Origin of the sequence: Agarivorans sp. JK6 (assembly GCF_045277145.1) — a bacterium.
In the GTDB taxonomy this organism is placed as follows: domain Bacteria; phylum Pseudomonadota; class Gammaproteobacteria; order Enterobacterales; family Celerinatantimonadaceae; genus Agarivorans; species Agarivorans albus.
In genome coordinates this window covers 2451567-2682252 of record NZ_CP113525.1, presented here as the reverse complement: position 1 = coordinate 2682252, position 230686 = coordinate 2451567, and the positions used below count along the sequence as shown (strand labels likewise).

The 230686-nt window shown below is 43.5% G+C and carries 211 protein-coding genes, 14 tRNA genes, 2 riboswitches and 1 other annotated feature (2 of these 228 only partly in view); of the genes, 135 read left to right on the top strand and 90 right to left on the bottom strand.

Annotated features, from left to right (window positions below; translation table 11 throughout):
• A protein-coding gene (gene dinG, locus OV592_RS12525) for an ATP-dependent DNA helicase DinG (RefSeq protein WP_406608796.1) crosses the window boundary here: on the bottom strand, positions 1-1526 show its 5' portion. 499 nt of this gene lie to the left of the window's left edge; 1526 of the gene's 2025 nt are visible here — the first part of the coding sequence; it begins with the start codon at positions 1524-1526; the stop codon falls past the left edge of the window.
• A 348-nt stretch (positions 1527-1874) separates the two neighbouring features.
• Here dinG and OV592_RS12520 point away from each other — a divergent pair, with 348 nt between their 5' ends.
• Positions 1875-2891: a porin gene (locus OV592_RS12520; protein ID WP_338621498.1), complete on the top strand. Its 1017-nt coding sequence runs from the start codon at positions 1875-1877 to the stop codon at positions 2889-2891.
• A 397-nt stretch (positions 2892-3288) separates the two neighbouring features.
• The gene (locus OV592_RS12515) at positions 3289-4311 is read left to right on the top strand and encodes a porin (protein WP_406608795.1); all 1023 of its coding nucleotides are present in this window, start codon (positions 3289-3291) and stop codon (positions 4309-4311) included.
• Positions 4312-4383: 72 nt separating this feature from the next.
• Here the strand turns inward: OV592_RS12515 and OV592_RS12510 are convergent, their stop codons facing one another.
• On the bottom strand, positions 4384-4758 hold the full coding sequence (locus OV592_RS12510; protein WP_406608794.1) for a TraR/DksA family transcriptional regulator: 375 nt from the start codon (positions 4756-4758) through the stop codon (positions 4384-4386).
• A 180-nt stretch (positions 4759-4938) separates the two neighbouring features.
• A complete protein-coding gene (locus OV592_RS12505; protein WP_406608793.1) occupies positions 4939-5880 on the bottom strand; it encodes a tRNA-dihydrouridine synthase in 942 nt (313 codons plus the stop codon).
• A 432-nt stretch (positions 5881-6312) separates the two neighbouring features.
• On the opposite strand from OV592_RS12505, the gene apt reads away from it, so the two are divergent.
• The 4 genes from apt (at position 6313) to OV592_RS12485 (ending at position 10108) form a co-directional block, all read left to right on the top strand.
• Complete coding sequence (gene apt / locus OV592_RS12500; protein ID WP_016401140.1) at positions 6313-6858, top strand: adenine phosphoribosyltransferase; 546 nt, start codon at positions 6313-6315, stop codon at positions 6856-6858.
• A gap of 14 nt (positions 6859-6872) precedes the next feature.
• Positions 6873-9194 carry a DNA polymerase III subunit gamma/tau gene (dnaX, locus tag OV592_RS12495; protein ID WP_406608792.1) on the top strand — a complete coding sequence of 774 codons (2322 nt, stop codon included), beginning with the start codon at positions 6873-6875 and terminating at the stop codon, positions 9192-9194.
• A gap of 71 nt (positions 9195-9265) precedes the next feature.
• On the top strand, positions 9266-9592 hold the full coding sequence (locus tag OV592_RS12490; protein WP_016401138.1) for a YbaB/EbfC family nucleoid-associated protein: 327 nt from the start codon (positions 9266-9268) through the stop codon (positions 9590-9592).
• Positions 9593-9685: 93 nt separating this feature from the next.
• Positions 9686-10108 carry a DUF3010 family protein gene (locus OV592_RS12485; RefSeq protein WP_016401137.1) on the top strand — a complete coding sequence of 141 codons (423 nt, stop codon included), beginning with the start codon at positions 9686-9688 and terminating at the stop codon, positions 10106-10108.
• A 98-nt stretch (positions 10109-10206) separates the two neighbouring features.
• Here the strand turns inward: OV592_RS12485 and asnB are convergent, their stop codons facing one another.
• From asnB to OV592_RS12470, 3 genes are all read right to left on the bottom strand, one after another.
• Complete coding sequence (asnB, locus tag OV592_RS12480) at positions 10207-11871, bottom strand: asparagine synthase B (protein WP_016401136.1); 1665 nt, start codon at positions 11869-11871, stop codon at positions 10207-10209.
• 194 nt (positions 11872-12065) lie between these two features.
• Positions 12066-13658, bottom strand: a complete 1593-nt coding sequence (locus OV592_RS12475) for a cation:proton antiporter (RefSeq protein ID WP_406608791.1) — start codon at positions 13656-13658, stop codon at positions 12066-12068.
• A 20-nt stretch (positions 13659-13678) separates the two neighbouring features.
• Positions 13679-14428, bottom strand: coding sequence for an HAD-IIA family hydrolase (locus OV592_RS12470; protein WP_406608790.1), 750 nt, complete (start codon positions 14426-14428; stop codon positions 13679-13681).
• A 133-nt stretch (positions 14429-14561) separates the two neighbouring features.
• Between OV592_RS12470 and OV592_RS12465 the strand changes: the two genes are divergently transcribed.
• From OV592_RS12465 to lpxM, 3 genes are all read left to right on the top strand, one after another.
• Positions 14562-15578, top strand: a complete 1017-nt coding sequence (locus OV592_RS12465) for an adenosine deaminase (protein ID WP_406608789.1) — start codon at positions 14562-14564, stop codon at positions 15576-15578.
• Between the two features lie 67 nt (positions 15579-15645).
• Complete coding sequence (locus OV592_RS12460) at positions 15646-15975, top strand: antibiotic biosynthesis monooxygenase (RefSeq protein ID WP_016401131.1); 330 nt, start codon at positions 15646-15648, stop codon at positions 15973-15975.
• A gap of 90 nt (positions 15976-16065) precedes the next feature.
• Positions 16066-17013 carry a lauroyl-Kdo(2)-lipid IV(A) myristoyltransferase gene (gene lpxM, locus OV592_RS12455; protein WP_406608788.1) on the top strand — a complete coding sequence of 316 codons (948 nt, stop codon included), beginning with the start codon at positions 16066-16068 and terminating at the stop codon, positions 17011-17013.
• 31 nt (positions 17014-17044) lie between these two features.
• On the opposite strand, the gene OV592_RS12450 is transcribed toward lpxM, so the two are convergent.
• The 3 genes from OV592_RS12450 to OV592_RS12440 form a co-directional block, all read right to left on the bottom strand.
• On the bottom strand, positions 17045-17734 hold the full coding sequence (locus OV592_RS12450) for a DUF2982 domain-containing protein (RefSeq protein WP_406608787.1): 690 nt from the start codon (positions 17732-17734) through the stop codon (positions 17045-17047).
• Positions 17735-17841: 107 nt separating this feature from the next.
• Complete coding sequence (locus tag OV592_RS12445) at positions 17842-18135, bottom strand: DUF1244 domain-containing protein (protein WP_152782442.1); 294 nt, start codon at positions 18133-18135, stop codon at positions 17842-17844.
• Between the two features lie 87 nt (positions 18136-18222).
• A complete protein-coding gene (locus OV592_RS12440) occupies positions 18223-19212 on the bottom strand; it encodes a DUF2333 family protein (RefSeq protein WP_338621487.1) in 990 nt (329 codons plus the stop codon).
• 290 nt (positions 19213-19502) lie between these two features.
• Between OV592_RS12440 and OV592_RS12435 the strand changes: the two genes are divergently transcribed.
• A complete protein-coding gene (locus OV592_RS12435; RefSeq protein WP_338621486.1) occupies positions 19503-20048 on the top strand; it encodes an outer membrane beta-barrel protein in 546 nt (181 codons plus the stop codon).
• Positions 20049-20138: 90 nt separating this feature from the next.
• Here OV592_RS12435 and OV592_RS12430 read toward each other — a convergent pair whose 3' ends face one another.
• The gene (locus OV592_RS12430) at positions 20139-21563 is read right to left on the bottom strand and encodes a cellulase family glycosylhydrolase (protein WP_406608786.1); all 1425 of its coding nucleotides are present in this window, start codon (positions 21561-21563) and stop codon (positions 20139-20141) included.
• A gap of 422 nt (positions 21564-21985) precedes the next feature.
• Here OV592_RS12430 and OV592_RS12425 point away from each other — a divergent pair, with 422 nt between their 5' ends.
• Together OV592_RS12425 and OV592_RS12420 are read left to right on the top strand one after the other, a co-directional pair.
• Complete coding sequence (locus OV592_RS12425; protein ID WP_152782450.1) at positions 21986-22639, top strand: hypothetical protein; 654 nt, start codon at positions 21986-21988, stop codon at positions 22637-22639.
• A gap of 209 nt (positions 22640-22848) precedes the next feature.
• Positions 22849-23283, top strand: a complete 435-nt coding sequence (locus tag OV592_RS12420; protein WP_016401123.1) for a universal stress protein — start codon at positions 22849-22851, stop codon at positions 23281-23283.
• 201 nt (positions 23284-23484) lie between these two features.
• Here the strand turns inward: OV592_RS12420 and OV592_RS12415 are convergent, their stop codons facing one another.
• Both OV592_RS12415 and yfcE read right to left on the bottom strand, forming a co-directional pair.
• Positions 23485-24525, bottom strand: a complete 1041-nt coding sequence (locus tag OV592_RS12415) for a polysaccharide lyase family 7 protein (RefSeq protein WP_406608785.1) — start codon at positions 24523-24525, stop codon at positions 23485-23487.
• Between the two features lie 277 nt (positions 24526-24802).
• Positions 24803-25354, bottom strand: a complete 552-nt coding sequence (gene yfcE / locus OV592_RS12410) for a phosphodiesterase (protein WP_406608784.1) — start codon at positions 25352-25354, stop codon at positions 24803-24805.
• 301 nt (positions 25355-25655) lie between these two features.
• On the opposite strand from yfcE, the gene OV592_RS12405 reads away from it, so the two are divergent.
• Together OV592_RS12405 and OV592_RS12400 are read left to right on the top strand one after the other, a co-directional pair.
• Positions 25656-26516, top strand: a complete 861-nt coding sequence (locus OV592_RS12405; protein WP_406608783.1) for a polysaccharide lyase family 7 protein — start codon at positions 25656-25658, stop codon at positions 26514-26516.
• A 111-nt stretch (positions 26517-26627) separates the two neighbouring features.
• Complete coding sequence (locus OV592_RS12400) at positions 26628-27866, top strand: glycoside hydrolase family 88 protein (protein WP_406608782.1); 1239 nt, start codon at positions 26628-26630, stop codon at positions 27864-27866.
• Positions 27867-27901: 35 nt separating this feature from the next.
• Here the strand turns inward: OV592_RS12400 and OV592_RS12395 are convergent, their stop codons facing one another.
• A complete protein-coding gene (locus OV592_RS12395; protein ID WP_406608781.1) occupies positions 27902-28531 on the bottom strand; it encodes a GDSL-type esterase/lipase family protein in 630 nt (209 codons plus the stop codon).
• An 85-nt stretch (positions 28532-28616) separates the two neighbouring features.
• Positions 28617-28958, bottom strand: a complete 342-nt coding sequence (locus OV592_RS12390; RefSeq protein ID WP_016401117.1) for a zinc ribbon domain-containing protein YjdM — start codon at positions 28956-28958, stop codon at positions 28617-28619.
• A 373-nt stretch (positions 28959-29331) separates the two neighbouring features.
• Here OV592_RS12390 and OV592_RS12385 point away from each other — a divergent pair, with 373 nt between their 5' ends.
• Positions 29332-30180, top strand: a complete 849-nt coding sequence (locus OV592_RS12385) for an ATP-binding protein (protein WP_406608780.1) — start codon at positions 29332-29334, stop codon at positions 30178-30180.
• A 60-nt stretch (positions 30181-30240) separates the two neighbouring features.
• On the opposite strand, the gene OV592_RS12380 is transcribed toward OV592_RS12385, so the two are convergent.
• Together OV592_RS12380 and OV592_RS12375 are read right to left on the bottom strand one after the other, a co-directional pair.
• Complete coding sequence (locus OV592_RS12380) at positions 30241-30609, bottom strand: DUF4345 family protein (protein WP_152782463.1); 369 nt, start codon at positions 30607-30609, stop codon at positions 30241-30243.
• A gap of 55 nt (positions 30610-30664) precedes the next feature.
• On the bottom strand, positions 30665-31609 hold the full coding sequence (locus OV592_RS12375; RefSeq protein ID WP_406608779.1) for an SDR family oxidoreductase: 945 nt from the start codon (positions 31607-31609) through the stop codon (positions 30665-30667).
• A 174-nt stretch (positions 31610-31783) separates the two neighbouring features.
• Between OV592_RS12375 and OV592_RS12370 the strand changes: the two genes are divergently transcribed.
• The 3 genes from OV592_RS12370 to OV592_RS12360 all read left to right on the top strand — a co-directional run bounded on the left by OV592_RS12370 (position 31784) and on the right by OV592_RS12360 (position 35024).
• Positions 31784-32671, top strand: a complete 888-nt coding sequence (locus OV592_RS12370; protein ID WP_406608778.1) for an AraC family transcriptional regulator N-terminal domain-containing protein — start codon at positions 31784-31786, stop codon at positions 32669-32671.
• A gap of 13 nt (positions 32672-32684) precedes the next feature.
• Positions 32685-33116: a gamma-glutamylcyclotransferase family protein gene (locus tag OV592_RS12365; protein ID WP_406608777.1), complete on the top strand. Its 432-nt coding sequence runs from the start codon at positions 32685-32687 to the stop codon at positions 33114-33116.
• Between the two features lie 246 nt (positions 33117-33362).
• Complete coding sequence (locus OV592_RS12360; protein WP_406611433.1) at positions 33363-35024, top strand: SulP family inorganic anion transporter; 1662 nt, start codon at positions 33363-33365, stop codon at positions 35022-35024.
• Positions 35025-36140: 1116 nt separating this feature from the next.
• Here OV592_RS12360 and hisIE read toward each other — a convergent pair.
• Genes hisIE through hisG form a run of 8 tightly spaced genes read right to left on the bottom strand, consistent with a single transcriptional unit; the run spans position 36141 to position 43239 of the window.
• Positions 36141-36758 carry a bifunctional phosphoribosyl-AMP cyclohydrolase/phosphoribosyl-ATP diphosphatase HisIE gene (gene hisIE / locus OV592_RS12355; protein WP_406608776.1) on the bottom strand — a complete coding sequence of 206 codons (618 nt, stop codon included), beginning with the start codon at positions 36756-36758 and terminating at the stop codon, positions 36141-36143.
• The gene (gene hisF / locus OV592_RS12350) at positions 36755-37528 is read right to left on the bottom strand and encodes an imidazole glycerol phosphate synthase subunit HisF (RefSeq protein ID WP_016401105.1); all 774 of its coding nucleotides are present in this window, start codon (positions 37526-37528) and stop codon (positions 36755-36757) included. The genes hisIE and hisF overlap by 4 nt, the downstream gene beginning before the upstream one ends.
• Positions 37518-38270 (bottom strand): 1-(5-phosphoribosyl)-5-[(5-phosphoribosylamino)methylideneamino]imidazole-4-carboxamide isomerase, encoded by a 753-nt coding sequence (hisA, locus tag OV592_RS12345; protein ID WP_406608775.1) that lies wholly within the window; start codon positions 38268-38270, stop codon positions 37518-37520. Before hisA ends, hisF begins: the two co-directional genes overlap by 11 nt.
• A gap of 3 nt (positions 38271-38273) precedes the next feature.
• Positions 38274-38882 (bottom strand): imidazole glycerol phosphate synthase subunit HisH, encoded by a 609-nt coding sequence (gene hisH, locus OV592_RS12340; RefSeq protein ID WP_220721182.1) that lies wholly within the window; start codon positions 38880-38882, stop codon positions 38274-38276.
• A gap of 28 nt (positions 38883-38910) precedes the next feature.
• Positions 38911-39939, bottom strand: a complete 1029-nt coding sequence (gene hisB, locus OV592_RS12335; RefSeq protein WP_406611432.1) for a bifunctional histidinol-phosphatase/imidazoleglycerol-phosphate dehydratase HisB — start codon at positions 39937-39939, stop codon at positions 38911-38913.
• Positions 39940-39987: 48 nt separating this feature from the next.
• Positions 39988-41046, bottom strand: a complete 1059-nt coding sequence (gene hisC, locus OV592_RS12330; RefSeq protein ID WP_406608774.1) for a histidinol-phosphate transaminase — start codon at positions 41044-41046, stop codon at positions 39988-39990.
• A 1-nt stretch (position 41047) separates the two neighbouring features.
• The gene (gene hisD / locus OV592_RS12325) at positions 41048-42334 is read right to left on the bottom strand and encodes a histidinol dehydrogenase (RefSeq protein WP_406608773.1); all 1287 of its coding nucleotides are present in this window, start codon (positions 42332-42334) and stop codon (positions 41048-41050) included.
• A 5-nt stretch (positions 42335-42339) separates the two neighbouring features.
• A complete protein-coding gene (gene hisG / locus OV592_RS12320; RefSeq protein ID WP_040307005.1) occupies positions 42340-43239 on the bottom strand; it encodes an ATP phosphoribosyltransferase in 900 nt (299 codons plus the stop codon).
• Positions 43240-43260: 21 nt separating this feature from the next.
• Positions 43261-43388, bottom strand: a sequence feature (His leader region).
• Between the two features lie 191 nt (positions 43389-43579).
• Between hisG and OV592_RS12315 the strand changes: the two genes are divergently transcribed.
• From OV592_RS12315 to rnd, 7 genes are all read left to right on the top strand, one after another.
• The gene (locus OV592_RS12315) at positions 43580-43795 is read left to right on the top strand and encodes a hypothetical protein (RefSeq protein ID WP_406608772.1); all 216 of its coding nucleotides are present in this window, start codon (positions 43580-43582) and stop codon (positions 43793-43795) included.
• Positions 43796-43862: 67 nt separating this feature from the next.
• Positions 43863-45779 (top strand): ATP-dependent DNA helicase, encoded by a 1917-nt coding sequence (locus OV592_RS12310; RefSeq protein WP_406608771.1) that lies wholly within the window; start codon positions 43863-43865, stop codon positions 45777-45779.
• A complete protein-coding gene (gene tsaB, locus OV592_RS12305) occupies positions 45776-46465 on the top strand; it encodes a tRNA (adenosine(37)-N6)-threonylcarbamoyltransferase complex dimerization subunit type 1 TsaB (RefSeq protein ID WP_406608770.1) in 690 nt (229 codons plus the stop codon). Before OV592_RS12310 ends, tsaB begins: the two co-directional genes overlap by 4 nt.
• A gap of 16 nt (positions 46466-46481) precedes the next feature.
• A complete protein-coding gene (locus tag OV592_RS12300; RefSeq protein WP_016401096.1) occupies positions 46482-46745 on the top strand; it encodes a hypothetical protein in 264 nt (87 codons plus the stop codon).
• Complete coding sequence (locus OV592_RS12295; RefSeq protein ID WP_406608769.1) at positions 46714-47598, top strand: alpha/beta fold hydrolase; 885 nt, start codon at positions 46714-46716, stop codon at positions 47596-47598. Before OV592_RS12300 ends, OV592_RS12295 begins: the two co-directional genes overlap by 32 nt.
• Positions 47599-47796: 198 nt before the next feature.
• Positions 47797-49458 carry a long-chain-fatty-acid--CoA ligase FadD gene (gene fadD / locus OV592_RS12290; RefSeq protein WP_221076929.1) on the top strand — a complete coding sequence of 554 codons (1662 nt, stop codon included), beginning with the start codon at positions 47797-47799 and terminating at the stop codon, positions 49456-49458.
• Between the two features lie 49 nt (positions 49459-49507).
• On the top strand, positions 49508-50629 hold the full coding sequence (gene rnd / locus OV592_RS12285) for a ribonuclease D (protein ID WP_406608768.1): 1122 nt from the start codon (positions 49508-49510) through the stop codon (positions 50627-50629).
• On the opposite strand, the gene minE is transcribed toward rnd, so the two are convergent.
• Genes minE through minC form a run of 3 tightly spaced genes read right to left on the bottom strand, consistent with a single transcriptional unit; the run spans position 50604 to position 52417 of the window.
• On the bottom strand, positions 50604-50867 hold the full coding sequence (minE, locus tag OV592_RS12280) for a cell division topological specificity factor MinE (protein WP_016401092.1): 264 nt from the start codon (positions 50865-50867) through the stop codon (positions 50604-50606). The two genes, rnd and minE, sit on opposite strands and share 26 nt — an antisense overlap.
• A 2-nt stretch (positions 50868-50869) precedes the next feature.
• Positions 50870-51682: a septum site-determining protein MinD gene (gene minD / locus OV592_RS12275; protein WP_406608767.1), complete on the bottom strand. Its 813-nt coding sequence runs from the start codon at positions 51680-51682 to the stop codon at positions 50870-50872.
• A gap of 30 nt (positions 51683-51712) precedes the next feature.
• The gene (gene minC, locus OV592_RS12270; protein WP_406608766.1) at positions 51713-52417 is read right to left on the bottom strand and encodes a septum site-determining protein MinC; all 705 of its coding nucleotides are present in this window, start codon (positions 52415-52417) and stop codon (positions 51713-51715) included.
• Between the two features lie 113 nt (positions 52418-52530).
• On the opposite strand from minC, the gene OV592_RS12265 reads away from it, so the two are divergent.
• Genes OV592_RS12265 through OV592_RS12250 form a run of 4 tightly spaced genes read left to right on the top strand, consistent with a single transcriptional unit; the run spans position 52531 to position 54909 of the window.
• Positions 52531-52818, top strand: a complete 288-nt coding sequence (locus OV592_RS12265; RefSeq protein WP_040307002.1) for a YcgL domain-containing protein — start codon at positions 52531-52533, stop codon at positions 52816-52818.
• 10 nt (positions 52819-52828) lie between these two features.
• Positions 52829-53794, top strand: a complete 966-nt coding sequence (locus OV592_RS12260; protein WP_406608765.1) for a lytic transglycosylase domain-containing protein — start codon at positions 52829-52831, stop codon at positions 53792-53794.
• A gap of 1 nt (position 53795) precedes the next feature.
• On the top strand, positions 53796-54461 hold the full coding sequence (locus tag OV592_RS12255) for a fumarylacetoacetate hydrolase family protein (protein WP_406608764.1): 666 nt from the start codon (positions 53796-53798) through the stop codon (positions 54459-54461).
• Entirely contained in the window at positions 54454-54909 is a 456-nt protein-coding gene (locus OV592_RS12250; protein WP_406608763.1) for a YcgN family cysteine cluster protein, read from the top strand. Before OV592_RS12255 ends, OV592_RS12250 begins: the two co-directional genes overlap by 8 nt.
• 55 nt (positions 54910-54964) lie before the next feature.
• Here the strand turns inward: OV592_RS12250 and dsbB are convergent, their stop codons facing one another.
• Entirely contained in the window at positions 54965-55474 is a 510-nt protein-coding gene (gene dsbB, locus OV592_RS12245) for a disulfide bond formation protein DsbB (RefSeq protein ID WP_338621462.1), read from the bottom strand.
• 51 nt (positions 55475-55525) lie between these two features.
• Complete coding sequence (gene nhaB / locus OV592_RS12240) at positions 55526-57097, bottom strand: Na(+)/H(+) antiporter NhaB (RefSeq protein WP_406608762.1); 1572 nt, start codon at positions 57095-57097, stop codon at positions 55526-55528.
• A 246-nt stretch (positions 57098-57343) separates the two neighbouring features.
• On the opposite strand from nhaB, the gene fadR reads away from it, so the two are divergent.
• A complete protein-coding gene (fadR, locus tag OV592_RS12235) occupies positions 57344-58060 on the top strand; it encodes a fatty acid metabolism transcriptional regulator FadR (RefSeq protein WP_016401083.1) in 717 nt (238 codons plus the stop codon).
• A gap of 49 nt (positions 58061-58109) precedes the next feature.
• Here the strand turns inward: fadR and OV592_RS12230 are convergent, their stop codons facing one another.
• From OV592_RS12230 to OV592_RS12220, 3 genes are all read right to left on the bottom strand, one after another.
• The gene (locus OV592_RS12230) at positions 58110-58469 is read right to left on the bottom strand and encodes a glutaredoxin family protein (protein ID WP_406608761.1); all 360 of its coding nucleotides are present in this window, start codon (positions 58467-58469) and stop codon (positions 58110-58112) included.
• Between the two features lie 64 nt (positions 58470-58533).
• Entirely contained in the window at positions 58534-59088 is a 555-nt protein-coding gene (locus tag OV592_RS12225; protein WP_406608760.1) for a TMEM165/GDT1 family protein, read from the bottom strand.
• Between the two features lie 13 nt (positions 59089-59101).
• A riboswitch (yybP-ykoY riboswitch) is annotated at positions 59102-59277 on the bottom strand.
• Between the two features lie 33 nt (positions 59278-59310).
• Positions 59311-59643 (bottom strand): translation initiation factor, encoded by a 333-nt coding sequence (locus tag OV592_RS12220; RefSeq protein ID WP_016401080.1) that lies wholly within the window; start codon positions 59641-59643, stop codon positions 59311-59313.
• 201 nt (positions 59644-59844) lie between these two features.
• Between OV592_RS12220 and OV592_RS12215 the strand changes: the two genes are divergently transcribed.
• From OV592_RS12215 to OV592_RS12205, 3 genes are read left to right on the top strand one after another with little or no spacing between them, the layout of a single operon-like run.
• Positions 59845-60072, top strand: coding sequence for a FeoA family protein (locus OV592_RS12215; RefSeq protein WP_152782511.1), 228 nt, complete (start codon positions 59845-59847; stop codon positions 60070-60072).
• Positions 60069-62327: a Fe(2+) transporter permease subunit FeoB gene (gene feoB / locus OV592_RS12210; protein ID WP_406608759.1), complete on the top strand. Its 2259-nt coding sequence runs from the start codon at positions 60069-60071 to the stop codon at positions 62325-62327. The genes OV592_RS12215 and feoB overlap by 4 nt, the downstream gene beginning before the upstream one ends.
• Positions 62308-62550, top strand: a complete 243-nt coding sequence (locus OV592_RS12205; RefSeq protein WP_016401077.1) for a FeoC-like transcriptional regulator — start codon at positions 62308-62310, stop codon at positions 62548-62550. The genes feoB and OV592_RS12205 overlap by 20 nt, the downstream gene beginning before the upstream one ends.
• A 136-nt stretch (positions 62551-62686) precedes the next feature.
• Here OV592_RS12205 and OV592_RS12200 read toward each other — a convergent pair whose 3' ends face one another.
• The 4 genes from OV592_RS12200 to nagB all read right to left on the bottom strand — a co-directional run bounded on the left by OV592_RS12200 (position 62687) and on the right by nagB (position 67512).
• Positions 62687-64225 carry an EAL domain-containing protein gene (locus OV592_RS12200; protein ID WP_406608758.1) on the bottom strand — a complete coding sequence of 513 codons (1539 nt, stop codon included), beginning with the start codon at positions 64223-64225 and terminating at the stop codon, positions 62687-62689.
• A 117-nt stretch (positions 64226-64342) separates the two neighbouring features.
• Positions 64343-65560, bottom strand: a complete 1218-nt coding sequence (locus OV592_RS12195) for an ROK family protein (protein ID WP_406608757.1) — start codon at positions 65558-65560, stop codon at positions 64343-64345.
• Between the two features lie 8 nt (positions 65561-65568).
• Positions 65569-66705: an N-acetylglucosamine-6-phosphate deacetylase gene (gene nagA, locus OV592_RS12190; RefSeq protein WP_406608756.1), complete on the bottom strand. Its 1137-nt coding sequence runs from the start codon at positions 66703-66705 to the stop codon at positions 65569-65571.
• A gap of 9 nt (positions 66706-66714) precedes the next feature.
• The gene (nagB, locus tag OV592_RS12185) at positions 66715-67512 is read right to left on the bottom strand and encodes a glucosamine-6-phosphate deaminase (protein WP_016401073.1); all 798 of its coding nucleotides are present in this window, start codon (positions 67510-67512) and stop codon (positions 66715-66717) included.
• A gap of 284 nt (positions 67513-67796) precedes the next feature.
• Between nagB and nagE the strand changes: the two genes are divergently transcribed.
• Positions 67797-69239, top strand: coding sequence for an N-acetylglucosamine-specific PTS transporter subunit IIBC (gene nagE, locus OV592_RS12180; protein ID WP_338621455.1), 1443 nt, complete (start codon positions 67797-67799; stop codon positions 69237-69239).
• A 106-nt stretch (positions 69240-69345) separates the two neighbouring features.
• Here the strand turns inward: nagE and OV592_RS12175 are convergent, their stop codons facing one another.
• Positions 69346-69816 (bottom strand): CreA family protein, encoded by a 471-nt coding sequence (locus OV592_RS12175; RefSeq protein WP_406608755.1) that lies wholly within the window; start codon positions 69814-69816, stop codon positions 69346-69348.
• A gap of 167 nt (positions 69817-69983) precedes the next feature.
• Here OV592_RS12175 and OV592_RS12170 point away from each other — a divergent pair, with 167 nt between their 5' ends.
• The 3 genes from OV592_RS12170 to OV592_RS12160 all read left to right on the top strand — a co-directional run bounded on the left by OV592_RS12170 (position 69984) and on the right by OV592_RS12160 (position 71865).
• Complete coding sequence (locus OV592_RS12170) at positions 69984-70379, top strand: cupin domain-containing protein (RefSeq protein WP_406608754.1); 396 nt, start codon at positions 69984-69986, stop codon at positions 70377-70379.
• 36 nt (positions 70380-70415) lie between these two features.
• Positions 70416-71222, top strand: coding sequence for a helix-turn-helix transcriptional regulator (locus OV592_RS12165; protein WP_406608753.1), 807 nt, complete (start codon positions 70416-70418; stop codon positions 71220-71222).
• Between the two features lie 85 nt (positions 71223-71307).
• Complete coding sequence (locus OV592_RS12160; protein WP_406608752.1) at positions 71308-71865, top strand: YbhB/YbcL family Raf kinase inhibitor-like protein; 558 nt, start codon at positions 71308-71310, stop codon at positions 71863-71865.
• A 67-nt stretch (positions 71866-71932) separates the two neighbouring features.
• Here the strand turns inward: OV592_RS12160 and OV592_RS12155 are convergent, their stop codons facing one another.
• Positions 71933-72628, bottom strand: a complete 696-nt coding sequence (locus OV592_RS12155) for a glutathione S-transferase family protein (RefSeq protein WP_406608751.1) — start codon at positions 72626-72628, stop codon at positions 71933-71935.
• A 310-nt stretch (positions 72629-72938) separates the two neighbouring features.
• Here OV592_RS12155 and OV592_RS12150 point away from each other — a divergent pair, with 310 nt between their 5' ends.
• Positions 72939-73529: a hypothetical protein gene (locus OV592_RS12150; RefSeq protein WP_406608750.1), complete on the top strand. Its 591-nt coding sequence runs from the start codon at positions 72939-72941 to the stop codon at positions 73527-73529.
• A 74-nt stretch (positions 73530-73603) separates the two neighbouring features.
• Here the strand turns inward: OV592_RS12150 and rhtB are convergent, their stop codons facing one another.
• The 3 genes from rhtB to OV592_RS12135 form a co-directional block, all read right to left on the bottom strand.
• Entirely contained in the window at positions 73604-74221 is a 618-nt protein-coding gene (gene rhtB, locus OV592_RS12145) for a homoserine/homoserine lactone efflux protein (protein WP_152782535.1), read from the bottom strand.
• A gap of 85 nt (positions 74222-74306) precedes the next feature.
• On the bottom strand, positions 74307-75506 hold the full coding sequence (locus OV592_RS12140) for an NnrS family protein (RefSeq protein WP_406608749.1): 1200 nt from the start codon (positions 75504-75506) through the stop codon (positions 74307-74309).
• The gene (locus OV592_RS12135; protein WP_406608748.1) at positions 75506-75775 is read right to left on the bottom strand and encodes a hypothetical protein; all 270 of its coding nucleotides are present in this window, start codon (positions 75773-75775) and stop codon (positions 75506-75508) included. The genes OV592_RS12140 and OV592_RS12135 overlap by 1 nt, the downstream gene beginning before the upstream one ends.
• Positions 75776-75962: 187 nt before the next feature.
• Between OV592_RS12135 and norR the strand changes: the two genes are divergently transcribed.
• Positions 75963-77537 (top strand): nitric oxide reductase transcriptional regulator NorR, encoded by a 1575-nt coding sequence (gene norR, locus OV592_RS12130; RefSeq protein WP_406608747.1) that lies wholly within the window; start codon positions 75963-75965, stop codon positions 77535-77537.
• A gap of 55 nt (positions 77538-77592) precedes the next feature.
• Entirely contained in the window at positions 77593-78402 is an 810-nt protein-coding gene (locus OV592_RS12125) for a fumarylacetoacetate hydrolase family protein (RefSeq protein ID WP_406608746.1), read from the top strand.
• Positions 78403-78420: 18 nt separating this feature from the next.
• Here OV592_RS12125 and OV592_RS12120 read toward each other — a convergent pair whose 3' ends face one another.
• Positions 78421-78822, bottom strand: a complete 402-nt coding sequence (locus tag OV592_RS12120; protein ID WP_406608745.1) for a hypothetical protein — start codon at positions 78820-78822, stop codon at positions 78421-78423.
• 336 nt (positions 78823-79158) lie between these two features.
• Between OV592_RS12120 and glnS the strand changes: the two genes are divergently transcribed.
• Both glnS and msrA read left to right on the top strand, forming a co-directional pair.
• The gene (gene glnS / locus OV592_RS12115; protein WP_152782541.1) at positions 79159-80823 is read left to right on the top strand and encodes a glutamine--tRNA ligase; all 1665 of its coding nucleotides are present in this window, start codon (positions 79159-79161) and stop codon (positions 80821-80823) included.
• 44 nt (positions 80824-80867) lie between these two features.
• Positions 80868-81506 (top strand): peptide-methionine (S)-S-oxide reductase MsrA, encoded by a 639-nt coding sequence (gene msrA / locus OV592_RS12110; protein ID WP_406608744.1) that lies wholly within the window; start codon positions 80868-80870, stop codon positions 81504-81506.
• A gap of 53 nt (positions 81507-81559) precedes the next feature.
• Here msrA and OV592_RS12105 read toward each other — a convergent pair whose 3' ends face one another.
• The 4 genes from OV592_RS12105 to miaE all read right to left on the bottom strand — a co-directional run bounded on the left by OV592_RS12105 (position 81560) and on the right by miaE (position 84040).
• Positions 81560-81856 (bottom strand): DUF6482 family protein, encoded by a 297-nt coding sequence (locus OV592_RS12105; RefSeq protein ID WP_406611431.1) that lies wholly within the window; start codon positions 81854-81856, stop codon positions 81560-81562.
• 63 nt (positions 81857-81919) lie between these two features.
• A complete protein-coding gene (locus tag OV592_RS12100) occupies positions 81920-82147 on the bottom strand; it encodes a hypothetical protein (protein WP_016401056.1) in 228 nt (75 codons plus the stop codon).
• A gap of 296 nt (positions 82148-82443) precedes the next feature.
• Positions 82444-83016, bottom strand: a complete 573-nt coding sequence (locus OV592_RS12095) for an LON peptidase substrate-binding domain-containing protein (RefSeq protein WP_406608743.1) — start codon at positions 83014-83016, stop codon at positions 82444-82446.
• Positions 83017-83101: 85 nt separating this feature from the next.
• Positions 83102-84040 (bottom strand): tRNA isopentenyl-2-thiomethyl-A-37 hydroxylase MiaE, encoded by a 939-nt coding sequence (miaE, locus tag OV592_RS12090; RefSeq protein ID WP_406611430.1) that lies wholly within the window; start codon positions 84038-84040, stop codon positions 83102-83104.
• Between the two features lie 111 nt (positions 84041-84151).
• On the opposite strand from miaE, the gene OV592_RS12085 reads away from it, so the two are divergent.
• Positions 84152-84328: a hypothetical protein gene (locus OV592_RS12085; RefSeq protein ID WP_016401053.1), complete on the top strand. Its 177-nt coding sequence runs from the start codon at positions 84152-84154 to the stop codon at positions 84326-84328.
• On the opposite strand, the gene OV592_RS12080 is transcribed toward OV592_RS12085, so the two are convergent.
• A complete protein-coding gene (locus OV592_RS12080; protein WP_406608742.1) occupies positions 84321-85175 on the bottom strand; it encodes a J domain-containing protein in 855 nt (284 codons plus the stop codon). The two genes, OV592_RS12085 and OV592_RS12080, sit on opposite strands and share 8 nt — an antisense overlap.
• Positions 85176-85321: 146 nt before the next feature.
• Between OV592_RS12080 and OV592_RS12075 the strand changes: the two genes are divergently transcribed.
• Positions 85322-86470: a JmjC domain-containing protein gene (locus tag OV592_RS12075; RefSeq protein WP_406608741.1), complete on the top strand. Its 1149-nt coding sequence runs from the start codon at positions 85322-85324 to the stop codon at positions 86468-86470.
• Between the two features lie 202 nt (positions 86471-86672).
• The gene (locus tag OV592_RS12070; RefSeq protein ID WP_406608740.1) at positions 86673-87779 is read left to right on the top strand and encodes a phosphoribosylaminoimidazolesuccinocarboxamide synthase; all 1107 of its coding nucleotides are present in this window, start codon (positions 86673-86675) and stop codon (positions 87777-87779) included.
• A gap of 58 nt (positions 87780-87837) precedes the next feature.
• Here the strand turns inward: OV592_RS12070 and OV592_RS12065 are convergent, their stop codons facing one another.
• Both OV592_RS12065 and OV592_RS12060 read right to left on the bottom strand, forming a co-directional pair.
• Complete coding sequence (locus tag OV592_RS12065; RefSeq protein WP_406608739.1) at positions 87838-90708, bottom strand: hypothetical protein; 2871 nt, start codon at positions 90706-90708, stop codon at positions 87838-87840.
• Between the two features lie 58 nt (positions 90709-90766).
• Positions 90767-91996 (bottom strand): phosphatase PAP2 family protein, encoded by a 1230-nt coding sequence (locus tag OV592_RS12060; RefSeq protein WP_406608738.1) that lies wholly within the window; start codon positions 91994-91996, stop codon positions 90767-90769.
• Positions 91997-92200: 204 nt separating this feature from the next.
• Here OV592_RS12060 and recR point away from each other — a divergent pair, with 204 nt between their 5' ends.
• The 6 genes from recR to hemH all read left to right on the top strand — a co-directional run bounded on the left by recR (position 92201) and on the right by hemH (position 100191).
• A complete protein-coding gene (recR, locus tag OV592_RS12055; RefSeq protein ID WP_152782557.1) occupies positions 92201-92803 on the top strand; it encodes a recombination mediator RecR in 603 nt (200 codons plus the stop codon).
• Between the two features lie 153 nt (positions 92804-92956).
• Positions 92957-94867 (top strand): molecular chaperone HtpG, encoded by a 1911-nt coding sequence (gene htpG / locus OV592_RS12050; protein ID WP_406608737.1) that lies wholly within the window; start codon positions 92957-92959, stop codon positions 94865-94867.
• Between the two features lie 216 nt (positions 94868-95083).
• A complete protein-coding gene (locus tag OV592_RS12045) occupies positions 95084-96256 on the top strand; it encodes an extracellular solute-binding protein (protein WP_406608736.1) in 1173 nt (390 codons plus the stop codon).
• Positions 96253-98373, top strand: a complete 2121-nt coding sequence (locus OV592_RS12040; protein WP_406608735.1) for a GGDEF domain-containing protein — start codon at positions 96253-96255, stop codon at positions 98371-98373. Before OV592_RS12045 ends, OV592_RS12040 begins: the two co-directional genes overlap by 4 nt.
• Before the next feature lie 88 nt (positions 98374-98461).
• Positions 98462-99106, top strand: a complete 645-nt coding sequence (gene adk, locus OV592_RS12035; RefSeq protein WP_016401043.1) for an adenylate kinase — start codon at positions 98462-98464, stop codon at positions 99104-99106.
• Positions 99107-99204: 98 nt separating this feature from the next.
• A complete protein-coding gene (gene hemH / locus OV592_RS12030; RefSeq protein WP_221076971.1) occupies positions 99205-100191 on the top strand; it encodes a ferrochelatase in 987 nt (328 codons plus the stop codon).
• Positions 100192-100255: 64 nt separating this feature from the next.
• On the opposite strand, the gene OV592_RS12025 is transcribed toward hemH, so the two are convergent.
• Positions 100256-100618 (bottom strand): DUF2750 domain-containing protein, encoded by a 363-nt coding sequence (locus OV592_RS12025; protein WP_152782567.1) that lies wholly within the window; start codon positions 100616-100618, stop codon positions 100256-100258.
• Between the two features lie 251 nt (positions 100619-100869).
• On the opposite strand from OV592_RS12025, the gene OV592_RS12020 reads away from it, so the two are divergent.
• On the top strand, positions 100870-102459 hold the full coding sequence (locus tag OV592_RS12020; protein WP_406608734.1) for an ABC-F family ATPase: 1590 nt from the start codon (positions 100870-100872) through the stop codon (positions 102457-102459).
• Between the two features lie 609 nt (positions 102460-103068).
• Here OV592_RS12020 and OV592_RS12015 read toward each other — a convergent pair.
• From OV592_RS12015 to OV592_RS11990, 6 genes are all read right to left on the bottom strand, one after another.
• The gene (locus OV592_RS12015) at positions 103069-103824 is read right to left on the bottom strand and encodes an FRG domain-containing protein (protein ID WP_406608733.1); all 756 of its coding nucleotides are present in this window, start codon (positions 103822-103824) and stop codon (positions 103069-103071) included.
• Between the two features lie 23 nt (positions 103825-103847).
• Complete coding sequence (locus OV592_RS12010; RefSeq protein ID WP_406608732.1) at positions 103848-104309, bottom strand: hypothetical protein; 462 nt, start codon at positions 104307-104309, stop codon at positions 103848-103850.
• Between the two features lie 468 nt (positions 104310-104777).
• Positions 104778-106145, bottom strand: a complete 1368-nt coding sequence (purB, locus tag OV592_RS12005) for an adenylosuccinate lyase (protein WP_406608731.1) — start codon at positions 106143-106145, stop codon at positions 104778-104780.
• An 18-nt stretch (positions 106146-106163) separates the two neighbouring features.
• Positions 106164-106790, bottom strand: a complete 627-nt coding sequence (gene hflD / locus OV592_RS12000; RefSeq protein WP_016401037.1) for a high frequency lysogenization protein HflD — start codon at positions 106788-106790, stop codon at positions 106164-106166.
• Positions 106791-106793: 3 nt separating this feature from the next.
• On the bottom strand, positions 106794-107897 hold the full coding sequence (mnmA, locus tag OV592_RS11995; RefSeq protein WP_406608730.1) for a tRNA 2-thiouridine(34) synthase MnmA: 1104 nt from the start codon (positions 107895-107897) through the stop codon (positions 106794-106796).
• Between the two features lie 76 nt (positions 107898-107973).
• Positions 107974-108606, bottom strand: coding sequence for a pseudouridine synthase (locus tag OV592_RS11990; RefSeq protein ID WP_406608729.1), 633 nt, complete (start codon positions 108604-108606; stop codon positions 107974-107976).
• A gap of 214 nt (positions 108607-108820) precedes the next feature.
• Here OV592_RS11990 and OV592_RS11985 point away from each other — a divergent pair, with 214 nt between their 5' ends.
• On the top strand, positions 108821-111043 hold the full coding sequence (locus OV592_RS11985; protein WP_406608728.1) for an NADP-dependent isocitrate dehydrogenase: 2223 nt from the start codon (positions 108821-108823) through the stop codon (positions 111041-111043).
• A 292-nt stretch (positions 111044-111335) separates the two neighbouring features.
• Here OV592_RS11985 and cspD read toward each other — a convergent pair whose 3' ends face one another.
• Complete coding sequence (cspD, locus tag OV592_RS11980) at positions 111336-111551, bottom strand: cold shock domain-containing protein CspD (RefSeq protein ID WP_016401033.1); 216 nt, start codon at positions 111549-111551, stop codon at positions 111336-111338.
• A gap of 193 nt (positions 111552-111744) precedes the next feature.
• Here cspD and clpS point away from each other — a divergent pair, with 193 nt between their 5' ends.
• Entirely contained in the window at positions 111745-112062 is a 318-nt protein-coding gene (gene clpS, locus OV592_RS11975) for an ATP-dependent Clp protease adapter ClpS (RefSeq protein WP_016401032.1), read from the top strand.
• Positions 112063-112097: 35 nt separating this feature from the next.
• Positions 112098-114347: an ATP-dependent Clp protease ATP-binding subunit ClpA gene (clpA, locus tag OV592_RS11970; RefSeq protein WP_016401031.1), complete on the top strand. Its 2250-nt coding sequence runs from the start codon at positions 112098-112100 to the stop codon at positions 114345-114347.
• Positions 114348-114420: 73 nt separating this feature from the next.
• Here clpA and infA read toward each other — a convergent pair whose 3' ends face one another.
• The 4 genes from infA to trxB form a co-directional block, all read right to left on the bottom strand.
• Positions 114421-114639, bottom strand: coding sequence for a translation initiation factor IF-1 (gene infA, locus OV592_RS11965; RefSeq protein WP_016401030.1), 219 nt, complete (start codon positions 114637-114639; stop codon positions 114421-114423).
• Positions 114640-114722: 83 nt separating this feature from the next.
• Complete coding sequence (locus OV592_RS11960; protein ID WP_406608727.1) at positions 114723-115406, bottom strand: arginyltransferase; 684 nt, start codon at positions 115404-115406, stop codon at positions 114723-114725.
• On the bottom strand, positions 115406-116101 hold the full coding sequence (gene aat, locus OV592_RS11955) for a leucyl/phenylalanyl-tRNA--protein transferase (protein WP_406608726.1): 696 nt from the start codon (positions 116099-116101) through the stop codon (positions 115406-115408). The genes OV592_RS11960 and aat overlap by 1 nt, the downstream gene beginning before the upstream one ends.
• 92 nt (positions 116102-116193) lie before the next feature.
• The gene (gene trxB, locus OV592_RS11950) at positions 116194-117150 is read right to left on the bottom strand and encodes a thioredoxin-disulfide reductase (protein ID WP_406608725.1); all 957 of its coding nucleotides are present in this window, start codon (positions 117148-117150) and stop codon (positions 116194-116196) included.
• Between the two features lie 418 nt (positions 117151-117568).
• Here trxB and lrp point away from each other — a divergent pair, with 418 nt between their 5' ends.
• From lrp to serS, 5 genes are all read left to right on the top strand, one after another.
• Positions 117569-118057 carry a leucine-responsive transcriptional regulator Lrp gene (gene lrp, locus OV592_RS11945; RefSeq protein ID WP_040306996.1) on the top strand — a complete coding sequence of 163 codons (489 nt, stop codon included), beginning with the start codon at positions 117569-117571 and terminating at the stop codon, positions 118055-118057.
• A 119-nt stretch (positions 118058-118176) separates the two neighbouring features.
• Positions 118177-120705: a DNA translocase FtsK gene (locus tag OV592_RS11940; protein ID WP_406608724.1), complete on the top strand. Its 2529-nt coding sequence runs from the start codon at positions 118177-118179 to the stop codon at positions 120703-120705.
• Positions 120706-120713: 8 nt separating this feature from the next.
• The gene (gene lolA, locus OV592_RS11935; RefSeq protein ID WP_406608723.1) at positions 120714-121319 is read left to right on the top strand and encodes an outer membrane lipoprotein chaperone LolA; all 606 of its coding nucleotides are present in this window, start codon (positions 120714-120716) and stop codon (positions 121317-121319) included.
• Positions 121319-122635 (top strand): replication-associated recombination protein A, encoded by a 1317-nt coding sequence (locus OV592_RS11930; protein WP_338621420.1) that lies wholly within the window; start codon positions 121319-121321, stop codon positions 122633-122635. Before lolA ends, OV592_RS11930 begins: the two co-directional genes overlap by 1 nt.
• A gap of 195 nt (positions 122636-122830) precedes the next feature.
• Positions 122831-124120: a serine--tRNA ligase gene (serS, locus tag OV592_RS11925; RefSeq protein WP_406608722.1), complete on the top strand. Its 1290-nt coding sequence runs from the start codon at positions 122831-122833 to the stop codon at positions 124118-124120.
• A 57-nt stretch (positions 124121-124177) separates the two neighbouring features.
• Here the strand turns inward: serS and OV592_RS11920 are convergent, their stop codons facing one another.
• From OV592_RS11920 to OV592_RS11910, 3 genes are read right to left on the bottom strand one after another with little or no spacing between them, the layout of a single operon-like run.
• Entirely contained in the window at positions 124178-124507 is a 330-nt protein-coding gene (locus tag OV592_RS11920) for a TusE/DsrC/DsvC family sulfur relay protein (protein ID WP_152782594.1), read from the bottom strand.
• A 35-nt stretch (positions 124508-124542) separates the two neighbouring features.
• Positions 124543-126612 carry an FUSC family membrane protein gene (locus OV592_RS11915; protein ID WP_406608721.1) on the bottom strand — a complete coding sequence of 690 codons (2070 nt, stop codon included), beginning with the start codon at positions 126610-126612 and terminating at the stop codon, positions 124543-124545.
• A 52-nt stretch (positions 126613-126664) separates the two neighbouring features.
• On the bottom strand, positions 126665-127330 hold the full coding sequence (locus tag OV592_RS11910) for a Bax inhibitor-1/YccA family protein (protein WP_016401019.1): 666 nt from the start codon (positions 127328-127330) through the stop codon (positions 126665-126667).
• Between the two features lie 303 nt (positions 127331-127633).
• Between OV592_RS11910 and OV592_RS11905 the strand changes: the two genes are divergently transcribed.
• The 14 genes from OV592_RS11905 (at position 127634) to OV592_RS11840 (ending at position 140291) form a co-directional block, all read left to right on the top strand.
• The gene (locus OV592_RS11905) at positions 127634-128554 is read left to right on the top strand and encodes a manganese-dependent inorganic pyrophosphatase (RefSeq protein ID WP_221077477.1); all 921 of its coding nucleotides are present in this window, start codon (positions 127634-127636) and stop codon (positions 128552-128554) included.
• Between the two features lie 510 nt (positions 128555-129064).
• Positions 129065-133711, top strand: coding sequence for a glutamate synthase large subunit (gene gltB / locus OV592_RS11900; RefSeq protein WP_406608720.1), 4647 nt, complete (start codon positions 129065-129067; stop codon positions 133709-133711).
• A gap of 9 nt (positions 133712-133720) precedes the next feature.
• A complete protein-coding gene (locus tag OV592_RS11895) occupies positions 133721-135211 on the top strand; it encodes a glutamate synthase subunit beta (protein WP_152782604.1) in 1491 nt (496 codons plus the stop codon).
• A gap of 155 nt (positions 135212-135366) precedes the next feature.
• Positions 135367-135457: transfer RNA gene (locus OV592_RS11890), tRNA-Ser, on the top strand.
• A gap of 245 nt (positions 135458-135702) precedes the next feature.
• Complete coding sequence (gene uvrY / locus OV592_RS11885; RefSeq protein ID WP_016401014.1) at positions 135703-136347, top strand: UvrY/SirA/GacA family response regulator transcription factor; 645 nt, start codon at positions 135703-135705, stop codon at positions 136345-136347.
• Positions 136348-136349: 2 nt separating this feature from the next.
• Entirely contained in the window at positions 136350-138182 is a 1833-nt protein-coding gene (uvrC, locus tag OV592_RS11880) for an excinuclease ABC subunit UvrC (RefSeq protein WP_406608719.1), read from the top strand.
• Positions 138183-138225: 43 nt separating this feature from the next.
• Positions 138226-138777 (top strand): CDP-diacylglycerol--glycerol-3-phosphate 3-phosphatidyltransferase, encoded by a 552-nt coding sequence (pgsA, locus tag OV592_RS11875; protein WP_406611429.1) that lies wholly within the window; start codon positions 138226-138228, stop codon positions 138775-138777.
• 232 nt (positions 138778-139009) lie between these two features.
• Positions 139010-139085, top strand: a tRNA-Gly gene (locus OV592_RS11870).
• 18 nt (positions 139086-139103) lie between these two features.
• Positions 139104-139177: transfer RNA gene (locus OV592_RS11865), tRNA-Cys, on the top strand.
• A 17-nt stretch (positions 139178-139194) separates the two neighbouring features.
• Positions 139195-139281 (top strand) — tRNA-Leu (locus tag OV592_RS11860).
• A 305-nt stretch (positions 139282-139586) separates the two neighbouring features.
• A tRNA-Leu gene (locus OV592_RS11855) sits at positions 139587-139673 on the top strand.
• Positions 139674-140019: 346 nt separating this feature from the next.
• A tRNA-Gly gene (locus tag OV592_RS11850) sits at positions 140020-140095 on the top strand.
• Between the two features lie 18 nt (positions 140096-140113).
• Positions 140114-140187: transfer RNA gene (locus OV592_RS11845), tRNA-Cys, on the top strand.
• 17 nt (positions 140188-140204) lie between these two features.
• A tRNA-Leu gene (locus tag OV592_RS11840) sits at positions 140205-140291 on the top strand.
• 146 nt (positions 140292-140437) lie between these two features.
• Here the strand turns inward: OV592_RS11840 and OV592_RS11835 are convergent.
• Positions 140438-142441, bottom strand: coding sequence for a methyl-accepting chemotaxis protein (locus OV592_RS11835; RefSeq protein WP_406608718.1), 2004 nt, complete (start codon positions 142439-142441; stop codon positions 140438-140440).
• 456 nt (positions 142442-142897) lie between these two features.
• Positions 142898-142993, top strand: a riboswitch (guanidine-I (ykkC/yxkD leader).
• Between the two features lie 59 nt (positions 142994-143052).
• Here OV592_RS11835 and OV592_RS11830 point away from each other — a divergent pair.
• From OV592_RS11830 to OV592_RS11740, 19 genes are all read left to right on the top strand, one after another.
• A complete protein-coding gene (locus tag OV592_RS11830) occupies positions 143053-144135 on the top strand; it encodes a putative urea ABC transporter substrate-binding protein (protein ID WP_016403085.1) in 1083 nt (360 codons plus the stop codon).
• A gap of 10 nt (positions 144136-144145) precedes the next feature.
• Positions 144146-144970 carry an ABC transporter permease gene (locus tag OV592_RS11825; RefSeq protein WP_406608717.1) on the top strand — a complete coding sequence of 275 codons (825 nt, stop codon included), beginning with the start codon at positions 144146-144148 and terminating at the stop codon, positions 144968-144970.
• Positions 144970-145755, top strand: coding sequence for an ABC transporter ATP-binding protein (locus OV592_RS11820; protein ID WP_016403083.1), 786 nt, complete (start codon positions 144970-144972; stop codon positions 145753-145755). Before OV592_RS11825 ends, OV592_RS11820 begins: the two co-directional genes overlap by 1 nt.
• 12 nt (positions 145756-145767) lie before the next feature.
• Positions 145768-146523 (top strand): urea amidolyase associated protein UAAP1, encoded by a 756-nt coding sequence (locus OV592_RS11815; RefSeq protein ID WP_220718067.1) that lies wholly within the window; start codon positions 145768-145770, stop codon positions 146521-146523.
• A 29-nt stretch (positions 146524-146552) separates the two neighbouring features.
• The gene (locus tag OV592_RS11810; RefSeq protein WP_152782622.1) at positions 146553-147197 is read left to right on the top strand and encodes an urea amidolyase associated protein UAAP2; all 645 of its coding nucleotides are present in this window, start codon (positions 146553-146555) and stop codon (positions 147195-147197) included.
• A gap of 92 nt (positions 147198-147289) precedes the next feature.
• A complete protein-coding gene (gene uca / locus OV592_RS11805; RefSeq protein WP_406608716.1) occupies positions 147290-150934 on the top strand; it encodes an urea carboxylase in 3645 nt (1214 codons plus the stop codon).
• 1 nt (position 150935) lies between these two features.
• Positions 150936-152756, top strand: a complete 1821-nt coding sequence (atzF, locus tag OV592_RS11800; RefSeq protein WP_406608715.1) for an allophanate hydrolase — start codon at positions 150936-150938, stop codon at positions 152754-152756.
• Between the two features lie 252 nt (positions 152757-153008).
• Positions 153009-153446: a hypothetical protein gene (locus OV592_RS11795; protein ID WP_406608714.1), complete on the top strand. Its 438-nt coding sequence runs from the start codon at positions 153009-153011 to the stop codon at positions 153444-153446.
• A 106-nt stretch (positions 153447-153552) separates the two neighbouring features.
• A complete protein-coding gene (locus OV592_RS11790) occupies positions 153553-154401 on the top strand; it encodes a hypothetical protein (protein WP_406608713.1) in 849 nt (282 codons plus the stop codon).
• A 107-nt stretch (positions 154402-154508) separates the two neighbouring features.
• A complete protein-coding gene (locus tag OV592_RS11785) occupies positions 154509-154871 on the top strand; it encodes a hypothetical protein (protein ID WP_406608712.1) in 363 nt (120 codons plus the stop codon).
• 75 nt (positions 154872-154946) lie between these two features.
• On the top strand, positions 154947-155261 hold the full coding sequence (locus OV592_RS11780) for an Imm58 family immunity protein (RefSeq protein WP_406608711.1): 315 nt from the start codon (positions 154947-154949) through the stop codon (positions 155259-155261).
• A gap of 612 nt (positions 155262-155873) precedes the next feature.
• A complete protein-coding gene (locus OV592_RS11775) occupies positions 155874-156299 on the top strand; it encodes a hypothetical protein (protein WP_406608710.1) in 426 nt (141 codons plus the stop codon).
• 149 nt (positions 156300-156448) lie between these two features.
• On the top strand, positions 156449-157171 hold the full coding sequence (locus OV592_RS11770) for a DUF4261 domain-containing protein (protein WP_406608709.1): 723 nt from the start codon (positions 156449-156451) through the stop codon (positions 157169-157171).
• A gap of 113 nt (positions 157172-157284) precedes the next feature.
• Positions 157285-157644 (top strand): hypothetical protein, encoded by a 360-nt coding sequence (locus tag OV592_RS11765; RefSeq protein ID WP_406608708.1) that lies wholly within the window; start codon positions 157285-157287, stop codon positions 157642-157644.
• A gap of 127 nt (positions 157645-157771) precedes the next feature.
• Positions 157772-158143, top strand: coding sequence for a hypothetical protein (locus tag OV592_RS11760; RefSeq protein ID WP_406608707.1), 372 nt, complete (start codon positions 157772-157774; stop codon positions 158141-158143).
• Between the two features lie 358 nt (positions 158144-158501).
• Positions 158502-159026, top strand: a complete 525-nt coding sequence (locus tag OV592_RS11755; protein ID WP_406608706.1) for a hypothetical protein — start codon at positions 158502-158504, stop codon at positions 159024-159026.
• Positions 159027-159124: 98 nt separating this feature from the next.
• The gene (locus OV592_RS11750; protein ID WP_406608705.1) at positions 159125-159739 is read left to right on the top strand and encodes a methyltransferase domain-containing protein; all 615 of its coding nucleotides are present in this window, start codon (positions 159125-159127) and stop codon (positions 159737-159739) included.
• Positions 159740-160138: 399 nt separating this feature from the next.
• Positions 160139-160735: a 2-hydroxychromene-2-carboxylate isomerase gene (locus OV592_RS11745; protein ID WP_406608704.1), complete on the top strand. Its 597-nt coding sequence runs from the start codon at positions 160139-160141 to the stop codon at positions 160733-160735.
• Between the two features lie 44 nt (positions 160736-160779).
• Entirely contained in the window at positions 160780-161145 is a 366-nt protein-coding gene (locus tag OV592_RS11740) for a DUF2200 domain-containing protein (RefSeq protein WP_406608703.1), read from the top strand.
• Positions 161146-161251: 106 nt separating this feature from the next.
• Here OV592_RS11740 and OV592_RS11735 read toward each other — a convergent pair whose 3' ends face one another.
• Positions 161252-164359, bottom strand: a complete 3108-nt coding sequence (locus OV592_RS11735; RefSeq protein ID WP_406608702.1) for an efflux RND transporter permease subunit — start codon at positions 164357-164359, stop codon at positions 161252-161254.
• The gene (locus OV592_RS11730) at positions 164359-165456 is read right to left on the bottom strand and encodes an efflux RND transporter periplasmic adaptor subunit (protein ID WP_406608701.1); all 1098 of its coding nucleotides are present in this window, start codon (positions 165454-165456) and stop codon (positions 164359-164361) included. The genes OV592_RS11735 and OV592_RS11730 overlap by 1 nt, the downstream gene beginning before the upstream one ends.
• 218 nt (positions 165457-165674) lie before the next feature.
• Between OV592_RS11730 and OV592_RS11725 the strand changes: the two genes are divergently transcribed.
• The 3 genes from OV592_RS11725 (at position 165675) to OV592_RS11715 (ending at position 167170) form a co-directional block, all read left to right on the top strand.
• A complete protein-coding gene (locus OV592_RS11725; RefSeq protein WP_406608700.1) occupies positions 165675-166013 on the top strand; it encodes a thioredoxin family protein in 339 nt (112 codons plus the stop codon).
• A gap of 138 nt (positions 166014-166151) precedes the next feature.
• A complete protein-coding gene (locus OV592_RS11720; RefSeq protein WP_406608699.1) occupies positions 166152-166640 on the top strand; it encodes a YcxB family protein in 489 nt (162 codons plus the stop codon).
• 146 nt (positions 166641-166786) lie between these two features.
• On the top strand, positions 166787-167170 hold the full coding sequence (locus OV592_RS11715) for a VOC family protein (protein WP_406608698.1): 384 nt from the start codon (positions 166787-166789) through the stop codon (positions 167168-167170).
• 64 nt (positions 167171-167234) lie between these two features.
• Here the strand turns inward: OV592_RS11715 and OV592_RS11710 are convergent, their stop codons facing one another.
• Entirely contained in the window at positions 167235-168371 is a 1137-nt protein-coding gene (locus tag OV592_RS11710) for a C45 family autoproteolytic acyltransferase/hydolase (RefSeq protein ID WP_406608697.1), read from the bottom strand.
• A 137-nt stretch (positions 168372-168508) separates the two neighbouring features.
• Positions 168509-169714: an MFS transporter gene (locus OV592_RS11705; RefSeq protein WP_406608696.1), complete on the bottom strand. Its 1206-nt coding sequence runs from the start codon at positions 169712-169714 to the stop codon at positions 168509-168511.
• 187 nt (positions 169715-169901) lie between these two features.
• On the opposite strand from OV592_RS11705, the gene OV592_RS11700 reads away from it, so the two are divergent.
• A complete protein-coding gene (locus tag OV592_RS11700; protein WP_221077012.1) occupies positions 169902-170222 on the top strand; it encodes a DUF1330 domain-containing protein in 321 nt (106 codons plus the stop codon).
• Positions 170223-170276: 54 nt separating this feature from the next.
• On the opposite strand, the gene OV592_RS11695 is transcribed toward OV592_RS11700, so the two are convergent.
• Positions 170277-173384, bottom strand: a complete 3108-nt coding sequence (locus OV592_RS11695) for an RICIN domain-containing protein (RefSeq protein WP_406608695.1) — start codon at positions 173382-173384, stop codon at positions 170277-170279.
• Positions 173385-173536: 152 nt separating this feature from the next.
• Positions 173537-177574: a carbohydrate-binding protein gene (locus OV592_RS11690; protein WP_406608694.1), complete on the bottom strand. Its 4038-nt coding sequence runs from the start codon at positions 177572-177574 to the stop codon at positions 173537-173539.
• A 795-nt stretch (positions 177575-178369) separates the two neighbouring features.
• Between OV592_RS11690 and OV592_RS11685 the strand changes: the two genes are divergently transcribed.
• Positions 178370-178699, top strand: a complete 330-nt coding sequence (locus OV592_RS11685) for a hypothetical protein (RefSeq protein ID WP_406608693.1) — start codon at positions 178370-178372, stop codon at positions 178697-178699.
• Positions 178700-178705: 6 nt separating this feature from the next.
• Here OV592_RS11685 and OV592_RS11680 read toward each other — a convergent pair whose 3' ends face one another.
• Positions 178706-179137 (bottom strand): hypothetical protein, encoded by a 432-nt coding sequence (locus tag OV592_RS11680; protein ID WP_406608692.1) that lies wholly within the window; start codon positions 179135-179137, stop codon positions 178706-178708.
• Between the two features lies 1 nt (position 179138).
• Positions 179139-179306 carry a hypothetical protein gene (locus OV592_RS11675; RefSeq protein WP_406608691.1) on the bottom strand — a complete coding sequence of 56 codons (168 nt, stop codon included), beginning with the start codon at positions 179304-179306 and terminating at the stop codon, positions 179139-179141.
• Between the two features lie 184 nt (positions 179307-179490).
• Between OV592_RS11675 and OV592_RS11670 the strand changes: the two genes are divergently transcribed.
• A complete protein-coding gene (locus tag OV592_RS11670) occupies positions 179491-179949 on the top strand; it encodes a carboxymuconolactone decarboxylase family protein (protein ID WP_406608690.1) in 459 nt (152 codons plus the stop codon).
• A complete protein-coding gene (locus OV592_RS11665; protein ID WP_406611428.1) occupies positions 179936-180733 on the top strand; it encodes a helix-turn-helix domain-containing protein in 798 nt (265 codons plus the stop codon). The genes OV592_RS11670 and OV592_RS11665 overlap by 14 nt, the downstream gene beginning before the upstream one ends.
• 6 nt (positions 180734-180739) lie before the next feature.
• Here the strand turns inward: OV592_RS11665 and OV592_RS11660 are convergent, their stop codons facing one another.
• Positions 180740-181129, bottom strand: a complete 390-nt coding sequence (locus OV592_RS11660) for a carboxymuconolactone decarboxylase family protein (protein WP_152782687.1) — start codon at positions 181127-181129, stop codon at positions 180740-180742.
• Positions 181130-181200: 71 nt separating this feature from the next.
• Positions 181201-182091 (bottom strand): LysR substrate-binding domain-containing protein, encoded by an 891-nt coding sequence (locus OV592_RS11655; protein WP_406608689.1) that lies wholly within the window; start codon positions 182089-182091, stop codon positions 181201-181203.
• 213 nt (positions 182092-182304) lie between these two features.
• Here OV592_RS11655 and OV592_RS11650 point away from each other — a divergent pair, with 213 nt between their 5' ends.
• The 4 genes from OV592_RS11650 (at position 182305) to OV592_RS11635 (ending at position 188574) form a co-directional block, all read left to right on the top strand.
• Entirely contained in the window at positions 182305-183501 is a 1197-nt protein-coding gene (locus tag OV592_RS11650; RefSeq protein WP_406608688.1) for an MFS transporter, read from the top strand.
• A gap of 209 nt (positions 183502-183710) precedes the next feature.
• The gene (locus OV592_RS11645) at positions 183711-184793 is read left to right on the top strand and encodes an efflux RND transporter periplasmic adaptor subunit (protein ID WP_406608687.1); all 1083 of its coding nucleotides are present in this window, start codon (positions 183711-183713) and stop codon (positions 184791-184793) included.
• Between the two features lies 1 nt (position 184794).
• Positions 184795-187950, top strand: coding sequence for an efflux RND transporter permease subunit (locus tag OV592_RS11640; RefSeq protein ID WP_406608686.1), 3156 nt, complete (start codon positions 184795-184797; stop codon positions 187948-187950).
• Between the two features lie 162 nt (positions 187951-188112).
• Positions 188113-188574, top strand: coding sequence for a hypothetical protein (locus OV592_RS11635; RefSeq protein WP_406608685.1), 462 nt, complete (start codon positions 188113-188115; stop codon positions 188572-188574).
• 46 nt (positions 188575-188620) lie between these two features.
• Here the strand turns inward: OV592_RS11635 and OV592_RS11630 are convergent, their stop codons facing one another.
• Entirely contained in the window at positions 188621-189253 is a 633-nt protein-coding gene (locus OV592_RS11630) for an MBL fold metallo-hydrolase (protein ID WP_406608684.1), read from the bottom strand.
• A gap of 132 nt (positions 189254-189385) precedes the next feature.
• Here OV592_RS11630 and OV592_RS11625 point away from each other — a divergent pair, with 132 nt between their 5' ends.
• The gene (locus tag OV592_RS11625) at positions 189386-189802 is read left to right on the top strand and encodes a CBS domain-containing protein (RefSeq protein ID WP_406608683.1); all 417 of its coding nucleotides are present in this window, start codon (positions 189386-189388) and stop codon (positions 189800-189802) included.
• On the top strand, positions 189802-191238 hold the full coding sequence (locus tag OV592_RS11620) for a cobyric acid synthase (RefSeq protein ID WP_406608682.1): 1437 nt from the start codon (positions 189802-189804) through the stop codon (positions 191236-191238). The genes OV592_RS11625 and OV592_RS11620 overlap by 1 nt, the downstream gene beginning before the upstream one ends.
• Here OV592_RS11620 and OV592_RS11615 read toward each other — a convergent pair.
• Positions 191235-192197, bottom strand: a complete 963-nt coding sequence (locus OV592_RS11615) for a TAXI family TRAP transporter solute-binding subunit (protein ID WP_406608681.1) — start codon at positions 192195-192197, stop codon at positions 191235-191237. The genes OV592_RS11620 and OV592_RS11615 overlap by 4 nt on opposite strands.
• Before the next feature lie 291 nt (positions 192198-192488).
• Between OV592_RS11615 and OV592_RS11610 the strand changes: the two genes are divergently transcribed.
• Together OV592_RS11610 and OV592_RS11605 are read left to right on the top strand one after the other, a co-directional pair.
• Entirely contained in the window at positions 192489-193250 is a 762-nt protein-coding gene (locus OV592_RS11610) for a copper homeostasis protein CutC (RefSeq protein ID WP_406608680.1), read from the top strand.
• A 1-nt stretch (position 193251) separates the two neighbouring features.
• Positions 193252-195096, top strand: a complete 1845-nt coding sequence (locus tag OV592_RS11605; RefSeq protein WP_406608679.1) for a glycerophosphodiester phosphodiesterase — start codon at positions 193252-193254, stop codon at positions 195094-195096.
• A 7-nt stretch (positions 195097-195103) separates the two neighbouring features.
• Here the strand turns inward: OV592_RS11605 and OV592_RS11600 are convergent, their stop codons facing one another.
• The 6 genes from OV592_RS11600 to OV592_RS11575 are packed head-to-tail and all read right to left on the bottom strand — an operon-like array spanning position 195104 to position 199466.
• Entirely contained in the window at positions 195104-195391 is a 288-nt protein-coding gene (locus tag OV592_RS11600; RefSeq protein ID WP_016403042.1) for a TfoX/Sxy family DNA transformation protein, read from the bottom strand.
• 24 nt (positions 195392-195415) lie between these two features.
• A complete protein-coding gene (locus tag OV592_RS11595; protein ID WP_406608678.1) occupies positions 195416-196369 on the bottom strand; it encodes a biotin-dependent carboxyltransferase family protein in 954 nt (317 codons plus the stop codon).
• The gene (locus tag OV592_RS11590; RefSeq protein WP_338621380.1) at positions 196362-197024 is read right to left on the bottom strand and encodes an allophanate hydrolase subunit 1; all 663 of its coding nucleotides are present in this window, start codon (positions 197022-197024) and stop codon (positions 196362-196364) included. The genes OV592_RS11595 and OV592_RS11590 overlap by 8 nt, the downstream gene beginning before the upstream one ends.
• Positions 197025-197029: 5 nt before the next feature.
• A complete protein-coding gene (locus OV592_RS11585) occupies positions 197030-197773 on the bottom strand; it encodes a 5-oxoprolinase subunit PxpA (RefSeq protein ID WP_406608677.1) in 744 nt (247 codons plus the stop codon).
• Between the two features lie 9 nt (positions 197774-197782).
• A complete protein-coding gene (locus tag OV592_RS11580) occupies positions 197783-198685 on the bottom strand; it encodes a LysR family transcriptional regulator (protein WP_016403038.1) in 903 nt (300 codons plus the stop codon).
• 19 nt (positions 198686-198704) lie between these two features.
• On the bottom strand, positions 198705-199466 hold the full coding sequence (locus OV592_RS11575) for a YciK family oxidoreductase (protein ID WP_016403037.1): 762 nt from the start codon (positions 199464-199466) through the stop codon (positions 198705-198707).
• A gap of 150 nt (positions 199467-199616) precedes the next feature.
• On the opposite strand from OV592_RS11575, the gene OV592_RS11570 reads away from it, so the two are divergent.
• Positions 199617-202073, top strand: coding sequence for a VolA/Pla-1 family phospholipase (locus tag OV592_RS11570; RefSeq protein WP_406608676.1), 2457 nt, complete (start codon positions 199617-199619; stop codon positions 202071-202073).
• Positions 202074-202182: 109 nt separating this feature from the next.
• The gene (gene sohB, locus OV592_RS11565) at positions 202183-203208 is read left to right on the top strand and encodes a protease SohB (protein WP_406608675.1); all 1026 of its coding nucleotides are present in this window, start codon (positions 202183-202185) and stop codon (positions 203206-203208) included.
• 63 nt (positions 203209-203271) lie between these two features.
• On the opposite strand, the gene astB is transcribed toward sohB, so the two are convergent.
• Entirely contained in the window at positions 203272-204612 is a 1341-nt protein-coding gene (gene astB, locus OV592_RS11560; protein ID WP_406608674.1) for an N-succinylarginine dihydrolase, read from the bottom strand.
• A 302-nt stretch (positions 204613-204914) separates the two neighbouring features.
• Here astB and topA point away from each other — a divergent pair, with 302 nt between their 5' ends.
• Complete coding sequence (topA, locus tag OV592_RS11555; protein ID WP_406608673.1) at positions 204915-207557, top strand: type I DNA topoisomerase; 2643 nt, start codon at positions 204915-204917, stop codon at positions 207555-207557.
• 62 nt (positions 207558-207619) lie between these two features.
• Here topA and OV592_RS11550 read toward each other — a convergent pair whose 3' ends face one another.
• The 3 genes from OV592_RS11550 to OV592_RS11540 all read right to left on the bottom strand — a co-directional run bounded on the left by OV592_RS11550 (position 207620) and on the right by OV592_RS11540 (position 210185).
• On the bottom strand, positions 207620-208579 hold the full coding sequence (locus tag OV592_RS11550) for a methylenetetrahydrofolate reductase (protein WP_152782735.1): 960 nt from the start codon (positions 208577-208579) through the stop codon (positions 207620-207622).
• A gap of 115 nt (positions 208580-208694) precedes the next feature.
• Entirely contained in the window at positions 208695-209459 is a 765-nt protein-coding gene (locus OV592_RS11545; RefSeq protein ID WP_016403029.1) for a hypothetical protein, read from the bottom strand.
• A 33-nt stretch (positions 209460-209492) separates the two neighbouring features.
• Positions 209493-210185, bottom strand: coding sequence for a sensor histidine kinase KdpD (locus OV592_RS11540; protein WP_016403028.1), 693 nt, complete (start codon positions 210183-210185; stop codon positions 209493-209495).
• 163 nt (positions 210186-210348) lie between these two features.
• Between OV592_RS11540 and OV592_RS11535 the strand changes: the two genes are divergently transcribed.
• The 4 genes from OV592_RS11535 (at position 210349) to OV592_RS11520 (ending at position 213648) form a co-directional block, all read left to right on the top strand.
• A complete protein-coding gene (locus tag OV592_RS11535) occupies positions 210349-211365 on the top strand; it encodes a DUF2817 domain-containing protein (RefSeq protein WP_406608672.1) in 1017 nt (338 codons plus the stop codon).
• Positions 211362-212123 carry an alpha/beta fold hydrolase gene (locus tag OV592_RS11530; protein ID WP_406608671.1) on the top strand — a complete coding sequence of 254 codons (762 nt, stop codon included), beginning with the start codon at positions 211362-211364 and terminating at the stop codon, positions 212121-212123. The genes OV592_RS11535 and OV592_RS11530 overlap by 4 nt, the downstream gene beginning before the upstream one ends.
• 48 nt (positions 212124-212171) lie before the next feature.
• Positions 212172-212738, top strand: coding sequence for a hypothetical protein (locus OV592_RS11525; protein WP_406608670.1), 567 nt, complete (start codon positions 212172-212174; stop codon positions 212736-212738).
• Between the two features lie 88 nt (positions 212739-212826).
• Entirely contained in the window at positions 212827-213648 is an 822-nt protein-coding gene (locus tag OV592_RS11520; protein WP_016403024.1) for a lipase family protein, read from the top strand.
• Between the two features lie 25 nt (positions 213649-213673).
• On the opposite strand, the gene OV592_RS11515 is transcribed toward OV592_RS11520, so the two are convergent.
• Positions 213674-214051: a hypothetical protein gene (locus OV592_RS11515; RefSeq protein WP_016403023.1), complete on the bottom strand. Its 378-nt coding sequence runs from the start codon at positions 214049-214051 to the stop codon at positions 213674-213676.
• Between the two features lie 251 nt (positions 214052-214302).
• On the opposite strand from OV592_RS11515, the gene OV592_RS11510 reads away from it, so the two are divergent.
• Positions 214303-214464 (top strand): hypothetical protein, encoded by a 162-nt coding sequence (locus OV592_RS11510; RefSeq protein WP_406608669.1) that lies wholly within the window; start codon positions 214303-214305, stop codon positions 214462-214464.
• A gap of 28 nt (positions 214465-214492) precedes the next feature.
• Here OV592_RS11510 and OV592_RS11505 read toward each other — a convergent pair whose 3' ends face one another.
• Positions 214493-215434: a YeiH family protein gene (locus tag OV592_RS11505; protein ID WP_406608668.1), complete on the bottom strand. Its 942-nt coding sequence runs from the start codon at positions 215432-215434 to the stop codon at positions 214493-214495.
• Positions 215435-215613: 179 nt separating this feature from the next.
• The gene (gene rssA, locus OV592_RS11500; RefSeq protein WP_152782749.1) at positions 215614-216543 is read right to left on the bottom strand and encodes a patatin-like phospholipase RssA; all 930 of its coding nucleotides are present in this window, start codon (positions 216541-216543) and stop codon (positions 215614-215616) included.
• A gap of 280 nt (positions 216544-216823) precedes the next feature.
• Here rssA and OV592_RS11495 point away from each other — a divergent pair, with 280 nt between their 5' ends.
• From OV592_RS11495 to nadA, 19 genes are all read left to right on the top strand, one after another.
• Complete coding sequence (locus OV592_RS11495) at positions 216824-217480, top strand: TetR/AcrR family transcriptional regulator (protein WP_016403019.1); 657 nt, start codon at positions 216824-216826, stop codon at positions 217478-217480.
• A complete protein-coding gene (locus OV592_RS11490) occupies positions 217467-218768 on the top strand; it encodes an efflux RND transporter periplasmic adaptor subunit (RefSeq protein WP_406608667.1) in 1302 nt (433 codons plus the stop codon). Before OV592_RS11495 ends, OV592_RS11490 begins: the two co-directional genes overlap by 14 nt.
• Positions 218761-221871, top strand: a complete 3111-nt coding sequence (locus OV592_RS11485) for an efflux RND transporter permease subunit (protein WP_406608666.1) — start codon at positions 218761-218763, stop codon at positions 221869-221871. Before OV592_RS11490 ends, OV592_RS11485 begins: the two co-directional genes overlap by 8 nt.
• Before the next feature lie 126 nt (positions 221872-221997).
• Positions 221998-222618, top strand: a complete 621-nt coding sequence (ruvA, locus tag OV592_RS11480; RefSeq protein ID WP_249483117.1) for a Holliday junction branch migration protein RuvA — start codon at positions 221998-222000, stop codon at positions 222616-222618.
• A 14-nt stretch (positions 222619-222632) separates the two neighbouring features.
• Entirely contained in the window at positions 222633-223640 is a 1008-nt protein-coding gene (gene ruvB / locus OV592_RS11475) for a Holliday junction branch migration DNA helicase RuvB (protein ID WP_406608665.1), read from the top strand.
• Positions 223641-223813: 173 nt separating this feature from the next.
• A complete protein-coding gene (gene ybgC / locus OV592_RS11470; protein WP_220718022.1) occupies positions 223814-224212 on the top strand; it encodes a tol-pal system-associated acyl-CoA thioesterase in 399 nt (132 codons plus the stop codon).
• Positions 224202-224885, top strand: coding sequence for a protein TolQ (gene tolQ, locus OV592_RS11465; RefSeq protein WP_016403012.1), 684 nt, complete (start codon positions 224202-224204; stop codon positions 224883-224885). The genes ybgC and tolQ overlap by 11 nt, the downstream gene beginning before the upstream one ends.
• A gap of 11 nt (positions 224886-224896) precedes the next feature.
• A complete protein-coding gene (gene tolR / locus OV592_RS11460; protein ID WP_338621365.1) occupies positions 224897-225334 on the top strand; it encodes a protein TolR in 438 nt (145 codons plus the stop codon).
• Between the two features lie 13 nt (positions 225335-225347).
• Entirely contained in the window at positions 225348-226343 is a 996-nt protein-coding gene (gene tolA, locus OV592_RS11455) for a cell envelope integrity protein TolA (RefSeq protein WP_406608664.1), read from the top strand.
• 8 nt (positions 226344-226351) lie between these two features.
• On the top strand, positions 226352-227701 hold the full coding sequence (tolB, locus tag OV592_RS11450) for a Tol-Pal system beta propeller repeat protein TolB (protein ID WP_406611427.1): 1350 nt from the start codon (positions 226352-226354) through the stop codon (positions 227699-227701).
• Positions 227702-227731: 30 nt separating this feature from the next.
• Positions 227732-228295, top strand: a complete 564-nt coding sequence (gene pal / locus OV592_RS11445; protein ID WP_406608663.1) for a peptidoglycan-associated lipoprotein Pal — start codon at positions 227732-227734, stop codon at positions 228293-228295.
• Positions 228296-228320: 25 nt separating this feature from the next.
• Positions 228321-229097, top strand: a complete 777-nt coding sequence (gene ybgF / locus OV592_RS11440) for a tol-pal system protein YbgF (RefSeq protein ID WP_016403007.1) — start codon at positions 228321-228323, stop codon at positions 229095-229097.
• A gap of 196 nt (positions 229098-229293) precedes the next feature.
• Positions 229294-229369: transfer RNA gene (locus OV592_RS11435), tRNA-Lys, on the top strand.
• A gap of 29 nt (positions 229370-229398) precedes the next feature.
• Positions 229399-229474: transfer RNA gene (locus tag OV592_RS11430), tRNA-Lys, on the top strand.
• Positions 229475-229494: 20 nt separating this feature from the next.
• Positions 229495-229570: transfer RNA gene (locus OV592_RS11425), tRNA-Lys, on the top strand.
• Positions 229571-229587: 17 nt separating this feature from the next.
• Positions 229588-229663: transfer RNA gene (locus OV592_RS11420), tRNA-Lys, on the top strand.
• Between the two features lie 33 nt (positions 229664-229696).
• A tRNA-Lys gene (locus OV592_RS11415) sits at positions 229697-229772 on the top strand.
• Positions 229773-229798: 26 nt separating this feature from the next.
• Positions 229799-229874 (top strand) — tRNA-Lys (locus OV592_RS11410).
• A gap of 109 nt (positions 229875-229983) precedes the next feature.
• Positions 229984-230686, top strand: the 5' portion of a protein-coding gene (gene nadA, locus OV592_RS11405; RefSeq protein WP_406608662.1) for a quinolinate synthase NadA. The gene runs 356 nt beyond the window's last position; the window shows 703 of its 1059 coding nt (coding positions 1-703); it begins with the start codon at positions 229984-229986; its stop codon lies beyond the right edge, outside the window.

Here is a 230686-nt window from a genome sequence, read left to right as displayed (position 1 = left end):
TGAGCTTCGATGACCTTTTGAGCAACATTATTGGCAAATTCAGGATGGTCAGGCTCAGCGATATTATTCGGAACCTCTAAAATAACCTGTTGGTAGTTAAAAGGAGAAGGCAGCTTTATGAGCTGTTCACTGGCTAACTTAGGTAAGCCAATTTGGTTTACATAATAGGAGAAGTTACCTAGAGCACTAAGTGTTGCTGATACGGCTATGACCGAAAAAGCATCTTGCCACAGCAGCTGTTGCAGTAAACCACCAATTTCTATTGGTGAACTACAAAGCTGTATTTCTTTATCTTTACGAGTAAACCAAAAGGCATAGTTTTTTTGGTTGTTTTCGTTCGCATAACTAAACAACACCTCCAACCAAGACTCAGCTAAACTTTGCATGATGCTTAATCTACTCAGTAAGGCTTCAGCCTGAGCTGACTTCATTTGATTGTTGGCAACGTTTTCTTGGATAACCCCAGCGTAATGTTGCAAACTATTGCTGAGCTTGTTGGCTTCTTTATGGTAGTTACTGGCTAGGTTAATAATTGCCGAGGGTGTTTTTCCTAGTGCGAAGCGCCAATGCTGACTGTTATCAAATGATTCTTTATTAGTATTTGCAACATCTTTAAGTTTGTTAAAGCAGCTATTTAGTTCTGCGCAAGCTTCCTTTAGTTTTAGGCTGCTACCTGCAATGGCATTTGGGTTTAGTATGTTCGCTAATTCTTTGTCGAACAGCTTTAGGTTCTCTAGCTCTTTCAATGCGTGATTTAGCATTAGTTGCTTAGCGCTAGCTTCTCTTGCTATCTCTGGAAACTGATGAGCTTCGTCCAATATATAGATGCAATCCTCAGATGCTGGCAGAATATGACCACTGCCGGCATGAAGATCGGCAAGCAACAAACTGTGGTTTGCCACAATAACATTGGCTTTTTTTAAACCTTTGCGTGCTTTATGAAACGGACAACTTCTATGCCTAGCCGATTGAACCGAGCAACTTAGCGTATCAACCACAACATGTTGCCAAATTTGCCAAGGTACTTGCCCTGGCCAGCTATCTCTGTCGCCATCCCATTTACCTTGCTGTAAAGCAATCGCCATTCTCTTGGTGAGATCTAATTGTTTAGGGGTGAGACCTAAATCGGTGCTTGTAGCTGCTACAAGTTTATGGGCGCAACAATAACGCTGCCTTCCTTTTGCTAAGGCAAACTCAAACTCGCCGTGCGCTGCTCTATGCACCGTGGGTAAATCGCTTTCTATTAGTTGTTGCTGTAGGGCAACGGTTGCGGTGGAAATGACAACTTTTTTGTTTAGGGCTTTAGCTAATGGAATAGAGGCCAGTAAATAAGCTAGTGATTTACCTGTTCCTGTGCCAGCTTCTGCTAAAAGCACCCGTTGTTTACGATTAATGTCCCCAGCAATTGTTTTGGCTATCTGTGCAATAAGAGAACTTTGTGCAGCCCTCTTAATAAATGTTGGGTTTTGCTCCTGAAGAGTATTATACCAATGGCGAATTCGTTGTTTGTTTTTTTCTGTTAACATGAATTCCTCAATGTTGTTAACAACTTATAAGTAAGCGCTTATTCCATGCCTAGATATTATAGATGACTAGAGCGACATAAAATACTGTAAAAAAATCAAATTATTGGCTTAAATACTGTTAGAGCTAGATCACGTTTTTATCTCTAATACATTCTTTTATTGTGCCTGACTATAGTTTGACCACTCTAAAAGCTCGTAGATACAGGGTTTTACGTGATTTTATAAAAGTTCAATTTTTTATTGCAAAAATTTTTCAGCTTGATAATGTATTGACCAGACAGTGAGAAATCACTGTCGCACAGGGAATTTAAGGAACAAGTGTTTAATTGCTAAGAAGGCACAGGAAAAATGAAAAAGACAATTCTAGCGGTAGCAATACCAGCTCTATTCGCAGCATCTGCACAAGCTGCAACAGTATATGACGCTGACGGCGTAACAGCTGAACTTTACGGTCGTATGCAATTTGATATCAGTGATGCTGGTGGCGATGATTCAGACCTTGATGGTGTTGGTTCTGCTCGCATGGGCTTTAAAGCAAAATCTGAAATTGCATCAGGCGTTTACGGTTTAGCTCGTGGTGAATGGCAAATTCGTGCTGAAAACAGCGGCGAATCAGCTAAACAGCTTTCAGCTCGTCACATCTACGCTGGTTTCGAATTCGATGATGCTGGTTCAGTAGTATTTGGTCAAACTGATACTGCTTTCTACCAAGCTGTAGCTGCAACAGATATCTTCAATACCTACGGTTACGAAGCTTTCACAGCAATCGAAGATGGTCGCCAAGAAGGTCAAATCGTATACTCTGGTGAGTTTGGTGGTTTTTACGTTGGTGCTTCTTACCAGTTCCGTGATGAGAACTTCAAACTAGGTTTTGGCAACCCTGACTCAGGCATCCCTGCTGAACCTACTCAAGCTTCTTTAGATCAAGGTTACGCTGCTACTTTAGGTTACAACTTTGACTTCGGTTTAGGTCTATACGGTGGTTACCACGTAGAAAAATTTGATTCTTTCGAAAACGGTACAGTAAATGGTGCTGATAAGAAGAACATGGCACTTTCTGCTACTTACTCATGGGAAGACCTGTATTTAGGCGCTGTATACGCTACTACTGATTTAGATGGTGCAGAACTTGAAGGCTATGACTTAGTTGCTTCATACGATATTAACGCTGTATCTCTATATACTGGTTACGCTGCGCAAGAAGGTAAAGGTGACGCTAGTGGTTTAGGCGATACTGCTAAAGCATTCAAACTTGGTGCTGCTTACAAGTTCAACAGCAACATGAAAGCATGGGCTGAATACTTGAACAATGGCCTAGAAGGCGCTGACAACGAGTGGACTATCGCAGTACAATACAACTTCTAAGTTTATTGTTGCGATGAGCGCTAGTTAAGCGCTCTACAGCCATTAAAAAGCTCACTTCGGTGGGCTTTTTTGTTTTACCTGATTCCAAATTTTCCTAGTTTTGCTTGTAAGTTTTCTATCTTCACTTTCCCTAAAAAGCTTTTTAAATCTAAAGCTTGTCTAAATATTTGCTATTAAATAGATATTGTTTGGATTTTTATTTTGTTGATATGCCTATTGCACTTTCAATTAACCATAAAAGTTCATAAAAACTTCAAAAAAATGTTGATTTCACTCTCATTATCAGCAAATATGTCGGCCGTGAGAGGGAATTCACTGCTCAAGGAAACCATTCCAAGGACGAATGAATGGGTCAAGGAAGAGATAAATTATTAATCTCAAAATAGGCAGTGGAACTTTGAAAAAGACTATTCTAGCAATCGCAATCCCAGCATTATTTGCAACTGGTGCAACTAACGCTCAAGAAATTTACAACGACGGCGAAAACGCATTTTCTATCGGTGGTCGTCTTAACCTTATGGTTGAGTCTGCTAACAACGAAGGTGAGCGCGATCTTCGTTCAGAAAACAACTCTTCACGTATTAACCTAAACTTCTCTCGCAAAATGAGCGAAAATGTTACTGCTCGCGCTACTATGGAGTACGGTTTAGACAACCCAAATGGTAACAGTGACTCTCCTTTCTTCAACCGTTTAGGTTTCATCGCAGTTGACCACGCAGACTATGGTTCTGTTTCTTACGGTAAGCAATGGTCTACTTACTACACTATCACTGGCGTAACCGATGTATTTTGGGTATACGGCGGTACCGCAATGGGTATTTACGACAACGGTGACAAAGTAGGTACTGCACGTGCTAACGACGCACTGCAATACAACGGCAGCTTTGGTGGCGTTAACTTAAGCGGTCAGTACCAATTTGCCGACGAAGATGAAGGTCGTAAAGATAGCTACTCTGGTGCTGTTTCTTATGACTTCGATTTCGGTCTAAATGTTGGTGCAACTTACCACCAAATGAACCGTACTGATGCTGAAAAATCTCTAGTTAACAATGACGGCGACGCTAAGCTTACTGCGTTAGCGGCTAGCTACAACCAAGGCCCTATCTACGCAGCGGTATCTTACGGTGAGTTCAAAAACCACGTTGCTTTTGCAAATGATGGCAGTGTTTCAGACAAAGCTATCGGCCACGAAGGTGTATTTGCTTACACTCTAGACATGGGTCTACAGCTTTACACTGGTTGGAACGTTCAAGAAGACAAAAACTCTTCAGCTGACCTAAAAACTGCTTTAGTTGGTGCAATGTACGATTGGAACAACGTTCTTTTGTACACCGAGTACCAAGACGAGACTACTAAGTCTGTATCTGGTGCTAAAGAAGACGACAACCGCTTAGCTGTGGGTGTACGTTACAACTTCTAATTCTTCTAAGAAGATGGAAGTAAAAAGGCCACCCAAGGGTGGCCTTTTTGTATTTACTGGTTTCAGTATTATTTAAAGTGCGAAACTTTCGCGCCGCTTAAACATACGGTGTTTGTCACTACAGCGTTGACAGCGTTGAGTGCTTGGGTCGTTATTTAAACGGCTAATTTCAATCTCTTCTTCACAGTCGCTACACAAACCATATAAACCTAAGTCTATTTGGCAAAGTGCTGCGTCAACCCTTTGTAATTGTTTTAACTGAGTCGTTAGCTCTGAGAGCTGCAATTTCAGGGCCTGGTCAATAAGTTCTTCGTTAGTTAAAGACTGCAATTTGTCAGCTGTTAGCTTCAAGCTGGTTTTTTCTGAGGCAGTTAAAATTGAGATTATTTCAGACTTTAACTGCTCTAATTGTTGCGTGAGTCGCAACTGATAATCTCTAAATTCCACGTTTAAGCCCAATTATTAAATGAGCTAGCAGTATAAACACCGGGTCTAACCCCGAGATATGATGTGAATCAAAACGAAACACTAAAAAGCTATATAACTACTTTTATTAGGGTTTTGTTGATCTAATACAGAATATGAGCAAATAGTGCGAAGAAACGTAAAGCCAAGCTTAACGAAAGGTCAATCTTTGCATTGCTGTAGGCGGATTTGCTTAACAATAGAATTTGTATCTTTTAATACTCTGATATTGCGAAATAGATCGTCGGCTTCGGTGTAGTAGCCAGAAAGGTATCTTAACCACTGTTTCACCCGGCTTTGGTAGTACTTGGCTTTTTCACTGGTGATTTGGTGCTGAGAGTAGCGAATTAGCAGCTCAATTACTGCAGACCAAGCTAATGGCTCTTCCTCACCTCGTACTACTTTAGCAAGGTTCGGAATAGTAAGTGCGCCACGGCCAATCATTACATCTTCACAATTGCTGGCTTCTTTGCACTGTAAGTAGTTTTCTCGGTTCCAAACTTCTCCATTAGCAATAATAGGAATAGAGAACTGCTGTTTAACTTGCTTTATATAGTGCCAATGCGCTGGCGCTTTGTAACCGTCGAGCTTGGTTCTCGCATGAATGGTTAGCTCATTGGCGCCTGCTTCTTGCACAGCTTGTACAATATCAAAGCAGTCATCTTTGTTTTCCCAACCTAAGCGAATTTTGGCAGATACAATATGCTGCTTGGGTACGGCTTTTCTTACTTCACTTACAACATCATAAATCGACTGAGGGGCTTTTAACATAGAGGCACCACCGCAGCTTCCAGTAACAGTATTGCTGGGGCAGCCAAAGTTTAGATCTAAACCATGAGAGCCAAGTTCGATAGCTCTTACCGCATTTTCTGCCATCGGGCCAGGATGCTGGCCTAACAGCTGTACTCTAACCGGGGTGTGGCCTGCTATTAAACCTTGCTCATGTAGTTCCGGGCTGTACTTGTAGAATACTTTGTCGGGCAGGGCTACGTCAGTAACACGAATGAACTCTGTTACACACCAGTCGTAGCCACCACAACTAGACAAAAGCTGGCGCATGGAAGCATCTGCAACGCCTTCCATTGGGGCTAAAACTACGCGCATAGTAAACCTTAGTTTGAAAAAGCGGCCATTCTAACTGTTTGTGGTGTCTGCTGCTAGCAAATTAGCTACGCAAATTATTGGCCTGAATAAGCTGGATGCTCAGTTTATTTCCATGTTTTTGCTGGGTGTTTGTAGAGATGATGCTCAAGTATAATTGATCTAGATCAATGTTGATTGAATTTAGTTTAAAGGTGAAGTTTAGATGGACCAGCAGTTTAAAGAAGATTATAACGTATTATATTTCCTAGGTTTTGTAGTGGCGCTGCTGTTACCAACCCTACCTTTGAGCTTGTCTCTACTAAAAATATTTGCCTAATTTTTGGCTATTATCTAGGTTAGCACTTCGTTGCTTTATCGCCATAAACTGAGATAATTAAAGATTGTAAATACGCCCACCTGTTTGGGCGTTTTTTTTGGAAAATGGAAGCCGGTATGAGCAGCGCTAATCTTGAGTATATAAAGAACGCAATTAAAACTATCCCTAACTACCCAAAAGAGGGGATATTGTTTAGGGATGTTACCAGTTTAATTGAAGATCCAAAGGCTTTTGCCTTGGTTATTCATGAATGGCAACAGCGTTTCGAAAACCTTGGTATTACCAAGATCGTTGGCACCGAAGCAAGAGGTTTTATTTTTGGTGCGCCACTAGCGCTGGCATTAGGGGTTGGCTTTATTCCGGTTCGCAAACCTGGCAAGTTACCTCGCGAAGTTATTGGCGAAAGCTATGAGCTTGAATATGGCATGGATACTTTGGAAATTCATACCGATGCTATTCAGCCTGGCGACAAAGTGTTGTTGGTTGATGATTTAATCGCAACTGGCGGCACCGCTGAGGCGTCTGTGAAGTTAATTCGCCAGTTAGGCGGCGAAATCAACTATGCGGCCTTTGTCATTAATTTGGTAGACTTACCTGGCGCACAGAAATTAACGACACTCGGAGTAGAATCAACTTATCTAGTTGAGTTCGAAGGCGAATAGGACAACAGCATTTAATGAATTATCAAGCCCTAGCGAGAAAATGGCGACCCAGAACATTCCAGCAAGTTGTTGCCCAGCAACATGTACTAGCTGGCTTGATAAACTCATTAGACCAACAGCGCTTGCACCATGCATATTTGTTTAGTGGCACCCGTGGTGTGGGTAAAACAACCATTGCGCGCTTGTTTGCTAAAAGCCTCAATTGTGAGCAAGGAGTGTCTTCTAATCCTTGCGGTAAGTGCAGTAATTGCCTAGAAGTTGACCAAGGTAACTTTGTTGATTTATTAGAAATAGATGCTGCCTCGCGCACAAAAGTGGAAGATACTCGAGAGCTTCTAGACAACGTGCAGTATAGCCCCGCCAAAGGCCGCTATAAGGTGTACTTAATAGATGAAGTACATATGTTGTCACGTCATAGCTTTAACGCGCTACTAAAAACTCTAGAAGAGCCACCAGAGCACGTTAAATTTTTGCTTGCTACCACCGATCCGCAGAAACTGCCGGTAACGGTGTTGTCACGCTGTTTACAATTTCAGTTGAAAGCGCTGAGTGAAGAACAAATTTCTCAGCAGTTAGCGCATATTTTAGATGCTGAACAGCGTCAATATCAGCCTGCAGCACTTGCTGCTTTAGCCCATGCAGCCGATGGCAGTATGCGAGACGCTTTGAGCTTAACTGATCAAGCGTTAGCCTTGTCTAACCAAGAGTTAGCTTACCAGCAAGTACTTAATATGTTGGGCGTGTTAGATCCTCATCAGTTGCGTCAGCTTCTTTGTCATGTCGTTGCCGGGCAAACAGAATCGGTATTCAGCAAAATCTCAGAGTTAGCGAGTATGTCGCCTGATTACGAGCACTTGCATCAACAACTCGCTGAGATTATTCATAAAGTAGCGATGGCGCAGGTGCTACCAGCAAGTCAACATGATGAAACGATTCAAATGCTTGCAGAGCAAGTAGACGCGCAACTGGTGCAGTTACTTTATCAAATAGTGATTACTGGTAAGCGAGATTTTGCTTACGCTCCAAGCCCACGTAGCGGTTTCGAAATGACCGTGTTACGAATGTTGGCATTTCAGCCAGCAGAGCAGGGCGAAGTAGCAAGCCCGATTACTAAAGAAAATAGCCCGAGCAATGCAGATTTAGCGGATAAAAGCTTAGTAAAAGAGCAACAAGAAATTCTAGAGCAAGCGACGCAGCAAGGTTACGAAATACCTACCGCTCCTGCAGTTTCAGGTATTAGCGATAAAGCACCGGCTACCGTTGATAAAGATGAGCGAGTTGTGCAGCGAGAGCAGAGCATTGCCAAGCTGAAAAATCAGTTACGTGGCGATAATTCTGAGCAACAGCAACAGCAACAGCAACAGCAACAGCAACAGCAACAGCAACAGCAACAGCAACAGCAACAGCAAGTTGAACAAGCTGCATTACCTGCTGTCAGCCCTGTAGAGCCAGCAGCAGAAGCGGGTATAGGGAATAGGCTACCAGTGGCAAGCCATCCGGCGCCTTCCCAAACACCACCTTCATCAGCTCAAGCTGCTCCTCAGGCCAACACCAAACAAGCCGCTGTTAGTGCAGAGCAAGCAACGGTTGATGATAGTTATTATGCCCAGTTTGCCGATATGAATGCTGAGGCTGAATATGAAGAGCCTAATTATGCTGCCGAATACCAAGCTCAAGACTTGCCTGCTGCAATGCCTGAGGCTACTCCAGTAAATATTCCTCAAGCACCGGCTAAAGAAGAAACTGCATCTTTGCTGCAGTTAAGAAGCCAGCTACGTGGGCGAGGAAAGTCCGGAAAAAAGTCTAAAGAGGCGGGCGCCTCTACCAATCTAAAGCCAAACTTAGCTCCAGCAAATGCTTCGGAGCCATCCTCTAATAATCTTTCACAGGTGCAGCCAGAAACGGTTGAACCAGTTGAGGAAGTAGAAACGGTAAGCTTTGTCGCCACTACAAACGACAATGATGAAGCTTGGTCCGAGATGGTGAAGTTTATGGAATTAGGGCCAATTGCTCGACAAATAGCCATTAACTCTTTGTATCAACTTTCCGAAAGCACCGTAAAGTTGCTATTAAAACCCGAGTTATCTCACTTGCCTAAACCAAGTTCGGTGGAAGAGTTAAATCAGCAATTGAGCGTGTGTTTGCAGCAGGAAATTGAATTAGAAATAACTGTAGGTGAAAACTCAAATGGCAAAACACCTTTAGAGTTGGCGCAGTTACTTCATCAAAAAAATACCAATGCAGCCATTGATAGGTTATTGGGTGATCCTAATATCCAAGTATTGCAGCAACGCTTTGGCGCAGAATTAGATAACGACAGTGTGAAATACCACTGAACAACTTGATTTTCGACATTAATCTAGATGTAATGTCGCAGTTATAACTAATAGAAGAGAAGAGAATAGTTATGTTTAAAGGCGGAATGGGTAACCTAATGAAGCAAGCGCAGCAAATGCAAGATAAAATGCAGCGCGCTCAAGAAGAAATCGCCAAAATGGAAGTTACTGGTGAATCAGGCGCAGGCTTGGTGAAAGTTGTTATGCTTGGTAACCACAACGTTCGTCGTGTTGAGCTAGATGAAAGCTTAATGGACGATGACAAAGACATGATTGAAGACTTACTGGCTGCAGCGGTTAATGACGCAGTGCGTCGTGTAGAAGAAACCAGCAAAGAAAAAATGGCTGATGTAACTGGTGGAATGCAAATGCCTCCAGGTATGAAAATGCCATTCTAAGCTAGCTTAGAGCAGCAAATTGATTAGGCCGCATAGCGGCCTTTTTTGTGCAACACTTAGTTTGCATGAACGTAGATTAAAATAGGTAGCAAGATGAAAGTATGCGGTGTAGAAATAAAAAGTAATGAAGTTATTGTTAGCTTGCTAACGCTGGAAGATGGACTATTTCAAATTCCAGATTGTCGTGTGCGCCGTCTTACTTTAAGCGACATAAACAGCACTCAGCACTTACGTGACTTTCAGTTCGCCTTTGCTAAATTGATGAGTGATTACAAGGTTGAGAAAGTGGCGATAAAGCAGCGCCCAATGAAAGGTAAATTTGCCGGTGGTGCGGTAGGCTTCAAATTAGAAGCTGCTATCGAGTTAATTAGCGAGCTAAATGTAGACTTAGTTTCAGCCACTAAATCTAAGCAAGTACTAAAAGATAACCCAATGCCGGTAGAGTTTTCTGCAACGGGCCTTAAAGCCTTTCAAGAGACATCGTTTACCACTGCTTATGTAGCTTGTATGGCTTGATTCACGTTTAGATTCTAGCCTTAGGGCTGGATCTACGCACAATAAAAAACCGATGCTAAAGCATCGGTTTTTTGTTTAAAGCGGTAAAGTTTAAGTAACTAGTAAGCTTCGTTGTGTACAGATAGTACTGCGCGACCAGAAGGATCGGCGTTGTTTGCAAAGCTCTCATCCCAAGCAATCGCTTCAGGGGTTGAACATGCTACAGACTTACCGTGAGGTACACATTCTGCTGCAGAGTCTTGTGGGAAATGCTCTTCAAACATACTGCGATAGAAGTACGCTTCTTTAGTATCTGGCGTATTAATTGGGAAGCGGAAGGCCGCATTCGACAATTCTTGGTCAGAGACTTCCAATTCAACCAATTCTTTTAAGCTGTCAATCCATGAGTAACCAACACCATCTGAGAATTGCTCTTTTTGACGCCAAGCCACTTCAGCAGGTAAGTAACCTTCAAAAGCTTCACGTACAATGTGCTTCTCAATTTTATCGCCGGCACACATCTTAGCTTCTGGGTTTATGCGCATTGCAACATCCATGAACTCTTTGTCTAAGAATGGTACGCGGCCTTCAATGCCCCAAGCAGCAAGAGATTTGTTAGCACGGTTACAATCGAACATGTGCAGTTTCTCAAGTTTACGTAGGGTTTCCTCGTGGAATTCTTTAGCGTTTGGCGCTTTGTGGAAGTACAAGTAACCACCGAAGATTTCATCAGCACCTTCTCCAGAAAGTACCATTTTAATGCCCATCGCTTTAATTTTACGGGCCATTAGGTACATAGGAGTAGACGCACGAATGGTGGTTACGTCGTAGGTTTCAAGGTGGTAAATAACGTCTTTAATGGCGTCAATACCTTCTTGAACGGTAAAGTGAATTTCGTGGTGCACGGTACCTAAATGGTCAGCAACTTTTTGTGCAGCAATTAGGTCCGGCGAGCCTACTAGGCCAACTGCAAATGAGTGCAGTTGTGGCCACCAAGCTTCAGAGTTGTCATTATCTTCAACACGCTTATCTGCATACATTTTAGTGATTGCAGAAATAACCGAAGAATCCAAACCACCAGAGAGTAATACACCGTAAGGAACGTCACACATTAACTGGCGTTTTACCGCTGCTTCTAAAGCTACTTTTAAATCTTCTACACTAGCGTCGTTGTTTTCTACGTTTTTGTAGTCCATCCAATCGCGCTTGTAGTATTTAACAGGTTCGCCGTTCTTGCTGTATAAGTAGTGACCAGGAGGGAACTCGCTCACTGTTTTACAAATAGGCGTCAATGCTTTCATTTCTGAGGCAACGTAGAAGTTACCGTGCTCATCGTAGCCAGTGTAAAGAGGAATAATACCAATATGGTCACGACCAATTAGGTAGGCGTCTTCTTCAGAGTCGTATAAGCAGAAACCGAAGATACCGTTTAGGTCGTCTAAGAACTCAATGCCTTTTTCTTTGTACAAGGCCAAGATGATTTCACAGTCAGACTCTGTCTGAAATTCAAAATCAACATTAAGCTGAGCTTTAAGATCTTTGTGGTTGTAGATCTCACCATTAACCGCAAGAGCGTGAGTTTTTTCGGGATTATAAAGAGGTTGTGCGCCGGTATTTACGTCTACGATAGATAAACGCTCATGCACTAAGATGGCATTTTTTGAAGTGTAAATACCTGACCAATCCGGGCCACGGTGGCGTAAACGTTTTGACATCTCAAGTGCTTGCTTACGCAATACACTGAGGTCAGATTTAATGTCTAGAACTCCAAATATGGAACACATACTCTTCCCTTAACTACTTTGTGTTTACTCTCGAACAAATGGTACTTCGCCATTTGTTCCAATATTGCCCTCAATTTGCCAAGATCAGAAATTATTGCAAGTCCTGAATGACATTTTTTGCTAAAAAAAGCCAGAAAACTAAGAATTATTAACAAACTGGCTATTTTTGTAAGTCTTTTTGCAAATTTTAAGCTTTATTCTTGTGGTTTATTGCTATCAATGAGTTGCGAGTGCACGTGGTCGGCAAAACCCGCACCGGCCTCATTGTAGAGGTTAAAGACTTCGTCTGCGCCAAGGCGTTTTAGCTTTTCAACATCATCGGCGAACTGCGCAATGGCGGCAATTTTGGCATTAAACTCACCTTTCTTAAGTTGCTTTAATGCGTATTGGTTACCATGGTGATGGGGCATGGCCAGTAATACCAGTTTTAAATCTTTTGAGGGTGCTAACTTTTCCCAAAAATCGGAGTCAGTAGCGTCACCTTGAATTACTGCTCGGCCACTTTCAATTTGGTGCTGAATTTTCTCAAGATCGGTATCAATACCGATAACCAAATCGGGATAGTGCTGCTGCAGCATATCGTAGGCACCTTCACCAATTCGGCCCATGCCTAATATAACGACTTGCATTTGCCCAAGTTCGATAGGTTGGTCTTCTAAGTGCAACTTAGAGCGCTGTAAGCGTTTTAGGCTTGGGCGAATAAACTGGTAAATGATATCGGCGTTTTTGTGGATAGGAGCCGCAACCAAAAAGCTAATACTTACAGCCATTGCTAGGGTTGCCATCCAGTCGGCGTGTAACCAGCCAAGTTGCACTGCAACAGCCGTTACAATCAAGCCAAATTCGCTGTAGTTTGCCAAGCTAACAGCACCTAGAAATGCGGTTCGTGAACGTAATCTAAATTGCAGTAAATACAGCAAATAAAATGCTGTTTTTATCACGAGAATACCCACTAAGAATAGCGCGATATAGATAGATTCGAAGCTTAACTCACTGGATAAACCAATCGATAGGAAGAAGGCAACCAAAAAGAGTTCTTTAAAGCTAAATAAGGCTTTTGCCATGCCACTTGCAGCGGGATGGCCTGCTAGCAACATGCCTATAATTAGCGCACCTAAATCTGATTTAAGGCCAACGCTATCGAATAGTTGTGCGCCTAGAACAAAAGTTAAAAAGAAGCCTAAAACTAGCTGCAATTCGCCGTGGCCTACGCGGTTTAGCAAACGATACAACACTGGACGTAGCGGCAATAACAGCAATAGTAGTGGCGCATACATGGTTGGAACTTTGCCAGTGGTAGCAGCCAGAAATACTACCGCAAAGATGTCCTGCATAATCAATACACCAATAGCCACGCGGCCATACAGTGCATTCATTTCACTCTTGTCTTCTAATACTTTTACTGCAAATACTGTACTGGAAAAACACAATGCAAAAGACAATACAACAATACCTGTGGTAGACAGCTCACCAATGCTGCTTATACCAAACCATTTAACGGCTGATAGCGTGCCTACAAACAGCAGCATGTTGGTACCCATATGCGCGGTAGCGGTTCCCCAAACCTCGCGCTTAAACAAGGTACGTATATCTAGTTTTAACCCAACGGTAAACAGCAGTAATGTTACACCTAAATCTGCTGCCGTAGAGATCAATTCATTTTGTTCATAACCCATTTCGCGTAAGGCAAAACCGGCGGCCAAAAATCCAATTAGAGGGGGTAAGTGCGCTAAATGAGCAAGAAATCCTGCCAAAAACGTCACTGTTATTAGTATAGAAATATCCATTAAGTGCTAAATCTTTATCGTTATATTATGTCGATTGTTGCCACGTTAGGGAAAACATAGTTCGGTCTAAAGGGTACCATTTCAATGTCGGCTTCACTGCTCACACCAGATAGTACCAAAATTGTTTCTAAACCAGCTTGAAAGCCAGCCAGTATATCAGTGCGTAGGTTATCACCAATAATCACGGTGTCGTCTGCATGTGCGCCAATTTTATTGAGAGCCGCACGTACAATCCATGCAGAGGGCTTGCCTACCACAAAGGGTTCGCGCCCGGTAATTCGTTCGATAGGAGCGCATAGAGAACCACAAGCTGGGCTCATGTTTGGTCCGTGAGTGTCTGGGTTGGTGGCAATAAACTGCGCGCCTTGTGCAACAAATTTTGCCGCATGTTGAATCATATTCCAATTGTAGTTTTTGGTTTCGCCTACCACTACAAAGTCGGGGTTAATGTCGGTGATGGTAAATCCAGCGCTATAAAGTTCATGAATTAACGCGCCTTCTCCAATAACATAGGCTTTGTTACCTTCTTGGCGTTTAAGAAAATCTGCGGTAGCCATCGCTGAGGTATAAAAACAGCTTTCTGGAATATCAACTCCAGCAGTTTGAAAGCGGTTCTGTAAATCTTGCGGAGTTTGAGCAGGATAGTTAGTTAAAATTACTAGCTTAGTATCGTTAGCCAGTAAACGCTCAATAAATGCTTTGGCTCCGTCTATCAGTTGGTTGTCGTGTAGTAGTACACCATCAATATCACAAATAACTGCTTTGCTCATTCTTTTTCCTTAGAACCCTATAATCCGTAGTTCAGAGTAACGTAGTGTGACTAAAAAGCGCTAGAGAAAAATAACCTAACGGCAACAAATAGCTTATATTCATTAGTATCCAAGCAGTTGAAGGAAAAGATTGATGTTTAATCAACAAGATTTTATTAAAAAAATAGCAAAGGTTGAGCTGCATTTGCACATTGAAGGTAGCTTAGAACCTGAGTTAATGTTTAAGCTAGCTAAACGAAACAATATTACTTTGCCTTATGCCAGCGTTGATGACTTAAGAAAAGCTTACCAGTTTAATAACCTTCAAGAGTTTCTAGATTTGTACTATCAAGGTGCAGAAGTGTTGCAAACAGAACAAGACTTTTTCGATTTAGCTTGGGCTTACTTTGAAACCTGTCACCGCGACAATGTATTACATACAGAAATATTCTTTGACCCGCAAACTCACACTGAACGCGGTATCGCAATAAGCACAGTGATTAATGGGCTGGTGAGGGCTAAGCAACAAGCTTTTACCCAGTTTGGAATATCTAGCGAATATATTTTGTGTTTTCTACGTCACTTATCGCAGGACTCTGCAATAGAGACTTTAGAAGCGGCTAAACCTTACCTTAAACATATAATTGGTGTGGGTTTAGACTCTAGTGAACAAGGTCATCCTCCCGAGAAGTTCCAACAAGTGTTTGCTATGGCCAAACAACTGGGGCTACAAAGAGTGGCTCATGCAGGAGAAGAAGGCCCAGCAGCCAATGTGGCAAATGCTTGGCAGCTATTGGATGTTAGCCGAATTGATCATGGCGTTCGCTGTTTAGAAGATGAAGTTTTAGTTAAAGAACTTGTCGCCGCTCAAATGCCTTTAACCGTTTGTCCGTTTAGTAACGTAAAACTAAAGGTGGTTGAGCACTTAAGTGAGCACCCATTACCGAAAATGTTGCAGAAAGGCTTGGCGGTTACGATTAACTCAGACGATCCTGCTTATTTTGGCGGTTATTTACTGGATAACTTGCAGGCCTGTAGTGAAACGTTTGCCTGGAGCCCGCAGCAAATTGCCCAGCTTTGCCGCAGCGCTGTTGCTGCAAGTTACGCCAGCGAGCAAAGAAAAAGTGAGTTAAGTCAACTAATTGATAACCGTTTAGCAGAGTTTAGCTAGAGACCTTGTGTTTTAAGGCAGGCTACAGCCATAGTTATGTTAAGCGAGAATAATAAGGAGATTGTCGATGTTTGTTGTGTTGTTTCGTTGGAAGTTAAATGAAGAGCATATTCAGTCCTTTAAAGAAGGCTGGTCAGAGATTATTCATTTTAATATTGATAAGTGTGCCGCATTGGGATCGCGTTTGCATAAAGCCTCCGACGGCACGTGGATTTCTTACTCGCAGTGGCCTAGTAAAGACCATTGGTTACGCTCTAAAGAAACTGAATCTATGGTGTTAGATGCGCGCCAAAAAATGCGTAAAGCGATTATTTGGCAAGACGAACCCTTATTAATGGCGCCACAACTTGATCATTTTGTATCGAGTAACTTGGATGCTACACACTCTATTTTGTAACTCACCGCCTTGAGTAAACTTGCTTTAGCGCCACTGCAGAGTAAACTGGCGCGCAGTTTTATCAATTTCTTAAGGTAGTGTTGTTAGACTATGTCGAAGTTTGAGTCTCAAGCATTTTCTATATCGTTTTCCAAAACATGGTTAGCCCCTAAGCATTGGGGCACCTGGTTGGTGGGCGGACTCATCATTCTGCTGGCTTATGTGCCATTAAAGCTACGAGATAAAATTGCCGTAGCTATTGCCAACCGTATCTTTAACCTAAAAGCCTTGAAGAAACGCCGTGCAATTGCCGACACTAATTTACAGCTGTGTTTCCCCGATATGACCGCGCAACAGCGCGAGCAATTAATGCAAAAAAATATGCAGATTTTTGCTCAGCTTATTTTGGGAGCGGGCGAGATGTCTGTTCGCTCAAAACGTTATCTGCAGAACCGTATTGTGGTTGATGGTGAAGAGCATATTCAAAGTATTCTCGATAATAATGAAAACTTTATAATTCTATTGCCACATACCTACCCAGTGGATTTTCTGGGGACTTATTTTTGTACCCGAGGCCATGATATGTGCACCATGTTTAAAAAAACTGGTGACCCCATTGTTGATTGGGCGATGGCAAAACAACGAACTCGTTTTGGCGGCGTTATTTTTGAACGTAATGCGGGTATTAAAACGCTGATCAAAGCAGTAAGAGCCGGTTTTGGGTGTATCTATTTACCAGATGAGGACTTTGGTCCAGAAGCCAGTTTAATGACGCCATTATTTGCTACTAAAAAAGCCACTTTGCCGGTATTGGGTAAAATGACCAAATTAAGTGGCGCAAAGGTGGTGCCTATCTATGCGGGTTACGACAGCGAATTACATAAAGTGAAGTTGTTCATTCATCCTGCTATGCAAGACTTCCCCAGCAAAGATGTTGCGCAAGATACCTTGCGAATGAATCAAGAGGTAGAGAAGTTAATTTCTCGCTCGCCAGAGCAATACATGTGGACTTTAAAGTTATTGCGTACCGTTGAAGGCAGCGATAAGCCGCGTTATTAATTTGGTAATCGTGCTCTAGAGAGCTAGGTGATTATGCGTTGTGCTCGCGCAGAGTTTGGTTTTTGTAGTTACGCACTAAGCTAATGAAATCTTCTGGTTCTCGGTCAAGAATATCTTGCTCAATTAATAGATCATAGCCAGTGAGCTCTCGAAGCTTTTTCATTCTGTTTGCGAACATGCCGGTGAGTCCGGTGTAAATTTTCCCACTGCTTGATTTAAAATAATCGTCTTCAATTAAATGATCACTCACTTTACTGTCTTGGCAATGTTTACAGCTTCTTCGTAAGGATGCGAGCAAAGCCGCTCTTTGCTCAGTGAGTAAATGTGCAGATAGGCGAGGGGACAGACTGTCGAGCAAATAATCTGGGTCACTCAAAAGTAAGCCAACGTAATTCATATCCTGCCAATTAAGTCCGTCACTTAACCTAGGTACATCGATACGTTGTAGTTTATCCCAGGGCAAGCACCAACCGCCGTAGCGATGGTGGAATTGAATGTGGTCGTAGCACAATACAACTGAATATACCGGTTGCATCCATTTTTCTACGCCAACTCGAATACCTAAGTATGCTAAAAAGAAAATCACCGAGGCAATAAGCGACACCAATACCGCAGGAACGTAGAGGGTACTTATTCCAATAAATACTAGCAGGGAGCCAGCAAGAACTAAGGTTTTGGCGTTGTTGCTGGCTTTGCTTTTTATCCATACTGATTTTGGCATCGTGTTACCCCAATCATTTACCGTCATACTAAGATATACGGACCGGTTCGGCTAAACGTTCATTACAATGGTTAGTGAAAGAAGAAAGCTCACTTCACCTTAGCGTATTATTTTTTAGCGGCTTGCTTAGCGTTGAAAATGGCCATTTGCTCATCGGTAGCTGGCAGTTGGTGGTGCTCTTTCCACTCTGAGTATGGCATGCCATACACTTTTTCTCTTGCTTCATCATAGTTAAGGCTTTCACCTTGCTCTTCTGCTGCTGCCATCATCCACTTGGCTAAACAGTTTCGACAAAAATCAGCTAAGTTCATCAGCTCAATGTTTTGTACTTCTTTGTGTTGGTCTAGGTGTTCCAGCAAACGGCGAAAAGTAGCAGCTTCAATTGCTTGTTGTTTGTCCATGTTACTTATCCTTGGTAAAAGTTAAGCCAGTGTAAATGCACAAAAGCAGCGAATCAACGCTGCTTTTGGTAATGCCTGGTAGCTAATTTAGCCTTTGGTAAGCAAATTATTCAAATTAATAATGGCCGCATTGGCACGTGATACATAGTTAGCCATTACTAGGGAGTGGTTAGCCATAAGGCCAAAACCTGTGCCGTTTAATATCATTGGGCTCCATACGGTTTCTTGGGTCGCTTCTAATTCGCGAACAATTTGGCGAACCGCCACCGTAGCGTTCTTCTTCTCTAATACGCCTTTAAAGTCTACTTCTACTGCTTGGAAAAAGTGCAGCAATGCCCACGCTTCACCGCGAGCTTCGTAGAACACGTCATCAATTTTCCACCAAGAGGTTTTCACCATGCTTTCAGAAGGAGCAAAGGTAGACTGTGCAGCACCTTCATCGCCCACTAAGCTAGTGTTAATGCGCTCTCGGCCTACCGAGGCCGAAAGCTTTTGCGACATGCTTCCCAGGCGTGATTGTACTTCGTTAAGCCAGGTAACTAAGTTGTCGGCACGAGCATAAAACTGCGCATTTGGGTCTTTAGGATCGGCTAATTGGGCGCGATAAATAGCGAGGGCATCTATAGCATCTTGATATTCGCGCTCTGCACTTGGAAGCTGCCATGAAGTATGGTCAATATTGAACTTAGGCTGGGCGACTTTAAGCTGGGCATGTTCTACCGATTGTGCTTGAGAGCGGCTAAAGTCTTTACGCATAATCAGCGATAAATCTCGAACTTGGTTTAATGCACCAAGCTCCCAACTTGGCATGTTGTCCATAAACACGCTAGGGGGCATTTTATCGTTACTTAAGTAACCGCCCGATTTGTTTAGCAGGGTTTCGGCCACAAACATCAATGCTGTGGTGGTGGCATATCCGGTTACCGCTTCTTCACCGTTTGCCACTGCTTGCTCAAGTACATATTCTTTGACTTCGATTCGGTCTGGCTCAATGCTCCAAAACACTGCAATGATGTAGTTAATGATGAAAAACACCAAAAAGAAAACAACAACCTTACGGCCAGTAAGCTGAAACATAAATACATCCTCAACAAGATTTATGTTCTCAGCATAGTCAAGTAAGCAATTTAATCAATAGCTTATGCAAAATCTAATTGCGGTGAGACAAGAGAGCCTCAACTGTCATACCTTGGTTTTCTAGCTAGGTTGCGAGCAGTAAACTCAAAGCACCATCAAGTATTCAGCAAATTATCCTAATAATTTGAGCTAAAGCAGTGCTTACGGTTTTTTTAAGGACTAATAACTGCCATTATCTGCCGCAGATTATTGGTTTACAGGGAGGTAAGGTTTAAAAGGTTGAGAATTTCGTGCACATCTCCAAGTTAGTAAAACCCAGTATTACAGTATTTGCTATCACAATGTCTGCTCAGGCTGTTGCCCAACAGCAACAAGAAAACACCAACGCTTATCCGTGGGCTGCGGTATTTCTCGATTACCAACATCCCGACCAACCTATGTTGGGCTTGACCGTTGCGGTAAATCATTACGACAAAAGCTACCCTAATTGGGGTTACTACCTCGGTTATGGCAGATCAAAAGAAGAAGACTTAGGCTTTGAAGCACCTGCAGAAGGTAAAAGAGACTTAACCATGTTAAGGCTAGGGGTGAGTTACAGCCTCTCCAATAATTTGAGTGTTTATGGCGGTGGAGCAATGTTAGAAGACACCACCGAATACACTGACGGTATTACCCAGTTTTGCACCGACTGTAAGCCAGAATGGTATACCGATACCAAGCGAAACTGGGGCGGCGAAGTTGGGCTTCGTTATGCTTTAACTCGGCATTTAGTGTTTGGCATTGGTTATAATTCGGTGACAGAGGGTGGGGTATTTAGTATTGGTTATCGCGGTTAACAATCACGCTTTGAGTGCTATCTCTAATGCTCTAAGGTTGCCCGCGACGGAGTAGTCGCGGGAAGTATAAAGTAGTGGGTTTTAGTTGCGCTACTTACAGGCTGCATTGATTCGACTGCTGTCATTACTACTGTACTCACAAGAGCCTTGAATAATGCACTGATGAAGGTTGTTGTTGTAGGCATTGGTGCGGTGATCATAGATCATAAACCAACCTCCATCGTCCCACACAGAAGTGGGAATGCCTGCTGCTTTTGCATGTTTAGAGTCCAGTAACTCATACCAAGCTCTAATATTGTTGCAATCCATTTGGCTTTTATATTTTTGCCAATTAGTACCCCATTCACTGATGTAGATTGGCATACCTTGACCCACACCGTTTGCCCATTGTTGCATGGTTCTAATTGGGTCACTAATGTCAGATTCAGTCCACTTAGTCGATAAGTTACCTTCACCGTGGTATGACCAAGGATTGTAATGGTGGAATGCGGCCATCACATAGGGATCACTGCCTCCTCCAACAGCGTCTAAGTTTGGCCAGGTTCGCGCCATCTCATGAGCGCCAAACCATTGGTTTCCGCCAATTACAACAATCCGATTTGGACTCTGTTCTCTGATCTTGTTATATGCCAAACCTGTCATGTGGCGCAGCTTTGATGGAAGCATGGCTTCGCTATTACTTAAGTGCGGTTCGTTTAAAATTTGAAAAATGAGGCGGTTACTGCGGTCTTTAAATAGAGCACTAATATCTGTCCACAGAGTTTCTAACATCACCGCATCACTATTGTCTTTGATTACGGCTTCATGGTGAGCATTGATAACTACGAACATATCATCATAAGCTAGGGCATGGTCGACAGTTTTTATTATCTCTTTAAGGCGAGCATTGTTAAGGTCTATTTTTCCTGTTTCGTCAGCAATGGTTGAACCTGATATCTCTATGGTCCAACTAATCGGAATTCTAACATTACGATAACCTTGCTCGTAATAAGCATCTATTTTTCCTGAAGCTTCGGTTAGGGTAGCCGCATGTTGTTGGTTGTCGAACATTTGCCCTAAGTTAAAGCCGGTGCCCATTGCTGCCGCAGCGTCTATAGCGGTTATAGCAGGCCTCTCACTGGGAGGTGGTGGAGTTTGGTTAGAGCAAACATCGCCAGTAAGTGTTGGTTGTTCCGCACTGTCGCCGCTCATGGTGCCTTGAATACCAAATTCAACCGACTCCCCTGGCTTTATAGTCGCGTTCCACGAAAGGTTACTTGCGCTGTAAGGGTTATTTCCGCTTAAAACCGTATTCCAGCTAGAGCTAAGTTGAGAGCCTTGTTGATATTGCCAATTTACTTGCCAACCCTCGATGTTAGTTGAATCGGTATTTGTAATGGTCACCTGTGCCTGAAAGCCTTGGTCCCATTGATTGGTTACGGAGTACTCGCAGTCGGCCGCAACTGCAAAAGGCGAGATGAAACCAAGCAAAATCAGCTTAGCTGCGAAGCGATGGTTTGTTCGACGTTCGGTCATTTTAGGCTCTCACGCTTGAGGGTGAAGTTAACAACTTACTTAAAGATGATGCTACCCGAATTAGCCGAGTAAAAAAGTTGGAAAGCCGCATAACTGGCTGAAATAGATAGGTAAATTTCTTGTTGTTTCATGGTCAGTATGAGCTTGCTCACAAAGCCGCTGATTAAATAAGAGAAACTAGGCGTGTAGCACTTAACGCTAATTATCTAATTGTCAAAAAACGGGAGGCTAAACCATGAATGCTTATAAGCGAGCGGTAATGCTGTTTGTTTCACTGGGTCGGCTTAAATCAACAAGCGGTCACTTTTTATTAAACTATTGTATTTTATAACAATAGCTTCTGATAGACTGCGCGTTTTATCAATAAAGGGAATTTAACAACAATGTGGATGTTGTTTAATAAGCGCCAAGGAAAGGGTGCAATGAAATTATTGGCGTGTATCTGTCTGTTGCTGCCAAATTTAGCCAGTGCAGAGTTTGCTTACGGCGAATACGCCAAAGAGAATAACTGGGATTTATTACTTAGCTTAGGGGCAACTTACGGTGGAGATACCATCGCCGAAGCTTACTATGTCGATGAAAACAACAATGTTGTTGATGATGCGGTGTTGAAAGGCGGCGGGCTGTTTAAAGCTAGCGTTGGTATTGATTGGCCTCTAGTAAAAGACCTTCGATTGATCACTAATGCGGGCTACCACGTAGATACTCAATTTAGCTTTGCTAGCACATCTAGCGGTAACCAAGGCATGTGGTTTACTCGCTTTGTTGTCGAGGCCTTGCCGTACTACCAAATTAATGATTCTTTTAAATTAGGTGGCGGTTTGACTTACCACATGAGTAACAAAGTGGGTGGCCAGTTTATTGGTAGTGATGAGAAGTACTACGCGCGCTACGAAGACACACTGGGTTATACCGGCTTTGTTGGTTACATGTTAGGTGAATCGCGCTCATGGATTGAACTACGTTATACCTATATTAAGTATGATCTAGAAACTGCTCCTTTCTTAGCATCATTTTGTACCGCTAATTGTGATGGCAGCCATGTTGGCCTTACTCTCCATTGGGCTGTGCTTTAATAAGTTAGCGCTGCAGCTATTACGCCTCCAACAGCTAAAAGCCAGCATGATGCTGGCTTTTTTGTTGCCTCTGATACCTTGTTTTGAAGCTAATAATGACCAAGCTCAAGTTAGCTTCAAATATTCCCTTGGCATGTGCGACAAGTCCGTCTAAGGCGTATTTCCACTGCTAAGCTTAAAGTGATTAAATAAATTACGAGGAGCACATCATGAGCTATCGTCACATTTTAGTCGCCGTCGACCTCTCTGAAAACAGCAGACGAATAATCGATAAAGTCATCCTTCTAGCGAAACCACTCGATGCAAAAGTATCACTGATTTTTGTTGATGAAAGCGCTAACGATTCAGCATTCAGTGGGCTAATTGATCTTGATTTAGCCGCCATAGAACCGATGCATCCTAGCCTTAAAGAGTTTGCTAACAAGCTTAACGCCTTGGTGGTGGATACTAATTACACCATTGAGAACCAGTTTGTTATGCAAGGTGATTTAAGTGCTCGCTTAGATGAAACAGTGGCCGAGGTAGGCGCTGACTTAATCGTATGTGGTCATGATAATGGGTTCTGGCATCGTTTAGCATCTAAACATCATGAGCTGGTAAATAACGTCTCGATAGATCTGCTAGTTATACCTATCGATCAGTGAGCGGCTAGGCATAATACACACCGGGTGTAACCAGAGTTCGATGAGTATTTCTTTGTTTAACGCCTCATCTCTACTGCGCTTTTTGGCCTTCTATTGTTGATGAAGGCTTAAGTGTTTTAGCTTTACTTGTGATTAAAAAGCCCTTGGCATTTTCATGCCAAGGGCTTGGGTTTATAAAGGGAGTTGTTAGCTTACTTAGCCTTATTGAATAAGGTTAAGTTTATAGAAGCTTACTTGTGTGTAATCACCAGCATCTAAGCCATTATTGCTACAGCCCGAGCTCCAAGTATTGGTTTTAGGCTTGATATTGCACTGGTTGTAAGCACCTGCTTTAAAGTACATCCAATCTTGCGCGTAGCTGGTATCTAAGTCAGAAGCAGAGTTAGGTTCAGCTAAGTTAACCCTATACGTGACAACTTGCTCATTGGCTTCACCTGGGTTTTTGGTAAAGGTGAGGTTCATTATGTTGTCAACAATATCAACGTCATAAGAGAACAATTCACCCAGCTTGATGCCGCCAACTGGATCTTTATCGTCTTTGGTCAAGTTGTACTGGCCGAAGATGTTATGAGGAATATCAAAACGGTCTTTCTTGTCTTTAGGATTAATTTCATAGTTCCAGAATAGCGAACCATGCTCATGGTTTGGCAATTTGCGGAAGAAGATCTTTAAAGGTTCATTATTTGAACCATGGATCTGGCCAATAACCACCGAGTGAGCACCCATTTTTGCATCGTTACCACTTAGGCTTACATGGTCAACACTTAAGGCTGCGCTCATGCGTCCGCCAATAGAGCCGTAAGCTGCCGCATTGTCGTGAGAAGCTAATACAAAATTGGTGCTTGGATCTTTGTACCCAGTAGGTAAGTTCACGTTTAACATTGCGCGTAATTCACTACGAGCGTTTTTGCTGTTAGGAGTGGTCACGGCTTCATTAGGTACTTTAAATACCATGGCGCCAGTTTCAGCGTTGGTGTAAAACCATTCTGGATGTGAGAATGGATTTTCTGCATCGTTTAGCTGAGATGCATACACTTCCATGGTTTTGCCTTCGCGCTCAGGCTTGGTATCAGGGTAGGGTAAGTTGATTTTCCACTTACGCATTTCGAAGTTTTGCGCCGGGGCTTTAGAAGCATCTAGCTTCGACATTAACTCAAGCTGGTAATTGGTCGGTGTATTCGCTGCGCCAGCTGTACCTGCAAACAGTGCAGCTACGGCACAAGCGACATAAATCTTTTTCATGATAGTTCCCTGTTAGTTAAATGTAACTCGTAGACGGAGTTTTCGTGAACAGAGAAACGTTATAATACTATTGTATTATTAAATATGATGACCTTGGCAATTATTCATATTGCTCATTGTTTTTGAGAGTTTCATTTACAAATTTTGCTGTACATCACAGTTTGTGGTGGGAACAGCTTGTATCACATGCGCAATGTTCGCCGGTAAGCACGGCGTTTTTAACTAATAAGTCCAAGCAAATTAGTGCTAACAGAGGCTGGCTTTGTTAGCTGTTAGTTTAGTTCTTATCTAAAGGGCAGTTCAGCAGCTCTTGGTGATCAACAAGACTACATACTTGTATTTGCTGTTCAGTGATTAAAGCGTAACTGGCTTGCCAGTCTTGTCGAGGCATTGATACCGAGCCGGGATTAAGCACAAAGTGCCCGTCTTGTTGTTGGGCTTGCGGAATATGGCTGTGGCCGCTCACCAATATGTCTCCAGGGCTTAAAGGCGGCAGTTTGTTTGGTCCATAATTATGGCCATGACACAAAAATATTTTGCGTGTTCCTAAAAGCATTTGGTTGTATTCAGCTAGCAATGGAAAGTGACACAGGGCTTGGTCTACTTCGCTATCGCAATTCCCTCTAACCGCAATAATTTTATCAGCGATGTTGTTTAAGTCTTCCGCTACCTTTAAAGGTGCATAGTGAGCGGGTACGGGGTTACGAGGCCCGTGGTTAAGCACATCCCCCAAGCTGATTAAATGCGAAGCTCCGCTGCGTTTAAAAGCGGCTAAAGTGAGTGTTAGGGCTTGGTAGTCGCCATGAATATCAGAACATACAAACAGCATAAGTTGTCCTTTGAGTGAAGCTGAGAAAAGCAGCTAAAGCTTGTTTAGCGCCTTGGGCGTATATTTTAGCGCTTTAAATAGGAAACTGAACAGGCAAGAACAACTAATAGTGAGAACTCCCTACGCCAAGTCTTAAGAATCCAACAACGCAAAATAATTCCGCTCATCTAACAATTCGTTGAGCTAGTTCTAACTCATTACTTTTGAGCCTTGGTGCACACTATCGTGTTAAGTGGCTTTTATTGTTGTTCGAATATGCTAAATATTTATTAGTATGATGATACTACATTAATAAGGCCTTATGAAAAACCATCTACTCGCTCTATCTGCTTTACTTGCTGTTTCCACATTGGCCTCAGCCAATGTTCAGTTTTCTGATAACAACGGTAGCTTGGGCGAGCCGGTTAACTATCCTCAGTTTCAACATGTTTTAAGCGAATCTGAGCTGCAAATTTCAGATGCTGAAGGTAAGAAAGGCAATAAGGAATACTTTGCGCTAGATGGAGATTTTACTGGCATCGTAAATCCTTACTTTTATGTAGATAAAACAAGCGAAGCGCTGGTCTTCAAAATGAAGAACGATCATTTACGTAATGAAGTTCGAGTGCATAAAAACTTCCGTACCGATTTACCTGATCATTTTTACTCATTACGCGCCGATGTTGAAATGATTGACCCTGAAGCTTCAATGAAAGACTCAGATTCAAAACAAGATGAGATTACTTTTCTACAAGTGCATAACAAAGGCTTAGATGACGAAGGCACACACAATGTACCGCACCCCTTATTGAGGGTGGTATGGAAGCGTGATGCTAATGGCGTGAAAGGTCATTTTTGGGCAATCATCAAAAACAATGCAGTCATTTGCAAAGGGTCCTTTGGTAAAAAAAATAAAGACAAAAATATGTGTAAGCCTGATGTTGCTTATAGCCACATTGATTTGGGTAAGGCGCCGACAGGCAAAACTACCGCTTTTGATATTACCGTAGGCAACAAAACGCTATCGGTTGACGTAGACGGTACCAACCTCGTTAAGCACGACATTGATTATTGGCGTCACCTGTTAAGTTACTTTAAAGCCGGCGTATACAACCAATTTACCCATGGTATGAGTGAAGCACATTTCTACAAGCTTGAGTATTCAGCGGCTGAGCCTAAATAGAAGCCTGCACCTGGTGAGCTCTCGCGTGCCACCACGCGAGAGCCCTTAGCCTGCTAGCAGCTATTTGCTTGAGTATCTTCACTTTACACCGCACCAAACCATGAGGTAACTATGTCCCTTTTTTCCATTAAACTCGCTAATCTTAAAAATGCTGTTGTCGCAGGATTAGCGGTAAGCATGTTGTCTGTAAACGCACAAGCGGTAGCCAGCCAAGCGCCCCCGCAAAGCGTGATGGCGCTTATCGAAAGCAAATCTGAACTGCTTGCCTCCGAGGCATTAAACAGTAACAAACATTGGTTTACAGCCTATACCAATGAAGTGGGAAAATGGCAGCATGAGTACTCGAAAAACTGGTGTAGCGGATTTATTCCGGGCATCTTTTGGTATCTAAATGCACTCAGTGATAATAGCCAATGGCAGCAGTATGCTGAACATTGGACAGAAGGGGTAAGGTCACGCGCTTATGCCACTGACAATGATACTGGCTTTCAAATTTTTAACAGTTTTGGTTTAGGCTACACCATTGGTGAAAAGCCTAGCGATGATTACAAGCAAGTATTGATAGATGGTGCCTCTACCTTAGTGGAACAGCGTTACAACAAAGATATCGGCGCATTTCGGTCTTGGCGGCAGGGGATTAGTAATCCCACTCGGCTGCCTTTTGAAGTCAATATTGATCAGTTAATGAATATGGAGTTGGTGCTTTGGGTAGGCAAACATGCCAACAAGCCCGAGTTCACCAACATGGCGATCTCTCATGCAGATAAAACTTGGGAACATGGTGTAAGAGAAAATGGCAGCACCTACCATGTAGTGAGTTATAGCCCTAGTGGTGAAGTAGTTAAGAAAAGAACTCATCAAGGCTGGAAAACGGAATCAACTTGGTCAAGAGGCCAGGCTTGGTCGGTTTATGCTTATGCTATGTATTATCGTTACACGGGTTTAGAACGGATGCTAGAGCGCTCAATCAAGTCTTATGAATACTTTATTGAAAGCACCAAACAACAAACTCAAGATTGGGTGCCGTATTCAGACTTTGACGCTCCAATAGATGATGATAACCCTCGAGATAGTTCTGCTACAGCGATTGTGGCATCAGCACTCATCGAGCTTTACAAGATTACCCAACAAGAGAAGTACTTAAACGACGCACAACAAATGCTAGCGTCACTTTCTACACCTAAATACTTAGCAATGGACAACAACTACCAAAGTATTTTGTTGAAAGGCTCAGAAAAGTGGGGTGAGCCAGAAGTCGGCACTATTTTTGGCGATTACTTTTTCATAGAGGCTTTATATCGTTGGCAACAATGGGCACCCCATAAGCTACCTAAGCATTTTGGTTTGTAATGATTAAAAGCCTCTTCGTGAGGCTTTAGTTATGCTTACTGGTAGATAAACGCCAGTTTTGCCGCAAGCGCTTCAGCAAGTTGCTTATGTTGCTCAGGGCTTAAATGAACGCCGTCTTGTTGTTCAAGTTTAATAATGCTGTTTACATCAAAAAACGCGCAGCTAAGCCTTTTTGCTTTAGCTGCGAGTAAGCCAGCAAGTTGCTGAGACTTAGCTTGCGAGCCCTTAAAGTGCTGACCGAAAGGGCCTGTTTCATCTATTGCTGGTGGAGCAACTAACAACACCTTGGGGTTTGTTATTCCTTGGTTTACACAGTGCTGGTCTAGCTCAACAACCATTCGCTCAAGGTTGTCACTTATCTGCTCTACTGCAAGTTGAAATTCTGGATAAAAATCATTAGTGCCTAACATCAATACTAAGCAGTCAGGCTGGTGTTTTTGGGTGTCTTGCAATAAGGCATCTATGCCGCTGCTTAAACCAAAGCTTGATGAGCTGGGAAAGGTGGTTCTGCCGGGTTGTCCAGCTTCAATAATTTGGTAAGGCTCGCCAAGCAAGTTCCCCATAACCCCCGGCCAACGAGAGTCGGCTGGCATACGTTGCCCAGTAGTCGGGGAGTAACCCCAAGTATTAGAGTCGCCAAAACACAGTACTTTATTGATTGCCAAAGTGTGTTCCTTATTGTTGTGTGGCTAAAGAGTATAAAAAAACCTGCTAGTGCAGGTTTTTATTTAGCGATAGAACTGAGTTCACCTAGTTTTGTTTTCTAACAAATTTAGATTTAAGCATCATGTGGCCGTGACCATCTACCTTACAGTCGATGTCATGATCAGCATCTACAAAGCGTTTAATTACCGCTTTAGTACCAACTTTTAGCACTAACGACGACCCTTTCACTTTTAGGTCTTTAATCAGGGTAACTTTGTCGTCTTCTGCCAGTAAATTGCCTACAGCGTCTTTAAGTACAATGGCATCAGGGTCAACAACTACTTCGTTAGGGTTCCACTCATGCGCGCATTCAGGGCAAATAAGTAGTGAACCATCTTGGTATACATAGGCTGATTCACATTCTGGGCATGGAGGCAGATCGCTCATGATATTTTCTCTTTAATCTTTAGTTTATGGTGGCAAAGCGAAGGTAACGCTTTAAGCCATAGCAGTACTAGTAAACTAGTACCTAATATTTGTAGGGGCATTATAAGTAAGAATGACTCTGCCAGCTAGCGCTTAGCTAAGATTGCTGCGGGTAATGGCAGTATCTGAGTAAATTTTCACCCTTGGATGGCCTTTCAACACATTCCAAGTATGTAGTTTAAAACTGTCGCACTTAGCACAAAGCTTACATTTACTTGTTTGCTTCATTTCATCTCTCTTTGAGTTTGAACGAAATATCAGCCACATAAGTTATGTTTTCACTGGCTTTGATATTGCAGCCTAGCTTTCAATAAGTAGAAAGTGTGGGGAAGCTATGTTACGCGAGATAATAGAAATAGATGAAGCGCTATGCGACGGATGTGGTCAATGTGTGCCTGCTTGCCATGAAGGTGCCTTGCAAATCATCGACCAAAAAGCTCGCTTAATTAGCGACTTAATGTGTGATGGCCTAGGTGCTTGCTTGGGACATTGTCCCACAGGCGCAATGACTGTGGTAAAGCGTGAAGCTAGCGCTTATGACGAACGCAAAGTCATGGAAAACATCATACAAGGTGGGCCAAATGTAATTAAAGCCCATTTAGAGCATATGCTAGAGCATAAAGAGTTTGATTATTACCAAATCGCTTTACAGGTATTGGCGGAGCAGGGTATTGAGGTGCCCTCGCACAAACAAGTATCCAAACAAACCTCAACTACAGGCTGCCCCGGTAAAAAAGAGCAGGTACTTGTTCGAGAGAAAGGTGAGCCAAACCAAGTATCAAGTGATGGTAGTGCGCCCATTAGCGCCTTAAGCCATTGGCCCATTCAATTACATCTTATTAACAGCGCCAATCCCGTTTTTGTGGGCGCGGACTTATTACTCGCTGCCGATTGTAGCGCGTTTGCCGCAGCCGATTTTCACAGCAGCTATTTAGACGGAAAGAAGCTACTTATTGCTTGCCCAAAACTGGATGAAAACCAAGACGCATATGTGGAAAAACTCAATATGCTTATTCGCTATGGTCAACTTAAAAGCCTAACAATTTTGCGAATGGAAGTGCCTTGCTGCGGTGGACTCTCTAAGTGGGTGAAAAATGCCTTAGCTAAGCTAAAGCAACCCTTAGAGAGTGTTGAAATAACCATTAACAAGGTAGGAGAGGTGGTCGCCACTAAAGCACTTTAATTTAGCGTGAGCTGAATACTTAACAAGCCAGACCCGCGTTAAATCGGCTCTCTGGCTTTGTTATGCGCGAACGCGAAGGTACCACCACACCAATGGCGCTAACAATACTAACTCTAAGCCTACATATAACCATTGTTTTGTTACCGAACCGTCTAGCATTATTCCTATAAGTCTTGCCACAAGTAGGCCAAACATTAGTGATGCGCTAGTAGCAGCAAGGCTTGTCACCCAAGGCTGAAATTGATGATGAAACATCAGTAAACAACCAAAACCAATTAACAGGCCCCACCAAATTCTTCGTTCAATCGCATCAAAGGTATTGTCGGGAATTGCCTTGTTACTGACTAATTCTGGATTAGATACCAGTACAATGCCGGCAATGATCAATACGATGCCAATGCCTCGTAACAATAAGCTAGTTTCTATCATTTTTTGCTCCTTTGGGGCTAAGTATTACTTTAAATTTGGTCGATTTTAGCCAAGCTTATAGCTTCCAGTTAAACGAGGTGTTTTCTTCAGATAACTGCCAAAGTTGCTGAGCCATTTTTTGGTCAAGTGCTACCTCATCTAATAAGCATTCACCCACCGGGCCAACGGTATCGGCGCGTTTGGTTGGGCCATAGAGTTTGTTTATCGCTAAGCCTTGTTTGGTGGCACACATTACTTCTGGCCATGCGCCTTTTTCGGCAGATTGTGCGATTAGTCTAGACAGTACTGCCCAGAGTGTTTTGTTAAACGTGCTAGCTGTGTCTTTTAATAAGTTAGTTCTCGACGCGCCTGGGTGACAAACATGTACTTGTACTTGCTTACCTGAGGCTTTAATTCGTTGCTGCAGCTCATAGCCAAACATCATTTGCGCGAGCTTACTTTGGGCATAAGAGCTCCATGCCGTGTAATTAGCATCGAAGTTAAGATCGTCAAATTGAATTTTCTTTAAGCCCATTTTGTAGGCGTTACTGCCTACTATCACAATACGCCCTTGAGATGCCTCTATTTGTTCAAATAACAAGCCACACAGAAGAAAGTGGCCAAAATGATTAACACCTAATTGGCTTTCAAAGCCGTCTTTTGTGAATTGTTGTTTGGCAACTTGCGCAATCGCGCCGTTACAAATAAGCGCTTCAATGCTGTTGGTGCTCTCTAGTAATTGTTTAGCTGCGCGCCTAACCGAGTCAAGCTCAGCCAAATCCATTTGAATATAGCTAAGATCAATATTGCTACCCAGCTGGGCTTTTAACTCTTCTACGGCCGCGACAGATTTAACAGGGTTTCGATTTAACATTACTACCTTTGCGCCTTTAGCCAGCAAGATGCGAGAGGCTTCAAATCCTGCACCACTGTTGGCGCCAGTAATTACGTAGGTTTTTCCTGTTAGAGAGCCAATCTGCTCTGGTGTCCAAGTTTTAGTGGTAAGTTGCTTAGTTGTCATTTTCTAACCTCTTGATTCAGCCTTCGGGCAGTGCAACGAAAGTTAATTGCACTACCTTATTTGTCGTAGTATCTTTGCTTAGGAATGACTTTAACTCTCACTATGTGTATTTAATAGGCGTATTTGGCGCTAAAAATTGCCTATTTGTATCAAGCGTGGTTCTTGGGGGATGATATGTTTAGGCAAAAAATAAAACAGCTGATAGAAAGTCGCATCAGCGATGAAGGAATGGTTGAGACAGGAGTAAAAGGGGTTCATCTGTTTAAAGTAACCACTGCTATCCCTTGTGCTCCAGCGGTTTATGAGCCGACAGTTGTGGTTATTGTCAGTGGTAAAAAAGAGGCGTTAATCGAGGGGCATCATTATGTCTACGATAATAGCCAATACCTGTGTTGCACCATGTCTATGCCAGTAGAAGCGGGTACACCAGAAGCCTCGCCAGAAGAGCCTTTGCTCGGTGTATACATCTCTCTCGATACAAAAGTAATGACCGAGCTAGCCATTGAAATGGAAAGCGCAGCCGCGGTGATAAAGCATCCTAAAAATAACGCGCAAGGCCTATCGCTAGCTAATTGGGATGACACCTTCTCTGATGCCCTATTAAGGCTGCTGCAATTGGGCGATAATCCAAGGGATAGTGCTATTTTAGGCGCTAGCCGTTTACGCGAGTTTTACTATGCGGTGTTAAAAGGTGAAGCGGGCATCTCGGCGCGGCGAGCCTTTGGAGTTGGTAACGAAATTGCTCGCTCTATTGAGTACCTATCTAAGCGTCTTAGCGAAAATGTCACCATAGACCAGCTTGCTTCTCAAGTTAGCATGAGCAGGGCGGTATTTCACCGTAAGTTTAAACAAGCAACGATGATGTCGCCGATTCAATTTATGAAGTCGATGCGCTTGAATCAAGCCGCTATGAAAATTGCCGCAGGTAATAATGTCAGTGAAGCGGCAATGGCCGTTGGTTATGTTAGCTCATCCCAATTTAGTCGGGAGTTTAAAAGGATGTATGGGCAATCTCCTAAACAGTGGAGCCAGTCTAAAGGCCTCTTAGAGAACATCGCTTAAGGACGATAAAAATATGCACAAAGTGTTTGTGTTTGGCACGCTAAAACAAGGCTTCCCAAACTTTAAATTTAACCAAGGCATTCGCCTTGGCTCAGACTATGTAAGCAAAGAAAGTTACCCTTTGTATTTGGTGGGCAGCCGTTATTCGCCGTGGTTGGTGCTTGATAAGGGCAAAGGCCAGCCGGTGAAGGGGCAAGTTTTCTTAGTCTCGGACCAAGTACTAGCAGAAATGGACAACTTAGAGCGTGTACATGAGCCAGATGGATATCGAAAGTTCAGCATTCAAGTGGAATGTGTGACATCAGGAAAAGAGTTAGCCGCCATTGTATATGGCAAGCCGCCAGAGATGGCGGCAACAGCAGACATTAGGCTTGAATTAGCTGGGGAATACCTACTAGAACATGCCGATTTATATCGAAGCAGAGAAAAAGCAGTAAGCTGTTAGGCGCTTTCTTTATTGGGAAGATGACTCGTTCTAGTTTTTATCATTTGGTGTTAGTAGGTTTTAGCTGTGGTGCAAGCTGCTGTAGTCGCCTGTTCTAATGCTATTTGACCGTTTAGTCTTTGTAAGGCGTAAGAGAAATAATTAATAACCGCACTATATTCAGTGTTTTAATTCCAAAAGAATTCAATACAATTGGGGCGTCCAAGCAAAAGGAGTAGCGGTTTGGTTAAGGGTAAGTTTGAATCAATGAACATTAAGGGCGATTTGTTTGGTGGTGTTACCACTGCTATCGTCTCACTACCAATGGCTTTAGCGTTTGGTGTTGCATCGGGAGCAGGGCCTCAAGCGGGTCTTTGGGGCGCCATTTTAGTAGGTTTGTTTGCCGCGTTATTTGGCGGTTCGCGCACCTTGATCTCGGAGCCAACCGGCCCGATGACCGTCGTAATGGCGGCGGTACTTACCACCATGATAGCCAAACACCCAGAAAACGGGCCCGCCATGGCATTTACGGTGGTGATGATGGCCGGGCTATTCCAAATCGCCCTTGGTGCACTTAAGCTTGGTAAATACATTACCTTGATGCCTTATAGTGTTATTTCTGGCTTTATGTCTGGCGTGGGTGTCATTCTGGTCATCCTCCAATTGGCGCCCTTTTTAGGCCAATCCACCCCCGCTGGTGGAGCCCTTGGAACTCTGCAGGCAATTCCCGACTTAATTCGAAACATGCACTTTGGCGAGTTCCTACTAGGGCTGATGACCTTAGGCGCGCTCTTGTTCATGCCTAATAAATACAAAAAAATAATCCCTCCACAATTGGTCGCGCTGGTGGCGGTGACTTTAGTGTCTATGCTGCTATTTAGTGACGAGGGTATTCGCCGTATTGGAGAGATCCCAAGTGGCCTACCATCGATTATTTGGCCTACTTTTACTTGGGGCCTGCTTAGCGAAATGCTGGTTGATGCCTTAGTGCTAGGCACTCTAGGTTGTATCGATACGCTACTTACCGCAGTAATTGCCGATAGCTTAACCCGCAAAGAACATGACTCTAACCGAGAGTTAATGGGGCAGGGCATTGCAAATACGGTTTCAGGCTTGTTTGGTGGTTTGCCTGGCGCGGGCGCGACTATGGGAACTGTGGTGAATGTTCAGGTGGGCGGAAGTTCACCGCTCTCTGGCATTGTGCGCGCGATTATCTTGCTGTTAGTGGTGCTTTGGCTAGCGCCGCTTACCCAGCCAATTCCATTAGCCGTTCTCGCGGGTATTGCCATGTATGTTGGTCTAAATATTCTCGATTGGAGCTTCATTAAGCGCGCCCATCGAGTATCTTTAGTGCCTACTTGCATCATGTATGGCGTGCTGTTTCTTACCGTTTTTGTCGATTTAATCTACGCAGTAGGTATTGGGGTATTCCTCGCCAACGTAATTACTATCGAAAAGCTGAGCCGAGTTCAGGAGAAAAATGTTAAAGCGATATCTGATGCCGACGACGGTGTGCCACTTGAATATTCAGAACGCCAGTTGTTAGACCAAGCCAAAGGTCAGCTATTGTTTTTCTACCTCTCAGGGCCAATGATTTTTGGTGTATCAAAAGCCATTGCTAGACAACACGCCGCGGTTGAGCAGTACAAAGTAATGGTGCTAGACCTTAGTGCGGTACCGATGATTGACGTTACTGTGGCGCTAGCGCTGGAAAACGCCATGCGTGATGCCCTAGATGCTGGCTGTGAAGTGTTCCTCTACAGCCCTAACGAGCAAACTATGCACCAGTTAGAGAAAATCCAAATCCGCGATTGGATAGATGAAGATCATATCGTAGATAGCCGCACTGAAGCTTTAGAAAAAGGGCTAGCGGTGGTGCAGCGTATAAATGCTGAGTCTGAAGTTGTTCAACAAGGCTCTGCTATTTAACGAAAACCCTACTCGCATATCCAAAAGCCGCGCTGGTGCAAACTCTCTAGCGCGGCTTTTTCTTATGCGTCAAATACCGAGAATTCAATGCAAGTGAGTAAATAGGCTGATTCTTAGATAGGTTAAGAAGGGAGGTATCTCATGATGATTTCACTTTAATTTTCGTTTTATGGTGGCTTGGTAAAATAGCAACCAAAGCCCGAATGAGCCTAAGTTAAATTACACGAAGGGTTTGTGGCGTTATTATAATGAGATTGCGTCAATCAGCCAGCGATTACTATTGATTGATGTTAGAGATAATTGAACTTTGGTATGTCAAAAAGTAGTCTTACTAATTGTAAATAGATTTTGTAGTTTTCAGAAACGTTGAAAATGGATGTGCGATACCCTAAGAGTTGATTATTTTGAAGGTCAACACTGTGGCCATGGTAGCCAAGCTAGAACTCTATAGATAAAAATGTTTATAATGTTTTTATAATTTTAATTTTTCAATGGCTTGTTCACTTCTATGCATTGGTATGAACCACCTGGCTTTATGTCTTGGCGATTTTTTTCCACAAAAAAATCGTCAAGCAAGTTTACGATTTGTATTGTCTTTTTCGTGGCTGCAATCTCTGTTCTAGCTTTACATGTATTAGAGCTTACAGATGGCGAGAGAGAAGGTATAAAAGTGATATTCTTCATTGGCTCTACTTTGGTTGCTGTATATATTTATTATTGGCTAAATCAATATATACACCTTAATCGCGTTCATGTTTGGATTACTGACTCAGGGATTATTCGTTGGCCACTTTATTCGCGAGGTTCTAGAGTTTGTATAGCTTTTTCCGAAATAGAGTCTTTTATTTTTAGCGAAGAGCAAGCAGGGTGGTTTTCATTTTATGTATGCCATATAAAGTTGAAGCCTATGAACTCCTATCATTCAGACAACTTCGCCTTTGGCATTCCCTATGTCTTTTTTAGGGTAAACCGAAGACTGATAGAAAAAAGGTTGAAATCTAAGCCTACGGCAAAACAGTTAATGTCGACGTATTAATGATATTTAAGCTCTAATCTAATGGAATAAAAAACCAGCATTACGCTGGCTTTTTTAATTTGGTCTGAAGGTTTTAAGCTTTACTTATGTCTTGCCTGCAAACAAGCTACTACTTCGTCAAAGCCGACTTCTTGTTTCTCTAGCAGTACCAGTAGGTGATACAACAAGTCTGAGCTTTCATTCACTAACTCTTCGCGGTCGTTCGCCATGGCGGCTAGGGCAACTTCTACGCCTTCTTCACCTACTTTTTGGCAGATGCGTTTGGTGCCACGGGCGAATAGGCTAGCGGTGTAGCTTTCTTCTGGGTCGGCTAACTTACGCTCGGCCAATACTGCTTGTAGTTGGGCGATAAAGGTCAGCTTAGGCTCTTGGTGGCCGTCGAAGCAGCTTTGGTTGCCAAGGTGGCAAGTTGGGCCAATTGGGTCAACCGCTACTAGCAGCGTGTCTTGGTCGCAATCAAGTGTAATGCCTTTAAGCTTAAGCACGTTGCCTGAGGTTTCACCTTTGGTCCATAAACGCTGCTTGGTGCGGCTAAAGAAGGTTACTTGCCCGGTGTCTAAGGTTTTAGCTAGCGCATCACTGTTCATGTAACCTAGCATTAATACTTGGCCGCTGTGGTCGTTTTGAACCACGGCAGGGATTAAGCCTTCGACTTTGTCCCAGTTAATCTTTTGGTTTAGTTCTTCAAACTGGCTCATAGTCGAATTGCCACCTCTTGTTGTTTGAGATATTGCTTCAATTCGCCAATATCAATAATGCTTTTATGGAATACGCTAGCCGCCAATGCGCCGTCTACGTCGGAAATCTTAAAGGCGTCTTTAAAGTGCTGCATTTCGCCTGCGCCGCCAGAGGCAATTAAAGGCACATTACAAATCTCGCGTACTCGGCTTAGTTGTTCTAAATCGTAACCTTGGCGTACACCATCTTGGTTCATTACGTTTAGTACTATTTCACCCGCGCCACGAGCTTGCACTTCTTTCACCCAATCAAAGGTATTCCAAGTAGTTGTTACCGTGCGCTTTTCGTCACCAGTAAATTGCTTAACTTGGTATTGGCTAGTTTCGTCGCAGTAGTAGGAATCGATGCCTACTACAATGCACTGCACGCCAAACTTGTCGGCTAGCTTAGTAATCAAACTTGGATCGGCTAAAGCAGGGGAGTTGATAGAGATTTTATCTGCGCCATTTTGCAAGGTGCGGTTGGCATCCTCAATGGTTTTAATCCCACCGGCTACACAAAACGGAATATCGATAACCTCCGCTACGCGGCTTACCCAGCTTTTATCTACTACGCGCTCGTCTGAGCTGGCGGTAATATCGTAAAAAACTAGTTCGTCTGCGCCTTCTTCAGCGTAGCGTTTGGCTAGCGGAACAATGTCGCCAATAATTTCGTGATTACGAAACTTAACGCCTTTTACTACCATGCCGTCTTTTACGTCTAGGCAGGGGATAATTCGTTTAGCTAGCATTGTTGCCTCCTTGCTGCCAGCAGGCGATGGCTTGCTCTACGTTGAACTTACCTTCTAACAATGCGCGGCCAACAATTACGCCAGCTACGCCGGTATCGGTAAGCGCTGCAATGTCGTTTAAATTGCCAATGCCGCCAGAGCTTTGCCAGTGAATATCTGGGTATTGCGCACATAGCTCACGATACAAACTTACGTTTGAGCCTTCTAGCGTGCCATCTTTAGAAATGTCGGTACACAATACGTGCTTAAGACCAACAGGCGCGTAAATAGCCACTAGCTCTTCAATGGTTACGCCACTGTCTTCTTGCCAGCCTGATACTGCTACTACCTTATTGCCTTGCTCGTTGATGTTAATATCAAGCGCCAATACAATGTGCTCGGCGCCGTATTTTTCCATCCACTTGGCAACCACTTCTGGCTGCTTTACGGCGGTAGAGCCAATTACTACGCGCTCTGCACCTGCGTCGAGCAAGTCTTTTACATCTTGCTCGCTGCGCACGCCGCCACCAATTTGAATTTTAGCTGGGGTGTTTTTCAGTAACTGGGCAATCACGTCTAGTTGGCGAGCGCTGGTATCTTTGGCGCCGTCTAAATCAACTAAATGTAGCCAATCAGCACCTTGGCTGTGGTACTCGGAAAACTGCGCTTGTGGGTCGTCACCGTAAATGGTTTTTTGTGCGTAATCACCTTGGAACAAACGCACAATCTTTCCGTCGATTAAATCTAAAGCAGGAATGATCATGTGTTACATCTCCAAGAAGTTTTTGATTAGTTGTGCACCGGCTTGGCCGCTACGTTCTGGGTGAAATTGCACCCCGTAAAAATTGTCTTTGTTTACTGCGGCAGTAAAGGCGTTGCCATAATCACATTCGGCAATTGTGGCAGCGTTTACTGGCAGGGCGTAGCTGTGTACAAAGTAGAAGTAGCTGCCGGCTTCAATGCCTTTAAACAGTGGATGACCGGCTTTAGGTTGAATTTGATTCCAACCCATGTGTGGCAGGCGTTGCCCTTGTTGCGGCTGCATTAAGCTTACGGTGCCAGGCACTAAACCTAAGCAGGGGACTGGCTCGTCGGCTTGTTTAGCGCCGCCTTCGATAGAGAATTCGGCCAGCATTTGCATGCCTAAACAAATACCTAACAGCGGCTTTTTAACTTGTTTTACTAAGTCGATTAGCTCGCGGTCGGCTAGGTTTTGCATCGCTTCGGTGGCGGTGCCTACGCCGGGTAGAAACAGTTTATCGGCCGCCAAGATTACCTGTGGGTCGCGGCTCACTGTTACTGGAAAGCCTAAACGCTCAACGGCAAATTTTACCGAAGATAAGTTGGCACATCCTGTATCAATAATTACGTTCATGTTTGCTCTTATCCTTTAAAGCAGGCGCTTACAATGTGCCTTTACTGCTAGGCATTGCATCGCCCGATTTTACGATAGCTTGACCTAGTGCACGACCAAATACTTTAAACAGGGCTTCTACCATGTGGTGAGTATTTTTGCCGGTGGTTTCTAGGTGTAAGGTACAGGCCATCGCGTCACTTAGTGAGCGGAAGAAGTGCGGTACCATTTCTGTAGCAAAGTCGCCAATGTTGTCGCGGGTAAAGTCGGCTTTAAACTCTAGGTGAGCACGGCCGCTTAAATCTAGTGCACATTGGGCCAGGCATTCGTCCATCGGCAGTACAAAACCAAAACGGCCAATACCACGTTTGTCGCCAAGCGCTTCTTTAAGGGCTTGGCCAAGGGCAATGGCGGTGTCTTCTACGCTGTGGTGGTCGTCGATATGGTAATCGCCAACAACTTTACAGTTGAGCTGAAAACCGCCGTGGGTAGCGATTTGATCCAACATGTGGTCAAAAAAGCCAAGGCCAGTATCAATTTGGCTGCCGCCTGCGTTGTCTAAATCAACCGCGATACTAATTTGGGTTTCTTTAGTATTGCGCTCAACCTTGGCTTTGCGGCCTTGTTGAGTAAGCTGCTTTTCAATCGCTATCCAGTTAAGGCCGTCGCGTTGATATTGTAAGCCTTCTAGCCCCATGTTTTCAGCTAGCTGCATGTCGGTGTGGCGATCGCCAATCACATAAGAGTTGGCAAAATCAATCACGCCACTTTTTAGGTAGTCTTTAACCAAGCCAAGCTTGGGTTTGCGACAGCTACAGTTATCTTCGTCGAAGTGCGGGCATACCAGTACGTCGTCAAACTTAATGCCTTGTGATTCGAAGATATCCATCATGTAGTTTTGAGCTAGGTGAAAATCAGCTTCGGGGAAGCTGTCGGTGCCTAAACCATCCTGGTTGGTTACCATAACTAAGCGGTAGCCATTGGCTTGTAGCTTAAGCAATACCGGGATCACTTGTGGCTCTAACTTTACCTTTTCTACGCTATCAACCTGTTTGTCGGTGATAGGTTCGTCGATCATGGTGCCATCACGGTCGATAAATAAGATTTTTTGTTTTACTTGGCTCACTTAAGTTCGCTCCAATCCTTGAATTGCTGATACGGTGGCGGCCACTTCTTGCTGGTTGCCAATGCTAATGCGGATGCAGTTTTCTAACCGCGGCTTATTGGCAAAATCACGCAGTACAATGCCTTGCTCGCCCAATGTTTTAAATACTCGGGCTGAATCGTCGAAACGTACCAGTATGTAGTTACCGGTAGCTGGGAAGATCTCTTGCACAATATTAAGTTTGCTTAAATCTTCAACCGCGTGGCTGCGAATAGCGTTTAAGCGTGCAACACGCTCGCGCATAACTTTCAAACCATCGTTGGTAAGCGCTTTTGCTGCGATTTCAGCAACTGGACGGGCGATAGGGTAAGGGGCAATCACTTTGCTCATTACTTCAATCACCTCACGACCTGCAACGGTAAAGCCACAACGTAAGCCAGCTAAAGCGAAGGCTTTAGATAAGGTTCGAGTAACCACCAAGTTGTCGTAGTCGCCGAGCAATTTCACTACGCTAAGTTCTTCGCAAAACTCAATATAGGCTTCGTCTACTACAACTAGCGCTTTATCTTTTTGTGCCTGCAACAACTCACACAACTTGGCTTCATCTAGCATGTTGCCTGTTGGGTTGTTGGGTGCACATAAGAAAATAATTTTGCTATCTATTTTTGCCAGTGCCGCGTAGTCGGGATCAAAGTTCGCATCTAGAGCAACGGTTTTTATCTCAACACCAATGGTTTCGGCGCTTACCGCATACATGCCGTAAGTAGGGGCACAAATGCTAATGCTGTCTTCGTTCGGTTCACAAAATGCGCGAATTAGTACTTCAATCGCCTCATCGGCGCCGCGGCTAGCCAACACTTGATTTGGCTCTACGCCTGCATAAGCAGCGTAACCGTTAATTAAAGCTTCTGGTTGAAACTCTGGGTAGCGGTTTAGCTCCTCGCCTTCGTAACTAAAGTCGCTAACATCGGGGCTTTCGTTGGCGTTTAGCCACACTTCACCACTGCCGCCAATGCGGCGAGCACTTTGGTAGGGCACCAGCGCCTGAATTTTTTTGCGGGCTAATAATGTAACCGACATATTATTGCTCCTCGCCTAGGCGCAGAGTAACCGCTCTGCGGTGAGCGTCTAGTCCTTCTGCGTTAGCTATAGGCACTACTGCACGGCTTAAGTCTTTTAGGCCTTGCTGGCTTAACTCTTGAACAGTGAAACGTTTCATAAAGTCTAGAGTGCCAAGGCTAGAGTAGGTGCGGGTGTAGCCGTAAGTAGGCAAGGTGTGGTTGGTGCCACTGGCATAATCGCCAACTGATTCTGGCGTCCATTCACCTAAAAATACGCTTCCCGCGTTTTCAATCTCTGGCAATAAATCACGTGCTTGCTCGGTTTGAACAATGAGGTGCTCTGGGCCGTAAAGGTTACTTACTTGCACAGCTTGGGCTAAGTCGTTTACTACAATGGCAGTACTGTGTGACAAAGCTTGGTCGGCAATGTTATTACGACTAAGCAGCGCTAACTGTCGAGCCAATTCTTGATTAACCGCTTCGGCTTGTTGCTCTGAAGTTGTCACCAAGATTACTTGTGAATCTGGGCCGTGTTCGGCTTGCGAGAGTAAATCGGCAGCAACAAAAGCTGGATTAGCTTTATTGTCGGCGATAACTAACACCTCAGACGGGCCTGCTGGCATATCAATGGCGGCACCAGCGTGGTCGCCGCTAACCTGCTGTTTGGCTTGCGTTACAAAGGCATTACCCGGACCAAATATTTTGTCTGCCTTGCTAACACTCTCGGTGCCATAAGCCATGGCTGCAATCGCTTGTGCCCCACCTGCTGCATATACTTCGTCTACACCACATAAGTTAGCGGTATAAAGGATTTCTGGCGCAATGGGTGGTGGAGAGCTTAATACCACTTTTTTACAGCCAGCAATGCGGGCAGGAATGGCTAACATTAATACCGTTGAAGGTAGTGGCGCAGTGCCACCCGGCACATATAAACCCACATTACCAATGGCAGCGTAGTGCATTTCGCAACGCACACCTGGTTGGGTTTCTAGGCTAATTGGCTGAGGTTTTTGCGCTTGGTGAAAAACTTCAATGTTAGCTTTGGCTTGCGCTACAGCTTGTTTAAATTCTTCACTTAAACCTTGCTCCGCTGCTTCTATCTCTTGTTGAGATATTCTTACAGCGCTAAGTTCGGTGTTATCAAACTTGGCAGCTAAAGCGATTAGTGCTTTGTCGCCTTGTTCACGAACTTGGCTTACTACATCGGCAACAATTCCGGCAATGTCGGTTGAGCTATTAACCGCAGGGCGGGACAGCACCTGTAGTTGTTGCTCTGAATTAAGTTGCTTCCAAATTACCGTTTGCATGGTGGTTATCTCAACATCTTCTCGATTGGCATGACTAGGATAGAGCTAGCACCTAAGGTTTTTAGCTTCTCCATGGTTTCCCAGAACAGGTTCTCGGTACTTACTACATGCAGGGCTACTTTATCTTCGTCTCCGGCAAGCGCTAATACAGTTGGGTGCTCACTGCCTGGCAGTAAGTCAACGATCTGGTCAAGATGTGTTTTTGGCGCATGTAGCATGATGTATTTGCTTTCTTTTGCTTCCATGGTGCCTTGCATACGCATTAGCAAGCGGTCTAACAGTTCTTGGTGCTCGTCACTAAGCTTGTTTTTAGATTTAATTAAAACAGCTTGTGAGCGATAAATTACTTCTACTTCTTTAAGGCCGTTTGCTTCTAAAGTTGCGCCGGTAGATACCAAGTCACAAATTGCATCAGCTAAGCCAGCGCGAGTGGCTACTTCAACCGAGCCTGCCAACATACAAGTTGAAAACGGTACGCCTTGCTCGTCTAAGTAGCGCTTTAAAATACCTGGGTAGCTAGTGGCAATGCGTTTGTTAGCCAAACATTGTGGGCCGGTGTAATCGAACTCTTCTGCTACTGCTAGAGAGAAGCGGCAATCACCAAAGTCTAAGCGTTTTAGAATGTCACATTCGGTAGGTTCATTTTGCGCGGTGCGCAACATGGTTTCTTCTTCTAGTACGTTTTCGCCAACGATACCGAAATCAACCACGCCGTCCATTACTAGGCCTGGGATATCGTCATCGCGCACACGTAGTAGATCTACTGGCATGTTTTCTGAGTGGGCAATTAGGCGTTGTTGGCGGAGGTTGATTTTCATTCCGCAGCTTTTTAATAGTGCCTGTGAGTCATCGCTTAGACGTCCTGATTTTTGGATGGCGATGCGTAGTCGTTTTTGCTCTGTCATGTTTATGTCCCTAATTATAATACTAAAAAACCCCCGGGAGGATTACCTTCCGGGGGTTTGCAATATTGTTATATTCTACCACCGGAAGCGTCTTACAAGCTTCCAGCAGATAACCGCCTGAAGCTTATTCTGGATGATGGTGGTGATGATGCTTCAGTTGGTTAAAAATCATGTAACGTTCCTGTCAACGTGAGTTTTGCCTTGATGGCAATAATGGGCATAAAGTTACCAAGCTAGCGCTAAATTGCAACCTTTTTTAACGCCTTTTTATGAATAGATTAAAGTTGTTTAAAATTTAACCGATAATATAGTAGAGGAAGCCATAAAAGGAGCTGTAGTTGTGAGCCAAGATGCGATACTACCTATTTTGCCTAGGGCACCTGCAAAGCCTGACGGTAAGGCGCCGCCTATTAAAACGACGAAAGTGGTTAAAAAGGGTAAAACTAGCGCGCACAATGATATACAAGTGCGGCCTAAAACTGGTCAAGACCAACAGCAAGCGCAGAAAAGAAAGCCAGATCCCGACGACCCACATAACATTGACTTGTTTGTTTAGTTTTAAGTTTGGTCTCGGCTAATTCGGCTGGTATAGTTGCGGCGACTTTTGCTTGCCGGAATTTAGATTGAAACAGCAATATTTCGCCAAAGATGGATTACTCTCCAAGGCCTTTGATGGCTTCTCTCCTCGTCCTCAACAAGGTGAAATGGCCAACGCAGTAGCGCAGGCTATAGATGACCGTGGTAGTTTGCTAGTAGAAGCGGGTACCGGCACAGGTAAAACCTTTGCTTACCTTGTTCCAGCTATGGATAGCGGCAAAAAAATAGTAATCAGTACGGGTAGTAAAGCCTTGCAAGACCAGCTGTTTACTAAAGACCTACCACGCATGCAAAAAGCCCTTAAGTACAATCAATCGATTGCCTTACTAAAAGGGCGCGCTAACTATTTATGTATTGAAAGGTTAAACAGCTTTTCTCACTACAGCAGTGGCCAAGACCGAGCTACCTTGGCGGAGCTAGTCAAAATCAAAAGTTGGGCACAAGGTGAAGAAAGTGGCGACATTAGTGACTTAGGCCCGGTGGCTGAGCGGGCAGATGTATTCCCCCTTATAACTAGCACCAATGATAATTGCCTTGGCAGAGATTGTCCCTCATACAAAGAGTGCTATTTGGTTAAAGCGCGTAATCGCGCTATGGAAGCTGATTTAGTGGTGGTGAATCACCATCTATTTTTTGCCGACATGGTGGTTAAAGAAACGGGGTTTGGTGAGCTGATTCCAGAAGCTGATGCCTTTATTTTTGATGAAGCACACCAGTTACCGGATATAGCAGCCAGCTATTTTGGCCAGCACTTCTCTAGCCGACAGATCCTCGATTTATGTAACGATATTGAGTTGAGTTATAAAACCGACCTTCGCGATATGGCGCAATTACAAAAAGCCTCACAAAAGCTAGAGCGTCGTATTCGCCAATGCCGACTCGCTTTTGAAGGTTTGCGAGACCGAGGTGAATGGCGTCCACTTGCTAAACAAAAACGCTTTGGCGAGATGATGCAAGATTTACGTGAAGACATGGACTTTGTTTATCAAGTGCTCAAGCTAGCGCTTTCACGCAGTGAATTAGCTGACGCTTGTTTTGAACGTTTAGCTAAAATGCGCAGTTTGTTCGACAAGGTAATGGACGTAGATAAAACTGGTTTTAGTTATTGGTACGAGACTACGCGTCAGCATTTCACCTTAAACATTACGCCCTTAAATATTGCAGAGCGCTTTAATAGTGAAGTGGAAGATCGTAACGCTGCTTGGGTATTTACTTCAGCTACTTTGGCTGTTGATGGCAACTTTCAGCATTTCCAAACCCAAATGGGTTTAAAAGATGCGAGCAGCATGCTGCTCGACAGCCCTTTCGATTATCAAAAACAAGCCTTACTCTGTGTGCCACGCTATTTGCCAGAAACCAAGCAGCATAATGCTGAGCAGCTGATGCTAGATCAGCTTGCCCCGGTAATAGAAGCCAACGGCGGCCGTTGTTTCTTTTTATGCACCAGTCATCGCATGATTCAAAAAGTTGCCGCTGAGCTAAGGCAACGCACTGAGTTATTGGTATTGGTGCAAGGGGAAGCTGGCAAACAAGAGCTGCTTAGCGAGTTCGTTGAAGATGGCAACGCCGTGTTAGTGGCAACAAGTACTTTCTGGGAAGGTGTAGACGTACCCGGTAAGGCCTTGTCGTGTGTAATCATCGATAAGTTACCGTTTGCTGCGCCCGACGATCCCTTACTAAAAGCAAAAAGCGAAGATTGCCGTTTGCGTGGCGGAGATCCTTTTCGTCAGGTATATTTGCCGCAAGCTGTAATAAGCTTGAAGCAAGGAGTGGGGCGCTTGATTAGAACTCAGGCCGATCACGGCGTGGTGATTATTTGTGATAATCGCCTAGTAAACCGCGAATACGGCTCTTTATTTATTAGTAGCTTACCGGCTATGCCCCGCACAAGAGAGCTATCAAAAGTTCTGGAATTTGTTAAAAAAGACGCTGAGGAAACATGACAGCCAACATATTAGCTTTAGATACTTCAACCGAAAACTGCTCTGTTGCCTTGCAATGGAAGGGTGAAGTGATCAGCAAGCAAGAATACAGCCCGCGCGACCACACTCAAAAGATCTTGCCGTTTGTGGAGCAAGTATTAGCGGAAGCAGGTGTAAGCTTAACTCAACTGGATGCCATTGCTTTTGGCCGCGGGCCAGGCAGTTTTACCGGTGTTCGTATTGGCGTAGCTACCGCGCAAGGTTTGGCATTTGGTGCTGATAAACCGATGGTTGCAGTGTCAACGTTGCAAGCCATGGCGCAGCAAGCTTATGTCAACCATGCCTCTGAGCGTTGCTTGGCTGCCATTGATGCACGCATGGGTGAAGTATACTGGGGTGAATATCACCTAGAAGATGGTTTGATGCGCTTGGTTGGACAAGAGTTAGTAATTAAGCCTGAGCTACTCGAAGCAAGTGCCAATAAGGCCACAGCGGTTGGCACTGGTTGGCAAACCTATAAAGAACTATTAAGTAGTCAATTTTCTGGCGTAAGCGTGTTAGATTCGGTGTTATACCCGGCGGCACGAGATATGCTTAGTTATGCTCAATATGCTTTTGAACGTGGCGATCTTGTTGCTGCCGAAAACGCAGAACCGGTGTATCTTCGAGATAAAGTCACTTGGAAAAAGCTTCCAGGTAGAGAATAGTTAAAGGATAAATAACTTGAAAATTCAGGGCCTTGGCCAGCCCATACCGCAACAGCCTAAAGTTAAGCAGGCAAGTAGTAGTACTGAGTTAAGTACTGCTACTCAAGCGCCAAAAGGCGTAGTGCCATGGGCGGTAATGGATGAAAAAAGTGTAGAAAAGCTCCGCTATGACCAAAATATTGGCAGTGGCGGAGAGGCTGTGTCTCACTATCAAGATGTTGCTAATCAACTTAAGCGCCAACAGGTGAATGAAATGTTCGGCATCGACTTGTTTGCCTAACTCGGCTTTCCCCATATCCATGCTCAGTGAATCCAGCCTTCCGAAAAGCAAACTTGCTTACCTAGAACAAACAACCGACAGCCCATACTGTTTATTAATGTTGCATGGTTGGATGGACAACGCTGCTAGTTTCATCCCTATTATTCACCAGCTACCTAATAGTCACTGTATTGCTTTAGACTTTCCTGGCCATGGCCATTCACCACACCGACAAGATTATTATCATTTTGTTGACTACGTAGACGATGTGTATGTTGCATTAAATGAGTTCAACCATAGTAAACCAGTTATCTTAGTAGGCCATTCTTTGGGAGCGCTAGTAGCCAGTTGCTTTGCTGCGGCATTTCCTGAGCAACTTAGTGGCTTAGTATGTATTGATGGCATTGGACCTTTAAGTTTGGCAAGCCATGAAACGTCTACGCATTTAGCTAAAGCGATTCGTCAAAGACAGCAACTAAAACCCGCCAAAGGTTTTGCAGAGCTAGATTATGCCGTGGCCCTGCGAGCTAAAACTAACGCGATTAGCACTGAAAATAGCCGTTTACTAGTAGAGCGCGCTACTATTCAGCGTGAAGGTTTGTGGTATTGGCGGCATGACGAAAAATTAAAACTTAGCTCACCTTTACGTTTTAGTGAAGAACAAGCCAAACAGATTTGCCAAGCAGTTGTAACACCTTGTTTATTGCTAGCAGCAAATGAGCATCCTTTACTTAAGCCAGATTACATTGCCTTGCGCCAGCAATGGTTTAACAATATTCAAACACAACTACTAAGTGGTGGGCACCACTTACATATGCAAAATCCGCATGCTACTGCTCAGTTACTTCGCGACTTTATTAAAACAATTGTTTGAAGCACTTCACTGTTTTTGAACTTACACTCTACGCTTAATGTTAATATATTGTTATTTTAAACGCCGTATGAAACAATCGTTTGAAACCTTAGAGCTAAAGCTCTAAGGCCAGTAATGTCGCCAAGTGCATAATAAAATTCACAATAAACTTGGTGGGCAATTTATACTTAATGTAATTGAATTGTTTAGGAGAACTGCGTGGATAAGGTTTGGCTTAATCGATACCCTAAGGATGTTCCTGCAGAGATAGACTCAGCACGTTATCAAACATTGCTTGATGTCTTCGAAGAAGGCGCAGCCAAACATGCCGACAGAGTAGCATTTATTAACATGGGACAGGTGATGACCTATCGTCGCCTCGAAGAGCAATCTCGAGCCTTTGCTGCTTATCTTCAAAACGAATTAAAGCTAAAAGCGGGTGACCGCGTTGCTTTAATGATGCCCAATTTGCTGCAGTATCCCATCTGTTTGTTTGGTGCTTTACGTGCCGGCATGGTTGTGGTGAATGTAAACCCGTTGTATACCCCACGCGAGCTTAAGCATCAGCTAAATGATAGTGGTGCAAAGGCCATTGTAATTGTCTCTAACTTTGCTCACATTCTAGAAGAAATTGTGGAAGAAACCGGGGTAGAGCATGTAGTGCTAACTCGCTTAGGCGATCAGCTCTCTGCCACTAAACGTACCTTAGTTAACTTTGTAGTTAAGTACGTGAAGAAAATGGTGCCTAAGTATCATTTGCCACATGCACAATCCTTACGTTATGTATTGTCGAAAGGTCAGCATTTACAATATGTTCGCCCAGAGATCCAAAGTGAAGATTTAGCCTTTTTACAATACACGGGTGGCACAACTGGTGTGGCTAAAGGCGCCATGTTGTCACATAAGAATATGGTGGCTAATTTACTGCAAGCACTAGGCATTGTTGGCCCTTGTTTGCGTGAAGGCAAAGAGGTAGTAGTAACTGCTTTGCCGCTCTACCATATCTTTGCCTTAACGGCTAACTGCATGGTGTTTTTCGCAATGGGTTGTCAGAACCTTCTCATTACCAATCCTCGCGATATTCCTACTTTTACTAAAGAGTTGGCTAAAACCCCATTTACCGCCATTACAGGCGTGAATACTTTGTTTAACGCGCTGCTTAATCATGAAGATTTTGCCAAGCTCGATTTCTCTCGTTTACGTCTTTCTTTAGGTGGTGGCATGTCGGTGCAGCGTGCGGTTGCAGAGCGTTGGCAGGAAGTCACCGGCTCTCGATTGATCGAAGGTTACGGTTTAACCGAATGTGCGCCGTTGGTAACTGTATGCCCTTATGATTTAGAAGCTTATAACGGCAGTATTGGCCTTCCGGCGCCTTCTACTGATATTAAATTAGTTGGCGAAGATGGAGAGGAAGTGGCCGATGGCGAATCAGGTGAGATCTTGGTTAAAGGCCCGCAGGTTATGCAGGGCTATTGGCAGCGCCCTGAAGCTACCGAAGAATCAATGCCTGGAGGCTGGTTTGCCACCGGTGATATTGCCACAGTAGATGAACAAGGTTTCTTCCACATTGTGGACCGTAAAAAAGACATGATTTTGGTATCGGGCTTTAACGTATTCCCTAATGAAGTGGAAGAAGTGGTGGCCAGTAATGCCAAAGTACTGGAAGTTGCAGCGGTAGGTGTTCCAAACGATGTTAGCGGCGAAACGGTAAAAGTTTTTGTGGTTAAGAAGGATGAGTCGCTTACCGAGAAACAAGTTATCGAGCATTGCCGTGAGTTTCTTACTGCTTATAAAGTACCTAAGTTGGTGGAGTTTAGAGATGAACTTCCTAAAACAAATGTGGGTAAGATCTTACGTAGAGCCTTGCGTGAAGAGGCATAAACCGTAAAATGGTGATTATTAAGATGCTTTCCACTAGGACGCCGTAATTTTGGCAGACGTAAACTTCGATATGATAGAAACAGAGGCGCAACTTGCGCCTCTGTTGCGTTTTTTAAATGAGCAAGAGGCAATGGTACTTGCCATTGACACAGAGTTTGTTCGCACTCGTACTTACTACGCTCAGCTTGGTTTACTGCAAATCTTTGATGGCCAACAATGCTATTTGATTGATCCTCTAAAAGTAGAAATGGCGCCCTTGTGGGACGCATTAGCTAAGCACCATTGGGTACTTCACGCCTTTAGTGAAGACCTAGAAATCATTCAGCGTGTGAGTGGCAAGTTTGGTCTTAGTGTATTTGATACGCAAGTTGGGGCTGCTTTTTTAGGTCACGGTATTAGCTTGGGTTATCAGCGTTTTATTGATACAGAGTTGGATATTCAACTAGACAAAGGTGAATCGCGCACCGACTGGTTAGCACGTCCCTTACGTTCTTCTCAATTAGAATATGCGGCCTTAGATGTTATCTACCTCTTACCTGCGTATTTAAAGATTCAACAACAGCTTAAAGATGAAGGGCGGTTTGATGCGGCGCTTGAAGAAAGTGCCCGTTTAGCTGCGCTTAAAAAGCGGGTGTTTAATCAAGATGAAGCTTATAAAGATATTAAGAATGCTTGGAAACTAAACCCACAGCAACTTGCTGTTTTGAAGGTATTAGCGCGTTGGCGCGCCCAACAAGCTGCTAGCCGAGATTTAGCCATTAACAATGTTGTTCATGGCGACAGTTTATGGGCCTTGGCGCGTTATCAGCCAAGTACTATGGAACAACTTCAGCGCCTTGGTTTGCCACCGCAAGAATTGCGGATACATGGGCAGCGCTTATTAAAGTTAGTTAAACAAGGGCTGCAGACTAAAACTGTAGATTTTCCACAGGCCATTAAACGTATTGTTGATTACCCAGATTATAAGAAAAGTATTCAAGAGCTTAAAAAAGTAGTGGCTAAAGTTGCCGAAGAATCGGGGTTACCAGAAGATGTATTGGCGAGTAAGAAAATGCTTAATCAGTATTTGTCTTGGCTTTGGAAAGAAGACCGGCAAGCAGCAGAATTACCTCTTTTACTTACCGGTTGGCGTCAGCCTTTATTTGCTAATCACGTTGCTCAGGAAGCGTAATATTTAGCTCAAGTACGCTTATATCTTCGCTCTTGTTGTCCAAGCTAACATTCACTTGGTCTGAGTTAATATCTACGTACTTTTTAATTACTTCTATAATGTCTTGCTTCATCGCAGGCAAGTAATCAGGCCCACTGCGTTGTCCACGTTCGTGGGCAACAATAATTTGCAGTCGTTCTTTGGCGGTTGCCGCCGTTTTAGACTGTTTTGACGTTCGAAAGTAGTCTAAAAGAGACATTGTTATCCTCCAAATATGCGGCTAAATAGGCCTTTCTTTTGTTCTTCTAAAAAGCGGAAATCTACACTTTCACCAATCAAACGGCTTACCGCATCGTCGTAAGCTAAACCTGCATCGCTGTCGCTGTCTAAAATCACTGGTTCACCCGAGTTTGACGCTTTTAGCACCGCTGGAGATTCAGGAATCACTCCAAGCAAGGGAATAGCCAGAATGTCTTGCACGTCTTCAACACTTAACATATCGCCACGGTTTACCCTTTCTGGGTTGTAGCGAGTTAATAGTAGGTGTTCTTTAACCGGCTCTTTGCCTTGCTCGGCACGTTTTGATTTGCTGGCTAACATGCCCAAAATTCGGTCTGAATCTCGCACCGAAGAAACTTCTGGGTTAGTTGTTACAATCGCTTCATCGGCGAAGTACAAGGCCATGATTGCACCGGTTTCGATACCTGCTGGTGAATCACAAACAATGTAGTCGAAACCTTGTTCGGCTAAATCGTCTAATACTTTTTGCACGCCTTCTTTGGTTAACGCGTCTTTATCGCGAGTTTGCGATGCAGGCAAAATGTATAGGTTGTCGGTGCGCTTATCTTTAATCAATGATTGATTAAGATTAGACTCGCCCTTAATTACGTTAACAAAATCGTAAACGACTCGACGTTCACAACCCATAATTAAATCGAGGTTACGTAAGCCAATATCAAAATCGATGATTACTGTTTTAAAACCTTTGATGGCGAGACCAGTGCCAATAGCAGCACTGGAGGTTGTTTTACCTACGCCACCTTTTCCTGAGGTTACAACGATAATCTTAGCCATTATCTTTCCTTTATAAATTCGTTAACGGGGTTAACTTAAATTACCAAATACGATTTGCTGGTCTTCTATCTGAATGCATTGCGGAGAATCGGCATGCTCGCCGATTTGCTCATGCAGCATATAAACACCAGCAATTGAAATAAGTTCTGCTTGCAAGTTTTGGCAGAAAATCTTGCTGTCTTTTCTACCACTTGCGCCTGCGATGGCTCGGCCTCTTAACGCGCCGTATATATGTATGTTGCCATCGGCGATTACTTCGGCTCCATTTCCTACGGAGCCAATCACTACTAAGTCGGTATTTTGTGCATAAATTTGTTGGCCAGAACGAATTTGACCACGAACTATTTTGCTGGGAACTACCGAAGGAGCAGCGGGAGGTGTGGGGGCTTTTTCTTCTGTTGGTTTGCTTGGTTTAGCAGTAGCTTGTTGTGAGCCACTGGTCATCACTGCCAAGCCGGCAGCACGAGCTGCGGTTTTTTGCTCAGCGGTATTACAGCCAGTTACACCCACTAATACAAAGTCTTGAGCTTCAACTACTTCTTTAAGTTGGTCGAAGTCAAACGCATCATCCACTTCACTAATATTTACTACGATAGGTGCACAATTGAAGAACTGCGGGGCTTGTGCCACCTTCTCCATAAGTTTGTTATTTAATGACGTTAAATCATTTTTTCCTAAGTAAACGACTGAAAGGGTAAAGTTTGTCCCTTTAAACTCTATTTCCTGTCCGGACATGAACAGCGGATTCCTTTTTACATTTGTATACGAGCGATGACGCTACACCATATATTCTGATATAGTCTGCGTTTTAGCATAACCTGATCAGTGCCTAGGATACTAACATTTTCATGTTCTGTGCAGTCTATAAAAGTCTCAAAAAACAGCAAACTTATCTCTATATTGAGAAGAAAGACGATTTTTCGAAAGTTCCGGCCTCGTTAATTGAATTAATGGGCGCTAAGGAGCTAGTTATGTTGGTGCCTAAACGACCAACAAAAGATTTTGCTAGTGTAAAAATCGACGCCATAGAAGCCGCGTTTAAAGAACAAGGCTACTATTTACAACTACCACCACCTCCAGAGAATTATCTTAAACAGCATTTGGCCGCCCAGGCTAAAGCTAAAAATAAACAATAAGGGGACGTTAGTGAAAAAAATTATCAGTGCGGTGCTCTTCTCGGCTGCCTTCTCGTTACACGCTGAACCGGGCTTTGATAACTACGTTGAACAACTTAAATTAGAAGCGGCAGAGCAGGGGATATCTCAGCAAACCATTGATGCAGCTTTTGCTAATACTAAATTTTACCAACGTGCGGTAAAGGCAGATAAGCAGCAACCTGAGTTTAAACTTACCTTAGACACTTACTTACCGCGAGCCGTTCCCGATTGGAAGGTGCAACAAGCGCGGGCTTTATACAAAAAGCATTACCCTTTGCTAAAAGAGATAGAAAAAAAGTATAAGGTGCAGCCTCGCTTTATAATTGCCTTATGGGGCGTAGAATCTAATTTTGGTAAGTTTACTGGCAACTACAATGTAGTGTCTGCGCTTTCAACTATGTCTTTTGAAGGGCGCCGCGAAGCGTTTTTCAAGAAAGAATTGATGAATGCTCTTCGTATTTTAGATGCCGGACATATTGAGCCGAACAAAATGAAAGGCTCTTGGGCCGGGGCAATGGGCCAAGTGCAGTTTATGCCAAGCTCGTTTCTCGCTTACGCGCAAGATTTTGACGGCGATGGGAATAGCGATATTTGGAACAATACCGCCGACGCCTTAGCCTCTGCTGCTAATTATTTGGCGCAAAGTGGCTGGAGTGATGATCTAACTTGGGGGCGCCAAGTTCAGCTTCCTAAAGATTATGATATCAGCAATTCTGGATTAAAAATCACTAAAACTTTAGCCGAATGGCAAGCTCTAGGCGTTCGCCGTTACGATGGCAGCGATTTACCTACACGGGATATTAGCGCTTCCATTGTTCAACCTGATGATGCGCAAGGCCGTGCCTACCTCGCTTACGATAACTATCGGGTGCTAATGAAGTGGAATCGCTCACACTACTTCGTGGCAGCGGTTGGCACCTTGGCTGATCGTATTTCCTACCCACCGGTGTTTTGATATGTATCAGCATGTTGATAGCGAAGGCAAAGCTATACCACTAAGGTCTAGCAAAGCCGTATGTGTTGGGCAAAATTATGTTGCACATATGCAAGAGATGGGTGGCGCTCCAGTAAAACAAGCAGTGTTGTTTAACAAGCCACCTAGTGCCTTTGTAAGTTTTGATAATGGTGTTGCTATTCCCAAAGGTTTGGGAGTTGTGCACTATGAATTAGAGCTAGCATTGTTAATTAGTAAGCCGCTAAAAAATGCCTCTAAAGCTGAGCTAAATGATGCAGTTTGGGGTTATGCTGCCGCCTTAGATTTAACCCTTCGAGATATTCAGCTAGAGCTAAAGCAACGTGGTCACCCTTGGGAGCGAGCCAAAGCTTTTGATCAAAGCTGTGTGCTTAGCGCCTTTAAACCAATTACTAGCTTGAGTGAATTAGATGACGTTAGCTTGCAGCTAAAACAAAATGGTGTAGTAAAACAGCAGGGCAGTAGTCAACAAATGATCCGCACTATTGAGACGTTGTTAATTGAAGCCTCTCAGTGCTTTAGCCTGCAAGCTGGTGATGTGTTACTTACTGGCACTCCTGCAGGTGTTGGGCCCTTAGTAGCTGGAGATAAACTAGCATTAACCGTTGCCGATATAGAGCTAGAAACAGAGGTTGTAATAAGTGAGTGAAGTAAGATTTTGGGAAACCAAAACCTTGGCGCAGATGAATGCCCAAGAATGGGAGTCATTGTGTGACGGCTGCGGAAAATGTTGCTTGTCGAAGTTGATAGACGAAGACACCGATGAGCTCTATTACACTAACATCGCATGTGTATTGCTTAATAGTAAAAGCTGTCGATGCAGTGATTATGAAAACCGTTTTGCTAAAGTACCCGACTGCGTAAAAATAAGCTTAGATGATATTGATGCCTTTCATTGGCTACCGCCAAGTTGCGCTTATAAGCGTTTGATTGAAGGTAAACCTTTGCCAAAATGGCATCCGTTGCTTAATAAAGGCAAAGCTTCTGAAATGCATAAACGAGGAGCATCGGTACGCGGAAAAATTGTTTGCGAAACACAATTAACGGGGCCTTCTCAAGATTATATTGTGCGTTGGCCTTTAGATGAATGTGAGTAGTTCTGGTTATTGGCACAAATAAAAAGCCCGCTTAAAGCGGGCTTTTTAATGTGAGTTATTTTTTGCGCCATTGTAGGCCAAAGAACAACACACCTGCAGCTAAGAACACCGCAAATATCAAGATTAGCCACTGTGGCATAGACCAACCCAAGAACATCCATGAAATTTTGTCACAGAAGCCTGTTGGGTTAAATAACCAAGGTACCCACTTATCTAATGGCGCCCATTCCGGAAAATTTGCGAAGAAGTCACACGTCGCGAATGGGTTAGGATTCATTTGATAATCGGTGTGGGTAATAGCCAGTTGCAAACCCCAGGCTGCGCTTACTATCCACATTCCAAATGCTGTTAAGCGAATGATGAGATTTTGTGGGGCTATCCATCCAATGAGACCCGCGAACATTAAACCAAACATGGCTACACGCTCATAAATACACATAACGCAAGGGTCGAGCTTCATTACGTGTTGGAAGAATAGGGCACACAATTCTAGTGATAAGCTACCAATAAAAAGCAGAAACCAAGGTTTACGTTGGTACGGCATGCTGCTTAAAAAGTTGAGCATAATCAGAAACTCCGATAAAAAAAGGCGATGCAAGCATCGCCGTTTTTATTTTTAATGTCCAGCAGAAACCGCCGATGCCGCTCCTGCAACGTGATGGCTGATCCAGCCCATATCGTAGAAGTATTGAGTAGCAGGAATAAGCGCATATTCCACACACAACAAACCCACACCAGCAAGTACAAAGGTGTAAGGCAGCGCCATCCAAACCATACGGCCGTATGATAAGCGTAATAATGGTGCTAACGACGACGTAAGTAAGAATAAGAAGGCCGCTTGACCGTTTGGTGTTGCGACTGAAGGCAAGTTAGTACCGGTGTTAATCGCTACCGCTAACATGTCGAACTGATCTCGGGTGATTTGTCCTTCCAACCAAGCTGTTTTCACTTCGTTGATGTAAACCGTGCCCACAAATACATTGTCACTGACCATCGATAGCAAGCCGTTTGCTATATAGAAAGCAACTAGTTGGCCTTCGTTTTCAATCGACAATACCCAGTGAATCACTGGCTTAAATAGTTCTAAGTCAATAATTACTGCAACAATAGAGAAGAACACCGCTAACAAGGCAGTAAATGGCAGGGCCTCTTCAAAGGCTTTGCCTAGCTGATGCTCTTCGGTAATGCCAGTAAATGAAGTAGCCAGAATAATTACCGATAAACCAATTAAGCCAACAGCGGCTAAGTGCAGTGCTAGACCAATGATTAACCATACAGCAATAACTGCTTGAACAATTAGCTTAGCGCGGTCACGGTTGGTTCGTTTTTGATCTTCGTGTTTATCGTAGTCAGTAAGAATTTGGCGAACATTTACTGGTAGCTGGCTACCGTAGCCAAACTTGCCAATTTTTTCTAACGCAAAACAAGTAATTAAACCACATACTAAAACAGGTAGAGATACCGGTGCCATTCTCAGGAAGAACTCGAAGAACTGCCAGCTAGACTGGTCTGCAATGATCAGGTTTTGCGGTTCACCTACCATGGTACATACGCCACCTAATGCGGTACCTACACCCGCATGCATCATTAAGCTACGTAAGAATGCGCGAAAGCCTTCTAAGTCATCACTGCTTAAATCATCGCCAGTGTGGTCATGTTTTTGGTGAAAATCTTTGCCAGATGCCACTTTGTGGTAAATGCTGTAGAAGCCAATTGCTACACTAATGACTACAGCAATTACGGTTAAGGCATCTAAGAAGGCTGATAAAAAGGCGCCGGCTGCACAAAAGGCTAAAGACAAAATGGCTTTGTTTTTAATTTTGATAAGCATCTTGGTGAAAACAAACAACAGTAGTTGTTTCATGAAGAAAATACCGGCCACCATGAAGATCAATAGCAACACTACTTCGAAGTTGGCGACTAATTCATGTTTAACGGTTTCAGAGGATGTCATGCCTATTGCTACTGCTTCTATGGCAAGCAAGCCGCCCGGCTGAAGCGGGTAACATTTTAACGCCATCGCAAGAGTAAAAATAAATTCGATAACTAGTAACCAACCTGCAGCAAATGGGTTGATATAGAAAACGATGGGGTTAATTATTAGAAATAAAACAATGGCTTTTTTATACCACAAAGGTGCATTGCCAAGAAAATTCTTAGCAAAAGCACTAGAAAGACTAGTATTCATCCTGAAATCTCATTGTTGTTCAAATGGCAGGTCGAGTTTCCCCTACGAAAACTCGTGCGCGATTGTATGTGATCTCACGCGGCTTTGGTAGTTGAACAACCGAAAATATCAAATTTATTCAAGTGTCGATAAAAATAGTCAATAGATTTTCAAATTTGGAGGTTTGAGCTCAAACCACTTGCTTTAGCTTTAGTTAATGGTTTGTTATTATCGATACAATAAAAACGAAAATAGACTGAGTAAATAATGGTAATTAAAGCAAAAAGTCCAGCGGGATTCGCAGAACAATACATCATTGAATCTATCTGGAATAACCGTTTTGCTCCTGGCACAATTTTACCCGCCGAAAGAGAATTATCTGAGTTAATAGGTGTAACCCGCACCACCTTACGTGAAGTGCTTCAGCGCTTAGCGCGAGATGGATGGTTAACTATTCAGCACGGCAAACCCACTAAGGTGAACAACTTTTGGGAAACCGCAGGGCTTAATATTTTGGAAACTTTAGCCCGTTTAGATACCGATGGTGTGCCAGAGTTGTTTGAGCAACTGCTATCAGCAAGAACCAACATTAGTGTGATTTTTATTCGTGGTGCCCTGAAAAACAACCCAGAGAAAAGTCGCCAACTTATCGAGCAATACAAACAACTTGAACAAACCGGCGAAGCTTACGCTGAGTTTGATTATCAAGTGTTACATGGCTTGTCTTTTGCGTCGGGTAATCCTTTATACGCGCTTATCTTAAATGGCTTTAGAGGCATGTATCAAAGCGTAGGTAAATACTACTTTGACGACCCTCAAGCACGCACCTTAGTTGATAATTTCTATCAAGAGCTCATCACCTTGGCCGATAGCGGCGAACACGATAAAGCGCTGCAGGTAGTGCGTAGTTACGGTATTGCTACTAGTGAAGTGTGGAAACGCCTGCGTGAAACCATGCCAAGTGATATTATGGAAGCAGACTAAGTTTTAGCTGCTAATAGTAAAAAGCTCCGCATTGCGGAGCTTTTGGGTTTTAAGCTACCTTGGCTTCTAAGTAGTTTATGATGTCGTTAGACTCGTATAACCATTCTACTTGGTCGCCATTTTCAATGCGTAGACAAGGCACTTTTCTTGAACCGCCTTGGGCTACCAACTCTTCAAGATATTCTGGCTGCGCCTTAATATCGCGTAAGCCAATACTTAAACCATTACGTTTCATCGAGCGACGTACTTTTACGCAAAATGGGCAAGCCGGCAGCTGATAAAGGTGTAAACCTTGGGTTTTTTGATCAATTACAGCCTGCTCCTCAGCACTTCTTTTTACGCCCTTAGGGGAAAATACTGCGTTAAGTAACAATATAATGCGGCCTAAAATCCAACGAACTAGTTTCATTATTACAACCTTGCTAACAATTTGCGGCTGAGTTTAACACAATCAGTGCTCAGCAAAAGCCTAACTAAAACACCAATGTAGTAATGCCCAGCACCAAAAACAAAATAGCAGTAATACGATGAATTAGAGTCATAGGCAATTTCTCTACGCCAAGCTTACCCAGCAGCACTACTGGCACGTTGGCTAAGCACATTCCTATGGTAGTGCCGGTAATTACCATAAACATCGAGTCATACTTGGCTGCTAAAATCACAGTCGCAACCTGGGTTTTGTCGCCAATCTCGGCAATAAAAAACAAGATGAGCGAGGCCAAAAAGGGGCCGTATTTGAGTAGTTTCTTATCGTCTTCATCTATTTTATCTGGCACTAATACCCAAAGCGCCATGGCAATAAATGATAAGCCAACTAGCCAACGTAAAATCTCAGGGTTTAGCCATTGCTGCACTAACGAGCCAAACCAAGCTGCGGCTGCATGGTTAAGTAGAGTTGCGATAATAATACCGGCAATAATTGGCAGAGGTTTTTTGAATTTGCAGGCGAGCAGAAGAGCAAGCAGTTGAGTTTTATCGCCTATCTCGGCAATGGCTACGGCAGTAATTGAAGTGAATAAAGCTTCCATTGGATTTCTTGTATGAGGCGAGCAGATAAACCAATGCACACAACGCTGCTCACCTCTTTATGGCGTTAATGTGCATTTGGTCTTGCTAGGCCAATAAAGGCTGCATTTACCATAGTGATGAGCACTAAGTATGTTGATAAATGCCCCATACCTTATTGATATGAGCAGCTACTCCCCAAAAGCGCGCTGAATATACCCAAAAGCCCCACTAAAGGCAATGGTTTAGCCACCGATGCGTTTAGTTTTATAATCTTTCTGCTTAAGCCAAACCTCTAGCTTGTCGCGTTGGTCACCTTGGATCTCGATAACGTAATCTTTTACGCTGCCACCTACGCCGCAATGTTTTTTCATGTCTTTACATAAGGTTTTTAATTCTGCTTCGGCTAAACCAAAGCCAGTTAAGCAGGTAACCCCTTTGCCTTTTCTGCCTTTAGTCTCTCTACGCAGCTTAATAGTACCGTCTGTTTCAGGTACTTGTTCGGCTTGCTGCTCTGGCTCAATGCGGCCTTGGTCTGTTGAGTAAACCAGTTGCGAAAGTTGGTCTTTGAATGACATCTTCAATCTACCTTATACGTAAGTTGTGCTGATGGTAGCGTATTTATTCAGACGGTTTCAAAAAATAGCGATAAATATTTCTCACAAAAATACAAAGCTATCTATCAGCGTTTGATTTAGATCAACACGGAACAGTGACGTGTGTCGCACAATGAAATCAAATGAAAATCATTATTATTTAGACTTAGGTATGGAGGTTCCATGTCATTGGATGAAATAGCCACTGGTCAAAAGGCGCAAATATTGAGCTTAAATGGCTTACCGCGAGCAATGCGCAAAAAGCTTATGTCGTTGGGTATTTTACCCAATACGACCTTAACCATTGTAAGGCGCGCTCCACTTGGGGATCCTATCCAAGTATCTGCACCTGGAATCAACCTTGCGCTAAGTAATGGCCAAGCAAAAGCGATTGAGGTGGATAGTCTATGAACAAACATATTATAGCCACCGTAGGTAATCCTAATAGCGGTAAAAGTACCTTGTTTAACGCTTTAACCGGCAGTAAACAAAAAGTAGGTAACTTTAGCGGGATAACTGTAGACAAAAAGTCTGGCTGGATCCGCCAAGCCGACTGGCAAGCAGAAGTCGTAGACTTACCCGGTGTATACAATATTGATCCGCAGCTTGATAAAAGCTCATTAGATGAACGGATTGCTTGTGAGTTTTTGCAGTCTGAGCCTCTCGACCTAGTGATTAATGTGATTGATGCCAGTGCGGTGGAACGTAGCCTATATTTAAGCATTCAGCTTAAAGAGCTTGGCCTGCCAGTGGTGTTGGTGCTAAATAAAATGGACACAGCTAAAGCCAAGCTACTTAATATTAAGGTGAAGCAGTTTAGCGAGCAGTTTAATTTGCCTGTGGTGTGCTTGTCAGCCACCTCTAAAAAGCAAGTGAATGACTTTAAGCGCAACTTGCCTAAATTAATGGAGCAAGCCCAGCAAGCTCCGGCTTTAAGCTTGGAATACCCATCGGAAATTGAAGCCTTTACCACCGAGTGGCAGCAAAAGCTTGGCTTAAACAAAGGGCAAGTTCTGCGCTTAATTGAGCATGATCCATGGTTAACCGAGCAACTAGACCCTGATTTACAGCTAGGTGTGGGCCAAGCGCTGGGTCAATTTACAACAACTGACGTTGATTTAGAGCTGGCTGACAGCCGCTATAGCTTTATCTACCAACTTACCCAAAGCTGTATCAGTAAAAAAGGCCAGCTAAGCCGCGATTATTCTGAGCTACTGGACAAAGTATTGCTTAACCGTTGGGTAGGTATTCCGGCCTTTTTAGGTGTTATGTACCTAATGTTCATGTTTGCCATTAACGGTGGTGCGGTGTTTATCGATTTTTTCGATATTACAGCGGGTACTATTTTTGTTGATGGCGTGAGCGAACTGTTAGCCAGTGTTGGTGCGCCAGAATGGGCGAGCATTGTATTGGCGAGCGGAGTAGGGGCGGGCATACAAACCGTTGCAACCTTTATTCCTGTAATTGCTTGTTTGTATCTGTTTTTAGCCTTGCTAGAAAGCTCAGGTTACTTAGCGCGCGCTGCGTTTGTTGTAGACCGCGCTATGCAAGTTATCGGCTTACCTGGTAAAGCATTTGTGCCAATGCTAATGGGCTTTGGTTGTACCGTGCCGGCCATTATGGCTACTCGAGTACTAGAAAAACACCGTGAACGGGTGCTTACCTCAGCAATGAGCCCGTTTATGTCTTGTGGTGCACGTTTACCCGTATATGCCTTGTTTGTTGCAGCGTTTTTCCCCGAGCAAGGGCAGAACATGGTGTTTGCTTTGTATATTGTGGGCATTATCGCTGCGATTATTACCGGTTTGCTGCTTAAGTACACTCTGCTACCTGGCACAGCTCAAGACTCTGTATTAGAGCTGCCAGACTATCAGTTCCCAACAGTGTTTGGGGTACTATTGCTTACTTGGCAAAAAGTGCGAGGCTTTATTGTTGGCGCCGGTAAAACCATTGTTTTAGTGGTAGCGATATTAAGTGTTCTTAATCACGTTGGTACCGGCGGTGAGTTGGATGCTGAAGGTCAAGAGCACTCGATATTATCCCGCGCTAGTCAGTTTGTTACGCCGGTATTTGGCCCCATGGGCATCGAGCAAGATAACTGGCCAGCCACTGTAGGAATTGTAACCGGCCTGTTTGCTAAAGAAGCGGTAATTGGCACCTTAAACAGTCTATATGCAGATCCCGAAGAAGAGGCTGAAGCATGGACTTACTTAGGCCGTTTCCAAGAAGCCGGTCAAAGCATTGTCGATAACTTTAACGACCTTAATTATGGCGATCCGCTGGGTATCGCTATTGAAGAAGCTGAAGATGTAGCTAGCGCTGCTGAAATCAATGAAGTAGATCTAGGCACTATGTCACAGTTGTCTCAACACTTTAGTCAAGCTTCAGCTGTATCGTTTATGTTGTTTATTTTGTTGTACATGCCTTGTGCAGCGGCAATGGGCGCTTTGGTAAAAGAGCTTGGACTAAAATGGGCAAGATTGATTGGCGTATGGTCGACCTTGTTAGCTTATTGCACCGCAACTATTTATTACCAAGCGGCAACATGGCAACAAACACCCATTTCAGGCAGTGTATTGTTATTGGCAATGGTTATTGTTTTAAGCGTTTGGGTACTGTTCTTAAAGCGTCAAAAGGCTGAGCACTATGATACTACAAGCGCTTAAAAGCTATATTGAAGAGAACCCCGGTGTGTTGTTAAACCAAGTCGCTAAGCATTTTTCGCTTAGCGATGACGCCGCGCTAGCTATGCTACAGCCGTGGGTTAAGCGCCATAAGTTGCGAGTTGTTAAACTCGGCTCATGTAATAAAGGCTGTGGTTGTAGCGCTAGTGAAGAGCAGTGGCAGCTTTACTGGCAAAATGACAATAGCATTGGCGTAACCTGCTAAATCTATACTTAAACTTAGATGAAAAAAGGACAACAGTAAGTTGTCCTTTTTTTGTGGTTTTGTGGCTATTTTAATTGCTCCACCAAAGCCACTAAGTTGAAGTTATCTATCTTAGCCGGCTATATAGGTTAAGTGCTTATTCTGGCTTGTTGGTGCGTTGATAAGCTTCGACAAACTGCTTCACTGGCATTGGTTTGCCAAACATCCAGCCTTGACCATATTCAACACCTAAATCTTCTAACACTTTGCTCTGCATAATATTTTCTATGCCTTCGGCAATTACTTTTAAGTCAGACTTATGAGCAATATCTACCATGTGTGGCACTAGCGAAGAGCGGATAGATCCGGCTTCTAAATCAAATACAAAGCTTTTGTCTATTTTTAAGAATTGGCAGCGAAAGTTTTTTAGTTGAGCAAGGTTAGAGTAGCCGGTACCAAAGTCGTCAATGGCAACTTCAAAACCTTGTTTAATGACTTGGTTTATATTTTGGTTTGCTACCAAGCTGTCTAGTTGCAAGTCTTCGGTTATCTCTAAGGTTATGTTGCCTGCGAAGTCTTTTACCTCTTGTAAGTTTTTTAACTCGTTGATGTTGTTGTTTTCAACGTCGTTAGGGAAAATATTAAAGCTAATTTTGCAATCGCTTTGGATTACACCGCTGGCTTGTAGGTCCTTTAGCGCATTTTTCATCACCAATAAAGTAAACGGCCACGTGAGTTTTAAGGCGCGAATTTCACCAATAAATTGGTCAGGATAAAGCTCGCCGAGCGGGTCCTTAAAGCGCGCCAATACCTCACCGCCAATCACTCGTTTGGTTTTTAAGTCCACCAAAGGTTGAATTTGGTAATAAAAATGCTTTTTACGTAAACCTCGACGAAGTCGAGCGTTGGTGCTGCTGTGACGCTTGAATAGTGTTTCGGAGCAGATGCTTGCTAAAATCCCAAAGGCAAGGCTGAACATTAACGAGAAGAATAAAAACCAAGTTTTGTTTTTAATAAGCGTGTAATTGTAAAGGCTTAGGGCGATACAAAAATCATAGTTTTCACTACAGCTGTGAAAATAGTGATAGTTGTCGGTGACTTCCTCATAAACCAAGGTGTCGGTGTCTTTATATATACCTTGGGTGCCGGTGAGGTGAATGGCATTTTCTCTCCTGTTCGACACTAACTCCCATTGATTATCACCATATTCGAGCGGCGCAAAGGTGCTGTTATCGATCACAACATTAAAGTCGCCCCTGCGAATCACTACTCCAGAGTGCAGATAATCAAATATGATGAGCTGTGTATTAAGCCAAATATCAAAGCCTAAGGAGGTAGAAAAAGACGGAGGATCTAAAGCTACTGGCTCTTCGAGCAAGCCGCCAACACTAGTACAAAGAAGGTGATCGTCTTCTAGTAAACCCACATCGCGAATATAACTACTTAAGTATACTGTTTGGCGCATCTTAGTGAGGGAAGCTTCACTACAATCATTTATATCTAGTTTTTCAAGGTCGTCTAAAGCTTGAAGGGAATCATAAATAACTGTTTGAGTGAGGGAAATGGTATTGTGGGCGTAGCGGCGTTGGCTTTCACTAATATCTGCTGAAAGCAGCATTAAGGCAATGTAAACCATCAGAGCGCAGGTGAAAAATCCGCTGCTGATTACAACGGTTCGAGGTGAGAATATCCGCATTAACCAATCCTTTTGCATAGACCTCACAAGTAAAGCATAAAAACATCAATCATTCCTATGCTTTACAGTGTTTTAAGTTCCATTTTCTAGATTAGTTGTAGGGCTATATTTGAATGCTTATTCCGGCTTTTGATTGATTAAGCGAATTAACAGGCTGCCGTCGAGTAGGGCACGCTTCACTAGTGCTAGGCCACCAATGGTCGGATTGTTTTGAAAGTGCGCCGCTTGCACTGGCAAGGCATCAGCAAAAGAGCTTAAGGCTTGATGCTGAATGCATTGCTTGATGGTGGGTAATAAAATGTCTTCAGCGGCCATTATTTCACCCGCTAAAACAATTTTTTGTGGGTGAAACAGGTTAATGGCAATCGCAATGCTGCTACCCAATACAGTGGCAACTCGTTGCAGTACTTGTCGGCATAACATGTCGCCTTGTTTAGCCGCAAAACATACGTCTTCAATGGTAAAGCCGGCTTCCAGAATACTTGGGCTACCTTGCTCAATTAGCGCTTGCAAACGAGCGACAATGGCGGTGTTCGATACAATGGTTTCCAGGCAACCAACATTACCACACTGGCATTTCTGACCTAATGGATCGACTTGAATATGACCAATTTCGCCAACATCGCGGTGTTGGCTCATAAACACCTGACCATTAACAATGATGCCAGCGCTAGTACCGCTGTGCACGGTAATCAGTATCGAGTCTAAACAGTCTTTGGTTGCGCCAAAGTAATGTTCTGCTAAAGCCATCGCGCGAGTATCGTTACCGATATAAGCGGGTAAACCAAAACGGCTCTCTATCATTTCACCTAATGGGCAATCGCGTAGTTGGTAATGTGGGGTATAAACCACAATGCCTTCACCGGGATTAACTAAGCCTGACAAGGTTACGGCTACCGCAATAAGCTGTTTTTGTTCGCTAACATGCTGTTCAATAAAGCTGGCAATTTTGTCGAGTAACTCGTTGGTTAACGGATCTTGCTCAAGTTCGCTTACTGAAAGTTTGTCGTGGGCATGAGAGACACCGCTTAAATCAAACAGTGAAATATCTAAAGCTCCGCGACCCAATCGTACCGAGATAAAGTAATAACTGCCTTGCTCTGCCATTAAAGAAATAGCGCGACGCCCCCCGGTGGAGGCTTGTTGGGCAACTTCTTTAATTAAGCCTGTTGCTAGCAGTTGGCGGGTAATTTTTGTCACACTGGCCGGAGCTAGTTGGCTCTGCTCCGCAATTTTCACCCGCGAGATTGGTCCTTGTTGGTCAATCATGCCATATACTGCAGCAGTATTTACCTGCTTAACTTTATCTACATTTACGATTAATTTGTCATTCATCTTTTTGGTTAAAACTGAGTCAATTGGCCATCGCTAATTGCAAGGGTGACATTAAAGTCTTGATCAAATGCGGTTAAGTTTGCGGCGTAACCTGCCTTGATTCTGCCTAAGTCGTGATCCCTGTTAATTGCGGTTGCTGGGTACAAAGAAGCCATTCTTAAACTGTCTCGAAGAGATAAACCTACTGATTGTACGCAGTTTTTTACTGCTTCAATCATGGTTAAAGCAGAACCGCCGAGTGTACCATCATCACCAAAGCAAATCCCATCTTGAACTGTGATCTTACGTCCAACAAAATCAAAGCTGCTTATATCTGCGCCAGCTGCAGCGGTTGCGTCACTAACTAAACATAGCTTGTGGCGCAATAATCGTTTTGCGATGCGCACATTGGCGTTTGACACATGGTGGCCATCTACGATGATTCCTGCGTAGAGGTTGTGGTCAAATATAGCGCCAAGTACACCTGGCTCTCGCCCGGTCATTGGGCTCATGGCATTAAACAGGTGAGTAGCAAAGCCAGCCCCGGCATTAATGGCGTCGCTTGCTTGCTGGTAGTTAGCGTTGGTATGGCCTAAAGAGACCAATATGCCTGCTTCTTTTAGCGCGGAGATGCTAGCTAGCTCAACCTGCTCAGGCGCAAGGGTGACCTTTCTAACCGCGTCATGATTGTCGAGCAAAAAGCGTAATCGTTGTTGGTTAAGTTGGCGGATCAGCTTTTCGCTATGAATGCCTTTTTTATCAACACTTAAGTAGGGGCCTTCTAGGTGAAGACCTAAGTTAACTGTGCCGCTATTTTTGCTGTGTTCTCTAGAAACGGTAACCGCTTGCTCCATTTCCTCATCATTGGTGGTGATAAGGGTAGGCATGAAGTTAGTCGCACCACTTTTTAAATTAGTTTGATGCATACGCTCTAAGTTGGTGCTAGAGAAGTCGCCATTAAGCATTACTCCGCCACAACCGTTTAGCTGTAGGTCGATAAAACCTGGGCAGAGTACCGAGCCATTTAAGTCTATGCTGCTAATTTGTGGCGATACTTGTTGGTTAGGCACCACTGAACTGATTTTGTTGTTATCAACAAGCACCGAATAGCCGTTTAGCAATTCACAACCATCAAACACTAGTGCATTGGTTAGGGCGTACATCATTGGCTTATCCTAAATATTCTTGATGTTTTCGGCTTCCAGCTCATGAAAGTAACGTACTGTTTTTACTTTCAATTCCATAGTGGAAGGTTGGTCACATACTATCATCGCTTTAGGATGAAGTTGTAGGGCAGAAATAGTCCAAAGGTGGTTTACGCTGCCTTCTACCGCGGCTTCTAGCGCTTGGGCTTTGTTGTGTCCGGTCACCAATATAAGAATTTCTTCTGAATCAAGTAGGGTTCCCACTCCTACCGTAAGCGCTAGTTTTGGCACTTGCTCTAAGCTGTCGAAGAAGCGTGAATTTACCATACGGGTATCTTCGGTAAGGGTTTTAACCCGCGTTCGTGAGGCCAAAGACGATGCCGGTTCGTTAAAAGCGATATGCCCGTCAACACCTACGCCACCCATAAACAAGTTTATTTTTCCGTATTGTTTAATTTTGGCTTCGTATCTGGCGCATTCTGCTTCTAAGTCTTCGGCGTTACCGTCGAGCAAGTTAATGTTCTCTGCTGGTATGTCTATCTGCGAGAAGAAGTTGTTGTGCATGAAGCTGTAGTAGCTTTCTGGATGGTCACTAGGGATCCCAACATATTCATCCATATTAAACGTTACAACGTGCTCAAAACTTAGTTCACCCTGTTTATGCAGCTCTATTAAGTGTTGATAAGTAGCTAGCGGTGTACCTCCAGTAGGGCAACCTAATACAAATGGGCGCTCAGCCGTAGGCTTATAGGACTTAATTTTCTCCGCGATATAAAGGGCGGACCATCTTCCCACTTGGTTTTTGTCGAGTAATGGTATTAATCTCATGATCGTTCTCCACTAAATTTAGGCTTAGTTTAGCAATATAATTCTCTTTGAAAAATAAGTTTTCGATATTTTGTGATAAACAGCCTGTTTTAGTCTCTGTTGTTCGTGCCTGTGTCACATTTTAGGGGTTCTTTATTTGCGTGTGAATTTTTATTATTTACACTGCGAATTAAGTTCTTGGCGGATCATTAATCAACGAAATAATCAATGATGCACCAAGCTCGAATAGGCAAACGCTACTGGAAAATTGAACTTGGTTATTAATAACCATAACGAGGGATACTATGTTTAGCTATTTACAAAAAATTGGTCGAGCCTTAATGGTGCCCGTTGCTGTGCTACCAGCAGCAGCCATTTTAATGGGAATAGGTTATTGGATTGATCCGAACGGCTGGGGCGGTAATAGCGCGCTGGCTGCATTTTTGATTAAATCTGGCGCTGCTATTATCGACAACATGTCGGTACTGTTTGCTATTGGTATTGCCTATGGTATGTCACGTGACAAAGACGGTGCTGCTGCGCTAGCCGGTTTTGTTGGCTACATGGTAATAACCACTTTGCTTTCTCCGGGAGCCGTAGAGCAAATTGGCTTGGTAACGCTAAATGACGCAAGCACACTGGCGTTTTCTAAAATCGAAAACCAATTTGTAGGTATTATCAGCGGTATTATGGCGGCCGAACTGTATAACCGTTTTTATCAAGTTGAGCTGCATAAAGCGTTGTCCTTCTTCAGTGGTAAGCGTTTAGTTCCTATTCTTACCTCGGTAGCCGGTATTGTGGTGGCCTTTGTATTAATGTACCTGTGGCCGTTAATTTTTGGTGGCCTAGTTACTTTTGGTGAGAGTATTACCGGTATGGGCTCGGTAGGCGCGGGTATCTACGGCTTCTTTAACCGCTTACTCATTCCAATTGGCCTTCACCATGCACTAAATGCTGTGTTCTGGTTCGATATGGCCGGCATTAACGATTTAGGCAAGTTCTTGAGTGTTGCTTCTGATGCTGTGCCTGGAGAAACAGGCCGTTACATGGCGGGCTTCTTCCCGATTATGATGTTTGGATTACCAGGGGCGGCGCTAGCTATCTATCACACCGCTAAAGCTGAGAACAAAACTAAAGTTGCATCAATTATGATTGCCGCTGCTACAGCTTCGTTCTTCACCGGTGTAACAGAGCCGCTCGAGTTTGCCTTTATGTTTGTAGCTCCAGTGCTTTACGTTGTACACGCGTTACTCACTGGTATCTCGGTATTTATTGCTGCGTCTATGCAATGGATGGCGGGCTTTGGCTTTAGTGCGGGTTTGGTTGATATGGTGTTGTCATCACGCAATCCGCTTGCTACCAACTGGTACATGCTGATTCCACAAGGCTTAGTGTTCTTCGCAGTTTACTACTTTGTTTTCAAAACTATGATCATCAAAATGAACCTGAAAACGCCTGGGCGTGAAGATGCCACTGAAGAGGAAGCTAGCTTAAGCGTAGGTGGTTCGCACAGCGATACAGCAGATTTAGTACTAACCATGTTAGGTGGTACCGACAATGTAGTGCTAGTTGATAACTGCGCAACGCGTCTTCGCTTAGAAGTGAAAGACAGTGACCAAGTAAATGTAAATGAACTTAAAAAACATGTACCTGGCGTTATTATTCCAAGTAAAACGGCGGTACAAGTGGTGATCGGTCCACACGTAGAATTTGTTGCCAATGAGCTGAAGTTATTGGCGGCCAAATAAAAGAGCAAGGAAAAAGCAGTCGTCCTTAACTGCTATTGTGGTGATAGTGTTTGGCCCTCATTAGAGGGCCTTTTTTGTTACTGTTTTATATTGATTTTGATATTGGTTACTGAGTTATAGCAGCAGGTTCGGCATAGGCTTTGGTTCCCCATAGAGGTACTGTAGACAAGCTATGTTTGTAACTGCCTGATGTTTCTTTGGTTGAGTAAGACAAATACATTAGGGTTTGTGATTCTTCATCAAAAATTCGGCGTATTTTGAGTGATTTAAACAAAATGCTTTTCGACTTTTTAAACACCACTTCACCAGATTTGCTTTTATCAATGTTAGCTAACATCGCTGGGGTGATTTCGCCAGTTTGGCGACAGGATATGGACATATCGCTAGGGTCTGCAAAGTCTAGATCGGCTTCTATATTAGCGATGTGACAGGTCACTCCGTCGATTAACGGATCCTTCAATACACTGATTTTAATGTCTTTGGTGGTAAGTAAGCCTAAAGATACATCGGCGACTTCATTGCTATCACAAGCAGTGAGTAGGGCGCAGGCCAGAATGGTACTAAGGATCTTTTTCATAAAATCACTTCTTTAATTTATGTCTCGTTACAGTATCTTAGTACGCTACTAAGCTTGGACGCATTTAGCAAATAACGTTAATTGCTATTAACTTACAGTAGCTGCACATTTCATGATGTTATGCACTTTCTAGCGAAGTGAGATTTGGCAGCTTTCAAGGAATAATTATGTCTATAAAGGTGGTCACCTTGTCGGAAGCATTTAAACAACTTCGTTTTGCAAGTGATCGTCGCCCGGAATCTACAGCACAAGACTTAGCTGGCGCATTTTGTGAGTTATCTGCATATCGCAATGGTGGCATCTACATTGGCCATTATGCTGGCAATAGCGAATGGGAGCGACATTCAGAAGGTGATGAAATTGTTCAAATTATCGAAGGCTCTACCTCGCTTATTTTGTTACAGGAAGAGGGAGAACAGCGTATCGCGCTAAGTGCTGGGCAGTTAGCGGTGGTTCCGCAAAATCAATGGCACCGTTTTGAAACACCCGAAGCGGTAAAAGTAATGACGGTAACGCCTCAACCAACCGATCACCAAGTAACTAAGCCAACCTTCAGCCAATAAGCTTGCTTGCGAGTTAATTAAACAAGGATGCCAGCAATGGATAAGCTGCTTTTTAGTATTAGAAAAGCGATGAAACAATCGAGTGATTTGCCTTTTTCGGTTTACTCCTCGGTGTTAGAACAGCAATTGCACAATGTACCTATTAGCAAACCCTTGTTGATTGTGGTGTTAAGCGGAGACAAGCAACTTGGGGGCGACAATAAAATTAACTGTCCGGCCGACCATTTTATTTTTCTGTCGGACAGCCCAGCCATAAACATGCGAAATATTCCGAAGGCTAAGTTGTATTTCGCTTTGTTAATTGAGTTTGATTACCAAGATTTTGAAGAATTGCCCATTGGAGAGCAGCCGGATAAAGACTACTTTGCAGACAAAATACCAGTCCCATTAAGGCAAAGTTTACAACAGTTTGTTGAATGCAGTAGTTGGGCAAATCAGCAGATATTGTCTTTAAGGAAGCGAGAAATATTGACCTTACTTTATCACCTTGGTTATCAACAAGTGGCTATGATGCGAAGCAAAAACAAAGTATCGCATCGGCTGCACGAGTTGTTTACACAAAGTGGTTTTAAAGATCTATCAACCACAGCCATTTGTGAAAAGCTGGCGATGAGCGAATCTACATTGCGCCGTAAGCTCAAGCTTGAAGGTAGCAGTGTACAAGCAATTAAAGATCGTTCTCGTATGAGCTTGGCTCTGCATTTATTACAAACCAGTGTCGAGCCGATAGGTTTGATAGCAGAGCAGTGTGGGTACCACTCGCAATCTCGATTTACCGACAAATTTAAAGCACACTTCGGCCTAACCCCTCGAGAATTAAGAAAAACCCGAATGAACGAATAAGGCGATAACTTGACGGTTTTTGCGCTAATTATGTAATTAGGTAAGTTCTATGATGACTCCTCATTATTTGTTTAAGGGATTTATTATGAGAGCGTTATCTGCCGCAACTGTTTTCTTTTCACTAATCGGGTGCAACATAGCTATGGCTGAGAGTCTAAGCTTGTCGAGTAATGACGTTAGCCATGGAGAGCTAATGAGCAAGCAGCACGAGTTTGTTGGGTTTGGTTGTTCTGGGGGGAATATGTCACCGCAGCTTTCCTGGAAAAATCCACCTAAAGGCACCAAAAGCTTTGCCATTACTGCCTATGATCCAGATGCACCTACCGGAAGTGGCTGGTGGCATTGGCAGGTAGTTAATATCCCCTTAAGTACCCGTTCCTTGGCAAGTAATGCCGGTAGCGTCGAATCAGAGATACTACCGAGTGGTAGCCGTCAGATTGAGAATGACTATGGTGTTGAGGCATTTGGCGGAGCTTGCCCTCCCAAAGGACATGGTATTCATCGCTACCGATTTACCTTGCATGCCTTATCGGTTGAAAAATTAGATTTACCAGCAAGAGCATCGGGGGCTTTGGCCGGGTATATGATTAATGCCAATACCTTAGAGTCGAGCACCATTGAAGCTTTATACCAGCGTGAATAATCGAGTTTGTTTGCTGCACTGTTGCTCTTAGCGATGAACCTAAGAGCAACGATTAATGCGACCCTCACTAACTGGCGGTAAGATCCACAGCTTCCTCCTTAACTTTGCTTTTGCTATAGCCAGCTAGATAAGTATTAGTAAGATAAAAGTTGCTAAATTGCTCTTCAAAATCTTGCGCAACACTAGCCACAGCAATGCCTGTAGCTAACAAGTTGAGTTGCCAAGCTTGGACTTTGGGTAAGCCTTCCAATAAGTCGAAGCCTGTTTTTCGTTTGATAATGTCTGCGCGGTGCAGCAGCGGTAGCCAAGCGATATCAACTTTACTTACATGGTTAGACTTAAAGAACACCGTTGTTCCAGACAGCTTTTCTTCTACTTTGGTAAAGGCTTTAAATAATTTCTCACTGCGCTCTTCAAAGGTGGATTTGTCTTTGCTGCTCATTGTGCCGCACTGGGTTAAATAGTGCTTTGAGCCTAAGTAACTCCATGCTCGATCCATGGCTCGCTGCTCGTTAGTAACATTAGCTTCTACGGAACCAAATTCATCTTCAATGTATTCGATAATGGCGTCTGACTCAAATAATGCAATATTGTTCTCTGTCACTAGAATGGGAACTTGCCCATTAGGTGAAATATCTAAAAACCACTGCGGTTTGTCTTTCAAACTAATGTATTCCATCTCGTAAGCTATGTTTTTAGTTTCTAAAGCAGCAGTGACGCGCTGAACAAATGGGCAGATTTTAACGCTAACAATTTTAATCATGATGTTCTCATCGTATTGGTGAATTACTTATAAGACGAACCAGATGAGAAAAGACGAAATTTATTCGCTATCTATTTAGGTACACCAAAAGACTAGTTTTAAACTGATGCCAGCCATTGCTGATTTTCGCTTCGAATCAACGCTTAAGAACTATAAACGAGCCATCTGCTTAACATAGGGTAAGTTTAAACCTTAATAAAATTAGGGGTTTATCTCCTATGTGAGTTTGAAATAACGACTTGCTCAACAGTCTTTTTAGTTTAGTATATCGGGCTGAAATGGAAGTCGTACCCTGTTAAATGGACCTTATATGCTGAATAGAATGAAATATACGCTACTCGTTTTTGCTGCTGTGCTTGGATTAACGCAGCAAGCCCATGCTGGGTTTATTGTTTATACCGATCGAGCTGCATTTGAAAATGCTGCTGGTGCAGAGTTAGCCTTTGAAGGATTCAATGATCCAGCTTTGCTGAACGAAGACTTAACGATTAGTGCGAACCGTTATAGAAGCACTAGTAGTTTAGTTAGTGAGGGCGCAAAAGCCCTTAGTATTTTTGAATCAAATACTTTCACCATTGATTTTGAACACGATGTGTTTGCACTTGGCTTTGATTTGAACGAACTTAACTCATCTCATTTGGATTATTTGGATAGTGCAGGCCACATAATCGATGAAGCGCTAAAGATTACCGATGTGTGGTATGAAAGTACCTTTTTCGGCTTGATTAGTGATACAGCGTTAAGATCCTTTTCATTGGTTGGATCAGGGAGTAGTTCAGCGGTTTACGGTTTTGACGCGCTTTCTTATACCGCAGCAACACCGGTACCGGCTCCGCCTACCTGGCCATTAATGTTGGTTGGTTTAAGTTTGGTGTTGTTACGTTGTTATAAACGTACTTAATTGATTGCTTCTCTCGCTTAGAATAAAAAAAGACGCTTCATAGCGTCTTTTTTATTGTTTGGCGTACATACTAACTAGCGTTCTACGCGAGCCAGCGCAATGCCCATCATTACAAACAGCGAGCCAAATACACGATTTTGCAAGGCTACAAACTTCGCCTTTCCTAACCAAGGCTTTACCGCTGAAGCCAAGGTGGCATAACTAAACATCACGGCGCAATCAATCATTACCACTGTAAGCCCTAAAAGCAGGTACTGACCGGTCATATCTTGGGTTGGATTAACAAACTGCGGTAAAAATGCAGCAAGAAAAATAATTGATTTTGGGTTCATTAAGTTAACGATAAACCCTTGTTTGATAAGTTGTGAGCTGGATTTAACGGCTACATCTTTTCCAGTTAGTGCTACAGATTTCTCAAAGAATTTACTAATGCCTAAATAAAGAAGGTAGGCTGCGCCTAGATACTTTACTACGGTGAACGCTATCGCTGAAGACGCTAACAGTGCGCCTAAACCAATAGACACAATAAGTAGATGAGTAACCAAAGCGAGTTGTAAGCCAGCTATGTTTTTACATGCCTGTTTAAAACCACCACTTAATGAATGGCTAATAGTGGCTACTGTGCCAGCTCCTGGTGAAATACTAAATACAATACAAGCGGCTACAAAGGTGAGCCATACACTGAGCAACATGGGGAAATCCTTGTGAAGAAGCCCTTAAACATTGCTGCAATATCGCAGAATAGCCTAAGGGCGTCTAGAGCTTGCCGAAAAATGTTTAGCTTTGGCGTTTAGAAGACAATATTGGCAAATATACCGCCAAGAAAATCAAACTCGTGATTAACCAAAGTCCAGCACTTAAATTCCAAGCTAACAAAGCATCAGCAAGGGGTAAAAAAGTGCGTATTAAAGTAGCCGCTACTAAGAGGATAAACGCAATGCTAATAATCGGCTTGATGATCAATGTTCTGCCGGTATGGCCAAGCGATACACGGCTCATCATGGCAAAAATCATTAAGCCAATGGCTCCAATGGTAATGATATGCAGCGCATTGCTAAAGCTTAGTGAAGTAAGGTAATAGCTCGCGCCAAGAGCAATTAACCCCAAGGCCATAAGCAAATACGATATGTGTAGTGACCATAACAGCGGCACTTTTAGGGTGTTAATACTGCGCCAGTAAGCTAAGCGTAATAAGTGAAACAGCCCAAGTAACATTAAACTTAGTGGTACAAGTTGATAGGTATTCACAAAGTAGCTAGTAATAAAAGCCGCAGTGGTTGCAATTGCTAATGGACCTACCAAGCGACTGATCCATGCTGGGCATTCGATGGGTGCAGTTTGCGCGCCGCGAACGGTAAAGAAGGGAATAACTCTGCCGCCCACTAAAGCCATCATAATAGTAAACAATAAAACCATGGCTCGGCTTAAATGCAGCGCCAGGCCGCTGTTTGCTGTTAAATCACTGCCTAATATGACCAAGTTGACTAAACCCATTACCGAAAGCAGTGCAATAAATATGTAGTTACGTCGATTTTGCGCAGCAAATACCAGCTTACTATAGATGATTACAACAGCGAGCCACCATAGACCTTGTAAGATGGTAGCCAGTACCGCACTTTCGGCAGTGTTTATGTAAAAGGCAATTCGAGTTAAACACCAAAGTGCTACTAAAGCAGCCAGCGATTTTCCTTTAATGCTGGGCTGGCCGGTCCAGGTTTGTACTGCAGTAAGAATGAAGCCAACTGCTACGGTAGTGCCAAAGCCAATTAGCATTTCATGAGCATGCCACACATGTGGACTTAACCCACTATGGCCAATTAGCATGTGGCCGTTTAGTAATAATATCCAAAACGCCAAGCTAAGTGCCGAACTAAAGGCTGCTAGCAAGAAGAAAGGGCGAAAGGCTAATTCGAATATCGGATGTTGATGCCAATGTTGTGCAGTATCTTTTGTATCTGGCTCAGCAATTTTAATCACTATATAACCTCTTGACCGAGTTCGTTAAATCCTACGCAGCGTAACACGTAACCCACTTTTAATACGCCAGCAAATACAATGGTAGATATGTGTGCAGCAATTTGCATTGGAATAGAAAAAGCCTGTGCTAAGGGGTAGGAAATGATAATGGATGAAATGATCACAAGCAGTGAGACTAGCATTAACCAGTTTCCACCCACTATGCAACGCATGTATTGGCGAAAAGCACTTGGTTTGTTTGAATCTACGAATAAAGGAAAGTGTTTCATGGAATTCTCCTGATACTAGCTATTTGATATTCATTTCTCGTTTACATAAGTACATGGCAATCTTCATACCAACTATTTAAAGCCGCTAAGACCAGTGAATTCGCCGACTCTTGAAATGGTGGTGTCATAATGACTAGTGGATATTCGTTGTCATTTTGACTACTATGGGTATAAATGAGGAGTTGTAATGTCAGATATATCTTCAAAAGCCTTAATCGAGTTAGCTTTAGACTTAGCGCAAAATCTTAGTAGTAAAGATCGCTTTGACCGGTTACTGGATACCGTGCGAAAGACCATTGCTTGTGATGCAGTGGCTTTGCTTGCAGTAAGAGGTGAGCAACTTACTCCTCTTACGCTGCAAGGGCTTAGCCGAGATACCTTAGGTAGGCGCTTTTATCTGTCGGAACATCCGCGCTTTCAACAAATTTGTGCTTCCAGCATGCCGGTGCGTTTTCCGGCTAATTGTGAGTTACCCGATCCCTATGATGGCTTGTTGATCGACCGAGAAGGGGATTTGCCTGTTCATGCTTGTATGGGTTTACCCTTGTATTTTGATCAAAGCTTAATTGGCGTACTTACCTTAGATAGCTTTACTCCGGAAGTATTTGATGACATTCCCAATAGAACACTTGAGGTAATTTCCGCCATGGCGGCAGCTAGCCTTAATACAGGCTTAACCTTAGACCTACTGGAACAGCAGGCTCATCATTCGCAACAAGTATTGGAAGAACTAAATCAAGCAGCTTGGCATCACAACAGTGATGAAATTGTCGGTGAAAGTCCGGTGATGAAGCGCCTCAAACAGGAAATTGCCTTGGTGGCACCATCAGATTTTACTATCTTGATCCAAGGGGAAACCGGTGTGGGTAAGGAGCTAGTTGCCCGCTCTTTGCACCTTCAATCGTCTCGTTATAAAGCGCCAATAGTGCATGTGAACTGTGCGGCTTTACCTGACAATTTGATTGAAAGTGAGCTATTTGGTCATGTTAAAGGCGCCTTTACTGGCGCTGATAAAAACCGCGCTGGTAAATTTAGCATTGCTGATGGCGGCACTATTTTTCTCGACGAAATAGGTGAGTTGCCTTTGGCTGCCCAAAGTAAGCTATTACGGGTATTGCAAAACCAAGAGGTGCAGGCGCTTGGGCAAGACAAAATTCAAAAAGTAGATGTACGGGTGATTGCTGCCACTAACCGCGATTTAGCTAAGGAAGTTGAGCAAGGGCGGTTTCGCGCCGATTTGTATCATCGCTTATCGGTCTACCCTGTGTTGGTTCCACCTTTAAGAGAGAGAGTGGGGGATGTTCAATTATTAGCAGGCTTTTTTGTGGAGCTGGTTAAACGCAAGTTGGGGATTCCACAAATAAAACTTCAAAGTGATTTGGTGGCTTATCTAAATGCCTACGATTGGCCTGGCAATGTTCGGGAATTAGAGCATCTAATTAGCCGCGTAGCGCTAAAAGCGCGAGCTCACCAAAGTAGTAAAGCTATTGTACGAATTAGCGTTGCTGATTGTGGTGAGCTTAAATCAGCTGATATTGTAGAATCTTCCTCGTATCAATCGACTGCACCCACAAGCATTGCTGCTGGCTTTAACTTACGCCAAGCAACAGACGCGTATCAAAAAAGCTTGGTAGCAGCGAGTTTAGAAAAACACCAAGGAAGCTGGTCTGCGGCAGCTAAAGAGCTAGGGGTTGATAGAGCTAATCTTAGCCGCTTGGCAAAACGTTTGGGTTTAAGTGTGGACAAAGTGGTTAAACGCTAAACTATAGGTTGCTTGTGTACGTAGTTACTGAGACACCTAACATCAAGGACGAACTGTGAATTACATATTATCGACAGGCTTCGCGCTTTTACTACTCTCAAGCCCAGCGACTGCTGAGCAAACCAGCCAGTTTGCGTTAATCGACCATGAAGGGGTAAAAACCTGGGTTAAACGCGATGGTGATAAGTTACTTCATTTAAATGCTTCACCTATAGAAAAAGGCCAAGTTAATGGTCAAACATCGGCTGAGGCATCAGCTAAGTACTTAATGCCGATAAAACCAGCCACAGTATTTGCAGTGGGTTTAAACTATCGCAGCCATGCAGGAGATGCAGGTGCCAGCAAGCCAGAAATTTTCTACAAGTCATATAGTTCTCTCAGTATTGGAGGGCCGTTGCAGCTCCCAAAGGATGCGCGAAATGTGCATTTTGAGGGAGAGCTGGTGGTTGTGATTGGTCAAAGTTGTTCAAAGGTATCTAAGCAAAATGCTAGAGAATGTATATTTGGTTACACAGTAGGGAATGATCTCACCGAGCGCTCTTGGCAAGGTCGAGATTTGCAATGGTGGCGGGCTAAAGGTGCCGATGGTTTTGCTCCGATTTCTCCTTGGATAACTCAAACTACAGCTGAAAACCAGTTCACTGTGACCACTAAGCTAAACGGCGATATCGTTCAACAAGAATCGTCGGCGAACATGATTCACTCTGTAGAGGATATTGTCAGTTACATTAGCCAATATGTAAGCTTACAAGCTTATGATGTGATCTTTACTGGTACACCGGGAAGAACTAAGGCACTAAAGAGTGGAGACCAAGTAGAAGTGAGTATTGAAGGCCTAGGCAAGGTGTCTACTCAAATTGAGTAAACACCCATGTATATGGCTTTATTTTACAGGGGCTAAGCCCTTATTGCGATTGTCTACGGCGCCGTCTAGATCAAAGTCGGCAGACTTCCAAGCGCTGGCTTCTTGGTGAGTGAACTTTTTAGCGGCCCATGCAGTGGCTGAAGAAAGATCAAAGCCTGAATCTATCCAACCTCGGGCGTCGACAGCAGTGAAGGCTTGGGCCCAAGCTGTGATTTGGTTTGGGTCAGTAAAGTTTTGGTCTATAAATTCTTTAACTTGTGGTTGGCTCATGCCTGCTCGTACATAAGTTTGTACTTGTTCAACATTTACCCCGATTTCTTTCCAAGATGCAATTTCAGATTCTGACATACCATCCCAGGTGGGTTGGCTAGAACAAGCAACCAATAACAGGATGCTAAAAGCAACACTAAGTAGACGCATGACATATTCCCTTAATTATCAACAGTAACCATTAATCACTATAAACCATGACTACAAATTCGCCATTTCCTAAACAAAACCATAAGTAAGAAAATTGGGGGAATGACTTTGATTCCAGTCTTATTGGTAGAAGTTGCAGCAAGGCGCTGGTTGAGTTTAGCCAAAAGGAACGCAAAAAAGTTAATCAAGCTAAGCTGTTTAATCGCAAGGCATGGACACAGAACAGATGCATAAGGCGATCTTTTCATCGCTTGTTCGATGGTTGCTTGTACTAAGGCTAAGAATCAGGGATTATACGGCTTTAATTAGCGTTTCATTATTTATAGGTAGGCTGGTATGAGTGAGGCGGAAAATCGCCCTAGCAATTTCATTCGTCACATCATTGATGAAGATCTTAAATCCGGAAAACATGACACAGTGCATACACGTTTCCCACCGGAGCCAAATGGTTATCTGCACATCGGCCATGCTAAGTCGATTTGTTTGAATTTTGGTATTGCTCAAGACTACCAGGGCGCATGTAACTTGCGCTTCGATGATACCAACCCTGAAAAAGAAGATATCGACTACGTTAACTCAATTCAGCAAGACGTAAAGTGGCTTGGTTTCGATTGGGATGGTGAGGTGTGTTACTCATCAAACTATTTTGATCAGTTATACGCTTATGCTGAAGAGTTGATTCAAAAGGGTTTAGCATTCGTTTGTTTCTTAAATGCCGACGAAGCGCGTGAGTACCGTGGCACCTTAAGCCAACCAGGTAAAAACAGCCCTTACCGCGATACTCCTGTTGAAGAAAACTTGGCGTTATTTAGAAAAATGCGCGCGGGTGAATTTAAAGAAGGTGAGTGTTCGTTACGCGCCAAAATCGACATGAGCTCTTCGTTCATGTGTATGCGTGACCCGGTTATTTATCGAGTTCGATTTGCTCACCACCACCAAACCGGTGATAAGTGGTGCATTTACCCAATGTACGATTTTACGCATTGTATTTCGGATGCGATCGAAGGCATTACTCACTCTTTGTGTACGTTAGAATTCCAAGATAACCGTCGTTTATACGATTGGGTACTGGAGAACATTACCATTGAGACAGTACCGCATCAGTATGAGTTCTCACGTTTAAACCTTGAATACACGGTAATGTCTAAGCGTAAGCTAAATACTTTAGTTACCGATGGTCATGTAAACGGTTGGAATGATCCACGCATGTTAACCATTGCTGGTTTACGTCGCCGAGGTTATACCGCTGCATCAATCGTCGAATTTTGTAAGCGCATTGGCGTGACTAAGATGGAAAACATGGTAGAAATGCCAATGTTAGAAGCATGTATACGTGACGACTTAAATGCCAATGCACCTCGTGCAATGGCAGTGTTAGATCCAATTAAAGTGGTAATCGAAAATTACCCTGAAGACAAAGTAGAACAGCTATCTGCACCTAATCACCCTAGCGAAGATATGGGCGAACGAATTGTGCCATTTAGTCGCGAGCTGTACATTGAAGCTGAAGACTTCCGTGAAGAAGCTAACAAGAAGTTTAAGCGCTTAGTGATCGGTAAGGAAGTGCGTTTACGCAATGCTTACATGATTAAAGCTGAACGTTGTGATAAAGACGAAAACGGAAATGTTACTACCGTTTATTGTACTTATGACGACACCACCTTAGGTAAAAACCCTGAAGATGGACGTAAACCCAAAGGCGTTATTCATTGGGTGTCTGCTGAACATGCCAAGCCTGCGGAAATCCGTTTGTACGACCGTTTGTTTACCGTTGCTAACCCAGCTGCAGAAGAAGATTTCACCGCAGTGCTTAACCCTGAATCATTGGTAGTTAAACAAGGGTTTGTTGAACCAAGCTTAGTTAAGGCAGAAGCGGAACATGCTTATCAGTTTGAACGCCAAGGTTATTTTTGTGCCGACAGCGTAGATTCAAGCCCGGAAGCTTTAGTGTTTAACCGTACCGTAGGTTTGCGTGATACGTGGGCTAAAATTGGTGGCTAGGTGCCAGTAATTAAACGTTTGCCAATAGAGATGGAGTTGTATCGATGAGCAAAACGACTTTGGTTAGCCAAGCTGATGCCTTACCAGGGCGCTTGGAGGCGATAGAGTTAGACGGAATTCATGCAGTAAACGGCAGCAATTACCTAGAGCAAGCTAGCGCTTATCAGGAAACTGCTTATTTTGGTTTAGGCTGTTTCTGGGGCGCCGAGCGTCTGTTTTGGCAACAACAAGGCGTAATAACAACGGCAGTAGGTTATGCCGGTGGTTTTACACCTAACCCAAATTACGATGAAGTGTGTACTGGCTTAACTGGGCATACTGAGGTTGTTAAAGTAATTTACGACCCAAGTGTGATTAGCTATCAACAATTGTTGACCTGCTTTTTTGAGCAGCACGACCCTACTCAGGGCATGCGCCAAGGTGGGGATGTTGGAACTCAGTATCGCTCGATGATATTTGCGACCAGCAGTAAACAGCTAGAGTTGGCTAAGCAAGCTCAGCAGGCTTATCAAGAAGCCCTGCAAGGTGAAGGCCTAGCTCATGCTATTAGCACTGAGATAGTTAGTTTTGATACTTTCTATTATGCAGAGCTTTACCATCAGCAATATCTGCATAAGAACCCCAATGGGTACTGCGGTTTAGGTGGCTTAGGGGTATGTTTACCACCTTGGCTTCAAGACTAAGTAAAAAGCAGCCTAATGGCTGCTTTTTTTTTAACTCTATTGATTATTTCTAGCTACCATCTTAATAGCATTTTCATTGGCTGGTTGGTGCTTTGTAAGCCGCACATTTCATCGTAGGCAGAGTGCTGAACTAGCCACACCTTATCGATGGCTTGGTCTTGGTAGTGTTGTTTAATGCTAGAAATACTGGAGAACCTAACAGCGGGGTAACTGTTCTCGCGAAGCGCTTGTTGAGAGTTGTCTTGTTGCTCGTTAACTAGGTAGATGTCACCTTCATGAGAATTAATTATCAGATCCATATAAGCCTCCTTAGTTTGTGTATTAGATACGCAACAAACTAACGAGAAGATGACTAAGACTAAAAATTAATGGAAAGAGTTGGGGGAGGAGACCCGCCCCCACTGTCTTATAAACTAGCGACGCAGTTTTAAGATACTAATAGGGCAGGTAATGCCTAGTTTCTCTGCGGCTTGTTTAAATCCAGCCTCTAAACTTTCGAAGCTCATATTTGAAGTGAACTCCATGCAGAGCATGTCACGCTCTTTTTCGATGTTCCAAAGTACGGCTTCATCGGCGGTGGCAGATTGGACTAGCGGTAGTGCTTGTGTAATTGCTGCGCTTATTTTTGCTTTATATCTCATGAATCACCTTTAAGACAGAAAGGGTCGCAGATCTCTTACTGTCTAACTACTAGATATTTATCGTTCCAAGGTTATTAGGGCAATAGCATATTGGATTCTATGTCCAATGCGAAGCCATTACTTCTTCTCATCATCCATGACTCAATCATCTTAAAGCACTTTTGATTACAAGACTGTGTAAAAGTTCGCATATTACGATAAATATGACATTTTTTAGTTAAATATAAGTTTTAAATGCTAAATATTAGATATCAATTAAGATAAATAGCCTAATTGATAATCACTTTTAATTTCAGCTACCTATGGCCTATTGTTATTTCTGACACTAATTGATGGACCAGGTTATCTAAGGTTGAGAAGTCATCTTCAAAAAGAATTTGGTTTTTTGCTTTGCTGGAGAAAGGCAATAGCTCTAACCAACGCAGCACTACCCAATATTCGTCGTCGTAAGCAAAAAAATCAGGATGTTGCTCGTAAAGCTCATGCTGAGTTAATACCTGTTGTAGTTTTTCACTTAGGTCATCTTCAATTGCGGGAGGTTCTTCAAGTTGCCAATTGGGTTTAGCTTGTGCAAAAGCGCTATAAAGCTTATCGTCGGCCTGGCTGGTATCACTTAAGTCGACGCGTTTAATCCCGCGAATAGTAATGCCGAGCATGCCGTCTTCGAGTTGCTCAAAATCCTCTATTTGGCAATGAACGCCTATGTTGAACTCTGTATGTCCTTCTGCCAATGGCTGGCATAAGACAAAGCCCTTAGCTTCTTCGCTAGCTATAGAGACCAAGCGCAAATAACGCGGTTCGAATATGCGTAGTTTGCTCAGCCCTCCGGGCAAAACAAAAAGCTCTAATGGAAACAAGGGTAAGCGCATAGTCCACCATATCCAATCTAATTAACTTCACAAATTATTACGTGGTTTACTGCTCGGGTGATCAATTCTCTCTATATTAATTATATTAGCTCAAGGGTATTCCACTGTGAAAACGAAACACCTTGTCTTGCTGAGAAATTAACTTTGCTTCTTGTTGGCCAATTTTGTTCACTCTTTGTTGGAGTTCTTGTTTATCGATGATCATATTGGCTAAGCTCAAATAGTCTTGATAGTGGCGGGCTTCAGAGCGCAATAATGATATATAGAACTGGCCAATGGCCTCGGGTAAAAGTGGCGAAAGCATAGCGAAACGCTCACAGGAGCGCGCTTCGATATAAGCCCCAACAATCAGTTTGTCGGCTAGGGCTTGAGGCTCAAAATGACGAACTTGCGACATTAGGCCCTTGGCATAACTACCTGCAGGGAGATTTTGGTAGTGAATGTTAAACTGATGCATGATAGAAAAAACCTGTTCAAAGTGGTGCAGCTCCTCTTTAATTAGCAGCCGCATTTTTTCAATCAATGCTGTTTGAAAATCAGATAGTTGCCCCTCTGATCTAGTTTCTGCTTTAGCACTTAATGTTGATGTTCTGTTTGCAGAGTTATCGCTATGACTGCCTACCAGATCATGCAGCTGAGACAATAGCGGTTGGTCAAACTTGCATCGCTGCATTAAAGCCAAGGTTGTAAGAGCTGCGTTTAGTTGCTCGTTATTGGCTTTGTCTAAGCCTATCGGAAAGAACCATTCAATAAATACCTGAACAGACCAGCGACCCGCCCGAAAAATAATGAATTCATAGGGAGCTAGCAATGCTTTTATTTCTTGTTGAATCAATGGCTGATTAGCGCCAGCATACTTGAGCATCAGTTTGCTTGCAGTGGCGGCCGCTTTCCACTCTGCATTTGCGTGATCGATTAACAAAACCTTTAAGTTTTCGGGCTCTTTAGCCATAACCAGCCATTGTTTAGGTGTTGAGCAGTATAAAAAATTGTTAATGGGTTCGAGCAGCGCGGAGTAAGGCATTGGCAAATTTAGTGTATTCACTTCAAGTTAATGAAGTTTCACCCATTTGGAGTCTTGTTTTCAAGTACTTGATCAGTACACTTAATGGCGGTTTTAACTGGGACAGTGAAAATGGAACAAATTAACCAGCATTTCGATAAACTATTAGACCCTTTAGCACGCTTAGATGAGCTTTGTGCCAAGCTACCTTGTGGTGATAAGAAGACTCGCCTGCTAGACCAAATTGCCGCTATTAAAGAACAAAACGAACAGGCAAAGCGTGAGTTAAAGGCTTTCTTATCTAATTAGTTGTTGCGTTAGCAGCGCTAACATCGAGACTTTCTAAAAGCACTGCTCTCGGTTCCCCGTTTAAATCTACCTCTTCTATTTGTTGCTCTTCCGTTTGTTGAGCTTTGGTCGAGTTTTCTTCGATAGAGTTTTTAACAGCTGCACTTTCATTAATGACCGCTTCGTTATCGATTACGGGTGGTATTTCTATATGCTGTTGTAACAAAAACTGCTGCTGTGCTTGGTTGAGTGCGTTGGCGGAATGCTGATTGAGCAAGGCACGAATTAGCGTCAAACTCATATCAAAATCAGACTCAAGGTATTGTTGGCGAGCACTGCTTAAACGTAGCTTTTGTTTTAACTCCCATGTTTTGGCTAAGTTTTCTTGGCTTAGCGCGGGCATTGTGGGTTTTGCAGGCTTATTGCTGATACTAATGGTTGTAGTCAGCTGTTTGCTTACTTTGTCTAATTGCTGGTTAGACTGATACCAGCCATTGGCTAGAACTACCGCCACTACAGCAAGTATCCCAATAAGCGCTGGCATTAATATCTTTTTTAATCGTTTGGTTTCTTTAATTTGTGCCTGTTTGGCAATCGCTACGCTAAGTTTTTGAATATAGAACTGTTGTTGATGAATGGTTTTTTTTAAGGCAAGGACTTGCTTGTTCGAATCATCCAAAGATTGCTCTATGGCAATCGCGCCTTCGCCTAACAACAGTTTTTGATAACTGTTTTTAATTAAAATCATCAACTGGGCAGAGCCGCCTTTGTCGGGGTGGCAGCGGCTGGCGAGTTGTTTGTAGCGAGTTTTTATTTGCTCCTCGGTAGCATTTTCCGGGAGATCAAATAATTGAAAGTGCGTGGTCATGGTTTAGTGTTACGTTTACTGTCCCTGTTAGCTGGCCTAAGCATACAAAGTTTTTTGAGTTTTGTCCTTTGAATAAAGCGACGGTTTGGCTAAAAGCCTGTGTTGAAATCAGTTACACTTTGCCGATACTACAAAAGGTAAGCTGTATGACATATCAAACCGCATTTAACCAACAAGATTTTATGGCTAATTTCTGGCAACAGCGTCCCTGTTTGTTAAAACAAGGCATGCTTGATTTTGTTGACCCACTTAGCCCGGAAGAACTTGCTGGCTTAGCGATGGAGGCTGATATTCAAAGCCGATTGGTAACATGTCACGAGCAGCAGTGGGAAGCTCATCTAGGGCCATTCGAAGACTTTGCATTGCTGGGCGAATCACATAGTTCTTTATTGGTTCAAGGTGTCGACCATTGGCATGGCGAAGTGGCAAAACTAGCTGCGGCGTTTCAGTTTATCCCTAACTGGCGATTTGACGATGTGATGATTTCTTACTCCACCGTTAAGGGCGGTGTTGGGCCACATATTGATCAATATTGCGTATTCATCATCCAAGGACAAGGTAAGCGACATTGGCGTGTTGGCCAAAAGCAAATCCTTAAAGAGTTTGCCTCTCACGATAAGTTGAAACACTGCGAAGACTTTGTGGCTGAGATTGATGTAGTGCTCGAGGCTGGTGATGTATTGTATATCCCACCGGGCTGCCCCCATGAAGGTTATGCCATAGAACCATCGATGAATTATTCGGTGGGCTTTAGAGCGCCAAATGCTAAAGATTTGGTCACTGGTTTTGCCGATTATCTTCTGCAACACGAAACCAGCTCACAACGTTTTGCTGATCCGCAGCGCCAAGAAACTAATGAGTTTGGTCGCGTAGCCGAGAACGATACCTTAGCACTTAATAAACTGATGCAGTCTTTAATCAACTCTCCTCAAGCCAGTGCCCATTTTTTAGGTGAGTACCTTAGTGATTCATCACATAGCTCTGACATTGTTGTGCTAAGTGGCAGCGATCAAGAGTTAGCGATGAGTGATCTGCGCCAATTGATGGAGCAGGGCGCTGAGTTAAAACGAACCGCGGGCATTAAGGCCTTGTACCTTGATGTATTGCCTTACGAGCTGTTTGTTGATGGGCAAAGTTATGCGGTGCCCAATTGTTCTTGGGCTTTAGCAAAAAACATGTGTGATAGTACCGCCTTAGACACTCACTCGTTGCGGGCATTTAACGAAGATGAACACCAGCTTGATTGGCTTTTAGAGCTACTCAACGCCGGCTATTGGTATTTTGATGAACAATAGTTTTTAGCCAAATCATTTTCATTCTTTAGTTAAGTTTGGCCAAAGCGTATCTGAGAATGAAAGTTGCCTAGAGCTCGCGAATCGCTAGCAGTTAGCGAGCTTTCTGGTAAAATCCCTCAGCAAATTAATGTTCCCCGTAAAAATCAGTGTGTAAGCGAGCTTGCTCGTTGATTTTTCGCTCTTAAATAGAGGACTGTTTACCATGAGTCTTGCTGATAAAGTATTAGCAGTGAATAACGATTTACCCATTCGCACCGACGCGCCCGTTCATAGCGGTAAAGTACGTTCGGTATATTGGCTAACCGAAGCTGATAGTAAACGACTCATTAAAGAAAAAGCTTATGATGTTGCCGCCGACACACCACTAGCAATTATGGTAATCAGCGACCGAATTTCAGCCTTTGATTGTATATGGCACGGCGAAGAGGGCCTTAAAGGCGTACCTGGTAAAGGTGCTGCACTTAACGCAATTTCTAACCATTGGTTTAAGCTTTTCAAAGAGCAAGGTTTGGCCGACAGCCACATTCTGGATATTCCTCATCCCTTTGTTTGGATTGTTCAAAAAGCGCGCCCGGTAATGATTGAAGCGATTTGTCGACAATATATTACTGGCTCTATGTGGCGTGCTTATGAGAAAGGTGAGCGTAACTTCTGTGGTATTGATTTACCGGAAGGGCTACAACGGGATCAAAAACTACCAGAGATTCTCATTACCCCGTCTACTAAAGGTATTCTTAAAGGGATCCCTGGCGTGCCAGAAGCCGACGACGTAAATGTAACGCGTAAAAATATCGAAGATAACTTCGCAGCATTTAACTTTAAATCTGCTAATGATATCGATGTTTATGAAAACCTACTTAAACAAGGTTTTGGTGTAATTAGTCAGGCCTTAAGCGATATCGACCAAGTATTTGTTGATACCAAATTTGAATTTGGCTACGTAACCGATGCTCAAGGCCAGGACAAGTTGATATACATGGATGAAGTTGGCACACCTGATTCATCACGTATTTGGGATGGCCCAAGTTATCGTGAAGGTAAGGTTGTCGAGAACTCTAAAGAAGACTTCCGCCAAACCTTACTTAGCTACTTCCCGGATCCAGATATTCTGTTAAACAAAAACCGTATGCCAGAGCGTGAAGCCTTAGCGCGAGATAACAATTTGCCGGTTGAAGTATTAATGAAAATATCTGAAACCTACACAGGCATTGCTGAAAAGATCACTGGTGCGCCAATCACCATTGGTGACAATCCAAAACAAGAAGTGATTGATATTCTTCGTAAAGATTACGATTTAATCGTGGATTAGAACGATAGTGCAAAGTTAAAGAGCAAGGCAATGCCTTGCTCTTTTTTATTGTCTTCTCTTAACCAAGCTGTTCTAGGGCGCTAGCTAAGGCCGTTTCATCTTGCTTAAATACTGCTTCAGAAATCTCGCTTACCTGCTGGTTTAGTTTATCCGATGCGAACTTCTCAGCTCCAAATGCCAGCTGTTGTACTTGCTCTTGAGCTTCTTTCCAGCGTTGCTGTTTGGCAAACTCTACAATGAGAGAAGAGCGATTTTTGTTTTCGATACTGAATACATTTTTTAGCGCAATTAAGTAGGGCTCATTATCCGATTTTGTGGGCGAAGCCACAGCTTGGTTATCGGGCTTGGGTTTTGGTTCGCTAGGGCTTAAGCCGCTAAGGCTTTCAATTAAGCGAAGGTAGCTATATTCCGAAAGAGCATGAGATGATAATAGCTGCTCATCTGCACACAAGCCTTCTAATGCCTGCCCAAAGTGTTGATTTAATACCAACACATCGCGGATATCTCTTTCAGTATTGGATTCGCTTATCAAATAGTAATGTAAGCCCGCTAAATCTGTGGCATCAAAATCCTTAGCGTTGTTCACCAATAGCAGTAAGCGAAGCTCAGCTTTGTACTGTTGTATTTGTTGAATACGGATCGGCGTGAGTTCGCTGCTTTCTAGTAACAAGTAATCAACTGTGCCGAGATTTTTAATCTGGTTATAAGCTTCTTGCCAAGCACGATGCTGCCATTTAATGGCAATGTCACCTATGTGAGTACTTAAGTGCTCAAATCGGTGCTTTGATTGACTAAATGAAGCAATAGAGAAGTTGCTTGGTGTGTTTGGCTCATCTTCGGCTGATGCTGCAATGGCTACTTCTGCTAGGTCTTCGATAGTTTGCTGCTCTTCTTTATCGGAATGTCGCTGGAAGAAGCTCGCCATTAAAAAGCTGCACAGCTGATGCTTCAAACAAAATAATGGCGCAAGAGAAGAGTCGACTTGCGTTGGTGAAGGCAGTTGTTCTGCTACCAGCAATACCTTTAGCTTAATGCCTAGGTCTTCTAACTCAAGGCTTCGCTCAGGTTTGTCAGTTATCACTGTTACCTTGTGATTGGCGTCCACATCTTCGATCTGTTTGAGCTCTACAAACTCGGCAGATAAAAGTTGCAGTTGAATGCTGATACAACGCTGGAAAAACTCATCGGCAAAATCTACTGCGAAGTATTGCACCTCATCACTAGGGCTTTCTACCAATTGGTCCGATGCTACTGTTTCATAGTTTAAGCAAATACTTAAGGAGTCTTGGTTTTGTTGCTGACGGCCATTGATTTGTTTTACTAAGGCTGCACTAAGGGCAATGATTGATTGCTGTAAAGCACTTAATTGGCCGGCGTTTTCGCTATCCACAGAAAAGACTAATTGTTGATCTTCAACCTGCAACTGAATAAGCACTTGGCTGCTGGCTGGGTACAATGAGATCAAGTAAAGCTGCAGATCTAATATCGCAGTTAAATGAGCGCGATTAAACATGTATTGCGAGCTAATCTCTGGGCTAACTACCAATGCCCAATGCAATTCTTTTGCTTGGTAAAGCGCCGAAAATTGACCGAGCCTCTGCTCAAGTACGTCTAGTACAGACTCCGCTTTAAGTTTTATGCTGGCTTCTTGCTGCTGCCAAGGCAAGCTGCGTATCAAGGTGCTTAAGCGTAGCTGCGCGTCTAAGCGTTCTCTATCCGAATGCTCATTAGGTGCTAGAAGCGAGGCCTTGTTAAGCTGGTTTAAGGCATCTAAACACCCTGCTTTTAGCGGGCTGTACAAATCGCTAGGCGTTAAACTTCGTAAAATTTGTTTAGGGTTTTGTTTAGCTTGCTGAGCTTGATTATTTTGGCTAATGGGGTTGATGCTCACTAAGTACAAGCTGTCTTCACTAAAGGGCAGAGCAAGGTGGGTAGCCGAGTAGGTTTTTCCCGTTTTATTTGCTTTAACTAATAGGCAAAACTCTTCAGGGTAAGAGACCAATAACTCCATAAACTCGCCATCTTGAGTATTATCAAGGCTTGGGACTGAGTAGTGTTTATTTAAATTAATGTTGATGAGTTTGGCTTTGCTTACGTTTAAGTAGTTAAGCCCAATGTTGCTAGCTTCGATAACATGGTTGTGTTCATCCACGATAAATGCGGCGTTATTAGCATGTTCTAGCAACGCTTTTTTCAAACTGTTAGCGCGGTTTGATAACTCAACCAGCTGCTTTACTTTTTGTTTGTCTTTTTTGTGTTGAGCTTTAGCTGTTTGTAACTCTTTGCTTAGCTTGGCATTGGTTATTTCCACCGCTGTTTTTGAGCTAGAGATAATAGGATCTTGTTTTGCCTGTTGCTTGTTGCTCACTGGCTTATTCGATGTTGGTTTTACAGGGGCAGTGGTAAACATTCTGCTTACAAAAACACTGAGTAAGATTTGTAGTAACAAGATCCCGGCTAATAGCCGGAATACGACTAAGCGATGTGGCAGCAACCAATGGTAAACATTGGTGGGGCTGGAAAACTCTATCTCTACCCAAGCGATAGGGTTAATTTGGGTAGATGAACGCTTTTGGTTATCAACTTTAGCAGCCAGTTTGTTGGTTTGTTTGCCATCATTTTGTTGCTTTTTACGTGGCGTTCCAGCTTCTGCCATTATTGTGCGACTGCTTTGGTCGGTAACTTTTACATAGTTAACGCTGGGTGATTTTAACAGTTCTTCAGCCAACTCTTTAAGCACTGCTTTATTTTGAATATTAACCGCGCGCCGGGCACTAATTTCAAACAAACTTAGCGCGGTTGTCACTTCCTTCTCGGTGTTGGCTTTTTGCTGCTGATAAAGAAACGGCAACGCTAAGGCGGTGACACTGGCCACCACCAACAAGCAGATTAGGTTGATTAGTAAAGCTGACTTTAAACGAGTACTCACGGGCTTCCTTGTAAGTAAAAGGTATTAAAACAAAAAGGCGCAACCTGCGCCTTTAGTATTAAAATGCATAACCTAAACGTAGATAAATGCTGTCGAACTCAATTTTTCTAAAGGTTTTAGCATTGTCTTGATCACGCTTATAGTAGTTGTATCCACCACCAATATCCCAGCGTTTATTAAACGCATAGTTGATGCCTAAGTCTGTCATAAGCACTTCACCGTCGCCATTATTACCGTATTCACCGGTAAATGCGAGGTTCACTTTAGGTGTGATGTGGTAGCCAAGGGTTGCGTTTGCTAAGGGGTAAAACAACCACTCTTCATCGCCTTCTAGCTCTTTGCTAAAGCTTGAGTCGGGGTAAAGTGAAGCTTGCGCATATTGAATTAATAAACCTAAACCGGCTTTACCTATCCATTGCTTCCCAAGCTGTAAGTCGTACTGCCAATTAACTAAGTTATCCCAAACTTGGTATTGCGCGTAAACATCGCCGCCGCCTTCTACTTTGCCTTGATCACGGGCTTCATAGGGCTGGGTAAGGTAACTAAAGCTATGTTGGTCACTTGCAAACCATGTCCATCTTGCGGCTGCAGTAGTCAAGGTATCTTCTTGGCCGAATTCTATATTCTGCTCAGACGCAAAGCTGCCAATATCATTAGATTTTAAGCGAGTTGGCCCCAGTAAAAAATCAAATTTAAATTTAGGGTCAAACGTTGTTGGTGGTTTTTTAGAGCGCGTTCCACCTTCAAAAAAGCCATTTGATAAAGAGATTTGTAAACCTTTGGCATCGCCATCAACCATTGGGCTTACTTTTATGTCTTCATCGATGGGGTTAACAAAAAACAGGTTGCTCAAAGTAGCGATACTGGCACCTGCAATTACGTCATCCCAGTAGTGTTTATCACCGTGTACTCGACTCCAACCGGTGTATGCGGCAAGTGCGTAAGCAGGCACGCCCCAAGCTGAGCCATAACGAGTTTGGAAGAAAGATGCTCCACTAAATGCAGCAGCGGTGTGACCAGAGGGAAACGAATTGTTAGTGGTAAAGTTAGGCCGGCGTTTGTCTACGGCAAACTTAATACCATGGGTGAATATCATAGTAGTGGCGAACGACTTAGTTAATTGCCAGCTACCTGCGGTATCACCTTTGGCTAAACTTACACCTAGGCCACCAAGGGGTAGTAGAATCTGAGTGTAGTCACCAATTTGTACATAGGTATCTTCGGCGAGTGCATTGGTACTAAATGCAGATAGAATAGCGGCCGAGATTAAGCTGGTTTTTAGCTTCATTACTTTTTCCTTGTTCAAGTTAACGACAAATCCTTTATCGCTAATACATCTTCATCATTATCATACGCACATGAGTGCTGTTTGGTCTACTTGTAACAACTAATCGGCTACTAATATTAAGGGACAAAATCTGTCGCTTTTAATGAATTTTGTTTATCACGCTGTTACATTAGCGTCGCGTAAATTGAGTTTAGTGGAAGTTTAATGAAATACAGCCCCAGCATAGAACAATTGATTAAGTCGCTACAGGTTTTACCCGGTGTAGGCCCACGTAGTGCCCAGCGTATGGCTTTTCATTTGTTAGAGCGCAAACGTAAAGATGGCTTACAGCTTGCTGCTAGCATTAGCAATGCAATGGACGTAATTGGCCACTGCAAGGTGTGTCGCAATTTTGCTGAGGAAGAACTGTGCCCTATATGCCAATCGCCCAAGCGGATGAGTAAAGGGGTAATCTGTGTGGTTGAAACCCCAGCAGATGTTGCTGCTATTGAGCAGACCGCACAATTTTTTGGTAGTTACTTTGTGTTAATGGGCCATCTCTCACCACTTGACGGCATTGGTCCTGGCGAGTTGCACTTAGATAAACTGGAACAGCGCTTCGCCCAAGAAGAGGTAGCAGAATTGATTCTCGCAACTAATCCCACCGTAGAAGGCGAGGCTACCGCTTATTACATCGCTGATATGGCCAAGCGTTATCAAATTAAAGTATCAAGAATTGCTCATGGTGTGCCACTAGGCGGTGAGCTAGATAGCGTAGACGGCACTACACTTTCTCACTCTTTGATTGGTCGCCAGCAACTCGATTAACACAAAATGTTTGGTATTGATAAAGCTCACTTAAGGTGAGCTTTTTTGTTGTTCATTTATAATTTTTTTTCTCGCCTGCTTGAAATCAAAATTGGCTACCCCCATATCGTTTAGCAACTAACGAAGTATGTGTAAAAGCAAGGAAACAATAAGATGACTGATGCAGCTCATGCAGAAACTCATGGCTTTCAAACTGAAGTAAAACAGTTACTCCAGTTGATGATCCACTCTCTATATTCAAACAAAGAAATTTTCTTACGCGAATTAGTCTCGAACGCAGCCGATGCTGCCGACAAACTGCGTTTTAAAGCTTTAGAAAATAACGCTTTATTTGAAAACGATGGTGACTTACGTGTACGTGTAAGCTTCGACCAAGAAGCTAAAACTATTACTTTGTCGGATAACGGCATTGGTATGACCCGCGATGAAGTTGTTGAGCATCTTGGTACTATTGCTAAGTCTGGCACTAAAGAGTTTTTTGGTCAGTTAAGTGGCGACAGCGCAAAAGACTCGCAACTAATTGGTCAATTTGGTGTTGGTTTTTACTCAGCATTTATCGTAGCCGATAAAGTAACCGTTGAAACTCGTGCTGCAGGTGCAGAAGCTAGCCAAGGTGTACGTTGGGAAAGTGCAGGTGAAGGTGATTACACCGTAGCCGACATTGCTAAAGAAGGCCGCGGTACCGACATTATTCTTCACTTACGTGAAGACGAACATGAGTTCCTAGATAGCTGGAAAGTTCGCTCTATCATCACTAAGTACTCAGATCATATTTCGATCCCAGTTCAAATGTGGAAAGACGAAACGCCTGAGTCTGAAGGTCCAGACGGTGAAAAAGTTGCAGCAGTGCCAGGCGAATGGGAAGCCATTAACAAAGCAACTGCTTTGTGGACACGCGGTAAAAACGACATCTCTAAAGATGAGTACAACGAGTTTTACAAGCACATTTCTCATGACTTCGCTGATCCATTAACTTGGGCGCACAACAAAGTTGAAGGTAAGCAGGATTACACCAGCTTGCTTTACATCCCAAGTAAAGCCCCATTCGATATGTGGAACCGCGAGCGTCAACATGGCTTGAAGCTGTATGTTCAACGCGTGTTCATCATGGACGACGCTGATGAGTTTATGCCGGGTTACCTACGCTTTGTGAAGGGTGTGTTAGATTCAAACGACCTTCCACTAAACGTATCACGTGAGATCCTTCAAGATACTAAAACAACCGCTAACTTACGTAGCGCTTGTACTAAGCGTGTTCTTACTATGCTTGAGCGCATGGCGAAGAACGATGCTGAGAAATACCAAACGTTTTGGGCTGAATTTGGCCAAGTGCTAAAAGAAGGTCCAGCAGAAGATTTCGCTAACAAAGATCAAATCGCTAAGCTACTGCGTTTTGCTTCTACTAACAGCGACAGTGCTGAGCAAAATGTTTCCTTCGCCGATTACATCGAGCGCATGAAAGAAGGCCAAGACAAGATTTACTACGTAACGGCCGATGGTTACGCAGCCGCTGCTAACAGCCCGCATTTAGAAATCTTCAAACGTAAAGGCATTGAAGTATTGTTAATGCACGACCGCGTAGACGAGTGGTTAATTAGTCACTTGCCAGAAGCCGAAGGCAAAACCCTTGTTTCGGTAACTAAAGGTGATTTAGACCTTGGCGACTTAGATGACGAAGAAACTAAGAAGCAGAAAGAGCAAGACGAAAGCGAATACGCAAGCTTTGTTGAGCGCATGAAAGAAAGCTTAGGTGATAAGGTTAAAGATGTTCGTTTAACTTACCGTTTAACCGATACGCCTTCTTGTATCGTTGTTGATGACAACGACATGAGCACCCAAATGCAGAAGTTGATGCAAGCGGTTGGTCAAGATGTACCTGATCAAAAATACATCTTTGAACTGAACCCTCAACACGCTTTAGTTAAGCGCGTTGCCGATGAGCAAGACGAAGCTAAATTTGCAGAGTGGGCGAGCTTACTATTAGATCAAGCAACCCTTGCTGAGCGTGGTAGCTTAGAAAACCCTTCTGAGTTCATTAAGCGAGTTAACCAACTTTTAGCTTAAACATACTCTAGAGAATAAAAGGCAGCACTTGGTGCTGCCTTTTTTGTTACTTGCTGATTTGGGCGTTTTACCAAAAATAAAACGATTATTCATAGACTTGATTGTGGATTTACAGGTCAGATGACTTATCAGCAATTGCAGAGGATGAGTTCACAGATAAAGCACTGAATCGTTGCTACACTAAACAAAAAAAATAATAACGGAAAGGTAGCTAACATGCGCAAAGTAGTGCTGATTTTAGGCTTAATGTGTACGCTTTCTCAAGCTAACGCAAAAATCACATTGTGGAATGCCCATAATCCATCTCAATACCTCGATAATGCGATTGCTGAATTTGAAAAACAGTCCGGCGTAACCGTTGAAAAAAACAACTTCTTGTCAGAACGATTACGCGAAGAGGTGCTTAACCAAGCCCGCACTAATACCTTGCCAGATATTCTTTACGTGCCTAGCGATTTTGTTGGCATGCATGATTTGATTTCTTTAGCGCCGGTACCTAAAGACTGGATTATTCCGCAAACAGAACCGCGGGTGCTTAAAGCGGGTTTTACCGACAACGAACAATATGGTGTGCCGCTATTTCAAGGCAACCACTTAGTACTTTACTACAACAAAGACTTAGTTAAACAGCCCGTAAGCTCTTGGGCCGAGTTATTAGAACAGCAATCAGCGCTTAGCCAAGGTGAGCAACAAGCTATTGTTTGGAACTACTCCGAGATGTATTGGTTCATTCCATTCTTAACCGCATTTCAAGGTTGGCCACTTAACGATGGAAAAATAACCCTAGATACCAAAGAAATGCAGCAAGCCTTAACGTTCTATAAACAGCTTAAAGATATCGGCTTGGTTGACCCCAAATGTAATCACGATTGCAGTGTAGAACGTTTTAAGAACGGTCAGTCCGCTTATATGATTAACGGCGATTGGATATATAAGGAATTGAAACAAACTATGGATGAGCGGCTAGGTGTAAGCACCTTGCCTGATATTGAGGGAAGCCCAATGCTGCCGATGTTTTCTGGTTATGTGTTAGCTTTTCCTCGTCTCTCAACGTCAGATGACAATTACCAACAAATTAAGCAATTTAGTGCATTTATGCAGCAGCAAGAAGCACAAAGCATCATTTATCAACAAGGTGGTTTAATCCCTGCTAATGTTGAATTGGTTTCGAAAATAATCAGTGACAACAACCCCAACGAACAAAACATGTTGAAGCAAATGGAAGATACCAGAGCGATGCCCGGGGATGCCGAAATGACCGTAGTGTGGTTAGCCCTAGAACGGGGCTTTAACAGATATATGGATCATAACTATTCAGTCGAACAAGCTACCCAGTTAATGCAAACCATTGCTGACAAAGAAACTCGCAAACGCGGACGCAAAGAATGACAATAAGACTTCGGTCTATCACATTTTTGTTATTGATCTTCGTAGCCATTATTCCGGTTTCGGTGCTTTCTTTTACCTTATATAAACAGATGTACAATTTTGTTTATCAGTCGGTTAATAGCCGTTTGGCGGCTTCGGCAAGCCAAATTACTGCCGAACTTAAGCATAGCAATGAGATTCTCACCAATGGCTTACGTTTGCTTTCTGAGCAAGAGAGTGTAGTAAACGGTATTGATGATCTACTTTATTCGATTCACCTTCCCGATATACTGGGTAACTTTGTGCTCGATGCACCGCTCATTGAGTCTTTGTACTTGGTAGAAGCCGATGGTTTTGTAGTGGAATCTTATGGTGGAAACATACTGGCGCTTGAGCAATCTAATATTCTGCAGCAACGTTTTACCAGTCCCTTCGAAATAAAAGATTTTGAATCAAAAAGTAAGGTCTATTTGGTTGATAACTACTCCTTGGTTGGCAAAAGCGGTCAACATCATAGTTTGGTGCATGTGGTGCCTATTTACTCTGATCGTGCCATCGACCGTATCGTTGTAAAAGGCTACCTAATAGCGGTGGTGCCTATATATAAATTAGCGGAAGTTGCTGCCAACCGGCTCGATGATCAGGAGAGCCTAGCAGTGTTTTATCGCGAAGAACAATTGCTAGGGAACCTGATCGGTGATGACGCTTACGATGTTACTCACGCCAGCCGCTTGATTATATCGGGGCGAAACTATCAAAACTCTGTTTGGATTCAAATTAAAGTCGGTCAGCGCTTAGAGAGCCTGGCTAATCAAGTTAAAGAAGCAATGGCGCCTGGCATGGCCAGTAGCATTATTGTTATCGGTCTTATTATTGTGGTCGTGATGCTGTTTGCTCATTTAGTGGCAAAAGCATTTGGGCGTTTGTACGGTCTAATTCGCGATTTCGAAAAAGGCCGAAATGCCGATGCCCTGAACAACGGAAAGCTCGTGATTCGAGAGTTTGCCGATGTAGCAAATTTGCTTACCGAAATGAAAGGTACCATTGGTGAGCAGTTAAGAACGGTAAATGAGAAAAATGTTGAGTTAGCACGTATCGACAAACTACGGGCCGGCTACCTAGAAGAAGTTCAAAACTTGAATAGCCAACTTGAGTATAAAGTTGAAGAGCGCACCCGAGACTTAGAACTATCGATGGATAACCTGGCGCAAAGTAACTTCTTTTTTCAACAGCTTGTGCAATTTAGGCGAGTATTGGAGGCCAGTGAGGGTAATCGACAAATTGCTAACGACGCACTTCGTATATTGTCTATGTGTTTTCCAAATACAGGTTTGGTGATTTACTTGCCGCAATCACGCGGTCACCGTATGGTGAACGACAGCTTGTCTGTTGAAGTAGAAAGCTTTGAACAGCTTTCTAATCGAGTGTCAGAAAAATCTCGACAGCGTTGGGATCGATTTAGCATCGAGTTTAAACAACAATTGGTGAATGTTTTTGGTATTCGCTGTGGTGGCGGAAAAATGGGGTGGCTGCTTATTAATGAACCTAAGTTAAGTGAAGAAAACAGTAACCGAATTCTACTGTTTATCACCGAACTCAGTGCATTTTTAGAAAACCGAACCCTAAACGAAGAGCTGGACTATGTTGCTAGAACCGATTCTTTAACTGGCATTAAAAATCGCCAAGCCTTTGATGAACTGCAATTCTCACTAGAAACGCAACTAGATGCCGAAGTCGGTTTATTTATCATTGACGTGAACGGCCTAAAACAAATGAACGATGAGAAAGGCCATGAGAAAGGTGACCAGCTGATTATTTCTGTGGCGAGGGTGCTATCAGACTGTTGCGAAGGCTTAACGGGAGACTTCTACCGTATTGGCGGTGATGAATTCGCAGCAGTATTGTCAGGTGAGCAATTAGCATCAGCTAGCGAGCTAAACGCGCGTTTAGCGGCAAGGCAAAATAATCAAGTAGGAATAGACCTAAACAGCTTTGGAGGAGAGCCTTTGGTGAGCTTCTCTGTAGGCTACGCGTCAACCACTGACGTTGACTTTAGTGGCTTGTACAAGCTAGCAGATCAGAACATGTATAGTAACAAACAGCGTTATTATGCAGAGCTTCGTCAAACTGAACTTTAGTCGAGCTTCCCTTGTAGTTCTGGCCTCATCAGTGTAAATTCACGTCTCTTGTAAAAGCACTAAAAACTAGACCAAGGAACAGCAAATTATGCGCATTATTCTTTTAGGCGCTCCAGGTGCGGGTAAAGGTACCCAAGCACAATTTATTATGGAGCGTTACGGCATCCCTCAAATCTCTACTGGCGATATGCTTCGCGCCGCTGTAAAAGCTGGCACAGCTTTAGGCATCAAAGCAAAAGAAGTAATGGATGCAGGGCAATTAGTTTCCGATGAGTTGATTATTGGCCTAGTAAAAGAACGTATTCTTGAAGACGATTGCGAAAAAGGCTTTTTGTTAGATGGTTTCCCTCGCACCATCCCTCAAGCTGACGCAATGAAAGAAGCCGGCATTAACATTGATGCGGTTTTAGAATTTGACGTAGCCGACGAAGAAATCGTTAAACGAATGAGTGGACGTCGAGTTCACCCAGGCAGCGGCCGTGTTTACCACATTGTTTACAACCCACCTAAGGTTGAAGGTAAAGATGACGTAAGCGGCGAAGACTTAGTAATCCGCCCAGACGACGAAGAAAGCATCGTACGTGATCGACTAGCTATTTACCACGAGCAAACTAAACCATTAGTAAGCTACTACGGTAAAGAAGCTGAGTTAGGTAACAGCAAATACTTCAAACTAGACGGTACTCAGTCTGTTGAAGCAATTAGCAATCAATTAGTTGAATTACTTGATTAATTGCTAATTACGATTTGCAAAAAAAAGCGGCAATTGCCGCTTTTTTTTATGCCTAAAAATGCCGTACACTGTGTTGTCCACTTTTAGGGAATAGTTGAATGTCACAACATGACAACGAGTTAAAATGTGCCGTAGTATTGGTGAACCTAGGTACACCAGATGAAGCGACACCTAACGCCGTAGCGAAGTTTCTGGGGCGCTTTTTATCAGATAAGCGAGTGGTAAACCTGCCTAAGTTATTATGGTTACCACTGTTATATTGCGTTATTTTGCCTTTGCGCTCACGACGTGTTGCCAAGCTTTACCAACAGATTTGGCTAAAGAATGGCTCGCCCCTTAAAGTTATTAGCGAACAAATTCGCAATAAAGTGTCAGCCAAGCTTAGCGATAAGTACGAAGTACATTTAGCCATGACTTATAGCTCACCCGATATTAAAGAGGTGGTTAATCAGGTGCTAGATGCGGGGCATCAAAAAGTACTGTTATTGCCGATGTATCCTCAGTATTCGGTATCAACTACTGCTCCGGTTTTTGATGCTTATGCCAAAGCACTTAAAAATACTTACAACTTGCCTGAATTACGCATGGTTAAAGATTACTATGCCGAGCCAGCTTATATTCAAGCTTTAGCAAACTCGATTAAACAGCACTGGGAGTTAACCGCCCGTGGTGAAGTGTTGTTGTTTTCTTTTCATGGTATTCCAGAGCGCTATGCACGAAATGGCGACCCTTACCCGCAGCAGTGTGAAGATACTGCAGCCAAAGTGGCCGCAGTATTAGGGCTTAAGCAAAATCAGTGGCGCTTATGTTATCAGTCGCGCTTTGGTAAAGATCCATGGGTTAAACCCTATACCGACCAGTTACTACACCAACTTGCAGAGCAGGGCGTTAAATCGGTAGATGTAATTTCTCCGGCTTTTTCAGCAGATTGCTTAGAGACAATTGAAGAAGTGTCTTGTGAGTTACGTGATGAGTTCTTAGAAGCGGGCGGGGAGCAGTATCATTACATTTCAGCGTTAAATGACAATCCCGAACAAGTTGAGTTGTATTGCCAGTTAATTGAGAAACATACCCAAGGCTGGTAGTCACTCGTATAAGCGTTTAAAAAGCCCCGATAGATTAAGGCTTAATCTATCGGGGCTTTTTTTGTTAACGGCCTTTACCTAAGGCATCTTCAAACTCGTAAGGCGACAAAATTAAGCCTTCTTCTTGTTCGTTAGGAAAAACCGCAACATAAAGTTCGTCACCTGTTAGGCCTTCGGTCCAGCGGCTGCGCCATTTGTTTAGCGAGATTGCTTCGGCTTTACAGTGCTGCCAATCTCCAGTCGCCCAAGCGTCAGCAAATTCCTTACTTGGCCACACGGGGACGCAGTCTTCATCTTCAGAGTTAAGCATTACGCAGCCATCGTCGTCGATTAAGATCCACAATTGATTTTGAGCTTTGCTTTCTTTAATTAGGTATTGCATGCGTGAATGGCTATCGGCTTTAGCAATGTTATTAGCATCAGACATGGTTCGTCCTCGTTACGATGATAGGTGGTTAGAATAATCCAAATAAACTAAGCCGTCATATAAAAGCGCTAAGCTAACTCTTGAGTGCTTAGTTTTACGGCGTATTAGCGGAAAGTGGCTAAGCTTATGTGATCTTTGTCTTAATATGTGCGTTGTTTGAGCAAGTTGTGGCATAATGCGCGACCAAACAATTTAGCCATCAGATTACCCAGCAAAATGCTGGTGTAACGTAACCAAGCGGAATATTTACATTGCTTACTTCTTCTAATATCACCATGCAATTTGGCGCAAAGCCATTGTTCGAAAATGTCTCAGTTAAATTTGGCGAAGGTAACCGTTATGGTCTTATCGGCGCCAATGGCTGTGGTAAATCTACCTTTATGAAAATATTGGGTGGCGATTTGGAGCCAAGTGCCGGCAATGTATCTAAGGATCCAAACGAACGCATTGGTAAGCTAAAGCAGGACCAATTTGCTTACGAAGATAAAGCGGTTATCGATACCGTTATTATGGGTTACGAAGAACTGTGGGCGGTTAAATCTGAGCGCGACGCAATTTATGCCAACCCAGAGATGAGTGAAGAAGACGGCATTCGCGCAGCTGAGCTAGAAGCCGAGTTTGCAGAAATGGACGGTTACACCGCCGAAGCTCGCGCTGGTGAGTTATTGCTAGGTGTTGGTATTCCTATCGAGCAACATTACGGCCCAATGAGCGAAGTAGCTCCTGGCTGGAAACTGCGTGTATTGCTAGCCCAAGTATTGTTTGGTGACCCAGACATTATGCTTTTAGATGAGCCTACCAACAACTTGGATATTAATACCATTCGTTGGTTAGAAGGGGTGCTAAATGAGCGTAACTGCACCATGATAATCATCTCGCACGACCGCCACTTCTTAAACAGCGTATGTACTCACATGGCCGATTTAGATTACGGTGAGCTGCGTACTTTCCCTGGTTCTTACGACGAATACATGACAGCTGCAACCCAAGCACGCGAGCAAATGTTGTCGGACAACGCCAAGAAAAAAGCCCAAATTGCCGAGCTTAAAACCTTTGTTAGCCGTTTCTCTGCTAACGCTTCAAAATCTAAGCAAGCTACCTCTCGTGCTAAGCAAATTGATAAAATTCAATTAGCCGAAGTTAAACCTTCGAGCCGCCAAAACCCTTACATTCGTTTTGAAGAAGAGAAAAAGCTGCACCGCTTAGCCTTACAAATTGAAGGTTTGGAGAAGAGCTACGAAGAAACCCTATTCAAAGATTTAGACTTAATGGTTGAAGTAGGCGAGCGCATTGCGGTAATTGGCCCCAACGGTATTGGTAAAACCACCTTCCTTAAATGTTTGGTAGGCGATACTGATTTTGGTGGCAGCATTAAATGGTCTGAAAATGCTCAGCTTGGTTACTACGCACAGGACCATGCAGCCGACTTTGAAGAAGATAAAAACCTGATTGACTGGATGTGGCAATGGGGCAAAGAGGGCGACGACGAGCAAGTGATTCGTGGCACCTTAGGCCGCTTATTGTTCTCACAGCAAGACATTAACAAATCCGTTAAGGTAATCTCTGGTGGTGAGCAAGGCCGTATGCTGTTTGGCAAAATGATTTTGCAAAAGCCAAACATTATGGTGATGGACGAGCCAACCAACCACTTGGACATGGAATCTATTGAGTCACTCAACTTAGCCTTAGAAAACTACCCAGGCACCTTGGTGTTTGTAAGCCACGACCGAGAGTTTGTATCAAGCCTTGCTACGCGCATCATCGAAATGACGCCAGAAGGTATTGTAGACTTCCACGGCACTTACGAAGAGTACTTAAAAAGCCAAGGTTTAAACGCCTAGCAGCTTCAATAGAAGTTAGTAAAAAGCAGCCATTGGCTGCTTTTTTTGTTTTAGAGTTAACGCTTGCGTAACCGGTGGCGTGTCGTGGGCGCCTTCCTAGGGAGCGAAGCGACCGAATTGACGCACTTGTTAGGTATATTTCTTCAACATGTCTTTATGTTTCTTTATCAGTTTAATACGTTCACGATTGGGCTCCCGCATTTGTAGCTTCGCTATTTCTTTTTCTAATGCGTGCTTCGTTTTGGCCTTTTCGACTCTAGAGTTGTCAGCCAGTTGTCGGCGAAACGCGAAAATCTCGGCGTGTAAACGGTCCCAAAGCTTAGCTTTGCTTTTAGGAGGAACTTTGATAGTCGGGCCCAAGAAATACATTGGGTCGCCACAATGCTGGCATTTAGTCACAGAACTTATCTTCCCGATAGATTCCGGTCTGTCGTGAGTAACCCTGCGCCAAGTTGGTCTGCGCGTAACTACTCTGCACTTGAAGCAAACCAAGTTTCCAAAACATGCCATTGTTGATACCTAACGCCCCGTTAAGCTGTGAGTGAATGTGTGCCAAAATGGAGCGAAGCGAAATCGGCACGCGTTTACGAGTCAGACTTAAACGGTTTGTTATAAGCCATTTAGTTGGGATTGCATATACTTAGGTGCTTTTTCTAAATTTAGTGGTTGGGTTGTTTGATTGTAAAATTCAGTTTTCAGTGACTTTGCTATACCATCAAGCCCAGGATAAATAGTGGACTCACTAACACCAAGTAGATTAAGTTTTGCTTGAATTAGAGGTTTCAAACCACCTGGAATTACAAATTTATGCAATTTTTCAGTATCGAAAGCGCTTCGAGGGTTATGATGCACAGTAAATAGACCAGCTTGATTAATTACACGCTCAGAGATGTTTGGGGCATAAAACTCTAAAGTTTCGTCTAAACCAAATGGGTGAATGTGGTAACTAGAATCAATATGTATGTGGCTAATCAATACGTAAACAGCACAATCATTTAACTCTGACGCCCCATATAGTTCCTCAGGTGAGTGAGCTGTTGCAAAATAAAGTGCAATTAGAGGGTTAATACTCCAATCGAGAAGACGTGTAGGTAAACCATAATGCTGCGCTAGACTCAACCATTCCCAATCATTTGACGGCTTAGAAGGCACTCGAAGCGCACTTTTCATTTTAAACTGTTCTAATAGCGCTTTTTCCCTGTCTAGCTCTTCATCTCGATTTGAAAGCGGAGGAAGACGACCTACTGAAGGTATAAGATCGTATTCCGAATTATTCACTCCCCTAAAAACCGAATGATTTTCCGGAGAGAATTGAGTAGCAAATTGGAATACTTTATCTATCGAATCTAGATTGTAACTTTTCATATATCCTCTTTGGCTTATAACGCCTAGGCTAAGGGGCGGCGCTCTGCGCCGTCCATTACCTTAAGCCTATTGTTATATTTTCTGTGTTTTATTGTCCCGATTAGAATAATCGCAACACAAGATAGCATCGAGCTTGCTAATCCAAACGAGTACCAAGAGTGTGTTAAATCACCAGCAATGAAGCGAAATAGTAATATTGATAAAGCTAAAATAAGACAATTCATAGCGATACGAGATCTAACATTGAAAAGAAATGTTGAGATGGTAATTGTTGTTACCAAAACCTCTATCAATCCAAAAGTAATCAGCCCTCCTATTGGATAAAACAGCTCTCCACCCTCAAAGTCAATTTTCATTAAAGATATTGGAAGTATGGAAAGTAAAAATTCAGATATATGACTTCGAAGAACTATGTTTAAAGTGATGACCGCTAACGTATGGAAACAACCAATTATCAAAGCTCGACCTATATAGAGGTTACTCATTCGTTAGCCAATCCTTGTAAAATAGAATTCATAGAAATATAACATTTGTATATTGCGCATGCGCGTTTACCTTGTTAGACCAGTAAAAACGCGCATAGCTAATTATTTGAATTGATTGAAGAAAAAAGAATAAGGCTCAATACGTTTTCTGGCAAAACGCGCATGCACAGTTAATAAACCTATTATCTAATTCAACACTAAGCTAAGTGTTTGATACTACGCTTGTATTTTTTTTAGCTCAAGGCTAAACGCGCACAATCTATCTAATTTAATCGCTCTAAAACGCTAAAAATTAATAATACTGTATGCATAGTCAGTAAATGGCAAGCGTTACGTTGCTGGTGACTTTGTTTGTCGTTGGGTCAGATAGAGGGATTCTGTCATGTGAGGCAAACAAAAAAGCCACAACATCTGTTGTGGCTTTGGGTATTAACTAGGCCTTAAGCGGGAGGCTTAAAGCTGTAGTTATTACAGCTGGTCTACTAGCTTAACCGCATCACCAATGTAGTTGGCAGGGGTCATTTTCTTCAGCTCGTCTTTGGCTGATTCTGGCATGTCTAAACCATCGATAAATTCACGCATGGCTTGTGCGTCTACACGCTTACCACGAGTGAGTTCTTTTAGCTTCTCGTAGGGCTTTTCGATGCCGTAGCGGCGCATAACGGTTTGCACAGGCTCGGCCAATACTTCCCAGTTGCTATCTAAATCGCTTAGTAAGTTTTCTTCGTTTACTTGTAACTTGCTCACACCTTTAAGGGTGGCTTGATAGGCGATTAACGAGTAACCCATGGCTACACCAAGGTTTCGCAATACCGTTGAGTCGGTAAGGTCACGCTGCCAGCGAGAAACCGGTAATTTAGCCGCTAGGTGGCCAAACAAGGCATTAGCGATACCTAGGTTACCTTCTGAGTTTTCGAAATCGATTGGATTAACTTTGTGCGGCATAGTTGATGAGCCAATTTCACCAGCAATGGTTTTTTGCTTAAAGTGACCTAGGCAAATATAACCCCAAATGTCGCGGTCAAAGTCTAGCAAGATAGTGTTGAAGCGAGCGATGGCATCGTATAGCTCGGCGATGTAATCGTGCGGCTCAATCTGCGTAGTGTATGGGTTCCACTGTACACCTAGGCTGGTAACAAATTCTTCTGAGAATTGGTGCCAGTCTACTTCTGGGTAAGCAGAGATGTGCGCGTTGTAGTTACCTACAGCGCCGTTAATTTTACCTAGTACTTCTACTGCTTCAATTTGCTTAAGCTGGCGGCGTAAACGAGCAACTACGTTGGCCATTTCTTTGCCCATGGTGCTTGGCGAAGCCGGTTGGCCGTGGGTGCGTGAAAGTAGCGGGGTTGCACGTAGCTCTTTTGCTAGCTCGGTGATTGAATCAATAAGCTTTTGTAGGTAAGGCACTAATACTTCGTTACGCGCTTCGTTAAGCATTAACGCGTGAGAAAGGTTGTTAATGTCTTCAGAAGTACAAGCAAAGTGGATGAACTCTGATACAGCATCAAGCTCAGCATTTGCCGATACTTTTTCTTTTAAGAAGTACTCAACCGCTTTTACGTCGTGGTTGGTTGTACGTTCAATTTCTTTAACGCGCGCAGCGTCTGCTTCGCTAAAGTTGTCGTTAATGCTATCTAGAAACGCGATAGCTTCAGGAGAGAAGCTTGGTACTTCAGCAATGTTTTGCTGTTGAGCAAGTTTTTGTAACCAACGAATTTCTACTCGTACGCGGTATTTAATTAAGCCAAACTCGCTAAAAATACTACGTAGTTCAGAAGTTTTATCCCCGTAGCGTCCGTCTATCGGGGAAATGGCTGTCAAGGCCGACAGTTCCATGGTGATCTCCTAAATTAACTAATCAATGGTGTGTAAAAGTTGTGTTGTTTGCTGCAAGTAGTTTTTACGTGAAAACAGTAGCTGGCGTCGTTGGCCGCCTAACTGGCGCCACAATACGCTGGCGCGAATACCGGCTAACAGTAGCGCGCGAACTTTATGTTGTACTACTGGTTGCTGTAAGTAACTCACGTTTCCGGCTACTTGAATGCGCGGACCAAGCGGGCTAATAATGTCGCTGTAAATGTCGGCAATTCCGCCCAGAACTTGTTGGTCGAGCAAATCAAAATGCTGTAGTTGTCTATCTAGTTGGCCAATACGTTCGCCCATCATGTTCATTAAGTCTGGGCGTTTATTTAAACGGCGCTCAAGGGCTAACAAGCTAACCAGGTAACGCGTGATTTCGGCGTTACGCTTTTCTTGTTGATTGCTCAGTTGGCCGCTCATTACACCTAGGCCTAGTTTGAGTTGTTCTAACGAGCCAAATACCTCAACCGTTTCGTTGGGGTTAGTTATTAGAATACTACCTAAGCTGGTTTTTAAACCTGCTTCGTCGCAGTTGCTGGTTCTGGCTACGTCTTGCACCAGTTTAGCGGCTTGGCAGATACCAGCAAAAGCGATAACGCGGTCGTTGATTGCATTGCTCATAGGCTATAGGCCAATCTTTTGTTCAATGATACCGCCGCCTAAACATACTTCGTTTAGATAAAATACTGCTGATTGTCCTGGAGTAACCGCTATTTGCGGCTCATCGAATACCACTTCAATCTCGTCGTTTTCACGCGGGATAATGGTGCAGGTAACGTCTTGCTGGCGGTAACGAATTTTAACGCTACAACGTAGTTCTTCGGTGATGGTTTTGCGGTCTACCCAATGTAATTGGCCCGCAATAAGTGCGCGTGACTTTAGGCGAGGGTGATCGTGCCCTTGGCCAACAATCAGCACGTTGCGCTCAATGTCTTTATCTACGGTGTACCAAGGAGTCTCGTCACCGTCTTTGGTGCCGCCAATGCCTAAACCTTTACGTTGGCCCAGAGTGTGGTACATCAAACCTTGGTGCTTACCAATTACTTTGCCTTCACAGGTTTCAATATCACCCGGTTGCGCTGGTAGGTATTGGGCTAGGAAGTCAGTAAACTTACGCTCGCCAATAAAGCAGATCCCGGTGGAGTCTTTTTTGTTGGCGGTGATAAGGCCTTGTTCTTCGGCAATGCGGCGCACTTCTGGCTTTTCTATTTCACCTACTGGGAAGAGTGTTTGGGCAATATGCTTTTCTTCTAGCGTATACAAGAAGTAGCTTTGATCTTTATTGCTGTCTATGCCGCGTAGCATTTGCCAGTGTCCGTCTTGAAAACGGCGCTGCACATAGTGGCCAGTGGCGATGTAGTCGGCAGACAATTCTTCTGCGGCAAATTCCAAAAATGCCTTAAACTTAATTTCCTTGTTACACATAATGTCTGGATTTGGCGTGCGACCCGCTTTGTACTCTTCGAGGAAGTGCTCAAATACGTTATCCCAGTACTCGGCTGAGAAGTTAATGGTATGTAGCTTAATACCTAATTTGTCACACACAGCTTGAGCGTCGGCTAAATCTTCTGCCGCTGCACAATATTCGCTGTTGTCGTCTTCTTCCCAGTTCTTCATAAAAAGACCTTCAACCTGATAGCCTTGCTGAATAAGCAAGTAGGCTGAAACGGAAGAGTCAACGCCGCCGGACATACCGACAATCACTTTTTTAGTGTTGTTTGAGTTCATGCTAACTTGTTGGGAAAAATTTGCGGCGAATTCTACCAGAAAAACTGTGACGAAAACAGCATTTCAGCATGTCGTTCTAAGAGATCTCTTCACCCACTAATTGTTGGTAACTGCCGTTGTCTATTCCATCTAAGGTATAGCGGCCAATTTGATAGCGAACCAAGCGCAGGGTGGGGAAGCCAATAGCTGCTGTCATGCGGCGAACCTGCCTATTTCGGCCTTCTTTAATGTTAATGCTTAACCAAGTTGTTGGAATGGATTTACGCTCTCGAACTGGTGGATTGCGTGGCCATAAATTTGGTTCATCCATAAGCGCTACTTTGGCCGGTAAACAGGGACCGTCTTTTAGCACTATGCCTTTACGCAAGGGCTCCAAATCAGCATCTTTAGGCGCGCCTTCAACTTGCACCCAGTAGGTTTTTGCGGTTTTAGCTTTAGGGTTGGCAAGCTTATGTTGCAGTTTCCCGTCGTTTGTTAACAACAATAAGCCTTCACTATCTCTGTCTAACCGGCCGGCGGCATATACATCGGGAATGTCGACATAGTCTTTTAAGGTGGCTCTACCTTGCCCATCGGTAAACTGGCTAAGTACATCAAAGGGTTTGTTGAACAGAACTAAACGGCGCGGGCCATTGAACGGTTTTACTGATTTGGTCTCAGCCTTTCGTTTAAAACGACGCGACTGTTGGGGTTTTGCAAACTTATTCATGGCAGCAATTGTAACATCTAATGGATGTACCACTAGTAAAACAATGTTAAAGCGTTTGTAAATGGTTTATTATTTTGGCCGAATTATTGGACGGTGAGTAGATAAGTAAACAAACTTTGTAGTTTTTTATTGCTTGCTAACCACCTCGCAGACTCGATCATTTGTATAAAAATGGCAGCCATTGCGAGAGCAACCACAACTTTTAGGGACCGACATGACGTCAAAGATTATTTATACCTTAACGGACGAAGCGCCAGCCTTAGCCACGTATTCACTGCTACCTATTGTACAAGCGTTTACTAATGCTGCTGGTGTTGATGTAGAAACCCGTGATATTTCTTTAGCCGGCCGAATTATTGCTAGCTTTCCTGAATGTTTAACCGAGCAACAACAAATTTCTGATGCCTTAGCCGAGCTAGGCGAATTAGCTAAAAAGCCAGAAGCTAACATTATCAAGCTGCCTAATATCAGTGCTTCTGTTCCGCAACTAAAAGCGGCCATTAAAGAGTTGCAAGCTCAAGGTTACGCGCTGCCAGATTACCCAGAAGAGCCAAGCAATGATCAAGAGCGTGACGCTAAAGCCAAATACGACAAAGTAAAAGGTAGTGCAGTAAACCCAGTATTGCGTGAAGGTAACTCAGACCGCCGTGCACCTGGTTCTGTTAAGCAATACGCGCGTAACAATCCGCATTCAATGGGAGCATGGTCGAAAGATTCGTTAAGCCATGTTGCTAGCATGAACCAAGGTGATTTTTACGGCAGCGAAGTTTCTGCCACTATCCAAGAAGCTGGCTCTGTAGCTATTCAGTTAAAAACTGAGGCTGGTGAAACCATCACCTTAAAAGAAGCTTTTCCAGTATTAGCAGGCGAAGTAATTGATGCTGCTGCACTAAACGTTGCTGAGCTTTCTTCTTTTATTGAAGCTGAAATTGAAGATGCCAAAGCCAAAGGCATTTTGTTCTCGCTACACATGAAAGCAACCATGATGAAGGTATCAGACCCAATCATCTTTGGTCATGTTGTTAAAGTATTCTTTAAAGATGTATTTGCTAAGTACGGCGAGCTGTTTGATGAGCTTGGTGTTGATGTAAGCAATGGCTTAGGTGATGTTTATGCAAAAATTCAACAGTTAGACGCTGCCAAGCAAGAAGAAATTAAAGCCGCTATTGACGCGGCGTATGCTCAGCGCCCTGGTCTAGCAATGGTCGATTCAGATAAAGGCATCACTAACTTACACGTACCAAGCGATGTAATTATTGATGCGTCTATGCCTGCAATGATCCGCGCTTCTGGCCAGATGTGGAATGCAGAAGGCAAGCAACAAGATACGAAAGCGGTTATCCCAGATCGCAGCTACGCAAGTGTTTACCAGCAAACCATCGATTTCTGTAAAGAGAATGGCGCTTTCAACCCAACGACCATGGGCTCTGTGGCTAACGTTGGTTTAATGGCGCAAAAAGCTGAAGAGTACGGTTCACACGATAAGACCTTCACTGCACCAGCTGCTGGTACCGTTGAAGTAGTTGACCAAAATGGCCAAGTTGTACTAAGCCAAGCGGTTAAGCAAGGCGACATTTTCAGAATGTGCCAAGTTAAAGACGCACCAATCCGTGATTGGGTGAAACTAGCGGTTAACCGCGCTCGCTTAACTAATACTCCAGCAGTATTCTGGTTAGACGCAAATCGTGCTCACGATGCACAACTCATTAGCAAAGTAGAGCAGTGCTTAACCGAACACGATACTAGCGGTTTAGAAATTAAAGTACTTGCCCCAAGCGAAGCGACACAATTCTCGTTAGAGCGAGTGAAGCAGGGCTTAGATACTATTTCAGTAACGGGTAACGTACTACGTGACTACCTCACTGATCTATTCCCAATTCTTGAGCTAGGTACTTCAGCTAAAATGTTGTCGATTGTACCGCTTATGAACGGCGGTGGTTTGTTCGAAACCGGTGCTGGCGGTTCTGCGCCTAAGCACGTGCAGCAGTTTGAAAAAGAAAACCATCTACGTTGGGATTCTTTAGGTGAGTTCTTAGCTCTATCTGCATCTTTAGAGCACCTAGGGCAAGTAACTAACAATGCTAAAGCAGCGGTACTAGCGAGTACGCTTGATAAAGCTACTGGTACTTTCTTGGATGAAAACAAATCGCCTTCACGTAAGGTGAAAGAGTTGGATAACCGCGGTAGTCATTTCTACTTATGTTTGTACTGGGCTCAGTGCTTAGCAGAGCAAAATGATGACCAAGAGTTGAAAGCTATATTTGCTGAAGTAGCGCAAAAGTTAGTAAGCCAAGAAGCTGAAATTGTTGAGCAGCTAAACGCCGCTCAAGGGCCTGCAGTAGACCTAAACGGCTACTACCAGCCAGATAGCACTAAAGCGGCTGCAGCAATGCGCCCAAGTGCCTTGTTTAACGATGTTATTGATAGCTTACGTTAGGCTTAGCTTTATTTGAGAAAAGCCGATGCTTAGGCATTGGCTTTTTTGTATTTGGAATAAAATTTATACCAATCACACTAAGTAAGTGATCAGAAATAACGCAGGAAAAATACTCGAGAGTAAGGCAGGATTTTTCGATAAGTAGTTATTCTACAATCAAAAGTCCTAACGCAGTTATCGAGTATTTTAACCAGTTAGAATGAACAGTTAGTTAGTACGATTGGTATTACATACGCGCAATAAAAAACCAGTCGTTAAGACTGGTTTTTTTGTTTAGCTGCTGCAGCGAGCGCTAGTTTTGACTGTCGTCGAAAACAATGCTTACTGCGTGGCTACCTTTGGGGCCTTGCTGAGTTTCAAATTGTACTGGCTGGCCAGCTTTAAGGGTGCGATACCCTTCCATTTGAATCGTCGAATAGTGAGCGAAGATATCTTCTCCACCTGTATCCGGGCAAATAAAACCAAATCCTTTTGCGTTGTTAAACCACTTAACTGTTCCGCTTGGCATACGACATATCCCTATTAAATTTATCTACCAAACTGACCGAGCTGGTCACTTTTGACGCAACTTTGAGTCAGCTGTTTAACAATTTAGTAAAATATTTACTACAGTCAAGTTTTCAGAGTACTTTTCTACTAGCCTTGTTAACTCAAAGCGGTTATGTTGAGAACAGAGACGCGTTTTTACTACTATAGTTTTTATGAGCAAATTATCTGATTGGTTAGATGTAGAAGAAATAACCAAACAAGCAAAAAGTGAGACGGCACCCCCACCAATGTATAAGGTGGTTTTAAATAATGACGACTATACTCCTATGGAGTTCGTTATTGAGGTGTTGCAGTTGTATTTTAATATGGATTTGGACAAAGCAACCCAAATAATGCTTACCATTCATTACAAAGGTAAAGGAGTTTGTGGGGTTTTCACGGCCGAAGTAGCTGAAACCAAAGCTGCACAAGTAAATAGTTATGCCAAACAAAATGACCATCCCTTGATGTGCACTATGGAGAAAGCATAGCTAAGTAGTATTGATTGTCTTTAGGGGGCCTATGCATGCTAAATAAAGAGTTGGAACAAACTTTAAACCAGGCGTTTAAAGAAGCAAGACAGCAACAACACGAATTCATGACGGTAGAGCACTTGTTGTTGGGTTTATTAGAAAACTCTGCCGCCAAGGAAGCCCTAGTCGCTTGTGGGGCTAACCTCAACCAGCTTAACCAAGAGTTAAGCAGTTTCATTGAACAAACTACCCCAGTAATTCCTGAGGACGATGGAGAGCGCGAGACGCAACCAACCCTAGGTTTTCAGCGGGTTCTCCAACGGGCCGTTTTTCATGTTCAATCTTCTGGTAATAGTGAAGTAAGTGGTGCCAATGTTTTGGTTGCCATATTTAGCGAACAAGAGAGCCAAGCCGTTTATTTCCTTAAGAAGGCCGATATTAGCCGTTTAGACGTGGTTAACTTTATCTCTCATGGCATTCGTAAAGATGAAGAACCTAGCGCTGAACAAAGCCCTGCCGATACCGAAGCTCAGTCTGAAGAAACTAAGCAGCTAGAAAGCTTTGCCAGCAACCTTAATCACTTAGTGCTTAAAGGCAAAATCGATCCACTGATTGGCCGTGATAAAGAACTGTCTCGCACCATTCAAGTATTGTGTCGTCGCCGTAAAAATAACCCGCTATTGGTGGGGGAAGCCGGAGTAGGTAAAACCGCTATTGCCGAAGGCTTAGCTTATCGGATTGTTCACGAAGATGTGCCAGATGTGATTAAAGACGCCACTATCTATTCCTTAGATATTGGATCGCTGTTAGCTGGGACTAAATACCGTGGCGATTTTGAAAAACGTTTTAAAGCACTATTAAAGCAGCTTGAAAATGCCGAAAACGCCATTTTGTTTATCGATGAAATTCATACCATTATTGGTGCGGGTGCAGCATCGGGTGGTCAATTGGACGCAGCAAACTTAATTAAACCTTTGTTAAGCAATGGTTTATTGCGTTGTGTCGGTTCAACTACTTACCAAGAGTACAATCAAATTTTTGAGAAAGACCGCGCACTTGCACGTCGCTTCCAAAAAGTTGATGTAGTAGAGCCAACCATTGAAGATACCACTAAGATTTTGTTGGGCTTAAAAAGCCGTTACGAAGCTCACCACGATGTACGTTACACCAAACAAGCAATGCGCAGTGCTGCTGAGCTTGCCGCTAAGTACATCAACGAACGTCATTTGCCTGATAAGGCGATTGACGTGATTGATGAAGCCGGTGCAAGCATGCGGATGTTGCCAGTTAGTCGCCGCAAGAAAACCATTGGGGCAGGGGATATTGAAGCCATTGTTGCTAAGATTGCTCGTATTCCTGAAGCAAAGGTGTCTTCTTCTGATAGAGAAACACTGCGTAGCTTAAATGAAACCTTGAAGATGGTGGTGTTTGGTCAAGACCCAGCCATCGACGTGTTAGTTGATGCAATCCGCTTAAATCGTTCCGGTTTAGGGGCAGAGCAAAAACCTGTGGGTTCATTCTTGTTTGCCGGCCCTACTGGTGTAGGTAAAACAGAGGTGACTCAGCAACTTGCTAAGGCCTTAGGCGTGGAGTTGATTCGTTTTGATATGTCTGAGTACATGGAGCGCCATGCGGTTTCTCGCTTGATTGGTGCACCTCCTGGCTACGTGGGTTACGACCAAGGTGGCTTACTGACTGATGCAGTGTTAAAGCACCCGCATTGTGTTGTGTTGCTGGATGAAATTGAAAAAGCGCACGAAGATGTATTTAACTTGTTATTACAAGTAATGGATCACGGTACGCTAACCGATAACAATGGCCGCCATGCTGACTTCCGTAACGTAATTTTGGTTATGACTAGTAACGCCGGGGTTAAAGAGACTCAACGCTCTGCTATTGGCTTTAAAGAGCAGGACATGAGTTTTGATGCCATGGATGAAATTAATCGCATCTTCGCTCCCGAGTTTAGAAACCGCTTAGATAACATTATTTGGTTCAATCACTTAGATGAAACCATTATCGAGCAAGTAGTGGATAAATTTATTGTTGAACTACAAGCCCAGCTTGACGCTAACGGCGTATCAATGGAAGTAAATGCCGAAGCACGCTTGTGGTTGTCTGAACAAGGTTACGACAAAGCTATGGGTGCAAGACCAATGTCTCGAGTTATTCGAGAACAACTTCGCAAACCATTAGCGAACGAGATATTGTTTGGGCGCTTGAATGATGGCGGACACGTAGATGTTGGTATCAAAGACGGCAAGCTAGATTTTCAATATGAAGATGAAGTTGCTGAAGTTTAATTAGTACTGCAACTACAATCAAAAAAGCCAGCTATTAGCTGGCTTTTTAATTGTTGTATACAACAATTGCGGATTAGCGCGCGCGGAAAACAATGCGCCCTTTTGACAAGTCGTACGGTGTTAATTGAACCGTAACTTTATCTCCGGTCAAAATGCGGATGTAGTTTTTACGCATTTTTCCAGAAATGTGGGCAGTAACAACATGTCCGTTTTCTAGTTCTACACGGAACATTGTGTTAGGCAAGGTGTCTAACACTGTGCCTTGCATTTCAATATTGTCTTCTTTCGCCATTGAGTCCTCTGTTTGACACGCACTTATAAAAACGCAGGGAGGATGCCAGATTTACTGCCTTGTGTAAAGTTTATCCTCTAAATCTATTGCCATTTACTGTTAATAAATCGTTGATGTGGCAAATAGTTCCGTTTGTAGTTCATTTTTCTGCACTCATCCACCTGGTAACCTAAATATAACCAGTCTTTGCCTTGCTGTTTAGCTTGGTGAATTTGCATTAAAACCGCTAGATTCCCTAACGAGAGTTTATCTAAGTTTGGATCGAAGAATGTATAAACAGCGCTTAATGCCTTTGAGAAAACATCAGTAACACACACCGCGACTAATTGTTCATTTTGAAACAATTTTAGGTATTGAGTGCTCGACCAATCGCATTGTAAAAATTCAAAGAAGGCTTTTTCATTTGGAGGGTACATGCTGCCATCTTTATGCCTAGCTTCGATATAGCGGGCATAAAGTTGATAATCATCTTGATCGAGTTGGTGCTGCCAACGAAGTGTAAGTTGCTTAGCTTTGTTTAGAATTCGTTTTTGAGATTTGCTAGGGCTAAAGTCTGCCACCTTAACTCTTAATGATTGGCATTGACTGCAGGCGCTGCAAGCTGGGCGGTATATCTCATTGCCGCTGCGTCGAAAACCGAGCTCCAACAATTGTGAGTAGTAGGCTGATTTTTGTTCATCATCACACAATAAAAAACACAATTGCTCTTGTTGTTCATCTAAATAAGGGCAATTGTTTACTTGGCTCAAACCCACTGGCAGTTGCATTAAAAGATTTCCTGTTGGTGCCAGCAGTTTACATTTACCTGGTCATCTTTGTGCTTACAAAGTAAATCTAAAAAGTTTTCTCTTTCGATGGCTTGCATACCTAAACTTATCAGGTGGGGGTTCTCAACTTGCCCATCGATGTATACGCCGCCATGTTGTTTAAAGTGGTGACAAAAACTGTGAAAAGCCAGCTTAGATGCGTTAGTTTCGGTATGAAACATTGACTCACCACAGAATATTTTTCCAACGAGAACGCCGTATAATCCACCCACTAACTCATCATTTTTCCAAACCTCTACTGAATGAGCTCGACCCAGTTGATGTAAGGCAATATAGGCCTTAATCATGTCTGAGTTTATCCATGTTTCATCAGTGCGTAAGGCTGCACAACGTTTAATAACCTGTGAAAAGTCACGATTCACGCTAACTTTTAACAAGGTTTTACGCATGAATTTTTGCATGCTTTTGTTTACGGTATGCGCGGATAGGTCTAGGCCGATTCGAGGATTAGGGCTCCACCATAAAACGGGTTGGTCATCACTAAACCAAGGGAAAATGCCGTTATCGTAGGCTGCGATTAATCTTCGTGGACTAAGATCTGCGCCAATGGCTAACAAACCATTAGGATCGTCTAAGGCATTATTTGGAGAAGGGAAGGGGCGATTTAGCTCTAGGAATACTGGTTGCACAGGCACTTATAGCTTTTACAATGTCTCTACTAAGTATATCAATATTAAAACGATTATTGATATAAAAAAGCCGGTTTTACAACCGGCTCATATATTACTTAGTCGTTTAGGCTGTCTAAGTATCGCTCAGCATCTAAGGCCGCCATACAACCGGCTCCAGCAGAGGTAATGGCTTGACGGTAGATGTGGTCGGCTACATCGCCTGCAGCATAAATACCAGGAATGCTGGTTTGAGTTGCATTGCCTTCGGTACCAGACTGGATAGTTAGATAACCATCTTTCATCTCTAATTGGCCTTCAAATATACCGGTGTTTGGTTGGTGACCAATAGCAATAAAGGCACCCATAACGTCGATATCTTGGCTTGTGCCATCGTGTACGTTCTTAGTACGTACACCGGTTACACCCATTTCATCGCCTAACACTTCATCCAGTGTTTGGTTTAAGTGCAATACGATGTTGCCGTTAGCTACTTTATCCATTAAACGTTTAGTGAGGATTTTTTCACTGCGGAACTCTTCACGACGGTGAATTAAGTGCACTTCAGACGCAATGTTTGATAAGTACAAGGCTTCTTCAACAGCCGTGTTACCACCGCCAACAACTGCTACTTTTTGGTTACGGTAGAAGAAACCATCACAAGTAGCACAAGCAGAAACCCCTTTACCTTTAAACGCTTCTTCTGAAGGTAGGCCTAAGTATTTGGCTGATGCACCAGTTGCAATAATCAACGCATCACAAGTGTATTCACCGCTATCGCCTTTAAGCTTGTATGGCTTCTCTTTGAAATCAACTTCGTTGATATGGTCAAATACAATCTCGGTTTCAAATTTCTCAGCGTGAGCTTGCATACGCTCCATTAGGGCAGGGCCTGTTAAACCTTCTGCATCACCTGGCCAGTTTTCAACTTCAGTTGTTGTGGTCAGCTGACCGCCTTGCTGAATGCCGGTAATAAGCACTGGGTTTAAGTTAGCGCGTGCCGCATATACAGCTGCAGTGTAACCTGCTGGGCCAGAGCCTAGGATAATTAGTTTGTGGTGTTTTGCATTGCTCATGATTGCTACAATTCCTTAAAGTTCTTGCTTGATATATGAGGGTACAAAATCCGAAATCAAGCGTAATAAAGCGAAAAAAGTGCGCTTTATACAAAGTAGAAGTTTGTTGGACACAGCATAATAGGCTTCGTTATTCCTACCAAATAATAAAACTTTATATGGATATGCGTATTTATCTAGCCTTTAATTCGGCTTTTTACTTGATAGTCCGTGCATTTTGTGGAATAAATAATGCTCAGGGATAAGACAAAAGTTTAAAAAAGTCTATTGGCTTGGGTTTTAGCTCTGCATCTCGCTTGGAATGACTTATTTATGTGTGAAAGGATATTCACATAATTTATGCAATTACCTCAAGTATTAATGCATAAAAAGTCAGTACAACTAGGTGTGCTTAGGGACAACAATCGTATCACCATTAATGGAAGCAAAAGGTCGACCAATGAAGGAACTGGATCGTATTGATCGCAACATACTTAATGAGTTGCAAAAAGATGGCCGCATATCGAATGTGGAACTTTCAAAACGTGTAGGCCTTAGCCCTACACCTTGTCTAGAAAGGGTTAGACGTTTAGAGCGCCAAGGTTACATTACTGGTTACACTGCTATTCTAAACCCTCAATACTTAGACGCTTCGCTACTGGTTTTTGTTGAAATCACGTTGAATCGCGGTGCTCCTGACGTATTCGAACAATTTAATCATGCTGTGCAACAGCTTGAAGAAATTCAAGAATGTCACTTAGTGTCAGGTGATTTTGATTATCTATTAAAGACCCGCGTAGCAGATATGTCTGCTTACCGTAAGTTGTTAGGTGAAACCTTGTTGCGCCTACCTGGGGTTAACGACACCCGTACTTACGTAGTGATGGAAGAAGTGAAGCAGAGTAATCGACTAGTTATCAAAAACTAACGGAGTCGTTTCCCCCTCCAATTCATTTTTGATAAAGTTAAACAAGCGGCTATAGCCGCTTGTTTTGTTTTTAGACAAACAGAATAATTATTGGATATTTTTAGTTCAAGGGAACGCTTGTGACAGATACTACAGACAGCAAATTGTCTGGCTTTGCTCGAATTGCGGAAGTGTGTGCCATCGCAATGGGCGCTTTAGGTGTTTACCTAATGGTAGCCTTATTAAGTTTTAATCCGAGCGATCCTAGTTGGTCGCAAACTGCTGGTCAGCAAAGTATTGCTAATGCTGCGGGAAGTTCTGGTGCTTGGTTTGCCGACTTACTGTTGTTTAGTTTTGGTTTTATGGCTTATAGCATGCCGTTTATTTGTGGCTTGTTGGCTTGGGCCTTGTTTTGGCGCCCTTGTCCGGTAGCCCAAGTAAACTTCTTCACTTTAGGTCTCAGGCTAATTGGCTTTGTATTCACCTTCGTTAGCTTAACCACGCTAGCGAGCATTCATATTGATGATTTTCATTTCTTTTCTTCAGGAGGCTTAGTGGGAGATATCTTCACTCAGCTAATGATTCCAGTGTTTGGCTTGCTTGGCACTAGCATTATTTTATTAGCCGTTTTTGCCGGTGGTATTACCTTGTTTACCGGTCAGTCTTGGGTTCAGTTTGTAGAGCAACTTGGTGGAGGTCTTAACTCATCTTACCGTGCAATAGTGAGTTTTCCTGAACGTTTACGTAATAAAAAACAGCGCGAGTTAGAGCAAGATGTTCTTATGAGGGATTTTGCTACTGAGCCTTCATCACAAGAACCTGCTCAAAGTGATTTATCTGTAGGTGATGCTGAACTTCAACAGGATTTTGTTGAAGAGCAAAATACATATCAAGAGCCAACGCTCGAGCAAACTGTTTACTCAGAACCAGAAACCTCTGTTGCTGTTGAGCCAAGTTTCTCCATGGACAGTGACTTTGAAGCAGAGTTGTCACAGGCTAAAGAAGATATTGAATTTGCTTACGAAGACGAAGCGATTGATCCACCAAGTGTGATTATCGATGATACTGCTCCTGAGCCCATGCCAGATATTCCCTTTGACGGTGAAACTGTTGCAGTGGCTAAACCGCCTGCAGCTAAACCCGCATCGCCGGTAAAACCTGCTCAACCTAGGTTAAGCCGTTTACCTGATATGAACTTATTAGATAGACCCGACAAAAAAGCTAACCCAATTTCACCAGAAGAATTAGAGCAAGTTTCTCGTTTGGTTGAAGCAAAGCTGCTTGATTTTAATATTCAAGCATCGGTAGTTGCCGTTCATCCAGGCCCAGTGATTACCCGTTTTGAGCTCGATTTAGCGCCAGGGGTTAAAGTTAGCAAAATTACTAACTTGTCTAAAGATTTAGCACGCGCGCTGTCTGCTATTAGTGTGCGGGTAGTGGAAGTGATACCTGGTAAATCGGTGATTGGATTAGAATTACCTAACCGTTATCGTGAGATTGTTTATCTTAGCGAAGTTATTGATAGCAGTACCTTCCATCAGTCAAAGTCGCCTTTAGCTATGGTGTTAGGCAAAGATATCGCCGGTCAACCGGTGGTCGCTGATTTGGCAAAAATGCCTCACTTGTTAGTTGCAGGTACTACTGGTTCTGGTAAGTCGGTGGGCGTAAACGTAATGATTGTGAGTCTTCTGTATAAATCAACACCAGAAGATGTTCGGATGATTATGATTGACCCCAAAATGTTGGAGCTTTCAGTTTACGAGGGTATTCCTCATTTGTTGTCTGAAGTTGTTACCGACATGAAAGAAGCGGCGAATGCTTTACGTTGGTGTGTTGGCGAAATGGAAAGACGCTACAAGTTAATGTCTGCAATGGGTGTGCGAAACCTTAAAGGTTTCAACCAAAAAGTGGTAGATGCTATTGAGTCCGGCAACCCAATTGTTGATCCATTGTGGAAGCCCGAAGACAGTATGGCTGAAACTGCGCCAACCTTAGAAAAACTGCCTCATATTGTGGTTATCATTGACGAATTTGCCGACATGATGATGATTGTGGGTAAAAAAGTTGAAGAGTTAATTGCACGTATTGCACAAAAAGCCCGTGCGGCAGGTATTCATTTGGTGTTAGCTACTCAGCGGCCATCGGTAGATGTTATTACCGGTCTAATTAAAGCGAATATTCCAACTCGTATGGCATTCCAAGTTTCTAGTCGTATTGATTCACGTACCATCTTAGACCAGCAAGGCGCTGAAACCTTGCTAGGTATGGGAGATATGCTTTATTTGCCGGCAGGCACTGGTGTGCCAACCCGTGTTCACGGCGCATTTGTGGACGATCACGAAGTACATGCTGTGGTATCAGCTTGGAAAGAACGTGGCGAGCCAGATTACATTGATGAGATATTAAATGGTGAGGCTGGCCCCGATGCTATGCTGCCAGGTGAAGTAGCAGAGTCGGATGAAGAGTTAGATGCTTTGTTTGATCAAGCTGTTATGCACGTTACAGAAACGCGCCGTGGCTCGGTTTCTGGCGTACAGCGTAAATTTAAAATTGGTTACAACCGCGCCGCTCGCATCGTTGAGCAAATGGAAGCTCAGGGCATTGTTAGTGCACCAGGTCATAACGGTAACCGGGAAGTTATCGCGCCGCCTCCAGTGAGAATTGATTAAGAGAAAAGATGAAAAAATTATTGAGTATAAGTTTTGCTGCTTTGTTATCTGCCCAAGCATTTGCCAATGACGCAGCTAGCGAGCTAAGAACGCATCTTGCCGATTTAAAAGGGTTTCAAGCGCAGTTTAAACAAACCGTGATAGATGCTGATGGCGTAAGCATTCATGAAGCCGAAGGCAAACTAAGTTTAGCTCGTCCTGCTAAGTTAAACTGGCAACAAGTGATGCCCGAGCAAGATATGATTGTGTCTGATGGCTCAACCATTTGGTATTACAGTCCGTTTGTTGAGCAAGTAACGATTATGGATGCGAGTGAAGCCATCAATCAATCACCATTCATCTTGTTGGCAGATGACCGCAGCGAAAGCTGGCAAAATTATCAGGTAGAAAAACAGCAACAAGGATTTTTAGTTAAGTCTAAAGATGACCCACTACAAGCTGCTTTTTGGGTAAAGCTAAATGCTGATAATAGTATTTCTCGCTTCGATATTATTGAAAGTACCGGACAGCGTAGCCAATTTGATCTTCAAGGTTTTAAAGCCAATCCAAGCTTTAGTGAAAAACTGTTTAAGTTTGAGATCCCAAAGAACACTATGATTGATGACCAACGCTAATGAGCTTAGAGCTGAATTTTGAGGCCGACTTTAGGCCTCTTGCTGCGAGAATGCGGCCCAGCAAACTAGAGCATTATGTCGGCCAGCAACACATTCTGGCCGCTGACAAACCTCTGCATAAAGCCATTTCTTCTGGGCAGTTGCACTCGATGATTCTTTGGGGGCCTCCTGGTACAGGAAAAACCACCATTGCAGAATTAGCCGCATTGTATGCCGATGCGGAAGTAGAAAAGATCTCAGCCGTAACCGGGGGGATAAAAGAAGTACGCGCGGCTATTGACCGTGCTCTGCAAAACAAACAGGTTAGTCGGCGTACCATTTTGTTTGTTGATGAAGTGCACCGCTTTAACAAAAGCCAACAAGATGCGTTTTTACCGTATGTTGAGAACGGCACTGTTATCTTTATTGGCGCAACTACCGAAAATCCGTCTTTCGAACTTAATAATGCCTTATTATCACGGGCCAAAACTTATGTATTACGCGCTTTAGACTGCGAGGCTATCCAACAACTGTTGAATAGAGCAATTAACGAAGATGAGTTGCTAAAGCAACACACACTAAATTTTGAAGAAGGTGTATTAGAAGCGCTTTCCACATTAGTGAGTGGGGATGCACGCCGCGCCTTAAACTTGTTAGAGATGATGAGTGAATTGGCTGAGGGCGAAGGCCAGCAGAAACAACTAAGTTTTGATCTTCTCAAGCAAGTTGCCGGAGAGCGCTATAGTCATATAGATAAAGGCGGTGATAAGTTTTATGATTTGTTGTCAGCCCTACATAAATCTATCCGTGGTTCATCGCCCGATGCTGCATTGTTTTGGTACTGTCGAATTTTGGAAGCTAGTGGTGACCCTCTATCGGTAGCGCGAAGATGTTTAGCTATTGCCTCTGAAGACGTGGGTAATGCCGATCCCCGCGCGATGCAAATTGCTGTAAGCGCTTGGGACTGCTTTACCCGAGTAGGCGCAGCCGAAGGGGAGCGGGCGATAGCTCAAGCTGTGGTTTATTTGGCCTGTGCGCCTAAAAGTAACGCGGTGTATACCGCTTTTAAAGCGGCTAGGCTTGCAGCAAAAGAGTTCGGCGATGCCGAGGTGCCTGTGCATTTGAGAAATGCGCCAACCAAGCTAATGGCGGAACTAGGTTATGGCGCAGAGTACCGTTATTCTCACGATGAACCTAATGCATATTCTGCTGGTCAACAATATCTTCCAGACCCTTTATTAGGCCATCAGTTCTACCATCCAGAGCCTCGTGGTTTAGAAAAGCAGATTGCTGAAAAGCTTGAATACCTGCGTAATTTAGACCAACAAGCGCAATAGCCAACAATAAACAACACTATTTTCAGTTTATTACTCAATCCAGCCTATAGCCCGATTGTGTCTGTAAGTAGTTGCTTTATAATAAGCGAGTTTTGGAAACCAAATAATTAGCAAAGCTTATTTTGCCTTCACTACCGTAGGCTAGATTGGAGCTTTGCCTTTAATTAACGACAAGAATTGGAAGTAGGTTATTGAATGTTAGACGCTAATTTGTTGCGCGGCGAAATAGAAACCACCGCAGAGCGCTTAAAGACTCGTGGATTTGAACTAGATGTAGCACGATTGACAGAGCTAGAGAGTCGTCGTAAAGAGCTGCAAGTTCGTACCCAAGAACTACAAAATGAGCGTAATACCCGTTCCAAATCTATCGGACAAGCTAAAGGTCGTGGTGAAGATATAGCGCCACTTTTGGCAGAAGTAGGCCAGCTTGGCGAAAAGCTCGACGCTGCTAAAGCCGAACTAAGTGAGCTGTTAGAAGAAATTAAAGATTACGCTTTAACTTTACCTAATCTTCCTCATCCTAGTGCGCCTATTGGTAAAGACGAAGAAGAAAACGTTGAATTACATACTTGGGGCGAACTTCCAAGCTTTGATTTTGAGGTTAAAGATCACGTTGATGTAGGTAGCGATTTACAAGGGCTAGATTTTGCTAATGCAGTTAAAATTAGTGGTTCACGCTTCATTGTAATGAAAGGCAAGATTGCTAAGTTACACCGTGCAATCGCTCAGTTTATGTTAGATACGCATACTGAGGAGCATGGTTACCAAGAAATGTACGTTCCTTACTTGGTTAACTCAGACTCTTTATATGGCACCGGTCAAATGCCTAAATTTGGCAAGGATTTGTTCCATACTCAGCCAGCGACCGAAGAAGGCATTGGCATGAGCTTAATCCCAACTGCAGAAGTACCGCTCACTAACATGTTACGCGACAGCATTGTGGAAGAGGCTGAATTGCCGATTCGAATGACTGCCCATACGCCGTGTTTTCGCAGTGAAGCGGGCTCTTATGGCCGTGATACGCGTGGTTTAATCCGCCAACACCAGTTCGACAAAGTTGAAATGGTGCAACTGGTTCATCCAGAGAAGTCTTACGAAGCATTAGAAGAGATGCGCCAACACGCCGAAAACATCCTTCAAAAGCTTAAACTTCCTTACCGCGTTGTAACGCTGTGTACAGGTGACATGGGCTTTGGTGCAACAAAAACCTACGATTTGGAAGTGTGGGTTCCGGCTCAGAACGCTTACCGCGAAATCTCTTCAGTATCTAACTGCGAAGATTTCCAGGCCCGTCGCATGCAAGCACGTTTTCGTGCTGCTGGCGCTAAGAAGCCTGAATTACTGCACTCATTAAATGGCTCTGGTTTGGCAGTAGGCCGTACTTTGGTGGCTATATTAGAGAACTACCAAAACGCCGATGGTAGCATCAAGGTTCCAGAAGTATTGCAGCCTTATATGGGCGGTTTAGAAACCATTACGGTTTAAGTAATGGTTAAAAGAAAAAAGCGCCTTTAGGCGCTTTTTTTATATGCAAATCAAGTGTTAAATGCATTTTACTGGTTTAGGCAACCCGGCAACTTTAGTGGCTTGTTTTGCTGGGCCTTGCGGAAATAGCTTATACAAGTAACGGCTATTACCTTTTTCTGGGCCAAACTTTTTTGCCATCGCTTTAACTAAGGCTCGCATGGCCGGGGAAGTATTAAATTCTAAGTAGAAGTTGCGAACAAACCTCACCACTTCCCAATGGGCTTCGCTCATTTCTATTTCTTCTAGCTGGGCTATATGCGCTGCTAGGTCTTCCGACCAACTGTTTAAGTCGACTAAATAACCATTTTTATCGGTTTCAAATTGCTGACCGTTAAATTCAATCATTGTGTACTTTGTGCCTTTTTTATCTTGTGGCTAGTTTACCACTTACCATTTACTAGTAGTTGACGAATTTTCTTTAAGTCTTTGCCGATTAACTGCAGTTGATAAGCAATCAACAGTTCGTTGCCGACTAACTGGGGAAGAAGTTGGTTAATTGCTCGGGTAAATGCATCGTTGTTTGCTTGCACTATGGGTCGATGTGGCCCCTTTAGTAACAAGTAATCATGCATCAATTGTAATTCGCTTTGAATCAATTCGCCCAAACAAGCCAAACGCTCGGCCGCTTGATTGGATTGTAGTTGAGTGCGGTGTGTTGATAATGCAGACAAGTGCGATAACAAGTGATGGCTTAAACCAACTAGCTGATATAAGTCTGGCGATAAACGCTGCTTGTGGCTGGGCTCCGCTAGCATGTATTGCCAATGTCGAACTAGCTCTGCTTCGCTTTGATATGCGTGGTAACGACTTAATCGAAAATCAGTGGTTTCTTCAACATCGCCATTAAAATATTGGTTAAAAATAGCGGTTTGATAATTGGCAGTGTTAGCAAACAATTGACTAATTATTTTTCTGCTTTGTTTGTGTTGCCAATCGGGCCACAGGTAACGAAGTGCCGCCATTGCCATTAAGGCACCAATTACTGTTACTAAGGTACGCACTATCAATGCTTCGTTAGCTGGGTAGCCTTGAAGATCGAGAGAGATGGCAACAAACACCGTAATCATGGCGACCGAAATGGCGTAATTAAGGTGAAAGAACAAAAAGAATAACAGCACTAAACCGGGGATTAATGATGTTAGTGCTATATCAGGCAGACGTAAGTAGCTCAAGGCCGCTGCGAAACCAACTCCAACTATGGTGCCGTATACTCTTTTATCTACGCGTTTTTTAGTATCGTGATAATTAGGTTTTACCACCAGTAAACAACTAAGCATTAGCCAGTAGGCATGTTCATCGCCAGACAATTGGATTAATCCATAGGCAAGTAGCATTAGCGTGGCCATTCGCAAGGCATGGCGATTAATACTTAGGCTGATATCAGCAGCCTGAGACAGGTATTGTTTTACCGATATTCGAGTAAATGGTGAGAAGCTATGTTCAGGCTCGGGGAAATGCTGTTCGTTAAAGCATAAGGCGATAACCTTATGCAAATTTTTTAGCATATAGGCAAAGCGGGGAGGTACGTCTTTTAGATTTGCCCGTGCTGTTTCTAAATCATCGACAGCGGATATTAATTCTTTCTCCGCGCTTGCATCGAGGTGCTTTGCGCCAATAACCCGTGCGATTTTAACTAACACTGTTCTAGTGTCGGCTAGTAAGGTTCTTGGCAAAACCCTTTGTAAACGTTGATAGTCTAAGTGTGAGGAGCTTAAGCGTTCATGCAGTAACTGGGCTTTAAAAAAACGGTCCATTTGGCTGGAACCAACATGCTGCTTGTTACGCTGCTGATAAACATATAATCCATGGCGAATAACACCCAATTGCTCTGCAATGTCGGCGCTTTGAGCAGTTAGCTTTACTTGTATATCTGTGATGTTTGCTTCGCGTTGAAATAAGCGGGTCTTAGTTAATTGATAAAGACTAATCTGTTTAAATATTTGGTCGAGCTGTCTGTCTAACCAGCGGGTTGGATATAGCGCATTAATAAGCAATGAGAGTAAGGCGTAACTCAAAGCGCCTATCACTAGCCAAAAGGGTTGTAACCAAGGGTTTTCGTAGGTGTTGTAACCAAGCATCGTATAAATAGCGATGATTAACGAACACAGGGAAATTGCACCGTACTTTTGCCCAAGCACTGGCATGCGCATAAATAGATAGCTAGAACAAAATAAGCCAATGGCAAATAGCCAGGGAAGGGGAAATAGTAAAGTAACTGAGACACTGGCTAGAGAAAAGCTCGCCATCATCAACAGGGTGCTTTGCAGGCGATGTTGATAAAAGTCTGGGCTGTCTGCAAGTCCAGCCGCAACCACGCCAAGTGTTGCAGTTAAAGCGAAGTCTAAATTAAATACCAAACCTAGGCTGAGAATAAACATAGCCAAACCAGCGGCTTTACAGGCTATGGTCCAATTAAGTTTGGAAGCATCTAGTTTAAAATTAAGTACCATAAATAAAAACGCCCTGTGAGAACAGGGCGTAATAGTCCTTCAGCTGTATAGCTTAGTCGTCGTTTAAGAAACCTAAAATGCTTAGCAAGTGAACAAAAATGTTGAATACATTTAAGTACATTGAAATTGTTGCACGTATGTAGTTGGTTTCATTACCGTTTAGAATGTTGCTGGTATCATAAAGAATGAAGCCAGAAAACAACAGTACTGCTGCACCACTAATGGCTAGGCTAAGCATTGGGATTTGCAAAAACAAGTTAAGCAACATGCTAACTACAACAACGATTAGGCCTGCCATTAAGAAACCGCTCATAAAAGAGAAGTCTTTCTTAGTGGTTAGCACGTAACCAGACAAGCCAAAGAAAATTAAGCCTGTCATGCCAAGGGCTTGCATTACAATAGCAGGACCTTGTGGGAATTGGAGGTAAGCACTAAGCAACGGGCCTAAAGAGGCGCCCATCAATGAAGTGAATACAAAAGTCCAAACCAAACCCATAGAAGAGTTGATACTTTTCGGTAGAACGAAGAATACGATTACCATGGCGGCAACCATCATACCAATAGATGCCAGGCTACCAATTCCGGCGACTACTGCAAAGAATGCTGCAATGGCACTGGTAAACAAGGTCATCGAAAGTAAGGCGTAGGTGTTACGCAATACCTTATTTGTTTCCAGTTTCGATGCAGCGCTATAGTTTATCGTGCTCGGCTGATTCATTTTTTCACTCCGTTATGACTGAGTTAGTTCGTTAAGTTATGTAAAACGAAATTGTAGTATAACGAGTTTTTTTACAAATAAAATCAAATCCGCCATCTAAAAGTGGGCTTAGCCTCACCAAATTATCATCGAATAATTTCCTAAGACGCTCAACTACTTAACAAAATTGCTTTGATTAAGCGAAATAATCAACAAGCTTAAACCTTCCTTAGTATTGCACTCGCCATCACATAGCCCTATGATCAGCGCATTAACAGGGCAGTTTGCCTAAACCATTCAACGATTAAGAGAGACGGATAACAGATGTTAGTTTTAGGACATACTAATCCAGACTGTGACAGTATTGCCGGTGCAATATCGTTAGCAGAGTTATTAACCAAGCAAGGCACACCAGCAACAGCGATTGCTCAAGGTGAACCTAATCCTGAAGCCAAATTTCTCTTAGACAAAATTGGTTTTGCAGCACCAGAAGTGCGCACAGAGATCGCTGGCGAAGATGTTTGGCTAATTGATTACTCTGATTGGGGGCAAGCGCCAAAAGACGCTAAAAAAGCTAACATCCGCGGTATCGTAGACCACCATAAACTTGGTGATATCACTACTGCAGAACCTTTAGAGTGTTGGATCCGCCCAGTAGGTTGTAGCTGTACTATTGTTTATAGCATGTATCAAGCAGCTAATATTACGCCTAGTAAAGAAGCCGCTACCCTAATGTTAGGCGCCATCTTAAGCGATACAGTTAAATTTAACTCTCCAACATTTACACCAGTAGATCGTGAAGCTGCAGAAGCCTTAGCTTTACTCGCTGGTGTTGAAGATATTGACGCATTTGCAGATGAGCAATTTGCAGCAAAATCTGATGTGGCGTCAGTGCCTGCGGATGAGTTAGTACTAAGAGATCAAAAAGTTTATGAGATTAATGGTAAACAATTTGCCATTGCTCAATTAGAACTTACTTCAGTAAAACCGGTACTAGCCCGTTTAGATGAACTAGAAACGGCCTTAGTTGCGCTTAAACAAGCAAACAACTACCACACCGCTCTTGTACTGTTAACCGACATTACTACCCTAAACTCTACTGGCTTAATTTGTAGTGATGAAGCTGCACTGGTTGCTTCTACCTTAGGTGGAACTATTGAAGGTTCAGTTATCGACCTACCTGGCGTAGTTAGCCGCAAGAAACAAGTTATGCCGCCGCTACAACGTGAGTTTGATGTAGCTTAAAGGGCAAACCCTTAGCTAAAAGCCAGCGTCTATCGCTGGCTTTTTTGTAGGTAAATGTTAGATCGCTTTCTTTTGTAACTCTCGGTAGCGTTTTCAGCAACATGATGCTTTAAAATGGTTTACAAATTACGTTATTTTATTACGTTAAGATGCCTTTAACGCAAAATTATCAAGTGATAGTGAATTTTTCTGCACTATTTGTGAGAAAAAACTCGCTTTTTTAGTCTCTTACGCATTTTTGTAAAAAAAAATCGTGTTTAATTTCAAGTCAAGTCTGAAATTCAAATTATATCTGTGGTAGCATTTCGTTTACTTTCGTGACGAATGGACTAGCTCCTGCGTTATTGAATGCTGTTGTTTTGGAGGTTTTTAGAATAATTATCTGTGAAAGGTAGTTGTTCACACATCATCGATAGATGGTGGGGCTCCTCTTTAAATGAAAATACTATTGATGTCTAAGGTCCTGTCGGTCTGAATAACATTAATATAGCAGTAAATAGGAATTACTGGATGACAAACATAACTCAACACAATAAGAGCCTTTATAGGCCAGAATTCGAACACGATAGCTGTGGTATCGGATTCGTTGCCCACTTAAAAGGGCGTAAAAGTCATGATGTGATCGAAAACGCATTAACCATGCTTACTTGCATGGAGCATCGTGGTGGTACTGGTTGTGACGTAGATAGTGGAGACGGCGCCGGTATTCTCATTCAGCTTCCTCATGAGTTTTTTAACGAAGAAGTAACAAAATTGGGCTTCAGCTTACCTAAACCAGGTGAGTACGGCGTGGGTATGGTTTACTTCCCTGCTGGTGAAGCTATTCGTCGCGAATGTCGCGAGATACTAAACCGTAACATTGAAAAACTAGGCCTAACCTTATTAGGTTACCGCGTAGTTCCAAAAGACAACTCTAGCCTAGGTCAAGCATCTCTAGATAATGAGCCGCAAATTGAACAGGTGTTCATTGCGCGTCCAGCTGACTTAGACCAGCAAGTTTTCGAACGTAAGCTATTTGTTTTACGTAAATACACCTTGCACATTGCTGATGCGACAGTTGCTGGTGTAGATGAAGACTTCTACATGGCTTCGATGTCTTCTCGTACTATTGTGTACAAGGGTCAGTTAACTACGGCTCAAGTACGCAAGTATTACTTAGACCTACAAGACTCTCGTGTGGTTTCGGCAATTGCCATGTTCCACTCGCGCTTCTCTACTAACACCTTCCCAGCATGGCGTTTAGCACAGCCGTTCCGTTACATTGCACATAATGGTGAAATTAACACTGTTAAAGGTAACGTAAACTGGATGCGCGCACGTGAGTCTTTGCTTGCAAGTGTAAACTTCAGCAAAGAAGAACTGGATATGATCAATCCAGTTTGTGATATCTCTCGCTCAGACTCTGCAAACCTAGACATGTGTGTAGAGCTACTTGTATTAAGTGGTCGTCCGCTTGAACAAGTAATGATGATGGTTGTGCCAGAAGCATGGCAAACTCAAGATGACATGGACCCGGTGAAGCGTGCCTTCTACGAGTACTACTCTTGCATCATGGAACCATGGGATGGCCCAGCTTCAATTTCATTTACCGATGGTAAAGTAATTGGCGCAACACTTGACCGTAACGGCTTACGTCCTTCTCGTTACTTAGTAACCGATGATGGTTTAGTGGTAATGGGCTCTGAAACAGGTGCATTGGTTGTAGATCAATCTAAAGTGGTTCAAAAAGGCCGCTTGCAACCAGGTAAAATCTTCATTGCCGACCTAGAACAAGGCCGCATTGTTGCTGATGATGAAGTTAAACACACAGTGTGTTCTAGCCAGCCTTATGGCAAATGGGTAGAAGAAAACAAGATTGTTTTAGATGATCTTCCATTACCAGAAGGTTACGACCGTTTTGCTACGCAACACAGCCTAGAAAAACGTCAAAAAGCATTTGGCTATAGCCAAGAAGATATTAACGCGGTATTAAAGCCGATGGTTGGTACTTCTAAAGAACCACTTGGTGCAATGGGAACAGATACGCCGCTAGCGATTTTATCTGATAAAAACCCGCACTTATCGCATTACTTTAAACAGTTGTTTGCCCAGGTAACTAACCCGCCAATCGACCCAATTCGTGAAGAAATGGTAATGTCACTACGTACATACGTAGGTGCGGACTTAAACTTACTTGAAGAAACGCCGCTGCATTGTCGTAAAGTTGAGATTAAGCAACCAGTATTAACTAACGATCAGTTAGCTAAGCTACGTAGCATTGATCACAATCACTTCCAAGCTGCGACTATTCATACTACTTTCCACGCCTCTGGTGCAGAAAATGAGTTAGAAAAAGCGCTTGAGCGTATTTGTCGTCACGCTAAAGACGCGGTAGATGATGGTTTCTCAATTCTAATCTTGAGTGACCGTAAAGTAGATAGTGACCACGCAGCAGTACCGTCAGTACTTGCTACAGCAGCAGTTCATCACTACTTAATTCGTGAAGGCATCCGTGCTCACGCAGACCTAATTGTTGAGTCTGGCGATATTCGCGAAACCCACCATTTAGCAACTGTATTAGGTTATGGCGCAGCAGCGGTTAACCCATACTTAGCAATTGAAACGCTTCTTGATATGCGCGACCAAGCAATTATCGAAAGCAGCTTAAGTAACGATGAAGTTGTTGAGCGCTACACTAAAGCAGTAAATAGTGGCTTGCTAAAAATCTTCTCGAAGATGGGTATTTCTACACTTCAGTCTTACCAAGGTGCTCAAATCTTTGAAGCGCTAGGTATTAACTCTGAAGTAGTGAAAAAATACTTCACCGGTACAGTGACCCGTATCGAAGGTTTAAGCTTAGACGGTATCGCTACAGAAGCGCTAAACCGTCACCGTGAAGGTTTCCCTGCAGACGACAACCCATTCAGTGATCTAATCCTGAAAACGGGTGGTGAGTACGCATGGCGTAAAGACGGTGAACGTCACCTATTTAACCCAACAACGATTCGTTTGCTACAAAATGCTTCGTCGACTAACGACTACAAAGTGTTTAAAGAATACGCTGCAAACGTAGATAACCAAGCTAAAGAAGCGTTCACGCTACGTGGTTTACTGAAGTTTAAATCAGACCGTGAAAGTGTACCGTTAAGTGAAGTTGAATCAGCAGAAACGATTCTTAAGCGTTTTGCTACTGGTGCAATGAGCTTTGGTTCTATTTCTTGGGAAGCACATACCACACTAGCAATTGCTATGAACCGCATTGGCGGTAAGAGTAACTCTGGTGAGGGCGGTGAAGACCCAATTCGCTTTAAGCCTATGGAAAATGGCGACTCAATGATCTCTAAGATCAAACAGGTTGCTTCTGGTCGCTTTGGTGTAACCAGCCATTACTTGGCAAATGCTGAAGAGCTACAGATCAAGATGGCGCAGGGTGCGAAACCGGGCGAGGGTGGTCAGTTACCAGGTGATAAAGTTGATGCTTGGATCGGTAAAACTCGTGGCTCAACACCAGGTGTTGGTCTAATTTCACCACCTCCACACCACGACATCTACTCAATCGAAGATTTAGCCCAGCTGATCTACGATTTGAAAAATGCTAACCGCGATGCACGTATTAACGTTAAGTTAGTATCAGAAGCCGGTGTAGGTACAATTGCTTCTGGTGTATGTAAAGGTTACGCCGACGTAGTACTTATCGCAGGTTACGACGGTGGTACTGGTGCTTCTCCACTTAGCTCAATTAAACACGCGGGTCTACCGTGGGAGTTAGGTCTAGCAGAAACGCATCAAACGCTAATTCAAAATAAACTACGTAGCCGTATTACTGTACAGGCCGATGGTCAACTTAAAACACCACGCGATTTAGCTGTAGCAACTTTGCTAGGTGCTGAAGAGTGGGGCGTAGCAACTGCTGCTCTAGTAGTTGAAGGTTGTACCATGATGCGTAAGTGTCACTTGAACACTTGTCCAGTGGGTATTGCTACTCAGGATCGTCGTTTACGTGAGCGTTACGCGGGTCAAGTTGACCACGTTGTTAACTTCTTCAAAATGATGGTTGAAGGTTTACGTGAAATTATGGCTGAACTAGGCTTCCGCTCAATTAATGAGATGGTAGGCCAAAGCCAGTGTCTAACACCACGTACCGATGTTGATCATTGGAAATACAAAGGTGTGGATTTATCTCCAATCCTTTACAAAGCTGATGACAGTGGTAACGAAACACTTTACTGCAGCCAAGAGCAAAAACACTTAATTCACGACATCGTGGATCGCCAGTTAATCAAAGATGCCGCTAAGGCGCTTGAGAGTGGCGAAGAAGTATCTTTGAAATCAGAGATCATCAACACCAACCGTAGTGTTGGTACTATGTTGTCGAACGAAATATCTAAGCGTTATGGCGCTGAAGGCCTACCAGAAGACACGATTAAAGTGAAATTCAACGGTAGCGCAGGTCAAAGCTTTGGTACTTTTGCCGCTAAAGGTATTAAGTTTGAACTTGAAGGCGATGCCAACGATTACTTCGGTAAAGGCTTATCTGGCGCCAAGTTAGTGGTTTACCCAGATACAAGCGCACCGTTCGAAGCACGCAAGAACATCATTGTAGGTAACGTAGCCTTCTTTGGTGGTACTTCTGGTGAGGCTTATATTCGCGGTATAGCTGGCGAGCGTTTCTGTGTTCGTAACTCTGGTGTAACAGCCATTGTTGAAGGCGTAGGTGACCACGGTTGTGAATACATGACCGGCGGTAAAGCGGTAATTCTTGGTGAAACAGGTCGTAACTTCGCAGCTGGTATGTCTGGCGGTGTAGCGTACGTATTAGACCGTAACAAGCAATTTGCCTCACGTTGTAACATGGAAATGGTTAAGCTAGGCGGCGTTGATGATGCAGCTGAAGCAGCGGAGCTAAAAGCATTGATCGAAAATCACTTAGAGCAAACTGGCTCTGATGTAGCAAAAGAATTGCTAGCTGATTGGGATAGCGCACTTAGCATGTTTGTTCGTGTAATGCCTACCGACTACGAGCGTATGCAAAATTACATGAAAGAAGCTAAAGCTACGGGTGAGCATGAAACGGATTATGATGTAGCGGTAGCTGCATTCGATATGCACCTTGATAGCGTAGCGCAAGCGAAAAAAGCCAAGGCTGAACAAGCCAAACAAAAAGCTGAAGCGGTTTAGGAGAGAGACATGGCAAATCCAACGGGATTTATGGAAATAGACAGGAAGCTATCGACAGACCGCGACCCAGCAGAGCGTTTGATAGATTGGCTAGAAGTTAAAACGCCTATGAGCGAAGAAGCGGTTAAAGACCAAGCTTCTCGCTGTATGGATTGTGGTATTCCTTTTTGTCATTCTGGTGACTCAGACTACGCACCACGCGTAGCTGGGTGTCCAATTAACAACTTGATTCCAGAGTGGAATGACCTGGTATACCGTGGTCGCTGGAAGGATGCGATTGACCGTTTACACAAAACCAATAACTTCCCGGAGTTTACTGGGCGAGTATGTCCAGCTCCATGTGAAGACTCTTGTGTACTAGGTATTAATGCTCCACCAGTAACGATTAAGAGCCAAGAAGTTAACATTATTGAGCGTGCATTTAAGGAAGGTTGGGTTAAACCTAACATTCCAGCTAAACGCAGCGGCAAAACAGTCGCCATTGTAGGCTCTGGCCCTGCTGGCTTAGCAGCTGCTGCTCAGTTAAATTCTGCTGGTCATAAAGTAACAGTGTTTGAACGTGCTGACCGAGTTGGTGGCTTATTAATGTACGGTATTCCGAACATGAAGCTGCAAAAAGAAATCGTTGAGCGTCGTATCGAAATCATGCGTGAAGAAGGCATCGTATTTAAAACCTCAGTAGAAGTGGGTAAAGACATTTCTATTAACCGTTTGAACGAAGACTTCGATGCACTATTGCTAGCCACTGGCGCAACGGTTCCACGTGACCTGCCTGTAGAAGGTCGCCAGTTAAACGGTGTTCATTTTGCGATGGAGTTCTTGGGTAAAAATACTAAGAGCTTGCTAGACAGCAACCTAGAAGATGGCCGTTACATTAGCGCTAAAGATAAGCACGTTGTGGTTATTGGTGGTGGTGATACAGGTACTGACTGTGTGGGGACTTCACTGCGTCACGGATGTAAGAACGTAATGCAGCTAGAGATTATGCCTCAGCCTCCGCAAGAACGTGCTCAAGACAACCCTTGGCCAGAATTTAAGCGCACTTTAAAGCGTGACTACGGTCAAGACGAAGCGATTGCCATTCAAGGTGAAGATCCGCGTCGTTACCTAGTTATGACCCAGAAAATGGTGGGTGATGAGCAAGGTAACGTGACGGAAGTTCATACTACCAAGATCAATTGGACGAAAAACGCTAACGGCCAAATGATTCCTGAGCCAGTAAAAGGCAGTGAAGAAGTCATCAAAGCTGACTTAGTATTGCTAGCTATGGGCTTCATGGGTCCAGAAGCAGGTATTATTGACGAACTAGGTGTTGAAAAAGACGCTCGTTCAAATGCTAAAGCAACCTACGGTGAATACGCCACAAATGTGAAAGGTGTGTTTGCAGCTGGTGATGCGCGTCGTGGTCAAAGTTTGATTGTTTGGGCAATCAACGAAGGTCGTGGTGCAGCTCAAGCCGTTGATACCTTCTTAATGGGAAAGAGCTACTTACCTAAGTAAGCTAGCGACAAACTGCTAAAAAGCCCGGCTTATGCTGGGCTTTTTTATGGCCAAAATTTGCCTAGCATTTAGTCAATTGTTAGACATTTCCAAAAAATTCAAAGATGACGGTTTACAAGCTTAAAAATGCTAGGTAATATGCGCCCCGTTGCTGCGGAGGGGTGGCAGAGTGGTCGAATGCACCGGTCTTGAAAACCGGCAAGGGTTAATAGCCCTTCGAGAGTTCAAATCTCTCCTCCTCCGCCATTATTCAGAAAAACGCCAGCATTACGCTGGCGTTTTTCGTTTCTGCACTACCTCACATCCAATGTGGATAAATTGCCAGTTTATTGCGCAAACTGCCAATAATCTCAGTTCTACTCTAAACTTATATCGCTTAAGCCTTTAAATTATTATCCTGATGGGATATAAAGTTTGCTGCGCAGACGATGCAAGGTCTGGCAACCCGCCCAATTAGTAGATTGATGTTTTAGTTACAGCGGAGAAAACGCTTGATAAACGTATTTCTGGTTGACGATCATGAGCTAGTGCGTACAGGGATCCGTCGCATTTTAGAAGACGTTCGAGGATTTAAAGTGGTTGGTGAAGCCGAGAGCGGAGAGAAAGCCGTTCAATGGTGCAGAAGCAACCAAGCCAACGTAATCTTAATGGATATGAATATGCCTGGAATTGGTGGCTTAGAGGCTACCCGCAAGATATTGCGTTACGATCCAGATGCTAAGATTATCGTGTTAACTATTCATACTGAAAACCCATTTCCTACCAAGGTGATGCAAGCTGGCGCATGTGGTTACTTAACCAAAAGTGCCGGCCCAGATGAAATGCTACAAGCTATTCGTGCGGTTAACGTAGGGCAGCGTTATCTGTCACCCGAGATCGCTCAGCAAATGGCTCTCAGTCAGTTTAATCCGGCAGAAGACAATCCATTTCAAAGCTTATCTGAACGCGAGTTGCAGATAATGCTAATGATTACCAAAGGCGAAAAGGTTACCGATATTTCTGACCAGCTCAGCCTAAGCCCCAAAACGGTCAATTCTTACCGTTACCGCTTGTTTAGCAAGTTGAACATTAGCGGCGATGTAGAGTTAACTCATTTAGCCATTCGCCACGGCATGATAGACACAGACAAGCTGTAATTTTGCTCGAAGATAGCGCTCCATTTGATAGTAAGGCATTTCTAAGCCAAGTCACCGAAGCTAGCGGCATATACATGATGTATAACGCCGCTAATGAAGTAATCTATGTAGGTAAAGCTAAATCGCTTAAGAAGCGTTTAAGTAGCTATTTTAGAAAAAACGTCGACAGCAATAAAACCCGTGCCTTGGTCTCAAACATAGCAAGGGTTGAAGTTACGGTTACGCATACCGAAACCGAAGCGCTTATTCTCGAACACAACCTGATTAAAAAGCACTTACCCAAATACAATGTGCTGTTGCGAGACGATAAGTCTTATCCCTATATTCTTTTAAGTAAACACAAGCATCCGCGGATATCGATGCATCGAGGCGCTAAACGTAATAAAGGCGATTATTTTGGCCCTTATCCTAATGGTAATGCGGTAAGAGAAAGCCTGCATTTGATGCAGAAGTTATTTCCTATTCGCCAGTGTAGCGATAGTGAATACGCCAACCGTCAACGTCCTTGTCTTCAGTATCAACTTAAACGTTGTTCAGGACCCTGTGTAAACTTAATTAGTGAAGAAGACTATCAACAGCAAGTAGATCTTGCGAGTATGTTCTTAAAGGGCAAAAGCCAACAGGTAATAAATCAACTAGCCGAAAAGATGACCAAGGCCAGCGATAGCTTAGATTTTGAAGCTGCCGCGGGTTTTAGAGACCAAATTCAAGCTTTACGCAAAGTTCAAGAGCAACAGTTTGTGAGTGGCAATACCGAGCATAGTGACGTATTGGGTTTTGCTTTTAGAAATGGCATTGCCGTTATTCATTTGTTGCTTATCCGTGATGGTCAAGTACTAGGTAGTCGTTCGTATTACCCTAAAGTGCCTAAACAAGCCGATTTACCTGAAGTACTGCGCAGTTTTGTGATGCAGTATTACCTGTCTGAACAACGTAAAGGCAACCAACCTAATGAGGTGCTGTTGCCCGATATCGAAGGCGATTGGCCAGAGATAGAAGCTGCAATCGAAAGTGAACTCGATTGCAAAGTAAAGCTTTCTCAACCAAAACGTGGAGAGAAGCTGCGGTTTGTTGCGCTAGCAAATACCAATGCAGAAAATGCCCTGTTAACCAAACTAAATCAAGAAGCCACCATTCACCATCGGGTCACTGAACTTGAAGCGCTGCTCAAGCAAGAACAGCCAATTAAACGTATGGAGTGTTTTGATATCAGCCATACCCAAGGTGAGCGCACGGTGGCTTCATGCGTGGTGTTTGACAGACAAGGGCCAAACAAATCTGAGTATCGTCGCTTTAACATCGACGGCATTACTGGTGGAGATGACTATGCCGCAATGGCGCAGGCATTAACTCGTCGTTACCAAAAAGCTCAGTTAGCAGAAAAGATCCCCGACGTATTGTTTATTGATGGTGGTAAAGGGCAGCTGTCTGCAGCTTTTGCCAGCATTGAGCCACTAAATCTAGAACCCATGCCTTTGTTGGTGGGAGTCGCTAAAGGCACAACCCGCAAACCAGGCTTAGAGACACTGCTGATTGGTAAAGCGATGACCGAAATTCATTTACCTAGTGATTCCGCTGCATTGCATCTTATTCAACATATTCGAGACGAAAGCCATCGCTTTGCGATAACCGGTCATCGTAATCGTCGAGACAAAGCGCGTAAGACTAGTGTGTTGGAAGATATTGATGGAGTAGGGGCCAAACGGCGTCAAGCATTGCTAACGCATTTAGGTGGAATGCAACAGCTCAAAAGCGCTAGTGTTGACGAAATTAAAAAAGTTCCCGGAATTAGCCCTACTTTAGCGCAAAAAATTTATGATTCGTTGCATCACTAGGCAAGATTAGGCAACATAGCGGCAGTAGTTTTATAAATGAAAAATAATGATAAATATTCCAAATATACTAACCGCGTTTAGAATTGTATTAATTCCGTTTTTCTTAATAGCTTTTTACCTTCCCGTAGAGTGGGGCATGTTGGCCGCTGCATTTATCTTCGGCTTAGCGGCTGCTACAGATTATTTAGATGGATACTTAGCGCGACGCCTGGGGCAAACCACACCTTTTGGTGCATTTCTCGATCCAGTGGCCGATAAGGCTATGGTAGTTGCAGCCTTAGTGGTGTTGGTAGAGCATTATCAGACTTTTTGGGTTACTGTTCCTGCGGTTATCATGATATCCCGCGAAATTATTATTTCCGCCCTACGAGAGTGGATGGCAGAACTTGGTAAGCGTTCAAGCGTTGCGGTATCTTGGATAGGAAAATATAAAACAGCTGCTCAAATGGCAGCTATTACCGGCTTAACCGCACAAGTAGCCCCTTTTGTTACGCAGGCCAGTTACGTACTATTTTATGTGGCAACTGTTCTTACACTTTGGTCAATGGTGAGTTATTTAATGCTGGCGTGGCCAGAATTAAAGCAAAATGATTAATAAATCGTAGCTTTAGCCTAAAAATCCAACGAACAGTAAGAAACTTATTAAAAGACAGTTGACGTAAAGATTTAGGTCGCTAAAATGCACAGCACATTCAGCGGCAACGCTGGAGTGTTAAAGGCGAATTACTTAGGTAATACGCAAGAAGCAGCACTAGCTCAGTGTGGATATAAAAAGTAGCGCAACCTAAGTTGTCTATTTATTCATACTAGCAAGTAAAGCAGATGAAGCGGCACTAGCTCAGTTGGTAGAGCGCAACCTTGCCAAGGTTGAGGTCATCGGTTCGAACCCGATGTGCCGCTCCAATTTAACACACATAGTATGGCGGGTTGGCAGAGTGGCTATGCAGCGGATTGCAAATCCGTGGACCTCGGTTCGACTCCGGGACCCGCCTCCATACTATAAATTTGTGTCGCCCGGGTGGTGAAATTGGTAGACACAAGGGATTTAAAATCCCTCGTCTGAAAGGACGTGCCGGTTCAAGTCCGGCCCCGGGCACCAACTCTTCTATCTATCCTATATCTCAAGCTTCCCAAGTTTTTCCTCATCTTGTCAGCTAATCTCATTGTTGCAATTAATCAGCGCATCAAATCATTTGTTTATCGATATCTGTTTTACTTTGGTAGTGTGCAAAGGCCGCCTATTTTCGCAACGTAAATACAGCAATGGTGTGAAAAGGCAGCGCCTAGATCGCTTTTTAAGCACTTGAATCAACTCCCTTAAAAAATCCGTTGACTCATTTCTGTAATACGTTAAAGTACAACTCGTTTTCAGGGGCTAGCTCCTAGTTAACAACAAAACGTGTCGCCCGGGTGGTGAAATTGGTAGACACAAGGGATTTAAAATCCCTCGTCTGAAAGGACGTGCCGGTTCAAGTCCGGCCCCGGGCACCAATTTGTTTAAAGATTAAAGCGGCACTAGCTCAGTGTGGGTATATAGAGTAGCGCAACCTGGTTGTTTACTCACATGCACTAAATAGTGATAAAGAATAAAGCGGCACTAGCTCAGTGTGGGTATATAGAGTAGCGCAACCTGGTTGTTTACTCACATGCACTAAATAGTGATAAAGAATAAAGCGGCACTAGCTCAGTGTGAGTATATAGAGTAGCGCAACCTAGTTGTTTACTCTCATGCACTAAATAGTGATAAAGAATAAAGCGGCACTAGCTCAGTGTGAGTATAAAGAGTAGTGCAACCTAGTTGCTTACTCACTTGCACTAAATAGTGATAAAGAATAAAGCGGCACTAGCTCAGTTGGTAGAGCGCAACCTTGCCAAGGTTGAGGTCATCGGTTCGAACCCGATGTGCCGCTCCAAAATTTGTAACGCTGTTTGGCGGGTTGGCAGAGTGGCTATGCAGCGGATTGCAAATCCGTGGACCTCGGTTCGACTCCGGGACCCGCCTCCATTACAAAGAAGAGTTTTGCCCGGGTGGTGAAATTGGTAGACACAAGGGATTTAAAATCCCTCGTCTGAAAGGACGTGCCGGTTCAAGTCCGGCCCCGGGCACCAATTAAAAAAGCCAGTAGCTAACGCTACTGGCTTTTTTGTTTGAACAAAACTATTGCATCTAATTGATCAGCCATACTGCTAGAAAAATTGGCGGCATGTGAATTCACATGCCGCATTGCCTTGCGCTATTCATAAAGTTACTTAGCTTACAGTTGATACTTATTAACTATCTGCTGCAACTTATCTACTTCTTGTCCAATGCTACCACTGGCTTGGCTCGCTTCATCTGCAAGAAGCAGCGCGGCATTGGCACCATCAGATATTTGTACGATATTGAGTTCCACTTCGTCCATTACTTTACTTTGTTCTTCAATTGCGCTGGCGATGTTAGTGTTCAAATCGACAACTTCGTCTACACGTTGAGTAATATTGGTAAAAGAGCCACCGGCTTCTTCGGCTTGTTCAACACCGCTAAGTGCGCGGCTGCTAGCATTTGCCATGGCATTAACTGAACTCGAGGATCCAGATTGTAAACCTTCGATCATTTTCTGAATTTCATCAGTTGAGGTTTGGGTTCTGTTGGCAAGGGTTCTCACTTCATCAGCAACCACCGCAAAGCCACGACCTTGTTCTCCAGCTCGAGCTGCTTCAATAGCTGCGTTTAATGCTAAAAGATTCGTTTGTTCAGCAATGTTTCTAATGACATCGATAACTCCACCTATTGCACTTGTTTGCTCTTGTAGCTGATTGAGTGAGGTAGAGGTGGTAAGTACTTCTTCATTTATCAAACCAATCGTCGAAATGGTTTCGCTGACAATCGTTTGGCCGTTAACAACTGCTTGTTGGGAGGCTAGGGTAGAGTCTGCGGCTTTATTCGCATCTTCAGCCATGTTGTTAACAGTGGCATTCATCTCAGCAACTGCAGTAGCTACTTGCTGCGTTTCTAGTTGCTGCTGATTAATCGCATCTCTCACCTCTTGCGATTTGCCATCAATTTGTTGGGTAGCAATTAACATTTCTTTAGAGCCGCTCTTAACTTGCTCTAACAACGATCGTAATGCTTCTAAGGTGGTTTTATAGTCATGGGCAATGTCAGCAAGTTCGTCAGAACCATATACTGTTAAGTCTTGGCTTAGGTCGCCTTGATTAACTCTACCTGCAACATAGCGAATTTGTTTAACGGTGCGCCGAATGGATAGATAAGCACCAATCATGAAATAGCAACATGCTAGTAGCACCCCGAGTAGGGCAAACAGCATAACGGCTCGTTTTTGTTCTGCACTGGCTTTACGCTTACCTAACTCTTCGCCAAAGTAGCTAAGCGAAGCAGCGGTAAAATCTTCGATTTGACTTAAGCTGTTATTCGCAAGCTGAAAAACAGTATCGGTATTGGTTTTAACTTGTTGGTCTTTAAGAATTTCATCACGAATCAAATTAACGATTTGCTTTATGCTTTCGGTAGTTTGCTGGGCTTGTTTACCCAGTTTAGTTTCAAACTGTTTATCGTAAGATATTAGTTGTGCCAAGGCTTTATCCATATCGTTAAGCACTTCGATGGCATTATCGGTTCTAAACTGAAGATCAGCATTACCTTCAGCGTCGAGAATGCCAAAGTCAGCAATGTCGCCTCCTTTATCTCTTAGCCTAGCTATGTTGCTTTGTAATATAGGTAAACGGGCGGTAGCTATGTCTATTAGGTAATAACTGCTTACTTCAGGATCTCTAGTTAACCCACTACTCGCGGCTACGCTATAGGTGATGGCCCTAATTTGTCTAAGAAAGGCTTCATGTTCAATGAGCAGCTTACCTAAAGAGCTTTTACTTTCAGCTAGGGCCTGCCAGCTCTGTTGGGCTTGCTCCATCGACGTTTTATTATCGCCAGAAAGTTGCGAGCTTAGTTGCTGCAGAGTGCTATTTAAATCTTGCTGAATAGAGCTGAGTTCATCTTTGTCGTAATCTGCGCCCATCGTTCTTAGCGTATTTAGATGCTGGTGCCTCACTACCGAGTTGAAGATACCGGGCAGTTGGTTAACAATCTCATATCCTGCTAACTCATTCTCGGTAAATGTAATCTCTTTATTCATGGTGAGGATAATTGACCCAAAACCATAAACGATTGGCATTAAAAACAAGCAAGTCCACATTATGAACTTGTATTTAAAACCTACTCTGTCACTTAAATAAACGGCAGGGGAAAAAATACTACTCATGCATAACTCCTTTTTGCTGAGTGCCAATCAAGAACGCTTAATTCATCACGCTAATGTAATTAGTTATTCGAGTATAAATATAAAAAATCAAATAGGTATAGCTAAAAGCAATAAGTGATTTACTTAAGGCTCGCTAGTTTCACTTGTTAACTTAAGTTGTTGATGAATATAAGCCTTTGAAGCATCGCAGTAGATTGCTCGTTGCTTATCTTTATATTGTAGCCACAATACTGTTTTCTTCTCACACAGCGTAACACGCCCTTGTTTTATTAAGTTTTGGTGCATAAATCACATATTTGCACCGTTATGGTGCCTTTTGGTAGCAATTACTGGGGCTTCATTTAGTGATTTATACCTAGATAGAGGGATGCGTTAGCGTTGGCATATCCATTGCTACTTAATACTTGCGACATGAGAGATGTATGGCTCTGCCTCATCAAGAGCCGCTTAAAATTTGCAATAGACATCTAGGGTTCCGGCTGCAACGCAGTGTCTGGACCGAGAGTTGTCAACCTCATAGAGGTTACACGGAGGGATAAAAGCCCGGGAGATGACAATAAATACGTCTCTCATGTTTTTATTTTAAAGTGCATAACCACATTGAGGTGACCATGATAAATCTAATTAAATCTCCACTCCGTACCCTGGCAGTAGCAGCCACCATCGTTAGCGCAAGTGCGCTTAGTGTTGTATCTGCCCAAGCCGCCGATAAACCTACTTATAAACTCGCTTGGACTATCTATGTTGGTTGGATGCCGTGGGACTATGGTGCAGCCTCAGGCATTGTTGATAAGTGGGCCGACAAATACGATATCAATATCGAAGTAGTGCAGGTGAACGACTACATCGAGTCAATTAACCAATACACCGCCGGTGGTTTTGATGCCACAGTAATGACCAACATGGACGCACTAACTATTCCTGCTGCCAGTGGCGTGGATTCGACAGCTCTAATTGTTGGTGACTTCTCAAATGGTAACGACGGTGTAGTACTTAAAGGTGATAAAAGCCTTGCTGACATAAAAGGCGAAAAAGTTAACTTAGTAGAGTTAAGTGTTTCGCATTATTTGTTAGCTCGCGCCTTAGAGTCAGTAGACTTAAAAGAGCGTGATATCAAAGTTGAAAACACCTCCGACGCCGATTTAGTTGCTGCATTCACTACCAAAGATGTAACAGCTGTTACTACTTGGAATCCGCTACTAAGCGAAATTGTGGCAATGCCAGATACCAACATGGTGTTCGATTCATCTAAGATCCCAGGTGAGATCATCGACTTGCTAGTAGTGAACACCGATACGCTTAAGCAAGATCCTAAGCTAGGTAAAGCTTTAACTGGCGCGTGGTACGAGATTATGGCCACTATGTCAGGTGATGATGAAGCAGCAATGAAAGCTCGTGCATTTATGGCTGAAGCATCAGGTACCGATTTGGCCGGTTATGATGCGCAATTAGCGTCTACTAAAATGTTCTACCAACCTCAAGAAGCTGTTGATTTTACCAATAGCGCAACTTTAAAAAGCACCATGGCTAAAGTAGCCGAGTTTTCGCACCATCACGGTTTGTTAGGTGAAGGTGCACCAGATGCTAGCTTTATCGGTATCGAAACTCCATCAGGTGTTTATGGCGATTCAAGTAACGTAAAACTTCGCTTTACAGCCGAGTACATGGATATGGCTGCCGAAGGCAAACTATAAGGCTCTGCCTATGACTCGCATAATTAATAAAAAACCTAGCCGCTTCGTGCGGCTGATGTTGGGCCTACTACCGTTTTTGCTGCTAATTGCTTTATACATGGCTGCATCACAGGCGCGTTTAGCAGACAATCCAAACGATAAGTTATTGCCTGCTATGTCGAGTTTTGTGGAAACAATTAACCGCATGGCGTTTGAGCCTAGCAAACGCAGTGGTGAGTACTTAATGCTGGCAGATACGCTTGCTAGCTTAACTCGCTTGGCACTTGGGGTGGGGATCAGCGCCTTAGTGGCCTTAATGGTGGGTGTTGCTAATGGCATGGTGCCATTCGTACGTGCACCTTTATCGCCATTGGTTACTGCCATCTCGCTCATTCCACCCATGGCAATTTTGCCTATTCTGTTCATTGTGTTTGGCTTGGGAGAGTTATCTAAAGTGATGCTGATCATCATTGGGATCTGCCCAATTATGATTAGAGACCTGCAGCTGCGCACCGATGCGTTACCTAATGAACAGATCTTAAAAGCGCAAACCTTAGGTGCTTCAAGTTGGCAAACCATTATTGCAGTAGTTATTCCGCAAATTCTGCCAAAGCTAATCGAAGCGGTTCGTTTAACCTTGGGCAGTGCTTGGCTATTTTTGATTGCTGCTGAGGCAATTGCTGCCACAGAGGGCTTGGGTTATCGCATCTTCCTTATTCGCCGGTATTTGGCGATGGACGTGATTTTACCTTACGTGCTGTGGATTAGTGTATTGGCCTTTGTAATGGATTGGCTGCTGCGCAAGTTGTCGGTGCATGCTTTTTCTTGGTATCACAAAACACAAGGAGACGCATAATGAGCACTCCAATCATTCAAGCCATAGACGTTTGGAAAGAGTACGGCGATAACGTTGTGCTAGAGCGCTTAAACCTAAGTGTTGAAGAAGGCGAGTTTGTTAGCATTGTAGGCGCCTCTGGCTGTGGCAAATCTACTTTTCTAAATTTGCTGCTAGGAAACGAAACTGCCAGCCGCGGCAAGCTTTTGTTAAATGGCGAACCGTTGCCTAATGAACCAGGGCCAGAGCGTGGCATTGTGTTTCAAAAGTACTCCGTGTTTCCCCACTTAACGGCAGTGCAAAACGTAATGCTAAGTGATGTATTTGCTAAAGCGCCAGTGCTTGCGAGTCTATTTGGTAAAGCAAAACAACAGGCTTACAGCCAAGCAATGGCAATGTTAGATAAAGTAGGTTTAACAGAAGCCGCGCATAAATACCCGACAGAGATGTCTGGTGGTATGCAGCAACGCTTGGCAATTGCTCAAGCCTTGATGAAAAAGCCAAAGATATTGCTACTAGACGAACCTTTTGGCGCGCTTGATCCCGGCATTCGTAAAGACATGCACAAGCTAGTTCATCAGTTGTGGCAAGAGCACAAACTTACCATTTTTATGATTACCCACGATCTCTCCGAAGGTTTTAGTTTAGGCAACCGCCTATGGGTGTTTGATAAACATCGTCATGACGCACAGCACCCTGAGCGCTTTGGCGCGCAAGTTACCTTCGATATTCCTATTAGCAAAGACAGCGATGCTGCTCGCTTTAGTGAAGAGATGAAGCCGATTATTGATAAGTCGGTGGCCTAATAAGGACAATCTATGAACTCTACTATTTCCCAAGAACCTATTTACCAAGAAGTGATAAACGGTGCCGCGCATTGGTCGGTCACTGTACCTGCAGGTAAAACCTTGCGTTTTACCAACCCAGAAGGGGCTTCTAACGTGAGCCTATTGTTTTATAACCCAAAGGATTTGTTAGAGCGTTATAACGCGCCCGATACCCTTAAATGTCAGCACACCTTTAAACTAACCAAAGGTAATTGTTTGTATTCCGATATGGGGCGAGTGTTTTGCTCGATTACCCGTGACGATACCGGCTGGATAGACAGCGTAGGTGGCTTAGCGAACAAACAAAAGGTCGCCGAGAAATGGGGCGAGCGTAGCTATCAAACTCAAGGTAACTTGTGGTTACAAAATGGCTACGACGCCATGCTGGTTGAATTAGCTAAATATGGTTTAGGCAAGCGTGACATGGCAGCTAACATTAATCTATTTAGTAAAGTAGCCGCCGATGCTGAAGGCAATTTACAGTTTGAGCAAAACGCCAGTAAAGCAGGAGATGTAATCGAACTGCGTTTTGAAATGGACACTTTAGTTCTGATGACAACCTGTCCACATCCAATGAACCCTGCTAGTGAATATCCCAACCATGGTGTTGAAGTTGCGATGCTGGAAGCTGATCCCGTAAGCGAAGACGACTACTGTCGAAACTTTAGACCAGAGAATGGTCGTGGCTTCGAAAATACCGAACGCTACCGCTGTGTTAGCCAAGCTAGCACTTGTTGTGAAGCTTAGTTGTAAGCGCTAAACGAGGAATAATATTCATGATCAAAGAAAGTGATTTACAAGCAGAACAAGCCAGCCAGCGAGAAGTGGTTCCAGCCGGAGACTACTACATGCATGAGCTAAAAGCGGGTCAAACGCTGCGAATTTTAGACTTAGAAGGTAACCAAGCCGCAGACACATTGTTTTACAGTGCAGCCGATCCGAGCGAGCGATACAGCGCTATGGATACCATTCGTGAACAAGGCAATGTTTACTTAACCGCTGGTACAAAGCTGTTATCCAACCTAGGTCGCGAAATGCTCACCATTACTGCCGATACCTGTGGTCGCCACGATACCTTAGGCGGCGCCTGTGCCACCGAAAGTAACACCGTGCGTTATTCATTGGATAAAAAATGCATGCACGCTTGTCGCGATAGTTGGTTGTTGGCGGTTGCCGAGAACGAACAGTACGGCTTAACCAAGCGCGACATTACCCACAACATTAACTTCTTTATGAACGTACCAATTACCGCAGCCGGTGGTTTAACCTTTGAAGACGGCATTAGCGGTGCTGGAAAATACGTAGAAATGCGCGCCGAGATGGACGTGATCGTTCTAATGTCTAACTGCCCGCAGTTAAACAACCCTTGTAATGGCTACAACCCAACCCCAGTAGAAATGTTGATTTGGGATGCAGCTTAAACACAAGTAATAACTCTTTAGATTAAGGCTAGGGACGACCCTAAACACGCCTTGTTATTAGCCGGGACGACCCGCAGCTCTCAGGTGACACTATGTTCGATAAAGTATTGATAGCCAACCGTGGCGCGATAGCTTGCCGGATCATTCGAACCCTTAACAAAATGAATATTGCCAGCGTGGCTATTTACAGCGACGCCGACGCAGACAGCCTGCACATTAGCCAAGCCAGCGAAGCCTATAGCTTGGGTGAAGGTTCAGCCAGTCAAACTTACCTAAACATCGACAAAATCTTTGCCGTTGCCAAACAAACGGGCGCGCAAGCCATTCATCCTGGTTATGGTTTTTTAAGTGAAAACCAAGACTTTGCCAAACGTTGTGAGCAACAAGGTTTAGTATTTTTAGGCCCCACGGCAGAGCAGATGAATGCCTTTGGCCTTAAACATTGTGCTCGCGAATTAGCCGAACAAGCACAAGTGCCTTTATTACCAGGCAGCGGACTTTTAGAAGATCAACAACAAGCCTTAAGCTGCGCCGAACAGCTGGGTTACCCGGTTATGCTAAAAAGTACAGCTGGTGGCGGCGGTATTGGTATGCAACGTTGCGACACCGCAGAGCAATTAAGCCAAGCTTTTGATAGCGTAAAACGCCTTAGCGAAAACAACTTTAGCAATGCGGGCTTATTCCTCGAGAAGTTTATTACCCAAGCTCGCCACATCGAAGTACAAGTATTTGGTAATGGTGCTGGTGAGGTATTAACCTTAGGCGAGCGTGATTGTTCAGCGCAGCGCCGCAATCAAAAAGTGATTGAAGAAACCCCAGCACCCAACTTAAGCCCAGCTATTCGCCAGCAATTACAACAAACTGCCAAGCAGCTTACCGAAAGTGTTAATTACCGCAGTGCAGGCACCGTAGAGTTTGTATTTGATCAGCAAAGCCAAGCCTTTTACTTTTTAGAAGTGAATACCCGTTTACAGGTGGAACACGGCGTAACCGAGATGGTGTTTGGTGTCGATTTAGTGCAATGGATGGTAGAGCTGGGCTATGCGCAGTTCTCTCAACAAACGTATCCATTGGTTGATAAAGCCTGCAATCTACAGGCTTCTGGTCACGCTATTCAAGTCCGTTTATATGCCGAAGATCCTAACAAAGATTTCCAACCAAACGCTGGCTTACTTAGTCATGTTGCATGGCCAATCGAAGCGGAACTAGGTTTGCCAACAGCTGAGCAACTACGTATCGACCATTGGATAGAAAGTGGGGTAGAAGTCTCTCCATTTTTCGACCCAATGCTGGCTAAAGTGCAATACCACGCAGCAGATAGAGACTCTGCCATTGCTGGTTTAGCCAAGGCGCTGCAGGCTTGCCAAGTGTATGGTATCGAGCACAACTTAGCCTACCTTAAACAGTTGCTAACTTTACCTGCCTTAGAGCAAGGCACCTTGCTAACTTCAAGCTTAAATGGTTTTGCTTATCGACCTAGTACTATGGATGTACTAAGCGCTGGCACACAAACTACTATTCAAGATTACCCAGCACGAAAAGGCTACTGGGATATTGGCGTTCCACCATCAGGGCCAATGGACGCACAAAGCTTTCAGTTACTTAATCAGCTATTAGGTAATCCAAGTGATGCTGCTGGTTTAGAAATTACCCTACAAGGACCAACGCTTAAGTTTAATCAAGACAGCTTGGTTGCAGTTGGTGGCGCAGATATAGAGATTAGTTTAGATGGCCAAAGCCGCGCGATGTGGCAAGTATTTAAAGTAAGCGCTGGCCAAAGCTTAGCATTAGGCAAAGTGAGCGATGCTGGTGCTCGCGCCTATTTAGCGGTAGGCGGCGGCATTCAATGTCCAGAGTATTTAGGCAGTAAATCTACCTTCACTTTAGGTCAGTTTGGCGGCCACGCAGGGCGTGCGCTAAGAACCGGTGATGTACTACAACTGCCAGATGCTAAGCAAGTAAATGCCATTGACGATTTTTTGCTAGGCCGAGAGTTACAGCAAAAGCCGCAAATTACTCAACAGTGGAATATTCACGTTATTTACGGCCCGCATGGTGCGCCAGACTTTTTTACCGACCAAGACATCGAGCAGTTTTTTAAAGCTACTTGGAAAGTGCATTTCAATTCTAGCCGAACCGGCGTGCGCCTTATTGGGCCAAAGCCTGAGTGGGCACGTAGTGATGGCGGCGAAGCGGGTTTGCACCCTTCTAACATTCACGATAACGCTTACGCTGTAGGCAGTATCGATTTTACTGGCGATATGCCAGTGATCCTTGGCCCAGATGGCCCAAGCTTAGGCGGCTTTGTTTGCCCGGCAACCATTATTAAAGCCGACCTATGGAAAATGGGGCAGCTTAAAGCGGGCGATGAAATCAACTTTATTCCAGTAAGCATTAAGCAAGCAGAGCAGGCAGAGCGAGAGCAATTAGCAAGCTTAGCGCTAGGCAACGCCTACAATAGCGAAATTAGCGCTGCACCCATTACCACGCCAATTGTAAAAACCTTAGCTAGTGATGTTTATGGTGAAAAGGTGGTATACCGTCCAGCGGGTGAAGACTATTTGTTAATTGAGTATGGCCCGCAGCGTTTAGACATAGCGCTGCGTTTTAGAGTGCATGCCTTAATGCTTAACTTGCAAGCGCAAAACATTACCGGTATTGAAGAACTTACGCCGGGTATTCGTTCACTACAGGTTCACTACAACAACCTAGAGCTGCCGCTAGATCGTTTATTGGCAATACTAGAGCAAACAGAAGCAAGCCTTGGTGATATTGACCAACTTAGTGTGCCAGCACGAGTCGTGCATCTACCGCTATCTTGGGACGACGAAGCCACTCGCTTAGCGATTCAAAAGTATAACGACGTTGTGCGTAAAGACGCGCCATGGTGCCCCGATAATATCGAGTTTATTCGTCGTATTAACGGCTTAGACACCGCTGAACAAGTGAAAGACATTGTGTTTAACGCCAACTATTTAGTGATGGGCTTAGGCGATGTGTACTTAGGCGCACCAGTTGCTACTCCTATCGATCCTCGCCATCGTTTAGTCACCACTAAATACAACCCAGCACGTACCTGGACACCAGAAAATGCTGTAGGCATTGGCGGCGCTTATTTATGTGTGTATGGCATGGAAGGGCCGGGTGGTTATCAGTTTGTGGGACGCACTCTACAGATGTGGAATCGCTACCGCAGCACTCAAGAGTTCACTAAACCGTGGTTACTGCGCTTTTTTGATCAAATTAAATTTTACCCAGTGAGTGCGGATGAGCTTAAGCAAATTCGTAAAGATTTCCCACGCGGAGATTACCCGCTAAAAATTGAGCAAACCGAATTCAGCTTAAAAGGCTATCAAGCTCTGTTAGACGAGCAACAAGAGAGCATTCAAACTTTTAAGCTTAAGCAACAACAAGCCTTCGAAGCCGAGCGCCAACGCTGGGAAGAAAGCGGCCAAGCCCACTTCTCGGTAGAAGAGCAAAGCCAACAAAGCGCTACAGAAGACGCTTTAGCAGACTCAGAACTGGCGATAGAAAGCCACGTAGCCGGCAACCTATGGCAAGTAATGGTAGAGCCGGGTCAAAGCGTTAAATCTGGCCAAGTGGTGGCAGTGTTAGAAGCAATGAAAATGGAACTAGAAGTGACTGCGCCTTCAAACGGAGTAATAAAACAGTTGAACCAAATTCAAGGTTCCCAAGTTCACGCAGGGCAGCGCCTAATGGTTATGGAGACCGAATAACATGACAACAAGTACCTACACTATTTCGCAGTTGCGCGAAGCTTACCTAAGCAAACAGTTTAGCGCTAAGCAATATTTAGAGCAGCAGTTAGCAGCAGTGAAAAGCGACATTAACAACTGCTGGATATCTACCATAAGTGAGCAACAATTAGCCGACTATTTGGCCGCACTAGAGCAGCAAGATATTGCGGAGCTACCTTTGTATGGTGTGCCGTTTGCGATTAAAGACAATATTGATTTAACAGCCTTGCCAACTACCGCAGGCTGTAAAGAATATAGCTACCAACCCAGTGACAGCGCCTTTGTGGTGAAACAGCTTATTGCCGCTGGTGCGGTGCCTTTGGGTAAAACTAACTTAGACCAGTTTGCTACAGGTTTAGTGGGTACTCGCAGCCCTTGGGGAGCAGTTAAAAATAGCTTTGACCCAAGCATGATTTCTGGTGGCTCTAGCTCAGGCAGTGCGGTAAGTGTTGCGTTGGGCCAAGTGTGTTTCTCTTTGGGGACCGATACCGCAGGCTCTGGTCGAGTGCCCGCTGCGCTCAATAATATTCTTGGCTTAAAAGCTACCAAAGGTTTGCTTAGTTGCAGCGGCGTAGTGCCAGCTTGTAAAAGCCTAGATTGTGTCACTTTGTTTGCCCATACCAGTGATGATTTAAACTTGCTGTTGGACGTAGCTGGCCAGTACGACGCTGATGATTGCTACGCAAGGCCCAACCAACAAGCTAATCAAAGCCAGTACTATCAGCCTTTGCAGGAGTTAACTTCTCTTAAAATTGGTGTGCCCAAAGCAAGCAACCTTGCGTTTTTCGATAATCCAGAAACAGAAAAGTTGTTTGGGCAAAGCCTCAAACAGCTACAGCGTTTAGGCGCAGAGTTAGTAGAGATTGATTTTGAGCCATTCTTAGCAGCCGCTAAATTACTTTACGAAGGCCCATGGGTGGCCGAGCGTTATGCCGCTATTCAAGAGTTTTTTGAAAAAGATCAAAGCCAATGTTTACCGGTTATTCAAACCATTATTGGCGGCGCTACAAAGCACAATGCGGTAGATGCCTTTAAGGCCTTTTATCAACTGCAAGCCTATAAAGTGGTCTGTGACGAGTTAGTTAAACAAGTAGATGCAATTGTTACCCCAACAGCGGGCAGTAGTTATAGCATTGCCCAATTACGAGATGATCCCATTCAACTTAACTCAAATATGGGCTACTACACCAACTTTATGAACTTGCTGGACTACAGCGCGATATCGGTACCTGCCGGTTTCTACCAAAACAAGCAAGGTAATACTCAAAGCTTTGGTATTACCCTGTTTAGCGATGCTTATAATGACAGAAAGATCCTCAGCATGGCTGCGCTTGTCCAACAAGATAATGGCTTTAATTTAGGTGCAAGCAAACAAGCGTTACCGGCACTGCAAACCCCAGAAAGCATAAAGGATGATTACATGGACCTAGCAGTGTGTGGTGCTCACTTGTCAGGTTTACCCCTTAACTTTCAGCTTACCGAGCGAGCAGGGCAATTAGTTAACGCTACTCAAAGCGCCAGCGCCTACAAGTTATATGCCTTGGCAGGTGGTCCGCCCGCGCGCCCCGGCATGATTCGTGATGAGGAACATGGCGTAGCGATAGAAGTAGAAGTATGGCGCTTACCCAAACAACACCTTGGCAGCTTTTTGCAAGGCATCCCGCACCCTCTAGGTCTAGGCAAAATTGAGTTAGCCGATGGAAGCTGGGTTAACAGTTTTATCTGCGAAGGCTACGCAACGACCACAGCTAAAGATGTTAGTGAATTTGGCGGCTGGCGAGCGTACATGGCTAGCTTGTAATAAGCAGTAGTTAAAACGCTCAACCAACAAAAAAGCACTGGCTACTCATCCAGTGCTTTTTACTTTCCTTCTTTCCCCAACTGCTTGCATACTTTCATCATGAGTTTTTTATCAATGTGTTGGCTAGTGTGCTGAATTGAGTAAGGTTTAGTGATAATCTTCATAGCAATAAATGTTTGATAGAAGGAAAAATTCATTGTTTAAACAAGGAATTTTTCCTTTTAATAAGATGTTAGCTGTAATGGAAGTATCGTGAATAACCGACACATCGGATTAACAAATGGAATCATTACGTTGGTAGTTTGGTTATCAACTGGAATGCTTCTGGCTTCTGAATGGTGGGGTGTGTTACCTGCAATGTTATTCGTTTTAGTTCCTATTTCAGTCTTGGTGTCCTACCGTTCTTCTGTTCTTGCTAAATTTTTAATTGAGGGTAAAGCTACGCTCAAACTGTACGCAATCGATGGCTTTAAATGGGCATTTATAGCGTCGGTCATATTTTGGTTTTTGAGTATATCTTCCGAAGTTATGGCTGCCGGAGGCCCGCTACTCGGTGCTAATTGGTGGCAAGTTGTAAAGTATATTCTTACTATTTCACTTCCAGTAAGCTTGGTAGTTGGTTTAATTGGTAGTGTGCATGGTGTCGTATTCTTTTATTTAAATAGTTGGCAAATTACAGCTAACAAATAGCTCAACGGGACGTTTAACGTTTGGCTTCGTTCCGCTTCGCTTCACATTTTAGCCAAACTAAACGCGCCGTTAGCTAGGCGTTATATTTACAAGGAGAGTTCAGGTTATGAGTTACGAAGCTAAAGTATTCAATGTGATGATTGCTTCACCAGGTGATGTAGCATCTGAAAGAACTATCATTCGTGATGTGATTTATGAATGGAACGCTGTTCATTCGAAGTCACGAAATATTGTTTTGTTACCTGTTGGGTGGGAATCTCATTCATCTCCAGAAATGGGGGCGTCTCCTCAAGAAATTATAAATAATCAAATTTTAGACAAATGTGATTTCCTCGTTGGTGTTTTCTGGACTCGTATTGGAACAGCCACCACTGAGTACGCTAGTGGTGCTGTTGAAGAAATAGAAAAACATATTGCGGCTGATAAGCCCGCAATGCTCTATTTTTCAAGTCAGCCCGTCGTAATGGATACCGTTGATCCCGACCAATATTCTGAACTAAGTAAGTTTAAAAAATCTTGTCAATCTCGTGGCTTATATGAAGGTTATGATAGCCACTCTGATTTCAAAGAAAAATTTTACCGTCATCTTCAACTTAAAGTTAATGAACACGCCTTATTTCAATTTGACGTTAATGATTCATTTTTACCTCAAAACGAAATAGTAGAATCAAATACTTCAATTCCAAAGTTATCAAGTGAAGCTCGTATATTACTTAAAGAGGCAAGCCTAGATAGTGGTGGCACAATTATGTCTCTAAGTTACATAGGGGGGGATGACGTTCAAACAAATGGTAAAAATTTAATTTCCTCACAAGAGCCTAGAGAGGTAGCTCGCTGGAAATCAGCTATCCAAGAACTAGAAAATGAAGATTTAATTGAAGATCGTGGTCATAAAGGTGAAGTATTTAGAATTACCAATCTTGGTTATCAAATCGCTGATATGATCGAATTGTAAATATAACAAGTCGTTTAAAAGGACAAAAAACAGTTGGCTTTTGCTCCTTCGTCGCTTAATTTTAGCCAACTATTTTATTGCCTCTTAACGAGGCGTTAAGTGTCAATATGAATTCGTACTCTGAATTACTCGACTACATAGTTTCTCTGGAACCTAAATATCAAGAGGTATGGGATAGTGACGAGAATTTCCATCGAAATGATGATGGTGATTCTACTATGTGTGGAGTGTTGTCAGAGTTTGGACAATATTTACAAGATCATCAAAGCCTGACATCACTTCCTTACTTGGAACCATTATTTCAATTCATTGAAGCTGAAGCAGATTCTCAATCGGACCTAGGTGGCTCAATTAGGGTCTGCTTTCTAGAGAATTTGAGTCATACAGAGGCAGGCAAAAAACTAGAGAAATACATGGGTAAGCGTACATTCCATTTCTACAACGGAGGCACCTTCCCATGGAACACTTAACAAGCAAAGGCAACATCGCCCTGCGGGCTGGACGCGCTAACGCGCGCCGTTGCTTTGGGCGTTATAGGGCCGTAAATGAATAAGTGGAAATTAGCATTTCTAGTAGTGGTTCCGTTACTTGTGATAAGTAATATCTGCTTTATTTACATGACTGTCGACACTGCAATTTCGTACACTTACCTTCAGGATTCTTTTAAACATCATGAGCAAAGTGAGAGTACTTTGGGCAAGTTGGTAGTAGCAGGTAGTAAAGACTATTCCAAAAAAGATATCCTTCATTTACTCAGGCAAGCAAAACCTGATGCTTTTGTTGTTGATGATGTAAATAGTATTTCTTTCGAAGGTAATACCTTTATTTTCGAAAATGATCGTTTGGTAGAGATTAATTAAATGAGTCGCCCTATAACAAGTCAGTTAAATCGCCCAAGCAAGCTTGGGCTGGGACATCAAAGTTGCGCTGCGTTTTGTACTCGCTCCGCGAGTTTAGTACAAAACCCTGCTCGCTTTGCTGCCCCTTACTGAAGCGTTATGCAGGTATTCGTTATGGAAGTAAAATTTCAGTTCTATCTTGTCCACCTTATACCGACGTTGGTGGCAATATTATTTTGGAACTCGAATTTGAAAGTTATGCTGTCCAAGGTTCGTATTGTAGTTTTAACGATGGTTTCTAATTCGTTTTCATTCTTTACCTTGTATTTAACTTTAAGTTTTTTAATTTCTGAGGGGCATATTAACTTTGAAGAGCATTTTAAATACTTGGTTAGCTTCCTGCTGTTGTTGATCATTATGTTTTCATATTTATCAATTAAGGCGTTTGTATTTTTTGCTAAAAAGAAAAAATTGTCTATTTAACTAAATTTGTTTTTCCAGCTCTTTGTTGACTGCATAATAAGGCGCTTAAAACGGAACTAAAACAGTGGGTTAGGTTTCGCTTCGCTACACATTATAACCCACTTTTTTAGTCCGCTTAGCGCGGCGTTAAATGGCAATTGAAGGTGAACAATGGATTACAATGAATATTACGATATAATTTTTGCTCCTATAGAAGAAAAGTATGGGAAACTTGACGAAGAAACCATGACTTCAATAATTGGTTTTTCCATGGGAGGCCCCGTATCTATGTCTTCAATAAACTCAAAGAGAGTATACGCTTCCTGCGAGCTATCTGTTTATCCTGAACAAAAAAAGTCAACAGACGGTTATAAGTTCGAGTTTTTGTCTACTGGGTATTTCAATGCTGAGACATGCCAGAATATATTTACTGCTCTAGGTAACTTATCTTTCAATGCACAATTAGGCAACGGGCATACGATTGATGTATCAGGTGTTGTTGGTGATGGCTCTGTTAGTTTAGTTAAGCTTTCTATGTTCAGTTGTTCTACATATTTGAATGAAAAAATCGCAATATACGAAGTAAGCCCGGCATAGCCATTTAACAAAGCGTTTAAGACAGATTCCCAACGCTCGGCATTTTTCATTCCATCGTTGGGTTTTGTGTTTAAGGTGGTATGGTTAGGCTTCGTGGTGGCGTTGCTCACTACTTAACGCAGCGTTAGTTTTTTTAATTGAGATATCTCATGTCTGAAACAGAAATTAAAATAGTATTGTGTATTCCTGGGCCATGGGCTGACAGGAGTGAGCTCGTCCAAAGCATAGTTAAAAATAGTGATGGCTATATATTTGCGGGAATGGTTCTGATGAACCTAGAAACGAAAGAGTCATTTGAATTAGAGTTTTGTGACCGAGATGAAAGAATGCTGTCAGCTTTTGAAGTTGCAGGCCGACACTGGAAAGAAAGCTCGGAAATGAAACTTATTTCCACTCATAAATCGGTCTGTTATCTGATTTCTAAAGGTGGCTCAATCGAGTCGGCGCATTCAATTATGAATGCGGCAAATGCTTTGCTTAGTGCTGGAGGCTATGGCGTAAAAGTTGAAAGCTCTGGCTTAGCTCACCCTCCAACAGATTGGAGAGAGCAGTGTAAATACAACTACCTGTTCAAGAGCCACTCGTCATACGTAGTTTATGTTACATCAGAAACCACCTATTCTTGTGGTATGCATAACTTTGGCCTACCTGATGCGATCATCCTAAGCAGTGAATCTGAAAATCCAAGTGAGCTTCTAAGAGTATTCACACATTACTTATTATCTGAATCACCAGATATAAAGGACGGGCAAACTTTTTCAGTTGATGCGAACTCACCAGCTTACCGAATTACTGCTGCTGAACCGATTGACTACGGGGAAGGATCACTATTTAACAACCCTTACGGCATGTGGCGGTTTCAAGCATGTTAGGGCCGAAAACTAACAAGGCACTGTTGCAAGTTGCCCCGCTAAAAACCGCTTACGCGTCGGGCCAAGGGACTCACTCCCTCGTCGCTTGTCCCAAAGTTGATCGTTAGGCAACTATGTATCGTATCCCTCAAGAACTCGAACTTTCGAAAATGGTTGGACAGATTACTACGCAAATACGCGTGGGGCAGTTTGACCTTCATTTCTCGTTTGGTGATGTTAACTTTGCCATTCAGTCACCCGTTGAACTCGTTCGGAATGGTGAAGTGGTTGGGAACTGGCGTGAGGGCGAGTGGCCTTCTCCTGAGTTTTTTGAAGTTATGAATGTTGAAGTGACTGAGTATAAAGTCCCAAACAACAGAACCATTGTCATCTGCCTGGCCGGTGGGCTGGAAATATACCTCAGCGACAATTCTGATCAGTTCGAGTGTATTCAGATCTCTTTTGAGGGAGAGTCGGGCGCATGGGTTATCTAGCGTTGCCTAACAAACAACATAATCAAGCACTCGTCGCTTCGCTCCTCGCGTGGACAAGTGCCGCGACACGGCGGAGCCGCTGCACTTGCCCATTTTTTTGGGCGTTATATTTCTACGCGATGGAATTATGGATAATCAAAGAAGATTTGATTTCAAAGTAAAATATCATTTTTATAAAGAATCTGAAGGTGGAAGAAAAACTTTGCCCTTTAACGGTTACCGTTCAGATTGGCTTTATGATGGAGATGATTTATATGTTGAAGGCCTAAGTATAATTTGGCCTACCTTTGAAAATGAATCTGGCGAAATTTTAGAAAACCAGATCAGTGTTCTACGTGATGGTTTTGCAAGAATGACAGTTGTTGTTCCTGAAATCAGAATTTCGACTCACCAACAAAGAATCAAAATTGGTACTAAAGGTTTCTTTATGGAGGGTTCAAGAAAGGTAGCCAAAGCCGAAGTGGTTGAAATTTTAGACTTACATAAAGACGAAATATAGCAAAGGTGATTATGTGGATACAGTGTAAATGCGGTAGCAAAATACATGATAATCATGACCCAAATAGGGACAAAGCTAGATTTTATCCTGATGAAGATTGGAATCAAATGAGTGAGAGAAATGGGGATTCTGCTCTAGTTCCAAGATCAGATCTTCGTGAATTTCGAGTTATGCTTCAATGCATGGATTGTTTCCGTTTATACGTTCAGAACAAAGAAGGTAATTTCGTTAGTTTTAAAGCTGAAGAGGATATATCTTTTGGTTTTCTGGGGCGTAAATAACAAACTTGAGCATGGACGCCCCGGGGGCTTGACTTGCTTCGCTCATATCAAGGGCGTTAGGGCTTTCTGGAGTATAGATGAAAGATAAAGTATGGGAAATCGAATATGAAGGTTCCTTAATTCGAATTATTAATAAAATATCACTCTTTCCACCTAAAACAAGTGAGGTATTGATAATCGATGGGGAGCTGATTGAGCATGTAAAAGGAGGCTTTCTTCGAATGACTTCAACCATCACTGTTACACATAATTTCAATGATGTGGCGAAAGCAGTTGAAGTTCGTATCGCTCCAACAACTAGTTGGCTTCGGACTGGTGCACAACTTTATATTAACGGTGAATTTATTGGTGGGGATAAAGCAATTCAATATCTTGAGCCTGATAGAGCACTAAAACAATATAAAAAGGGTTATTTTCGCTATTTTTTAACGGTAGGCCTTTTAAATTTCGGTTTGCCTTATGCTGTTATGATGTCTGTATTAAACATATCAGATTCAATTTCTTCAGCTGCTTGGCAATTTGTTCTGCATGCTACATTGTTTGGTGGAGTTATGTCGTACCTTTCATGGCGTAGTATTAAAGCTAGGGTTTTAAAACTCTGATGAATCGTTCAATCAGGCGCGTGAAGCTTGGCTAGCGTCGTTGCGTTCCTAGTTTTAGCCAAACTTATCGTGCCTGTGAGTAAGGCGTAATGTACTTTATGGAAAATCAGAAACTTATGGATGGAAATAGTGAAATTTGGCGTAAGTACTATGAAAAAGCATTATCTCGCCCACATTCAAAACGTACTGAGTTTGCAGTTAGTCTTAATAAATCAAATCTCAAAGTAGCCACTGACTGTGGTTGTGGAGCAGGCGGTGACATCCAGTATTTAGAACAGCAAGGCTTCCAAGTTCATGGTTTTGATATAAATCCCGATTCCGTTGCTATTTGTAGAGATAGGTTTGGGGTTAAGTCGTTTGTGGATATTTCAGAGTCTTCGTTTGAGGCTTTCGCCTATCCAAAATCTGCGGTTGTTATTGCAAATTCAAGCCTGTTTTTTGCTGACCCAAATCAATTTGAAGCGACTTGGGACAACATTAGATCTTCACTTGAAGTTGGTGGGGTATTTGCAGGTGATTTCATGGGTTTTAAAGACAGTTGGGCTGAAAATTATCGTAGTCCGACAACCCCTTTATCGGAGGCAGAGGTAAAGGGGTTATTCTCTGACTTTGAAATAGTAAAGTTCTATGAACGTGATGAAAATGCTAAAACTTCTTTGGGTAGAATGAAGCATTGGCACACATATTCCGTGGTTGCGGTGAAACGTACATAACAAAGCGTTTAAAGCAGATTTCCAGCGCTTGGCGGCTTTAGTTCTAATTCTAGTGTTTATGACGCAATAGGTTAGGTTCTGTGGTGCCCTTGCTCACAACTTAACGCGGCGTTACAGAATAAAGGTAATTATCCAGATCTAACATCAATAGTGTATTTAGGCTCAAAGTATATTTCTTAACCATTTGATAGATTTGTATTTCAATGTGCATGGGGGATTGGAAATGGGAATGATTATAGGTTTGGTTATTCTGGCTGCTATAGATTGGTATCTTGTTCGTAAGACAGGGCTACATATTCCTCAATTGATTACTAAGTATCTGTCGGATAAAGAAAACAACAAATAGTTTTCGCTTAAGTCATAGGCATAACAAGGTGTTAGCCTCTAGGGGAGTGCTTGGTGAACATTGAATTTTGGTTTGATTATGCTAGTACATACTCCTATCCTGCAGCAATGCGTATTGAGTCTGTGGCGGCCGATAACAACGTAAGTATTGTGTGGCGGCCTTTTCTGTTGGGGGCAATCTTCAATAAGCAGGGTATGAATGATTCACCTTTTAATGTCTATCCCGCTAAAGGTGAATACATGTGGAAAGATATGGCGAGAATTTGTAATGATTCCAATCTTCCGTTTAGCCGCCCCAAAACATTCCCGCAAAATGGTTTGCTAGCAGCCCGCGTTACAACTAGATTTTCTGATGCGCCTTGGGTTCCGAAATTCGTAAGGTTAGTTTACTCTGCTAATTTTGAGCATAACCAAGATATCTCATCTTCAAGCGTAATCGAACGTTGCCTTGGTGCTGTTGGGGCAGATGTTTCCTTAGTGATGAGGGAAGCGGTCACTGCAGAGGCTAAGTTAATGCTGAGAGAACAAACCGAAGAGGCGATTGAGCGTGGAATTTTTGGTGCGCCTTCTTTTTATGTCGGTAGCGAGCTTTTTTGGGGAAATGACCGCTTAGAAAGAGCGATTAAGTGGGCTGTTGAGGCCAATATATAAGACTTAATCTTTTCGTTACTTTGGGCAAAATTTCGAGGTTAAAAATGAAATCTACACAAGAGCAAGACGAGCAAATAGCCAACATGGTCTTTTCAAAAATTTATCCTCTCTACCTTACTAAAGTTGAGAAGAAAGCGCGTACAAGTAACGAACTTAATCAGGTTATATGCTGGCTTACTGGCTATAGCGAGGCTGTTCTTCAAAAGCATATTAATGGCTCTGCCACATTCAAAGAGTTCTTCGCTGACGCCACTATTAACCCAAATGCAAAGTTAATAACCGGCAAGATTTGTGGTTATAAAGTGGAAGAAATTGAAAACCCTATTACTCAACAAGTTCGCTACCTTGATAAGTTAGTTGATGAACTTGCAAAAGGGCATGAATTGAAAAAGATCTTTAGAGGCGCTTAGGCAAAACAGATAACAAGCTAAACATGCTTTTAAAGAAGCCGAAAGCGAGGTGACTAAAAGGCCAAAGCAACTTTGCTTTGGCCTTTTAGGTTCTTGGATCTAGGTTTTAGGCCTTAGTGGCTTGTTTGTCGGCAGTGATCTGCTGATTAAGTTGCTCGCCAACATGGCCTGGAGAGTGGGTTGAGCGCGCTAATAGCTGATACATTGCTGGTATCACCAGTAAGCTTACTATCGAGGCAAAGGCCATTCCGAACAATACCACTGTACCTACTGATATTCGGCTTTCTGCTCCCGCGCCAGTAGAGACAATTAAGGGGATTGCTCCGGCTACCGTGGTAAAGGCTGTCATGGTAATTGGACGTAAGCGTCTTGAGGCTGCTTGCACAATCGCTTGGTTAAACTCAATACCACGGTCGCGAAGTTGGTTGGCGTACTCAACAATGAGAATGCCATTTTTGGTTACCATGCCAATGAGCATGATCATGGCTATCTGGCTGTAAATATTGAGGCTTTCGCCCATTAAGTACATACCTGCTAGGCCACCAAATATTCCCATAGGTACGGTAAGCATCACCACCATTGGGTTGATAAAGCTTTCAAATTGGGCGGCAAGCACTAAATAGGCAACTAATATGGCTAAGCAGAAAATAATAAAGGTACTACTTTGATTTTCTTTGTAGTCTTTAGATTCTCCGCTGTAGGCAATAGATATGTCGCTAGGCAGCTGCTCAATGGCGAACTGTTCTAGGTAGTCTAGAGCTTCGCCCAGAGTGTGGCCCTGATTAAGCGTACCCGAAACAGTCACCGCTCGCTGTTTGTCTAAGCGGCTTAGTCGGCTGGCAGAGGCTATTTCTTCTAGTTGGGTTACGCTATCTAGGGTTACTAAACTACCGTTTGCTGCGCGTAGGTAAATTTTGCTCAAATCGCTGGCGCTGTTAAAGCCTTCTTCGCCTCCACGTAGGTAAACGTCGTACTCTTCGCCTCGGTCTACAAAGGTTGTTTCGCTACGGCCTCCTAACATTACCTCTAATGTGTCGGAAATGTCGCTCACACTTACGCCTAACTCGGCGGCGCGTTGGCGGTCAATTTTTACAATAAGCTCTGGGGTTTTTTCAGAATAGTTAATATCTACCGTACTAATCGCAGGATGTGCTTCGGCGGCTTGCATAACTACTTGGCCCCAATGGTTTAGCTCTTCAAAGCTTGAACCCGCCAATACAAACTGAATAGGATCGTTTGATTTTCCTCTAAAGCCTGGCTGCATGGGTCGAATAGAAATGTCGGCGATGTTAGACAGTGTTTTACGCAGCAGGTTAACCACGTCGCCAGCGTTTTGTTCGCGTTCTGCCCAGTCTTCTAATTGAACAATGATAAAGGCGGTGTTGTCGCCGGCGCGGCCACCAAAGGCTGGGGTTTGCATGTTAAATGACTTAATCACGCCATTGCCAACCAAGGGCATAATTTGCTGCTCTACTTGGTCCATGTTGGTGGTCATGCGGTCGTAGCTGGTACCTTCGGCACCCTTGATCATGATGAATACCACACCTCTGTCTTCAACCGGCGCAAGTTGCGAGGGGATAGCTTGCATAAACGCAACACTGCCAAGCACACACAATACAATGGCGGTAGGTCCAGCTGTGCGAGTCGCGATAATTTTGTTTAGCAGAGTTTGATAAGCAGGGATCAATTTTGCGAATGCTGCATCCATCATTTTGCTTATACGGCTAGGTTTAGCATTGTGACGCAACAGTTTACTGCTGAGCACCGGGGTAAGTGTTAGTGCAATAAACGAGGAGAAAATAACGGCTACAGATAGCAATACCGAAAACTCGGTAAACATCTTACCTACCATGCCGTCCATGTAAGCGATGGGCAAAAACACCATGACCAAAACCAGAGTGGTTGCAATAACGGCAAAACCAACTTCACGGGTACCGCGATAAGCTGCTAACAGGGGCGGGGTGCCTTGTTCGATGTGGTGGTAAATATTTTCTACTACCACAATTGCATCATCCACCACTAAACCAATAGCAAGAATAAGCGCCATTAAAGTGATTAGGTTGATGGAAAAGCCGAAGCTTTGTGCGGCGATAAAGGTGGCAATTAGCGATACCGGTACGGTAATCGCCGGAATAATCGTTACTCGTGCTTGGCCTAGGAAAATATATAGCACTAACACAACTAAGCCACCGGTGATCATTAAGGTTTGGTAAACCTCGTCGATGGCTTGGTCGATGAACACCGTGGCATCGTAATCTACTTTTAGCTCGGTGCCTTCGGGTACGAAACGTTGTAAACGCTCAACCTCGTTTGCAACCATGGTGGCTACATTAAGTGGGTTAGCATCTAATTGCGTAACAATGCCTAGGCTTAGGTTTAAGATGCCATCACTTTTAAAGGTTGAGTTTTCGTTCTCGGCACCAACAAATACGCTGGCCACATCTTTTAGATAAACGTGAGTGCCGTCTTCACTGGTTCGAATTCGCAGGTAGTCAAAATCTTCAGGCTCGGCATAGAGTCGTTCGGTGCGTACCGACATTACCGTGGTATCGTTTCTTATTTCTCCGCCGGGTAACTCGAGGTTTTCACTTTTTAATGCAGTAACAATGTCGCTAGGAGTAACTTGTCGGCCGGCCATTAATGTGGGGTCGAGTTTTACATACATTACTTTGTATAATGCACCGGTAAGTTCTACCGAGCTTACTCCGCTAATAAGGTTAAAGCGATCGACCAATACGCGCTCTGCGTAGTCGGTTAGCTCGGTTCTATCCATCTTATTGGAGTTTAGGTTGATATAGATAGAAGCTTCGCCGCTTCCGTTATCTTTAGACACAACTGGATCAGTAATATCATCGGGCAAACTACGCTTCGCTCGCTCTACAGCGTCACGCACATCGCTCACACCCTCGGTTAACGGCCAACCCAGTAAAAAGGTTACGGTTACCCGCGACATGCCATTTCGGGACACGGAATCAATTTGATCAATACCACTAATGCCCGATAATTGGTCTTCAATTACCGAGGTTATTTGGCTGTCGATTATGGTGGCAGACACGCCCTCGTAGCGGGTGCTAATGGTAACCACTGGGTTTTCTACATCTGGCATTTCTCGCACAGCCAATTGGCTAAACGAGGCAATACCAAAAACACAAAGCAACAAGCTTAATACAATGGCAACAACAGGGCGTTTTACCGAAATGTCAGACAGCAGCATTAAATTGGCTCCTGAGTAGCTTTTTCATCGGCGAGTTGTTTCGATTTAGCGACTTTGGTTTCAACTTGTTTAATCCGAGCGCCGTCGCGAATATTCACCAGGCCTTGTACTACGATGTTGTCGTTTAATGCTAAACCCTGGTCGATTAGTACGTAGTTATTAATACGTGCACCTAGCTGAACTTCGGTGCGATGAGCAATATTATTTTCTCCAACCACGTATACAAACCGTTTAGTGCCAGAATATTCAATAGCCTGCACCGGGATCATTGCTTGAGTGGCTGCAGGCAGGGTGAGCTTAGCGCGCATCATCATGCCCGGTTTTAATTGTTTACTGGTGTTGTCGAAGTTAACTCGCACAGTGAGGTTAAGGGTATTGCTGTCGACTCGTGGGTCTATGGCGTCGATGGTGCCTTCAAAGATCTGCTGCGGCCATGCGGGGGTTGTGGCTTGTATAGGCATTCCTTTGGATAATAGAGACAAATATTGGTCGGGCACATTTAGGTCGAGTTGCAGGCTTGATAGGTTGTCTAAGCTGAGTAGCGATTGATTTGCGTTAATCAGTTCACCGTTACTGATGTTGATTAAACCAGTAACCCCAGTAAAAGGCGCGGTAAGGGTGTGATCATCAAACTCTGATTGCGCTGACTGTAATCGCGCTTTGGCAATCGTTACGCTGGCGAGTTGTGCATCAAAACTGGTTTGCGAAACAGCCTTACGTTTTAACAGTTGTTCAAATTCATACAGTTTGCGCTGTTCGTCGGCCAAGTAGGCTCTTGCTTCTGCCAATGCTGCACTGGCTTTTAAATCGTTTAGCTTAACTAATACGTCGCCAGCTTGAACTCGTTGATTAGAGCGCACATTGATTTGATTAATCTTGCCGCTGACTTCTGCAGCAATAGCCACCGACTGTTCGGCATCTAGGGTGCCAATTAAGCTCAGATTTTGAGCTAGGCTATGTTGTTGCACTTGCTCTGTTGTTACCAAAGTGGGGGCAAGGCTCCGCGCTGGGTTGCCATTTGAAGACTGCTGATTGATCACTATTAGAGCGATCATGCAAATAATGAGAACTGGCGGTAAAACATAACGTAAGTACATGGGAGTCCATCGAGCTTAAAAATGAATAGCTATTTTACGTTGTTTAGGTTTCTGTTTAGGTAAACTAATGTAAAGATATGCAAAGGTTTGCCTTTCTATGTGCTGTGTAATGAACGCGGCTTATCTATTTATGCTTTAGTGTTGATGTAATGTAGATTTTTACGTGGCCATGTGAGCTTTAACCAGTGAGCAAGCTTAGGCGATTTGGAGGAACAACGATGAAAGCAAGCAAGATGGGTTTTAACCCAGAGTACCAAGAAGAAGCGCCTAGCAGCGAGGATTTAGCAGCATTAAGTGGATATGCAGTATTAGAGTTTGGTGCGCCTTGGTGTGGCCATTGTAAAGCTTGTGCCAGTGCGGTTGAGTCGGTGTTATCTTCTAAAAATTTACCACACATCAAAGTGTTTGACGGCAAAGGTAAGCGCTTAGGGCGAGCATTTCAGGTTAAGCTTTGGCCAACTTTAATATTGCTTAAATCGGGTAAGGAAGTGGCACGAGTTGTAAGGCCGGTTGCTGTCAGCGATGTACAAGCGCTATTCGCAGCACTAGAAAACTAAGCTTTTACTACAGCTTTACAGTTAACTTAAGTAAAATGCTCAAGCTATTTTTTTAGCCAGGCTATTTTGATAAGCCAACACCCGATAGGCCAATAGTCGCCTTGGTGTTATTCCTCCTCCCAATTATTAAGTGTTGTTATGCAAGCTTTTAAAACGCAGTTTACGCTGTCTCGCCAATACCTCGCCGAATGTTTTGATCAAACATCGCCCTTTGAAAAGAAGTCCGCTATAAAGAAGTGGTTTCCTGCCTTGCTGCTATTAGTAGGCTTAGCACTGTTGATGTTTACCGAACAACCCAAAGTAGCGGGTAGCATGCTAATTGGTTTGGCGGTATTAGAGTTAATTCATATTCGCTTTAAACGCGCGTGGTGGCTAACCAGACAAATGTGGGGGCGCAGCGCTAATAGTGAGATAAAACTTAGCATTAACAATGAAGGCATAGAGACACAAAATCCATACACAAAAACCAGCCAAGCTTGGGACAATGTAGAGACGGTAATTGAAACAGAGCTTGGCATTATTCTGGTGGCTAAAACAGGCGGTCGACAGTATTTGTCGAAGTCTTTGTTTCCAGAAGAGCTGGTGGCAGAAATAATTGTTAAGTTTAAAGCGGTTGAAGAAAACTAGTTGTTTGTGCAAGGTAGTTAGTTTTAGTTGAGTGATTTAGTAGCGGTTTGCGAATAATAGAGAGTAAACAGCAAGATCATTCTATATCTTGGTTGCTTGAATTTTTAAGCTGATTGCAGTTTGTTTTATAAACTAAAGGGCAAAGTATGTTTAGCCACGTAATGATTGGTACTAACGATTTAGCACGTTCAAAAGCATTTTATGACCAGATTATGCAAGTGCTTGGGTATAACGAAGGTGTGATGGATGCTAAAGGCCGCTGTATGTATGCCACTGCATCGGGAGTGTTGGGCTTAACTAAGCCAATTAATGGCGAAGACGCCACTAATGGTAATGGGATGACAGTGGGGTTTTTAGCTAGCAACCCAGAGATGGTGGATACGTGGCACGCGGTGGGGCTTGCTAATGGTGGAACTGCAATCGAAGAGCCACCAGGCATAAGAGGTACAGCGCCACGAAAACTTTATATGGCTTATTTGCGTGACCCCGATGGCAATAAGATATGCGCAACCCATTTTATGCTCGATTAGCGTTATGCACTTAACGAAATAAAAACCAGCGACTTTGGCCGCTTTTTTTTTTGTTTAGGCTTGGTTAAAAACACACTTTAGTGTATTCGCTAAATAGCGGGTTATCGCCCGACACGTAAGCACAGCCTTGCTTAGTATCAAAAATCATTGATTCAACGGTGACAAAGTCTTTGTCGTAAAGGGTAATGTTGATTGGCTTTTGCTTAAGAATGTATTTCATCCCTTGCACCGTTTTTTCTTTACTAAAGTCTACGAAGTTTTGTGCTGCTTGTTCGCGAGCAAAGCTATCGACAAAAGTTTGGTTTGCCTCTGTCATGCTCATGGTTTCAAGCATTGTTTGTTTCATTTTTGCATTGTGGTTAGCGTGGCCAATGCCACCGTCTCCACGTACTAGAACAGTAGCATCTACCGACATTTCTATAGCACCATGGTCGCCAGAATCATCAGCAACGGTAAAGTTCATGGCTACCGGTGTGGTGTAATGCTTAAGTTTGTTAAAGGCATCTTCAACACTGGTTGATGAAGTAATCGCTGCAAACACAGCATCTATGGTTACAATATTTTTGGTGTTTATATCTGCAGTGGTGCCGCTAGGCTCGCCCATAATATTTAGCACCACGCCAACGTGTTTCCCCATTCCTTGAAAATGACTCCCGTCGGTGGGTATAAAGATAGTATCGTCGGTCTTGATCACACGGGTAGGGTAGTTAAGTAAGTGGTCGATCCCTAGGTCATTGTTTTGCGCAACAATGCCGGTATCTGCAAAGGCAAGTGTTGTGCAACCGCGCATTTTAGTGGCTGCGTCAGAAAGAGTTTGCTTAGTGTTGGCCTGCATAATCGACTTGTTTACTGACCAGTCCATTTGCAATGCTGCGGCATATAACTCGTGTACTTCTACTCCTCGAATTTCTGCTTGGCGCTCCATCATAGCGGCATATTTAGGGGCTATTGCTTGGTTGTTTGCTACTGCATTTTTAGCTAGCGTGAGTACTTCGGCATCCGGCGTTAGGCGGTCAAACTTAGCGAGAGTTTGTGCTAAGGCTTCTGCGCTTTGGCCGCTTAAGTCGATAAACTCTGCGCCGTTTTGGTGGGCTGCTCGTTGTGGTTGGTAATAATCTAACTTATCGCCAGCTTTCATGTCGGCTAAAGCATGCGTTGAGAGCAACGCGAGTGTAACAACAGTTAATATAGATTTTTTCATAGTTCGCACCAAGTGGTTAAGAATGTTTGGTGAGATCAGATTATCAACTGCTGTTTCTAAAGTTTGTAACGATAAAGTGCAGTATTCCAATATTTGGAAAGCCCATGAATTGAATATCTTGGAAAATTTAGCGTCGACTAGTTACGCTCATTTACCCGTAGTCGCTTACCTTTTGCCGCTAGCGCACAGAATACCGTACAAGCCACGCCAAACAGAGCAATGATTAACAGTGGTAAGCTCCAAGTCCCCGTTGAGGTATGGATAAAACCTATAAGTGAAGGACCGGTTGCCGCTAAAGCATAACCAAAGCTTTGCGACATGCCCGACAGCGCAGCAGCTTGTTGAGTATTTGTTGTTTTATGGCCAATAAAACTCAGCGCTACAATAAACGTAGCGCAGTTGCTTAGGCCAAATAATCCTACCCATAATATGGCTAAACCGGGCGCTAGTATCATCCCCAGCAAACTAAATACTACGCTAGATGCACACAGTGTTATTAGCAAAGTATGGTTTCTCAGCTTGGCCAAAATGGGCATAAGCACCAGGCCTGGCACCATGGTAGAAAACTGCAAAAATCCATATATATAACCAGCATCTAATTCGCTGTAGCCAACATCATTCAGTATTTTAGGAAGCCATCCAGCAAAGGCGTAAAAGGTAAAAGAGTTGATGCCAAGCGCTAAGGTAACAAACCAAGCTACCGGTAAACGCAGCAGTGAAGTGATGGACACAGACTCGCTATGTTGCTCTGCTTGGTGCTGCTGTCTCGATTTAGTTGAAAGTTTTGGTAGCCAGAATAGTAGGGCGGCTAAGGGAAAGATAAGGTTAAAGGCTAGCGCAAATTGCCAACCAAATAGCTGTTCTGGCGCTTGTTGCGACAGGGGCACCATCACACTTGCTGCCAAGGTTGAACCCACACCCATTACAAAAATGTACAGCGATGAAACCTCAGAAATGCGCTCTGGGAAGAACTTTTTAACTACTGCTGGCAATAGTACATTACCAAAAGCGATGCCTGCGCCCATTACTACAGTGCCCAAGTATAAAGGCGAAACTAAACCCATTGAGCGAACCGCGACACCAAGTGCCACGCAAAATAGCGAAATTACCAAGGCTTTTTCTAAGCCAAGGTTTTGCGCTAGTTTAGGCGCTAAAGATGAAAAAACCGCCAAGGATATTAACGGAAGCGCAGTCACAAACCCCGCCTGAGCAGCAGACAGTGAAAGGCTTTCCATAATTTGCTCTAGCACTGGGGCTAAGCTGGTAAACGGTGCTCTTAAATTAAGGGCCACTAAAAACACGCCTAACAGCGTGAGCAGTGTAACGGGTGATAAGCGAGGCATCTTGAATACTACTAAGATAAAACTAGATTTTACATCAAATTAGCAAATTTGTATTACATATTTGAGGCTTACTAAATAGTAAAGTTTTGTTGGCGCTTAAGCTTGGCGATTGCTAAAAGCTGGGTGTAGAGTAGATAACAGATTAATAGATTACATTGTTGGTTTTAGCTAAGCTTTGGAGAGGTGTATGTCTTACGAAATATTAGTGGGTTTGCAAGTAATAGATGATGCTAAGTACGCAGAGTATCGAGCTGCAATGAAGCCAATATTGGCTGATTATCAAGGGCACTTTGTTTATGACTTTAAAGTGTCGGAGGTGCTCAAGACCGAGCAGCTAGATTCGCTTGAACAAAGTAACATTAATCGCGTTTTCACCATTAACTTTAGTAGCGAAGAAAATAAGGACAGTTTTTTTGCCGACCCAAATTATCAGCTAGTTAAAGATCAGTATTTTGTTAGTTCTGTAGCAAGCACAACGATTATCTCTGCCTACCATAAAGCTGATTAGACTTATGTAAATGTATAAAGCTCGCAGCGTGTGCGAGCTTTATATTTTTAGCACCTACTTGAAAGTGAACTGTTGATTGTCGCCGTTGTAACATGCCCACTGTAATAGACGAGTTCCATTAGCGGTTGATTTGCCTTCTGCGTCTAGGCATTTATCACTTTTCCTTGCGATTAACTCAAAATTACCATTGTCTTTGGGGTTAATCTTCCAATGTTGATTCTGATTATTGGGCATGCACGTCCATTGATGAACAGTTGCGCCATCGGCCGTGGAGCCATTGTTTAAATCAACACACTTTTCGCTGCGTTGCGACTGAATTAGGTACCAACCATCATCTGCTGGAATAAATTTAAAGCGTTGATTTAGGTTGCCAGTATTACAATCCCATTGGTGATAGGTCGCGCCATTTGCAGTGTTGCCATTGGCAAGATCGAAACAGCGACCGCTGTGGGCGAGTTCGAGGTTGGTCCAACTAGCCGGAACTGCATTGCCGTTTTGCTTGGCATTTACCACGATGCGATGGTTAATAATGTCGTGAGCTTCACGCCATGTTTCACCTTCTGGAATTAGCATCGCTCTAAACTCGTAATCGCCGCTGGGCAGATCGCCTGGTACTTCAAACCCAAACCAGGTGTCTTGATTGCTGGCGGAATAAACCACTTTTTGCTGCTTGGCAACGGTTGTCCAGGTGGTGCGACTCACTAAATGTAGTTGTAAGTCTTGGGTGTTGGTAGCGGAGTAATTAACAGCAACTGAGACTTGCTGTCCGGCATCTATTGTAGAAGGCACGGTAATGGCACTTAGGCTGTTTTCGGTGTTAGCTTGCTGACTGGTTTTTACTAGATATACGTCGTAGGGCTCTAGCTCAAATTGTTGAGCATGCATTTTGCCGGTGATTAGGTCTTTTACTTGGTGGGATAAATCTAAATTGAGTTTACGTTTGTCTTTACTTACGTTAATGATGGATAAGGTGGTATCGCCACCTTCGTCGGTAAACTGCCTAACAAACACGCCATAAGCCGCTTGGTTTTGCATATCTGTAATTTGAAAGTCTACCTTACGTGGTGTGGCTAAAGATTTTACATTGCTTGCCAACTCGTCGGCCATATCAAATACACCGCCTAAAGTTATGTCGGCGTAAGAGGGCATTTGGGGCTGATTGCGTGGGTTACCATGTTGGTTTTTAACAAAGGAGTCTTGACGATTTACCAATATTTTCTTTGCTGCATGATCCTGCAATGCTTTGTAGGCCCAATAGCTTAGGTAGGGAGTAGGAGGGACAACTACCACCTTATCGCTGCTTAAGTTATTTAGCTTTGAAGCAGTAATAAACCCGACGTCTACATTCAGCATTTTTAACGCTTCATAGACTTTAGTGAGTTTATGAATGTAGCCGCTATCTTGAATGGCTGAATCTTCGGAATAAAAAATGCGGAAGGTGGTATCGTAATCGACTAAATGGCTGAAGCTTTCGGCGTGGGCATTTAGTTCTTTCATGGTACGGCCGTAGGCATCCATTACTAGAGGTTGCGTGGTTGGCTCTGAAACAAAAATCGAGTTTACGGTGCTAGGATCTCCGTTTTCTTTACGTCCCCACACCCAAGCTGTGTTCATTTTCATGCCGTGGGTATGGCCTAACCACAGGCCTGCTCGCACGTAGTTTGGGTCCATATCAAAGTGTTGCCATTCGGCAGATAAACCATGCCATTCGGAGTCGTAAAAGGGCTTGTTAGGCGCAATGCTACGGTAGAAATCTAAGCCTCTCGACTGTTCTACCCATTCGATGCTGTAACGTTCTCTAAATTCAAACTCTTTATTTCTAAAGTTGACTAAATCGCGAGGGCCCATACTAAAGTCAGACCCCATGACATCTTGTAACTTAGCTAATGCTTCAATGTCGATGCCGTGATCTCGCCACTCAGAGCTCATAATCCAACCCAACAATTTAATGGTTACTTTGGCTTGTGGATCGTGTTGTTGAACGTTGCGTTTTAAAAAACTAAACCATTCGGTAACACGTGCCATGTTGAATTTGCACCAGTCATACCAAATGGGTCCACCTTGTAACGATTTGGAAATAGGGATAGTTAAGCCATCTTTAGCTTGGGCAAAATTACTATACTGGGTGCCGTATGCTTGGTTTAAATCGGTAATATTGTTGTATTGCTGTTGTAACCAGTTTTGGTATTTTTGTTTAGTGGTATTTGATACCCCCTTGTCTGCATACCAACCGCCTTCGCGTGTTGCAAAATGTGGTTCGTTAGCGAGTAAGTGGATTCTTTCGCCTTCACCAGCATGTCCCTTAGTTGCAGGAATATAGTGCTGCATGAGTTGTTGGTACCAACTGCGAATACTGCTGTTGTCGATATCAAAGGGAACAAAATAGCGGCCGGTTTCAAAAGCTTCTGGTGCTGCTTCTTTCTGCCAAGCGCTCGTATTGTATCCAAGGAAAAATACCTTAGGATCCATGTATTTGGCATTTTGCGACTGTAAGCTTTCTACAGCACTGTTTACTGCCCAGTTATGTAAACCGCCACTTTCTTTAAGTTCTGATACTGGGTAATAGTCACCGCCAATTCTGCCAAAAGCATCGATGTAGTTGTTCTCGCTAGGTAACCAATTAAAGCTACTGGGATAAACAGCTTGGTTGTTAATGGTAAATTTATCGCCACTAAGCTTAACGGGGCCGCTGCTAAAGTCGGTAGGAGCTTGCAATACTAAACTGCCATTCATTTGAGCTTGCAGTTCTTGTACGGCACGCTCTGCAACGGTAATGCTGTCTTTTAGTTCTTCAAAGGGAATATTTTGCGAGTAGTTACTCGGTATATATTCGTTCCACCATATGGCATCTACTTTGGCTTGAATAATTTGCGGATTTTGTCGGTCAAACTCAGCGTATTTTAAAAACAGATCTACTACCGCCTTAGACACATTGGCATAGTCGGTGTTGTGGCCTTGCTGCTCTGCTTGGGCAATGGTTTGTATAAGCTGATTTCGAGCAGTTTGTGCTTGAGATTTTAAGTTTTGGTAGGTGGTGTTATCGGTGGCGTCACCCCATTGCCACGCGTGGGCTAATGGCATATTTAGGCTAAGTGCCAGCAAACTCGTATAACCCAGTTTTACGAGTGCAGAATTGCAGCTGTTTAGGCGTAAAGCGTTCATGAGATATCCTTATATTTTTATTGTAAGCGCTAATCTAATAAAGAGAAATAAGTACTTTGGCTGTGTAAATAACGATTTAAAAAAAGCGCCACTCAGGGGAAGTGGCGCTTTGCTTACGGTCTTGGTGCTAGGGCCAAGAACTTGCTAAGGCATTAGCGTTGTGGCGGGGCGGAGAAGTCCCAAACCACTATGCTGGCAACCGTTAGCTCACCGTTATGTTTGAAATCAACATCTACGGTGTTGTTGGTAGAGAGGTACTCTACCGGTACAGGAATTTCTAACGTTGCAAAGTAACGGTCAGAAGAGTACTTAGCTGGGCCGCGCCAATCGATAGGTGTAGTTACGTCGTTACCATTAACCGTTAGTGAGTTAATAGTAAGCAGTCCGCCTTCTTTATCATCTTGGTCTGGGAACAAGGCTACAGTTAAACGTAGCATTGCTTCAGCAGCGCCATTAGGTACTACAAGGTTGTTAACCTTAACGGTTTTAGCACCACCATTTACGCTTATGCGATGTGGTACCGAGCCGCCACTAACACTTTCGCCAAAGTATTTGTGTTCAGTTACTTTTTGGTTAACGGCAACGTTGTTGCTTAAGGTGTAGCGTAGAACTGCGGTTCCATCAGCTGCTAAGGTTAGGCTAGAAGGAAGCTGTTTCTTATGGCGGCGTTCAAGCTTGGTATGCTCTACACCGTCAAAGTACATTTGACGTAGTTCAACATTGCTAACATTTAGGCCAGTTAAACCTGCAACGTTTAGGTTAACGGTAGTGTCGTAATCTTCTAGGTTGTTGATGATTACAAACAACTCTTTTCCGTCTACATAAGCATTAACTTGAACATCAGGATCGCTTGAGTGAGCGTCAACACGTGTTCCATCTACGTCTGCCCAAAGTTCAAAGAACTTAATGTAAGAAGACCACTGCCAATCACCGTTGTTTAGCTCAGACTCCATCATCATTGAGTAGTGGTAAGGTGCAGTACAGTTAACTGTTGCATCGTAACCACAACCCGCAGGCTTGTAGCCCCACAATGGTTTAGCTGGTGTAAACGGCATAGACTTAATCACGTAGTCTGGACGTTGTAAGAACTGCATTAACATGCCGTTAAAGGCTTTTAAGTTCTCGATGTCGTAACGTTCTTCATGAGGAAGTTCGTCCCAAGCACCTTGTACAGCGCCGTACTCAGACATAACAATTGGTTTACGGTTTTCTAAACCACCAAGGTTAACGTCAGACCACTCCATCATGTCTAACATGGCTTGCACATGGCCGCCACGGCGAACCGTACCCGCTTGTCCATTTAGGTCTTTACTTGGCCAGTCGTAGATATGTACAGCGTAGAAGTCCATATCTGCGCCCGCTTCTTCCATAAAGCCACGCCACATAACATCCCACTGATACCAATCACTTTCGCGAGTATCGTCCACTGTGGTTTGCATTGCTTCGGTGAACATTGCACAGGCTTCTTCGTCTACCCAAGCACATAGGTAGTCGTCTTGGTGGCGAGAAATACCATCACGACGATAGAAGTCGTGTTGACCCCAGGTCATACCGCCAATCATCGGTGCTTCGTCACCCAGTGCTTGTCTAATTTCTTGAGCAACCAACGAGTGGTAACGCCAAATGTCTTCTTGGTTGGTAACCATGAACTGACCGGTTTTCATCAACATGTCTGGTTCGTTAATTACTTCCCAGAACTTAGGCATTGGCTCGCCAACGTTTCCGTTTTGAGAGTTAGCGTAGTAGTTGGCTAGGTAATGACCCATCCATTTTGCTGAGGTCTCAATAGTTTTTGGCTGCCAACCGGTAGACGTCATACCGTTGTCGTACCAGCTTAAGGTGGGGTAGGTAGGGTGCGGGTTAGTACCTGCAATTAACTCGGTTTTTTCTGGCGAGAAACGTTTGTAGAACTCGTTGTTAGCGTAATCTTCGCGCAGTACTTTACCGCGATTAACCATCCAGTCCATATCTGGCGTATTAGCTACATTTGGATCTTGAGCGGTTTCTTTGAAGCGCCAAGTTGCTGTTCCGTTGTCACGGCCCATGTATACGTCTAGCGTATTTAGGATGTAGTTCAAACGGTCACTGTGGCCATTCCAATCTTGCTCAAAGATAGTACTGTGCATTGTCATATGGCGGCTACGGCCAAAGTCAGATACACCGTTCACTTCATGCATGATATTGGCGTTTACACTTACTGATACAGTTTCGCCGTTGCTTAGTTGCGAACTTGAGCAACCTTCTGCGTTAGCAAACTCGTCGATAGGTGTATTGGGGCAAATATCCACACTGTCGGCTACGCCATCTTCGTCGGTATCACTGCCTGCAACGGGACAACCTGTTGGTGTTACATTTTGACCAAATGGCGTGTTTGGACATTGATCAATGGTGTTGGGTACTCCATCAAAATCATCGTCGTCACCGCCAGTGCTAGTACAGCCAATGTCATCTACAAAGGCGCCTGGTGGTGTGTTAGGGCATTGATCTATTCGATCATTGATGCCGTCTTCATCGCTATCTTTTTGTGATGGCGTACAACCGTTTGCATCTGCAACTTCGTCACTAGGGCTGCTAGCACAAAGGTCATCTACGTCGGGAACACCGTCATTATCTCCGTCGATAGCAAGGTCAACATTGCCTACACGGCTAAAGCTAATACTATCGATGTTAAACTGAAAGTCAGCTGAACCAGCGCCGTAAATACGGATAGTGTTAGTGCCACTAAAGATGTTGAATCTACCATTGCCTGGTTGGGTGTAGAACACGTCCCAGTCGCCGCCAACACTATTAACGGTTGTTACATTTTTAACTGCTAATTGGCCATTGTGATCAGTAAGCATTAGGCCCACCGCTGTATCACTTAAAGTGCCTGTGGCAACTCGGTAACTGGCGTCGTATAAACCACCGGTTTCAAGTTTGACGTAAAACTCTAAGTAATCGCCAGAGTTAAAGTAATTAACGGCTTTACCGTTATCGATATCATAAATACCTACTTCGCCACCTACTGCTTGGTAGTTTTCTGCTTCTAAGGTAAAGCTGCCTTCTACTTCAACAGGGTCGGTGCCATTGCCTGGTGGTATCACTACAGGCGGATCGGTTGGGTCTGTAGGATCGGTTGGGTCCGTGGGATCGGTTGGATCGGTTGGGTCCGTAGGATCGGTTGGATCGGTTGGGTCCGTAGGATCGGTTGGGTCTGTAGGGTCAGTTGGCTCCGTATAATCACCTTCACGTAATAAGGCGAAGCTGGCTAGGTTCCACTGCCAGTCATTGGTTCCTGAAGCATTTAAGCGCAATTGCACTGAACCACTAGGAATCGACAATAAATAACTTGGTTTGAGAGACTGGAAATTGTCCCAGCCACCTGCAGCTACCGAAGACTTACCTACAGACGCCCAACCGTTACCAGTATTTAGCAATACTTCAATTTCTACACCTGCATCAAGCGCCGTAGCAATTAAGTATTCAATGCTGTAATCACCAGACTCTGCAATGTTTAGGTCGTAATCTACGTAGTCACCCTTGTTAATGTAATTAATCGCATTTACACCATTAGCGGTATAAGTACTTACAGGAGAAGGTTGACCATCGGCAAAGGTACCACCACTACCAGTAAAGCTGGTGGCTTGGGTAATCAGTGCTGCTGGAGGCAACACCACTGGCGGTTCAGGATCTACCGGTTCATCGCCAACTTTTTGCAGCGTGAAATAGTCTAAGTTCCATTGCCAGTCATTGGCGCCAGAGGCAGCAATTCGAATATCCACCTGGCCACTAGGTAGCTCTACCGTATGAGTAGGGGCGAGTAATTGAAAATTGTCCCAGCCATCTGCTGGTACTGTCGTTCTTCCTTGAGAAACCCAAGCGGCACCACTTTTTACTAATACTTCAATTTCTGCACCGTTTGCTATATCGGTGCCAATTAAGTATTCGATGTTGTAGGTACCGGCTTCAGCGATATTTACCTGATAGTCTAGGTAGTCGCCTTTGTTTACAAAGTTTATTGCAGTCGCACCATTTACTGTATAGGTGCTTACTGCTGCAATTTGGCCGTCATCGAAGGTTCCGCCAATCATCACGAAATCTTCGGCCTCTACGCGTATTGCTTCGCCAGCTGCTGCTGAACATACACCTATGCTCAGTATTGAACTGACAGCAAAGCAGAGCGGAGCCATTTTCTTTGCCTTGATAGTCATAAAACTTCCTATGTTTATATCCTAGTTATTTATTTGCGTTTGTTACTTCTCGATTATCTAAACGCGATATGCTCAAAATTTGGTATACCAATTTTGCTTACCTTAATAAGTTGTTCTGTGCTTAAACGAATGAAGTGGTTTACTTGGTAGTACTTGATAGCACCCAAGTACTTAAGCTGTTGAGCTTAAATAATATGATTGCGCTATTTTTGATACTGACCACTTGTTGCCACTCCCTTGGTTAAGCGATTCAAGAAATACCGTCCTCCTTGTGGTTAATTGGTTTCCCTAAATAACGCCAATAGGTTGACCAATAATTGGGTTGATAGGCAAATAAATAGCATTATTGGTTATCCAAATTTTAGAGGTTGATCACAATTGGTTGATCAATATTTATTTCGAGAGGATGAATAAATACTTGCTTTGGTGATTTGTGCGGCAGTTCAAAAATTGTACTGCTGTTGTTTCATGGCAGGATTTAACTAAAAGTCGTGCGCTATACTGGTCGGATTTGTCTTTCTTTTAACTCATTGTTTCATATTATTTAAATGCATCTTATTGATAGTGGTAGCGATAAAATTAACAGTGTATCCACTAATGGCTGAATGATTTTGTTGTTCGATATTTATACTGCCTGACATTGTTGATTCATTTGAAAATATGCAGTTGGTTTGCATGGGGAGTTTGATATTTAACCAGTGTTTTTAAAGGCTTATCAACAAGCTTGTTAATGATTTAAACTATGCAGCGGCGACACTGCATAGGTGTAAGGTAGAGAAAAAGGAGAGAAGTAGGGTGACTATTGTATTTCGAGTGGTTTTGGCCACGTTTCTCTTGGTAAGCCTATTTTCTTGCTCAAATCGCACTGCGCAATACCCTAATAAAACGATGCAGGGTTACTGGATATACGGCTTCGAAACCTCTTTGTTCGAAAGCTGCCAAGGTGAACTGTTTTGGATGTGGTCTAGTGCTGATGTACAAGGCCAATACCAGCTTGACGGGTACCGAAACCCAGTAGTTGTTCAGGGCTACGTTTTACCACCCAGCCCAGAGCAAAACATGCAGTCCTATTTACCGGAATTTAAGGTAGTTAAAATGCAGTTGCTCGAGCAGGTTTGCGATTAGCTCTGTTTAGCTATTCTTACCAGTGAAGCGGATTTTTTCAGCTTGGATTAACGCATCATGGAAGCCTTTAGTGGTAAAGCTAGCATTGTTAAAGCTTACTGTTTTTAAGCGGTTAAACGAGGAGTTTACAATCGCTTTATCTTTAATCTTTTTAGGGATTAATGAACAGCGCTTGTTATGTTGCTTTAACTCAAAAGTAACCAATTTACCGGCCACATGATGTTGCTGTTGGGTGCTGGTGCAACTGCCATTAATGGTGCTAGATATAATAACGCCGCCATCAGCGAAGCTAAACTCTGCGATGTAACCTTGATCTTGGCTTAATACAGCGGCGTTGTTGTTGCTAGCTACTTGCCAATGTTCAGCTAAGTTTTCAATGTTGGCAAAAGCGCTGGTTGATACTAGCAGGCCAATAATGGCTAATTGATATCTGTTCATCTTAATCACGCTCGCAGTTAAAGATTTTGCCTGTATCGGTATCTTGTAGGCACTCATATTCAATACCTTCTTTGTAGATGTCGATTTCTACGATATGTGCACTAGCAGTTTGGCTAAGCATTAAGGTGCAAATAAACGCAGATAGTAAGGCTGTTTTATAGGTTTTCATGGTGATTGTCTCGCTGCTAATAGGTAATGAGACAATTTTGCGGTGAAGGCTAAAATATAGCCAATTAGCACCTTTAAGTTTACCTAATAGCAAACGCAATACAGATGTGTGATGTCGAAAATCTTCAATAATTGGAAGTAAGGTTTAATTAAGCTGGCTTTTCATTATTGAAGAGAGGTTAAGCATGACTAAAGTTAATTACTTTGCAGAAGCACCAAAGGCTATGCAAATTTTGTTCGAGCAAGAAGAGTATCTAAAAAGCCAGTTTGCAGAGCAGCAAGCGCTTGGCATGAAGCTATTCGAGCTGGTTAAGTTGCGGGTATCACAAATTAACCAATGCGCATTTTGTATTGATATGCATAGTAAAGATGCCGAGAGTGCAGGCGAAAGTTGGCAGCGTTTAATTAGCTTAAGTGCATGGCGAGAAGCCCCGTATTACTCGGTAAATGAACGGCTGGCTTTAGAATGTGCCGAACGCTTAACGGCATGTACAGAATTAGACGAAGAGCTTTACCAAAAAGCGCTAAACGCCTTTGGCGCAAAGGCATTGGTGGATTTAAGCATTGCAATTAATGCCATCAACAGTTGGAATAGAATTGCAATCACCTTCAAACCCGAGGTAGGCAGTTATAAACCCAGCTAAGCAAATTATTCACCAGTTAGAGCAACAGTTTCTGTTTAGTTTATTTAAGCCAAAAGGACAGTTAGCTCAAGCCATACAAGGCCTGTGGTCTGCTTCCGTTGAGGCGCAGCAGCGAGCACCGCTTACCCGTTGGCTGCATGCCGACGGCTGTAGCGGGGTGCTGTTTAACTTAGGCCCACCAATAAGGCTTGAAGATAAGTCTTATCCTTCTGGGGTGATTGTGCTGCCAGTGAACACCACTGCGCGAAGCATCACCTTGTCAGCGGATACCCAGCTAGCGGGTTTTCGCTTTAATCCTGGTGTAAGTGTTGGGTTCTTTGGCAAACTAGTTAAACGTGACGCCGAGGATATCGACGCTTCATTGCTGAAAAAATTGCAGCAACTACATCAAAGCTTAATGACAACTAGCGGCCATAATGCACGGATAGTATTAATGTATAAGTGGTTACAACAGCATCTAGGCATACATAATTGCCCACCACAATTGTTTAAAGACGCCATTGAGTTGGTAGAACATGCTCAAGAGATAGGTTTGGTGTCTGATGAATTAGCGCTTAGCCAGCGGCAACTAGAACGCCAGTTTAAAGCGTTAACCGGCATGACGCCTAAACAATGGCAGCGAACCATGAGAGTAAAAAATACTTTTATGGCCTTAAAAACGCAGCCAGATATAGAGCTGGCTGCGCTTGCTGTTAATCAGGGCTTTTCCGACCAAGCGCATATGACACGAGAGTGTAAAACCATTGGCAAAATCACCCCAAAACAGTATCTAAAACTGTTGTAGAAATGCTTATTCGGGCTTAATGATTCCACGCTCTTCAAAAACTTGTTTTGCGACTAACATGCCGTTAATAGCAGCTGGAAACCCAGCATATACCGCCATTTGTAAAATCACTTCAGTCACCTCTTTTGGGCTACAGCCTACATTAAGGGCGCCATGGATATGTACCGCCAATTGGGGGGCACAATTGCCCATTGCAGTTAGCGCTGATACCGTTGCTATCTCTCGTGATTTAAGGTCGAGATCCTCGCGGCTGTATATGTCGCCAAAGGGAAACTCTATGATGAATTTGGCCAGATCTGGGCAAATACTGGCGAGGCTATTGATCACATTGTGACCTGCTTCGCCATCTATCTCGCTTAGCTTATCAAAGCCACGTTGGTATCTTGTTTGTTCCATTGACCACTCCATTAATCTAAGGCTAAGTCTCAAGCCTAGACCTTGGAGCTAGCTCCAAGTCAAGCCGTAACTTACAAGTTTAACCGAGGTTTAATAAAATCAATGAACGCGGTGATACGCCGAGCGACTTTAGATGAGCGGTAGTACACAGCATTAATTTGTCGCTGGTTAGTTTCTTCCACCAACAAGGCCGGGAACAAACTCACTAGCGTTCCTTGCTCGATATCGTGTTTAACCATAAATCCAGACAAACACGCAATGCCGTTGCCACTTAACGCTAGTTGGCGAATGGTTTCTCCGCTGCTAGCTGTAATGGCTGGTGTCATCGATTTAAACCCTTTTAATGGCCAATGGTTTAGCACCTTAGCTCCGCTAAAGCCGATTAACTCATGTTCGTGTAATTGCGCAACGTGCAGGGGCGCGCCACGTTTTTCGAGATAAGCTGGAGAGGCGACAATATACAAATTACTCACGCCGATGGGCCGAGCATGCAGGGTGGAGTCTGCTAATGTACCTATGCGGATCGCTAAATCGGTTTTCTTCTCCAGTAAGTCTACAAAGCCGTCGTTGGTATTTAGCTCTAGTTCTATATTGGGGAAGGCGAGTTTAAAATCATTTATTAGGGGAACGAGTTGATGAATGACAAACGGGCTTGCCGCATCAACTCGCAGCCTACCTTGAGGCAATTCACCCTTACTAATAATATCTTCTTCAGCTTGTTGAATTTGGCTTAATCCAATTCGTACTGCTTCTATAAACTGGCGGCCTTCGTCGGTTTGTACCACCCGTCTGGTGGTTCGATTAAGAACAGTAATGCCTAGTTGCTTTTCTATTTTGCTAACCGCTCTAGATACCTTAGCGACTTGTATATCTAATGCATCTGCGGCAGCTGAGAAGCCACCGCTATCAACTACAGCCAACAAAATTTCAAGATCATCAGAACGATTTTTTAGGTTAAACATCAGCAACTCTTTGCGAAGAAATCAACAAAAGTGAATGCTTAATACTAGTGTTTATTACAAAAGTTTTCTTAGATTTATCGCTTTTTTACTTACATTTTCTACAAAAGTATTTTGTTGATACTGCCATTTCTGACAAAAGTTAATTAACTAATAATGCCTGCAATCAACTGTTGCGTAGAGCAACAACCTAATCGATGACGAGAGATTACTGTTATGCCTTTAGCTTTACTTGCACTTACTTTAAGTGCCTTTGCCATTGGAACCACCGAGTTTGTGATAGTGGGGTTGATTCCTACTATGGCCCAAGACTTAGCGGTTTCTTTACCTTCTGCTGGATTGTTAGTGAGCTTGTATGCCTTAGGTGTTGCGGTTGGTGCCCCCGTGTTAACCGCATTAACTGGCAAGTGGCCACGCAAACAAGTGCTGCTGGCGGTGATGAGTTTATTTGTCGCGGGCAATTTATTAGCTTGGCAGGCTCCGAGTTATGAAACCCTTGTGGGTGCGCGAGTTCTTACAGGTTTAGCCCATGGCGTGTTCTTTTCTATAGGTTCGACCATCGCAACGGGTTTAGTGGCAAAAGAAAAAGCCGCTAGCGCAATAGCCATTATGTTTACCGGCCTAACGGTAGCGCTTGTTACTGGTGTGCCTTTGGGTACCTACATTGGCCAACATTTTGGTTGGGAAACCACATTTTTAGTAGTAGCGATTTTGGGTTTAATTGCGCTTATTGGCAGCGCTGTTTTGGTACCTAGTAATTTGAAGCAAGCGCCTGCCACCAAAATATCTGAGCAAGTTAAAGTATTAACAGAGCCTCGATTGTTGTTGGTATATGCAATAACCGCTATAGGGTACGGTGGTTCGTTTACTGCGTTTACCTTTTTAGCGTCTATCTTGCAGGACGTAAGTGGATTTAACGCCAGCGCCATTAGTTTGATTATGTTGGTGTATGGCGTGTCGGTCGCTTTTGGTAACATTTGGGGTGGAAAAATGGCTGACCGTTTAGGCCCAACCAAAGCACTAAGCTGGATATTCTTAGGTTTAGCCTCGGTACTGTTGGTATTCAACTTTACAGCGGTTAACCCCATCACCGCTGTTTTAACCATTCTAGTGTGGGGCGCTTTTGCCTTTGGCAATGTGCCGGGCTTACAGGTTTATGTGGTGAAGTTAGCCGAAAAATATACACCCAACGCAGTGGATGTTGCTTCCGGTTTAAACATTGCTGCGTTTAACGTAGGCATTGCTATAGGCGCTTGGGGCGGCGGAATGATAGTTGCCAATGCTGGGGTAGAACACACTCCTTGGGCTGGAGCATTGATTGTTGTTGGCGCCTTATTGCTAACCCGTTTAAGTGCAGCCTTGGATAACAAACAAAAGCAATCTGCTAAATCTGAGCTTTGCCTAGCGGCATAAACCATTTTTGAATCTTAAGGAGCCTATTGGCTCCTTTTTTTGTTATTTCACCCAGTGGTATTTACTGGCCAATGGTTAGGGAAAAAGCTTTAAGCAAAACTGATAGGTGCTAATTCTAGTTGTTAACGATAGCGGTTTACCATAAGCAAACAAGGATGACTAACCAATTGCAAAAACGCTAAGGACAAAACAACAAATAAGGGCAAAACATGAAAATAAGACTAGTTAGTTTGTTATTGGCCAGTGTGTTTATCAGTGCTTGCGAAACATCTAACACATCAGACGCTAAGCCAAGTCAAACCACTGCTATCGTTGCCGTAGATCTCGCCAACGCTGCTCAACAGCAACTTACCTTTGAAGAAGTGTACACAACCACAGTATTAGCAAATGAAGAAGTGAGGGTGATATCGAGAGTTACATCAACCTTACTTGATAAGCACTTTCAAGCAGGGGATTTTGTCGAGCAAGGCCAATTACTATTTAGTCTAGACCCTCTGGAATTTGAGCTTAACCTAGCCAGCTTACAAGCTAATTTGGTTAACGTTTCCGCCAAATACAATTCTGCACTTAAAAGCCTACAACGCGCTAAGCAACTAGGCGATGCCATTTCTAAACAAGAACTAGAAGATATAGAAACCAAATTTTTGGTTAATCAAGCCAGCCTTAAAGCCATTGCAAAGCAAGTAGACGATGCAGAGCTTTTGTTAAGCAGAACCGAGATTAAAGCTACGCGTTCTGGGCGTATTAGCCAAACTCAATTTAGCCCTGGCGATACGGTTGGGGTAGGCCAAGTGTTAGCCTCTATCGTTGATGACAGTAACTTTAAAGTTACTGTGAGTATTGATGAGAAAACAGTTCTAAAAGCTATTCAGCAATACCGTGATGGTAGCTCCCAATTTGAAGTGTTGGCGAGATTTTTAGATGGCAGCAAATACCCATTAGCTGGTGAACTTGATTTTATCGACAATCAAATTAACCCGGCTACTGGCGCACTAGCAGTAGGTTTTAAATTTGCCAATGACGACAGTGTATTTGTTGGCCAATTTGTTGAAGTGGTATTGCGTGAAATGAAACAAGCGATTGTGATCCCCAGCAGAGCATTAGTACAAACCGCTAACGGGCCTGCTGTTTATAGGGTAAGCGGAGGCAAGGCAAAACTGCAGCCAGTAGAGCTGGGCTTTCAGTTGGGTAATCAAACTGAAGTATTAACGGGCTTAGAAGATGGCAATGTTGTGGTCTCTAGAGGCCAACAAAAGCTAAGTGATGGCAGCCTAGTAAGACAGCGAGGTTAGTATGGTTAAGTTCTTTATTTCGCGCCCTAAAACCGCCATCGTACTATCGGTGATCATGAGCGTGTTAGGCGCTTTAGCGGCTTACACCATGCCGGTAGGACAGTATCCCGATGTTGCACCGCCTATGATCAACGTATTCACTCAATACAACGGCGCTAATTCTAGTGTTGTGAACGATACCGTTGCCTCGGTAATAGAGAAAGAAGTGAACGGGGTTGAAGGAATGATTTACATGAAATCAACTTCTTCCAATGACGGTTCATACAATTTAAACGTAACCTTTGAGACTGGTTTTGACGCAGACCGAGCGGCTACCTTGGTACAAAATCGGGTAAATGCAGCTCAGCCCTTACTACCCGATGAGGTTAAGCGCAGTGGTATTTATGTAGAAAAGCTGAGCCCTTCGATGCTAATGATTGCAAGCCTAAACTCTCAGACCGGTGCTCACGACACCTTAGAGTTAAGCTACTACTTAACTGGCATTGTGCGAGAAACTTTATCCAGAATTAAAGGCGTAAGTAAAGTAACGCCCCTAGGTGAAAAAGAATATGCCATGCGAGTATGGCTTGAGCCAGAGCGTTTACAGGCTTTAGATTTAACTGTTAATGATATTTCTGCTGCTATTGCCGATCAAAATGCTGTGCGAGGTGCAGGCAGTGTAGGCGCCGAGCCGGTAACCGGAAATAATGATTGGCAATACACTGTGCAAGTTCGAGGTCGATTAGCCAACGAGCAGGCCTTTGGTAACATTCGAGTTAAAGCCTATCCCGATGGCACTTTAGTACGCTTAAAAGATGTTGCTCGTATTGAGCTGGGAGCGCAAAAATATTTGGTTGATACCTATCTAAACAACCAAGAATCGGTTGCTATGATGATCTACCAAGATCCAACTGCCAACGCCATGCAAGTTGCTGAAGATGTACGAGCCGCAATGGCTAAACTTGAGCAAAGTTTGCCAAATGGCATGGTGTTTTCTTTGCCTTATGATGCTACCGAATTTATCGATGTCTCCATCTACAACGTACAAGAAACACTGGTAATTGCATTAATTTTAGTGACCTTGGTGACCTATTTATTCTTGCAAACTTGGCAAGCTACATTGATTCCTGCGATAGCCATCCCTGTTTCTCTTATAGCAACGTTTGCAGTAATGAAAGCATTTGGTTCTACCATTAATACCATTAGCTTATTTGGATTAGTGTTAGCTATTGGTGTGGTGGTTGACGCCGCCATCGTGGTGATTGAAAACGTAGAGCGCTTGCTGCACGAAACCACAAAACCAGTGAAAGAGTGTGTAGAAATAGCCATGAAGGAAGTGATTGGTCCATGTATTGCTGCAGCTGCTGTGCTATTAGCGGTGTTTGGGCCTACGCTTGTGATGCCAGGCATGGTGGGAATTATTTATGCTGAATTTGGCATTGCCATTTCAGTTTCTGTAGTTATCTCCACCTTGGTTGCGATGACCTTAACGCCAGCACTATGCGTGATGCTAATGAATCGCGATCTTAAACCAAACCGTTTCTTTCAAGCATTTAACCGCGGTTTTGAACGTTTTACCGAATTGTTTGGCAAAGGCGTAGCAGTGTTGTGTCGCCGAGTAAGTATTGCGGTGTTGTTGTTCTCGGTGTTTTTGGGGGCTAGCGCTTATTTAGGTGCTAGTTTACCCGGTGGCTTCTTACCCGATGAAGACCAAGGAACCTTTTTTGCGGTGGTTGATTTACCGGAAGGGGCAGCGCTTAACCGCACGCGCGACATGACTAAGTTATTGGTGGAGTCATTAGCAGATGATCCCGATATTGAGATGGCGTTTTCTGCCGCTGGTTACAACTTATTAAACGAGTCGAGTAACTCAAACTCTGCTTTGTTGGTGTTCAGTCTAAAACACTGGGACCAGCGATCAGATAAGCAACAACATCAAGATCAGGTTATTGCACGAGTACAAGCTGCCATTGATGCTTTACCGGAAGGTGTGGGTTTTGCCTTTGGCTTACCGGCCATTCCTGCACTAGGTATGGTGAATGGTTTTGAATTTGTGCTTAAAGATGAAATGGGCAAGGGGCCAGAAAAAACTGCTGAGGTACTCGAACAGTTACTCGAAAAAGCTAATCAGCGTGAAGAAATTGCCTCGGCCTTTTCTACCTTTAGCATCAGTATGCCTAACTTGTACCTCGACATTAACGAAGAGCGGGCTGCTGCGATGGGTGTTGCCTTTGGTGACATAGTAAATACCCTTAACGTGCAATACGGTGGAAGTTACATTAACGACTTTACAAAAGGTGGAAGAAACTACCGAGTAATGCTGCAGGCCGAAGCAGACTCTAGACAACAAATCGATGATTTATCGAATCTTTATGTTCGCTCTAGCCAAGGCGAGATGGTGCGATTAAGCAACTTGGTATCGGTTCGTACGGTGCTTAACCCTAGTTCTTTGGTTCGCTACAACGTATCAGGCAGCACCACAATTAATGGTATTACCATGCCAGGGTACAGCTCAGGTCAAGCCATTGCGGCAATGGAACAGCTTGCTATTGAGGTTTTACCTACAGGGTTTAGTTATGAATGGACCGGTTTAACCTTACAAGAACAGCAAGCAGGTAACGCTAGCCTCATTGCGTTTGCTTTTGCCATGTTATTCACTTACTTGTTTTTGGTTGCTCAGTATGAATCTTGGTTAACGCCATTAGCTATTTTGCTAGCAGTGCCCACTGCGGTATTTGGTGTTTTGTCAGCGGTTTTACTTAGCGGCACAACCATCAACCTGTACTCGCAAATCGCTATTATGCTGCTTATAGGTATGGCAAGCCGTAACGCTATTCTTATTGTGGAGTTTGCTAAGCAATTACGAGAGCGAAAAGGTTATAGCATTGTAGAAGCTGGCGTTGCAGCAGCTAAATTGCGTTTTCGTGCTGTGTTGATGACAGCATTCTCCTTCATACTAGGAGTAGTGCCGTTAATGCTAGCATCTTCAGCTGGGGCTGCGGCGATGCAAGCAATTGGTATGGCGTCGTTTGGTGGAATGCTGGCAGCTACGGTGCTTGGCTGTTTGTTTGTTCCAGCGTTTTTTGTGTTGTTCCAAACTTTACGTGAGCGCTTTTCTAGCAGAAAACAACCAGAGCCTGAGTTACTAATTGCTACTTTCCCAGCAAGCAATGACTAGTTAAAACTGCAGACTGTTATATATATTTGCCCAACTATTGAAAAATAGTTGGGCTTTGCTGAAATGGAAGCTAATGTTGCTAGGTCTTTGATTGGCAAGAATAAGCACTAAGGTGCTTAATTCGACTACGCTTAAACAAGATCCTAAATTATGGAGTTAGCTTTGAAAAAGCACATCTCAATCATTCTATCTATTTACGTCGCCTTTGTATTTTTACAATCTCTGTTCTTTAAGTTTGCTGGTTGGTTTGGCAGCCCTGCAGATATTACCGTGTACATATTTGACACCGTTGGGCAGTGGTTACGAGATGGTTTAGGACTTAATCTTATTGGCGACCTGTTTGGCCAATACGGCGAAACAGTGATTGGATTAGCAGAGTTAGTGGCCAGCATTTTAATTTTGCGTAAAGCTACTCGTTTCTATGGCGCATTGATTGGCTTAGGGGTTATGTCTGGCGCGATATTCTTTCACATTTTCACCCCGCTTGGGCTATTTCCTTACACCGATTTAAGCTGCTTACAAGATGGATGCCCCAGAGAGTACCCACTGTTCTTTATGGCTATAGGAGTGTGGTTAAGTTGCGCTTATTTGTTGTATCGCGACAGAAGCAAAATACTGGGTTAAACGGAATAAAATTATAAAAAAGGCACCTAGTTAGGTGCCTTTTTTGTTAACGGGTGTAACCGTTAAATTCTTTTTCGTGCCCTATGCTCGACATGGGACCATGTCCGGGTAAAAACTGATAGGCATCATCTAGCGTATAAAGCTGAGTTTTGATGGCATTGATCAGAGTAGGGTGATCGCCCTTGGGGAAATCGGTTCGTCCAATTGAACCGTTAAACAATACGTCTCCCACAATAGCCAATTGATTGTCGTGATCGACAAACACCACGTGACCAGGCGTATGGCCAGGGCAATGGCGTACTTCTAACTTTAATTCACCAACTTCAATCACTTCACCATGCTCTAACCATCGGTCAGGGGTAAAGCTAGCCACCTCAGGAAAGCCGAACATTTGGCATTGCATTGCCATTTTGCTGATCCAGAAATCATCATCTTTATGTGGACCAATCAGCGGTACTTGGTAGCGCTGCTGAATAATGCTGCTAGCGCCTACATGGTCCAGGTGGCCATGGGTGAGCAAGATTTTGGTGACTTCAACACCAGCTTTCTCTACCGCTGCTTGAATCAATTGCGGATCACCGCCTGGATCGACAATCGCAGCTTGTTTGCTTTTATCACACCAGATAAGGGTGCAATTTTGTTGAAATGGAGTAACGGGAATTATTTGGTAAGCCATCATTGTTAACTCTTATTGATTACAAGCCTAGTGTACGGATGTAGATGAAATTTTCTATAGTTTGTAATAACTAAGCCACCAATTAAAGTGGCTTATGTTTATAATGGAATTAAGCCCAACAGATTGGAGAATCACTTGAATATCAAAGATATTATGCAAACTCGAGTTGTTACCGTAGGCATGGATCAGCGGCTATTCGATATAAAAGACATTTTTGATAATGTGAGTTTTCATCACTTAGTGGTACTCGATGATGAAGACGCTGTGGTTGGCGTTCTTACTGAATCAGATTTGTTAGCCTCACTCAGCCCTTATTTGGGAAAAGCAGCTGAAAGCCAACGTGATGTGCATACCTTAACCCAGCGAGTTCACCATGTGATGACTCGCCAGCCATTGTGTTGTGACGCCAATACCAGCATTAGCGACGCTGGCCATAACTTAGTAGATAAAGGCATTAGCTGTTTGCCGGTGATTGATGAGCAGAATAAGTTGCTGGGGCTTGTGACGTGGCGCGATGTATTAGCCTGTTTGTTAGTGAACAACGATAACTAATGCAAAACACTACCAAGAACCAATCTCCAATCATGTTTATGGGCTGCACCAGCGATGCGGGTAAATCCTTGATATGCGCACTGGTTTGTCGCCATTTATCCAACCTTGGTAGCAACGTTGCGCCGTTTAAAGCACAAAACATGAGTAACAATGCCGCGGTGACTCAAGAAGGCGGAGAAATTGGCCGCGCCCAATATCTACAGGCGATAGCCGCAAAGCAAACACCTAGCATAGATATGAACCCTGTGTTGTTAAAACCACATAGCGAAAAAGGCGCTCAGGTGGTGGTGAATGGCGAAGTAAGCCATGAGCTGTTAGCGAAAGATTGGCACCAACGAAAATCTGTACTTTGGCCTGCGGTAACCGCTAGCTTGGCTCGCTTGCAACAGGGTTTTTCTCAACTTGTTATTGAAGGAGCTGGAAGTCCTGCTGAAGTTAACTTGCGTAAAAGTGATATCGTAAATATGGAAGTAGCCTTGCATTGTAAGGCATCGGTTTATCTTATTGCTGATATCGACCGCGGCGGGGCATACGCGCACCTACTAGGAACATGGATGTGTTTAAGTGCAGAAGAACAACGGCTTGTAAAAGGTTTTGTGCTAAACAAGTTTCGAGGTGAACAGGCTTTATTACACGATGCCAATGTGTGGTTAGAAGAAAAAACCGGCATACCAATAGTGGCAGTGATCCCATGGACTGAGCATCAATTACCAGAAGAAGACAACTTTTTTCACCGCAGCGTTTGGCAAGCTAATTGTTTGAATATTGCATTAATTGTTTACCCCTATGCCAGCAACTTAGATGAGTTTGATCCTTTGGTGTATCAACCCGGGGTTAATGTTGTACCAATGCGCGACAACCAAGACCTATGCCATTTTGACGCCATTATCTTACCTGGTTCTAAACACGTGGCTGCTAGCCGAAAGCATTTAGCAAAAACAAGTTTAGACAAGCAAATTATTAAGGCGGCTAAACAAGGCGTTCGGGTAACGGGCATTTGTGGTGGTTTACAGATTTTGGGTGAACGTAACCTAGATCCTAGTTCTGTAGAAGGTGAAACGTTTGATGGTTTAGCTTTGCTGCCACTAACTACTGTTTATTCAAATGTAAAAACGACGATTCAACGAAGCATTAACTACTGTGATGAAACAATAGCTTGTTATGAAATTCATCATGGGCAAACCCAATGTTCAGTTCAGGTAGATAGCTTTGTTGAACAAGCAACGGGGTGGCAGCTAAATAACATCCAAGGCTCTTATCTGCATGATTTGTTTACTAATCGAAAGGTGTGCCAAGACTGGCTAGAAAGCCTTGGTTGGCAAGGGCAATGCGAAGATTGGAATCAGGTAGTAGACAATGAATTAGATAGGCTATGTGACAAGTTAGACTTGCCACTTAGCCAGATATCGGCGCATGCAGGGATAACTAAGGCTTAGTTTACCCAACCTTGTTCACGATAATAACGTAGTGCGCCAGGGTGAAGTGGTGCACTTAAGTTGGTATTTATCATTTGCTCTACGTTCAGCTCCGAAAGAGCCGGGTGCAGAGAGCGCAGGGTATTTAAGTTTTCAAATATCGCTGCAACAAAGTTATATACCGTTTGCTCCGAGAGTTGTTTATCGGCCACCAGCGTTGCACTTACGCCAATTGACGATACATCGTTTGGATTTCCGTGGTAGGTACCGCCTTTAATGGTAACTGGGGAGAAGTATTCGTACTTTTCTGCCAGCGCCATAATGGTCTTTTTCGACAAGCTCAATAAGTTTGACTCACACATAGTGGTAGCACGGGTTATCGAAGTATTCGGGTGGCCAACAACATAAATAATGGCATCGGTTTTCTTCCCACAAAGAGCACGACTTTGTTCGTCTGGTTTAAGGTTGGTAATTTTAGAGAAGTCGGACTCTTGCCAGTTTAACTGCTGCATAACCACCTGCATGGTGGAATATTGACCGGAACCTACTGGGCCAAGGTTTAGAGCATGGCCTTTAAGCTCATCAATTTGGCTAACATTTAGATCTGCGTTAACCAATACAGTTAAGGCTTCTGAGTAGAGTGAAAGCAGTGAACGTAATTCACTATAAGCACCTTGTTCAGCGAATTCACCAGCACCTTGGTAGGCTTGCCAATGAACGTCTGATTGAACAATGGCTAAATCAATGTCGCCGGCTTTTAGCGCTTCTATGTTATCACTAGAACCACCCGAGCTTTCGGCGGTACAACTTAATTTTCGGTGTTCGTTGCTTTGTTCAAGAAGTCGGCATAATGCATTGCCAGTTGGGTAGTAAACACCACTTACGTTGCCAGTGCCTACAAATAAGTATTCATTGCTATGCGCCAAGTTTGCGTTGATCGCTAGTGCAGCAGTCAACAAATATAGAGAAAATCGTGTCATTGTTTCACCCGAAAATGTCTTCTTTCCTTAGAATAACTTAGCCAATATACACAGTTATTTAGTAAAACGCTTGTTTGGGCGACTAAGTTGTGAGCTGGAAAACCTTCGATTTTTCTTATTGTTAATCTATTCAGGGGCAAAAGTGACTGGCTTTAGAGTAAAAGCACAGTTATTTTGGCTGATTATTTTTGATCTAGTTAAACAAAGCGCCGTTTATGTTTTGCATAGTGACTCGTTGCTAAACAATAATCCGTTATAATCAAGCCAGTATTTTTTAAAGTGGTTACTTGTTTGGTTTCTTCAGACCCTTCTGGTTATACGCTGGAAATTTGTTGTTATAGTGAAAATGACATTATTAGTGCCATCAAAGGTGGTGCTACGCGCATAGAGTTATGTGCAGGACAGCGTGATGGAGGTACTACACCGAGTTACGGCGCACTGCTGCAAGCCCGCCAATATCTACCAAAAATTGACATTGTGGTAATGATTCGCCCACGTGGTGGAGACTTTTGTTATAGCCACAGTGAACTACAACAAATGGTCGAAGACATTAAGTTAGTTAAGCAGTTAGGGTTTAACGGCGTGGTGTTTGGTGCGTTAACTCACCAAGCTACAGTTGATCTTGATGCCTGCAAGCGACTTATTGCAGCTTCTACTCATTTAGCTAGCACTTTTCATCGCGCTTTTGATTGCACCGCTAATCCTACAGTTGCAGCAACGCAACTTAGCGAATTAGGCATAAATAGGGTGTTGAGCTCAGGACAACAAAATTACATCGAGCAGGGATTATTATTGCTAATAGCCATACAGCAACAACATCAAAATATCGAATGGATAGTGGCTGGGGGCGTTCGTGCTCACAACTTAGCTATGCTAAAAAAGCAGGGAATAAAGCATTTTCATAGTGCCGCCTCGGAGCCTTTGTTAAGCCAGTTTGATACACGCTATGCTTTAGCAATGGCTGCTGATAAGGATCCACAATTAGAACTACAACGCGCCCAAGTTTCTCAATCAGAAGTAAGTTCCATGGCCTTAGCTCTAGAGCGTAGTTAATATGTTGCCAAACTTACTGCACCGTATTCGCCATTTTGTTTATTACTTGGCGAGCTCATTAAAGAATCGCGGCATAGCCATGTTTGGTGCTTATCTATTAGTGCAAGCTAGCTGGCTTGCCATATTTGCGCCTTTGTCGATAGTGGTGAGTGAAGCGTTGATGTCTTGGTATGGGCTAAAGGGGGTTGCCAATCAAGAGCTATTGGCTTTCTTCTTATCGCCCAGCGGCTATTTGTTTGCTATTTGGCTAGTCGCGATGGCCTTATTCAACTTCTTCTTGCAGCAGGGTGCTTTAACCTTGTTACTTGCGCAGCACGAAGTGAACAAACGTTCGGTGTCGCAGGCGATTCGTTTACTGGTTAATCGTGCTTGGACAATCGCTAGGTTAGCGTTCTTGCAATCTGCCTTGCTGATTAGCATCAGCTGTACGCTGTTGTTTATTGGCCGTTGGTTGTTTGGCTTAATGTTAGCCGACTGGGACATTAACTATTATCTAGACCAGCAACGAAATCAGCTTTGGTTTTATTTTGCCGCCTTAAGTATCGGCGGCTTACCCTTGGCTGTTTGGCTTGGTGCTAAATGGCTTAACTGGTGGTTTGCCTTGCCATTTTGTATGTTGCAGAAAAAGCCGCTGCTTGCTCAGCTTAAAGATTCCACCCAATTAAGTATTGGCCAACGTAAGTTAATTTTGTGTTTGAACCTTGCTTGGTTTGCCTTACGCACCTCTGTATTTGTTGCGGTGATCGCTGGCTTTATTTGGTTACTTCGCATTAGTTTAAATTGGTGGGCGCCTGAAGACGTCACTCCCTTAGTATTATTTCTTTTCAGTGCAACAGTGCTGGCGGGTGGCTCTGTTCTTAGCTTTTTAGACACTTGGCTGTACGCAAGTATTCAGTTCTATCTATTTAAGGTATTGCTAAAACAACACAAAGAAAGCGTAAGCAAACAGCACCAACAGGTTCTTAATGAAAATCATCGCGTTCACATAGGCTTGCGGCTGATGTTTATTGCTGTTTTGTTGTTGGGCGCTAGTGAAATGAAAGAGGAAATTGGCGCCTTTAGTCAGCGCTTTAGCGAGCCAAGCTCAATGCTGGTGATGGGACATCGGGCTGGAGGCTGGTTGGCTTTAGAAAACAGTTTAGAAGGTTTACAAAAGTCGATAAACCTGGAACTGCCGGTGACCGAGATTGATGTGCAGTTAACCGCTGATGGTCAAATTGCTGTGGTTCACGATCGCGATTTACGCCGTTTAACGGGAAGTAATTTGGTGGTGCCAGAAAGCTCATTTGCACAAATTCAAAAGGCCTTTGTGGACGCAGGTTTTAGCCAACCGCAGGCCTTACCTTATTGGTTAAAAAAGAGCGCCAACAAGATTACCTTAAACATTGAACTTAAACGCTACAACAATTCTTTAGCCTTGGTTCCGGCGCTATTAGAGTCTTTAAAAGAATATCCATACCCGGTCATCATAAGTAGTTTAGACATTGAGCTGCTTGAAGAACTAAAGCTGCAAATAAGCGGTACCGAGTTGGCAAATAGGATTAGCACTGCCTTTATTGCTGCAGCCAGTTTTGGTGAGTCGGCGGTTCAACAAAATGTTGATATGTTGATTGTGAACCAGCAATGGGTGAACGCTTGGCGACTTTTTAGCGCCCAGCAGCGTGGCCAAGAAGTACATGTTTGGACAGTTAACAATGCTGCAGACGTTGAGCGACTTTATTATTTACGGGTAAATGGGGTGGTTACTGACTCGCCAATAATGGCTTTAGAAACCTTAGAACGGCTTAACGGTTTAAGCGACGTTGATCATATAGTAAATAGTTTGCGCTATTGGTTAGCACTCTAACTTCTGCTTACTTAGGTGCTAGTCCTAGTTCGTCTAGCTTGAACAAAATCTCAGTTTTATGCTGTTGTTTAATCTCTTGCCAATGGCGATCTTCTCTTGCGCCAATTATCGCGTAGATAGAGTTTAAACCAGTGCCTTTTACTTGGGCTTTTAAACGCCCGTAGAGTTGGTAGGGATCGATGGCCATAAAGTCTTCGACGGAGTGAATATCTACCTCTGCCAATATTTCTTCGCTGCGTGGACCAAAGCCTTTTAAGTCCCTTAGTCGCTTAGGTTTAGCTGGTGAACTGCTCATAATGGATTTAGCCTCTTAGCTGGCTTAGTTGAAGAAGTTTTCAAAGGCTAGCCAGCGCTGTCGTTGTTCCTCAGCACTGCTTAAGTAAAAGCTTATGCTTTGCTTTGGATGCCGCTGATTTAAAGCAAACAAGTCTAGCCGAGAGACACAACCCAGTTTGGGGTAACCACCAATGGTTTGCCTATCAACAGACAGAATTATCGGCAAGCCATTGGGTGGGATTTGCACAGCGCCTAAAGCTATTGCCTCTGATTCTTTAGCTTGAGGAGCATTGTCTATAGCTATGCCTTTTAATCTCACCCCCATGCGGTCGCTTAACTCGCTGAGTTGATATTCCTGTTGCAAAATTTGCTGTCGTTGTTGCGGACTAAATGCGTGGAATTGATAACCTGGAATAAGCGCGAGTTTTAAGTGTTCTTTATAGTTTGGAATAAACTGATACGGTGTTTGTTGCACTGGAGTGGAGGCCAGTTGCTTAGCACTTTTTATACAATATTGGAGTTTGTCATTTTGCATTAAAGCCCGCCCATTGAAGGGACCTAAAGCCTGTTTCGGTGAACTGCTTACACTATTTAGCTCGCTGTCGAGTACAAAGCCGCCTTGTATCGCCAAATAAGCTCTTAGCCCTGAGCGACTAGGACCTATGTGTAAAGTTTGACCGGCTTCCACATCAATACTTTGCCAAGTGGTAATCTGTTTGTTGTTTGCTTCATTTATTTCTAAGCTAAGCGGCATTGCAGCACCACATACTGCAATCTGGCAGGCTTGCTCAAAATGCAGCTTAGCGCCACCAAAGGTGATTTCTAGGGCAGGGCTGTTAACGGGATTTGCTAGCAAGCGGTTAGCCCAATTAAAGGCGTGCTTGTCTGCAGGACCACCTGGGCTAACGCCGATGTGTTGAAAGCCAATACGCCCTTGATCAACAACTAGCATCTGCGGACCGCTACGAAGTACCGTGAGTGAGGCTGCTTTAGTCACTGCTGTCTCCGTAGCTGAGAAATTCTTCATAACTGAGCTCTATAAAACGCACTTGATCACCTACCGTTAACGGGCACATAGGATCGAGGTGTTTATCAAATAGCTTTATGGGGCTTTGGCCAATTATGTGCCAGCCACCAGGGCTATCGCTGGGATATACTGCGCTCATCTCTTCGGCAATTGCTAGGCTGCCAGCTGGTACTTTGCTTACGGGAGTGGACTTGCGAGGCAGTTTTAGTTGCGGGTTTAGTCCGCTTAAGTAAGTAAAGCCAGGCATAAAGCCAATCATCTTTACTTTATAAACACTTTGTTTATGCAGCTCAATAACTTGATTAACACTGAGCTGTAGTTGCTGAGCGACTGCTGTTAAATCGGGCGCTAACTGTTCTGCATAGCAAACTGGAATATCAAATACTTGGTGACTAGTACGTTTACTTAATTGCACTTCAAACTGCTGAACTGCAATGCTTATCGATTCGAACTGCGTTTGGCTATTGCCGATGCAAAGTAAAGTATCGCTGGCCACGATAATATCAGTGATGTTAGTAAGCTGGTGTTTCAGAAAATTTGCTAAATCAGGCAGTGCTTGGCAGTGGACTGCTGATTGGCTGCTTACTAGTACGCTATCCTCGTTAACATAGTCGATGCAGTACATACTGACTAATCTTTCTTTGAGCGTTGGATTTGCTGCTTGATGGCTTGCACCAGCTTAACGGCTGCTTGATTGTCGCCATGAACACACAGGGTATCGGCCTCTACATCCAATAAGCTGTCGTCAGCGCAGCGTAAGCTTTGTTGGGTGAGTAACAAATCTACCTGTTCCAATATATGTTCTTTAGTGGAGAGTACCGCTCCAGTTTGACTACGTGCTTGTAAACTCCCGTCGCTTAAGTAGCGTCTATCACAAAAGGCTTCTTTGATTAGCGATAGTTGGTATTCTTCTGCTAGCTCATTGATAAAACCATGGCATTGGGTGGCGTGTACCATTAGTTGAGGCACCTTATTGAGGCCAGTTAGCGCTTTGCATACTGCTTCGAATATAGCCGGCTGTTTATGCATGTCGTTATATAAAGCGCCATGTGGTTTTACATAGCTTAGGTTAAGGTCATGATACTGGCATAAAGCATCTAAAGCGCCTATTTGCGTGAGCAGTAGGTGAGTGAGCTCATCGGCTTGATAGGGGATAGAACGTCGGCCAAAGCCAGCTATATCAGCGTAACTTGGATGCGCGCCTACTGTAACAGCATATTGCTTGGCTAGCGCTAAAGTACGACTCATTATATTGGGATCAGAAGCATGCCCACCACAAGCTATATTGGCGAGATCAATATGCGGCATAAGTTGCTCATCAACCCCCATTTCCCATACGCCGAAACTTTCTCCCATATCGCAATTTAGTAACATCTACCTTCCTTAACGTAGCGTTTTACAATGTTGAATCAGCAGCTTTGAAAAATGCTGGCCGGCTGGGCCTAGTAGTTCTGGGCGTGGCACTACCAGATAGGTAACCAATGACTTGGCTGCACCGCCACTTACATTAAGTTCAACCAAACTGTCATCTTCGAAATGCGGTTGAGCGATATGTAGTGGCAGCCATGCAAAGCCTAAACCCTGCTTAAGTACTTCTACTACGCGATGAAAACTGCTAAAGGTCCAGCGCTGTTCGGCGCGTAACCAACCTCTATCTTGTTGAGGGTTTTTACCTGTATCACGGATCACCAGTTGAACGTGTTGTATCACTTCGTCTATCGAGACTGGCTGTGGCATTTTGGCTAAGGGGTGATTACGATGAACAACCGGAACTAAGGTGACAACACCGAGGCGCTCTCCCAATACACCTTTTGGCAAGTGAGCGGTGATCACTAGGTCAAATTCACCTTCAGCTATTGCATCATCAGCGCCACTTACTACGGTATCAATAACTTCGACACGAGTGCCTCTACTTTCCGGTAAAAACGCTTTAAGTGCTTTAATAACAGGAGCTTGTGGCTGAATGATTTCACAAGCTAAGCTCAATTGTGGTTCCCAACCTTGCTCTAGACTTGCTGCGAGTAATTCTAGCTCTTGGATGTTTTGGCTAAGCAATTTACTGCGCCTTAACATTACTTCGCCCATTGGGGTTAAGTAGGCTTTGCGACCTTTCACTTCAAGCAGCTGAATGCCAAGTAAGTTTTGTAACTTACTGACAGCGTGGTTCAATGAGGATTGGCTTTTGTTTAGCTGACTGGCGGCTTGTGCGTAGCCACCATAATCCACAACGGCCTGAAAAATTCGCCACTGCTCTAAGGTGCTTTTGGCGCGAAATGGCTTGCTCATCGTTCGCTATCCTAACTAGTTACTTAGGTTGCGCATCTAAGCTAGTGCCTGTTACCCCAATGCTAGCGTCACTCATTAGGTATAAGTAATTAGGCATAATATCGAGCGGCGTTTTTAGTGTTTTTGGATCTTCGCCGGGGTAGGCTGTTGCACGCATTAAAGTGCGGGTTGCACCTGGGTTTATACAATTACTGCGTAAACCGGTTTTATCAAATTCGTCTGCAATAACTTGCGACATACCTTCTATCGCAAATTTAGATACCGAATAACCACCCCAATAAGCACGGCCTTTTTTACCGACGCTTGAAGAAGTAAAAACTAATGAGGCATGGTCACTTTTAAGCATTAACGGAACTAAAGCTTGGCTAAGTAAGAACTGTGATTTTACATTTACCTGCATAAGTTGATCCCAAAGATCTTCTTCTATTTGCACGTATTGGCTTAACACCCCCAAATGCGCCGCATTAAGAAGGGCGCCATCTAATCTGCCAAATTGGTTTTCGATGGTGGCCGCCATATCAAGATAGTTTTGTTGAGTCGCACCTTTTAAATCAAGGGGAATAATGGCTGGTTGTGGTGCGCCTAATGCTTCAATTTCATCATATACAGCTTCAAGCTTTTTAACTGTTCTTCCTAGCAAGATCACTGTTGCACCGCATTGTGCAAAGGATAGAGCGGCTTGGCGGCCAATGCCGTCGCCCGCACCGGTTACTAAGATGACCTTGTTTTGTAGCTCGTCACTGGCTGCTTGGAAGTGTTGAGGAGAGGTTTCCGTGCTCATTTTTCGTTCCTGTAGATGTGCGTTGGTGCACAAATATTTGATTAACAATTAAACAAGTGTTTAACGCCTGGTTAGACCTGTTGCAAAAATGTAAACAAATGTTTAAGGTTTCTTTGAAGAAACATACTATAAAAAAAGGAATTAGCTAATATGCGTCTGTCCCGAATAGCTACAGCAGTCACTCTATTTGCATCAGTTACTATAGCGGGTTGTGGTAGTAGCAACTCGCCATTTGATTTTGGTAATGATATCACGCCAAATGAGCCAAACTCAGTAAAAATTCGCTTCAATCCTCTTACTGGTGATGTATCTACACCAAATAACTTGTTGTTTAACGGTAGCTTAGACGGGACGATTAACCTACCAAGTGAAGCCGCTATTGCGCTTACTCAGCAGTATCAAGATATCACCAACGTATTAGGCGCCTTAGACGGTTGGCAAACCAGTGTGCCGTTTTCAATTCCTTTAGCTTACGGCGATGATGACGCAGAATACAATGAAGAAATTGATACAAAGTTAGATGCAAGTTCTTTCCCAGCTGGCGTGTTGTTATACAAAGTACGCGCTTCTGGTTTTGCAGATACTTGTGCTGACGTTACCGAAAATGGTGGCAGTTTTGTGGCGGGGCAAACTTGCCGCGTTGATGAGCAGCTTGTTTACGGTGAAGACTACATTGCTACCTTTAGCGATGGCAGCTTAATTGTAACTCCTTTAGTACCGTTTGCTCCTGCTACCTCTTATATGGTGGCAATTACAGATCAACTATTAGATGAAAATGGTCGAGGTGTTGCCGCCGGTGAGGCCTACCAGTTATTGAGTTCTCCAATCACTGCTGACGATGATGCTACGTTGCAAAGCCTGAAAGGCTTAACCGCGTTTAATAATGGCTTGTTGGCCGCTGAAGGCGTAACTGCAAATGTAAGTTATTCAGCAGTGTTTACCACTCAATCGGTAGGAAGTGTGTTAACGACTTTGCAGCAGATTTATGGTGGTATGGCACTAAACAACCTATTGCCAATGAGTGCACTTGTTGATTCGGGCACTACAGCGCAAGACGTAGCCAATGCTGCTCTTGGTACTAGCCAACCAGGCTTTGTAGCCGCTAAATACTTTAAGTCTACCTTGGCAGTGCCTTATTATTTATCAGACCTTGATAATCCTGATCTTACCGGTGCAGATGTAAATAAATGGGCACAAGCTAAGACTGATAGCCCGGTAGCCATTTTACAATTACTGCAAACCAATGCTGATTTTGCTGACCAAGGTAGTGCAACAAGCTTTTGGGCCCAGGCCGACGCAAAAGGCTTTGACGTTGCTACATTTGGTGGCTTAGTGGCAGGCGGTGATACAACAACCGCTGGACAAATGCTTGCTCAGGCAGATTTAGCTGGCCTTACCTATATGCAAGATGGTGAAGCGATGCCAGTTGACTCACATCGCCATCTTACGGCTTATAACCCTGTTCCAGAAACTAAAAGCACCGCGTTTTTAGATTTAGATATTTATTTACCTGATGAAACCTTAACTGGCAATACCATGCCTGCCGAAGGTTGGCCAGTAGTGATTTTCCAACATGGTATTGGGTCCGTTAAAGAAACCGCAGCGGCTATTGCTGCTAGCTATGCAGCGCAAGGTTACGCAGTTTTGGCTATGGATTTGCCTTATCACGGTAGTCGAGGTTTGGATTTGACCGGTGATGGTAATGCAGAAATCAGTGCCAATGACGATCCTCAAGTATTCGCCAACTTGGGTAGCTTTTTAAGCATTCGAGAAAATCTACGTCAATCAACAGCTGATTTACTTGCGGTGCGAGCTGCCTTGCAAGCTGCTGGTGCGCCTGCTGAACTTGACGGCAGCAAAGTACATTATGCTGGTCAGTCACTAGGAGCAATTGTCGGTGTTGGTCCAGCATCGGTTGCTGATACAGTAAACGTAAGTGGTTTTGACATTGATTACAGCCTACAAAGTGTTTCGCTTAGCGCACCCGCTGGCGGTTTAGCTGGAGTGTTCCAATACTCACCTAGTTTTGGTCCTATCGTAGAAGCAGGTTTAAAATCTAATCCTGGTTACTTAGCGCTGGTTGCTGCTGGCCTTGGCTTTGAAGACAATGACACAGCAACAGCCTTAGAGCAGTTTGCGGTATATCAAGCAACTTACCCAGAAGCAGCGCAGCTGGTGATTGACTCTAATTATCCTGCATTTTCGTCAATTTTTGGGTCGTTAGCGCAAACAGTAGTTGATGGAGTAGATCCAATTAACTACGCGCAATCCGGTTTTGCTATGCCAGTACTAGTGCATGAGATTGTGGGTGATGGCAGTGAAGGTAGCGGTGATCAGGTTATTCCAAATAGCCTTGCAACGTTGCCCTTAGTTGGCACCGAGCCGCTGATCTCGTCAATGGGTCTAGAAGGTACCGAAGTTACCTCGGCAGGCAGTTATGCGGTGCGCTTTAGCCAAGGCTCTCATAGCTCACTGATTTCGCCAGCAGCTAGTTTGGCTGCTACGGTTGAAATGCAAACCCAGTTTGTTAGTTATGCAGTAGGTGCTGATGCTGGAAATGCTAGTGTTGTGGTAAGTGATAGTTCGGTAATTGCTCCGGCTCAATAAGCACTAAGTTATCGGTTATAAGGCCTGCATCGCGCAGGCCTTTTTTGTTACTTGGTTCGGTGTGCAAGCTATGGTACTAATAGCAGCTCGAAAATATGAGGGCAGAAGTTTGGATTTTTTGATTGAGTTTGGATTGTTTTTTGCGAAGGCCTTAACGATTGTTATCGCTATTATTGCTGTAGTTGTGGTTGTGATTGCCGCTTCTTCTAAGACTAAACACAAAAGTGGCGAGCTTGAAGTTACTGATTTAAGTGAGCAACACAACGAGGTTGAGGAAAAACTTAATCATAACCTCATGAGCAAAGAGCAACTTAAACAGCATAAGAAGCAACTAAAGCAACAACAAAAAGAAGAGAAGAAAAAAGGCGAAGAACAAACTAAACCACGATTGTTTGTTATCGACTTTAAAGGCAGCATCGACGCTAAAGAAGTAGCCAGTTTACGTGAAGAAGTTTCTGCGGTACTTATCGCAGCGAAGCCAGAAGATGAAGTGTTAGTTCGTTTAGAAAGCGGCGGCGGCATGGTTCACGGATATGGTTTAGCGGCTTCTCAGTTAAAACGGATTAAGGCAAAAGGTATCACACTTACTATCGCCGTTGATAAAGTTGCCGCAAGTGGTGGTTATATGATGGCTTGTATCGCTGATAAGATTATCGCAGCGCCGTTTTCCATCGTTGGTTCAATTGGCGTGATTGCGCAGTTGCCAAACTTTAATAAAGTATTAAAGAAAAACGACATCGATTTTGAACAGGTTACTGCTGGTGAGTTTAAACGCACCCTGACCATGTTTGGCGAAAACACCGATGAAGCCCGCAAGAAGTTTCAATCTGAACTAGAAGAAACTCACGTTCTATTTAAAGAGTTTGTTCAAGAGTTTCGTCCGCAGCTGGATATTGCAAAAGTAGCCACTGGTGAGCATTGGTACGGCACTCAAGCATTTGCTTTGGAATTGGTTGATGAAGTCTCTACCAGTGACGATTACTTGATGCAGCAGTTTGATGAAAAACAAGTTATCCAGTTCAAGTACCATACTAAGAAGAAATTAGCAGAAAAGCTCAGCCAAGCGGCAAGCATTGGAGTAGAGCGTGGCGTAATGAAAATTATGCAGTCTCAATCTTGGAATTGGACCAAGTAATATCATGCTAACAAATAGCAATCAAAAAGCCTGACCTTAGTCAGGCTTTTTTTATCTGCTCAGTTAAGCTTGTTGGAAAGGGTAAACAGACCCTAAATGTAAGATTTGGGTTAGCTCATCCAATGCGGTATTCACCTCGGTGATCAACTGAGGGTCACGTAAATCATCAAAAACCAAGCTATCTCTGTAGTGCTTATCAACCCACTGGTTTAGCGTGCTAAATAGTTGCTCATTCATGATGGTGTGTTGGTTTACTGCAGCTAATTCCATGTCGTTTAACGCCACTCGTAAGCGCAAGCAAGCTGGGCCACCACCGTTGCTCATACTCTGCTTAACATCAAAGTAATGCACTTGTTTAATCGGAGTATTTCGACTTACTAAGTCTTCTAAATAAGCACTAACTTGGGGCGATTCTTGACAGTTTGTTGGTGCAATAATAGCCATTTCACCGGGTGCAGTAGTAACGATCTGGGTATTGAATAAATAGGTTTTAACTGCTTCTGAAACACTCACTTCATTGTCGCTAACTTCTATGAAATGTAGCTTATTATCGCCGAAACGCTGCTGAATATGCTGAAGTTGCTGCTGAGTGTTTAAAAAAGCTTGTTGATGATAAAACAGTACATTTTGGTTGCCCACCGCAATCACATCGTTATGGAAAACACCTTGGTCAATTACTCCAGGGTTTTGCTGGATGAAAATCGCTGTATCTTGATCTAAACCATGTAAGCGAGCTACGGCTTGGCTTGCTTCTAGGGTTTGCCTTGCGGGAAATTTTTTAGGAGCAATTACGCTGGTATCTGCAGCTGAGCGGCCATAAACAAATAGTTCTAAGCCAGCTTCGCCGTAATTTGAACACAATCGGGTATGGTTAGCCGCACCTTCGTCGCCATAGTAGTCGTTTTCTGGCAAATGTTGATGGTGTTCAAAATATTTACTATCAGAAAATACCGCCTTCAAAATATTTCCGGTAACTTGTGGCTCAATAGAGCGATGCAGCTTATTAGTTAAGTTTGCCGGCGTGAAATGTACTTTGCCATTTTCGGTGTCTGCGCTAGGCGATACGGTGGCTGCATTGGCAGTCCACATGCTTGATGCCGAATAACTAGCGAGTAGGGCATCTGGCGCATTTTTTGCCGCTTGTTGTAAAACTTGACTATCGTTACCGGTAAAACCGATACGACGAAGAAGATTGAGATCGGGACGTTGTTGCGGAGCCAACACGCCTTGAGTAAGCCCTAGGTCATGCAAGGCTTTCATTTTTAATAAGCCTTGCTTGGCGGCTTCTTTTGGGTTTGAGGCATTTTGGGCATTGGATAAAGAGGCAACGTTGCCAAATGAAAGACCCGCATAATTGTGGGTTGGGCCAACTAAGCCGTCGAAGTTGACTTCAAAATGTTTCATAGTCTTCCTTTTACTACGCTCACTTAAAAAATGAGTTATCTTTTATTGAAAAATTTGACACCAATGGTTATTTATATTGGCAGAAAAAGAAAATCAAGCGTATAACACTACGCTTTACTGGGATTTTCAGATGTTATCAGTTTGTATCTTGGTGGTCGAGTGCTTAATTATTCGCCCAATAAACCAAAGATGCAAAAAAGTTATTGACCTATGCTAAGTCTCGAGCAATATAAAAAAGAACGAATATCTATTACTTTCCGTCAATAGGCCAAGTTGGTGGACACAATGGTAAAAAGAAAAATATGAGCAAATCTCTGGTAATTGTAGAGTCACCAGCTAAAGCAAAAACGATTAACAAGTACTTGGGTCGCCAATATGTGGTGAAATCAAGTGTCGGTCATATTCGTGATCTGCCTAGCAGTGGAAGTGCAACCAATAAAAAGAAAGCTGCGCCTGTTTCAACCAAAGGATTAAGCGCAGAAGAAAAAGCCAAATTAAAGAAGGCTAAAGACAAAAAAGCGCTAGTAGCTCGAATGGGTGTGGATCCCGAGAAAGATTGGAAAGCCAATTACCAAATTCTGCCTGGCAAAGAGAAAGTAGTAAACGAGCTTAAAACGCTTGCCGAAAATGCTGACACCATCTATCTCGCAACCGATTTGGACCGCGAAGGAGAGGCCATTGCTTGGCACTTAAAAGAAATTATTGGAGGCGATGACAGTCGTTTTAAGCGAGTAGTATTTAACGAGATTACTAAGTCAGCAATTAAAGACGCGTTCTCGCAGCCAAGCGAGTTAAACATGGCGCGAGTAAATGCTCAGCAAGCCCGTCGATTCTTAGACCGGGTAGTGGGTTATATGGTATCGCCACTGCTTTGGAAAAAAATTGCTCGCGGTTTGTCTGCTGGACGGGTTCAATCGGTAGCGGTTCGTCTGGTCGTTGAAAAAGAGCGTGAAATTAAAGCCTTTGTACCAGAAGAGTACTGGGATATTCATGCTGATTTAGCAACACAATTAGGCGAAGGCTTTCGCTTAGAAGTTGCTAAAGAAAACGGTCAAGCCTTTAAACCTGTTAACAAACAGCAATCAGAAGCAGCAGTTGCGACTTTAAAAAGCGCGGATTATCAAGTTGTTAAACGTGAAGATAAACCGACACGCTCAAAGCCAAAAGCACCTTATATTACCTCTACGTTGCAGCAAGCAGCTAGCACCCGTTTAAGTTTTGGCGTTAAACGCACCATGATGTTAGCTCAAAGGCTCTATGAAGCAGGCTACATCACCTATATGCGTACTGACTCAACAAACTTGAGTAACGACGCTGTAGAGGCTGCTAGAGGCTATATTGGCGATAATTTTGGTGATAAGTATCTACCAGACAACCCTTTACGTTATTCGAGTAAGGAAGGTGCCCAAGAAGCGCACGAAGCAATTCGACCTTCAGACGTGAATGTAACCAGTACTCAATTGGCTGGTGTAGATGCCGATGCTGCTAGGTTATACGATTTAATTTGGCGTCAATTCGTAGCCTGTCAAATGACTGATGCGCAATATGATGCTACCACCGTTACAGTGAGTGCAGCTCAATTCGAATTACGTGCTAAAGGCAAGATTTTGCGCTTCGATGGTTGGACAAAGGTTCAGCCAGTAGGCAAGGCCAGTAAAGCCGATGATGGTGTGTTACCAGCGGTGAGCCAAGGTGACAAACTCAACTTGGTTGAGCTTGATCCTAAGCAACACTTTACTAAGCCACCAGCGCGTTTCAACGAAGCATCATTAGTTAGAGAGCTAGAGAAGCGTGGCATTGGTCGCCCGTCGACCTATGCGTCAATTATTTCAACCATTCAAGATCGTGGATATGTACGCACCGAAGGTCGTCGTTTTTACGCTGAAAAAATGGGTGAGATTGTTGCTGAACGCTTAACAGAAAGCTTCCAAGATTTAATGAATTACGACTTCACCGCAGAGATGGAAGAACGTCTTGATGAAGTTGCTGATGGCAGTATTGAGTGGAAACAAACACTTAACGAGTTCTATAAAAACTTTAAGAAGCAACTAACCGTAGCCGATGATGACGAAAAGGGGATGCGTAGCAATACTCCTGTTCTGACTAACATCGAGTGTCCTGATTGTGGTCGTCCTATGGGCATCCGCACCGCCAGCACCGGTGTATTCTTAGGTTGTTCTGGTTATGCATTGCCGCCTAAAGAACGTTGTAAATGCACAATCAATCTTATTCCTGGTGAAGAAGCGGTTGCCGCTGATGTAGAAGAGCAAGAAACAGAGGCTCTGCGAGCTAAAGAACGTTGCCCAGTTTGTGGTACTGCCATGGACAGTTACCTTATTGATGAAACCCGTAAACTACACGTGTGTGGTAACAACCCAGATTGTGAAGGTTATGTGGTCGAGCAAGGTAGCTTTAAGATTAAAGGCTACGACGGGCCTATCGTTGAGTGTGAAAAATGTGGCAGCGACATGCAACTACGCACTGGTCGCTTTGGCAAGTACATGGCTTGTACAGGTGAAGACTGTAGCAATACCCGTAAGATCCTGAAAAATGGTGAAGTGGCTCCACCACGTGAAGACCCCGTTCATTTGCCTGAACTACCCTGTGTAAATAGTGATGCCTACTTTGTATTACGCGATGGCGCATCCGGTATCTTTATGGCCGCAAGTAACTTCCCACGTTCACGAGAGACACGAGCGCCATTAGTGGAAGAATTGAAGCGCTTTAGAGATAGATTGCCGGAGAAGTTTTACTATTTAGCTGATGGGCCAACAGAAGATCCAGATGGGGTTAAATCTTTGGTTCGATACAGCCGTAAGACTAAAGAGCAATACTTAAGCACTGAAGTCGACGGTAAACCTACTGGTTGGAGAGCGTACTTTAGCGATGGTAAATGGACCATTGAAGATAAGCGCAAAAAGCCTAAAGCCAAGAAAAAGGCGTAAGTAGATAGAACTAAAAAAAAAGGAAGCGAAAGCTTCCTTTTTTATTGGCTATGTTTCGATGATTAGCTGTTTAATTGCAACTGAGCCAGCTTTTTGTCCATGGTGGCTTTTAGTAGCTTATACAGCAAAATAGCGGCATCAATTTCTTCTTTACGGTTGGTAAGGCTTTCTATGTTTAGCCCTAAGGGGATCCCAAGCGGTAAAACGGCTTCTAGTATCTGCACCAAGTTGTTGTAACAAATTAGGATTGATTCTTTTAGCGGTTTGTCAGCATTGAGAATACGCAGACTGGTTGCTTCAGGTACCGATATTCCCAACCATTCAATAAACTCTAAGGTTTTAGCACTACCACAGGGTGAAAAGGTAAGAATGATCCGCTGTGGCTTTTGCTGGTTCGCTGCACACTCATGGGCATAACGGGTTAGCATATCGATAGTAGCTTGAGCGTTATATACCGCCTGAGTAACAAAGTACTGGCAACCTTGGTGTGTTTTATGGATTAACCTAGCATGTTCATCACCTTTCTTGGCATGCCGCTCTGCGATGGTTACCCCACCTAAATAAAACTCAGGTGCATGACTTGCGATTGCTTTGTAGGCATCGGCTAAACTTAGTTGAATATCATTGGTTGCTGCCGGGCTGCCTACCAAAACCAAGTCGCGAATTTCAAACTGGTGCCATGCTTCTTTTAACCAATTTACAAAGTCTTGTTCATTTCGCTGAGAGACACTTTTGTAAGTAATGACCGAGCGTTCACTTTTATGCATTAACAGCTGGGCGTACATACGCGGATCATGTGTTTGCATGTAAGGAAATGGGCGAGGCTTGTCGATGCGGCTGCTTTCATCTTGAATGTCGTAAACAATTAGGCCGTCATACTCAATTTCATCTAAACGAGACAGCAACTTGTCTGCAATATCGCTGACTTTTTCGATATCGGTATTTTGTTTAGGGGGAGTGGTACCTATGAAGTAAACCCCATGGAAGGGGTCACTAGAAATCTGCTCAAGTGTTTTACGCATGTTGTGTTTGCTTTATTTATTTAGTTAGCGATATTTTCGCATAGCTTTGAGCTGCAGGTCTAACTTTCTGGGTTAGGCTGCTAAATCAAAGCGATTACGATGAGGTGGGGAAGTATTACCACTTTTTCTTGGGTTGAAACAATACATCTAACTCGTCAGTTTCTTTTTCTGCTAAGTTTTCTGCTTCTTGTTTGCTGTCGGATTTAAGCTTGTCGCTCATTTCTTGGTTCATCCGGCGCATGTCTTGTAGTTTTTGTTCTAGGTAGGCATCGCGGTCAGAAATATTGCTCAGGGCCGAGATGCCTTTATTAAGCAATTGGCGAGCTGTGCCCCATTGGCGCAGCGCTTGGGCTTCTACAGCGCGTTTAAGGGCGTTTTCAATGTTCACTTTTAGCTGCATTAACTCTAAGCGTCGGTCTTCTAGTACAAACACTTGAGTGTTTAAGCGACCCTTGGCATGTTCTGAGCGTACTACCGCACGAATTTTTTTAATGATCTGCAGCATCTGCAGCGCATCTTTATCAGTATCAGGGGCTCTGAAAGCACTGTCACTGATGTCGCCTGCATTTTTTATTTGGCTTAGTTGTCCTTTGGTTGCGCGAATACGGTTATTTAAGCCTTTAACGCTAGGATCGGTGGTTCTAATTTGATTGAGAGCTTCTAACATACGTTTATGCAGCAGCTCTACCAGTTCTTTGCTGTAAGGCAAAATAGAGGAATGCAGTAGCAACTCTTCCGTTTCGTTAATAATTGCCTTTTGCTTGGCAATTGCTAAACGGCGTTCGGTTTCTTGCTTCTGTTTAAATTGTTGAACCATGTTGTAGGCGATGACTAAAAATAACAACGCGCCTATGCCAAGCAATACTAAGGTAAATACCATACTTAAACCGAAAAAATATCCTAAGTGTTTGTGCTACGGGAGATATAAACTAAAACGGCTACCACCTAAAGAACTGCCATTTTCTAGTTTTATTTTACCTTCCTTGCCCGAATTTATATGTGCTTTAGCGATCAATTTTGCGAAAAATAAACCTAAACCGCTACGATTTTTAACAAAATTTATTTGCGAAGCTACTTCTATATTTGCCAAGTCGATAATGTCCTGGGGAAATCCATCACCATCATCATCAATTTGGATGCATAAATAGTTATCGGCTTGTTTTGCAGATATTTTAATTTGTTTTTTTGAATAGCGAAGCGCATTCACCACAATATCATTAAGTAGGTAGTCCACCAGTACGCCATCAAAGTACCAACTTAGTGAAGGTTCCACATCTATTTCAACCTTCATTTCTGCTTGTTCGATGAAGGTTTGGTTCTTGTAATAAATATCGTTGAGCAAGTCTTCTAGGTACTGCTCTTCAATGGTCATTGGCATTTGTTCTTTTTCGAAACGATAAAGCGCCAATAACTGCATCAAGCTTCCGTTTAAGCGTGACACTTCGTAATGCAAGCGCGACAGTTCTTCGCTGTCTTCTCTGCCCATTTGCTTTGAGCGTAAGGCTATGGATTCTGTTGACTGAGTCAGCATACATAGCGAATTTTTCATATCGTGAACTGCAGTGGCTAAAACTGATGAAAAATCTAGCTTGTCGTTTACTGGCATGTGAAGTCCTTATAAGCACGTTGTTGCAGTGTAACCGAAGCCCAGCTTTGTCGCAAAATCAACTACTTCCAAAATACTATTAAGATTACATAGCGAGCTAGTAATAAACCTGTCATGGCATTTTGCTAGATGTAACTTGCCAATTATAGCAAGCGAGGACGCGATGCAAGGCCAGAGTGAATTCCCGGAGATGGATCAGCTGCTTAACATTCTTCAGCTGTTTCCAAATAAGCTTAATGGAGAGTTATTGTGTGAAGTTAACGGCAACTCTAATGACTCTTATCCTGTTCATGCAATTAGCCTGGGTAATGCCTCAATTGATAAACCTGGAGTATTGTTTGTAGGTGGGGTTCACGGTGTTGAACGTATTGGTAGTCAAGTGGTGTTGTCTTTTTTAGCCAGCCTGCTGCACCGGCTTGATTGGGACACACAACTCCAGTACCTCCTCAATAACTGCTACCTTGGTTTTGTGCCTATCGTAAACCCTAGTGGCATGGTTATGCAGCGAAGAGCTAACGCTAATGGCGTAGATTTAATGCGTAACTCACCAAGTATTGCTACCGAAGGCGCTAGCTTTATGGTTGGTGGGCAGCGAATCAGTGCACATTTACCATGGTTTAGAGGAAAAAGCGGCCAAGCAATGGAAATGGAAAATCAGGCCTTAGTTAAATTCGCTCAAACCAACTTATTCCCACGGCCTTTTAGTTTGGTATTAGATTGTCATAGCGGTTTTGGCCACAGTGACCGGATTTGGTTTCCCTATGCAAACTCAGTATCGCAGCCTATTGATGATCTTGGTGTGGTTTATCGGCTTCGAAAAGCCTTTTTTAGTGGCTTTCCGCACCAAAACTATCTGTTTGAACCACAAACTAAACATTATGTTTGTCATGGTGATCTTTGGGATTATTGCTACGATCAGTCTTTAGCCTATCCGGGTACGTTTATTCCTCTTACTTTGGAGATGGGGTCGTGGCGTTGGTTAAAGAAAAATCCACTTCAGCTGTTTAACAGTTTAGGTTTATATCACCCCATGAAGCCACACCGAGTACAGCGAGTGCTAAGACGGCACCTAATATTAATGGAGTTTTTAATGGATGCCTGCCATTCATGGCAAAGCTTCCTTGATGATCCACAATTAGACTTAGACAAGAAAGCGGCAATAAAGAAGTGGTATTCATGACTAATAGTCAACGACCAATTGTTTTGGTTAGGGGGTTAATTCGAGAGAAACGCCATTGGGGTCAGTTTCGAGAACTCCTGCAACAAGCCTTTCCTGAGCGTACAATTGTTAGTTTTAACGTCCCCGGTAATGGCCACTTATATCGCTTAAATAGCGCAGACAGCATTTGCCAAATGCGGCAAAGTTTGCGGATTCAACTTCGGCTACAAAATGTAAACATTGATTGTGTAGATATCGTTGCCATTTCATTAGGGGGAATGTTGGCCGTAGATTGGGCAAATAAATTTAGTCATGAGGTTAACTCGCTGGTTTTAATTAACTCATCTAACGCTGCGTTTTCACCGTTTTATCGTCGTTTAAATTGGCGTATTTATCCCTCTTTGCTAAGCGCTATTTGTACTCAGTCTACGGTTTCTCGACAACGTAAAATCATGAGCTTAACCACTAGCTTTCCTAAACAGCACCAGCAAGTTTTGTGTTCTTGGGTTAGCTGGGCAAAGCAGTATCCGGTAAGCCTAGAGAATGCTTATTTGCAACTTAAAGCGGCTGCAGCTTTTAAAGCGCCTAATAAGCCTAACCAAGCAATGCTGATTCTAAATAGTCGTAGAGATAAATTAGTTGACTGCAGTTGCAGTGAACAGCTCGCTAAGCGCTGGCAAGCAGATTTTAAACAGCATCCTACCGCAGGGCATGACCTACCCTTAGATGCACCGCTCTGGACAGTGAAGCAGATTCAGCAATGGCTATTAAGCTGCTAATCTTAAAGTCGATGCACTATCGCTTGGATAAGTTAAGGAATGGTGGTTATGGGTAAGTGGTTATTTTGTTTAGGTTTGTTTTCATACTCTGCTATAGCTAATCAGCTAGCGATAGAAGTGATAGAAGGCGCATACCCCAAACTTACTTTTCGAGTAGAAGCGGCCAAACAACTTGAACTTATGCCAATAACAAAGGCAAGTGTTAACGAGCAAGCAGATGCCTTGCAAATAAGCCTACCTGCAAGCAATGCCTGTGTTTACGATAACCTTCAACTATTAAGAGGGCGACTAATAACTTTAGAGCTTGCTTGGAACTCCAGCATACAGCAACAAATCAATGTGTTAAGCCAAGACAAGTTTTGGAAAGACTTAGCTTATCGCGTGTTAGTGCCAAGCTCTAGCGCGAGTTGTAAGATGAAAGACCTTGAATTGCATTTTCCAAGCCTTTCAGTGTTTAGTGGAGGTTGGGGAAGGTTAGAGATAAATGATACAACAGGCGTAATTGCACACGGTTTTTTTGTAGTTCAGCAAGTTGGCAATGTTTATATCTTTAACAAGGTAGTTCCTAACCACCTTAAGGCTCAGCAATATTGGTTAAAGTACTACGCACAATAGCAGTGTTGGTGCTGTTTCATTAAAGTGTCATATTAAATTGTGAACACTATGTTTCAATATACCACCAAAACGCCTTAGGTAGCTTTGTTTGAACCAACCGCTAATTCAAGAACCCATCGCTAAGTTAAAAAAACTAAAACGTTACCAATACGAACGTTATGCGGTGCTTTGTCGACTGGCTTATCCGTCGGCTATGCAAGGTATGACTGAGCAGCTTGATAAGTATTTGTATCAAGACGTGTTTGATCGCTGGGGGCGGTCAACAACCCGGGTATTATGGAAAGAGAACAAAGATGAAGTGATAGTTGTTTTTCGAGGGTCAATGAACATATTTGATTGGCTGGTTAATCTTGCTTTTGTTCCACGCAAGTATCAAGCAGGAGAGAGCCATTATCATGTTCATTGGGGCTATTTGCAGCTATTGGAGCAGTTAAGTTGCGATCCTAATCGGAGCAAAAATAAGTACACCGTTTACCAGCGTCTTGAGGCAATATTATTGCCACTGATGGCGCAAGGAAAGCGCATATCGCTTACGGGTCATTCCTCTGGTGGTTGTATGGCAGTATTGGTGGCGGATAGGTTAGAGCGGCAATATCCCAAAAAAGTGAAACGGGTCGTTACTTTTGGTCAACCGGCAACAGGTTTATGGAACTTCAAAAAACACTACAAATTGCATCGTAAAACTTACCGAATTTGCTGTGACTTAGACATAGTAACCTTTTTGCCACCCTTGCCATTTGTCTATTGGCATGTAGGTAGAATGCTATGGTTACACGATGAAAGAATTTATGAGAATACGCCAACCTGGTATCGGCTAAGTAAGTCTTTGGTGAGTTGGTTGCTATTACCGTTTACTTATCACTACATGCGTAAATACATTCGCAATAAAGACTATTTTGATGAACACTAAAGTGCTGTAAACAAAGCGGAGTAAGTTAAGAGCCTGCCGCACTGCGGTAAGATTGCACCGCGCGGATCCCTTTCTTACTCACATTCACTACTTCGGTTCTTGGCCATCGTCCACAGAGCAAAGTAATAAACTGCTCATCTTCTTTGTAGTAAACGTAGCGCTGTCCTTGGCCTAAGCTACAACAAACTGGTTTGTCATCTAAATAGCTAATGCTAACAAAACCATCTTCAGAATTAACACTTGGACACCAATCCTGCGTTGTACCGCCATGGTGATTGGGTTGTTGGGCCCGCAATACCGATAATACGTCTACGGTGTTAGCTGGGTGAGTTGAAAACCAGTTTAGGTAATCGGAAAAGCTTAATTCTTTGTCGTAAAACTTTGCCAAAGTTACTTTTTGCATTTGCAATATTGCTAATATCATCACCAACAACGCGATGATGAACGGAAAAAGTATTCTATAGAACAAAGTTTGAAACATTGTGCCTGCCGTAAGTATTGTGACCGCGGACGATTCTAACAAAAATGTGATGTATGTCTAATTATTATTCGCCTCAACAATCATTCTTTATAAGCAGCAGCGCTAGCTTATAGACAAACTGAATTTGCAGAAGCACAAATGTTGGTTACAGTTTTGCCAACTGGAGGGTGCTGATGTTACGTAAAATTTTGTTAGCGATTATTGTTCTGAGTCTACTTATTGCTTGGTTTAGTAATGATTTGATCCGAGCAGTATTCGAAGCTACAGCCTTTTTGGCGGTACTGGTAATGCTAGGTACATCGTTAGTGGGCAAACAGCGTAAATCTAACCAATAGCATTGCTCATGCAGGTTTAGCTTGCCGGTTAATAGAAAAGCTTAATGATTACTAGTGAGCTCACTGCTATGCAGAACCATAGGCCTAATCCAAGCAATAATGGTTTACTGCCTGCTTGTTGTAAGTTTTTTGCCGTTAAGCCATAGCCGATTAAAAATAAACACACTCCCAACAACTGTTTAGACATCTCAAATAAGCCTTTGTAGACAGCCTCAAACATCGGTACATAGTTGCTGATAAGCATTGCTAAAATGTAGAAGAAAATGAAGTAGGGAATTGATACCTTTCCGTCTTTTTCTTTGAATATTATCGAGCTCATTAAGGCTACAGGGATTATCCATAACGCTCTGGCTAGTTTAACGGTAGTGGCAACGCTAAGGGCTTCATCGCCGTACGCTGCAGCAGCGCCTACAACAGACGAAGTATCGTGAATAGCAATGGCTGCCCAATAACCAAATTGGTTTTGGCTTAACTCTAATACGTGGCCCAGCAATGGGAATAAGAACAAGCCACAAGCATTCAAAATGAACACGGTCGCTAAGGCTAAGGAAATTTGTTTACTATTTGCCTTAATCGCAGGAGCTACTGCGGCAATGGCGCTGCCGCCGCAAATTGCAGTTCCCACCGAGATTAAATAGCCGGTCTTTTTCTCCATACCCACTAACTTAGCGGCAACTAAGCCAACAAATAGGGTAAAAGCGATAGAGCCTACAATTAACCCAAAACCGTGTTGTGTGTATTCAATAGCTTGGGTAATAGAAATACCAAAACCTAAACCGACCACTGAGATAGCTAATAGACGCTTGGTTAAAACAGCAATATCAATGGTTTTAGGTGTTAATCCAAAACTTGCGAAACAAGCTCCAATAACCAGAGCGCCAGGACCGTTTATGAGAGGCGTAAGGATTACTAAGCAGGTAACTAGGCACAATACATCTGCTTTACTGAGCGGTTTTAGTTTTTCTAACATATTAAATCCTCAACATCAGGCTTAAGTATACGCCGAGCAAGGATTGCATGCATGCGGATTTAGTTGCGAGATAAATTCAAAAAAATATCTTAATTCATTGATTTAATGTGATTATCTGTTTTTATATCAATAATAATGATTATTTTAATTGATATTATTCATCGAGCTTAAAAGCTAATTTAGCGATAAAATAACTCTTCCTCGATTTGTGGTCGCATCAGTTCTGTCACTCGTTTGCCTTCGGCAATAGCTTCTTCGGCACGGTGGAAATCCATGATGCCAATATCCCCTAATTTGGGAGACAGCAATATATCTGGTGGATCGCCTGCCATACGGGTGCGGGTTAACCGCTCCTGCATAATATTAATCGAGGTAGACATTACGCCTATCATGCCGGGGGAGCGATTATTGTTTGGCTGCTTGAGGTTACTTAGCATGGAATTAAGAAAATCTTTGCCGCCACCTAACAAGCGCCAAAATGGTTGCTCGTTAGCATTGTTATTTTGCTCGCTTAACTCCAGAGGGTGGTCGGTCAGCGCAATTCTAGATTTATCATTGTTAAGGTTTACCGCAATAACGATGTCGGCGCCCATCGCTCGGCACAACGATACCGGAACTGGATTTACCACTGCGCCATCTACCAGCCATTGATCTTTTAAACGATAGGGGGCCATTAATCCTGGCATGGCACATGATGCGCGAACAGCGTCTCGTACACTGCCTTTTTGCAACCAAACTTCCTTGCCGGTCTCAAGCTCAGTTGCTACTGCGCCAAATGGAATCGTTAATTGCTCTATGCTGTCGCTACCAATGTATTTTTCTGCAGCGTTAAATACCTTTTCCCCGGTGAGCAGTCCACCACGGTAAAGTGAGAAGTCCATCAAATTGAAAACTTGCCAGCTAGAAAGGCTTAAGGCCCACTCGTTGAGTTTGTCTATTCGTTGGCAAGCATAAGCTGCTCCGACTAAGGCACCGATTGAGCAACCAGATACAATATGTGGGCGGATACCCATATCTTGCAAGGCCATTATAACCCCTAGGTGAGACCAGCCTCTTGCTGCTCCGCTACCCAAGGCTAAGCCAATCTTTAACTCGCCGCTAACTGCCATGATAACTCCATTCAAGCCAACTATTTCGTAAGCCTCATTGTTGCTTAAAAATGCTGAAGTTCATAGTTACTTATGTTCTAGATGCGAGTTAGCTATAGCCAAGTAGGGTACTGATATTTATCAAATATTTTGCAGGGGCCAGATGAACAGTAATAAGCCTTTAACTGTGCGAATTAAAGGAAATTCATTGAAAGTAAAGATGCGAAGAATTTTACTTGGCGCAGAACGCGCGTTTATGTTTTATTATTTATTCTACATATGATGAATAAACCAATAAGCCATGACTAAAAAGAATCCTGTAGGGCGACCTAAAGGCGATAGCCAAGCTAGGAAAAAATTATTAGAAGCTGCCACACAGCTGTTTGTAAAACATGACTACGACAAAGTATCGATACGCATGGTGGCAAACCAAGCCGAAGTAGACGCGGCACTTATTAGGTATTACTTCGGCTCTAAAGCGCAGCTTTTTGGTGAAATGCTAAAGAATGTATCTGACCCTGTATTTAGTACCCTTCAACATGGGAAACAACACACCGAAGTAAGTGACTTAGCTAAGGTGATGCGCGCTTATTACACCACCATGGTGGACAACCCTTATTTTCCGAAGCTGATATACAAATTGTCCGGCTTACCTAAGGAACACGAAAGCGCTCAGCAACTAAACCTGATGATTGGCAGTTTGGGGCGTTTTAAAAGCAGGGAGTTATTCCAAAAATTGTTAAAAAACAAGTCACTTTTAGATGGCGTAGACCCTGAGATGGCACAGATTAGTTTTTTGAGTTTAATGGTGTTTCCATTTTTGATGCCTGAGCGTTTATTGGAAGCCAATCAAATTGAATTATCGAAACAAAAATTTTTAAAACTTGCAGATCACAACGTTCAGTTGCTTGAGCGTGGATTGTTTAAACCTAAGGAACATAGTAATGCAGCTCAATAAACCTTGGTTGATTTTTCCTGGCATTGCCATTGGAGTACTTTTTCTGGTCTTGGCTATTGCTACAAAGGAAGTTGCACCGGTAAATGCTCAGCACCAGTCTTCCCGTTTAGTTGAGGTGGTGGGTTTAGAGCAGCAAACTGCTGCTCCTGTAGCGGTGGCTTACGGAAGAGTAGAGCCTAAAACCAGCTGGGAAGCTGTAGCGGAAGTAACCGGCAGTTTAGTTTATCGTCATCCCTTGTTAGAAGAGGGACGGTTTCTTCCAAAAGGAACCTTGTTGCTTAAAATCGACCCGCTTGAATACAGCCTAAAACTGGTTCAGGCAGAGGCCAACTTAAACGCAAGTAAAACTCAATTGGCTCGACTAAACCAAGAAGAAACCAATCTTAAAGTGAGCTTAGATATCGAACGTCAGCGAGCTTTGTTGGTGGATGAAGAGTATAAACGTAAGCAAAAGCTTAAAGCGCAAAATCTTATTTCCAGCTCAGAGTTAGAAAACCAAAAACAAAACGTACTCATTCAAAACAACGTGGTTCAAGAGCTTGAGAATGCCTTACAGCTTATCCCCGATGATAGACGTGTTGCCGAAGCACAACTCGCGGTGGAAGAGGCCAAACTTGAGGATGCGCAACGGCAACTGAGTAAAACAGAAATAGTGCTACCTTTCGATGCCAAAATTGCAGAAGTAAATATTGAAACTGAGCAGGTGGTTAACTTGCAATCGGTAATGGTAGTGGCGCAGAAGCTGGATGTAATGGTAGCCGATGTGCAGCTGTCGTTAAACGATATGCGTCATTTGGTTAGCAGCGTTCAGCACTATCAAAATGCTTTAGGTTTACCTTCAATTGATGAGTTGGAATTTGAAGCATCTGTTAGTTTGGTGGCGTCTGGTATTGAGTATCGGTGGCCCGCTACGGTCACTCGTGTTGCCGAATCGGTGAGTGTAGAGCAAGCTACAGTTGGTATGTTTTTAGAAGTTGCACAAAATATTGCAGAAATGGATTTAGCCCAGCAAATCCCGCTTACTAAAGGTATGTATGTGCAAGCAACCATTAAAGGTTATCCGCAACAGCACTATGTGGTGCCTGAACGTGCTTTGCATGGCAGCAGTATTTACCTCATGGATGACCAAGACAAACTTCGCATAATCCCTATTACTGTGTTGTTTAGAACTGAACAAGGTGTGGCTATCAGTGGCGAGATTAGCAGTGGACAGAAGCTAATTCTTAATGATCTTATCCCTGCCGTAGAGGGAATGAGTTTGCGATTAGAGGACGCGACGAATGCTTAATTATTTTATTCGCCATCCTACTCTAGCAAACCTTGTAATGGTGAGTTTTATACTTCTCGGCTTAACTAGCCTTAGTACCTTAAAGCGTGAAACCTTTCCCGAGTTTACCAATCCCTTCATTATCGCAACGGTGGTATACCCGGGGGCGTCACCTAGTGAAGTGGAAGAAAGTTTATGTATGCGAATGGAAGACGCAGTTGATGGCTTATCAAGTATTGAAGAAACCCGCTGTGAAGCGGTTGAAGGCCTTGGCTCGTTGGTTGTAAAACTTGATGGTAATGCCGACGTAGGGCGAATGTTGGTTGATATTCAAACCGAAATAAATGCAATTAAGGATTTCCCAGAGCAAATAGAACCGCCCGTAGTAAAAGAAATGGATTGGGCCGAGCCAGTTGTCGATATCGCAATAAGTGCGCCAGCATCTTGGCCTGATTTAAAAGCTTACGCAGAAGAGCTTAAACATATCCTAAAGGTTGATTACGGCGTAGCGATGGTAAGCGTGAGTGGATTTTCGGATCATCAGCTACGCGTTGAGTTAGATCACACAGCGCTGCGTAGGTTAAACCTTAGCGTGAATGATGTAGCTAGTACCATTAGCCAGCAAAACATAAATTTGCCGGCCGGCACTATTGAGCTTACCGATAAAAACTTGTTAATTCGTTTTGATCAGCGTAAACGAGACCCTGTTGCGTTGGCTAAAACGGTGATCGCCTCAGATAACAATGGCAGCGTTGTGTACCTTGGTGATATAGCCACTATCAGTGATAGATTTGAGTTAGACGAAGAAAAAATCCTCTTTAACAACTTTCCATCTGCGGTACTTAAAATCAGCAAAAACAAAGCAGATGATGCTTTGCGAATTAAGCAGTCTGTTCAGCAGTTTGTTGATGACCAGCGCCTTGTTACGCCGGAAGGAGTGAGCTTAACCCTTACCAATGATATGTCTTCTCTATTGAGCGATCGTCTAAACATGATGCTCAAAAATGGATGGCAAGGGATTATCTTGGTCTTTTTGAGCATGTGGTTGTTTTTCTCGCTGCGTTACTCATTTTGGATTGCAGCTGGATTACCGGTAGCCTTTATGGGCGGATTGTTTTTAATGTCGGTGTTTGGACTGTCAATCAACATCATGACGCTAGTGGGCTTGCTTATGGCCATTGGTATCATGATGGATGACGCGATTGTGATTGCAGAATCCATTGCCGCGCATTTAGAACGTGGATTAAGCGCTGACCAAGCAGTAGTAAAAGGCGTTAAAAAAGCCGCACCCGGGGTTATCTCGTCGTTCTTCACCACCATTTTTGTACTGGGAAGCTTGATGTGGTTAGACGGTCAAATGGGGGCTGTGTTAAGCGTGGTTCCCATGGCCTTGTTATTGGTGCTATGCATTAGTTTGGTAGAAGCATTTTTAATTTTGCCTAATCACCTTCGTCATACCTTGCAGCACAAAGGAATTGAACGGCCTACTAGCGGGTTTAAAGCTAAATTTTTAAATGCTTTTGAAAACTTCCGGCTTAACAAGCTAGTTCCGGCAGTCGCCTTTGTAGTGAAATGGCGTTACGTTTCGCTTGGAGCAACGTTTGGTTTATTGCTGTTATCTTTTTCATTGGTGATTAGTGGTTTAGTTAAATTTACCGCTTTTCCAGAGTTAGATGGCGATATTGCAGAGGCAAGGATCATCCTTCCTCCTGGGTCGAGTTTGAGCCAAACGGAGACGCTAGTTACTGAAATCGTAAATGCTGCGCAACAAGTTGGAGAACGGTTCACCCAAGATAACAATGAACCTCAGACGCTTATTCACGATATAACCGCGCAATACAACTTTAATGCCGATGCTGGCGAGTCCGGCCCGCATGTAGCTACAGTGCGCCTTGATTTACTCTCGGCTGAAGTTCGCAATAGTTATATCGAAGATTTTATTGCGGCTTGGCGCGAACAAGTTGGCGAGCAAGCTTTACCTTTAGCGTTGGCGTTTACTCAACCAACGATGGGGCCGGCAGGGCGGGCGATTGAAGTTCGTTTGCAGCACTCAAATCTAGATACACTAAAATCTGCTTCAGTTGAACTACAAGCTTACTTGGGCAAGTTTCAGGGTGTGAATAGCATCTTAGATGATATGCGACCTGGCAAAGAAGAGGTGGTTATCTCTCTTCGAGGTGGTGCCGAGTCATTTATGGTTAATGGCCAAATGGTCGCGGAGCAGTTGCGCGCTTCTTACCAAGGAGTCATTGCTGACGAGTTTCAAATTGGCCCAGAAAATATGCAAATAGACGTAAGGCTTAACAAGCAACAGTCCGGAAGCTTGCAAGCCTTAGCAAATTTTCCAATTGTGTTAGCAGATGGACAGCAAGTACCGCTATCGTCGATTGCAAACATTGAATATCAGCGCGCTTATGTACGCATTCAACGAATTAACAGTTTACGCACTGTGACAGTAATGGCAGATGTTGATACCCGAGTGGCCAATACCAACGAGGTGATGCAACTGGTACAAAAAAGCTTTTTGCCTGAGCTTCAAAAACAGTTCCCAGGCTTACGGGTAGATTTTGAAGGTGAAGCTAAAGAAAGCGCGAAAGTAGGGGCTTCTTTAAGCAAAAGCTTCGCCATTGGCATATTTGGTGTGTTTGCAATTTTGAGTTTTCAGTTCAGAAGTTACTTAGAACCGGTAGTAGTGCTTACGGTGATTCCTATGGCGCTAATTGGGGTATTGTGGGGGCATTTTTTATTGGGGCACAATCTAAGCATGCCCTCAATACTAGGGTTTATCTCCCTAGCAGGTATTGTAACCAACGATTCAATATTGCTGGTGCAGTATATCCGTTATCATTTAGATGAGGGAGACGATGTTTATCAAGCAGTAGTGAATGCAAGTAAAGAGCGCTTTCGGGCAGTGTTTTTAACCTCGTTAACTACAGCTGCAGGTTTGTTGCCTTTATTGTTAGAAACCAGCTTACAAGCTCAAGTTGTGCAACCAATTGTGGTGTCGATAGTATTTGGCATTATTGCGTCCACTATGATGGTGTTATTTATTATTCCTGCAGCCTATGCGGTATTAGCCGATTGGAATTTGGTCCATAAACATAAATCGCTGCAACATGAATAAGGCCTAATACTGAAGACGAGAACCTAGCAAGGCTTAATTGGTGCTAATTAAACTTTTAACTCAAAGACTGGATATATATCCAGTCTTTGAGTTAAGCTAAGCGCAGTTAGTTTAGGAGTTTATGCAGTGATCGCTACCATTAAAGGTATCTTAGAAGAAAAAGTCCCCCCCTTTGTTTTAATTGATGTGGCTGGAGTAGGCTACGAAATTCAGCTACCTATGAATTGCTTTTACCAGCTACCAGAGCTGGGCGAGTCGGTACGCTTGTTGACTCACTTCATCGTACGAGAAGATGCTCAACTGCTTTATGGCTTTCATGATAAGGCTTCACGCTCTTTGTTTAGAGAGTTGATAAAAGTAAATGGCATTGGGCCCAAAGTAGCATTAGCTATTTTATCTGGTTTAAGTTGTGAGCAGTTTGTGTTTGCGGTTAAACATGAAGATCTATCGAGCCTAGTGAAAGTGCCAGGCATTGGAAAGAAGACCGCCGAGCGTTTATTGGTAGAAATGAAAGACCGCTTGAAAAACTGGAATGTAGAACTTCCAGAAACGCCAATTAGTGATAGCCTAAGCAGCCATGGCGATTTACCTTTACAAGCAAGTGTAGATCCAAGAGATGAAGCCATCGCTGCATTAGAGTCTTTGGGTTATAAAGGTAATCAAGCTGATAAGTTGGTTAAACAAGTATGGACCAGCGGCATGAGTAGTGAAGAGCTGATTAGAGAAGCCTTAAAAGCGGCACTGTAATAAAGGTAAACTAGATGATTGAAGCTGACCGTTTGGTTGCAGCCACACCAGTAACTGAAGAAGAGAGTGTAGATCGAGCGATTAGACCCAAAAAGCTTGAAGATTACACCGGTCAAGACGCGGTTGTAGAGCAGTTAGAAATTTTTATTGAAGCTGCTCGTCGTCGCGACGATGCTTTAGATCATTTGCTCATTTTCGGCCCACCTGGCCTAGGTAAAACCACCTTGGCTAATATTGTTGCCAACGAGTTGGATGTAAACATTAAAACCACCTCTGGCCCGGTGTTAGAAAAAGCCGGTGACTTAGCGGCGCTGTTAACCAACTTAGAGCCTGGCGACGTATTATTTATCGACGAAATTCACCGCTTAAGTGCTGTAGTTGAAGAAGTGTTATATCCAGCAATGGAAGATTATCAGCTGGATATTATGATCGGCGAAGGACCAGCAGCGCGTTCGATTAAGCTGGACTTACCGCCTTTCACCTTGATTGGTGCAACCACTCGAGCAGGAATGCTAACCTCTCCTCTGCGTGACAGGTTTGGCATCGTACAGCGTCTAGAGTTTTACAATACTAAAGACTTATCCGATATCGTTAAACGAAGTGCTCATTATCTCAATTTAGACTTAGATGACGAAGGGGCCTGGGAAGTAGCTAAACGTTCTCGAGGAACGCCTCGAATTGCAAATCGCTTATTACGTCGAGTTCGTGATTATGCCGATGTGAAATTTGATGGCAAAGTCACTCAACAAGTTGCTGCACAAGCACTCGATTTGCTTAGCGTAGACAGTGCAGGCTTCGATTATATGGATACCAAGTTACTTAAAGCCATTACCGAAACTTTTGCTGGTGGCCCGGTGGGTTTAGACAACCTGGCAGCTGCAATAGGTGAAGATAAAGAAACCATAGAAGATGTACTAGAACCTTTCTTGATTCAACAAGGTTTTTTGCAACGCACTCCTCGCGGGCGCATTGCCAGTGATAAAGCCTATTTACACCTCGGTTTAGACCTTCCTAAACGATAAAAATGCTGTCGTTTAATAACGACAGCATAGCCAAAAAATGAGCTTAAAGTGTTTAATTTTAAGCCGTTATTCCAATTTTCTTTGTCAATTATCTAAATTAAGTGTTTAGAGTCTTAACCTTGGGCACCAGCCTGTGTATAGTAATTTGTAATTATATATTTGGGATAGGTTTAATGTCGGTTTTAGCTGTTCGGGTTTATTACGAAGATACCGATGCTGGCGGGGTGGTTTATCATGCCAACCATATTAAGTACTTCGAACGAGGCCGCACAGAATGGTTGCGCGAGCTTGGCTATGATCAAGATGTATTAATGAAACAAGATTTGTGTTTTGTTGTGCGCTCGCTAAATATCGATTACAAACTTCCTGCTTTATTCAACCAAATGCTCTCGGTAGAAACCACCATCAATAAAATGAAAAGAGCCAGCTTGGTATTTGAACAAACCATTAGAAATGCTGATCAACAAGTCATCGCCCAGGGAATGGTTACTGTAGCTTGTGTCACATTGTCATCAATGAAGGCCACGGCCATTCCTGAAACGTTAAAAGAGGATTTACTCGGTGCACTCTGATATGTCATTTATCGGCTTGTTTTGGCAGGCGAGCCTATTAGTTAAGTTTGTAATGCTGTTGTTAGTGAGTATGTCTGTTTATTCATGGGCCATGATTATTAACCGTAATCGCGTTTTAAAGGCTGCTAAAACTGCTAGCGATGCTTTTGAACAAAAGTTCTGGTCTGGTGTAGACCTAAATAAGCTTTACCAAGAGAGTAACGCCCGAGCAGATCACCTGCAGGGGATGGAACAAATTTTTCACTCGGGTTTTCGCGAGTATGTACGTCTACATAAAACCAGTGGCCGTAGCGCCGATGCAGTAATGGACGGTACTTACCGTAGCATGCGGGTATCGTTATCGCGTGAGGTTGAATCACTAGAAAATCAGTTACCCATGCTCGCCACCATAGGTTCGATTAGCCCATATATCGGCCTATTTGGTACGGTGTGGGGTATTATGAATGCCTTTATTGCATTGGGTGAAGTTCAACAAGCAAGTTTGAACATGGTAGCTCCAGGTATTGCAGAAGCACTTATCGCGACAGCAATGGGCTTATTTGCAGCAATTCCCGCTGTTATTGCCTTTAACCGTTTTTCTACGGGCGTAGCTAAACTTGAACACGGCTACGCTAACTTCATGGAAGAGTTCTCTAGCATTTTACATCGCCAAACACACAGCGGTAGTAATTAAGAGGAGCTAGCGTGAATCATTATCAACGTCCTAAACGACGTTTAGTTGCCGAAATTAACGTTGTGCCTTACATCGATGTGATGTTGGTATTGTTGATTATTTTTATGGTAACAGCGCCGCTAATAACCCAAGGTGTGAAGGTCGATCTTCCTCAGGCCAGCGCTGAAGCAATGCCAGAAGATAGTAAGCCGCCTTTAGTTGCTACGGTAACCGAAAGTGGCCAATACTTCCTCGATACCGGTGAAGATGATGGCTCTGCAAATCAGTCTCTTTCTGGAGATGATCTACAAGCTGTTGTGATGGCTCATTTGCAATTAGACCCTAATTTACCCGTGGTGGTGCGTGGTGATAAAAATGTTCGCTATGAGCAAGTAATTAACCTGATGGTGTTGCTGCAAAGTGCTGGCGTACCGTCTGTGGGTTTAATGACTCAGCCAGACGAAAGTTAAAATAGGAATAGCATTGAAGTCGCCTTTTAGCTTATCTATCGTTATTTCAATACTGTTGCATGCAGTGCTATTTGTTGCCTTGGTGTGGTCGGTAGATTTTGAGCGCGTAAAGTTAACACCTACCCCTAGTGCTCCAATTATCAACGCCACTGCTGTAGATATTAATCAGGTTAGCCAGCAAGTTGAGCGGATTAAGCAACAACAAAAAGATAAAGCAGACCAAGAAAAACAGCGAATAGAAAGAGTTGAAAAAGAAGCTGAGCAGGCGCGTAAAAAACGTTTAGCCGAAGAAAAACGCATTAAGCAACTAGAACTTGAAAAACGCCAAAAAGAAGATGCAAAGCGCAAAGCTGATGAGCAAGCTCGTCGGGCGCAAGAAAAACAAAAGCTAGAGCAGCAAAAAGCGGCTAAAGCCGAAGCTGAACGCAAAAAGAAAGAAGAGCAACGTAAAGTCGCTGAAGCTGCAGCAGTCGCGGCAGAAGCAGAGCGAGTGCGTAAGCTTGAAGAGCAACGTAAAGCAGAAGAAGCGGCCAAGAAAGCCGAAGAGGCTGCACGCAAAGCTGAAGAAACACGTAAACGCAAAGAAGAAGAAGCCCGTATCGCCAAAGAAAAAGCCGCTAAGGCTGAAGCGGAACGGAAGCGACAGGCTGAAATTGCTCGCCAAGAAGCTGAGTTTGAGCGCTTAATGCAAGCTGAAATGGCAGCTGAAGCTAATACGCGTCACCAACGACAAGTACTGGGTGAAGTAGATAAATATCGCGCGTTGATTATGTCGACTATTCAACGAAACTGGTTAATAGAACCAAGTATGCTTGGTAAACAGTGTCAAATACAATTAACCTTGGCTTCAAGCGGTTTTGTTACCAGTATTGGCGATGGGAAAGGGGATGCTGCTGTTTGTGAGTCTGCACGTAGAGCAATCAAAAAAGCAGTATCATTACCTGTTTCAAAAGATCCTGATGTATTTGAAAAAATGAAAAATATTACTTTAACTCTTAAACCGGAATAGCTGTGATGATGAAAAAATTCTTAGTGAGTGTGGGCTTTTTGTTTGCATTTATGAATGTTGCTCAAGCTAACCTAGAAATTGTAATCACGGAAGGCGTAGATAGTGCAAGGCCAGTGGGCGTTGTACCGTTTGTTTGGAAGGGACATGGAAACGTTCCGCTAGATTTAGCTAAAGTAGTGGCAGATGATTTGCGCCGTTCAGGGAAATTTAACCCTGTTGCGATTAGCGAAATGCCGCAAACCCCTCAAACTGCAGAGCAAGTAGATTATGAAGCTTGGGCTGCCTTAGGGGTTGAGGCTGTGTTACTTGGCAATGTAGAAGCTTTAGATGGCGGCAAATATAAAGTCAGCTATTCACTTGTTGATGTGTTGCGCGGACAAGTCACTGCCGGTAATAAACAAGAGCTTAAAGATGGTCAGTTAGTTACTAGTCAAGATCATATACTTTTAGACCGTTTTAAAAGCGTTGCAAAAGCTCAGCTTCGACAAATGGCGCACTTAATCTCTGACGGTGTTTATCAAGCTTTAACTGGCGAGCGTGGTGCATTTTTGACCCGTATCGCTTATGTAGTGGTTAATAATGAAGCCAATTACCCTTATCAATTAAGAATTGCAGACTACGATGGGCATAATGAAAAAACCTTACTGCGTTCACAAGAGCCATTAATGTCGCCATCTTGGTCACCAGATGGTCGTCAGCTAGCTTATGTAAGTTTTGAAAACCGCACCGCAGAGATTTACATACAAGATATCTATACGTCGCAACGAACAAAGCTAACATCATTTACTGGGATTAACGGCGCTCCTGAGTGGTCTCCAGACGGTAAACGTATCGCGTTAGTATTGTCTAAAGATGGCCAGCCTGATATTTACGTTATAGATGTAGAAACTAAAAAGTTACAACGCATTACCAAAAATCGCCGTATTGATACCGAGCCAACGTGGTTGCCAAATGGTAACAGTGAGCTGTTATTCTCTTCGGAGCGCGGTGGTAAACCACAAATTTACAAGGTGAATATCGATACCAATAAAGTTAACCGAGTAACCTGGGAAGGCGAAATGAACTTAGGTGGCTCTGTCACCCCCGATGGTTCGGCCTTGGTGATGGTTAGTCGAGTTAATGGGCAATACCGAATTGCTCGACAAGATTTTGATACTGGCTACGTGCAAGTATTGACTAGGACTCAACTGGACGAGTCTCCTACTATTGCACCCAATGGCAGTATGATTATGTACAGCACGGTAGCAGGTGGGCGCCAAGTGTTAGCATTGGTATCCATGGATGGAAGATTTAAAGCGACTTTACCAGCTAAAGAGGGCAGTGTAAGAGCCCCTGCTTGGTCACCCTTCTTAAACTAACAAAAACTATGTGATCATAAGGAATCCATAATGCAATTCGAAAGAGTAGTAAAAACCGTATTTTTAGGACTAGCGTTTGCAGGCTTAGCCGCTTGTAGTTCAAACAACACCAGCGATAGTGATGTAAGCGAGCAAGATAAAGCAGGTGGTGTTGTTATTGAAGATAGCACCACTGACGAAGGCCAAACCAATGGCGGTGTTGAAGTAGGTGCAGTAGACCCAGTACTAAGTGCCGAAGAAGAAGAACGCCAAAAAGCCGCTGAACTTCGTCAAAGCCAAGTGGTTTACTTCGAATTCGACCGTTCAGACATTCGTGATGAGTTTGCAGAAATTTTAGAAGCGCATGCAAGTTACTTACGTGATAACCCATCGGTTACAGTACTTATCGAAGGCCATACCGATGAAAAAGGCACGCCTGAGTACAACATCGCTTTGGGTGAACGTCGTGGTAAAGCTGTATCAAAGTACCTACAAAGTTTAGGTGTGTTGGCGTCACAGATTTCTATTGTTAGCTACGGTGAAGAAAAGCCAGTAGATAACTCTCATACCGACGCAGCTATGGCTAAGAATCGTCGCGCTGTGTTAGTTTATTAATACGCTTGATTGTGTAGAGTAATTTATGAAACTTAATATGATTACGGCTACTTCTGTAGCCGTTTTATTTTCAGCCCAAATCCACGCCGCTGCGCCAGTAGAAGAAGCGGGTGCAAGCTCCGCTAACACCGTTGCAAACAACTCTGTGGCTCTGTCTTCGAGTAATCTTACTATGGAGCAGCGCATAGAGCGTTTAGAACGTATGTTACAGGCGCGTAACCAGGTTCAATTAGACTTGCAAAACCAGGTTGAAGATATGTCTGATAGCATGTCGACGATGGTAGGGCAGTTAGAACAAAGTAATTATCAGATAGAGCAGTTGATCGAGCGTCAGCGTGAAATATACCAAGAGTTAGATCGTCGCTTTGCCCAACTGCAGGCTTCACCAATTACTGCTAAAGCCGCCACTGAGGCTGCTCCTGTGGCAGCGGGTGAAGACCAAGCCTACGATGCGGCTGTTGCATTAGTGATGCAAGATAAAGACTACGATGCAGCTATTCCTGCATTTCAAAGCTTCATCAAGGATTATCCAAAATCTAGTTACGCTCCAAATGCGCATTATTGGCTAGGCCAGCTACAATATACTCGTGGACAGCGTGATCAAGCGTCTGAGCAGTTTAATAAAGTTGTTAACGATTATCCCGATTCTAATAAGGTGGCTGAGTCATTGTTAAAATTAGGTATCATTGCCCAGTTTCAAAATAACAATGCTGAAGCAAAATCGCTGTTTACTCGGGTAGTTAAAGAGCATCCAAACACTGCAGCTGCGGGTTTGGCGCAAACGCGTTTAGCTAAGTTGTAGCCTAAGTTTTAGCAAATAAAGTTCAGTAAATTCAAAATTCTGTACAAACAAGAAGCTGGTTGCTTATTTGCTGAACGCTTAGAAAAAAAGATTCAAATTACTGTTGCACAACAGTCTTAAATCCGTATCATAGGCCGCCGTTGAGTCAGGCCAATTGCGCAAGCAAATTGAAGCGGATTTAACTGAAGTTCAGAGCGGGTTGTTAGCTCAGTTGGTAGAGCAGTTGACTTTTAATCAATTGGTCGAAGGTTCAAATCCTTCACAACCCACCACTTTGATACTTTGCTGTAATAGAATTTGTGGGTTGTTAGCTCAGTTGGTAGAGCAGTTGACTTTTAATCAATTGGTCGAAGGTTCAAATCCTTCACAACCCACCACTTCTATTACCACTTTTAGTGGGTCGTTAGCTCAGTTGGTAGAGCAGTTGACTTTTAATCAATTGGTCGAAGGTTCAAATCCTTCACGACCCACCACTATTTTGAAACGTTATGGGTTGTTAGCTCAGTTGGTAGAGCAGTTGACTTTTAATCAATTGGTCGAAGGTTCAAATCCTTCACAACCCACCACTTCTTCGTTTCAAAATATGCATTAACAGTAACGGGTTGTTAGCTCAGTTGGTAGAGCAGTTGACTTTTAATCAATTGGTCGAAGGTTCAAATCCTTCACAACCCACCACTGCTGTTGTTGCTACTACTTTCTAAGGGTTGTTAGCTCAGTTGGTAGAGCAGTTGACTTTTAATCAATTGGTCGAAGGTTCAAATCCTTCACAACCCACCATTTCTTAATGTTTATCTCCAAGAACTAGACTAATTCTTTAGTCCAATAGCTGCCATTAGCTAACATCGCCGTGTATAATACTCGGACTATTTTTATCTCAGATGTAGTTATGCAACAGCTCGAATATTTTAACGAATCAATTTACCCATTTCCTCCTAAGCCTGTTCCACTTAATGCCGAGCAGCGCGCAGCGCACAAAGAACGCATTAAGCAATTGCTTATAGAGCAGGACGCGGTGTTGGTTGCTCATTATTATACAGACCCTGAGATCCAAGCGTTGGCTGAAGAAACTGGCGGCTGCGTTGCCGATTCTTTAGAGATGGCTCGCTTTGGTAACAATCACCCAGCTAAAACATTGTTAGTGGCTGGCGTGCGCTTTATGGGCGAAACGGCCAAGATCCTAACACCAGAAAAAAAAGTCATTATGCCAACTCTAGAGGCGACTTGTTCACTAGATTTAGGCTGCCCAGAAAAAGAGTTTGCAGAGTTTTGTGATGCCCATCCAGACCATACTGTAGTGGTATACGCTAATACCTCTGCTGCTGTTAAGGCGCGTGCCGATTGGGTGGTTACCTCTAGCATTGCGGTAGATGTGGTTGAGCACTTAGATGCTGAAGGGCACAAAATTATTTGGGCTCCGGATAAACACTTAGGTGGTTATGTTGCCAAACAAACAGGTGCTGATATGTTGTTGTGGCAGGGTGCTTGTATTGTGCACGATGAGTTCAAAGCAAAAGCCTTGAAGCAACTTAAGCAACAATACCCTGATGCAGCAGTGTTGGTTCACCCAGAGTCACCAGAAAGCGTTGTAG

Excerpts from the sequence above, each read along its gene's own strand:
- OV592_RS12520 (WP_338621498.1), top strand. The coding sequence starts at position 1,875 with ATGAAAAAGACAATTCTAGCGGTAGCAATACCAGCTCTATTCGCAGCA.
- OV592_RS12505 (WP_406608793.1), bottom strand. The coding sequence starts at position 5,880 with ATGCGCGTAGTTTTAGCCCCAATGGAAGGCGTTGCAGATGCTTCCATG.
- apt (WP_016401140.1), top strand. The coding sequence starts at position 6,313 with ATGAGCAGCGCTAATCTTGAGTATATAAAGAACGCAATTAAAACTATC.
- dnaX (WP_406608792.1), top strand. The coding sequence starts at position 6,873 with ATGAATTATCAAGCCCTAGCGAGAAAATGGCGACCCAGAACATTCCAG.
- OV592_RS12490 (WP_016401138.1), top strand. The coding sequence starts at position 9,266 with ATGTTTAAAGGCGGAATGGGTAACCTAATGAAGCAAGCGCAGCAAATG.
- OV592_RS12485 (WP_016401137.1), top strand. The coding sequence starts at position 9,686 with ATGAAAGTATGCGGTGTAGAAATAAAAAGTAATGAAGTTATTGTTAGC.
- asnB (WP_016401136.1), bottom strand. The coding sequence starts at position 11,871 with ATGTGTTCCATATTTGGAGTTCTAGACATTAAATCTGACCTCAGTGTA.
- OV592_RS12475 (WP_406608791.1), bottom strand. The coding sequence starts at position 13,658 with ATGGATATTTCTATACTAATAACAGTGACGTTTTTGGCAGGATTTCTT.
- OV592_RS12470 (WP_406608790.1), bottom strand. The coding sequence starts at position 14,428 with ATGAGCAAAGCAGTTATTTGTGATATTGATGGTGTACTACTACACGAC.
- OV592_RS12465 (WP_406608789.1), top strand. The coding sequence starts at position 14,562 with ATGTTTAATCAACAAGATTTTATTAAAAAAATAGCAAAGGTTGAGCTG.
- OV592_RS12460 (WP_016401131.1), top strand. The coding sequence starts at position 15,646 with ATGTTTGTTGTGTTGTTTCGTTGGAAGTTAAATGAAGAGCATATTCAG.
- lpxM (WP_406608788.1), top strand. The coding sequence starts at position 16,066 with ATGTCGAAGTTTGAGTCTCAAGCATTTTCTATATCGTTTTCCAAAACA.
- OV592_RS12450 (WP_406608787.1), bottom strand. The coding sequence starts at position 17,734 with ATGCCAAAATCAGTATGGATAAAAAGCAAAGCCAGCAACAACGCCAAA.
- OV592_RS12445 (WP_152782442.1), bottom strand. The coding sequence starts at position 18,135 with ATGGACAAACAACAAGCAATTGAAGCTGCTACTTTTCGCCGTTTGCTG.
- OV592_RS12440 (WP_338621487.1), bottom strand. The coding sequence starts at position 19,212 with ATGTTTCAGCTTACTGGCCGTAAGGTTGTTGTTTTCTTTTTGGTGTTT.
- OV592_RS12430 (WP_406608786.1), bottom strand. The coding sequence starts at position 21,563 with ATGACCGAACGTCGAACAAACCATCGCTTCGCAGCTAAGCTGATTTTG.
- OV592_RS12425 (WP_152782450.1), top strand. The coding sequence starts at position 21,986 with ATGAAATTATTGGCGTGTATCTGTCTGTTGCTGCCAAATTTAGCCAGT.
- OV592_RS12420 (WP_016401123.1), top strand. The coding sequence starts at position 22,849 with ATGAGCTATCGTCACATTTTAGTCGCCGTCGACCTCTCTGAAAACAGC.
- OV592_RS12415 (WP_406608785.1), bottom strand. The coding sequence starts at position 24,525 with ATGAAAAAGATTTATGTCGCTTGTGCCGTAGCTGCACTGTTTGCAGGT.
- yfcE (WP_406608784.1), bottom strand. The coding sequence starts at position 25,354 with ATGCTGTTTGTATGTTCTGATATTCATGGCGACTACCAAGCCCTAACA.
- OV592_RS12405 (WP_406608783.1), top strand. The coding sequence starts at position 25,656 with ATGAAAAACCATCTACTCGCTCTATCTGCTTTACTTGCTGTTTCCACA.
- OV592_RS12400 (WP_406608782.1), top strand. The coding sequence starts at position 26,628 with ATGTCCCTTTTTTCCATTAAACTCGCTAATCTTAAAAATGCTGTTGTC.
- OV592_RS12390 (WP_016401117.1), bottom strand. The coding sequence starts at position 28,958 with ATGAGCGATCTGCCTCCATGCCCAGAATGTGAATCAGCCTATGTATAC.
- OV592_RS12385 (WP_406608780.1), top strand. The coding sequence starts at position 29,332 with ATGTTACGCGAGATAATAGAAATAGATGAAGCGCTATGCGACGGATGT.
- OV592_RS12380 (WP_152782463.1), bottom strand. The coding sequence starts at position 30,609 with ATGATAGAAACTAGCTTATTGTTACGAGGCATTGGCATCGTATTGATC.
- OV592_RS12375 (WP_406608779.1), bottom strand. The coding sequence starts at position 31,609 with ATGACAACTAAGCAACTTACCACTAAAACTTGGACACCAGAGCAGATT.
- OV592_RS12370 (WP_406608778.1), top strand. The coding sequence starts at position 31,784 with ATGTTTAGGCAAAAAATAAAACAGCTGATAGAAAGTCGCATCAGCGAT.
- OV592_RS12365 (WP_406608777.1), top strand. The coding sequence starts at position 32,685 with ATGCACAAAGTGTTTGTGTTTGGCACGCTAAAACAAGGCTTCCCAAAC.
- OV592_RS12360 (WP_406611433.1), top strand. The coding sequence starts at position 33,363 with ATGAACATTAAGGGCGATTTGTTTGGTGGTGTTACCACTGCTATCGTC.
- hisIE (WP_406608776.1), bottom strand. The coding sequence starts at position 36,758 with ATGAGCCAGTTTGAAGAACTAAACCAAAAGATTAACTGGGACAAAGTC.
- hisF (WP_016401105.1), bottom strand. The coding sequence starts at position 37,528 with ATGCTAGCTAAACGAATTATCCCCTGCCTAGACGTAAAAGACGGCATG.
- hisA (WP_406608775.1), bottom strand. The coding sequence starts at position 38,270 with ATGATCATTCCTGCTTTAGATTTAATCGACGGAAAGATTGTGCGTTTG.
- hisH (WP_220721182.1), bottom strand. The coding sequence starts at position 38,882 with ATGAACGTAATTATTGATACAGGATGTGCCAACTTATCTTCGGTAAAA.
- hisB (WP_406611432.1), bottom strand. The coding sequence starts at position 39,939 with ATGATCGACGAACCTATCACCGACAAACAGGTTGATAGCGTAGAAAAG.
- hisC (WP_406608774.1), bottom strand. The coding sequence starts at position 41,046 with ATGTCGGTTACATTATTAGCCCGCAAAAAAATTCAGGCGCTGGTGCCC.
- hisD (WP_406608773.1), bottom strand. The coding sequence starts at position 42,334 with ATGCAAACGGTAATTTGGAAGCAACTTAATTCAGAGCAACAACTACAG.
- hisG (WP_040307005.1), bottom strand. The coding sequence starts at position 43,239 with ATGACAGAGCAAAAACGACTACGCATCGCCATCCAAAAATCAGGACGT.
- tsaB (WP_406608770.1), top strand. The coding sequence starts at position 45,776 with ATGACAGCCAACATATTAGCTTTAGATACTTCAACCGAAAACTGCTCT.
- OV592_RS12295 (WP_406608769.1), top strand. The coding sequence starts at position 46,714 with ATGAAATGTTCGGCATCGACTTGTTTGCCTAACTCGGCTTTCCCCATA.
- minE (WP_016401092.1), bottom strand. The coding sequence starts at position 50,867 with ATGTCTCTTTTAGACTACTTTCGAACGTCAAAACAGTCTAAAACGGCG.
- minD (WP_406608767.1), bottom strand. The coding sequence starts at position 51,682 with ATGGCTAAGATTATCGTTGTAACCTCAGGAAAAGGTGGCGTAGGTAAA.
- minC (WP_406608766.1), bottom strand. The coding sequence starts at position 52,417 with ATGTCCGGACAGGAAATAGAGTTTAAAGGGACAAACTTTACCCTTTCA.
- OV592_RS12265 (WP_040307002.1), top strand. The coding sequence starts at position 52,531 with ATGTTCTGTGCAGTCTATAAAAGTCTCAAAAAACAGCAAACTTATCTC.
- OV592_RS12255 (WP_406608764.1), top strand. The coding sequence starts at position 53,796 with ATGTATCAGCATGTTGATAGCGAAGGCAAAGCTATACCACTAAGGTCT.
- dsbB (WP_338621462.1), bottom strand. The coding sequence starts at position 55,474 with ATGCTCAACTTTTTAAGCAGCATGCCGTACCAACGTAAACCTTGGTTT.
- nhaB (WP_406608762.1), bottom strand. The coding sequence starts at position 57,097 with ATGAATACTAGTCTTTCTAGTGCTTTTGCTAAGAATTTTCTTGGCAAT.
- fadR (WP_016401083.1), top strand. The coding sequence starts at position 57,344 with ATGGTAATTAAAGCAAAAAGTCCAGCGGGATTCGCAGAACAATACATC.
- OV592_RS12230 (WP_406608761.1), bottom strand. The coding sequence starts at position 58,469 with ATGAAACTAGTTCGTTGGATTTTAGGCCGCATTATATTGTTACTTAAC.
- OV592_RS12225 (WP_406608760.1), bottom strand. The coding sequence starts at position 59,088 with ATGGAAGCTTTATTCACTTCAATTACTGCCGTAGCCATTGCCGAGATA.
- OV592_RS12220 (WP_016401080.1), bottom strand. The coding sequence starts at position 59,643 with ATGTCATTCAAAGACCAACTTTCGCAACTGGTTTACTCAACAGACCAA.
- OV592_RS12215 (WP_152782511.1), top strand. The coding sequence starts at position 59,845 with ATGTCATTGGATGAAATAGCCACTGGTCAAAAGGCGCAAATATTGAGC.
- feoB (WP_406608759.1), top strand. The coding sequence starts at position 60,069 with ATGAACAAACATATTATAGCCACCGTAGGTAATCCTAATAGCGGTAAA.
- OV592_RS12205 (WP_016401077.1), top strand. The coding sequence starts at position 62,308 with ATGATACTACAAGCGCTTAAAAGCTATATTGAAGAGAACCCCGGTGTG.
- OV592_RS12200 (WP_406608758.1), bottom strand. The coding sequence starts at position 64,225 with ATGCGGATATTCTCACCTCGAACCGTTGTAATCAGCAGCGGATTTTTC.
- OV592_RS12195 (WP_406608757.1), bottom strand. The coding sequence starts at position 65,560 with ATGAATGACAAATTAATCGTAAATGTAGATAAAGTTAAGCAGGTAAAT.
- nagA (WP_406608756.1), bottom strand. The coding sequence starts at position 66,705 with ATGATGTACGCCCTAACCAATGCACTAGTGTTTGATGGTTGTGAATTG.
- nagB (WP_016401073.1), bottom strand. The coding sequence starts at position 67,512 with ATGAGATTAATACCATTACTCGACAAAAACCAAGTGGGAAGATGGTCC.
- nagE (WP_338621455.1), top strand. The coding sequence starts at position 67,797 with ATGTTTAGCTATTTACAAAAAATTGGTCGAGCCTTAATGGTGCCCGTT.
- OV592_RS12175 (WP_406608755.1), bottom strand. The coding sequence starts at position 69,816 with ATGAAAAAGATCCTTAGTACCATTCTGGCCTGCGCCCTACTCACTGCT.
- OV592_RS12170 (WP_406608754.1), top strand. The coding sequence starts at position 69,984 with ATGTCTATAAAGGTGGTCACCTTGTCGGAAGCATTTAAACAACTTCGT.
- OV592_RS12165 (WP_406608753.1), top strand. The coding sequence starts at position 70,416 with ATGGATAAGCTGCTTTTTAGTATTAGAAAAGCGATGAAACAATCGAGT.
- OV592_RS12160 (WP_406608752.1), top strand. The coding sequence starts at position 71,308 with ATGAGAGCGTTATCTGCCGCAACTGTTTTCTTTTCACTAATCGGGTGC.
- OV592_RS12155 (WP_406608751.1), bottom strand. The coding sequence starts at position 72,628 with ATGATTAAAATTGTTAGCGTTAAAATCTGCCCATTTGTTCAGCGCGTC.
- OV592_RS12150 (WP_406608750.1), top strand. The coding sequence starts at position 72,939 with ATGCTGAATAGAATGAAATATACGCTACTCGTTTTTGCTGCTGTGCTT.
- rhtB (WP_152782535.1), bottom strand. The coding sequence starts at position 74,221 with ATGTTGCTCAGTGTATGGCTCACCTTTGTAGCCGCTTGTATTGTATTT.
- OV592_RS12135 (WP_406608748.1), bottom strand. The coding sequence starts at position 75,775 with ATGAAACACTTTCCTTTATTCGTAGATTCAAACAAACCAAGTGCTTTT.
- norR (WP_406608747.1), top strand. The coding sequence starts at position 75,963 with ATGTCAGATATATCTTCAAAAGCCTTAATCGAGTTAGCTTTAGACTTA.
- OV592_RS12120 (WP_406608745.1), bottom strand. The coding sequence starts at position 78,822 with ATGCGTCTACTTAGTGTTGCTTTTAGCATCCTGTTATTGGTTGCTTGT.
- glnS (WP_152782541.1), top strand. The coding sequence starts at position 79,159 with ATGAGTGAGGCGGAAAATCGCCCTAGCAATTTCATTCGTCACATCATT.
- msrA (WP_406608744.1), top strand. The coding sequence starts at position 80,868 with ATGAGCAAAACGACTTTGGTTAGCCAAGCTGATGCCTTACCAGGGCGC.
- OV592_RS12100 (WP_016401056.1), bottom strand. The coding sequence starts at position 82,147 with ATGAGATATAAAGCAAAAATAAGCGCAGCAATTACACAAGCACTACCG.
- OV592_RS12095 (WP_406608743.1), bottom strand. The coding sequence starts at position 83,016 with ATGCGCTTACCCTTGTTTCCATTAGAGCTTTTTGTTTTGCCCGGAGGG.
- miaE (WP_406611430.1), bottom strand. The coding sequence starts at position 84,040 with ATGCCTTACTCCGCGCTGCTCGAACCCATTAACAATTTTTTATACTGC.
- OV592_RS12085 (WP_016401053.1), top strand. The coding sequence starts at position 84,152 with ATGGAACAAATTAACCAGCATTTCGATAAACTATTAGACCCTTTAGCA.
- OV592_RS12080 (WP_406608742.1), bottom strand. The coding sequence starts at position 85,175 with ATGACCACGCACTTTCAATTATTTGATCTCCCGGAAAATGCTACCGAG.
- OV592_RS12075 (WP_406608741.1), top strand. The coding sequence starts at position 85,322 with ATGACATATCAAACCGCATTTAACCAACAAGATTTTATGGCTAATTTC.
- OV592_RS12070 (WP_406608740.1), top strand. The coding sequence starts at position 86,673 with ATGAGTCTTGCTGATAAAGTATTAGCAGTGAATAACGATTTACCCATT.
- OV592_RS12060 (WP_406608738.1), bottom strand. The coding sequence starts at position 91,996 with ATGAAGCTAAAAACCAGCTTAATCTCGGCCGCTATTCTATCTGCATTT.
- recR (WP_152782557.1), top strand. The coding sequence starts at position 92,201 with ATGAAATACAGCCCCAGCATAGAACAATTGATTAAGTCGCTACAGGTT.
- htpG (WP_406608737.1), top strand. The coding sequence starts at position 92,957 with ATGACTGATGCAGCTCATGCAGAAACTCATGGCTTTCAAACTGAAGTA.
- OV592_RS12045 (WP_406608736.1), top strand. The coding sequence starts at position 95,084 with ATGCGCAAAGTAGTGCTGATTTTAGGCTTAATGTGTACGCTTTCTCAA.
- OV592_RS12040 (WP_406608735.1), top strand. The coding sequence starts at position 96,253 with ATGACAATAAGACTTCGGTCTATCACATTTTTGTTATTGATCTTCGTA.
- adk (WP_016401043.1), top strand. The coding sequence starts at position 98,462 with ATGCGCATTATTCTTTTAGGCGCTCCAGGTGCGGGTAAAGGTACCCAA.
- hemH (WP_221076971.1), top strand. The coding sequence starts at position 99,205 with ATGTCACAACATGACAACGAGTTAAAATGTGCCGTAGTATTGGTGAAC.
- OV592_RS12025 (WP_152782567.1), bottom strand. The coding sequence starts at position 100,618 with ATGTCTGATGCTAATAACATTGCTAAAGCCGATAGCCATTCACGCATG.
- OV592_RS12015 (WP_406608733.1), bottom strand. The coding sequence starts at position 103,824 with ATGAAAAGTTACAATCTAGATTCGATAGATAAAGTATTCCAATTTGCT.
- OV592_RS12010 (WP_406608732.1), bottom strand. The coding sequence starts at position 104,309 with ATGAGTAACCTCTATATAGGTCGAGCTTTGATAATTGGTTGTTTCCAT.
- purB (WP_406608731.1), bottom strand. The coding sequence starts at position 106,145 with ATGGAACTGTCGGCCTTGACAGCCATTTCCCCGATAGACGGACGCTAC.
- hflD (WP_016401037.1), bottom strand. The coding sequence starts at position 106,790 with ATGAGCAATGCAATCAACGACCGCGTTATCGCTTTTGCTGGTATCTGC.
- mnmA (WP_406608730.1), bottom strand. The coding sequence starts at position 107,897 with ATGAACTCAAACAACACTAAAAAAGTGATTGTCGGTATGTCCGGCGGC.
- OV592_RS11990 (WP_406608729.1), bottom strand. The coding sequence starts at position 108,606 with ATGAATAAGTTTGCAAAACCCCAACAGTCGCGTCGTTTTAAACGAAAG.
- OV592_RS11985 (WP_406608728.1), top strand. The coding sequence starts at position 108,821 with ATGACGTCAAAGATTATTTATACCTTAACGGACGAAGCGCCAGCCTTA.
- cspD (WP_016401033.1), bottom strand. The coding sequence starts at position 111,551 with ATGCCAAGCGGAACAGTTAAGTGGTTTAACAACGCAAAAGGATTTGGT.
- clpS (WP_016401032.1), top strand. The coding sequence starts at position 111,745 with ATGAGCAAATTATCTGATTGGTTAGATGTAGAAGAAATAACCAAACAA.
- clpA (WP_016401031.1), top strand. The coding sequence starts at position 112,098 with ATGCTAAATAAAGAGTTGGAACAAACTTTAAACCAGGCGTTTAAAGAA.
- infA (WP_016401030.1), bottom strand. The coding sequence starts at position 114,639 with ATGGCGAAAGAAGACAATATTGAAATGCAAGGCACAGTGTTAGACACC.
- OV592_RS11960 (WP_406608727.1), bottom strand. The coding sequence starts at position 115,406 with ATGCAACTGCCAGTGGGTTTGAGCCAAGTAAACAATTGCCCTTATTTA.
- trxB (WP_406608725.1), bottom strand. The coding sequence starts at position 117,150 with ATGAGCAATGCAAAACACCACAAACTAATTATCCTAGGCTCTGGCCCA.
- lrp (WP_040306996.1), top strand. The coding sequence starts at position 117,569 with ATGGAAGCAAAAGGTCGACCAATGAAGGAACTGGATCGTATTGATCGC.
- lolA (WP_406608723.1), top strand. The coding sequence starts at position 120,714 with ATGAAAAAATTATTGAGTATAAGTTTTGCTGCTTTGTTATCTGCCCAA.
- OV592_RS11930 (WP_338621420.1), top strand. The coding sequence starts at position 121,319 with ATGAGCTTAGAGCTGAATTTTGAGGCCGACTTTAGGCCTCTTGCTGCG.
- serS (WP_406608722.1), top strand. The coding sequence starts at position 122,831 with ATGTTAGACGCTAATTTGTTGCGCGGCGAAATAGAAACCACCGCAGAG.
- OV592_RS11920 (WP_152782594.1), bottom strand. The coding sequence starts at position 124,507 with ATGATTGAATTTAACGGTCAGCAATTTGAAACCGATAAAAATGGTTAT.
- OV592_RS11915 (WP_406608721.1), bottom strand. The coding sequence starts at position 126,612 with ATGGTACTTAATTTTAAACTAGATGCTTCCAAACTTAATTGGACCATA.
- OV592_RS11910 (WP_016401019.1), bottom strand. The coding sequence starts at position 127,330 with ATGAATCAGCCGAGCACGATAAACTATAGCGCTGCATCGAAACTGGAA.
- OV592_RS11905 (WP_221077477.1), top strand. The coding sequence starts at position 127,634 with ATGTTAGTTTTAGGACATACTAATCCAGACTGTGACAGTATTGCCGGT.
- gltB (WP_406608720.1), top strand. The coding sequence starts at position 129,065 with ATGACAAACATAACTCAACACAATAAGAGCCTTTATAGGCCAGAATTC.
- OV592_RS11895 (WP_152782604.1), top strand. The coding sequence starts at position 133,721 with ATGGCAAATCCAACGGGATTTATGGAAATAGACAGGAAGCTATCGACA.
- OV592_RS11835 (WP_406608718.1), bottom strand. The coding sequence starts at position 142,441 with ATGAGTAGTATTTTTTCCCCTGCCGTTTATTTAAGTGACAGAGTAGGT.
- OV592_RS11830 (WP_016403085.1), top strand. The coding sequence starts at position 143,053 with ATGATAAATCTAATTAAATCTCCACTCCGTACCCTGGCAGTAGCAGCC.
- OV592_RS11825 (WP_406608717.1), top strand. The coding sequence starts at position 144,146 with ATGACTCGCATAATTAATAAAAAACCTAGCCGCTTCGTGCGGCTGATG.
- OV592_RS11820 (WP_016403083.1), top strand. The coding sequence starts at position 144,970 with ATGAGCACTCCAATCATTCAAGCCATAGACGTTTGGAAAGAGTACGGC.
- OV592_RS11815 (WP_220718067.1), top strand. The coding sequence starts at position 145,768 with ATGAACTCTACTATTTCCCAAGAACCTATTTACCAAGAAGTGATAAAC.
- OV592_RS11810 (WP_152782622.1), top strand. The coding sequence starts at position 146,553 with ATGATCAAAGAAAGTGATTTACAAGCAGAACAAGCCAGCCAGCGAGAA.
- uca (WP_406608716.1), top strand. The coding sequence starts at position 147,290 with ATGTTCGATAAAGTATTGATAGCCAACCGTGGCGCGATAGCTTGCCGG.
- atzF (WP_406608715.1), top strand. The coding sequence starts at position 150,936 with ATGACAACAAGTACCTACACTATTTCGCAGTTGCGCGAAGCTTACCTA.
- OV592_RS11790 (WP_406608713.1), top strand. The coding sequence starts at position 153,553 with ATGAGTTACGAAGCTAAAGTATTCAATGTGATGATTGCTTCACCAGGT.
- OV592_RS11785 (WP_406608712.1), top strand. The coding sequence starts at position 154,509 with ATGAATTCGTACTCTGAATTACTCGACTACATAGTTTCTCTGGAACCT.
- OV592_RS11780 (WP_406608711.1), top strand. The coding sequence starts at position 154,947 with ATGAATAAGTGGAAATTAGCATTTCTAGTAGTGGTTCCGTTACTTGTG.
- OV592_RS11775 (WP_406608710.1), top strand. The coding sequence starts at position 155,874 with ATGGATTACAATGAATATTACGATATAATTTTTGCTCCTATAGAAGAA.
- OV592_RS11770 (WP_406608709.1), top strand. The coding sequence starts at position 156,449 with ATGTCTGAAACAGAAATTAAAATAGTATTGTGTATTCCTGGGCCATGG.
- OV592_RS11765 (WP_406608708.1), top strand. The coding sequence starts at position 157,285 with ATGTATCGTATCCCTCAAGAACTCGAACTTTCGAAAATGGTTGGACAG.
- OV592_RS11760 (WP_406608707.1), top strand. The coding sequence starts at position 157,772 with ATGGATAATCAAAGAAGATTTGATTTCAAAGTAAAATATCATTTTTAT.
- OV592_RS11755 (WP_406608706.1), top strand. The coding sequence starts at position 158,502 with ATGAAAGATAAAGTATGGGAAATCGAATATGAAGGTTCCTTAATTCGA.
- OV592_RS11750 (WP_406608705.1), top strand. The coding sequence starts at position 159,125 with ATGGAAAATCAGAAACTTATGGATGGAAATAGTGAAATTTGGCGTAAG.
- OV592_RS11740 (WP_406608703.1), top strand. The coding sequence starts at position 160,780 with ATGAAATCTACACAAGAGCAAGACGAGCAAATAGCCAACATGGTCTTT.
- OV592_RS11735 (WP_406608702.1), bottom strand. The coding sequence starts at position 164,359 with ATGCTGCTGTCTGACATTTCGGTAAAACGCCCTGTTGTTGCCATTGTA.
- OV592_RS11730 (WP_406608701.1), bottom strand. The coding sequence starts at position 165,456 with ATGTACTTACGTTATGTTTTACCGCCAGTTCTCATTATTTGCATGATC.
- OV592_RS11725 (WP_406608700.1), top strand. The coding sequence starts at position 165,675 with ATGAAAGCAAGCAAGATGGGTTTTAACCCAGAGTACCAAGAAGAAGCG.
- OV592_RS11720 (WP_406608699.1), top strand. The coding sequence starts at position 166,152 with ATGCAAGCTTTTAAAACGCAGTTTACGCTGTCTCGCCAATACCTCGCC.
- OV592_RS11715 (WP_406608698.1), top strand. The coding sequence starts at position 166,787 with ATGTTTAGCCACGTAATGATTGGTACTAACGATTTAGCACGTTCAAAA.
- OV592_RS11710 (WP_406608697.1), bottom strand. The coding sequence starts at position 168,371 with ATGAAAAAATCTATATTAACTGTTGTTACACTCGCGTTGCTCTCAACG.
- OV592_RS11705 (WP_406608696.1), bottom strand. The coding sequence starts at position 169,714 with ATGCCTCGCTTATCACCCGTTACACTGCTCACGCTGTTAGGCGTGTTT.
- OV592_RS11700 (WP_221077012.1), top strand. The coding sequence starts at position 169,902 with ATGTCTTACGAAATATTAGTGGGTTTGCAAGTAATAGATGATGCTAAG.
- OV592_RS11695 (WP_406608695.1), bottom strand. The coding sequence starts at position 173,384 with ATGAACGCTTTACGCCTAAACAGCTGCAATTCTGCACTCGTAAAACTG.
- OV592_RS11690 (WP_406608694.1), bottom strand. The coding sequence starts at position 177,574 with ATGACTATCAAGGCAAAGAAAATGGCTCCGCTCTGCTTTGCTGTCAGT.
- OV592_RS11680 (WP_406608692.1), bottom strand. The coding sequence starts at position 179,137 with ATGAACAGATATCAATTAGCCATTATTGGCCTGCTAGTATCAACCAGC.
- OV592_RS11675 (WP_406608691.1), bottom strand. The coding sequence starts at position 179,306 with ATGAAAACCTATAAAACAGCCTTACTATCTGCGTTTATTTGCACCTTA.
- OV592_RS11670 (WP_406608690.1), top strand. The coding sequence starts at position 179,491 with ATGACTAAAGTTAATTACTTTGCAGAAGCACCAAAGGCTATGCAAATT.
- OV592_RS11660 (WP_152782687.1), bottom strand. The coding sequence starts at position 181,129 with ATGGAACAAACAAGATACCAACGTGGCTTTGATAAGCTAAGCGAGATA.
- OV592_RS11655 (WP_406608689.1), bottom strand. The coding sequence starts at position 182,091 with ATGTTTAACCTAAAAAATCGTTCTGATGATCTTGAAATTTTGTTGGCT.
- OV592_RS11650 (WP_406608688.1), top strand. The coding sequence starts at position 182,305 with ATGCCTTTAGCTTTACTTGCACTTACTTTAAGTGCCTTTGCCATTGGA.
- OV592_RS11645 (WP_406608687.1), top strand. The coding sequence starts at position 183,711 with ATGAAAATAAGACTAGTTAGTTTGTTATTGGCCAGTGTGTTTATCAGT.
- OV592_RS11640 (WP_406608686.1), top strand. The coding sequence starts at position 184,795 with ATGGTTAAGTTCTTTATTTCGCGCCCTAAAACCGCCATCGTACTATCG.
- OV592_RS11630 (WP_406608684.1), bottom strand. The coding sequence starts at position 189,253 with ATGATGGCTTACCAAATAATTCCCGTTACTCCATTTCAACAAAATTGC.
- OV592_RS11620 (WP_406608682.1), top strand. The coding sequence starts at position 189,802 with ATGCAAAACACTACCAAGAACCAATCTCCAATCATGTTTATGGGCTGC.
- OV592_RS11615 (WP_406608681.1), bottom strand. The coding sequence starts at position 192,197 with ATGACACGATTTTCTCTATATTTGTTGACTGCTGCACTAGCGATCAAC.
- OV592_RS11605 (WP_406608679.1), top strand. The coding sequence starts at position 193,252 with ATGTTGCCAAACTTACTGCACCGTATTCGCCATTTTGTTTATTACTTG.
- OV592_RS11600 (WP_016403042.1), bottom strand. The coding sequence starts at position 195,391 with ATGAGCAGTTCACCAGCTAAACCTAAGCGACTAAGGGACTTAAAAGGC.
- OV592_RS11590 (WP_338621380.1), bottom strand. The coding sequence starts at position 197,024 with ATGTACTGCATCGACTATGTTAACGAGGATAGCGTACTAGTAAGCAGC.
- OV592_RS11585 (WP_406608677.1), bottom strand. The coding sequence starts at position 197,773 with ATGTTACTAAATTGCGATATGGGAGAAAGTTTCGGCGTATGGGAAATG.
- OV592_RS11580 (WP_016403038.1), bottom strand. The coding sequence starts at position 198,685 with ATGAGCAAGCCATTTCGCGCCAAAAGCACCTTAGAGCAGTGGCGAATT.
- OV592_RS11575 (WP_016403037.1), bottom strand. The coding sequence starts at position 199,466 with ATGAGCACGGAAACCTCTCCTCAACACTTCCAAGCAGCCAGTGACGAG.
- OV592_RS11570 (WP_406608676.1), top strand. The coding sequence starts at position 199,617 with ATGCGTCTGTCCCGAATAGCTACAGCAGTCACTCTATTTGCATCAGTT.
- astB (WP_406608674.1), bottom strand. The coding sequence starts at position 204,612 with ATGAAACATTTTGAAGTCAACTTCGACGGCTTAGTTGGCCCAACCCAC.
- topA (WP_406608673.1), top strand. The coding sequence starts at position 204,915 with ATGAGCAAATCTCTGGTAATTGTAGAGTCACCAGCTAAAGCAAAAACG.
- OV592_RS11550 (WP_152782735.1), bottom strand. The coding sequence starts at position 208,579 with ATGCGTAAAACACTTGAGCAGATTTCTAGTGACCCCTTCCATGGGGTT.
- OV592_RS11545 (WP_016403029.1), bottom strand. The coding sequence starts at position 209,459 with ATGGTATTTACCTTAGTATTGCTTGGCATAGGCGCGTTGTTATTTTTA.
- OV592_RS11540 (WP_016403028.1), bottom strand. The coding sequence starts at position 210,185 with ATGCCAGTAAACGACAAGCTAGATTTTTCATCAGTTTTAGCCACTGCA.
- OV592_RS11535 (WP_406608672.1), top strand. The coding sequence starts at position 210,349 with ATGCAAGGCCAGAGTGAATTCCCGGAGATGGATCAGCTGCTTAACATT.
- OV592_RS11530 (WP_406608671.1), top strand. The coding sequence starts at position 211,362 with ATGACTAATAGTCAACGACCAATTGTTTTGGTTAGGGGGTTAATTCGA.
- OV592_RS11525 (WP_406608670.1), top strand. The coding sequence starts at position 212,172 with ATGGGTAAGTGGTTATTTTGTTTAGGTTTGTTTTCATACTCTGCTATA.
- OV592_RS11515 (WP_016403023.1), bottom strand. The coding sequence starts at position 214,051 with ATGCAAAAAGTAACTTTGGCAAAGTTTTACGACAAAGAATTAAGCTTT.
- OV592_RS11510 (WP_406608669.1), top strand. The coding sequence starts at position 214,303 with ATGTTACGTAAAATTTTGTTAGCGATTATTGTTCTGAGTCTACTTATT.
- OV592_RS11505 (WP_406608668.1), bottom strand. The coding sequence starts at position 215,434 with ATGTTAGAAAAACTAAAACCGCTCAGTAAAGCAGATGTATTGTGCCTA.
- rssA (WP_152782749.1), bottom strand. The coding sequence starts at position 216,543 with ATGGCAGTTAGCGGCGAGTTAAAGATTGGCTTAGCCTTGGGTAGCGGA.
- OV592_RS11495 (WP_016403019.1), top strand. The coding sequence starts at position 216,824 with ATGACTAAAAAGAATCCTGTAGGGCGACCTAAAGGCGATAGCCAAGCT.
- OV592_RS11490 (WP_406608667.1), top strand. The coding sequence starts at position 217,467 with ATGCAGCTCAATAAACCTTGGTTGATTTTTCCTGGCATTGCCATTGGA.
- OV592_RS11485 (WP_406608666.1), top strand. The coding sequence starts at position 218,761 with ATGCTTAATTATTTTATTCGCCATCCTACTCTAGCAAACCTTGTAATG.
- ruvB (WP_406608665.1), top strand. The coding sequence starts at position 222,633 with ATGATTGAAGCTGACCGTTTGGTTGCAGCCACACCAGTAACTGAAGAA.
- ybgC (WP_220718022.1), top strand. The coding sequence starts at position 223,814 with ATGTCGGTTTTAGCTGTTCGGGTTTATTACGAAGATACCGATGCTGGC.
- tolB (WP_406611427.1), top strand. The coding sequence starts at position 226,352 with ATGAAAAAATTCTTAGTGAGTGTGGGCTTTTTGTTTGCATTTATGAAT.
- pal (WP_406608663.1), top strand. The coding sequence starts at position 227,732 with ATGCAATTCGAAAGAGTAGTAAAAACCGTATTTTTAGGACTAGCGTTT.
- ybgF (WP_016403007.1), top strand. The coding sequence starts at position 228,321 with ATGAAACTTAATATGATTACGGCTACTTCTGTAGCCGTTTTATTTTCA.